Source organism: Bacillus sp. NTK034 (assembly GCF_017303275.1).
Taxonomy (GTDB): Bacteria; Bacillota; Bacilli; order Bacillales; family Cytobacillaceae; genus Cytobacillus.
Genome location: NZ_JAFKOJ010000001.1, coordinates 171,908 through 402,593, shown reverse-complemented (window position 1 = coordinate 402,593; position 230,686 = coordinate 171,908). Strand labels below are relative to the sequence as shown.

At 40.0% G+C, this 230,686-nt stretch carries 223 protein-coding genes, 2 tRNA genes, 1 riboswitch and 1 other annotated feature (2 of these 227 cut by a window edge); of the genes, 73 read left to right on the top strand and 152 right to left on the bottom strand.

Annotation, left to right across the window (positions count from 1 at the left end; translation table 11 throughout):
• Positions 1-52 carry the beginning of a TrkH family potassium uptake protein gene (locus JI665_RS02070; protein ID WP_206835647.1) on the bottom strand. 1,313 nt of this gene lie to the left of the window's left edge, so 52 of the gene's 1,365 nt are visible here — the first part of the coding sequence; the start codon lies at positions 50-52; its stop codon lies off the left edge, out of view.
• A 138-nt stretch (positions 53-190) separates the two neighbouring features.
• Between JI665_RS02070 and JI665_RS02065 the strand changes: the two genes are divergently transcribed.
• The 4 genes from JI665_RS02065 to JI665_RS02050 all read left to right on the top strand — a co-directional run bounded on the left by JI665_RS02065 (position 191) and on the right by JI665_RS02050 (position 4,466).
• Positions 191-1,309, top strand: coding sequence for a CdaR family transcriptional regulator (locus JI665_RS02065; RefSeq protein ID WP_206835645.1), 1,119 nt, complete (start codon positions 191-193; stop codon positions 1,307-1,309).
• 103 nt (positions 1,310-1,412) lie between these two features.
• A complete protein-coding gene (glcD, locus tag JI665_RS02060; RefSeq protein WP_206835642.1) occupies positions 1,413-2,825 on the top strand; it encodes a glycolate oxidase subunit GlcD in 1,413 nt (470 codons plus the stop codon).
• Positions 2,822-4,153, top strand: coding sequence for a (Fe-S)-binding protein (locus JI665_RS02055; RefSeq protein ID WP_206835640.1), 1,332 nt, complete (start codon positions 2,822-2,824; stop codon positions 4,151-4,153). Before glcD ends, JI665_RS02055 begins: the two co-directional genes overlap by 4 nt.
• Before the next feature lie 112 nt (positions 4,154-4,265).
• Positions 4,266-4,466: an alpha/beta-type small acid-soluble spore protein gene (locus tag JI665_RS02050; protein WP_206835637.1), complete on the top strand. Its 201-nt coding sequence runs from the start codon at positions 4,266-4,268 to the stop codon at positions 4,464-4,466.
• A gap of 48 nt (positions 4,467-4,514) precedes the next feature.
• On the opposite strand, the gene JI665_RS02045 is transcribed toward JI665_RS02050, so the two are convergent.
• From JI665_RS02045 to JI665_RS02015, 7 genes are all read right to left on the bottom strand, one after another.
• Positions 4,515-5,660, bottom strand: coding sequence for an anti-sigma-I factor RsgI family protein (locus JI665_RS02045; RefSeq protein WP_206835634.1), 1,146 nt, complete (start codon positions 5,658-5,660; stop codon positions 4,515-4,517).
• A complete protein-coding gene (gene sigI / locus JI665_RS02040) occupies positions 5,657-6,400 on the bottom strand; it encodes an RNA polymerase sigma factor SigI (RefSeq protein ID WP_206835630.1) in 744 nt (247 codons plus the stop codon). The genes JI665_RS02045 and sigI overlap by 4 nt, the downstream gene beginning before the upstream one ends.
• 117 nt (positions 6,401-6,517) lie before the next feature.
• Positions 6,518-7,744: a DUF5667 domain-containing protein gene (locus JI665_RS02035; RefSeq protein ID WP_312886126.1), complete on the bottom strand. Its 1,227-nt coding sequence runs from the start codon at positions 7,742-7,744 to the stop codon at positions 6,518-6,520.
• Between the two features lie 171 nt (positions 7,745-7,915).
• Positions 7,916-8,392, bottom strand: coding sequence for a hypothetical protein (locus JI665_RS02030; RefSeq protein WP_206835624.1), 477 nt, complete (start codon positions 8,390-8,392; stop codon positions 7,916-7,918).
• Positions 8,393-8,558: 166 nt separating this feature from the next.
• Positions 8,559-11,846 (bottom strand): efflux RND transporter permease subunit, encoded by a 3,288-nt coding sequence (locus tag JI665_RS02025; protein ID WP_206835622.1) that lies wholly within the window; start codon positions 11,844-11,846, stop codon positions 8,559-8,561.
• A gap of 207 nt (positions 11,847-12,053) precedes the next feature.
• On the bottom strand, positions 12,054-13,451 hold the full coding sequence (gene nhaC / locus JI665_RS02020; protein ID WP_206835620.1) for a Na+/H+ antiporter NhaC: 1,398 nt from the start codon (positions 13,449-13,451) through the stop codon (positions 12,054-12,056).
• 445 nt (positions 13,452-13,896) lie between these two features.
• Complete coding sequence (locus tag JI665_RS02015; protein WP_206835617.1) at positions 13,897-15,474, bottom strand: peptide chain release factor 3; 1,578 nt, start codon at positions 15,472-15,474, stop codon at positions 13,897-13,899.
• A gap of 190 nt (positions 15,475-15,664) precedes the next feature.
• Between JI665_RS02015 and JI665_RS02010 the strand changes: the two genes are divergently transcribed.
• Together JI665_RS02010 and JI665_RS02005 are read left to right on the top strand one after the other, a co-directional pair.
• Positions 15,665-16,540, top strand: a complete 876-nt coding sequence (locus JI665_RS02010) for a metal-dependent hydrolase (RefSeq protein ID WP_206835615.1) — start codon at positions 15,665-15,667, stop codon at positions 16,538-16,540.
• Between the two features lie 191 nt (positions 16,541-16,731).
• Positions 16,732-17,949 (top strand): NupC/NupG family nucleoside CNT transporter, encoded by a 1,218-nt coding sequence (locus JI665_RS02005; RefSeq protein ID WP_206835610.1) that lies wholly within the window; start codon positions 16,732-16,734, stop codon positions 17,947-17,949.
• A gap of 36 nt (positions 17,950-17,985) precedes the next feature.
• Here the strand turns inward: JI665_RS02005 and treC are convergent, their stop codons facing one another.
• The 5 genes from treC to JI665_RS01980 form a co-directional block, all read right to left on the bottom strand.
• Positions 17,986-19,671, bottom strand: coding sequence for an alpha,alpha-phosphotrehalase (treC, locus tag JI665_RS02000; RefSeq protein WP_206835608.1), 1,686 nt, complete (start codon positions 19,669-19,671; stop codon positions 17,986-17,988).
• Between the two features lie 41 nt (positions 19,672-19,712).
• Positions 19,713-21,389: a glycoside hydrolase family 13 protein gene (locus JI665_RS01995; RefSeq protein ID WP_206835605.1), complete on the bottom strand. Its 1,677-nt coding sequence runs from the start codon at positions 21,387-21,389 to the stop codon at positions 19,713-19,715.
• An 87-nt stretch (positions 21,390-21,476) separates the two neighbouring features.
• Entirely contained in the window at positions 21,477-22,883 is a 1,407-nt protein-coding gene (gene treP / locus JI665_RS01990) for a PTS system trehalose-specific EIIBC component (protein WP_206835602.1), read from the bottom strand.
• Positions 22,884-23,168: 285 nt separating this feature from the next.
• Entirely contained in the window at positions 23,169-23,342 is a 174-nt protein-coding gene (gene tatA, locus JI665_RS01985) for a twin-arginine translocase TatA/TatE family subunit (protein WP_113883262.1), read from the bottom strand.
• 109 nt (positions 23,343-23,451) lie between these two features.
• A complete protein-coding gene (locus tag JI665_RS01980) occupies positions 23,452-24,177 on the bottom strand; it encodes an NAD-dependent deacylase (RefSeq protein WP_206835597.1) in 726 nt (241 codons plus the stop codon).
• A gap of 147 nt (positions 24,178-24,324) precedes the next feature.
• On the opposite strand from JI665_RS01980, the gene JI665_RS01975 reads away from it, so the two are divergent.
• The 7 genes from JI665_RS01975 (at position 24,325) to JI665_RS01945 (ending at position 29,504) form a co-directional block, all read left to right on the top strand.
• The gene (locus tag JI665_RS01975; protein WP_206835595.1) at positions 24,325-24,738 is read left to right on the top strand and encodes a YkvA family protein; all 414 of its coding nucleotides are present in this window, start codon (positions 24,325-24,327) and stop codon (positions 24,736-24,738) included.
• A 73-nt stretch (positions 24,739-24,811) separates the two neighbouring features.
• A riboswitch (TPP riboswitch) is annotated at positions 24,812-24,920 on the top strand.
• Between the two features lie 106 nt (positions 24,921-25,026).
• Positions 25,027-26,031: an ABC transporter substrate-binding protein gene (locus JI665_RS01970; protein WP_206835592.1), complete on the top strand. Its 1,005-nt coding sequence runs from the start codon at positions 25,027-25,029 to the stop codon at positions 26,029-26,031.
• A 13-nt stretch (positions 26,032-26,044) separates the two neighbouring features.
• Positions 26,045-26,338, top strand: a complete 294-nt coding sequence (locus JI665_RS01965; protein WP_206835589.1) for a thiamine-binding protein — start codon at positions 26,045-26,047, stop codon at positions 26,336-26,338.
• Positions 26,335-27,102 (top strand): ABC transporter permease, encoded by a 768-nt coding sequence (locus tag JI665_RS01960; protein ID WP_206835587.1) that lies wholly within the window; start codon positions 26,335-26,337, stop codon positions 27,100-27,102. Before JI665_RS01965 ends, JI665_RS01960 begins: the two co-directional genes overlap by 4 nt.
• On the top strand, positions 27,099-27,833 hold the full coding sequence (locus tag JI665_RS01955) for an ABC transporter ATP-binding protein (protein WP_206835585.1): 735 nt from the start codon (positions 27,099-27,101) through the stop codon (positions 27,831-27,833). Before JI665_RS01960 ends, JI665_RS01955 begins: the two co-directional genes overlap by 4 nt.
• Positions 27,834-27,844: 11 nt before the next feature.
• The gene (locus JI665_RS01950) at positions 27,845-28,612 is read left to right on the top strand and encodes a TatD family hydrolase (protein WP_206835583.1); all 768 of its coding nucleotides are present in this window, start codon (positions 27,845-27,847) and stop codon (positions 28,610-28,612) included.
• 148 nt (positions 28,613-28,760) lie between these two features.
• The gene (locus JI665_RS01945; RefSeq protein WP_206835581.1) at positions 28,761-29,504 is read left to right on the top strand and encodes a hypothetical protein; all 744 of its coding nucleotides are present in this window, start codon (positions 28,761-28,763) and stop codon (positions 29,502-29,504) included.
• A 101-nt stretch (positions 29,505-29,605) separates the two neighbouring features.
• Here the strand turns inward: JI665_RS01945 and JI665_RS01940 are convergent, their stop codons facing one another.
• The 5 genes from JI665_RS01940 to JI665_RS01920 all read right to left on the bottom strand — a co-directional run bounded on the left by JI665_RS01940 (position 29,606) and on the right by JI665_RS01920 (position 34,140).
• A complete protein-coding gene (locus JI665_RS01940) occupies positions 29,606-30,475 on the bottom strand; it encodes a carbohydrate ABC transporter permease (RefSeq protein WP_206835579.1) in 870 nt (289 codons plus the stop codon).
• Complete coding sequence (locus tag JI665_RS01935; RefSeq protein ID WP_280516053.1) at positions 30,472-31,449, bottom strand: carbohydrate ABC transporter permease; 978 nt, start codon at positions 31,447-31,449, stop codon at positions 30,472-30,474. The genes JI665_RS01940 and JI665_RS01935 overlap by 4 nt, the downstream gene beginning before the upstream one ends.
• A 60-nt stretch (positions 31,450-31,509) precedes the next feature.
• The gene (locus tag JI665_RS01930) at positions 31,510-32,805 is read right to left on the bottom strand and encodes an ABC transporter substrate-binding protein (protein WP_206835577.1); all 1,296 of its coding nucleotides are present in this window, start codon (positions 32,803-32,805) and stop codon (positions 31,510-31,512) included.
• Between the two features lie 215 nt (positions 32,806-33,020).
• On the bottom strand, positions 33,021-33,629 hold the full coding sequence (locus JI665_RS01925) for a hypothetical protein (protein WP_206835574.1): 609 nt from the start codon (positions 33,627-33,629) through the stop codon (positions 33,021-33,023).
• Entirely contained in the window at positions 33,604-34,140 is a 537-nt protein-coding gene (locus JI665_RS01920; protein WP_206835572.1) for an RNA polymerase sigma factor, read from the bottom strand. The genes JI665_RS01925 and JI665_RS01920 overlap by 26 nt, the downstream gene beginning before the upstream one ends.
• A 727-nt stretch (positions 34,141-34,867) precedes the next feature.
• On the opposite strand from JI665_RS01920, the gene JI665_RS01915 reads away from it, so the two are divergent.
• Entirely contained in the window at positions 34,868-39,163 is a 4,296-nt protein-coding gene (locus JI665_RS01915) for a S8 family peptidase (protein WP_206837622.1), read from the top strand.
• A 51-nt stretch (positions 39,164-39,214) separates the two neighbouring features.
• On the opposite strand, the gene abc-f is transcribed toward JI665_RS01915, so the two are convergent.
• The 6 genes from abc-f to JI665_RS01885 all read right to left on the bottom strand — a co-directional run bounded on the left by abc-f (position 39,215) and on the right by JI665_RS01885 (position 44,461).
• Positions 39,215-40,993, bottom strand: a complete 1,779-nt coding sequence (gene abc-f, locus JI665_RS01910; protein WP_206835571.1) for a ribosomal protection-like ABC-F family protein — start codon at positions 40,991-40,993, stop codon at positions 39,215-39,217.
• A 336-nt stretch (positions 40,994-41,329) separates the two neighbouring features.
• Positions 41,330-41,530 (bottom strand): hypothetical protein, encoded by a 201-nt coding sequence (locus JI665_RS01905; RefSeq protein WP_206835569.1) that lies wholly within the window; start codon positions 41,528-41,530, stop codon positions 41,330-41,332.
• A 372-nt stretch (positions 41,531-41,902) separates the two neighbouring features.
• Positions 41,903-42,040: a YjcZ family sporulation protein gene (locus JI665_RS01900; protein WP_019381584.1), complete on the bottom strand. Its 138-nt coding sequence runs from the start codon at positions 42,038-42,040 to the stop codon at positions 41,903-41,905.
• Between the two features lie 45 nt (positions 42,041-42,085).
• Positions 42,086-42,190 (bottom strand): YjcZ family sporulation protein, encoded by a 105-nt coding sequence (locus tag JI665_RS01895; RefSeq protein WP_163142711.1) that lies wholly within the window; start codon positions 42,188-42,190, stop codon positions 42,086-42,088.
• A 176-nt stretch (positions 42,191-42,366) separates the two neighbouring features.
• On the bottom strand, positions 42,367-43,923 hold the full coding sequence (locus JI665_RS01890; protein ID WP_206835567.1) for a flotillin family protein: 1,557 nt from the start codon (positions 43,921-43,923) through the stop codon (positions 42,367-42,369).
• Positions 43,924-43,939: 16 nt separating this feature from the next.
• Positions 43,940-44,461, bottom strand: coding sequence for an NfeD family protein (locus JI665_RS01885; RefSeq protein ID WP_206835565.1), 522 nt, complete (start codon positions 44,459-44,461; stop codon positions 43,940-43,942).
• A gap of 297 nt (positions 44,462-44,758) precedes the next feature.
• On the opposite strand from JI665_RS01885, the gene JI665_RS01880 reads away from it, so the two are divergent.
• Positions 44,759-45,061, top strand: a complete 303-nt coding sequence (locus tag JI665_RS01880; protein WP_206835563.1) for a hypothetical protein — start codon at positions 44,759-44,761, stop codon at positions 45,059-45,061.
• 122 nt (positions 45,062-45,183) lie between these two features.
• A complete protein-coding gene (locus JI665_RS01875; RefSeq protein ID WP_244671067.1) occupies positions 45,184-45,990 on the top strand; it encodes a glycerophosphodiester phosphodiesterase in 807 nt (268 codons plus the stop codon).
• A gap of 41 nt (positions 45,991-46,031) precedes the next feature.
• Here JI665_RS01875 and JI665_RS01870 read toward each other — a convergent pair whose 3' ends face one another.
• Positions 46,032-47,495 carry a UDP-N-acetylmuramoyl-L-alanyl-D-glutamate--2,6-diaminopimelate ligase gene (locus JI665_RS01870; RefSeq protein ID WP_206835558.1) on the bottom strand — a complete coding sequence of 488 codons (1,464 nt, stop codon included), beginning with the start codon at positions 47,493-47,495 and terminating at the stop codon, positions 46,032-46,034.
• Between the two features lie 223 nt (positions 47,496-47,718).
• Positions 47,719-48,459 carry a protein-glutamine gamma-glutamyltransferase gene (locus JI665_RS01865; RefSeq protein WP_206835556.1) on the bottom strand — a complete coding sequence of 247 codons (741 nt, stop codon included), beginning with the start codon at positions 48,457-48,459 and terminating at the stop codon, positions 47,719-47,721.
• A 237-nt stretch (positions 48,460-48,696) separates the two neighbouring features.
• Between JI665_RS01865 and JI665_RS01860 the strand changes: the two genes are divergently transcribed.
• The 3 genes from JI665_RS01860 (at position 48,697) to JI665_RS01850 (ending at position 50,740) form a co-directional block, all read left to right on the top strand.
• Entirely contained in the window at positions 48,697-50,133 is a 1,437-nt protein-coding gene (locus JI665_RS01860) for a carbon starvation CstA family protein (RefSeq protein WP_206835552.1), read from the top strand.
• 202 nt (positions 50,134-50,335) lie between these two features.
• A complete protein-coding gene (locus JI665_RS01855) occupies positions 50,336-50,458 on the top strand; it encodes a 3-methyladenine DNA glycosylase (protein WP_206835548.1) in 123 nt (40 codons plus the stop codon).
• 15 nt (positions 50,459-50,473) lie between these two features.
• Positions 50,474-50,740 (top strand): hypothetical protein, encoded by a 267-nt coding sequence (locus tag JI665_RS01850; protein ID WP_206835546.1) that lies wholly within the window; start codon positions 50,474-50,476, stop codon positions 50,738-50,740.
• Between the two features lie 199 nt (positions 50,741-50,939).
• Here the strand turns inward: JI665_RS01850 and JI665_RS01845 are convergent, their stop codons facing one another.
• Positions 50,940-51,503: an HAD hydrolase-like protein gene (locus JI665_RS01845; protein ID WP_206835543.1), complete on the bottom strand. Its 564-nt coding sequence runs from the start codon at positions 51,501-51,503 to the stop codon at positions 50,940-50,942.
• A gap of 194 nt (positions 51,504-51,697) precedes the next feature.
• On the opposite strand from JI665_RS01845, the gene JI665_RS01840 reads away from it, so the two are divergent.
• Together JI665_RS01840 and JI665_RS01835 are read left to right on the top strand one after the other, a co-directional pair.
• On the top strand, positions 51,698-51,934 hold the full coding sequence (locus JI665_RS01840; RefSeq protein WP_206835541.1) for a helix-turn-helix domain-containing protein: 237 nt from the start codon (positions 51,698-51,700) through the stop codon (positions 51,932-51,934).
• Positions 51,935-52,088: 154 nt separating this feature from the next.
• Positions 52,089-52,421: a hypothetical protein gene (locus JI665_RS01835; protein WP_206835538.1), complete on the top strand. Its 333-nt coding sequence runs from the start codon at positions 52,089-52,091 to the stop codon at positions 52,419-52,421.
• Positions 52,422-52,565: 144 nt separating this feature from the next.
• Here the strand turns inward: JI665_RS01835 and JI665_RS01830 are convergent, their stop codons facing one another.
• The 3 genes from JI665_RS01830 to JI665_RS01820 are packed head-to-tail and all read right to left on the bottom strand — an operon-like array spanning position 52,566 to position 55,578.
• Positions 52,566-53,291, bottom strand: a complete 726-nt coding sequence (locus JI665_RS01830; protein WP_206835534.1) for an exonuclease domain-containing protein — start codon at positions 53,289-53,291, stop codon at positions 52,566-52,568.
• Complete coding sequence (locus JI665_RS01825) at positions 53,291-54,274, bottom strand: DUF294 nucleotidyltransferase-like domain-containing protein (protein WP_206835531.1); 984 nt, start codon at positions 54,272-54,274, stop codon at positions 53,291-53,293. Before JI665_RS01825 ends, JI665_RS01830 begins: the two co-directional genes overlap by 1 nt.
• A gap of 35 nt (positions 54,275-54,309) precedes the next feature.
• The gene (locus tag JI665_RS01820; RefSeq protein WP_206835527.1) at positions 54,310-55,578 is read right to left on the bottom strand and encodes an ammonium transporter; all 1,269 of its coding nucleotides are present in this window, start codon (positions 55,576-55,578) and stop codon (positions 54,310-54,312) included.
• A 273-nt stretch (positions 55,579-55,851) separates the two neighbouring features.
• Between JI665_RS01820 and JI665_RS01815 the strand changes: the two genes are divergently transcribed.
• Positions 55,852-56,046 (top strand): alpha/beta-type small acid-soluble spore protein, encoded by a 195-nt coding sequence (locus JI665_RS01815; protein ID WP_009331132.1) that lies wholly within the window; start codon positions 55,852-55,854, stop codon positions 56,044-56,046.
• Positions 56,047-56,144: 98 nt separating this feature from the next.
• Positions 56,145-56,270, top strand: coding sequence for a hypothetical protein (locus JI665_RS28845; RefSeq protein WP_280516052.1), 126 nt, complete (start codon positions 56,145-56,147; stop codon positions 56,268-56,270).
• 69 nt (positions 56,271-56,339) lie between these two features.
• Here the strand turns inward: JI665_RS28845 and JI665_RS01810 are convergent, their stop codons facing one another.
• The 11 genes from JI665_RS01810 to pobA form a co-directional block, all read right to left on the bottom strand.
• Positions 56,340-56,480 carry a hypothetical protein gene (locus JI665_RS01810; protein WP_206835525.1) on the bottom strand — a complete coding sequence of 47 codons (141 nt, stop codon included), beginning with the start codon at positions 56,478-56,480 and terminating at the stop codon, positions 56,340-56,342.
• A gap of 143 nt (positions 56,481-56,623) precedes the next feature.
• Positions 56,624-57,733: an o-succinylbenzoate synthase gene (gene menC / locus JI665_RS01805; RefSeq protein WP_206835523.1), complete on the bottom strand. Its 1,110-nt coding sequence runs from the start codon at positions 57,731-57,733 to the stop codon at positions 56,624-56,626.
• 12 nt (positions 57,734-57,745) lie between these two features.
• Positions 57,746-58,564 carry a GNAT family N-acetyltransferase gene (locus JI665_RS01800; RefSeq protein ID WP_206835520.1) on the bottom strand — a complete coding sequence of 273 codons (819 nt, stop codon included), beginning with the start codon at positions 58,562-58,564 and terminating at the stop codon, positions 57,746-57,748.
• A gap of 75 nt (positions 58,565-58,639) precedes the next feature.
• Positions 58,640-60,019 carry a YjiH family protein gene (locus tag JI665_RS01795; RefSeq protein ID WP_206835518.1) on the bottom strand — a complete coding sequence of 460 codons (1,380 nt, stop codon included), beginning with the start codon at positions 60,017-60,019 and terminating at the stop codon, positions 58,640-58,642.
• 51 nt (positions 60,020-60,070) lie between these two features.
• On the bottom strand, positions 60,071-60,925 hold the full coding sequence (locus JI665_RS01790; protein WP_206835514.1) for a MurR/RpiR family transcriptional regulator: 855 nt from the start codon (positions 60,923-60,925) through the stop codon (positions 60,071-60,073).
• 316 nt (positions 60,926-61,241) lie between these two features.
• Positions 61,242-61,766, bottom strand: a complete 525-nt coding sequence (locus tag JI665_RS01785) for a 3-phenylpropionate/cinnamic acid dioxygenase subunit beta (RefSeq protein WP_206835511.1) — start codon at positions 61,764-61,766, stop codon at positions 61,242-61,244.
• Complete coding sequence (locus tag JI665_RS01780; RefSeq protein ID WP_206835508.1) at positions 61,763-63,115, bottom strand: aromatic ring-hydroxylating oxygenase subunit alpha; 1,353 nt, start codon at positions 63,113-63,115, stop codon at positions 61,763-61,765. The genes JI665_RS01785 and JI665_RS01780 overlap by 4 nt, the downstream gene beginning before the upstream one ends.
• 53 nt (positions 63,116-63,168) lie before the next feature.
• Entirely contained in the window at positions 63,169-64,473 is a 1,305-nt protein-coding gene (locus tag JI665_RS01775) for a TRAP transporter large permease (RefSeq protein ID WP_206835506.1), read from the bottom strand.
• Positions 64,463-65,035 carry a TRAP transporter small permease gene (locus tag JI665_RS01770; protein WP_206835504.1) on the bottom strand — a complete coding sequence of 191 codons (573 nt, stop codon included), beginning with the start codon at positions 65,033-65,035 and terminating at the stop codon, positions 64,463-64,465. Before JI665_RS01770 ends, JI665_RS01775 begins: the two co-directional genes overlap by 11 nt.
• 23 nt (positions 65,036-65,058) lie before the next feature.
• Positions 65,059-66,111, bottom strand: coding sequence for a TRAP transporter substrate-binding protein (locus JI665_RS01765; RefSeq protein ID WP_206835501.1), 1,053 nt, complete (start codon positions 66,109-66,111; stop codon positions 65,059-65,061).
• Between the two features lie 302 nt (positions 66,112-66,413).
• Positions 66,414-67,634: a 4-hydroxybenzoate 3-monooxygenase gene (pobA, locus tag JI665_RS01760; protein ID WP_206835498.1), complete on the bottom strand. Its 1,221-nt coding sequence runs from the start codon at positions 67,632-67,634 to the stop codon at positions 66,414-66,416.
• A gap of 119 nt (positions 67,635-67,753) precedes the next feature.
• Between pobA and JI665_RS01755 the strand changes: the two genes are divergently transcribed.
• Positions 67,754-68,542 (top strand): IclR family transcriptional regulator, encoded by a 789-nt coding sequence (locus JI665_RS01755; protein WP_370222273.1) that lies wholly within the window; start codon positions 67,754-67,756, stop codon positions 68,540-68,542.
• 17 nt (positions 68,543-68,559) lie between these two features.
• Entirely contained in the window at positions 68,560-69,339 is a 780-nt protein-coding gene (locus tag JI665_RS01750) for an IclR family transcriptional regulator (protein WP_206835489.1), read from the top strand.
• Between the two features lie 52 nt (positions 69,340-69,391).
• On the opposite strand, the gene JI665_RS01745 is transcribed toward JI665_RS01750, so the two are convergent.
• Both JI665_RS01745 and JI665_RS01740 read right to left on the bottom strand, forming a co-directional pair.
• Entirely contained in the window at positions 69,392-70,450 is a 1,059-nt protein-coding gene (locus JI665_RS01745) for a TRAP transporter substrate-binding protein (RefSeq protein WP_206835486.1), read from the bottom strand.
• 120 nt (positions 70,451-70,570) lie between these two features.
• Positions 70,571-72,346: a thiamine pyrophosphate-requiring protein gene (locus JI665_RS01740; RefSeq protein WP_312886123.1), complete on the bottom strand. Its 1,776-nt coding sequence runs from the start codon at positions 72,344-72,346 to the stop codon at positions 70,571-70,573.
• Between the two features lie 159 nt (positions 72,347-72,505).
• Between JI665_RS01740 and JI665_RS01735 the strand changes: the two genes are divergently transcribed.
• Entirely contained in the window at positions 72,506-73,411 is a 906-nt protein-coding gene (locus JI665_RS01735; RefSeq protein WP_206835483.1) for a LysR family transcriptional regulator, read from the top strand.
• An 82-nt stretch (positions 73,412-73,493) separates the two neighbouring features.
• Here JI665_RS01735 and JI665_RS01730 read toward each other — a convergent pair whose 3' ends face one another.
• The 7 genes from JI665_RS01730 to JI665_RS01700 form a co-directional block, all read right to left on the bottom strand.
• Positions 73,494-74,342: an extradiol ring-cleavage dioxygenase gene (locus tag JI665_RS01730; protein ID WP_206835481.1), complete on the bottom strand. Its 849-nt coding sequence runs from the start codon at positions 74,340-74,342 to the stop codon at positions 73,494-73,496.
• A gap of 59 nt (positions 74,343-74,401) precedes the next feature.
• The gene (locus tag JI665_RS01725; protein WP_206835479.1) at positions 74,402-74,587 is read right to left on the bottom strand and encodes a 4-oxalocrotonate tautomerase; all 186 of its coding nucleotides are present in this window, start codon (positions 74,585-74,587) and stop codon (positions 74,402-74,404) included.
• Between the two features lie 43 nt (positions 74,588-74,630).
• Entirely contained in the window at positions 74,631-75,419 is a 789-nt protein-coding gene (locus JI665_RS01720) for a 2-keto-4-pentenoate hydratase (protein ID WP_206835475.1), read from the bottom strand.
• Positions 75,420-75,434: 15 nt separating this feature from the next.
• Positions 75,435-76,460 (bottom strand): 4-hydroxy-2-oxovalerate aldolase, encoded by a 1,026-nt coding sequence (gene dmpG, locus JI665_RS01715; protein ID WP_206835472.1) that lies wholly within the window; start codon positions 76,458-76,460, stop codon positions 75,435-75,437.
• A gap of 19 nt (positions 76,461-76,479) precedes the next feature.
• A complete protein-coding gene (locus tag JI665_RS01710; RefSeq protein WP_206835469.1) occupies positions 76,480-77,364 on the bottom strand; it encodes an acetaldehyde dehydrogenase (acetylating) in 885 nt (294 codons plus the stop codon).
• Between the two features lie 98 nt (positions 77,365-77,462).
• Complete coding sequence (locus tag JI665_RS01705; protein WP_206835466.1) at positions 77,463-78,239, bottom strand: 2-keto-4-pentenoate hydratase; 777 nt, start codon at positions 78,237-78,239, stop codon at positions 77,463-77,465.
• Between the two features lie 15 nt (positions 78,240-78,254).
• Entirely contained in the window at positions 78,255-79,718 is a 1,464-nt protein-coding gene (locus tag JI665_RS01700; RefSeq protein WP_206835463.1) for an aldehyde dehydrogenase, read from the bottom strand.
• A gap of 269 nt (positions 79,719-79,987) precedes the next feature.
• Here JI665_RS01700 and JI665_RS01695 point away from each other — a divergent pair, with 269 nt between their 5' ends.
• From JI665_RS01695 to JI665_RS01675, 5 genes are all read left to right on the top strand, one after another.
• Positions 79,988-80,764, top strand: a complete 777-nt coding sequence (locus tag JI665_RS01695) for an IclR family transcriptional regulator (RefSeq protein ID WP_206835461.1) — start codon at positions 79,988-79,990, stop codon at positions 80,762-80,764.
• A 31-nt stretch (positions 80,765-80,795) separates the two neighbouring features.
• Positions 80,796-81,749, top strand: a complete 954-nt coding sequence (locus tag JI665_RS01690; RefSeq protein WP_206835458.1) for an amidohydrolase family protein — start codon at positions 80,796-80,798, stop codon at positions 81,747-81,749.
• Positions 81,750-81,877: 128 nt separating this feature from the next.
• Positions 81,878-83,362: an aldehyde dehydrogenase family protein gene (locus tag JI665_RS01685; RefSeq protein WP_206835455.1), complete on the top strand. Its 1,485-nt coding sequence runs from the start codon at positions 81,878-81,880 to the stop codon at positions 83,360-83,362.
• A 321-nt stretch (positions 83,363-83,683) separates the two neighbouring features.
• Entirely contained in the window at positions 83,684-85,324 is a 1,641-nt protein-coding gene (locus JI665_RS01680; RefSeq protein WP_206835451.1) for a PTS transporter subunit IIBC, read from the top strand.
• 2 nt (positions 85,325-85,326) lie between these two features.
• Positions 85,327-86,112: an endonuclease/exonuclease/phosphatase family protein gene (locus JI665_RS01675; protein ID WP_206835448.1), complete on the top strand. Its 786-nt coding sequence runs from the start codon at positions 85,327-85,329 to the stop codon at positions 86,110-86,112.
• A gap of 254 nt (positions 86,113-86,366) precedes the next feature.
• Here the strand turns inward: JI665_RS01675 and JI665_RS01670 are convergent, their stop codons facing one another.
• From JI665_RS01670 to JI665_RS01595, 16 genes are all read right to left on the bottom strand, one after another.
• A complete protein-coding gene (locus JI665_RS01670) occupies positions 86,367-87,341 on the bottom strand; it encodes a proline dehydrogenase family protein (RefSeq protein ID WP_206835446.1) in 975 nt (324 codons plus the stop codon).
• Between the two features lie 199 nt (positions 87,342-87,540).
• A tRNA-Val gene (locus tag JI665_RS01665) sits at positions 87,541-87,613 on the bottom strand.
• 395 nt (positions 87,614-88,008) lie between these two features.
• Entirely contained in the window at positions 88,009-89,349 is a 1,341-nt protein-coding gene (locus JI665_RS01660) for a hypothetical protein (protein WP_206835444.1), read from the bottom strand.
• Positions 89,350-89,812: 463 nt separating this feature from the next.
• Complete coding sequence (locus JI665_RS01655) at positions 89,813-90,202, bottom strand: hypothetical protein (RefSeq protein WP_206835442.1); 390 nt, start codon at positions 90,200-90,202, stop codon at positions 89,813-89,815.
• A gap of 14 nt (positions 90,203-90,216) precedes the next feature.
• Positions 90,217-90,939 carry an HNH endonuclease gene (locus JI665_RS01650; protein WP_244671066.1) on the bottom strand — a complete coding sequence of 241 codons (723 nt, stop codon included), beginning with the start codon at positions 90,937-90,939 and terminating at the stop codon, positions 90,217-90,219.
• Positions 90,940-90,988: 49 nt separating this feature from the next.
• Positions 90,989-91,447 carry a YHYH domain-containing protein gene (locus JI665_RS01645; protein ID WP_206835440.1) on the bottom strand — a complete coding sequence of 153 codons (459 nt, stop codon included), beginning with the start codon at positions 91,445-91,447 and terminating at the stop codon, positions 90,989-90,991.
• Positions 91,448-91,502: 55 nt separating this feature from the next.
• The gene (locus JI665_RS01640) at positions 91,503-92,336 is read right to left on the bottom strand and encodes a J domain-containing protein (protein ID WP_206835438.1); all 834 of its coding nucleotides are present in this window, start codon (positions 92,334-92,336) and stop codon (positions 91,503-91,505) included.
• A 25-nt stretch (positions 92,337-92,361) separates the two neighbouring features.
• Positions 92,362-92,736: a hypothetical protein gene (locus tag JI665_RS01635; protein ID WP_206835436.1), complete on the bottom strand. Its 375-nt coding sequence runs from the start codon at positions 92,734-92,736 to the stop codon at positions 92,362-92,364.
• Between the two features lie 19 nt (positions 92,737-92,755).
• On the bottom strand, positions 92,756-92,998 hold the full coding sequence (locus JI665_RS01630; protein ID WP_206835433.1) for an NUMOD4 domain-containing protein: 243 nt from the start codon (positions 92,996-92,998) through the stop codon (positions 92,756-92,758).
• A 20-nt stretch (positions 92,999-93,018) separates the two neighbouring features.
• On the bottom strand, positions 93,019-93,399 hold the full coding sequence (locus JI665_RS01625; RefSeq protein WP_206835431.1) for a hypothetical protein: 381 nt from the start codon (positions 93,397-93,399) through the stop codon (positions 93,019-93,021).
• Positions 93,400-93,672: 273 nt separating this feature from the next.
• Entirely contained in the window at positions 93,673-94,746 is a 1,074-nt protein-coding gene (locus JI665_RS01620) for an HNH endonuclease (RefSeq protein ID WP_206835429.1), read from the bottom strand.
• A 172-nt stretch (positions 94,747-94,918) separates the two neighbouring features.
• Positions 94,919-95,191, bottom strand: a complete 273-nt coding sequence (locus JI665_RS01615; RefSeq protein WP_206835425.1) for a hypothetical protein — start codon at positions 95,189-95,191, stop codon at positions 94,919-94,921.
• A 664-nt stretch (positions 95,192-95,855) separates the two neighbouring features.
• Complete coding sequence (locus JI665_RS01610) at positions 95,856-96,389, bottom strand: hypothetical protein (protein ID WP_206835422.1); 534 nt, start codon at positions 96,387-96,389, stop codon at positions 95,856-95,858.
• An 803-nt stretch (positions 96,390-97,192) separates the two neighbouring features.
• Entirely contained in the window at positions 97,193-97,849 is a 657-nt protein-coding gene (locus tag JI665_RS01605) for a hypothetical protein (protein ID WP_206835420.1), read from the bottom strand.
• A 139-nt stretch (positions 97,850-97,988) separates the two neighbouring features.
• Positions 97,989-98,342 carry a hypothetical protein gene (locus JI665_RS01600; RefSeq protein ID WP_206835417.1) on the bottom strand — a complete coding sequence of 118 codons (354 nt, stop codon included), beginning with the start codon at positions 98,340-98,342 and terminating at the stop codon, positions 97,989-97,991.
• Between the two features lie 253 nt (positions 98,343-98,595).
• On the bottom strand, positions 98,596-100,395 hold the full coding sequence (locus JI665_RS01595) for a hypothetical protein (RefSeq protein WP_206835413.1): 1,800 nt from the start codon (positions 100,393-100,395) through the stop codon (positions 98,596-98,598).
• Positions 100,396-100,817: 422 nt separating this feature from the next.
• Here JI665_RS01595 and JI665_RS01590 point away from each other — a divergent pair, with 422 nt between their 5' ends.
• Positions 100,818-101,624 (top strand): hypothetical protein, encoded by an 807-nt coding sequence (locus JI665_RS01590; protein WP_206835409.1) that lies wholly within the window; start codon positions 100,818-100,820, stop codon positions 101,622-101,624.
• Positions 101,625-102,034: 410 nt separating this feature from the next.
• Complete coding sequence (locus JI665_RS01585; protein ID WP_206835407.1) at positions 102,035-103,156, top strand: tyrosine-type recombinase/integrase; 1,122 nt, start codon at positions 102,035-102,037, stop codon at positions 103,154-103,156.
• A 100-nt stretch (positions 103,157-103,256) separates the two neighbouring features.
• On the opposite strand, the gene JI665_RS01580 is transcribed toward JI665_RS01585, so the two are convergent.
• Positions 103,257-103,329: transfer RNA gene (locus JI665_RS01580), tRNA-Val, on the bottom strand.
• A gap of 246 nt (positions 103,330-103,575) precedes the next feature.
• On the opposite strand from JI665_RS01580, the gene JI665_RS01575 reads away from it, so the two are divergent.
• The 4 genes from JI665_RS01575 to JI665_RS01560 all read left to right on the top strand — a co-directional run bounded on the left by JI665_RS01575 (position 103,576) and on the right by JI665_RS01560 (position 106,220).
• Positions 103,576-104,340, top strand: a complete 765-nt coding sequence (locus JI665_RS01575; protein ID WP_206835405.1) for a SurA N-terminal domain-containing protein — start codon at positions 103,576-103,578, stop codon at positions 104,338-104,340.
• 175 nt (positions 104,341-104,515) lie between these two features.
• A complete protein-coding gene (locus JI665_RS01570; RefSeq protein WP_206835403.1) occupies positions 104,516-105,130 on the top strand; it encodes a YczE/YyaS/YitT family protein in 615 nt (204 codons plus the stop codon).
• 110 nt (positions 105,131-105,240) lie between these two features.
• Positions 105,241-105,459 carry a hypothetical protein gene (locus JI665_RS01565; protein WP_009331165.1) on the top strand — a complete coding sequence of 73 codons (219 nt, stop codon included), beginning with the start codon at positions 105,241-105,243 and terminating at the stop codon, positions 105,457-105,459.
• A 176-nt stretch (positions 105,460-105,635) separates the two neighbouring features.
• Positions 105,636-106,220, top strand: a complete 585-nt coding sequence (locus JI665_RS01560; protein ID WP_206835401.1) for a hypothetical protein — start codon at positions 105,636-105,638, stop codon at positions 106,218-106,220.
• Between the two features lie 77 nt (positions 106,221-106,297).
• Here JI665_RS01560 and JI665_RS01555 read toward each other — a convergent pair whose 3' ends face one another.
• The 3 genes from JI665_RS01555 to JI665_RS01545 all read right to left on the bottom strand — a co-directional run bounded on the left by JI665_RS01555 (position 106,298) and on the right by JI665_RS01545 (position 109,896).
• Positions 106,298-108,256 carry a TRAP transporter permease gene (locus JI665_RS01555; protein WP_206835399.1) on the bottom strand — a complete coding sequence of 653 codons (1,959 nt, stop codon included), beginning with the start codon at positions 108,254-108,256 and terminating at the stop codon, positions 106,298-106,300.
• On the bottom strand, positions 108,246-108,776 hold the full coding sequence (locus JI665_RS01550; protein ID WP_206835397.1) for a DUF1850 domain-containing protein: 531 nt from the start codon (positions 108,774-108,776) through the stop codon (positions 108,246-108,248). The genes JI665_RS01555 and JI665_RS01550 overlap by 11 nt, the downstream gene beginning before the upstream one ends.
• A 127-nt stretch (positions 108,777-108,903) precedes the next feature.
• A complete protein-coding gene (locus JI665_RS01545; protein ID WP_206835394.1) occupies positions 108,904-109,896 on the bottom strand; it encodes a TAXI family TRAP transporter solute-binding subunit in 993 nt (330 codons plus the stop codon).
• 264 nt (positions 109,897-110,160) lie between these two features.
• Between JI665_RS01545 and JI665_RS01540 the strand changes: the two genes are divergently transcribed.
• From JI665_RS01540 to JI665_RS01525, 4 genes are all read left to right on the top strand, one after another.
• The gene (locus tag JI665_RS01540; protein WP_206835391.1) at positions 110,161-110,886 is read left to right on the top strand and encodes an alpha/beta hydrolase; all 726 of its coding nucleotides are present in this window, start codon (positions 110,161-110,163) and stop codon (positions 110,884-110,886) included.
• Positions 110,887-111,076: 190 nt separating this feature from the next.
• Complete coding sequence (locus JI665_RS01535; RefSeq protein WP_206835390.1) at positions 111,077-111,595, top strand: YjcG family protein; 519 nt, start codon at positions 111,077-111,079, stop codon at positions 111,593-111,595.
• A gap of 8 nt (positions 111,596-111,603) precedes the next feature.
• A complete protein-coding gene (locus JI665_RS01530) occupies positions 111,604-112,026 on the top strand; it encodes a GNAT family N-acetyltransferase (protein WP_206837613.1) in 423 nt (140 codons plus the stop codon).
• Between the two features lie 103 nt (positions 112,027-112,129).
• On the top strand, positions 112,130-112,804 hold the full coding sequence (locus JI665_RS01525) for a DUF421 domain-containing protein (protein WP_206835385.1): 675 nt from the start codon (positions 112,130-112,132) through the stop codon (positions 112,802-112,804).
• A 130-nt stretch (positions 112,805-112,934) separates the two neighbouring features.
• Here the strand turns inward: JI665_RS01525 and JI665_RS01520 are convergent, their stop codons facing one another.
• Entirely contained in the window at positions 112,935-113,219 is a 285-nt protein-coding gene (locus tag JI665_RS01520) for a hypothetical protein (protein ID WP_206835383.1), read from the bottom strand.
• Between the two features lie 204 nt (positions 113,220-113,423).
• Here JI665_RS01520 and JI665_RS01515 point away from each other — a divergent pair, with 204 nt between their 5' ends.
• Positions 113,424-115,742 (top strand): UvrD-helicase domain-containing protein, encoded by a 2,319-nt coding sequence (locus tag JI665_RS01515; protein ID WP_206835382.1) that lies wholly within the window; start codon positions 113,424-113,426, stop codon positions 115,740-115,742.
• Positions 115,743-115,782: 40 nt separating this feature from the next.
• On the opposite strand, the gene JI665_RS01510 is transcribed toward JI665_RS01515, so the two are convergent.
• From JI665_RS01510 to JI665_RS01480, 7 genes are all read right to left on the bottom strand, one after another.
• On the bottom strand, positions 115,783-116,037 hold the full coding sequence (locus JI665_RS01510; protein ID WP_206835380.1) for a stage VI sporulation protein F: 255 nt from the start codon (positions 116,035-116,037) through the stop codon (positions 115,783-115,785).
• A gap of 145 nt (positions 116,038-116,182) precedes the next feature.
• Entirely contained in the window at positions 116,183-116,296 is a 114-nt protein-coding gene (locus JI665_RS01505) for a YjcZ family sporulation protein (RefSeq protein ID WP_019381501.1), read from the bottom strand.
• 168 nt (positions 116,297-116,464) lie between these two features.
• Complete coding sequence (gene spoVAE / locus JI665_RS01500; protein WP_206835378.1) at positions 116,465-116,821, bottom strand: stage V sporulation protein AE; 357 nt, start codon at positions 116,819-116,821, stop codon at positions 116,465-116,467.
• A gap of 13 nt (positions 116,822-116,834) precedes the next feature.
• Positions 116,835-117,848, bottom strand: a complete 1,014-nt coding sequence (gene spoVAD, locus JI665_RS01495; RefSeq protein WP_206835376.1) for a stage V sporulation protein AD — start codon at positions 117,846-117,848, stop codon at positions 116,835-116,837.
• Entirely contained in the window at positions 117,848-118,321 is a 474-nt protein-coding gene (spoVAC, locus tag JI665_RS01490; protein ID WP_061791561.1) for a stage V sporulation protein AC, read from the bottom strand. The genes spoVAD and spoVAC overlap by 1 nt, the downstream gene beginning before the upstream one ends.
• 15 nt (positions 118,322-118,336) lie before the next feature.
• Positions 118,337-118,810, bottom strand: coding sequence for a YhcN/YlaJ family sporulation lipoprotein (locus tag JI665_RS01485; protein ID WP_206835373.1), 474 nt, complete (start codon positions 118,808-118,810; stop codon positions 118,337-118,339).
• 332 nt (positions 118,811-119,142) lie between these two features.
• The gene (locus JI665_RS01480; RefSeq protein ID WP_206835369.1) at positions 119,143-119,496 is read right to left on the bottom strand and encodes a DUF1360 domain-containing protein; all 354 of its coding nucleotides are present in this window, start codon (positions 119,494-119,496) and stop codon (positions 119,143-119,145) included.
• A 127-nt stretch (positions 119,497-119,623) separates the two neighbouring features.
• Here JI665_RS01480 and JI665_RS01475 point away from each other — a divergent pair, with 127 nt between their 5' ends.
• Positions 119,624-120,127, top strand: a complete 504-nt coding sequence (locus JI665_RS01475; RefSeq protein WP_206835365.1) for a CotY/CotZ family spore coat protein — start codon at positions 119,624-119,626, stop codon at positions 120,125-120,127.
• A gap of 64 nt (positions 120,128-120,191) precedes the next feature.
• Here JI665_RS01475 and JI665_RS01470 read toward each other — a convergent pair whose 3' ends face one another.
• The 4 genes from JI665_RS01470 to mgtE form a co-directional block, all read right to left on the bottom strand.
• Positions 120,192-120,734, bottom strand: coding sequence for a CotO family spore coat protein (locus tag JI665_RS01470; protein WP_206835363.1), 543 nt, complete (start codon positions 120,732-120,734; stop codon positions 120,192-120,194).
• 117 nt (positions 120,735-120,851) lie between these two features.
• A complete protein-coding gene (gene fabI, locus JI665_RS01465; protein WP_206835360.1) occupies positions 120,852-121,622 on the bottom strand; it encodes an enoyl-ACP reductase FabI in 771 nt (256 codons plus the stop codon).
• A gap of 137 nt (positions 121,623-121,759) precedes the next feature.
• The gene (locus JI665_RS01460; RefSeq protein WP_206835357.1) at positions 121,760-123,619 is read right to left on the bottom strand and encodes a monovalent cation:proton antiporter family protein; all 1,860 of its coding nucleotides are present in this window, start codon (positions 123,617-123,619) and stop codon (positions 121,760-121,762) included.
• A gap of 12 nt (positions 123,620-123,631) precedes the next feature.
• Positions 123,632-125,011, bottom strand: a complete 1,380-nt coding sequence (gene mgtE / locus JI665_RS01455; protein WP_206835354.1) for a magnesium transporter — start codon at positions 125,009-125,011, stop codon at positions 123,632-123,634.
• Between the two features lie 377 nt (positions 125,012-125,388).
• On the opposite strand from mgtE, the gene prpE reads away from it, so the two are divergent.
• Positions 125,389-126,123, top strand: a complete 735-nt coding sequence (prpE, locus tag JI665_RS01450; RefSeq protein WP_206835351.1) for a bis(5'-nucleosyl)-tetraphosphatase PrpE — start codon at positions 125,389-125,391, stop codon at positions 126,121-126,123.
• Positions 126,124-126,155: 32 nt separating this feature from the next.
• Here prpE and JI665_RS01445 read toward each other — a convergent pair whose 3' ends face one another.
• The 4 genes from JI665_RS01445 to JI665_RS01430 form a co-directional block, all read right to left on the bottom strand.
• Positions 126,156-127,040, bottom strand: a complete 885-nt coding sequence (locus JI665_RS01445) for an RluA family pseudouridine synthase (protein WP_206835348.1) — start codon at positions 127,038-127,040, stop codon at positions 126,156-126,158.
• A gap of 77 nt (positions 127,041-127,117) precedes the next feature.
• Positions 127,118-127,912 carry an NAD kinase gene (locus JI665_RS01440; RefSeq protein WP_009331194.1) on the bottom strand — a complete coding sequence of 265 codons (795 nt, stop codon included), beginning with the start codon at positions 127,910-127,912 and terminating at the stop codon, positions 127,118-127,120.
• A gap of 25 nt (positions 127,913-127,937) precedes the next feature.
• Entirely contained in the window at positions 127,938-128,576 is a 639-nt protein-coding gene (locus JI665_RS01435; protein WP_275723073.1) for a GTP pyrophosphokinase, read from the bottom strand.
• A 119-nt stretch (positions 128,577-128,695) separates the two neighbouring features.
• Positions 128,696-129,061 (bottom strand): hypothetical protein, encoded by a 366-nt coding sequence (locus tag JI665_RS01430; protein ID WP_206835345.1) that lies wholly within the window; start codon positions 129,059-129,061, stop codon positions 128,696-128,698.
• A gap of 211 nt (positions 129,062-129,272) precedes the next feature.
• Between JI665_RS01430 and JI665_RS01425 the strand changes: the two genes are divergently transcribed.
• The 4 genes from JI665_RS01425 (at position 129,273) to JI665_RS01410 (ending at position 132,043) form a co-directional block, all read left to right on the top strand.
• The gene (locus tag JI665_RS01425) at positions 129,273-129,863 is read left to right on the top strand and encodes a CYTH domain-containing protein (RefSeq protein ID WP_206835342.1); all 591 of its coding nucleotides are present in this window, start codon (positions 129,273-129,275) and stop codon (positions 129,861-129,863) included.
• A gap of 32 nt (positions 129,864-129,895) precedes the next feature.
• Positions 129,896-130,537 (top strand): lytic transglycosylase domain-containing protein, encoded by a 642-nt coding sequence (locus JI665_RS01420; RefSeq protein WP_206835337.1) that lies wholly within the window; start codon positions 129,896-129,898, stop codon positions 130,535-130,537.
• 229 nt (positions 130,538-130,766) lie between these two features.
• On the top strand, positions 130,767-131,171 hold the full coding sequence (locus JI665_RS01415) for a globin (protein ID WP_206835334.1): 405 nt from the start codon (positions 130,767-130,769) through the stop codon (positions 131,169-131,171).
• Entirely contained in the window at positions 131,168-132,043 is an 876-nt protein-coding gene (locus JI665_RS01410; protein WP_206835331.1) for a ClpXP adapter SpxH family protein, read from the top strand. The genes JI665_RS01415 and JI665_RS01410 overlap by 4 nt, the downstream gene beginning before the upstream one ends.
• 581 nt (positions 132,044-132,624) lie before the next feature.
• On the opposite strand, the gene pepF is transcribed toward JI665_RS01410, so the two are convergent.
• The 5 genes from pepF to JI665_RS01385 form a co-directional block, all read right to left on the bottom strand.
• Positions 132,625-134,442 carry an oligoendopeptidase F gene (pepF, locus tag JI665_RS01405; protein WP_206835328.1) on the bottom strand — a complete coding sequence of 606 codons (1,818 nt, stop codon included), beginning with the start codon at positions 134,440-134,442 and terminating at the stop codon, positions 132,625-132,627.
• A 118-nt stretch (positions 134,443-134,560) separates the two neighbouring features.
• Positions 134,561-135,754 (bottom strand): competence protein CoiA, encoded by a 1,194-nt coding sequence (locus JI665_RS01400; RefSeq protein WP_206835326.1) that lies wholly within the window; start codon positions 135,752-135,754, stop codon positions 134,561-134,563.
• 179 nt (positions 135,755-135,933) lie between these two features.
• Complete coding sequence (gene mecA, locus JI665_RS01395; protein ID WP_206835324.1) at positions 135,934-136,596, bottom strand: adaptor protein MecA; 663 nt, start codon at positions 136,594-136,596, stop codon at positions 135,934-135,936.
• Positions 136,597-137,012: 416 nt separating this feature from the next.
• The gene (gene spxA, locus JI665_RS01390) at positions 137,013-137,408 is read right to left on the bottom strand and encodes a transcriptional regulator SpxA (RefSeq protein ID WP_009331204.1); all 396 of its coding nucleotides are present in this window, start codon (positions 137,406-137,408) and stop codon (positions 137,013-137,015) included.
• 463 nt (positions 137,409-137,871) lie between these two features.
• Positions 137,872-138,447 carry a GNAT family N-acetyltransferase gene (locus JI665_RS01385; protein WP_206835321.1) on the bottom strand — a complete coding sequence of 192 codons (576 nt, stop codon included), beginning with the start codon at positions 138,445-138,447 and terminating at the stop codon, positions 137,872-137,874.
• 249 nt (positions 138,448-138,696) lie between these two features.
• Between JI665_RS01385 and JI665_RS01380 the strand changes: the two genes are divergently transcribed.
• Positions 138,697-138,885 carry a hypothetical protein gene (locus JI665_RS01380; protein WP_206835319.1) on the top strand — a complete coding sequence of 63 codons (189 nt, stop codon included), beginning with the start codon at positions 138,697-138,699 and terminating at the stop codon, positions 138,883-138,885.
• Between the two features lie 115 nt (positions 138,886-139,000).
• Here the strand turns inward: JI665_RS01380 and JI665_RS01375 are convergent, their stop codons facing one another.
• The 6 genes from JI665_RS01375 to JI665_RS01350 form a co-directional block, all read right to left on the bottom strand.
• Entirely contained in the window at positions 139,001-140,206 is a 1,206-nt protein-coding gene (locus tag JI665_RS01375; protein ID WP_206835317.1) for a putative glycoside hydrolase, read from the bottom strand.
• Between the two features lie 399 nt (positions 140,207-140,605).
• Positions 140,606-141,541 carry an ABC transporter ATP-binding protein gene (locus JI665_RS01370; protein ID WP_206835316.1) on the bottom strand — a complete coding sequence of 312 codons (936 nt, stop codon included), beginning with the start codon at positions 141,539-141,541 and terminating at the stop codon, positions 140,606-140,608.
• Between the two features lie 2 nt (positions 141,542-141,543).
• Positions 141,544-142,611 (bottom strand): ABC transporter ATP-binding protein, encoded by a 1,068-nt coding sequence (locus tag JI665_RS01365; protein ID WP_206835313.1) that lies wholly within the window; start codon positions 142,609-142,611, stop codon positions 141,544-141,546.
• Positions 142,612-142,623: 12 nt separating this feature from the next.
• Positions 142,624-143,541 (bottom strand): ABC transporter permease, encoded by a 918-nt coding sequence (locus JI665_RS01360; protein ID WP_370224732.1) that lies wholly within the window; start codon positions 143,539-143,541, stop codon positions 142,624-142,626.
• The gene (locus JI665_RS01355) at positions 143,541-144,476 is read right to left on the bottom strand and encodes an ABC transporter permease (RefSeq protein WP_206835310.1); all 936 of its coding nucleotides are present in this window, start codon (positions 144,474-144,476) and stop codon (positions 143,541-143,543) included. The genes JI665_RS01360 and JI665_RS01355 overlap by 1 nt, the downstream gene beginning before the upstream one ends.
• A gap of 94 nt (positions 144,477-144,570) precedes the next feature.
• Positions 144,571-146,217, bottom strand: coding sequence for a peptide ABC transporter substrate-binding protein (locus tag JI665_RS01350; RefSeq protein ID WP_206835308.1), 1,647 nt, complete (start codon positions 146,215-146,217; stop codon positions 144,571-144,573).
• Between the two features lie 613 nt (positions 146,218-146,830).
• Positions 146,831-147,049: a binding site (T-box leader), on the top strand.
• A gap of 100 nt (positions 147,050-147,149) precedes the next feature.
• Between JI665_RS01350 and trpS the strand changes: the two genes are divergently transcribed.
• Positions 147,150-148,136, top strand: a complete 987-nt coding sequence (gene trpS / locus JI665_RS01345; RefSeq protein WP_206835306.1) for a tryptophan--tRNA ligase — start codon at positions 147,150-147,152, stop codon at positions 148,134-148,136.
• Between the two features lie 187 nt (positions 148,137-148,323).
• Here the strand turns inward: trpS and JI665_RS01340 are convergent, their stop codons facing one another.
• The 9 genes from JI665_RS01340 to JI665_RS01300 form a co-directional block, all read right to left on the bottom strand.
• Complete coding sequence (locus tag JI665_RS01340; protein ID WP_206835304.1) at positions 148,324-149,070, bottom strand: YjbA family protein; 747 nt, start codon at positions 149,068-149,070, stop codon at positions 148,324-148,326.
• 508 nt (positions 149,071-149,578) lie between these two features.
• Positions 149,579-150,499 carry an oligopeptide ABC transporter permease gene (opp4C, locus tag JI665_RS01335; RefSeq protein ID WP_206835302.1) on the bottom strand — a complete coding sequence of 307 codons (921 nt, stop codon included), beginning with the start codon at positions 150,497-150,499 and terminating at the stop codon, positions 149,579-149,581.
• Positions 150,500-150,511: 12 nt separating this feature from the next.
• Positions 150,512-151,477: an oligopeptide ABC transporter permease gene (gene opp4B, locus JI665_RS01330; protein WP_206835300.1), complete on the bottom strand. Its 966-nt coding sequence runs from the start codon at positions 151,475-151,477 to the stop codon at positions 150,512-150,514.
• Between the two features lie 98 nt (positions 151,478-151,575).
• Entirely contained in the window at positions 151,576-153,306 is a 1,731-nt protein-coding gene (opp4A, locus tag JI665_RS01325) for an oligopeptide ABC transporter substrate-binding protein (protein WP_206835298.1), read from the bottom strand.
• 35 nt (positions 153,307-153,341) lie between these two features.
• Positions 153,342-154,358, bottom strand: coding sequence for an ABC transporter ATP-binding protein (locus JI665_RS01320; RefSeq protein WP_206835295.1), 1,017 nt, complete (start codon positions 154,356-154,358; stop codon positions 153,342-153,344).
• Entirely contained in the window at positions 154,358-155,383 is a 1,026-nt protein-coding gene (locus tag JI665_RS01315; protein ID WP_206835292.1) for an ABC transporter ATP-binding protein, read from the bottom strand. Before JI665_RS01315 ends, JI665_RS01320 begins: the two co-directional genes overlap by 1 nt.
• Positions 155,384-155,540: 157 nt before the next feature.
• Entirely contained in the window at positions 155,541-156,197 is a 657-nt protein-coding gene (locus JI665_RS01310; protein ID WP_244671065.1) for a DUF2268 domain-containing putative Zn-dependent protease, read from the bottom strand.
• 253 nt (positions 156,198-156,450) lie between these two features.
• Positions 156,451-157,689 carry a beta-ketoacyl-ACP synthase II gene (fabF, locus tag JI665_RS01305; protein ID WP_206835286.1) on the bottom strand — a complete coding sequence of 413 codons (1,239 nt, stop codon included), beginning with the start codon at positions 157,687-157,689 and terminating at the stop codon, positions 156,451-156,453.
• Positions 157,690-157,737: 48 nt separating this feature from the next.
• A complete protein-coding gene (locus JI665_RS01300) occupies positions 157,738-158,670 on the bottom strand; it encodes a beta-ketoacyl-ACP synthase III (RefSeq protein WP_206835283.1) in 933 nt (310 codons plus the stop codon).
• Between the two features lie 215 nt (positions 158,671-158,885).
• Between JI665_RS01300 and JI665_RS01295 the strand changes: the two genes are divergently transcribed.
• The gene (locus JI665_RS01295; protein WP_206835281.1) at positions 158,886-159,278 is read left to right on the top strand and encodes a hypothetical protein; all 393 of its coding nucleotides are present in this window, start codon (positions 158,886-158,888) and stop codon (positions 159,276-159,278) included.
• Between the two features lie 563 nt (positions 159,279-159,841).
• Here JI665_RS01295 and JI665_RS28840 read toward each other — a convergent pair.
• The 6 genes from JI665_RS28840 to JI665_RS01270 all read right to left on the bottom strand — a co-directional run bounded on the left by JI665_RS28840 (position 159,842) and on the right by JI665_RS01270 (position 163,787).
• Positions 159,842-159,931 (bottom strand): hypothetical protein, encoded by a 90-nt coding sequence (locus JI665_RS28840; protein WP_312886136.1) that lies wholly within the window; start codon positions 159,929-159,931, stop codon positions 159,842-159,844.
• A 19-nt stretch (positions 159,932-159,950) separates the two neighbouring features.
• A complete protein-coding gene (locus tag JI665_RS28455) occupies positions 159,951-160,256 on the bottom strand; it encodes a nuclease-related domain-containing protein (protein ID WP_280516051.1) in 306 nt (101 codons plus the stop codon).
• Between the two features lie 578 nt (positions 160,257-160,834).
• Positions 160,835-161,029 (bottom strand): ComZ family protein, encoded by a 195-nt coding sequence (locus JI665_RS01285; RefSeq protein ID WP_206835278.1) that lies wholly within the window; start codon positions 161,027-161,029, stop codon positions 160,835-160,837.
• Positions 161,030-161,055: 26 nt separating this feature from the next.
• A complete protein-coding gene (locus tag JI665_RS01280) occupies positions 161,056-162,015 on the bottom strand; it encodes a BMP family ABC transporter substrate-binding protein (RefSeq protein ID WP_206835276.1) in 960 nt (319 codons plus the stop codon).
• Between the two features lie 118 nt (positions 162,016-162,133).
• Positions 162,134-162,967 (bottom strand): hypothetical protein, encoded by an 834-nt coding sequence (locus JI665_RS01275; protein WP_206835275.1) that lies wholly within the window; start codon positions 162,965-162,967, stop codon positions 162,134-162,136.
• Positions 162,968-163,049: 82 nt separating this feature from the next.
• Entirely contained in the window at positions 163,050-163,787 is a 738-nt protein-coding gene (locus tag JI665_RS01270; protein ID WP_206835274.1) for a serine aminopeptidase domain-containing protein, read from the bottom strand.
• Between the two features lie 214 nt (positions 163,788-164,001).
• Between JI665_RS01270 and JI665_RS01265 the strand changes: the two genes are divergently transcribed.
• On the top strand, positions 164,002-164,193 hold the full coding sequence (locus tag JI665_RS01265) for a YjzD family protein (protein WP_206835273.1): 192 nt from the start codon (positions 164,002-164,004) through the stop codon (positions 164,191-164,193).
• A 70-nt stretch (positions 164,194-164,263) separates the two neighbouring features.
• Here the strand turns inward: JI665_RS01265 and clpB are convergent, their stop codons facing one another.
• On the bottom strand, positions 164,264-166,861 hold the full coding sequence (gene clpB, locus JI665_RS01260; protein ID WP_206835272.1) for an ATP-dependent chaperone ClpB: 2,598 nt from the start codon (positions 166,859-166,861) through the stop codon (positions 164,264-164,266).
• A gap of 165 nt (positions 166,862-167,026) precedes the next feature.
• Entirely contained in the window at positions 167,027-167,206 is a 180-nt protein-coding gene (locus JI665_RS01255; RefSeq protein WP_009331234.1) for a YjzC family protein, read from the bottom strand.
• Positions 167,207-167,377: 171 nt separating this feature from the next.
• Here JI665_RS01255 and JI665_RS01250 point away from each other — a divergent pair, with 171 nt between their 5' ends.
• On the top strand, positions 167,378-168,190 hold the full coding sequence (locus JI665_RS01250; protein WP_414635257.1) for an undecaprenyl-diphosphate phosphatase: 813 nt from the start codon (positions 167,378-167,380) through the stop codon (positions 168,188-168,190).
• Between the two features lie 36 nt (positions 168,191-168,226).
• On the opposite strand, the gene argF is transcribed toward JI665_RS01250, so the two are convergent.
• From argF to glp, 10 genes are all read right to left on the bottom strand, one after another.
• Complete coding sequence (gene argF / locus JI665_RS01245) at positions 168,227-169,183, bottom strand: ornithine carbamoyltransferase (protein ID WP_206835269.1); 957 nt, start codon at positions 169,181-169,183, stop codon at positions 168,227-168,229.
• Complete coding sequence (locus JI665_RS01240; RefSeq protein ID WP_206835265.1) at positions 169,180-172,305, bottom strand: carbamoyl phosphate synthase large subunit; 3,126 nt, start codon at positions 172,303-172,305, stop codon at positions 169,180-169,182. Before JI665_RS01240 ends, argF begins: the two co-directional genes overlap by 4 nt.
• On the bottom strand, positions 172,298-173,377 hold the full coding sequence (locus JI665_RS01235) for a carbamoyl phosphate synthase small subunit (protein ID WP_206835262.1): 1,080 nt from the start codon (positions 173,375-173,377) through the stop codon (positions 172,298-172,300). Before JI665_RS01235 ends, JI665_RS01240 begins: the two co-directional genes overlap by 8 nt.
• Positions 173,378-173,454: 77 nt before the next feature.
• Complete coding sequence (locus JI665_RS01230) at positions 173,455-174,612, bottom strand: acetylornithine transaminase (protein ID WP_280516050.1); 1,158 nt, start codon at positions 174,610-174,612, stop codon at positions 173,455-173,457.
• Positions 174,609-175,382, bottom strand: a complete 774-nt coding sequence (gene argB, locus JI665_RS01225) for an acetylglutamate kinase (protein ID WP_206835254.1) — start codon at positions 175,380-175,382, stop codon at positions 174,609-174,611. The genes JI665_RS01230 and argB overlap by 4 nt, the downstream gene beginning before the upstream one ends.
• A gap of 12 nt (positions 175,383-175,394) precedes the next feature.
• Positions 175,395-176,624, bottom strand: a complete 1,230-nt coding sequence (gene argJ, locus JI665_RS01220) for a bifunctional ornithine acetyltransferase/N-acetylglutamate synthase (protein WP_206835251.1) — start codon at positions 176,622-176,624, stop codon at positions 175,395-175,397.
• Positions 176,625-176,637: 13 nt separating this feature from the next.
• Positions 176,638-177,669, bottom strand: coding sequence for an N-acetyl-gamma-glutamyl-phosphate reductase (gene argC, locus JI665_RS01215; protein WP_206835248.1), 1,032 nt, complete (start codon positions 177,667-177,669; stop codon positions 176,638-176,640).
• Between the two features lie 196 nt (positions 177,670-177,865).
• Complete coding sequence (locus tag JI665_RS01210) at positions 177,866-178,585, bottom strand: YwiC-like family protein (protein ID WP_206835245.1); 720 nt, start codon at positions 178,583-178,585, stop codon at positions 177,866-177,868.
• Positions 178,586-178,742: 157 nt separating this feature from the next.
• Positions 178,743-179,285, bottom strand: coding sequence for a molybdopterin-guanine dinucleotide biosynthesis protein B (mobB, locus tag JI665_RS01205; protein WP_206835242.1), 543 nt, complete (start codon positions 179,283-179,285; stop codon positions 178,743-178,745).
• The gene (glp, locus tag JI665_RS01200) at positions 179,273-180,538 is read right to left on the bottom strand and encodes a gephyrin-like molybdotransferase Glp (RefSeq protein WP_206835239.1); all 1,266 of its coding nucleotides are present in this window, start codon (positions 180,536-180,538) and stop codon (positions 179,273-179,275) included. Before glp ends, mobB begins: the two co-directional genes overlap by 13 nt.
• A gap of 513 nt (positions 180,539-181,051) precedes the next feature.
• Between glp and ric the strand changes: the two genes are divergently transcribed.
• A complete protein-coding gene (ric, locus tag JI665_RS01195) occupies positions 181,052-181,744 on the top strand; it encodes an iron-sulfur cluster repair di-iron protein (protein ID WP_206835237.1) in 693 nt (230 codons plus the stop codon).
• 112 nt (positions 181,745-181,856) lie between these two features.
• On the opposite strand, the gene moaA is transcribed toward ric, so the two are convergent.
• Positions 181,857-182,873: a GTP 3',8-cyclase MoaA gene (gene moaA / locus JI665_RS01190; protein WP_206835235.1), complete on the bottom strand. Its 1,017-nt coding sequence runs from the start codon at positions 182,871-182,873 to the stop codon at positions 181,857-181,859.
• A gap of 286 nt (positions 182,874-183,159) precedes the next feature.
• Here moaA and JI665_RS01185 point away from each other — a divergent pair, with 286 nt between their 5' ends.
• On the top strand, positions 183,160-183,861 hold the full coding sequence (locus tag JI665_RS01185; protein WP_206835231.1) for a Crp/Fnr family transcriptional regulator: 702 nt from the start codon (positions 183,160-183,162) through the stop codon (positions 183,859-183,861).
• Positions 183,862-183,891: 30 nt separating this feature from the next.
• Here JI665_RS01185 and JI665_RS01180 read toward each other — a convergent pair whose 3' ends face one another.
• From JI665_RS01180 to JI665_RS01170, 3 genes are all read right to left on the bottom strand, one after another.
• Positions 183,892-185,019 carry a TIGR04053 family radical SAM/SPASM domain-containing protein gene (locus JI665_RS01180; protein ID WP_206835228.1) on the bottom strand — a complete coding sequence of 376 codons (1,128 nt, stop codon included), beginning with the start codon at positions 185,017-185,019 and terminating at the stop codon, positions 183,892-183,894.
• 205 nt (positions 185,020-185,224) lie between these two features.
• Positions 185,225-185,533 (bottom strand): metal-sulfur cluster assembly factor, encoded by a 309-nt coding sequence (locus JI665_RS01175; RefSeq protein ID WP_009331252.1) that lies wholly within the window; start codon positions 185,531-185,533, stop codon positions 185,225-185,227.
• A gap of 73 nt (positions 185,534-185,606) precedes the next feature.
• Positions 185,607-186,374: an alpha/beta fold hydrolase gene (locus JI665_RS01170; RefSeq protein ID WP_206835226.1), complete on the bottom strand. Its 768-nt coding sequence runs from the start codon at positions 186,372-186,374 to the stop codon at positions 185,607-185,609.
• A 280-nt stretch (positions 186,375-186,654) separates the two neighbouring features.
• Here JI665_RS01170 and JI665_RS01165 point away from each other — a divergent pair, with 280 nt between their 5' ends.
• The 3 genes from JI665_RS01165 to JI665_RS01155 all read left to right on the top strand — a co-directional run bounded on the left by JI665_RS01165 (position 186,655) and on the right by JI665_RS01155 (position 187,942).
• A complete protein-coding gene (locus JI665_RS01165; RefSeq protein ID WP_206835223.1) occupies positions 186,655-187,473 on the top strand; it encodes a Cof-type HAD-IIB family hydrolase in 819 nt (272 codons plus the stop codon).
• 128 nt (positions 187,474-187,601) lie between these two features.
• A complete protein-coding gene (locus JI665_RS01160) occupies positions 187,602-187,754 on the top strand; it encodes a hypothetical protein (protein ID WP_009331255.1) in 153 nt (50 codons plus the stop codon).
• A 2-nt stretch (positions 187,755-187,756) separates the two neighbouring features.
• Positions 187,757-187,942: a DUF3813 domain-containing protein gene (locus tag JI665_RS01155; RefSeq protein WP_206835221.1), complete on the top strand. Its 186-nt coding sequence runs from the start codon at positions 187,757-187,759 to the stop codon at positions 187,940-187,942.
• A 38-nt stretch (positions 187,943-187,980) separates the two neighbouring features.
• Here the strand turns inward: JI665_RS01155 and JI665_RS01150 are convergent, their stop codons facing one another.
• On the bottom strand, positions 187,981-188,736 hold the full coding sequence (locus JI665_RS01150; protein ID WP_206835219.1) for a BsuPI-related putative proteinase inhibitor: 756 nt from the start codon (positions 188,734-188,736) through the stop codon (positions 187,981-187,983).
• A 20-nt stretch (positions 188,737-188,756) separates the two neighbouring features.
• The gene (locus JI665_RS01145; protein ID WP_009331258.1) at positions 188,757-189,587 is read right to left on the bottom strand and encodes a YitT family protein; all 831 of its coding nucleotides are present in this window, start codon (positions 189,585-189,587) and stop codon (positions 188,757-188,759) included.
• 127 nt (positions 189,588-189,714) lie between these two features.
• On the opposite strand from JI665_RS01145, the gene JI665_RS01140 reads away from it, so the two are divergent.
• Together JI665_RS01140 and JI665_RS01135 are read left to right on the top strand one after the other, a co-directional pair.
• Complete coding sequence (locus JI665_RS01140; RefSeq protein ID WP_206835217.1) at positions 189,715-190,569, top strand: DegV family protein; 855 nt, start codon at positions 189,715-189,717, stop codon at positions 190,567-190,569.
• Positions 190,570-190,677: 108 nt separating this feature from the next.
• On the top strand, positions 190,678-190,809 hold the full coding sequence (locus JI665_RS01135; protein WP_009331260.1) for a DUF3941 domain-containing protein: 132 nt from the start codon (positions 190,678-190,680) through the stop codon (positions 190,807-190,809).
• 46 nt (positions 190,810-190,855) lie between these two features.
• Here JI665_RS01135 and JI665_RS01130 read toward each other — a convergent pair whose 3' ends face one another.
• Complete coding sequence (locus JI665_RS01130) at positions 190,856-191,719, bottom strand: CvfB family protein (RefSeq protein ID WP_206835215.1); 864 nt, start codon at positions 191,717-191,719, stop codon at positions 190,856-190,858.
• A 158-nt stretch (positions 191,720-191,877) separates the two neighbouring features.
• Between JI665_RS01130 and JI665_RS01125 the strand changes: the two genes are divergently transcribed.
• Entirely contained in the window at positions 191,878-192,369 is a 492-nt protein-coding gene (locus JI665_RS01125; protein WP_159866208.1) for a YajQ family cyclic di-GMP-binding protein, read from the top strand.
• A 59-nt stretch (positions 192,370-192,428) separates the two neighbouring features.
• Here the strand turns inward: JI665_RS01125 and JI665_RS01120 are convergent, their stop codons facing one another.
• A complete protein-coding gene (locus JI665_RS01120) occupies positions 192,429-192,932 on the bottom strand; it encodes a GNAT family N-acetyltransferase (protein WP_206835213.1) in 504 nt (167 codons plus the stop codon).
• Between the two features lie 120 nt (positions 192,933-193,052).
• Here JI665_RS01120 and JI665_RS01115 point away from each other — a divergent pair, with 120 nt between their 5' ends.
• Positions 193,053-193,922, top strand: a complete 870-nt coding sequence (locus JI665_RS01115; RefSeq protein WP_206835211.1) for an SDR family oxidoreductase — start codon at positions 193,053-193,055, stop codon at positions 193,920-193,922.
• A gap of 43 nt (positions 193,923-193,965) precedes the next feature.
• Here the strand turns inward: JI665_RS01115 and JI665_RS01110 are convergent, their stop codons facing one another.
• The 5 genes from JI665_RS01110 to JI665_RS01090 all read right to left on the bottom strand — a co-directional run bounded on the left by JI665_RS01110 (position 193,966) and on the right by JI665_RS01090 (position 200,384).
• Positions 193,966-195,012: a LacI family DNA-binding transcriptional regulator gene (locus JI665_RS01110; protein ID WP_206835207.1), complete on the bottom strand. Its 1,047-nt coding sequence runs from the start codon at positions 195,010-195,012 to the stop codon at positions 193,966-193,968.
• A 120-nt stretch (positions 195,013-195,132) separates the two neighbouring features.
• Positions 195,133-196,671 (bottom strand): alpha-amylase family glycosyl hydrolase, encoded by a 1,539-nt coding sequence (locus tag JI665_RS01105; RefSeq protein ID WP_206835204.1) that lies wholly within the window; start codon positions 196,669-196,671, stop codon positions 195,133-195,135.
• 90 nt (positions 196,672-196,761) lie between these two features.
• Positions 196,762-197,604 (bottom strand): sugar ABC transporter permease, encoded by an 843-nt coding sequence (locus tag JI665_RS01100; RefSeq protein ID WP_206835202.1) that lies wholly within the window; start codon positions 197,602-197,604, stop codon positions 196,762-196,764.
• Between the two features lie 2 nt (positions 197,605-197,606).
• Positions 197,607-198,890, bottom strand: coding sequence for a carbohydrate ABC transporter permease (locus JI665_RS01095; RefSeq protein WP_206835200.1), 1,284 nt, complete (start codon positions 198,888-198,890; stop codon positions 197,607-197,609).
• A gap of 201 nt (positions 198,891-199,091) precedes the next feature.
• On the bottom strand, positions 199,092-200,384 hold the full coding sequence (locus JI665_RS01090; RefSeq protein ID WP_206835198.1) for an extracellular solute-binding protein: 1,293 nt from the start codon (positions 200,382-200,384) through the stop codon (positions 199,092-199,094).
• A 316-nt stretch (positions 200,385-200,700) separates the two neighbouring features.
• Here JI665_RS01090 and JI665_RS01085 point away from each other — a divergent pair, with 316 nt between their 5' ends.
• Entirely contained in the window at positions 200,701-202,470 is a 1,770-nt protein-coding gene (locus JI665_RS01085) for an alpha-glycosidase (RefSeq protein WP_206835195.1), read from the top strand.
• A gap of 126 nt (positions 202,471-202,596) precedes the next feature.
• Positions 202,597-203,946 (top strand): MATE family efflux transporter, encoded by a 1,350-nt coding sequence (locus JI665_RS01080; protein WP_206835193.1) that lies wholly within the window; start codon positions 202,597-202,599, stop codon positions 203,944-203,946.
• Between the two features lie 172 nt (positions 203,947-204,118).
• On the opposite strand, the gene asnB is transcribed toward JI665_RS01080, so the two are convergent.
• Positions 204,119-205,966, bottom strand: coding sequence for an asparagine synthase (glutamine-hydrolyzing) (gene asnB / locus JI665_RS01075; protein WP_206835191.1), 1,848 nt, complete (start codon positions 205,964-205,966; stop codon positions 204,119-204,121).
• 157 nt (positions 205,967-206,123) lie between these two features.
• Here asnB and JI665_RS01070 point away from each other — a divergent pair, with 157 nt between their 5' ends.
• Positions 206,124-206,687 carry a DUF2777 domain-containing protein gene (locus JI665_RS01070; RefSeq protein WP_206835188.1) on the top strand — a complete coding sequence of 188 codons (564 nt, stop codon included), beginning with the start codon at positions 206,124-206,126 and terminating at the stop codon, positions 206,685-206,687.
• 447 nt (positions 206,688-207,134) lie between these two features.
• Here JI665_RS01070 and JI665_RS01065 read toward each other — a convergent pair whose 3' ends face one another.
• The 5 genes from JI665_RS01065 to JI665_RS01045 form a co-directional block, all read right to left on the bottom strand.
• Complete coding sequence (locus tag JI665_RS01065; protein WP_206835185.1) at positions 207,135-210,056, bottom strand: EAL domain-containing protein; 2,922 nt, start codon at positions 210,054-210,056, stop codon at positions 207,135-207,137.
• A gap of 204 nt (positions 210,057-210,260) precedes the next feature.
• Positions 210,261-210,617 (bottom strand): YisL family protein, encoded by a 357-nt coding sequence (locus JI665_RS01060; RefSeq protein WP_206835182.1) that lies wholly within the window; start codon positions 210,615-210,617, stop codon positions 210,261-210,263.
• Between the two features lie 197 nt (positions 210,618-210,814).
• Complete coding sequence (locus JI665_RS01055; RefSeq protein ID WP_206835179.1) at positions 210,815-211,723, bottom strand: fumarylacetoacetate hydrolase family protein; 909 nt, start codon at positions 211,721-211,723, stop codon at positions 210,815-210,817.
• A gap of 84 nt (positions 211,724-211,807) precedes the next feature.
• Positions 211,808-212,995 (bottom strand): DUF418 domain-containing protein, encoded by a 1,188-nt coding sequence (locus tag JI665_RS01050; protein ID WP_206835177.1) that lies wholly within the window; start codon positions 212,993-212,995, stop codon positions 211,808-211,810.
• Between the two features lie 160 nt (positions 212,996-213,155).
• Complete coding sequence (locus JI665_RS01045; RefSeq protein WP_206835175.1) at positions 213,156-214,748, bottom strand: long-chain-fatty-acid--CoA ligase; 1,593 nt, start codon at positions 214,746-214,748, stop codon at positions 213,156-213,158.
• Between the two features lie 206 nt (positions 214,749-214,954).
• Between JI665_RS01045 and JI665_RS01040 the strand changes: the two genes are divergently transcribed.
• The 6 genes from JI665_RS01040 to JI665_RS01015 are packed head-to-tail and all read left to right on the top strand — an operon-like array spanning position 214,955 to position 216,871.
• Entirely contained in the window at positions 214,955-215,176 is a 222-nt protein-coding gene (locus JI665_RS01040; protein ID WP_009331280.1) for a spore germination protein, read from the top strand.
• Positions 215,177-215,189: 13 nt separating this feature from the next.
• Entirely contained in the window at positions 215,190-215,414 is a 225-nt protein-coding gene (locus JI665_RS01035; protein ID WP_206835172.1) for a spore germination protein GerPB, read from the top strand.
• 36 nt (positions 215,415-215,450) lie between these two features.
• Complete coding sequence (gerPC, locus tag JI665_RS01030) at positions 215,451-216,062, top strand: spore germination protein GerPC (RefSeq protein WP_206835170.1); 612 nt, start codon at positions 215,451-215,453, stop codon at positions 216,060-216,062.
• Positions 216,059-216,235 (top strand): spore gernimation protein GerPD, encoded by a 177-nt coding sequence (locus JI665_RS01025; RefSeq protein WP_206835168.1) that lies wholly within the window; start codon positions 216,059-216,061, stop codon positions 216,233-216,235. The genes gerPC and JI665_RS01025 overlap by 4 nt, the downstream gene beginning before the upstream one ends.
• 4 nt (positions 216,236-216,239) lie before the next feature.
• Positions 216,240-216,620 carry a spore germination protein GerPE gene (locus JI665_RS01020; RefSeq protein WP_206835165.1) on the top strand — a complete coding sequence of 127 codons (381 nt, stop codon included), beginning with the start codon at positions 216,240-216,242 and terminating at the stop codon, positions 216,618-216,620.
• A 32-nt stretch (positions 216,621-216,652) separates the two neighbouring features.
• On the top strand, positions 216,653-216,871 hold the full coding sequence (locus JI665_RS01015) for a spore germination protein (RefSeq protein ID WP_009331287.1): 219 nt from the start codon (positions 216,653-216,655) through the stop codon (positions 216,869-216,871).
• A 32-nt stretch (positions 216,872-216,903) separates the two neighbouring features.
• Here the strand turns inward: JI665_RS01015 and JI665_RS01010 are convergent, their stop codons facing one another.
• From JI665_RS01010 to addB, 3 genes are all read right to left on the bottom strand, one after another.
• Positions 216,904-217,215: an HNH endonuclease gene (locus tag JI665_RS01010; RefSeq protein ID WP_206835163.1), complete on the bottom strand. Its 312-nt coding sequence runs from the start codon at positions 217,213-217,215 to the stop codon at positions 216,904-216,906.
• A 273-nt stretch (positions 217,216-217,488) separates the two neighbouring features.
• On the bottom strand, positions 217,489-221,247 hold the full coding sequence (gene addA / locus JI665_RS01005; protein ID WP_206835161.1) for a helicase-exonuclease AddAB subunit AddA: 3,759 nt from the start codon (positions 221,245-221,247) through the stop codon (positions 217,489-217,491).
• Entirely contained in the window at positions 221,225-224,731 is a 3,507-nt protein-coding gene (gene addB, locus JI665_RS01000; RefSeq protein WP_206835158.1) for a helicase-exonuclease AddAB subunit AddB, read from the bottom strand. The genes addA and addB overlap by 23 nt, the downstream gene beginning before the upstream one ends.
• A 145-nt stretch (positions 224,732-224,876) precedes the next feature.
• Here addB and JI665_RS00995 point away from each other — a divergent pair, with 145 nt between their 5' ends.
• The gene (locus tag JI665_RS00995; protein WP_206835156.1) at positions 224,877-226,031 is read left to right on the top strand and encodes an MFS transporter; all 1,155 of its coding nucleotides are present in this window, start codon (positions 224,877-224,879) and stop codon (positions 226,029-226,031) included.
• Positions 226,032-226,064: 33 nt separating this feature from the next.
• Here the strand turns inward: JI665_RS00995 and JI665_RS00990 are convergent, their stop codons facing one another.
• The 3 genes from JI665_RS00990 to fabG form a co-directional block, all read right to left on the bottom strand.
• Positions 226,065-226,604, bottom strand: a complete 540-nt coding sequence (locus JI665_RS00990; RefSeq protein ID WP_312886117.1) for a GNAT family protein — start codon at positions 226,602-226,604, stop codon at positions 226,065-226,067.
• 80 nt (positions 226,605-226,684) lie between these two features.
• Positions 226,685-227,863 (bottom strand): thiolase family protein, encoded by a 1,179-nt coding sequence (locus tag JI665_RS00985; RefSeq protein WP_206835154.1) that lies wholly within the window; start codon positions 227,861-227,863, stop codon positions 226,685-226,687.
• A gap of 52 nt (positions 227,864-227,915) precedes the next feature.
• On the bottom strand, positions 227,916-228,656 hold the full coding sequence (gene fabG / locus JI665_RS00980) for a 3-oxoacyl-ACP reductase FabG (protein ID WP_206835152.1): 741 nt from the start codon (positions 228,654-228,656) through the stop codon (positions 227,916-227,918).
• Positions 228,657-228,906: 250 nt separating this feature from the next.
• Between fabG and JI665_RS00975 the strand changes: the two genes are divergently transcribed.
• The gene (locus tag JI665_RS00975) at positions 228,907-229,233 is read left to right on the top strand and encodes a hypothetical protein (RefSeq protein WP_206835150.1); all 327 of its coding nucleotides are present in this window, start codon (positions 228,907-228,909) and stop codon (positions 229,231-229,233) included.
• 98 nt (positions 229,234-229,331) lie between these two features.
• Here JI665_RS00975 and lepB read toward each other — a convergent pair whose 3' ends face one another.
• The 3 genes from lepB to JI665_RS00960 all read right to left on the bottom strand — a co-directional run.
• Positions 229,332-229,886, bottom strand: a complete 555-nt coding sequence (gene lepB / locus JI665_RS00970) for a signal peptidase I (protein ID WP_206835147.1) — start codon at positions 229,884-229,886, stop codon at positions 229,332-229,334.
• Positions 229,887-229,910: 24 nt separating this feature from the next.
• Positions 229,911-230,534, bottom strand: coding sequence for a TVP38/TMEM64 family protein (locus JI665_RS00965; protein ID WP_206835143.1), 624 nt, complete (start codon positions 230,532-230,534; stop codon positions 229,911-229,913).
• 130 nt (positions 230,535-230,664) lie between these two features.
• Positions 230,665-230,686: the 3' portion of an LCP family protein gene (locus tag JI665_RS00960; protein ID WP_211202415.1), read on the bottom strand. Its footprint extends 908 nt past the window's final position; only the last 22 of its 930 coding nucleotides appear in the window; the start codon falls outside the window, past its right edge; its stop codon occupies positions 230,665-230,667.

The following is a 230,686-nucleotide window of genomic DNA, read 5'->3' as shown; positions in this document are numbered from 1 at the left end:
TTACTTGGGCAGGTGTTAGTTTATCCAGCCAACTTCTTACGTCTTTCCACATATCATACCTGTCCCCTTCAAAATTTTTCTAACCCTTATCATAATGAATATACCCGGTTTTTAAAAGGGATATTAGAAAATTCGCAGGAAGTTTTTTATTTATATATAATAAAGTCAAAAAATCAAAGGGAGATTTGACATGTTGTTGCCTGACCTGGCTGAAAAAATAATAGCTGAAGTTCGTCTGTTTCTTCAGGAAGATATCATAGTTGCCAATACCAGCGGGGTAATCATAGCAAGTACAGATGCAGACAGAATAGGCAGTTTTCATGAAGGAGCACTTCTTAGCATGAAAAATAAAGAAAAGCTGATTATTACCAGGGAGGATCAGTCACGCCTTCAGGGTGTAAAAGCGGGCATTAACCTGCCGATCTTTTTTAACGGAGAAACAGTTGGAGTTATTGGCATAACCGGAAATCCCAATAAAATTTCCCCATTCGCAGAAATCATCCGCAAACTAACAGAGTTATTTATCAGTGAAAGTTACTTTGCAGAGCAGCTCGATTGGCAGGCCCGTGCACTGGAAGGTTTTATGTTCGACTGGCTGCAGACCAAAGATTGGGATCCTGCATTCAAAGAACGGGCTCATCTGCTGAAAATAAATCTGGCTGTAGACAGACAGGTTTCAATCGCAGAATTCAGGCAAAATAGCCAACTGCTTCATCGGGATTTATGGAATAGAATTTTATCCTGGAAAGAAGCAGGTCCGCATGACATTCTGATTCGCTGGGGCAATGATCGAATTGTGCTTTTAGCCGGGGTATCTTCAGCAAAAAAAGAAAATAGGATAAGAGAAAGGGTCACCCGCTTCCATCGTTTTCTTGAAAATCTTCTAGCTGCTGAAGTAAGCATTGGCACCGGTAAACCATTGCCCCCCTACAGCCTTTCTGATTCATTTATGCAGGCGGAGCGAGCTTTAAAAATCGCAAAAGACCGAGGCACCATCATATTTGATCAGGATTTAACCATTGAAATGATATTTGATGATCTGTCTCCAGAAACTAAAAAGGACTTTATAGAAAGAACGATCGGCACATTCATGAATGAACAGGATCTTATGATAACCCTTCAGGAACTGTTCAGGCAAAATCACTCCTTGAAAAATACTGCTGAAGCCTTGCATATACATATTAACACCCTTCATTACAGACTCAAGAAAATATCAGATCTTTCCGGGCTATATACATCTAATTTGAATGATTTAATGAAACTTTTCATAGCGGTAAAACTTTTGGATGAAGGTACAAAAAATAATTAAAATACACATCAATATTTGTATTGTTAACCATAGCAGGGAGTTCCCTGCTTTTTTTATACTTAAAGAAATAGATAAGGCCAGCTTCATAAAGGAGAGGATCCATTTGGTTGATATTCAAATAAAAGAAAAATTAATTGCCGTTGTCGGAGCTGATAATTATGATGACTCCAAAGCAGGGTGTCTTGCTTATTCATATGACGCAACACCAAATTTCCAATCGATGCCCGATGCAGTGATCAGTCCGCGAAATGCTCAGGAAGTTTCGAGTATCCTCAAGATTTGCAGCAGCTCAGGAATTCCAATCGTACCAAGGGGATCAGGAACCAATTTATGTGCAGGAACCTGCCCTACAGAAGGCGGGATTGTTCTCCTGTTTAAGCATATGAATAAAATCATTGAAATTGATGAAGAAAATCTTACGGTTACTGTACAGCCCGGTGTCATCACGCTTGACTTGATTAACCAGGTTGAAGCAAGAGGGCTTTTTTATCCACCTGATCCAAGTTCGATGAAAATAAGCACAATCGGAGGAAACATCAATGAAAATTCAGGCGGACTGCGCGGACTGAAATATGGAGTTACAAGGGACTATGTGATGGGGCTGGAAGCTGTACTTGCGGGCGGAGACATCATTAGAACGGGCGGCAAGCTTGCGAAAGACGTGGCAGGATATGATTTTACCAGACTGCTGGTTGGATCTGAAGGAACATTGGGAATTATTACGGAAGCAACATTAAAACTAATCCCGCTTCCAGAGTCAAAAAAGACAATGCTCGCTCTGTATCAGGATCTTGAACAAGCTGCAAAATCAGTCTCAAAAATCATCGCAGACAAAATCATCCCCGCCACCCTTGAATTTTTAGATCAGCCTACATTAAAGGCAGTTGAGGATTTTGCACAAATTGGATTGCCAACAGATGTCCAAGCTATACTCCTTATTGAACAGGATGGTCCGATTGAGGTTGCAGAAAAGGATATGCAGAAAATGGCAGAAATCTGCAAAAAACATGGGGCTGTATCTGTACAGCTCGCAAATTCTGAAATGGAAGCAGAAGCCTTGCGGACTGCAAGACGTGCCGCATTATCGGCTCTTGCACGCCTTAAGCCGACAACCATTCTTGAAGATGCCACAGTACCAAGATCTGAAATTGCTAACATGGTAAAAGCAATTAATGAAATTTCCAAGAAATACGAACTTGCCATCTGTACGTTTGGCCATGCCGGTGATGGAAACCTGCACCCGACCTGCCCCGCAGATGCCCGGGATAGTGATGAAATGGAACGGGTTGAAAAAGCTTTTGAAGAGATATTTATCAAGGCGATTGAACTTGGCGGGACAATAACAGGCGAACATGGAGTAGGGGTCATGAAAGCTCCATATCTTGAACTAAAACTGGGCAAGGCAGGGATTGATGCAATGAAAGCAGTTAAGTCTGCATTAGACCCCAATAACATTCTTAATCCTGGCAAAGTTTTTGCCAAGGATAACAGAAAACGAGTGGTGGTTACCCAATGACAACATTAAAAGAACAAACAATCATTCAGGAAGAATTTAAGAACCGAATGGATGAAGATGAGATGCTGAATTGCATGCGCTGCGGCTTCTGCCTCCCTTCCTGCCCCACTTATGTCGAGTCAGGCTTTAAAGAAACTCACTCCCCAAGGGGAAGAATCGCTTTAATGAAAGCTGTTGCTGACGGAATAATTGAACCGGATGAAGATGTAGAGAGATCTCTTAATCTTTGCCTGGGCTGCCGTGCATGCGAGCCTGTTTGTCCTTCAGGAGTAAAATATGGCCACTTGCTGGAAGAAGCGAGGGATATTATTAATCAGAATAAGAAACACTCGCTTCCGGTCAAAGCTGTTCGCAGTTTGGTCTTTAATGGGCTTTTCCCCCACCAGGACAGAATGAGGGCAGCTGCCGGCCTATTAGGCTTTTATCAGCGTTCAGGTCTGCAATCGGCCGCCAGAAAAACAGGAATGCTGAATTGGCTTCCAAAAAACCTCACGGCCATGGAAAAGGTACTTCCTCAAGTGCCAAAACTAAAAGAAATGAAAAATAGGCCATCCTATCTCTCAGCAGATAAACCTGTAAAAAAAGCCGCGTTTTTTACTGGATGTTTAATGGATACGATGTTCCTGGAAACCAATAATGCGACAATAAAACTTCTGCAGCTTGCAGGATGTGAAATCCATATTCCTCAAAATCAAGCCTGCTGCGGCGCTCTTCATGGCCATAGCGGCGAAAAACAGGGAGCCAAAAACTTGGCAAAGCGGAACATAGAGGCTTTTGAGAAACTGGACGCAGACTATATCATAACAAATGCAGGCGGATGCGGAGCATTCCTTATTGACTATGACCATCTTCTTAAAGATGACCGGGAATGGCATGAAAGAGCTGTAAAGTTTTCACAAAAACTCAAAGATATCAGCGAAATTCTATACGATCTTGACTTTCACCAAAAAGTTAATCTTGTGCTTCCAGGGAAGATCATAACCTACCAGGATTCCTGTCATTTGCGAAATGTCATGAAAACCTCAACAGCCCCGCGCACCCTTCTGAATTCAATTAAGGGCATCGAATTCAGGGAAATGAAGGATGCAGACAGATGCTGCGGTTCTGCCGGTATTTATAATATTGTTGAGTCTGAAATGTCTATGCAAATACTTGATCAAAAAATGATCCAGGCCAAGTCGGCAGATGCGGCAGTAATTGTAACCTCTAATCCGGGATGTCTTTTGCAAATGAAGCTGGGGATAGAACGGGAAGGTTTATCCGGAAACGTAAAGGCTGTTCATATCGCAGATATTCTTCTGGAAGCTGCTGTTGATAAAGAAAAGTAAAGAAACTGCTTATGCCGAAATATTTCCACTTATGAAACTCCCTTTTTAATTCATACTACAAATACAGAGGGAAAATAAACTCTGTAAGACCAATAAAAAGGAGTTGAATACAATGGCAAGAAGCAGCAATAAGCTTTTAGTTCCTGGGATTGAACAATACATGGACCAGGTTAAATATGAAATTGCCCAGGAATTTGGTGTTCAATTAGGCTCTGATACTGTATCCCGGGCTAACGGATCTGTAGGCGGAGAAATTACTAAGCGATTAGTTCAGCAAGCCCAGGCACAAATGTCCGGTCAAAATAATAAATAACAACTTCATATAATGGAAAAAGTCCGGAGCTGTCTCCGGACTTTATTCTTATCGATTTCCTCTTTCATGGTGTTTTCCCTGTTTATTTCCGCTTGAATTATTGCGATTGTCCCTATCTTTATGGTTTCTCTCAGGACCATTCCCGCCTTTGTTTTTCCCATTTTCTTTTTCTTTGGGATTTCTCTCGGGGTTATTTCTTTTTTCATTAGCTTTATTATTTTTTTTTTCGCTTGGATGATTTTGATGTTTTTGGGCTTTTACGTTATTTCCTTGATCTTTCTTTTCTTTATTATCGTGCCCTCTTCCAGGATTATTTCCTTTGTAATTACCGCTGTTATTTTGCTGGTTCTCAGATTTCTTTATTTGCCCTGGAACAGCAGGCTGTTCTTTATTATCTTCTGCTTTCTCCTGCTTTTTTAATTGGCTTTGCGTATTTTCTTCCGGCTTTTGCGGAGGATGAATTTCTTTATCTGTCTGTTTAACCGGATTCGCAGGTTCAGGTTTTTCTTTCTTGTCAGCGTCAGCTTTTAATTTATTTTCTTTATATAATCCAGGTGAGAGCCCTTTTTCTATAGCAGCTTCTCTTTCCTCTTCACTTGCTTCCAGTAAAGTTACTTCAAGCTGCTCTTTTTGTGCAGCCTGTTTAATATCTGCCAGTTCCTCCTGAATGCGCTTATCCGCTTCTTTACTCTGTTCTGTATAAACGGCAGCAATGACTACCTCTTTGTTTTCCTTAAAATAGCCCTGTTTCTTTATCTGAAGAAGAATTTTGTCAGCTACCTCATGAATACTGTTTTTTTTCCAGTCCTTGATGTTTTGGATGATGAATTCTCCTTCTTCATTATAAGGCACGAGTTCTACTACCTGATATTTTTGATTGACCCCTAATTCAATACTCGGATTAACGTCTATTGACATATAGGCATACACTTCATCGTTTTGCAGGAACGGCAAAAAAGAAACGATTGCGAGCATTAGTGCAAAAGCTGCTGCCATTAATCCTTTTCCTTTAAATAGATTAAAAATAGTTAAAGGCGATGACTTTTTTCCGTTTTTCAGTTCTATTGGGAAGAATTCAATTTCCTGGCCAAGTGCATATGCCCCATCTTGATTTCGAGCACGCAGAAATTCTCCTTCCGGGGTTAATAGTGTTAAAAAACGTTCGTTTATTTCCATGATAATTCCTGTTTTCACGTTTCCAACACCCCTTTGATATAATCCTTCAGAAAGACATAATCACCCGTTAATATTAGTGAAATGGCAATTATATATTTCCTGTTTCTCTCTATTGTTTTTCTGCTTAAGGATACATAGCTCTCCAGCTGCTTTATCGGCAGCTTTTTTTTATCATAAAGAATATTTTTGAGTTCATCATTTTCAACCAGAATTTTGGCTACAGTCATCGCATTTTTTCGTGCATCAGCATGTTTTGGAGACTGCTCGATCAAATCGCTGAAAGTAAGGTCGAACTCCTGAAGAATCTGTGTAAACTGGAGGATTTCTTCTTTTCTCAGTTCCTCATCCGTTTTTTTCCTGAAGTCTTCAATGGACAATTCGTCTTCAATCGCCGAACCTGTATCATCATCATCCAGATTAGAGCCTCCATTAAAACTAAGATTCTGAAATTTGGATTGCTTGCGGATATAATCAATAACCCGCCTTTTAATCAGCACTTCCGAAAAACTGATCAATGAACTCCCTTTATCAGGACTGTACTTTTGAATGGCTTCATTAAATGCGATGAGACCAATGCTGAATTCATCATCTGATTCATGTATGTATCTCTTGCAGACTGATGATACTGTTTTAGCAATAAACGGCTTATATGACTCAATTAGCTCATTATTTAATGCTGTATCTCCATGCTGTATTAACTCTACCGTTTCTTCGAGCGTTCTTTTACGCTTCTTCGCCATAAACAATAAACTTAGCAATAGCCCCACCTCTTTTCAAAACACATTATATCATACGGTGTCCAGATTATTTTTTTTAGGGTGGTTTTATTTGCTAAGGAAATGTAAGCCTCGAAGTGCTTTACTTTCCAGCTAAAATCAGTTGTCTTTATTCTCTTTGCCTTGACCTTTTGCTGCTTCAGCTTTCTCTTTTCCTTTGCCGGCATGTCTCTTTGCTTCTGCCTGCTTTTCTTGAATCTTCTTTACCTGCTGTTCTTTTGCTGCTTTCCCAGCTGCCTCACGTGCTTCTTTTTCAGCTTGTTTAGCTGCTTCGCGTGCTCCCTTTTCTGCTTTTCTAGCTTCTTCACGTGCCGCCTTTGCTTCCGCTCTCTTTTGGGCTTCTATAACTTTTGCCTCTTCATGAGCTTTTTTATTCTCAGCTTTAGCTGCATCTTTTGCTTCTTTAGACACCTTCACGGAAACTTCAGGTAACACATTTGTCTCTTCAGGAGCTGATTTATCAATCTTTTTCTCCGGATTTTCTGCTGTTTCAGTTCCAGAAGAAGCATCTTCAGATTTAATCGGTGCAGGCGCAATTTCTGCAGCTTGCCCAGATTCCTTTTCATCTATCACTTGTTCAGACCATTTTTCAGAGAACTTAGCAATGTTTTTTTGCATCGCTAAAATGGCAGGATGATTTTCATCGAATCTTTCTGAAAACTTAGCAAAATTTGCCTGAAGGGCAATGATATTCTGTGCAAGGGCTTCTTTTACTTCATCTTCAGGTTCCTTTTCCAACGTGCCATTATCAGAAATATCCACATTGTCTGCAGGGTCTTCAGCAGGATCAGCATCTTCAGCTAATTCGCTTTCGCTAATTAGATTACCGTTGTCCTCCTCACCTGGTTTTGATTTTTCTTGGTCTTCATTCGCTTCATCAACGATGGTATCAGCGTTTTCCATCTGTTCCAGTGCTTTTTCTATTGCTTCTAAAGCTTCTTCTTCTTTTCCTTCAGCCAAAAGTGCTTCTGCTTCAGCCATGCGCTCTGCTGCATATCCTGCAAGCAATTTTGCATCTTTAATGTCATCAAAAGTTAAAGCAAGCTTCACTTTTTCCAATGCAAGCTTTGCAAAGTAGAAGAAGCTTCCAGGCAATAGAGATGGGGCTTCTGATTCATTTTCATCAAGCTTTTCTTTAGCATTTTCAGTGGATTCAGCTGACAGATCATTTTTTATTTCAACTGTTTCAAAATCTGCATCTTCCTTGTTTTCATTCGCAAAAGCTGTTGCGGCTGAAAATGTGAATGTTCCTGCAATCACTAGCGCTAGTGCGCTTTTTGCGATTTTATTCATTTCTTTGCTGGATAAAAATTTCAATGATTTCACCTCAGAATTTAATTAAAGCGGCCGCTTGTTCATTACAACTGTACGGAATCATGAAAGAGATTTTTGGGGGTTAATAAAAAATTTTATTTTTATAAAAGAAAAAAAGCTTTAACAATCACTAAATTGATTAGTGTGCCAAAGCTTTTTTCATTAATAAAATCATGTGCCATCTTAACTTTGCACCGGGTGCTTTCTCCATTTCAAAATAATCCATCTGATCAATAGACCGGTTAATACACCCGGAATAACAAAAAGCATGGGAAGAAAGACCGGCCCAAAAAAGACTCCAAATAATTTCAGCTTAGTTGAGTACATAAGTCCTACTGTCACAAAATAGGCACTAAACACAAAGGGAAGGAAAGATAATTCTTCATTTTCGGGCATAGCAGTACGATATGCATCCCACATCGCAAACATGTAAAGACAGGGGTAAAACATGAGCCACTGATAATTAAGGACATGAACCGCTTTATCAATTTCTCCCATAAAACTGAGCATGATGGCTGAATTAAAATGGCTGTATACATTAATGATAAATTCAAGCGCGACAAATAATGTTCCCTTCCACAGCTGCCCCATTAATAATTGGCTAAAACCAGGCAATGCAATACTCCAAAAAACTGCTTCTAGTTTACTGAGTTTTTTCATTTCATTACCACCAGCTACAAGTCGATACTTTTATTGTGCTCTGATTATTGGCCAATTATCAAAAGAATTTTCCAGATATTTTCCTGAAACCCCATTAAAATAATGAATTCAATTTTGACACAAGCATGCCAAAAGGCCCCTTCTAATAGAAGGAGCCCGCATACGTTTAGGTATTTTCATCCCTGTTGTGTTCTTTTTTTTCATTATTATCTTCTTTTACAATTTTTAATAACTCTTCAAGCATGCCAGCCATATCATCTCTGCTGTAGGATCTTTCTTCAGGGGATTGTAGCTGATTTTTGTCGTCTGCACCTTTATTGTGATTCCAGTCTTCCCCCACTCTCTCTTCAAGCAGGTAAGCTGGCACTAAATGGCCATCCGGTGTTGCATACATTTTATTTAACCGCCTTGTATCCTTGTCAAAGAAACTATATACAACAGGTATCACAAATAGAGTCAGGAACGTACTGCTGATCAGCCCGCCTATCAGAGCAATCCCCATAGGCTGGTTAATTTCAGTTCCTTCTCCTATTCCGAGGGCAAGAGGAACTAGCCCTAGTATAGTTGTTAGAGCTGTCATAAGTATTGGCCTTGCACGGTCCTTAACTGAAATGATTATCGCATCGTAGGTCCTAAGGCTATTCTCTTTCTTTTGATTTATATAATCGACTATGACTATTGCATTATTAACGACAATTCCTGCCAGCACAATAATCCCGATAATTGCAGTTAAGCTGATAGGTGTTTGGGTTGCAGTAAGAGCAATTGCCACCCCTATCACCATGAGAGGCACAGTAAACATGATAACTAACGGATACTTCAGCGACTCAAATTGTGCTGCCATGACAAGGTAAATAAAGATGATTGCCAGTACAAAGGCCAGAATCAGGTCATCAATGGATGATTCCAGCAGCTCCCTGTCACCGCTAAAAACAATCTCCGTTTCATCCGGCAAATCCAGATCAGCAATTTCTTTATCCACTTCTTTTGACATGGCACCCATGTTTGTTGAAGACTTGTACTTTAATGTAAATTGGACAGCATCCTGCTGATTGATTCGCTGAATATTGACCGGTCCTTCTCCGCGTTCTATTTTCGTTACGTCACTGAGAGAAGTATAATTTCCATCAGGCTTTTTTATAAGCAATTTTTTTAAATTATCTATATCCTGTGTGACTTTTCTGTCGTACTCAACAAAGACACCATATATATTTGATTCTTCATCTATCATTTGTGTTGCCCGATTGCCCCTTGTTACATCATTTACTGCCATGGCCACCTGGGCAGGAGCCAGGCCGTGCTCAAGCGCCTTTTCACGGTCCACAGTAATTTGAATTTCTTCAACGGTATCCATAAGGTCAGTCGATAATTCTGTTACATCATCCAAGTCCTTCAATGAATTATAGATTTTATCTACATTATCCGTTAAGCGGTTTGGATCTGTATCTCTTACACTGAAAGTCAGTGTATTCGGAGCTGTACCGGATGAAGATTGCATGTTAAATGAGAGTTCGGCAGTTTCATTAACCTTTGTTGCAGCATTTTCCAGATCCTTTTTGACATCATCGGCAAATTCAAATGTTGATCTTTCCCGCTGATCAAGCCCTTTCATTTTGATATACAATTCAGCGATATTGGCATTCTTCGAGCCCCGGAAGGATCCTTCCTGTGTAGTTCCAATGAGGCTTACATATGTATCTACCTCTTCTTCATCCTTTAATTCTTCCTCTAGAGCAGATATAACCTTTTCTGTTTCTGAAAGTGCAGTGCCGTTTTCAAGCTCCATACGCACCGTAAAGAAGCCTTCATCTGCATTCGGAAGAAATTGTGTGCCTACTGTGGTCATTCCAAAGCTGCCCGCTGCCAATAACAGCATGGTAATCGCTATTACCACAGCACGATTCCGCAAAGACCATTTAATTGATTTTTCAAGTGAACGCATTAAGCCTGATTCCTGCCGTTTTGTCTCAATGTTTGTTTTTGGAGACTTCAGCAGTCTGCTCGCCAGCATTGGCACAACTGTCAGTGCAACAATTAGAGATGCAAATAGGCTAAAGGAAATGGTCAGGGCAAACTCCTTAAACAATTCACCGATGATTCCAGTTATAAATACTACAGGGAGGAATACAGCGACAGTCGTCAGTGTTGAAGCAGTAATCGCACCTCCTACTTCTTTAGCTCCATCGCTGGCAGCCGTTTTAGAATCTTTCCCCATTGATAAATGGCGGTAAATATTTTCAATAACTACGATGGAATTATCCACCAGCATTCCAATTCCAAGCGCCAATCCGCCGAGTGTCATAATATTTAAGGTGAAATCTGAAAAATACATTAAAACAAAGGTAAAAATAACAGAATAGGGAATAGAGATGCCAATAATAAGCGGGCTTTTAACATTTTTCAAAAAGAAAAATAGCACAATCATGGCAAAAGCACCGCCAAGAATCAGTGAATTGGAAATATTCCCTATTGCAAGGTTTATGTAATCTCCCTGGTCAAAAAGAATTTCTGATTCAATATTTTCAAATTGTTCTTTCTCAAGAAGATCATCCAATTGTTGTATGAACTGATTTGAAACTTCTGCCGTATTAGCATCTGATTGCTGCAGGACACTCAGTAAGACGGATGGAGACTGGTTTGTGCGCGTGATGGTTCGATCATCCTGGCTGGCCAGCTGAACCTTTGAGATATCTTCAAGGCTTACTTTATCGCCAGTTGCAGGGTCAACTGTTACGGTAAGTTTTTTAAGCGTATTTAGGGAATCAATGGAACTAATGATCCTGGTTGTCAGCTCTTTTCCCTCAGTCAAAACCGGATCACCTGGCATTGAAATATTATTGGATTCAATTACATCCACAACATCAGCCTGGCTTAGTTTGAAATCTCTTAGTTTTTCCTGATCAAGTTCCACCCTTACTTCCTTAATAGCTGTTCCGGAGAGATTTACGCTTGCTACTCCTTCAACTTTGGTCAGCTCCAGATTCAGTTGTTCTGCAAGCCTTCTTAATGCTTCAGGCTCCTCATCTGCACTGAGGGATAATTGTATGATCGGAAACTGGGCAGGATCAAACTTCATAAAGCGGGGTTTATCAGCTTCATCAGGAAGCTGTGTCTGGTCCAGCCTTTGAATAACCTCACTTTGTATTTCATCTATATCTGTAGTCCAGGAAAATTGCATCAGAATGAAGTTTGCGCTCTCTTGAGAGGTGGAGGTTAGGGTTTTAATCCCCGGCAATGTTGCCAGATTTTCCTCGAGCGGCTTTGTTACTTTTTCCACCACTTCATCAGGACTTGCTCCTGGATATGAAGTTACTACTACTCCTACAGGAGGATTCAGATCGGGTATGAGTTTTAATGGAATATTCAAGAGGGAGACAACCCCTAAAATAAGCACTAAGAACATCGTAACCAATGTAAAGATTGGCCTTTTGATTGAAAAATCACTTATTCGCACACATTCTGCTCCTTTCAAAGTCAGTAATTAAATGACGCTGCAATGATTGGTTAAAATACATTTTAACTATATTAAAGCAGCAATCACTATGCAAGAAATCAATGTGCTGTTAAATGGGGATAAAGAACCTTATATTTGACTTTAAAGAGGTTCTATCATTCAAAATTCGAAATAATAAGGTTCTTTGCCCACAGAAAAAAAGCAGCATTACACAGCTGCTTTTTTCTCAATTTTTTCGATTTTTATACCAGTGAATCCATAGATAAGAGTAATAACCGGACTTAGTATACAGAAGAAAGCAAACGGCAGGTAAGCTGATGTTTCCACTCCCAGTACACCTGTTAGAAAAACTCCGCAAACACTCCACGGGACTAACGGATTTACCACGGTGCCGGCATCCTCAAGAATCCTCGAAAGATTCTTCGGGTGCAGTCCGGCTTTTTCAAAAGGTTCCGTGAAAGCATTCCCAGTTAAGAGAATCGACAGATACTGTTCACCAAGCAGGAAGTTAATCCCGATTGCTGTTCCTGCTGCTGCCGCCACCAGAGCGGACACACGATTCAATACTCCTTTGATGCCTTCAAGCAAAGCTGGAAGAATGCCAAGCTTTAAGAATAAACCACCCATAGAAAGTGCAAGCAATACCAAAGAAATAGAAAACATCATGCTTTCCATGCCGCCTCTTGATAATAGTGCGTCAACTTCCTCTGAACCACTTTTTGAGGCATATCCCGAATACAGCAATGACATCATTCTTTCGAATGCGAAGCTGTTTTGAACAAAAATGGCTAAGATTAATGCCGATAAAATTCCGGCAGACAGCGTGATGATAGCTGATACTCTTTTAATGGCCATAATAGTCAAAATGACAAATGGAATTAGGGAGTACCAATGTACCAGCCCCTCATCCAGCAGAGTTGTTTTCAGCTGGGCAATCTTTGAAAAATCAGACGCTGCCTCGCCTGGTGACAGCACAGCAAAGATTGCCAAAGAAATGATAAACGAAGGAATCGTTGTCCATGCCATAGTCTTAATATGCTCAAATAAATCCACCTTAACTGTCGATGATGCCAGGTTTGTTGTATCTGACAACGGAGACATTTTATCTCCAAAAAATGCGCCGGATATAACCGCACCTGCAGTAATCGCATCCGATAGACCCAAAGCAGAGCTGACTCCCATAAAGGCCACTCCTAATGTAGCAGCCGTCGTAAGTGAGCTTCCAATGCTCATGCCAATCACAGATGCTACCACAAACACAATGGCATAAAAGAACTTTCCATTAACAGCTTCCAGAGCCAGATAAATAAATGTAGGAATGGTTCCGCTTGCCATCCAGCTGCTTATCAGCATGCCGATTAAAAAGAAAATGAAAATCGCCCCTAATCCAGACTGGGCACCTTCAATCAGCCCTTTTTCCAGCTGTGTAATGGATACTTTTTTTATTAAACCATAAGCAATTAACCCCATTATCGCGAAAACAACCGGAATATGTGGCACTGCCCCTGCGAAAATAATAGAATAGCTAATCCCGCCAAGGATTATTAAAGTTACAATAAGCGCCTCCAGCGGCTTCAAATTCAATGCTGCATGTTCCTGATGCATAATGTATTCCTCCTAAAAAATATCAGAGTTCGGGAGCAAACAAAAAAGCCCTCTCGCCTATAGGGACGAAGGAGCTCCGCGGTACCACCCTAATTGATAAGCCATTTCTGCTTACCCGCTTAAAAAGAATGTCCTGTTGAGATGCAGTTGTATTTCGACCAATTGCTGCCTGGATTTTCATCACCCATCCAGTTTCTATCTGCTGCCGGCAACTGCTCTACTTTCTTCTGCGGACAAAGTCTATATTTTAATCGAGATTGAACTTCCCGCTTTTTAACTTAAACGCTTTTTAGCACTAAAGCATGTGTGTTAATACTATATTATCTATTGATGAATATGTCAATAGGATTGACATAGGAATATAAAGGAATTAAGGCAAGAGAAGAGAGGCTCTGTCATTTACGGGGACCAACAGCAAAAACGGCCCCTAAAAGAGGCCGCATGATTATTCTGAGTCCATCGGATTATATAGTTTTACATCCGGATTTTTTTCCTGGAACCATCGGAGTGCAAAGTCATTTTCAAATAGAAAAACGTTTTTGTCGTAACGGTCTTTAACCAGGAGACTTCTTCCACTGGAAAGATTTTCGTTGACCTCATTGCCTTCTACCCAGCGGGCAATTTTTGAGCCTTGTCTTTCCATATAAACTTCTGTATTATATTCATTTTTCATTCGGTGTTCAAAAACTTCAAATTGCAGCTGCCCCACCGCTCCGAGAAGGTATTCTTCCATTTTAACTGTTTTAAACAGCTGAATGGCGCCTTCCTGCACCAGCTGCTGGATGCCCTTATGAAAATGTTTTTGCTTCATGACATTTTTTGCAGTTACTTTTACAAATAGCTCAGGTGTAAATTGAGGAAGACGTTCATATTGGAAATTATTTTTCCCAGCGGTTAACGTATCGCCAATCTGGTAGGTTCCCGGGTCATAAATTCCGATGATATCACCGCTTACTGCAGAATCGACTGTACTTCTGTCATCAGCCATGAATTGTGTGGACTGAGCAAGCTTGATGGACTTGCCGATTCTTGGTATATTCACAGCCATGCCACGTTCAAATTGGCCTGAACAAATTCTCAAAAATGCTATCCGGTCGCGATGAGCAGGATTCATATTTGCCTGGATTTTAAATATGAAGCCAGAAAATTCTTCTGACAGCGGATCAATTTCCCCTGCTGTAGAATTCCGAGGCTGCGGCGGCGGTGCAAATTGAAGATATGACTCGAGAAATGTCTGTACGCCAAAGTTGGTCAGCGCGCTTCCAAAAAATACAGGAGTCAGTTCACCCTTTGCAATTCTCTCTCTTGAAAACTCATTGCCCGCTTCATTTAACAGCATAATTTCTTCAAGAGTCTGATCATATAGCCCAGTATCCTTAATAGAGTGGTTTCCCTCTATTTCGCCCTCCTCATTCAGGGAAATAAAGCGGTCCTCTTCTTCTACTCTGAATTGCTCAATTCGATTATTAAACCGATCATAAATTCCGAGGAATTCTTTTCCCATCCCGATTGGCCAGTTCATTGGATATGATTCAATTCCCATGACCTCTTCTAATTCTGCAAGGAGCTCAAGCGGTGCCTTCCCCTGGCGATCAAGCTTATTCATAAAAGTAAAAATCGGAATTCCTCTCATGCGGCAGACCTTGAATAATTTAAGTGTCTGCTCCTCGATGCCTTTCGCTGAGTCAATGATCATAACAGCACTATCAACGGCTGTCAGCGTACGATACGTGTCTTCACTGAAATCCTGGTGACCAGGAGTATCTAGAATATTAACGCGTGCACCATCATATTCAAACTGCATCACACTGGAGGTAACAGAAATTCCGCGCTGCTTTTCAATTTCCATCCAGTCGCTTGTCGCATACTTGCCTGTTTTCTTCCCTTTAACTGTACCAGCGTCACGAATGGCACCCCCGAATAACAGGAGTTTTTCAGTCAGCGTCGTTTTACCGGCATCCGGGTGGGAAATGATTGCAAAGGTGCGGCGGGATAAAACTTCTTCTTTAAAATTTTTGGACATTTTCGTTCCTCACTTACTTGTATGAAAATTTTGTTAAAAAGCAATCAATGTGTCACTTAAGTATTGCAATACCTTCAATTTTATCGCTCCAAAGTAAAGTTTGCAACGCATTTTAAGATTGCATATTTCTTTTTATAAAACTTTTTCAGGCTTATAATAGTGAAACTAAATATAAAAAAGGAGGTTAATAATGGACACAATTACTCATACATTATTCGGATTGGGCCTTTTCGGTGCAGTCGACAAACGGAATATGGATAAAAATTCCAAGAGAGCGTATTTGCTTACTGCTGTCGGGGCAAGCCAAATTCCGGATATTGATGTAATCTCCCGCTTATGGGATACAGAAGGACTTTACCAGATGTGGCACAGAGGCATTACCCATTCAGTTTTCCTCACTCCGGTCTGGGCCCTGCTGTTTCTTCTCCTGTCCTTCCTGCTCTTCAAAGTAAAGGATAAGAAGCTTTTTCTGCTGGGATGGCTTGCAGTTTTCATACATAATACAAGCGATTTATTTAATGCTTGGGGCACGGGTTATTTGGAGCCATTTTCAAATATGAGGATTACATTTGGCACGATTCCTATTGTTGATTTAGTGTTTTGGACCACCCTGGGAATTGCTTACATTTTTTCAAGAAGAAACAAGCTAAAATCGCCTTATTACTTTAAAATGGCATGGGCCTTTATGTTTCTTCATGTGATGATCCAAAGCACACAGGGATTTATTATTTATAAGCAGTATAATGATCAATATGATCAAGTTGCCCTGTCGGCAGACTTTATTCCATGGACCTTTTCAGTCATTGCCAAAAAAGAGGATGAAGTAACCATCTTTAATGATAACCTTTTTAAGAAAGAGGAAACCCAATATGTGCTTCAATCAAGAGAAACTGCCGATTTAGATAAATTGTTTTCTCAGCGGCCTGAAGCTAGGACCCTATATGAATGGTCCCCATTTGTCGTCCTGGTTGATGATGATGAAAGGCTTGGCCTCTATGACCCCCGGTTTTACAGAAACGGTCAGTCTTTTCTGTTTGAATATATTGAGAAAAATACGGAAAGATGAGCATCTTGCTCATCTTTTTCTATTTTCCCCATACATGCTGCATGCATAGAATTTTTTCATTAATTTATTTCTTTTGCACATAATACAACTATTGAGCTTTTATAGGCTGTTTCAATAGGGAATAGGAGTACTGCCAGAACCCTTCCTCAAGCATTCTACAAGGGAAAATTACATAGTTAAGAGGTGTAAATATGAATTTTATTTGGGGAATATTCGGTATCATTGTCGTTTTAGGAATCGCTTTCCTGCTCTCAAGCAATAGAAGGGCAATCAGTTTAAGAACTGTTGCAGGAGGGCTTGCTATTCAGCTGATTTTCGCCTTTCTCGTTTTAAAGTGGGAAGGCGGCAGAAAAGGATTAGAATGGCTCACAATGAAGGTAAACGATATCATCAATTACGCTAATCAGGGAATAAACTTTTTATTTGGCGGCCTTTTTACAGATGAATCTGGAATCACCTTCGTTTTCGCACTTCAGGTTCTGCCTGTGGTAATCTTTTTTTCATCATTGATTTCTGTTCTCTATTATTTAAGGATTATGCAGTTTTTCATAAAGATCCTGGGCGGAGGGCTGTCAAAGCTTCTCGGAACCAGAAAAGCTGAGTCCATGTCGGCAGCAGCAAATATTTTCGTGGGCCAAACAGAGGCTCCTCTTGTTGTCCGGCCTTATATTGCCAATATGACAAAATCTGAGTTATTTGCTGTTATGACCGGCGGCCTTGCTTCTGTGGCAGGATCTGTTTTAATCGGATATTCCCTTTTGGGAGTGCCTCTCGAATATCTCCTGGCCGCAAGCTTTATGGCTGCACCCGCAGGTTTGATACTGGCCAAAGTCATGCTTCCTGAAACGGAGGATAAAGAAGAGCCTAAAGAATTTGATATGGAAGTGGATAGCGATTCTGCCAATGTCATTGATGCGGCCGCAAAAGGAGCAAGTGTCGGGCTGGAACTGGCTTTGAATATCGGGGCCATGCTTCTTGCCTTTATTGCTCTGGTTGCTTTGATTAACGGTCTTCTCGGATGGGTTGGAGGATTATTTGGCCTCGAAGGATTAACGCTCGAAACCATTCTGGGTTATGTTTTCTCACCGCTTGCATTTGCAATTGGCGTTCCATGGTCAGAAGCTGTGCAGGCCGGAAATTATATTGGCCAGAAATTAATTTTGAATGAATTTGTTGCTTATTCAGCTTTTGCACCCGATATTCCAAATTTATCTGATAAAACGGTTGCAATCGTCAGCTTCGCCCTTTGCGGATTTGCCAATATTTCTTCATTGGGCATTCTGCTTGGAGGACTTGGGGGATTGGCACCAAACCGCAGACAGGACATTGCACGGCTTGGACTGAAGGCAGTTGCAGCGGGTGCCCTAGCATCTATGTTAAGTGCTGCCATAGCTGGAATGCTGTTTTAAAAAAATCCTCCCGTTAACAGCGGGAGGATTTTATTTTTATTTCTTTAAATAGTAGATAACGGATTCATATGGCCTTAAGTTAATGGTCTGTGCTGCCGAAGGTGAATGATTGTAATTGGACAGTAAGGTCTCCTCTTTATATTCATCTGCTTGAATATGTTCAGGAATGATAAATGAAGTTTCTTTCCCATAGAAATTATTCACAACCAGAAGCTTTTCATTATCACCATTTCGAACATAAGCAAACACATCAGGATGATCCTCAGAAATCAGTTCATAGTCTCCATAAGTGATAATATCATACTGCTTGCGAAGCTGGATCAGCTTTTTATAATGATAAAAAATAGAATTCCCGTCTTTCAATGCTCTTTCGGCATTTATTTCACTGTAATTTGATGCAATATTAATCCAAGGCGTCCCATCTGTGAAACCTGCATTTGCAGAACCATCCCATTGAACTGGCGTCCGGGAGTTGTCGCGTGATTTGCTTTTAAGAATATTAATTATTTCTTCTTCAGTCATTCCTTTTTCCTTAAGGATATTATAAACGTTCAATGATTCTACATCTCTGTAGTCTTCAATGCTATCAAAGCCCGGGTTTGTCATGCCAAACTCTTCACCCTGATAAATATAAGGGGTACCTTGCATCATATGAATAACTGTCGCCAGCATCTTAGCAGATTCGCGATGATATTTTCGGTCATCACCATATCTTGACACAACACGGGGCTGATCGTGATTACACCAGAATAAAGCATTCCAGCCCCTTCCTTTGTGCATTTCAGTCTGCCACTTGGATAAAATCTGCTTTAACGCTCCAAAATCAAATTCAGCGAGTGCCCATTTCTCCCCATTAGGGTAATCCACTTTCAAATGATGAAAGTTGAAAGTCATGCTCAACTCTTCCCTCTCAGGATTGGAATACTTTATACAATGATCAATGGATGTGGAGGACATTTCGCCAACTGTCATACTATCGTATTTTGAAAATACATTTTCATTCATTTCATGCAAAAATTCGTGCACACGAGGTCCGTCTGTATAGAATTTTCTGCCGTCGCCTGGAGGCACAGACCCGTCGTCATCGGGAAACTGCTGGTCTTTAGAAATCAGATTGATTACATCAAGTCTAAAGCCATCTACACCTTTTTCAAACCAGAATTCCATCATGTCATACACTTTTCGGCGAAGCTCTTCATTTTCCCAATTTAGATCCGCCTGTGAGACATCAAATAGATGGAGATAGTATTGGCCGGTTGCTTCATCATATTGCCATGCATTCCCTCCGAATTTAGATTCCCAGTTTGTCGGTTCGCTTCCATCGTCCTTAGGATCTTTCCAGATATAAAAATCGCGGTATGGATTGTCTTTTGATTTTTTTGCTTCCTGGAACCAATGATGTTCAGTGGAGGTATGGTTTACTACTATATCCATAATGATTTTTATTTCCCGGCTATGAGCCTCTTCAAGAAGCTTTTCAAAGTCAGCTAAAGTTCCGTATTCTTCGTGAATGCTGAAATAGTCACTAATGTCATATCCGTTGTCGCGCTGCGGAGATTTATAGATTGGCGTCAGCCATACGACGTCCACACCTAATTCTTTTAAATAATCAAGCTTGGCAATAATTCCAGGAATGTCTCCAACCCCATTTCCTGTCGTATCGTTAAAGCTTTTCGGATAAATTTGATATACTGCTGAATTTTTCCACCATGGTTGTTTCATTAGAATCACACCTGTTTTAGTTTTTTATAAATTGAGGTTCTTTAGCTGTTAAAAAGAAGGACCTGAGCTTCATAGGGGCGCAGCTTAGTTGGTCTGCTAATTTGTATATCTTGATAATTCCCAATCAGCGCCTCAAATTTCTTTTCCTGGATGCATGCTGGGAGTTCTACTTCTGGGTTTCCTCCATAGAAGTTGCACAAGACCAGAAGAATCTGATTGCCCATTGTTCTTGTATAAGCGTACACTTCAGGATGATGATCAAGTATTAGATTATACCTGCCGTAAACAATAATTTCATGTTTCTTCCTAAGTTCAATAAGCTTTTTATAGTAATGAAAAACAGACTCAGGGTCTTTCATTGCCTTTTCCACATTAATGTCTTTATAGTTAGGGTTTACTTTTATCCATGGGGTTCCAGCTGTAAATCCCCCATGCTCTGATGAATCCCATTGCATCGGTGTCCGCGCGTTGTCACGCCCTTTTGCATAGATGCTTTCGAGGGCCTTTTCCTCTGTCCACCCATCGTTAAGAGATTCTTTATAAAAATTAAGTGTTTCTATATCTCTGTATTCTTCAATGCTTGAGAAACGGACATTCGTCATTCCAATTTCTTCTCCCTGATAAACATAAGGAGTTCCCTTCATCATATGAAGCAATGTTGCGAGCATCTTAGCCGACTTTTCCCGATACTCTCCGTCACTGCCGAATCTTGAAACAGAACGCGGCTGGTCATGATTATTAAAGTAAAGACTGTTCCAGCCATCTTCACCCAGCTCATTTTGCCATTTTGTCAGATTTGTTTTTAAGTCACACAGATCAAGCGGTTTAAGATCCCATTTGCCATTTGGCCCGTTATCCAGGCTAACATGTTCAAATTGGAAGACCATATTCAACTCATTGCGTGATTCCCCTGTATATTGCCTGGCCCATTCAGGAGTCACACCGGGCATTTCGCCAACAGTCATAACATTATACTTCGATAAGGCCTTTTCATTCATCTCCCGCAGGTATTCATGAATTCTTGGGCCGTTTCGATAATACTTGCTTCCAGATGCATATTTCTTCCCAGGCTTAGGTTCATCGTCAGGAAGTCCCTCCACTTTGGAGATGAAGTTGACGACATCCATTCTGAATCCATCAATTCCTTTTTCGAGCCACCAAGTCATCATGTCGTATATTTCATTTCTTAATTCCGGATTATCCCAATTTAAATCTGGCTGTTTCTTTGAAAACAGATGCAAATAATATTCTCCTGTATTATCATCAAGCTCCCAGGCGGATCCTCCGAAATTGCTTCCCCAGTTATTCGGCTCTTTTCCATTCCTTCCTTCGCGCCATATATAATAATCCCTGTATGGATTGTCTTTGGATTTCCTGGACTCTGCAAACCAGATATGTTCGTCTGAACTATGGTTTACCACCAGGTCCATAATGAGTTTAATCTCTCTCTTATGCATCTCTCCGAGAAGTACTTCCCAATCTTCCATTGTTCCAAACTCACTCATAATATCCAGATAATCACTGATATCATATCCATTATCATCATTTGGCGATTTATAAACCGGTGAAAGCCAAACCACATCAACCCCAAGCTCTTTCAAATAATCCAGCCTGGAGATGATTCCCTGCAAATCTCCAATTCCATCTTCATTGCTATCCATGAAGCTCCGAGGGTAAATTTGGTAAACTACACTTTCTTTCCACCATTGCTTCTTCATATGGTGACCTCCGATATTTACATTTTTGTGCAAGCCTTATAAAATGGCGATACCACGGAATTATAAAACCCCATGGCATCAACCTTTCTATTCTGCTTTTTTTAATTTCGAGAAAGCTAAAGTCAATACAAACGGTACAACAAGTGCAATACCCATTCCGATAAAGAAAGCACCCCAGTTTTCCGCAAAGATGGAGAAGAATGCCGGCAAGCCTCCTACACCTATTGACGGTGCCTTAACACCATTAATAGTGATGAAGATGCCTGCAATTGCTGACCCAATAATCGCTGCAAAGAACGGGTACTTAAAGCGAAGATTCACCCCAAACATAGCAGGTTCGGTGACTCCAAGCCATGCTGATACGGACGAAGTAAGCGCAAGCCCTTTCAGCTTTTCGTTCCCTTTGCTTAACAGCATCATGGCAAAAGCAGCGGAGCCCTGTGCAATATTAGACAGTGCAACCATCGGCCATAAAAACGTGCCGCCAATGCTGCCGATTAACTGCAGATCAACTGCAAGGAAAGTATGATGCATACCAGTGATAACGAGAGGGGCATATAATCCTCCGTAAATCAAGCCTCCAAGGGCTGGAACGGCATCAAAGATTCCGACAACTCCATTTGTAATCCAGCTGCCAATCGTGAATGTAATCGGTCCAATGGCAATAAAAGAAAGAAAACCAGTGATCAGTAAAGCGATCGGCGCAACAGTCAGAAGCTGAAAAGCATCAGGAATTCTTTTTCGCAGAAATACTTCTATCTTAGCCAATACGTATGAAGCAAATAATACAGGCAATACCTGCCCCTGGTAACCTACCTTTTCAATTTCAAGACCGAATAAATTCCACTTCGGAACTTCTTCAGCTGAACCATAGCCCCATGCATTTAAAAGTTCCGGGTGCACAAGCATCAAACCTAGCACAATACCAAGAAGAGGACTTCCTCCAAACCTGTTTACGGCACTCCAGCCAATCAAACCGGGAAGGAATACGAAAGCAGTATTGGCAATCAGGTTAATGATGCCCGCCAGATCGGCCCAGTTTGTATAAACTTCAACAAACGATTTACCATCGAAGAAAATATCCGGTGCGGTCATAATGTTATTGATTCCCATCAGCAAACCAGCTGTAACGATAGCCGGAAGGATTGGAATAAAAATATCTGCAAGTGTTTTAATTCCGCGCTGCAATGGATTTAAGTTTTCAGCAGCAGCACTTTTTGTTTCTTCTTTAGACGATTCGCCAATTCCTGTCGCATCTGTCATTTCTTTATACACTTTATCAACCAGGCCTTGTCCAATGACAACCTGGAATTGTCCATTTGTGGAAAATGAGCCTTTTACAATATCTATATTTTCGAGTTTTTCTTTATTGACTTTTCCTTCGTCTTTTAACGCAAAACGCAGTCGTGTAACACAATGAGTTGCCGCTGCAATATTATCCCTGCCCCCGATAGCTTCTACAATTTGCTCTGCTGACTCTTTATTTGTAGCCATTCTTCGCTCTCCTCCTGTTACCGTTTTCATATTAAAGAAAAAACAGTTATAAGGTTTTTGTTTATTGTTCTCGAACTTTACAAATATATCCAATTAACAGAACCTGACTTGTATATACATGAACTGTTTACGCTTTCATTCTATCTTGTATATACATGTTAGTCAACCAATTTTTCTTTTCTCTCTTTTATATACCCATTCAATCTCTCTGGATGTCAGAAAATAAAAAAACCGGCTTCGAGACTTAATTGTCTGCAAAGCCGGTTCTAAACCTATTGAATAATCTTATTTCCTTTTATCATCGTCATCATCTTTTGTGAGTTCACGGGTAGATTTCTTAAATTCTTTTAAGGTCTCCCCAAATGCTCTCCCTATTTCAGGAAGTTTTTTAGGACCAAAAATAATAAGAGCCAGAACCAGGATGAGAATTAAACCTGGAATACCGATGTTTGATAACATGCTGAACACTCCTTATATATCATATCGCATGGGCAGTAGCAATCATGTTCATTGTCCATTATAGTAGATTGACTTAAAAAATCATAGCATGGCAGCTATTTTTATGAATTCACGTTTTTTCACTATTAAAGACTCTATCAAGATCTTCTAATACTTCACCAATTTTGCGGTTATGGATCACTTCATCAGCATAAATATCGAAGTCCGTAGGTTCCAAATTAATTATCACCAGTTTTGCCCCGTTTTGTTTGGCAATCAGCGGAAACTGATTTGCAGGTGTTACATTCAAGGATGATCCCAGAACAATAAAAAGTTCTGCCTTTTCTGTTTCATCCTCTGCGAAATCTAAAGCCTCCTCAGGAAGCATTTCCCCAAACAGAACTACTGAAGGACGGAGCACACCACCGCAATTACATTGGAATTGTCCATGCAAATACCCCTCGCTCGGGAACTCTTTTTTACACTTCTGGCAATGGAGTGTCTGCAAATTCCCATGGAGCTCTGATACTTTTTTACTTCCCGCCAGTCCATGAAATCCATCCACATTCTGGGTGATAATGCGCTTAATAATATCTCTCTTTTCCCAATCTGCTAGAATATAGTGCCCTTTATGGGGATTGCACTCCTTAAGCCCGATTACCCTGTGCCGATAAAATTCAATAAACTCGTTCACATTTTCATTTAATGCTTCTGTACTGGCTATTTTTCCAGGATCTTTCCCATTCCATAAACCATTATTGGCAGACCTGAAATCAGGAAGTCCGCTTTCCGTCGACATTCCTGCTCCAGTTAATATTACTGTATAATTTGATTCCTGAAGCCATTTCTCAAGCATAGATATCAGCCCCCAATAAGGTTTTGTCACAGGTTAAATTTGATTTCCATTTATTTCTCCCGGTGAAATGTTTATGTCATGTCAGGTATGCGGTAAATACTAGATTATAACTGTTTATGCGAATTATCAAATATAGGAGTGATAGCTATGCCTGAAATAGAAACGAAAGATTATAAGGACGGCTATAAAAAATTTTCTGCCAGGGCCAAACGTTATGCGGAAGACCCTGAAAAAACAAAAGTACTGCTAAGAAAGGCTACACTTAAAGCAGATAAAAATAAATCTTCATTAAGTGATATATGGGAAAAGTTTCAGCTTCTGATCGATTTGGTTAAGGCATGGTCTAAAGGCGATTACCGGCATATTTCAAGAAAATCGGTTATCTTTATTATTGCTTCCGTCCTATACTTTGTTTCCCCTATAGACCTTGTTCCTGACTTTTTAATAGGAATGGGAATTTTAGATGATGCAGCAGTACTTGGTTTTGCCGTTAGCCAAATTACAGGTGAACTTGAAAAATTCAAAATCTGGAAAGAAAGCAGGACGATAGAGATGAAATAATTATTTTCTGTCCATTTTGATATTATTTGCTATAATAATGATGGAAAGTATTTATGCTGTCAAAATTAAATAGCAGGAAATGTAGGGGAACCGGTATGCCGGTTGAGACTTCATCATTAAGATGCTGACCCTTTGAACCTGATCTGGCTCATACCAGCGTAGGGAACATATTCTTAAACATACTAAATGTTTTTATATGCGCCCTGGTTTATACCGGGGCGTTTTTATTTTTCAGGGCAGACTATCATTAACTTTCCTTATTACATAAAGGTTTTAGGAGGATTATTTATGAAAAAGTGGATTGCGGCTATCTGTTCACTTCTGTTTCTTTCAGGCTGTGCCGGCAATGGAGCGGATAATCAGACTGGAAGCAAAGATGCAGACAGCAAACAAGATTTGAAAAAAGTTACTGTTGTATTGGATTGGACACCCAATACCAATCATACCGGCTTATATGCCGCAAAGGACAAAGGATATTTTAAAGAAGAAGGGCTCGATGTCGAAATTATAATGCCAGGTGAAGCAGGTGCAGATCAATTGACTGCATCAGGCAAGGCTGATTTCGGTGTCAGCTATCAGGAAAGCATCACGGAAGCCCGTGTACAGGGAGTTCCCCTTGTATCGATAGCAGCTGTAATACAGCATAATACTTCCGGTTTTGCATCCCCTGCTGAAAAAAACATTAAATCGCCGAAAGACTTTGAAGGAAAAACTTATGGCGGCTGGGGAGCTCCTGTAGAAAAATCTGTAATAGATTCCCTAATGAAGAAGGAAAACGCCAATGTTGATAATGTCTCAATTGTTAACATGGGAGATGCTGACTTTTTCACAGCTGTTAAAAGAGATATAGACTTCGCATGGATTTATTACGGATGGACAGGTGTAGAAGCAGAACTTCGGGGGGAAAAGATTAATATGGTCTACCTTACCGACTACTCAGAAAAACTGGATTACTACACGCCCGTTCTCGCAACCAGCGAAAAAATGATTGCAGATGACCCGGATACTGTCAAAGCATTTGTAAAAGCAGCATCCAGAGGTTATGAATTTGCAATCGATCAGCCTGGCGAAGCAGCAGATATTTTGTTAAAAAATGCTCCGGACCTTGACAGCGAATTGGTCAAAAAGAGCCAGGAATGGCTATCCCCCCGCTATCAGGATGATGCTCCAAGATGGGGTGAACAAAAGCTTGCAGTCTGGGAAAACTATGCAGACTGGATGCATGATAATGGTCTATTAGATAAAGAATTAGATGCCGGCAAAGCATTTACAAATGACTTCCTGCCGGAATAAGGAGAGTTCAAATATGGCAAACGCACTTGTAAGCATTCAGATCATACCGAAAACAAAAGATGGGGAAAATGTTATACCTTACGTTGATGAAGCAATTAATGTTATTCAGCAATCTGGTGTTAAGCACGAGGTGCATCCCCTAGAAACCACGATGGAAGGCGATTTAGACCATTTATTAAAAATCATAGCCGATATGAACAGAAAAATGATTGAAAAAGGAAGCAGCAATGTAATTTCACAGGTTAAGGTTCTATATCAGCCGGACGGTATTGAAATGAGTGATTTAACGGAGAAATACCGTTCATGATAAATGTATTCAGAAAAGGATGGAGGCCGGCTGCGGTTCTCCTTCTTTTATTCATTCTTTGGGAATTGGCAGTAAATCTGGCAGAAGTTCCTGCATGGCTCCTGCCTCCGCCGACAGATATCGTTCATGAAGCGATTTCGGGCTGGGAAGGCTTCCGCCTTCATCTTCAATCGACAGTCATGCTTTCCCTATTGGGATTTCTCATTGGCGCCGTCATAGGATTACTCACAGCTGTTATTCTGCACTTATTGCCTTTTATAAGGGAGTCGGTTTACCCTCTCCTCATACTTTCACAGAATGTGCCTATAATTGTACTGGCTCCTTTGCTGGTTGTATGGTTTGGTTTCGGGATACTTCCAAAGCTGATTGTCATCACGCTGGTTTGTTTCTTCCCCATTACAGTTGCTGCATTGGACGGCTTTCGCCAAACCCCCGGAGAACTTAGGCATTATATGCTGATGGCAGGTGCCAGCAAAGGTCAGCTTTTTTGGAAGCTGGAGCTTCCCTATTCCCTTCCTTCTTTATTTTCAGGGCTAAAAATCTCCGCAACCTATAGTGTGATGGGTGCTGTAATATCCGAATGGCTCGGAGCTAAAGCAGGAATAGGTGTTTATATGACTTTAGCCTCTTCTTCATTTAGGACGGACCGTGTTTTTGTTGCCATTTTTACCATTATGCTGTTAAGCTTGCTGTTTTTTGGAGGAATATTACTGGCTGAACGTTTGCTGATTAAATGGAAGTCACGGGAGAGTGCCAGGAAATGATACAATTATCAGTTAATCATTTAACCAAAAGTTTTGATTCAAATCAGGTTTTAGACAATTTAAGTTTTCATATAAATGAAGGGGAATTTGTTTCGATTTTAGGCCCTTCAGGGAGCGGCAAGAGTACCCTTTTCAACCTCATTGGCGGGATGCTCCTGCCTGACGAAGGGTCCATAACGCTTGGGAATGTGAAGATCAACGGCAAACGCGGTTCAATAAGCTATATGCCCCAGACACCTTCCCTGATGCCATGGAGAACCATTCTTCAAAACGTTCTGCTTGGCCAGGAGCTAATGGGTAAATCCGATTCGGAAACGGCAAAAAAGATGCTTCAAAAAGCTGGTCTCGGTGACTATGAAAATGCATATCCTCATGAATTATCAGGGGGGATGAAGCAAAGGGCTGCCTTTATCCGGGCATTATTAAGCCCGCAGCCAATCATTTTGCTGGATGAACCTTTTTCAGCTTTAGATGAACTTACCCGCCATGATATGCAAAAATGGCTTCTTGATATTTGGAATGAGCATAAACCCACAATTCTGTTCGTAACTCACAATATTGAAGAAGCCATTTACCTTTCTGACCGAATTTTAGTACTTAGCAGCAAGCCTGCTAAAGTAATAAATGAATATAAAGTACCCTTTAACAGGCCAAGAATGGAGGAACTTTTTCTCAATGAGAATTTCCTTGCCTGCAAAAGAAGCATCCATCATGCGCTGAAAAATCATTAGGAGGCAACAGCATGGATAAGTATATTGATGCCCATATTCATCTTGATAAGTACAGCAATATTGATTTAGAGAAAATGTTTCATGAGCTGCCGTTTCAGCTTTCACTTGTAACAGTTTCAAGCGATTTAGCATCCTGCAAAAGAAATCTTGCTCTTGCAGAAATTTATCCCTTTGTTAAACCTGCCTTTGGTTTTCACCCTGAACAGGTTCTCCCCAGTGATCATGATATTTCAGAGCTTTTCAGCTGGATAAAGGTTCACAGAGAGCAGATGGCTGCTGTTGGCGAGGTTGGCCTCCCATACTATTTAAGGTCTGATGGAAGCAAGCATCATGGCGGATATATTGAACTTCTCGAAGAATTCATTAAGCTCGCTAAAAGGTGGGATAAGCCCATTGCCCTCCATGCAATTTATGATGATGCACCGATTGTGTGCAATTTATTGGAAAAGCATTCGATTAAAAAAGCTCATTTTCACTGGTTTAAAGGTAACACCGCAGCCGTAAGCAGGCTGATTGCCAATGGCTATTACATCTCCTTTACTCCAGATATCGTGTACGAAAAAGAAATACAGGACCTTGTACGGGCTTACCCGCTGGATAAATTGATGGCAGAAACAGATGGTCCATGGAAATTCGAAGGCCCTTTTAAAAACAAGCCTACCCATCCAGCAATGATGGCCCGTTCCATCAAATCCCTTGCTGAACTAAAAGAAATAGGTTTCAGCAAAGCTCTTAAGAAGCTATATGAAAATACAAAAAGCTTCTATAATATTGACTGATCAAACAGCCTTGCGGCCTTTTACCATAAGGCTGTTTTTTATTCATATTAGATAAAATATACTAGATAAATATAATCATTTCGCACCATTCCTAATTTTGGAAATTTAGGTTAATCTTATATAGGACAATACTTTTAGGAGGTATGTGATGAAAAGATATATTTTCTTGTTATTGACTATTTTACTAGTCTTTTCAGGCAATGTTTCTGCAGAGCCCAAAAGCCGTTCTGCTGATTTGACTGAGAAAGATTTCATGAAAGCCGTGTTGAAGGCTGATGAGTTTAAGGAATTTAAATCCTCCATTTTAAAAGATGCAGCCGCCAAGCCAAAAGCTCTTATTGATGAAAAAGGAAAACAATATGGCTGGACAGTTCAATATGAAATTGAATACAAAGAAAAAAATGTTTTCTTAGATAAAAAAGCCCTTGTAAATTTCTCGTCACTTCTATCATTTTCATATGAGTCCGACAGAAAAGGATTAAAAGTCCGGCTTGTTGATTACAGCAGGCTTATAGAGGACCAGGCTTTTTATGTAAAAGACCTTAAAACGGATGCAGAGACCAAAATAGATATCTCGAAAGACAGTACCTTTACTGATTATTTGCTCGAGGTTGAAAAGAAAAAAACACAGCTGATTGAAGGAACAGTGAAAAGCAATGCTGACTCCTCCGATAAAATCACAGCAGCAGCAGAGTTATGCTACTACTGTACAAAATACGAATGGCGTGGCGGATACCCTTGTTCATCCGCAAATACTGAGCCTGAAGTTTCAGTTTCTTCCCAGCTAAAAGAAAGTGGACTTAATCCAGATACGGTAATCATTGACTGTTATGTACCCCGCCATAAAGTATGTGTGAGCGGGGAATGGAGAACATATTGTCCTATTCAATAATAAAAGCGGAAGGCTTTTGCTAATCGGGTACAATCATAACCCGGTTTCGCCTGGAGCAGGACAGTAACAAAACCGGCTAAGCAGGTGCTTAGCCGGTTTTGTTATCCCTTCGAGCCTGATGTGATGTTTGAACCTTCTATAAAGTGCTTCTGGAAGAAGAAGAATAGCAGTACAACAGGCAGGAGAACTATGACTGACATGGCCATCAGGTAATGCCACTGTGTCTGTACTGTTCCCTTGAAGGTCTGAAGCCCGATTTGCAGTGTGTACAGACTTTCATCATTTATATATAATAATGGTCCAAGCAGGTCATTCCATGCCCCATTAAATGAAAAAATGGCTACTGTAATAAGCGCTGGCTTTGTCAGCGGCAGCATGATATGCCACCAGATCTGCAGATGATTCGCACCATCAAGTACTGCTGCCTCTATCAGTTCATTAGGAATGGTCATCATAAACTGACGCAAAAGGAAGATAAAAAAGGCACTCCCCAAAAAAGCTGGAACAATCAGCGGCAGGTACGTATTTACCCAGCCAAGCTTTGAAAATAAGATGTACTGGGGTACCATCGTAACAAACCCTGGAATCAGCATGGTTGATAACACGACTATAAACAAAGCATTTCTTCCTTTAAAACGGATTTTCGCAAATGCATAAGCAACGAGCGAGTTGACAAGAACACTTCCAGCCATTCCGCAAAAGGCAATAAAAAACGTATTCATTGCCCAGCGTGTAAACGGCGCTGTTTTCCAGGCTTCAACATAATTGGAAAAATGGAATTCTTTTGGCACAAAGGTAGGCGGATATTGGGCAATCTCAGCAGGAGATTTCAATGATGTCGAAATCATCCACCACAGCGGAGATAATACCAGTACACTTCCTGCTAATAAAACGATAAAAATAATCGTCTGCTTTAATTTTTCTTTGAATTTTTTCGTCTCATAAAACTTCGTTGCAGCGGCAGTCCTCATTTATTATCTCCCCCCTCATAATGAACCCATTTTTTGCCGAGTTTCATATTAATGATTGTCAGTACCATTACGACAATGAACAGCAGCCAGGCCATTGCAGATGCATAGCCCATGTCAAACACTTCAAACGCATTATTCCACATATGCAGATTATAGAATAGGAGTGAGTTTCCTGGTCCTCCGCTTCCGTTTTCTGTCATGACATATGCTTCTTGAAAGATCTGGAAGGCACCTATGGTACTGGTCAGCACATCGAAGAAAATGATTGGTGAAATCATTGGCAGGGTGATATAAAAGAATTTCTGCATAACACCTGCCCCATCCAGATCCGCTGCTTCATACAGGGAAGCTGAAACTCCCTGCAGACTTGCAAGGTAAAGCAGCATCCCTCCGCCGACACTCCACATTTTCATCAATAGCAAAGCTGGTTTCGTCCATTCGGGGTCAAACAGCCAGGCTGGCCCTTCAATCCCAAGCCATGCTAAGAACGTATTAACCAGCCCTGTTGAAGGACTTAGAAGCTGCATCCACAAAAAGTAAACCGCAACACCTGAAAGGATAGCTGGCAGATAATAAAGTGTGCGGAAAAATTTCATGCCTCTTACTTTCTGATTTAAAAGAACCGACAGAAAAATCGCCCCTGCAGTAGTCAGCGGGACAGAGAATAAAACGTAATAAAGTGTGTTCCATAAAGACGTTTTAAAAAGATCATCGATTGTAAACATGCGTTTAAAATTATCAAGGCCGATAAAATTCATTCTTGAGGTAATATTATAATCTGTAAAACTTGCAAATAAGGAAAATAAAAGAGGACCAAGTGTCAGTCCCAGAAATCCGATTATCCACGGGCTGATAAATAGATAGCCAAAGATATTTTCTCTTGTTTGGCGGGACATCCGTCTGCGTGAAGTCTTTACTTTCTTGCCCGCAAGATCCGCTCCCCGGCGCACAAATGTTGTATCATATGATTTCAACCCATACACCTTCTTTTATTTATTTTTAAAGAGAGAAGGAGGAATCCTTCTCTCTTTGATCTATTTTCTCTTTAGTTTTTCAACATCTTTCTCTGCTTTTGCCAGCGCTTTTTCCGGCTTCGTTTTCCCCAGCAGCGCATTGTCTATATGCGGATTGATGCGGCTCTGGTAATCTGGATACTTTACAGGAACCGGAAACAATTGCGTTTGATCAAGGTTTGCCACTGAAGCTTCATATACGTACTTATCATCGCCCTTTAACTCATTAACCACTGCTTCTGCAGCTTCTTTGTTTGCGACATTATCATAGTTTTTCATAGCCCAGTATTTTTGTGCTTCCGGGCCAGTTAAATACTTGATAAATTTCATAGCTTCCTCAGGATGTTTGGCTCCTTTCGGTATTTCAGCTACGAAACCGCCGCCATCGCTCCAATTCCCAGAACCTTTTTCAAATGCAGGAATTGGGGCTACTCCAAAGTTCATATCCTCTCCGTAGTCACGAATCTGTGTGTAAAACGTGCCGACATCAACCCACATTGCCACTTTTCCTGCAATGAATGGATTTGATTGTTCACTTCCAAATTCAGCTTCAAAGGATTGAACTGTCTTCTCACCAAGACGCTCTTTCCATCCCAGCAGCCATTGAAGAGCTTCCTGCTTTTTAGGTGTATTGATATAAAGTTCTCCATCTTGAATGAATCCTTTTCCGCCGTCAGCGATTGTCATCCAGCTGGCAGCACCAATGCTGCCCCATAGCGGATAAAAGCCAACTCTCTCATAGCGGTCTCCATCCTTAATATCAAGCTTTTCGGCGTACTCCTCCAGTTCCGCCCATGTCGCTGGCGGCTTTTCCGGATCAAGTCCAGCTTCTTTAAAAGCATCTTTATTGTAAAATAGCAATCTTGTATCTGTATTGAATGGAACTGCATAAGGTTTATCCCCATACATTACCGTTTCCCATAAATGAGGATAAAATTGAGTTTTGAAGGATTCATCAATATACTTGCTCAGATCTTCGGATTGGGCGTTTTCAGCTCGCTGGGCGACTGAATTAATATCGTTTATAATAACATCAGCCGGGTTTCCCGCTGCAACGGATGCCAGGTTCTTTGTCCAAATATCTCCCCAGGGCAAATATGTATGCTTTACAAAAACCTCATCCTGTGAATTGTTAAAATCCTCTATGATTTTTTCTATGATCGGACGCCTCGTTTCCGAACCCCAGAAGCTCCAAAAATCAACAATTACTTTTCCATCCTTCGTTTTTACTGCCTGAACACTTTCCTCACCCGAACATCCTGTCAAAATGCCAATTAGCAGGATGACGGAAATGATAAAGATTATTCCCTTTTTCATGATGCTCCCCCTAAATAATATTTAATCTTCAGCTTTAAGCATGTGCCTAACCCCTGCGCAAAGGAAAAATACCGGCCAGCAATTAAATTACTTATCAACTAAGATAGTACTACCCTGTTATTTAGGGATAAAACATTATTTTGAAAAAATTCTCGGTATATGTAAATTTTCATGCCTTTTTACCTAATAAAAAAACCCCTAAAAAGGAGTCTGAATTAAGGAGTTTTTTGAATGCTTTTCGCAATGGCTTCCAAATACTCAATAAATATGGCATCTTCTTCAGAAGGAACTGCATACATGATCTCACTGTCCATTGACTTGAAATATACCTCACCATGCTCATTCCAGACTTTCACCTTTACAGGGTCTTTGCCTTTAATAATAAATTGGATATCGTATAATGGTTTGGAGTCAATGACGGCCTCAGCAGGTTTTGCCGAATTTATGGCATTTCTTGCGGCGTTTTCCCACTTTTCATCTTTTACAGTTGCAGTCTCAGCAGAATACGTTCCTTCAGCAGAGAACGTATTCTCCGTTTCTGATAGAGCAATAGCTGTTTGACTGATAAAACTATTCCCAAGCATTTTTGCACTGCCGCTTCCTCTTGTCATTGAATCCTCAGGAAAAATAATAAAAGCGAACATGATACAAGCAGCAATTACAGCGGCAGCAGATAAAAATCGCGGATAAATATTTTTCTTTCTTTTTGGCCTATCCTCTATTCCACTCCATATTTTTTGCAGGCTATCCTGCTTTTGCTTTTGCGATCGCGGAATACGGTCTAATTCACGAAAAGAATTATCGAATCCGAATGAGTTCTTCATGGATTTCCCCCCTTTTCTGCAATTCTTTTTTTAGTGCTGCGAGTGCCCTGGAAGTGGTGATTTTTACTTTATTTTCATTCCAATTCAAGATTTCGGCCGTTTCCTTGATGGAAAACTCCTTTATTTTTCTCAAAATCAGCACTTCTTGATAGCTTAATTTCAAATGGCGGATTGCTTCATATAAGAGTGTAACTTTTTCACCCTTTATCATAATCTCTGTTGGAGTATCTTCATCTGATTCGAGCTGGAATTTTTCAATTGAGAAAAATTTGAATCTGTTTTTTTTCCGCAAATAATCAATGGCAACATTTCTTGATATACGGACCAGCCACGTAAAGATCTGGGACTCCCCATTAAATTGACTCATATATTTATAAGCTTTTATAAAGGTGTCTTGTGTCAGATCTTCGGCAACTTCCTTATCATTCACGAGAAGAAATATGTATCCATAAATTCGATCGCTGTATTCGCTGTATATATCTTCAAATGCTTCTGCCGATATTCTCTCCATTGTGGCGCCCCCTCGCGTATTATTAGACGAATGGAAAATAGAAAAGAAACACCTTTCTAATATTTATGTAAAATGTTCAATTCAACTTTCAGGTAAACCAATCTCCAATTTCCCATTCAATTATCCTATTTTATCTAATTGTTCTGATTCAATCGTATGGATTTAGACAATTTCCGAAGAAGGAGTCTTTTTCACTGTATCCATTCTTCAGGCTGCAATTAACAAGTAAATTCAGAGAAAGTTACACTTCAAAATACCCATTTCCAGATAATTGTTTTCCTATTTTTCTATGGTTTTGATGAATGGCGACTTTTTAAAGCTCCCCCTCTTTTTATTCATTTTATCATTCTGGGAAAATACTGCCTCCCTCCTTTTTCTTATTTTTTCCAAAAATTATTACTATTCCAATCTTTCCGTATGAAAATGATTCTTTTCATCTAGATATAACCAGATTAAGTTGATTCTTTAAGACTGTAACCTTATGAATGCTCTAAAACCTTCTAGCTATTTTATTCATTCCACAGCAGCAAACTTCATTTTTCGACAATCTCCAGCTGAATCTTCAGCTAAAGTTCTTGTTAGCGGAAGGGTTTTCCATTTTTGGAAAATACCCTTAGGAGGTGATTGAATTCATTCTGCCAGAAAACACTTTTCAAGGAATTAAACAAAACAAGGAGGGAATTTTTTGAAAAGAAAAAGAAAATCATTGAATCGCATACTTTATGTGATGCTGACAGCTTTTCTGATTTTGCCGCTGATGTTCCCAGGCATGGGATCAGCCGAAAGTAAGAGCTCTCCGCATACCTCAGTTAAGAAAGCTGCATCTCAGACAGCAAAAAGCAAAATAAACAGCTCATTGCTGAAACAATTTGATAAAGAAGATAAAGTAACATTCCTGATAAAGTTTAAAGAACAAGCTGATACTTCAGCAGCAGCCAAGAAAGCTGAAAAAGCGGCTGCATCCCAAAAACTGACAGCCTCTAAATCCAAGTACATGAAACGCTCTGCAGTCCTATCCTCACTAAGATCTACAGCAATTGAGACTCAAGGCCATGTCACAGATTTCCTTCAAAAGCAGGAGAAAGACGGCAAGGCAAAAGATGTTCAATCCTTCTACATCGTAAATGCCATTGCAGTAACAGCTACAAAGGACGTTATGGAACAAATCGCGGTGTTCCCTGAAGTAGAAAAAATCCTTCCAAACGAAACAAGACAGCTTCATAAGCCAGTAAAGGAAGCCGAAAAAGCTCTCAAAACACAAGCAGAAACCAGTTCAATAGAGTGGAATATTGACCGTGTCGGCGCTCCTGCTGTATGGGAAATGGGAATCGACGGATCGGGTACTGTCGTTGCATCCATTGATACAGGTGTTCAGTGGAACCACCCGGCGTTAAAAGAAAAATACCGGGGCTATACCCCTGCACAACCCGATTCTCCAACACATGAATTCAGCTGGTTTGATGCCACTGCAGGCCAGACAGCACCATATGATGATCAGGGGCATGGGACCCACGTAACTGGAACAATGGTTGGTTCCGAGCCCAATGGAGCCAATCAAATCGGGGTTGCACCTGGTGCGAAGTGGATTGCAGTAAAAGCTTTCACTGCAAGCGGAGGAACTGACGTAGATCTGCTTGAAGCCGGTGAATGGATTCTAGCTCCAAAGGATGCTGAAGGAAACCCGCATCCTGAGAAAGCTCCGGATGTTGTCAATAATTCATGGGGCGGAGGGCCTGGGCTGGATGAGTGGTATCGCCCAATGGTTCAGGCATGGCGGGCAGCTGAAATTTTCCCAGAATTCTCTGCCGGAAACACAACTTTGTTTAATCCTGGCGGACCTGGTTCTGTTGCTACACCGGCTAACTACCCGGAATCATTCGCAACTGGTGCGACAGATATTAATAATGGTTTAGGCAGCTTCTCATTGCTGGGACCTTCACCATACGATGAAATTAAACCTGATGTATCTGCGCCAGGGGTTAATATTCGTTCATCAGTTCCTGGAAGCGGATATGAAGGCGGCTGGAATGGAACTTCCATGGCTGGCCCGCATGTTTCTGCAGTTGCCGCTCTGCTCCGCCAGGTTGACTCAAGTCTGACTGTTGAAGAGATGGAGGAAATTTTACTGACTACCTCTACTCCATTGACAAATGGTACTTATCCTGAGACACCAAATAATGGTTTTGGATATGGGCTTGTCAATGCCTTCGATGCGGTTTCTTCCGTACTGACCGGCCTTGGAAAAATTAAAGGCCAGGTTGCAAAAGAAGGAGACGACTCAGAAGCTCCTCAAGCCAATCACGAAGCACCTCAGGAAACATATGCAGGAATGGATCTTGCACTTGAATTGACGGCATCAGATAATGTAAGCGTCACAAGAGTTGATCTTGAATACTTAAAATCTGACGGCAGCTGGGCAGCCATTGAGGCCGAAAGAACAGCTGGAAACTATAAAGATGGTACCTACCAGGCAGTTATTCCTGGAGAAGACATCGCCGAACCTTCAGTAACTTATAAATGGAAGGTCAATGATTTTGGCGGAAATTTAACTGAAACTGACTCCTATGAAGTTGCGGTAAGACCTGGAATCAGCATCGGCTATTCTCAGGACTTTGAATCACAGCCGGCCGGCTGGACTTCATATGGACCGGAAAACAGCTGGGAGTGGGGTATGCCAACTACAGGTCCTGGAAATGCAGCATCCGGGGAAAAAGTATATGCAACTAAACTTGACGGCAACTATGCAAATAGAGCAAACATGAATCTGCAGATGCCTCCTATTGACCTGCCAGAAGGCAATGCCTACCTTCAGTTCAAGCAGTGGCACGAGCTTGAAAACCGTTATGATTACGGCCATGTATTCGTTTCAACTGACATGGAAAACTGGGAACAGGCTCTTCGGGTAAACGGTAATACAACAGACTGGGTTAATGCAGAAGTAGATTTAAGTGCGTTTGCAGGACAAAGAATTTATGTAGCATTCAATGTAACTACCGATGGATCAGTACAGAAGCAAGGCTGGTATATCGACGATGTCCAATTATCTGATACTCCAGTTGAACCTGCAGGTAATGCTCAGCTTGGCATCAGCAAAGATAAACCATCTGCAGAATTAAAGAAAGAAAAGGTAAATCCGGATAGCATTGTGCCTGAAAAGGATGCTCCTGCAAAAGATGATGATAAACAGCAGCAGCCTGCACCTGTGCTGCTTCCGCTTACTGCCGAAGTAAGTGTGCTGGAATCAGGCAGATCCACCTTTACAAATCCGCAAAATGGTTCATTTGAAATGACACATGCTTCCGGCGATTTTACTGTAAAAGCAGAAGCTTACGGTTATCGTTCTCAAACGCAGAGCGTAAATATCCCGCAGGATGGGGAAACGACTGCAAACTTCGTCCTTCAGGAAATACCAAAAGGTACAGTCACAGGTATAGTGATAAATGAAGCAACTGGGGAGCCTGTAGCGAATACTACACTTCTTTTAATAGAAGATGCAGCTGTACAGCCAGTAACAACTAATGAAAACGGTGAATATTCAATCACAGCCTACGAAGGCACATACACTTTGAAAGCTATGGCACCTTCCTACTACAGCAAGGAGCAGAGCATCACGATCGAAGGCGGCTCTTCTTTAGAGCAAAATATTGAGCTAAAGCCATTTATCGGATACCCGGGTGAAATCGGATATGATGATGGTACAGCTGAAAATGCACGTGCATTCTACGATGCCGGAAACGGATGGGCAGTTAAGATGTCCCTTGCATCCGGCCATGACAGCGCGATGGTTACTGGCGGTTTATTCCGCTTCTGGGATACCAGCTGGCCGACTCCGGGCGGAACAGACTTCAAAGTGGAAGTATATGATGCAAGCGGACCAGATGGAGCACCTGGCAAAAAGCTGGCAGGTCCATTTGAAGCGACAGCCTTAAGAAACGGTGAATGGACACATGTAGATCTTAGTGACGAAGGAATTGTTACAAATGGCGACTTCTATCTGGTATATATCCAATCAGCACCGAATCCTAATGCTCCTGGTCTTGGCACAGATGAGGATGGAGAAAATGCAGGACGCAGCTGGCAGCTTGTAGGCGGAGCATGGTCTCCTGCTCCTGAGGATGAAGGAAACTACATGATCCGTGCCACAGTGAACTATGAAGTAACTGCACCAGTCATCACTTCTCCAGCTGACGGAGCCTTCACAAACCAAGGGAAGGTTACAGTTGAAGGTACTTCAGCTCCTACAACTACTGTAAAAGTATTTAATAATGGAGAGGAAATCGCATCAGCAGAAACAACTGAAGAAGGTACATTTTCAAGTGAAGTTTCACTGTCTGAAGGGGAAAATACTCTTACAGCCAAGGCTGCTACAGAGTCAGGATCTACTGATGCCTCTGAACCTGTAAAAGTAATATATGACAAAACAAAGCCGGAATTGGCCATAACAAGTCCTGCAGATAAATCTAAAACAAACAAAGAAACAGTCACTGTGAAAGGTACCGTTTCGGACAATAACCTTGATTGGGTTAAAGTAAACGGCCAGGCAGCAATGATTACAGATGGTGAATACTCTCTTCGCATCCTGCTGGATGAAGGTGAAAACACCATAACGGTAACAGCACAGGATAAAGCGAAGAACACCGAAGAAAAAACAATCACGGTCGATGCTAAATACACCGCTCCAGTCATAGAAAATCTTCTTCCTGAAGAAGACAAGGAACTTAAAAAAGGCGAATCGGTAAAAATCGAATTTGAAAGCGAACCAGGGTTAAAAGCAACGTTTGCCATCAGAATGCCTTTAACAAATGCCGGGGGACAGCTGAATAATGCAACTGAGCTTCCAATGATGGAAACTTCCCCAGGCCAATATGTCGGCTATTATACTGCCACTTCAAATGTAAAGGCACCTGGTGCCGAAATTGAAGTGAAAGTAACGGATGCTTACGGCAATGAAACTCGCAAAACAGCAGAAGGCAAACTGTGGATTAATGCGAAAAAGAAAAATAACAGCACTAAAAAGCAGTAATAATCAGATGAGAAGGCGGGCCCATTTTTATTAGGGCCCGCCTTTTTGCACTTATTGATTTAATAAATTTCTTTTTTCAGTTATTAAGCCATTAAACTCTTTATCCAATTCCGCATATTTGCCGTCACCCGGAACAAGCAGACTGAGTTCTCCGAGTATCGCACTGATGCGGTTATCTATAACCATAATTTGCTCTTTCGTGGAGTCATAATCTTTTTCCTGCTTAGAAGCTCTGGATTTCATTTGATATTCCTTCAGGTCCATTTCAAATCTGGTAATTTTATTTTCTTCAAATACAAGTAATCTTGAGCTTAACTTCTCCAGAAAGTATAAATCATGAGAAATAATGATGAGCGTCCCTGAAAATTCCTTGAGCGTTTTTTCAAATTGTTCCCTGCTCGGCAAATCCAAATGATTCGTCGGTTCATCTAGTATTAGCACATCATACTCTTTTAAAAGCATGTCTGTAAGCTTGACCCTAATTCGCTCCCCCATACTAAGCTGTTCTATCGGCTGATTTAATTTCGCTTCCTTCATTCCCAAATTCGCTAACAGAGTCCTTGCCTTGAAAATCAGCTCCCGATCGGAGAGATCAAGTGCCTCAACAGCATTTTTTGTTAAAGGCAAATCATTGACATCCTGGTTCAAATAAGCAACCTTTAAAGTGCTGCTGACCCAAAGTTCTCCATCAGAAGGTGATGCCTCACTCAAAAGCATCCGGATAAAAGTGGTCTTGCCTGCCCCGTTTGCTCCAAGAATCCCTATTTTTTCACCATGCTTGATATAAAAATTGCTATTTTTGAAAAGAGTCCGATCGCCAAAGCTTTTTGAGAGGTTTTTAGCTTCGATTATTCTCTTCCCTCTTTTGCCTGACGAATCAAAGTGAAAATGTACGCCCGCTTCTTCTGTCGGCTTATCAACTTTATTTTTATCCAGCTCCAGTTGAAGCCTTTTCATTTTTGACTTAATCTGCTGATCCATCTTTTTGGCTTTTACTCTGTGATATTCTTTGAAGCCCATCTGCCTATTCTCAGAAGGACTTCCGCCTTTAGTTGATTCCCTATGAGCTTTTTCAGACCATTTTTTTAAATTTGACATTTGGCTTTCAATCCGTTCGATCTCTTTTTGCTGAACATTAAATTGATGAAGCTGCTCATCAAAGTTTTTCTGTTTCTGCTCCCGGTAGGCTGTGTAATTCCCCTGATATATCGTGAGGATGCCTTCCTGCAGTTCAAAAATTTTTCCGACAGCCTGATCAAGGAAATGACGGTCATGGGAAATGATTAGGACCGGGCCGCAGAAATTGCTGATTTCGCTAATTAACCATTCGATGCCCTGTAAGTCCAAATGATTAGTAGGTTCATCCAAAATCAGCATATCCGGGTTTGATGACCATACCTTAGCTAAAGAAATCTTCAGTCTTTCGCCCCCGCTCAAAGCATCAAGTCTATCCGGCTTCCATTCATTGAGTTTTGAAAGGCCCAGCTTACTTGCCCGCTGAAGAATCTCTTCATCGGAAGATTGGTTAATATTATGAAATTCACTGACAGTATAATCTGCTGATTGATGCAGGAAGCCAATTCTGCATGGCTCCTTCATCCGCTCGATAGTGCCTTTATCCATTTGAATACTGCCGAACAAAATATTGGCCAATGTAGTTTTACCTGTGCCATTTAGGCCAACAAGCCCGATGCGGTCCTTCTGATAAATATCGAAGTCCAAATTAGAAAACACCGCTTTATCACCGAATGACTTTTGAAGATCCCTGGCCATGAGAATCCGCAGATTATTATTGTTCTGATTGTTAGTTATACGTTTATTTGCACACATAAAAAAACCTCCCCTTACCCGGAGAGGATTGTGCACCCATCATTAGAAATGGTGCAAATACATAAAAAATGCGCGCCTAAATAAAATTTGATCCGCTTACAGACAAATATTAAAAATGTCAGTTCCGATAAGGGATGACTAAAAAAGGGCACACTAATCCTATGTTCTCCGGGTTAAACTTTTTAATATAAAAAGATACCAGAAAAAATAAGATTATAACTTCATGCCCCTAAATCATCCTTTCAAACTATTTGATTGTAGTATATAAGCTTCTGGCTTTTATTGTCAATAGGCTAATGTTCGGCAGCTTGAAGGCAGGCATCTGCCTGCTTTTCATTAATCAATTCGGATATGCTTGTTGGTAAGCTCCTTAAGCATATTTAATATCGCTGCTCTTTCCTCCAAGTTAAAACCGCTTACCCATTCTGAAACAAGCTTGTACTCGCCTTTATGCATTTCCCGCTGAAGTCCGCCCTCCAATATGGAGTAAATTTCCCTCATCGTATTTTCCCGATCCTGTGTTTTAAGTTCATCCATTTTAGATAACCTCCCCTTACGTTTATGCTGCTTCTTTTCCCTATTTGGCTTATTAGGAAACACAAGTTTGCGGGCTGATTTCTGGTCTTGTGCGCGTGGAGCGGATATTTGTCAGTTTTGCGGGTGTTTATCTTTTGGCGCGGGAAAGACTCTTTTCACGCGGATATTCTCCCTTTTCGCTCGTAACGTGCCTGAGTGCGCGGTATTTTTCATTTTGTGCGTACTATTCTCGTTTTTCTGCGAGGAGACAGACTCTTTTTGTGTGGATGTTTTCTGTTCTGTGCGGAATGGACCGGGGCTGCTGCACTCACATCCAAAGGTATGTATGCATATAAAAGAAAAGCAGGTGCCCCCTGCTTTTCTTTTAATCTATTACCACTTAAAGCAAGAAGCACCTACGATGATCAACAGGATGAACAGAACCACGATTAGCGCAAAACCGCCGCCGTATCCAGCTCCGCCATATCCAGCTCCACCGTATCCACAGCCGCCATATCCGTAGCCATACATTATAGAATCCCCTCCCTTACTAATAAAATCTGTCTCCATGTTTTATTAGTAGAATCCACCGTAACCCCAAGAAGCACCGATAATAATCAGTAAAATAAACAATACAACTAAAAGGGCGAAACCGCCGCCGTGTCCGAATCCGTCTGACATAGTCAATTACCTCCTTTGTTTGATTCAATATATCCTATTCAATTCACCCAATTTGTGCGATAGACGAATACACAGTTTTCATCGCAAAAAAGAAGCCTTCCGTGTGAAGGCTTCTGATTATTGTTGATATAGCAGTATTTCCAGGATATCTCCCTAGAGAAAAATAGGCAAATTCATTATTTTTTATGAGCGAGAGCACCTTGGGTTCCCATAGTGGATTGAAGTGGTTCTTTCTCTTTAATTTCTTCAGTCAGCTGTTCCAGGCTTTGCCTGACGTTTCCTTTGCCTGAAAAGTTTTGGAGAAGCTCCTTCACGTCTATGCCAGAAGAAGCTTTCAGGCTCTCCTGCATCGTGGACATCAGGTTGGTGGCATAGCCGGTTACTTTATTGGCCCCGCCATTATTGCTGTCACTTCCTGTATCAACCACTGTTATCTTATCAATATTCGATAATGGGCTTGCCAGCTGCTTCGCATATTCTGGAAGCATTTTAATGACCATATCCATCATGGCCGCCTGACCATACTGTTCAAATGCCTCGGCAATTTTCCTCTTTGCCTCTGCTTCCGCCAGACCTTTTAGGCGAATGATTTCGGCTTCAGATTCACCTTGAGCGCGCTGTGAATCAGCCTTCGCCATCCCATCTGCCCTTACTCTTTCAGCTTCTGCACGTGCCTGTGATTCAATCCGATATTGGTTTGCATCCGCTTCGGCAATTTGTTTTTTCTTTTCAGCCTCTGCTGCCTGCTCAACAGCGTACCTGTCTGCATCAGCTTTCTTTTTCACTTCGGAATCATATTGGCGTTCTCTTCTTAAGATTTCTTTTTCTTCAAGCTCAATTTGCTTTTGGCGTTCAATGATCCTGATCTGCATTTCATGCTCCGTAACTTCCTGCTTTGCTCTGGCTGTCTCGAGGTCATATGCCTGGTCAGCCCGGGCTTTGGCTATATCCTGTTCCCTTCTGTAGTCAGCCATTTTCATTTGATTTTCTTTCTCAGCTTCTGCTATTTCAGTAGCTCTTTCAAGTTCTGCCTTTTGGGCATCCTTGGCTGCTTCGGCCCGTTTAATCCGGGTTTCCTTCTCAGCTTCAGCTGTGGCAATATCCGCATCCCGTTTAACCTGGGCAATTCTTGGCCTTCCCAGTGAATCCAGATAGCCATTTTTGTCGCGGACATCTTTGATTGTAAAAGAAACGATGATCAGGCCCATCTTAGCCAAATCCTGCGAAGCAACCCTTTGAACCTCCTGAGAGAATTTATCCCTATTTTTGTATATCTCTTCGACCGTCATAGAACCCAGAATTGATCGCAAATGCCCCTCGAGAACTTCTTTCGCTTCATTTTCACGATCTTCCTTTGATTTTCCAAGGAATTGTTCTGCAGCAGTAGCAATTTCCCCAATACTCCCGCCGATTTTTATGATTGCAGTACCGTCTGCCATGACAGGAACTCCCTGTTCTGTATATACTTCCGGAGTGGTAACCTCCAGTTTGCTTGAAAGGAGACTCAATGGCTCTGCCTGCTGAAAGACCGGCAGTACGAATGTTCCCCCGCCTCTAATTATTTTTATCTTATTTCCTGATTCGTCCACATGGACATTTTTATTGCCTAAATAACTGCCTGTTACGATCAAGGCTTCATCCGGCCCGGCAGTCCGATATTTTGTAATGAACACACCAAGAAGCGCAATTAGCAGAAATGCTGCAATTCCTATTACAACCCAAATCATTAGCATTTTTATGTCCCCCTGTCTATAATTCTTTATAATCGATAACTTTTATAACCCCATTTTTGACTTCAACGATCAGCACCTTGCTGCCTTCTGCTATGAACATATTTTCATAGCTTAGAGCAGGCTTGGAAATTCTCCCGCTTATATTTTCAATCAAAACCTCACCGAAACCGTTCTCTGGTATAGGAATTAATACAGTACCAACTCTTCCCCTTAATGAGTCATCTGTGTAAACGAGAGATTCCTCAGCAGATGATAATGGTATAAGAACAAAGATATTCAGCAGTATATCCAGCAGTGCTGCAATTCCAGCTCCTATCAAGAGAATAACCACGCTATTAAGAGAGGTTGTCATTTCAAAGATGTAGCCTGCACCGGAAAGAAAAGTTAGAAATGCAAGAATCAGTACAGGATTTAGAAAGCTTCCCTCCCCAATTCCGTCAGCAATATCTCCAAAAAACACATACAAAATAATTAAGATGCCCGAAAAAATAAGTGTGCAGAGATAAATTGTCTGAATAGGAAAACCAAATAGTTCCATAACATGCACCCTATCCATTTTTTATTGTCCAGCTGCTGTATCCCATGCCTCCTTTCTTTTTTCTCTTAACGGATTAATTTATATACGGACAAAAACCTGTAATTGTTTCATTTTTCGCGGGTTTTTTCCAAATTCATACTTATATCTTTTCAGCTTGTCTAACTTTCAGCCCATTTTTGTCATGTTCATCACTATTTCTGCATACCTTATTTTGGGATTAAAAATCACCAATGGGGATTAAGTGCCGAAAATTGGTGGAATAGACGAATATATCTAGTTAGCGGAGGGATAGGAAACATGACAAGATCTGAATTGCACATGGAGAAGCCAAAGAGCAAATTTATTCTGATGTCAATTGTCCTATTGGGCTGTTTTGCTGCTGTCTTTACAGCATTATATTTTTATTCTCAAAGCCTCATTACTATAGAAGCTCCCAAAAAGGAACTAGGTGAAAAAATTATAATCCAGCTTCCTTCCGGAAAGAGTGTATTTACATACGAGAACCTGGTTGTTAAAGAAGAAGGAAAGCTTTTTTATAAGGGAGAAAGAAATACTCTGGATTTGACTGGCGGTACTATTGTTTATGAAGAATGGGAATAAACAGAGATAAACTAACTCTCCTCCTCATCCCGGGGGCAGAGTTATATTTATTTTAAGAAATCCTCTGCAGTTGACAAAATGTTTTCAAATCCTTTAAGATGAGCAAAAAATGGCGAGGAGAAATGACTTTGAAGGTAATAAAAAATTTTTTTTTTACAGCTTTAGCTACGGTTATTTCATTTATCGGCATAAAAAAAATGACAAGCAACACTCACAAAATGAAAAGAATAGGACATCGGGGAGCAGCCGGCTACTGTCCTGAAAATACATTCCCTTCCTATGAACGTGCACTCGAAATGGGAGCAGATTATCTGGAAATTGATGTCCAATTAAGCAAGGATGGAAAGATTGTCGTGATTCACGATTCACTTGTCGACCGGACAACTGATCATATAGGAAAGGTGTCCGATTTTACCTTTGATGAACTCAGAAAGATGGATGCCGGAAGCTGGTTTTCCCAAGAATTCCGCGGTGCCTGCATCCCTTCATTTGAAGAGGTATTAGACAAATATGCAGATCGTGTCGGGCTTTTGATTGAATTAAAAAAACCTGCCCTATACCCTGGCATTGAAAAGATGATCGCAGAAGAACTAAAGAAAAGAAATTTACACAATAAAAGGGACGACCATATTATTGTTCAGTCATTTGAAACCGAATCAATGAAAAGATTCCATGAACTGCTGCCGGAAATCCCTGTCGCCATCTTAATTAACTATCCGCCCGACAAAATTGAGATTAAAAATATTGCCGAATATGCCAGTTACCTGAACCCTAAATGGACTGTGGTTAATAAACGCGTGATCGATCTAATTCATTCGAATGGCATGAAAGCAATAGCCTGGACTGTGCGTTCCCGGAAAGAAGCCGAAAAATTGAAGCATTATCCACTGGATGGGATTGTTGCCGATTACTTAGATTTTATTAAATAACAAAAAGGATGCAGACCGAATAAGGGTCTGCATCCTTTTTGTTATAGCACCGCCTGTTTTTTTCCAGATTCCAGGAGCAGCTTTAAGGTTCCCAAATCACTTTCAGCCGGAAGAGCAAATGTCTTTTGGTAAGCTTCCGGCCCCTTTCCGGTAATAAAAATCCAGTCATTCTCCCTGGCTTCCCGCCATGCTTTCTGGATAGCCAAAGTACGGTCGGGAATCACTTCACCCTTTCCGCCTCCAAATTCTTTATTCAGCCCATGCAATTGGCTTATCATCTCATCCTCAGATTCATCATTTAAATCATCAGCGGTCAAATAAAATTTATGGCAGTATTTTGCTGATGCCTTAATCATGTCCATACGCTTAGATTGATCTCTGCCGCCGCGAAAGCCATAGATTTGAAAGATTCTTTCAGCTCCCTGTTCTCTCGCTGCTTCCAGACAATATTCAAACGCATCCACTGTATGGGCATAGTCCACAACGAATTTAGCTCCTGCAGGATGGAGAATAGTTTCAAAACGGCCCGGTATGCCTGGGAATGCAGCCAGGGCCTTAATTATATCTGCAGGGTCTATCCCCAGATCAACGCCTGTCATAAAAGCCATTGCTGCATTATAGACATTATGGTGGCCCGGAAGAGGAAATTCAATTTCAAAAGACTGACCTTTCATCTCCAAAATAAATACTGTTTTCCCATTAATAGCAACGTCTTTTATTGAGCAGCACTCTTCATCACCAAGCATAATCAAAGGAATCTTTTCTTTTTGCAGATCCACTGCCATTTTTTCTCCCCATGAATTATAGAGATTTATGACTCCTTTACCGCAGTCTTTTAACAAGGTGAAGATTTTCTTTTTATCATAAAAATACTGATCCATATTTTCATGATAATCAAGATGGTCATGAGCCAGATTAGTAAATAGTCCGTAGTCTAATTCCAGACCTTCTGTTCTTGACTGTTCGAGTGCATGAGAAGAAACCTCCATAACGACAAACTCATCAAGACTTTTACTCAGCATTTTTTGGATCTGTAATGCATCTGGTGTAGTATTGCTGGTCTTATATTCCTTGTTATTAATAATGTTGGATACAGTTCCCAAGAGGGAGCATGTCCTGCCTGCAGTCTCCAAAATATGCTTTAATATATAGGCAGTGGTTGTTTTCCCATTTGTTCCTGTTATGCCAATTATTTTATGCTTCCTTGATGGACGATCATAAAAACAGCTTGCCAGTTTCCCCAAACTGGTTCTGCTATCCGTTACTTTTATATAGGGCACATCCAATTCAAGGGCTTCTTCACCTACAACGGCAGCCGCCCCATTTTCAACAGCTTGTCCAATAAAATGATGTCCATCTGCCTGAAAGCCTTTAATTGCAACAAAAAGGCTTCCTTTCCCCACTTTGCGCGAATCCATTTCAACCCCAGTAATTTCAGGATCGTTTGTAAATACATCCATCTCCCTGCTATCCTTTAGGCAATTAATAACCTGGGATAATTTCATATTTCTGTCTCCTTTAATGTTTAAACATCAAGTAATTTGGTGTATATGTCTATATTCATTATCTTTTGTTTTCCCACATTTACAGGAAATATGCCTCTTAAGGACACAAATAACGGAAGAACGGGAAAATCGTCTTAATATACTAGAATTGAGGATAAATTTGGGTGAATGGCTTCTGAAAAATAAGCGATTCACCCTATTGAAATGCCAGCTTACCTGCGTTTTACGCTATAGATAATGGCCGCTTTGCAAACTGGGATAAATACTTCACATTCAAACGGCTGTGCTGTGAAATAAGATATGCATCCCTTGTAGCACCTGGTTTTCTTAACGTATTAAGGGCTCTTATCATCCCTGCTTCGCTTTCCATGCCAACCCCATGTCCAAAGAACATACCCCCGCCCAAATAAACAGAATTCTCACCTGTCCAAACTGGGTGATCATAATCAGGATTATAAAAATAAACCACATCACCAGGTATGAAGTGCCTGCCCCGTTTTGTAACAATCGATAGATCATGATCATAATTCCAGTCCCATACAAGCAGCCCCTGAAATAGTGTATTGAAGCGGCTGACAGAGATGGAGTCCAAGACAGCTTTATAAAAAATCAGCACAATGGCTGTTGTACATTCAAAAGCATATTCCCAGCTGTTGGTGAACACATCCATAATCGCAGCTGACGGTAAGATGGATGGATCGAGCAGGTATCCATATTTTGTCTTTCTCCATATACGGGGATTGAAACGTGATGTGTTAAAGGGTGCAAATTCTACTCGGCTCGCATGAAGCTGCCTTGCTGCTTTGATGATATTCTCCCTTAAATGGATATCAAATAGCAGTTCATGCATTGAATCATATTGATGAGTCTCCGGACTGCTCTCCAGAGCAAGATAAATTTCACGCTGAACACCAAAGAAGCTGGAAGCCCCCGGTTTATTTTGATTATTCGAAAGGATAATCATTGTCTTCCCCCCTTCAAATGAACTTATAGTAGCTTATGGTTTCTTTTGCAGGAGGGTTCCTCCATTATTTGTCTCCGCCTTTTTGATATCTATAAAAATGTAAGCGTTATTTATTATCGGAAAATATCTTTTTTCTGAAATATGCTTGCTTTTCCTTCCAATTTGCTTGTACAATATTCCACATATTCATAAGTTTCAGACTTTAACAATAATTATTCACAACAGGAGGCTTGTTACATGGGGACTTTTTTAGGATCGATTGTTTTGCTTGTGGCAGGATACGCCATTTATTCCAAAGTAGTAGAGCGAATCTTTGGTATAAATGATAGCAGTCCTACACCGGCTTACACAGAAAATGACGGAATGGACTATGTTCCAATGAGCTGGTGGAAAGGCAGCTTGATCCAATTATTGAATATTGCTGGACTGGGTCCAATTTTCGGTGCTATCATGGGGGCTTTATATGGACCAGTTGCTTTTATCTGGATAGTGGCCGGTTCCATTTTTGCCGGCGCTGTTCATGATTATTTTTCAGGGATGCTCTCTTTGAGGCATAAAGGTGAGCAATTTCCCTCTATTGTTGGCAGATATTTAGGAAAACCGGCCAAAACAGCCATTAATATTTTTTCTATTCTCTTAATGGTATTGGTTGCCGCTGCTTTTACCGCTGGACCGGCACAGCTTATTTCCAGCATAACACCATTAAGTTTTATGGCTTCATTGTTCATTATTTTTGCTTACTTCATCCTGGCAGCTGTGCTGCCTGTAAACAGGATTATCGGAAAAATTTATCCTTTTCTTGGAGCTATTTTAATTTTTATGGCTGTATCCATTGCAATCGCATTGCTTTTCAGCGAAAAATCCATACCGAATGTAACGCTTTCTAACTTTCATCCCGGAGAGCTTCCTATCTGGCCCTTACTGATGGTCACCGTTTCCTGCGGTGCCATTTCTGGATTTCATTCAACACAGAGTCCGATTGTCTCAAGAACACTGAAAAAGGAAAGCGATGGAAGAAAGGTTTTCTATGGAGCAATGATTGGAGAAGGGATAATCGCTTTAATCTGGGCTGCTGCGGGCATGACATTTTTCGGCGGAACAGGAGGTCTTCAGGAAGCATTAGCAGCTGGAGGCCCAGCTGGAGTCGTTAATGAAATTTCAAGCAGCCTCCTTGGTACATTCGGAGGGATACTTGCTATTTTAGGAGTTATTATTCTCCCGATTACAACCGGTGATACAGCTCTTCGCTCTTCAAGAATGATGCTGGCTGAATCACTGTCATCTTTTATGAAAATCAATGGCAGATGGAAGGTTGTCATCACCACTTTGCCAGTGGCTCTTCCAACTTTATACCTTGCAACAATTGATTACTCTTTCCTATGGAGATATGTTGGGTGGACAAATCAGGTTACGGCTGCAGTCATGCTTTGGACCGCCACGATGTACCTCTTGAAAAATAAGAAATTTCACTGGATTTGCGGTGTACCTGCATTGTTTATGACAGGTGTAGTATCCACATATATTTTTTATGCACCTGAAGGCTTTCGGATGAATTATCAATTATCGATGATCATCGGTTCAGTCATTACGCTTGCGATAGCAGTGTGGTATGTCTACCAGATTATAAAACATAGACAGCTTAACAAAAATAGTTCCAGCTTAACAGCGGCTTAACTGTAAAAATGCACCTCATTCAACAAAGTGAAGGTGCATTTTTTTATTGGCTGATATCCTTTAGACCAATCCTTTTTTTCAAATTTAGTTGTTGTCTGTCTTTCTATTTGGTTAGCACTGCACTCTGGATATCTGTCCCGCTGGGTTTTACTCTTCATATAGCGGGTAATGAATACTAACAGTTAAAGGAGGTTTTATTACGATGTCAGATAAAAAAAAATCAGACAAAAATAATTCTATAGAACAAGAAGAAAAGAAAAAAAACAACAAAGATATCGAGCCCCAAAGAGAACCGGCAAAACCTCAGGAAGAGAAGCGGAATTAAGGAGGATGTCTAAAAATGGCTGACAAAAACATACAGAACGGAAAGATGGATAATCCTGAGCAATATAAAACCGAAAAAGAAAGTTTATTTGACAAGTATGAAAGTGAGAAGAATGTAGATCCTATTCCAGTGGAAGACTTAAAACAAGAAAAAGAAGAAGAAAAAAACGGCTCAAAAATAAAGAACAGTTCTTCTACAGAGGAAAAGTACAAAGCGGACTTTGAAACGATAAAAAAGAAGAAGCTGTTTGGCGATAAATATGACGATGGAACAAGGACGTAAGAAAGGCAGAATACTATGGGTCAAATTCCAATTTAATTGCTCTTGAAATTAAACCGGATAAAATAACTCTGATGAATACAAAGGAAAATTCACCAAGAACACTTGATTTATTAACTAAGACGCCTGGCAGCGAATAAAGTGTCAGGCGTCTATTTTTATGCCCTCATAATCTTACAAGCAGTGTATTTCTATGAAGGATTTATTTAATTATCTTATTAAAATCCTTATAGTGACTCAAATAGTAATCTGCACCTGGAGTATTATTCTGAAAGAGGCAGGTTCTTATGCCAAGTTCCCTTGCCGGCAGAATGTCTATTTCCCTGTCTCCTATTGCTAGATCAACCTTATGCTTCCCATGAAGAAATTCATAAGATGCAGTGTGAGGCTTGCGGGGATAGCCATCGTCTCCTGCTACCATATCGGCAAAGTACCCATCTAATTTATGGAAGGTTAATATAGATAGAACATCATCTCTTTCCTTGTGAGTCATGATAACATTCTTATCAGCCTGTTTTAATACATGCTCAACCTCAGGAAAAGGCGTTAAATCTTTAGGCCGCAGCTGTCTCGCCATCATCCTGATTGCTTTAATTTGTTCGTCATTCAATCCGAAATGTTCAAAAGCAACGCTGAATGAAACTTTTAACTGCCAAAAGATCTCTTCGTCTGAAATCTTTTCGTCTCCCATTACTTCCCTGACAATCGCTGTATAGGCTGGGTATGTATTAAACAAAGTACCATCAAAATCCCAAAGTATATTCACCAGGCAAAGCCCCCTTTTAATTTCTTTTTATCCCCTAATTTCAGTCATTATACCTGGAGCCAATCTATTAAACTGCTTTTCCATTGTAATTAAATTACTTTGACAAACCTATGGCACAATGCTAATTTAATAGCTATAAGAGTAAAAAATCTTACCCTGATAAAATAGGGTGAATTTTTAAAGGATGAATATGAATGAACAAAGAAATTATTAAGCTAATCAGAAAAAGCTATAACATGACACAGCGTGATTTCGCAAGAGTTGTCAGCTGCAGCTTCTCTTTAATAGCTCTGGTTGAGGTAGGCAAGAGAAGAGTAACAGCTGATCTTGAAAACAAGATTAAAATTGCTTTTGACCTCGATGACCAGCAGATGCAATCACTCGCTTCCCTTGTTTCAGAAATCAGCAAAGGTGTCCCCCCCCTCATGTAAAGACAGATGCGGCTGTTTAAAGACCTTCCCTTCAGATGATACCGATCACAAATTAGCATCCGGCAATTAAAATAGGCATTTGCCGTGTCTCTCCGCCCATTTATGCATAACTTATAAGGAGTTATAGGATTTTTGTATAAAAGGAGAGTGCCCAATGTATCCATATGGCTATTATCAAGGTTATCTTCCTCAGCCAGCAGCCCACTTCACCCCTGAATATGAATTTCAGCAGTTCGAACAATATAATTCTGACAGACAGCCCCAGCAGCTCGAAAGAAGGGTTACAGCTTTAGAAAGGCAAAATCAGGACCAATCCAGAGAGATTACACGACTGAACAGGCAGCTGGTAAATTTGACTGACCAGGTTAAGATGCTGAATCAGACCGTTGACCGCCATACACGAAGGCTTAATAGGCTGAACCAAAGGCTAAGAGCAGTTGAGAATAGACTTAACATTCCTTTTACTCCATTTGACGGGGAATTCTAAGGGAGAACTTTTTGCTTTGTGCTGCGAGCCTTAGGAATAACAAATTTGCCCCAATCTTGTGATTGGGGCTTTAATCTATATTTTGATTTGTACGCAGACCTTTGTAATTTCTGTCTGTACTGTGTTTGGCCTATTTCTTTTTAGCTAAAACCTGGCTAGGCGCTCGTAAACCTCATTTAAGTTGGAGCATCCTAATTTATGAACTTCTTCGATCAAGCGGCACCATAAGAGAGCTGTAAGCTTTGCATCCCCCAGGGCATGATGGCGGTTATAAACAGGAATGCTATAAAATTCACAAAGGTCTTCTAATCTCCAGAATGATTTATTAGGGTCTGCTATCCTGTAAAGGAAGGAGGTATCTAATATTCTATACTTGAATTGCGTGCGGAAAAGCTTCCAGCAGCTGTGCTGCATAAAGCTTTTCTCATGGTTCGCATGATGTGCCACAAGCGGCATATCCTTCACAAATTCAAGGAAGCTAATCAATACCTCCGAGAGAGGAGGAGCTTTTTCTAAATCTCCCTCAGATAAACCTGTCAGTTCCTTTATTTGGTTTGAAAGAGGCTTTTCGAATCGGACTAATGAATAAAAACTGTCTTCACTGATTTTCCCTTTAATAATTTTAACCGCACCAATCGATATAATCTGATCCCCTTTATCGGGATAAAATCCAGTTGTTTCAATATCAAAGACAGCCACATTCAATTTCCCGAATGGAATATCCATTGAATCGGTATTCTCCAGTTCCCTCTGCATTTGCCTTATAAATGCGATATGCTGCGGATTTTGACCATTCATCCCACCGAACATATTAGTTTGAAGTTTTCCCTGAATACCTCTGACAAATTGGACGAAAGGATGGAATCCCACTAACCTGCACCCTTTTCAATGGCCCGAATCACAAACTGATGAAGCTTTTTTCCATCCTTTAAAATATTCTTCAATTCATTTCTTTCAGATTTTGATAAGGATTTCAGCTGAATGTAATGGGTATCATCATAAGTATCTCTTTGCCTGTATGACTGGAGTCTCCATTTTAACAATGCAGCAAAATTACTTTTATATTTACCCATTTCCTCCTCATAGCCATTCATTTCTTTGAGCTTACTCATTCGGGCAATAGTGGACGTCTCCGATAACCCTTCTTTGACTGCAAGAATTCTAACAGCATTTACATAAGGTATAAATGCCGCATATTTAAGATCCAGTTCTCCTTGATGGCTCCCCTTTTCCTCTGTCAGAATCTGGCCAAATGGACCGACTGATTTTTTTATATGCATGCTGGTTTCCATCATCCTGGTCAGCAAATGGGGGGATTTTTGAATGTTCATGTGGATAAAAGACTTTAATTCGGATATATAATCCTCCTGGCCTTCAAGCACTCTGCTGTCATAGAAAATGTGGAGATTTCTTATCGTCTGCAGAGTCTCCTCCTGCATCCATGTTTGGATCTGTTCTTTCCATTTAGAAAGCGACTTGCACCACAGCGGATTTGAACACATCACATTCCCTTCGCAATATGGATATCCCACTGCATGCAGACCTTTTGAAATTTCCTCCCCCAGCTGCAAAAAATACACTTCTGCTTCAGCCGCTCCCGGTTCAAATACCAATCCATGGTCCTGGTCACTCAGAAAGCCCTGTTCCTTTCTTCCGCCGCTTCCCATTGTAAACCAGGCAAACTTCCATGAAGGTGATTTTACTATATTCAATCGCTCCAAAGCTATGTTAATAACAGCTTTCATGATAAGGTCGTGAAATTCATTCAGAGCACTGGCATCATAACGATATTTTATTATCTGTTCCTCTTTCCACTTTTTCAGGGATTGATATGAATTAAATGATGATTCCATCCGGGCACTTCCTTTAAGGAAAGTTCGCGTCTTGCTTACGAGCTTAAACTTTTGTTTTCATCAGCCATGAAGACTTCCGGATATCCGTAGCTTCCATGTTCACTTAAATCTAATCCCATAATTTCTTCTTCCTCTGTTACCCGAAGTCCTCCCAATACTTTTTTGGCAGCTGCCAAAATAATGAAGGATACAGCAAAAGCATAAAGAGCAGAGACAGCTACACCCATGACCTGGACTCCCAGCTGTTCAAAACCTCCGCCATAAAACAATCCAGGCTTTCCGACTGCTGCCAATTCAGGTGTTGCAAAGAAACCAGTGGATAATGTTCCCCAAACCCCAGCTGCACCGTGAACAGATAGCGCAAAGATGGGATCATCGATTTTTCTCTTTTCAAAGAAACGCACACTGTAGAATACAAGGATTCCTGCTACAAACCCTATGACAACAGCTGCCCATGTATCAACAAATGCGCAGGAAGCTGTAATAGCGACCAGGCCTGCCAGCGCACCATTAAGCATTGTCGGCACATCGGATTTCCCCATAACCACCCAGGAAATGATCAGAGCTGATACTGCACCTGCTCCGGCAGCAAGATTTGTGTTAAGAGCTACAAATCCAAAGAACCCATCTTCCACAGTCAATGTACTCCCAGCGTTAAACCCGAACCAGCCTACCCACAGGATCAGCACACCCAGAGCTGTATATACTTGGTTATGCCCATAGATATTGTTAGCCGAACCATCTTTATTAAATTTTCCAATTCGGGGCTTAAGTAATATAGTAGCAGCCAAGGCTGCCATTGCACCTGTTAAGTGAACAACTGTTGAACCGGCAAAGTCCTGCTTGCCGTGTTCTGCAAGCCAGCCTCCTCCCCAAATCCAATGAGCAACGACAGGATAAACTATTGCGGAAAATAATACGGTAAAAATGAGGTAAACGGATAGTTTTGCACGTTCAGCAAATCCGCCAAGTGCAATCGTGATGGCAATACCGGCAAATGCCAGCTGAAATACGAAGAATACCGAAGAAGATAAGCCCATCTCTTCAAGTTCAGCACCTGAGTAAAAGAAATTTGTAAGCCCAACGAGGATATTTGCATTATCACCAAATATGAAACCAAAGCCCACAGCCCAAAACACTAATGATGATAAACCAAAGGTAAAGATCGTTTTTCCTGCAATATGCCCCGCATTTTTCATCCTGGTAGAACCGGCTTCCAGCATAATAAATCCGCCAAGCATAAAAATGACTAAAATTGCTCCCAGCATAACCCACAGACTGTTCATTAAAAATGTGGCATCCAATTGTAATTCCTCCCTGTTATTATTTTTGATGTTAGATTTAATATAAAATTAATGTTATATTATCTAACATCATTTAATTTAATCCTTATTTTACTCTAAATTTTATGGAAGTCAATCTGTTTTTAGAAAATTTTTAATTTTTACGTCAGATAACCTAACATCGTTTTCAAATAAAAATGATTGGCAATTTTATAGTTGCATCCGTCTGATATTAATCGGTTAAGTTAAAAACGAGCATTCATTTGCTCAAATAAACGTCGGGAGTGATGTATCATGGCAAGAAACAAACTTTTGGTACCCGGTGCAGGAAATGTATTGGATCAAATGAAACAGGAAATCGCCAATGAGTTTGGAGTTCAGCTTGGTGCTGATACGACCGCACGAGCAAACGGTTCTGTCGGCGGGGAGATGACAAAGCGTCTTGTCGCAATGGCAGAACAGCAGCTTAAAAACCAGCAGAATCAGTAGAGGATGTTTTTGCTGGACTTAACCGGCCCTATCCATGGGCCGGTTATTAAAAAAAATAGTTTCACACAACAGGAGACTGACCGAACGGAGGCATACCCATGACCAACAAAAATGACAACCGCGAAAGAAAAAACAAATATCCTAATAACAAAAAACAGGATACTGAGTTCTCAAGAGAGGCAGATATCAGAAGCGAAGTGACAAAAAAAGATCTGCAAAAATAAACTGGCTCACACAAAAAAGGCACGTCACTTGACTGCCTTTTTTTGTGATTTTAAAATAAACCATATCCTTTACTTTTCCTTTTCTGATTCACACATTTTACTGTTTTGCCTTTTCAAAATTTCATTAATTTCTCCCTTATCACCTTTTGCATTTATGATTTCAAATATCTGATTTAATCCTTCAATGTCTTGTTTATCTTCTTCCTTCACGATTAACCCTCCCTTTATGCTTACCTTGCTATTATCTTGTTTCTGTACGGATTAGAATATGCCTATTGACAGCTCTAAAAACAAAAACAGTTCACCGCAATGGTGAACTGCACCGACTTTGTTAGATAACAAAGAAAATCTTATTATTTAGAGAAAGTCCGGCTATAAAGAGTGACATCCTCTATTTTTGAACGATTAGGTTCATAGCCTATTCCAGGACTTTGAGGTACGAATATAAATCCATCTTCCATAGTGACTTCAGGATCGATGATATCTTCCTTCCAGTAGTGGGAGGATGGGGCTGTATCGCCAGGAAGCGTAAAATTGGACAGTGAAGTAATGGCAATATTGTGCGCACGGCCTATTCCAGCTTCAAGCATTCCGCCACACCACATTGGAATGTTATGATCTTTGCAAAGGTCGTGAATTTTTCTGGACTCTGTCAGTCCGCCAACCCGGCCGATTTTAAGATTTATGATTCTGCAGCTTCCAAGCTCAATCGCTTTTCTGGCATCCTCAAAGGTATGTATACTTTCATCAAGGCAAATTGGCGTTTTCAGATGACTTTGAAGCTTGGCATGGTCGATAATATCATCATGATCTAAAGGCTGTTCAATCATCATTAGATTAAACTCCTCCAGCCTTTGAAGGTGATCAATATCATTAAGTGTATAGGCGCAATTGGCATCAGCCATAAGCTGTATTTCAGGAAATTGGGCACGGATGGATTTTAGAATTTGCACATCCCAGCCCGGCTTGATTTTTACCTTAATTCGCCGGTAGCCTTCATTTACATAACCTTCAATTTGCTTGAGCATCTTTACTTCTGACTCCTGTATGCCCACACTTACGCCAACTTCAATTTTTTCCTTTACTCCGCCTAATGCTTTTGCGAGAGATAACCCCTTCTCCCGCGCATATAGGTCCCAGACAGCACCCTCGAGAGCTGCTTTGGCATTGAAATTCCCCCTGATTGGCCTGAAAGCCTCTGAAACATCATCAGGGTGCCGAATTTCTGATGCAAAAAGGATCGGTATTAAGTGATCACTCATTATATGCCAATTTGTTTTAACTGTTTCTTCATTGTATATTGGCTCTATAATGGAAACCGATTCAGCCCAGCCTGACTCTCCGCTTTTTGATTTTACTTCTACCAGAATAAAGTCCTTATCCACTTCTGTTCCGACACTTGTAGTAAATGGATTCAGCAGCTCCATTTTGACGTGCCTTAAAACGATGCTTTTAATTTTCATCTTCCCATTCTCCTAGCAGTATCCCTTCTCTTTTTCCAAGAGATAAAAGTATTGGTGTTCCGCGGTTACGTCCTTTTTCAGATCCGTTACAATCCAGCCTTTACTAAGATAATGAACGAATACTTCTTTCGTGCTCTTTCTCCATTTCAGAGCCAATTCAAAGTCCTTCTTTTTAATATCCTGAAAATTCCCAGGAACAGGTATAAGAATTTTTTCATTATCATGGGACAACTTTGTATTTTCAGGAACATAAACACCATTCGCCATACCTGTTTCTAAAGCCAGTGGCAGAACATCTTCAGACCATTGACGTTCAGGACATTCCTCTTTAATTCGCCACTCCACTAAAAATCGGTCAGATGGTATGCCTGCATTCATATGGTCTGACATTTCACCATAAGCATTTTCAATATATTGAGTGCACACTGCCCCGAGCTTATGCAGATTGAGATTGGCATTAACCGTTTCCAGAGGGTCATATGTCCACGAAATGAGATCATAGCCTTTCTCAAGCGCTGTCTTTTTTTGCGCATTTTTCAGCTTTTCCCCAATCCCGAATGCCCGGTACTTTGTGTGAATACCAAGACTGTGAGAGCAAAGATATACCTTTGTGCCGTCAAAGCCGGGAAAGCTGTATTGAAAGCCGATCAGTTCATCTTCCAGGAACGCACCTAACACAAACCCGCCATTTTTAACCGTTGCCACTGTATGATTAACCGGCACAGCTTCTTCCACACTCCATATTCGAGTTTCAAGTTCGTATACAGCTTCAAGGTCCTTAACTGTATGAAGGTTTTTAATTTCCAATGATGGTAACGCTTCTTTCTGCATAACCTTCCCCTTTCCTGCATATCCAAAAATACGCCGGCCAATATGCTGCCCTTTTTACGAAATGCTATAAAGTCCCTAAAAAATAATGTGAGCCACAGCTGCTACAATTGGCAGCGTTATAATAGTACGCAGAAGGAAAATAAGAATTAAGTCCTTAATGCTGACAGGCAGATTTGAACCCAATAGCAGACCGCCCATTTCAGACATATATACCAGCTGTGTTACAGAAACACAGGCAATAATAAATCTTGTCATTTCACTTTCAATGCCGCTGCCGATGACAGCTGGAAGGAACATATCTGCAAATCCAACCACCATTGTCTGGGCCGCTTCTGCAGCCTCCGGAATTTGCATTAAAGCCAGGACCGGTTCAAACGGCTTGCCAAGAATGGTAAATGCAGGGGTGAATTCAGCAATTACCAGTGCAACCGTTCCAATCGCCATAACAATTGGAAGAACTCCCATCCACATGTCCAAAACGTTTTCAAAACCTTCTTTTACAACTGCTGCAGCACTATTATTTGTACGCGCCTTCTTAATGGCATTATTGAATCCCCATTTTACAGGTGTAGTATGAGAAGGGATATTCGTTTCCGCCTTGAGCTCTGTCCCTTCATACGCCGTATCGGCTTTCCTTGATAAAGGGGGAATTCGAGGCATTACTATAGCTGCCACCAGACCAGCCAGGATAATCGTTAAATAGTAATGAACGAAATATTGCTCTAAGTTTAAATATTGAATAATTACAATCGTAAAAGTAATGGAAACAACTGAGAAGGTTGTTGCCACCACTGCTGCCTCCCGCTTTGTGTAATATCCTTCTTCATATTGTTTTGTCGTTAACAGGACTCCAATTGTCCCGTCACCTACCCATGATGCCAGACAATCAAGCGAAGATCGCCCCGGCAGCTTAAAAACTGGCCTCATAACTTTAATCAATAATGCACCAAAAAATTCGAGGAGACCGAAATTTAATAGAAGCGGCAGCAATAAACCTGCCAGGAGAAATGTAGTAAATAGTATAGGGATCAAATCATAGATTAAAAGCGCGCCCGTATTCTCTGAATATACCGGTTCCAGACCAAACTCAAATAATGTAATAATAGCAAAAACTGTTCCAAGCAAACGGGCTGCCACCCAAAATTTACTGACATTCAGTAATTTGTTCAAATATGGGCTGTTCAAGATAAATCCCGGTTTAAAAATTACTGCCATCAGTGAGCCAATTACTGAAAGAGCCATTATAATAACAGTAATTGAAGGAATGGAATCTCCCAGTAATCCATTAATTTGATTTGCTAAATAAGCAACCGGGATGGTAATCCCATCATCTCCTTGAATCGGTACCATAAAAAGTAAAACCCCGACCAGTGAAGGAATTAAAAATTTTAAATAGTCCCCGGCTGTGTAGGATGCCCTTTCCTCCTGCTGAACCTTCTTTGAAAGACTGCTCATTCGTTTTTCCCCCTTTTATTTTTCTTGTTTTAACTCCCCTGCTGTCCTGACTTACTCAAAAAACAGCTCTTGTTCAGCATACAAAACTTCCAGTTCCTGCTGTCTTTTTGCAATTCTTTCATAATCCCGTTCTTCGATGCCTGCAATCATTACCTCCAGTATACTAATTACGGAAGCTATTGAATGATGTCCAGAATCCATAAGCTCATCCGTTGTAAGTGTAACTGCTGCCATCTGCCCGATTGGCGAAAGCTGGCGGTCTGTTATGGCAACAATCCTGGAACCTTGCCTTTCAGCAATAGAAGCAAGCTTTAACGCTTCTTTCCGGTATCGAGGAAAAGAAAAAATGACAACGGCCGATTGCTCTGTTAAATCACACACATCCTCAGGAAGAAAGCCGCCAGGACTTGAGATAAAAACATTTCCCCTTATTTGTTTAAGTGTGTAATAAAACCAGTATGCAGCGGCAAAAGAACTGCCAAAACCCCCAATATAAACCCTGTCTGCCTGTATTAATGCATTAATCGCTTCCCAAACTTCCCTTTCATCAACCTGATCAAGCAATTGCAGAAGTATTTTCCTCTCTTGATCAATGACTCTCCTAAACAGGTTCTCTTTCTCAGCATTTTCTATGACTGAGTCATTTTCAATGTAATCCTGCTGTTTCCCGGCAAGCCACTCTTTTCTGATTCGATCCTGCATTTGGGAATAACCGCTGAACCCAAGTGCATACGCAAGACGAATGACTGTTGTCTCACTGACTCCTGCATTTCTTCCGACTTGAAATGCTGTTAATAAAACTGCTTCATCAGCGTGCTCCAAAATAAATTCAGCAGCTTTCCTCTGTCCTGGGGAGAGTGAGGAATAGCTTTCTTTAATCATCTGGCTCATTGTTTTCTTATCCATGCCGGCTCCTCATGAATAGTGAAGGAAAAACTTCTTATGCAAAGTATAAAGCATGAAATGCTTCCCGAACAAGAAGAATTTCCACTATTCTAAATTATTTTTATCTATATCCATCTAGGAATCTATCTTCTACATGAAGGGAATCCTTCTTTAAGAGAATTTTAAAGGATGAAATACTTCTTTAGCAAGAGAAAAATGTATTTTTAACAAAAATAATTTATTTTTATGCATTTTAACCCTTAAAAACTGCCAGAAGTTTCAGTGATCACCTTATAATTAAAAAACCCACTAAAGAGTGCCTTTAGTGGGTTGAGTGTTATAAAAACATGCTCATATTCATTGTCGTAATAACAGATTGATCTGGAAGAATTGTTCTTGATGCAATTTTCCACTGATTACTTTCTTTTCTTACGATATCATTTCTCTCGCCAAACATCTCTTCTATATCATGGGTTGACCCTCTGCTTCTTTTGAATAAAAAATAACTTCTCACTTTAAATTCATCAGGATCTTTCGTGCTCTCAACCATGATATTTGAGATAAAGTGACGCTGCCTGGTGGCCGGATTCTCAACCCATGCAGACTTTGTATATAGACGATTTACCCGTGTAGTTAACGACTTCTTTGTTTCCTCAAAGAATGAAGCATCTTTGGATACATTATCGGCTCCTACTCCTTCAAGTGTTTCCCTAAGAGGCATTCTATATGTGAGATCGTCAGACAATAGGTCAAGCCACTCTTTATATTTCCCATTATCCAAATAGTAAGCTTCCAGGTTAAGAAGATTAGTTATCTCCATTTGCAAGTGGGCTGTAATTGGAATTGACAAATATGAACTCATTTTACAGCCTCCTTTACAAAGAGGTCTTTTGAAATTAGCTTAAACCAATTCTCATGCATACTTCTCGAAATAGCATCTAAATAAGTGGTTGGATAGGCGATTCCCGGCCCTGGGAAGGATTCATCCGGTTCAACCCTATCAAAACCCATTAAATAATTGCTGACATTATTATAATTCAATTCTTTATCCCTCATCATTAGGCCTTTGCTGACTTCAACAATCCTTGCCCACGTTTCTGTATCATCTTGTTCAAGAGTGCCGGTAGGGCCAAAGGAACCTAAATATCCCCTATAAGCAGCTTCCTTATACTCTTCCGGGGCTGCCTTGTCTATAAGAAACCAGCACCAAACCTCTACCTTTTCAGGTCCTATAGGCCTCCACATCCTAAAATTCAAATAATTATGCAGATGCCCTTCGGTCCCATGAATGGGACTTACAAATGAAAGATTAGGGTAAACTCCTCCAACAAAAACGGTTACTCCAGATAAGATTTCATCCTGTTCCGGTGTCAGATTCTTTTTAAACATCGGCCACATGGAATCAGGAGTGCCTTGATAAGGAACTCTGGCTTTACCTGTTTTAGAAGTGATAACATTTATGCCATGTCCATTTTCGGTAACTATCTGGTGCCCATATCCGGCATATAGGGGATCTTCCGGACTGATTCCAAGCTCGACTGTGGACCTGTGGGTTGTTTGGACATGGTAAGGATCTGCTGCAAAATTTTCTGCCGTTGCCTTCCAATTCGCTTTTGCAACCCAACGCTGCGGAAGACCTCTCACTTCCATTCCACCGTCACTTCTGCCTAGCAATATATCAAAATACCATTTCATATCACCTAAATATTCTTCCAATGGCATAGCTGCAGAGTCCAGGCAACCAAAAATCATTCCCTGATAACTTGCGACTTGAGGAATTTCTCTTAAACCCCACTCTGATTTATCCATTTCTTTTCCATAAACCTTATTGCCTGCTACAATTCCAATTAATTCACCATCTAAGTTATAGCTCCAGCCATGATAAGGGCAAGTGAAGTTTTTTTTATTTCCATGATCAGCCGTGCATAACTGTGTCCCCCGATGGGTGCAGGAGTTTAAATAACCTTTAATGTCACCTTTCCTATTTTTCACAAGCAGGACCGGGTCATTAACCATCCATCTGGTAACATAACTGCCTGAATCTTTAAGCTCTGTTTCATGAGCAAGAAACTGCCAAGTGTGCCCAAAAATCTTATCAATTTCCAGTTCATAAATATCTGGATCTGTAAGCACCCATTGCGGAAACAAGCCCTGCTCCATTTTTTCCTTCAATAACTGAAATGCCTTTTCGTCCAATGTTTTTTTTATCATGTCTCAGGATCCCCTCCGATTATATTAAAATTCATTCATAACCTTTTCTCACCTTACTTAATCATGCTCGGCAAAAATGTTACTATTTCTGGGAAAATAATGAGTATGATAGTTAACACCGCCATCGTACAAATTGCTGGAATTACCCCTCTAAAGATTTTTTCAATCGGAACATCCTTCACTACCCCACTAATAATATAAACACTTAATCCCAGAGGCGGAGTTAATACACCAATATTAATAAGCATGATCATAATGATGCCAAACCATAAGCCATCAAAGCCTAATTGAGTAATAATCGGATATACAATTGGAAGTGTAAGTGTCATTATGGCAATACCTTCAAGAAACATCCCTAATATGAAATAAACAACCAGGATTAAAGCCAATATTACGTACGGAGATACATCAAGCCCTCCTACCAGCGTAGTCAAATACATTGGAATTTGGCTTAAAGCTAAAAACTTCCCAAATAAAGCCGCCCCAATTAAAATCAAAAATAACATAACTGTTAATCTCAAAGTCTCATCCAAAGATGATAGTAAGCCTTTAAATTTCAAACGTTTAGTTAGTAGAGTAAGTACAAATGCTCCAATTGCACCAATACCTCCAGCTTCACTCGGAGTAAATACGCCAAAATATATACCGCCAATGCTTATTGCAAATATTAGCAGAAATGGCCAGATGCCTCTTAAAGAAGAGAATTTTTCTTTCGTGGTAGAAACTACCTGTTTTGTTGGAGCGATTTCAGGATTCAAGCGGACTTGTATATTAATCATCAGCATAAATAAGAGTGTCATTAGGATACCAGGCACAAGACCTCCTATTAATAATGGCCCAATGGGTTCAGAAGTTAGTGCACCGTAAATTATCAGCAGGACACTCGGAGGTATCAGCACTCCCAATGTACCGCCAGCTGCTACTGCTGCAGTAGAAAAGGGTTTTTTATATTGATATTCATTCATTTCAGGAATGCATATTTTTGACAATGTCGCTGTTGTGGCATTAGATGAGCCTGAAATTGCAGAAAAGATGGAAGCTGCACCAACTGTTGCAATTGCTAATCCGCCTCGAAAATGGCCAATCCACTTATCAACAGCAACAAAAAGATCTTTGCCTAAACCTGTATTTGACATAAACATTCCCATTAAAATAAATAGGGGGATAACACTTAAACCATAATTATTGGCAGACCCAAATGCAGAAGAGCCTAATTGGGATAAACCCACACTCCAATCAGACAGCCATGAAACACCTAAAAAACCAACGAGGAATAGTGAAAGACCAACTGATACCCTTAAAAGAATCAGAGTGAGCAACAACAAGATGCCAATAACACCAATTACCTCAGGACTCATTTTTATTCACCGCCTTTATGAATGACTGAAAAGCATCTAATAGAAAAGTCAGGGTAAAAGAAAAAGCACCAATTACTGTCAAACCTATAAAAATATACAGCGGTAATCCTAAATCTCCACTTAACTCATTTCCCTGCCAGGTCCTCTTGGTATACTCGATTAATTGCCAGGTTGTTAGGGACATTAGAGTGAATAGAATAAGAGAAGCCGCTCCACTCAATACGGCCTGAACCTTATTAGGCATTTTACTTGTCAAAAAATCAATCTCAATATGATCTTTGAATATTTGCCCTGAGCCAAGACTAAAGAAAATCATCAAAGCGAGTGCCAGACCGGTTAATTCATATGTTCCTGTTATCGGATTATTGAAAAAGTATCTCCCTATTACATCTGCAGTAGTTAGAAACATTAACAAGAAAAGCAATATGCTGGAGACTTTATGCAGGATATTGTTAATTGCCAGGGTTAGTTTTTCTAGAAAAAGTGTCAATTTTTGAAAAAAGGAAAGCTCGCTGGGAATTACCTTGCCCAACGAGATATTTTTTTGTAATTCTTGTTCCATTTATATCACCTCACAGTGTATTACTACTTGCTCTCTATTAACTTAATCGTTTTATCATAGATTTTTTGGCCATCAACATCTTTTTTCTCCATTTCGGATAACCAATTTTCCGTTACACCTTTTGATGCATCTTTAAATTTCTGTAAGTCTGAATCTGATAAATTAATGAACTCCGTGCCTCCATCTTTTGCTTCTTTCTCTGCCAGTTCTTTTTGTTTATCGAATGCAGCACCGGCTTTTTCTGCCATTGGAACGCCGATTAGTTCATTTATCATTTCTTGATCTTCTTTAGGGATCTTGTCCCAGCTATTCTTATTCATTGCAACATAATAAATGCTCGTATTAAAATCCCCCAGAGTAACATAATCCACTACATCAAATAAGTTAAAGTCTTTGATTGCTGCAACTGGCAGAACGCCACCATCTATCACTCCCTTTTGCATAGCATCATAAATCTCCGGCGCAGGAAGTGAAACAGGAGTTGCTCCCCATGACTCGATCATTTTCCCAGCTTCTACTGATGGTGTTCTTAACTTCAAGCCCTTAGCATCTTCAAAACTTCTTACAGCTTTCCCTTTTGTAATAATTGCATAAGGATCAGCAGCATGTACCCAAAGCAGCTTTACGTCGTCATATTCTTTCTGAATTTCCGGGAAAGTGTCATACAGTTTTTGAGCTACAACACTTAATTCAGCACCGTTGCCCCCAGTAAGAAATGGCAGCTGCAGAACAGAATGAACTGGGAATTTCCCTGCATTGTATCCCTGTAGTCCCCAACCTGCATCCATGATCCCTGTAACTATGTTGTCATAAGTATCTTTAGGGCCTCCCAAGGCTCCGCCAGGGTATATTTTAAATTTCACTCTATTTTCTGTAACCTTTGCAACCTCTTCACTAAAAGGTGCCATAGCTAATTTGTCCTGGACATGATCTGGGGAATTCATATGTCCCATTTTAAATTCGAGCCCTTTCCCATCAGCCTCAGCCTTACCGCCAGAAGTGCTTGAACAAGCAGTGAAAACCATCAGCATCAATATCATCAAAATCGCAAATGAAAACTTTGTAGTTTTTTTCACTTCTTTTCTCCCTTTCTGCCTATTAAATTTTTCATTAAAATACTGGCATTTTTATAAATAAAACGCTTTCATTTTAATCATTAAAAATGTATAAACAGCCAACTATTTTATAGACCTCCTTCCATTTTGAATATATTAAATTTTTTATATTTTCTTATTTTTATGTTATTTCATTGTTTATTCAGCAACAAGGGGTCAGTTGCTCTATGTGCAACATATTAAAAATTTTTTATTTTTTCCATAAAACAAAAAAACTCATAATGAGTGCTAAAGGCGCCTCATTATGAGCTGCAAAGAAATAATTAAACTGACAAACCGGCAGAATTCATATTAAAATTATATCCAGGAATTTCAAATGGAAGACCAACATAATTCTCTGCCAGGCTAGTCGATGCGGCAATGGATGATGTCACATAATCCAGTTCTGCGAGTTGAATTTGATATTCATAGGATGAATGGTTGACATCTCGATGCAGCATGGTTGTCATCCAATAGGAGAATCTTTGTGCCTTCCAGATTCTGCGCAGGCATATTTCAGAATATTGGTCAAGAATCTCTTGTTTGCCTGATTGATAGAACTGCAGCAGGCCATTTGACATGACGTATACATCCGAGATAGCAAGATTTAATCCCTTGGCTCCTGTAGGCGGTACGATATGTGCTGCATCGCCGGCAATAAATAAACGTCCATGCTGCATGGTTTCACAAACAAAACTTCGCATAGACACGATATTTTTTTGTATGATTGGACCTTCCTTCATTTTTAATCCATCTTCACTATCAACCCTGGCATGCAGTTCCGTCCATATCCGGTCGTCTGACCAATTCTTTATATCATCATTTGGATCTACCTGAAGATAATGGCGCTGGACTTCTGGTGAACGTGTACTTATTAGGGCAAATCCTCTTTCATGGTTTGTGTAAATTAGTTCGGGATTTACCGGCGGGGTTTCAGCCAAGATACCAAGCCATCCAAAAGGATATACTTTCTGCTTTTCTGTACGGATGATATTTGGAATGGCCTGGCGGCTGGGCCCATGGAAACCATCACAGCCAGCTATAAAATCGCATACAATTTCATTTCCCATTCCTTCCTTCTTAAAGCGAATCTTAGGCTCTTCTGTTTCAATATCATGTAAACTCACATGATCAGCATTAAAAATAATTTCCCCGCCAGCCTGCACCCTTGCAGCAACTAAATCCTTGATGACCTCGTGCTGCGCATATACAGTAATCTTTTTGCCGCCTGTCAATTCTTCCATGTTGATCCGATGCCTATTTCTATTAAATTGCAGCTCTATGCCCTGATGAATATGCCCCTCTTTCAACATTCTTTCTCCTACTCCGGATGCATTCAGCAAATCCACTGTCCCCTGTTCCAGCACTCCTGCACGGATGGTGCCTTCAATTTCTTCCCGCGACCTTTTCTCAACAACAATAGTTTCAATTCCCTGCAGATGCAGTAAATGAGACAACATTAGTCCTGCAGGTCCAGCTCCAATAATTCCTACTTGTGTACGCAAACTACCAATCTCCTTTTTTGCTTTTTATATGTTAACGCTTTCAACACCATGTTATAATATGAATATTCTGAATAGAAGAAACTTTTTCTTCTATATGGAACAAGTATGAATTTTTTGGAGTGGTTTGTTTGGCTACCAGTAAATCGTTATTACAATCAGTCCAAAACGGACTTTCCATTATCAAATTGTTTACAAAAGATAAGCCTCTATGGGGGATAACAGAAATCTCACGCGAGCTAAATGTACCCAAAAGTTCTGTTAGCCGCTTAGTTGCAGATTTGACAGAGGAAGGTTATTTGGAAAAATACGGAAAACAATACCGCCTTGGATTAACCCTTTTATGTTTAGCTGGCGTCCTGACTACTCATTTGGAAATACATCGGGAAGCGGCAGAGCCATTAAACTCACTGGTAAATAGAATAGGAGAAACAGCTCACATCTCCGTATTGGAAGGTGACAGAATCATATATTTACTAAAAACTGAATGTAAACACCCAGTCAGGCTCCTTTCATACATAGGCAAAGACAATCCTGCCGTATGCACGAGTTCTGGACTGGTGTTGTTAGCTCACCAGCCTATGGAGAAAACGATAGAGGTGATTGGCAATGGGCTTCCGAAGATGGGACCGAACAGTTTTACTAACCAGGAAGAACTTTTACAAGAGATTCATTACATAAAAGAAAAAGGGTTTGCAATTTGTATAGATGTACTTCATACAGATGCAGTCAGTATTGCTGCACCTGTCAAAGATTATACCGGTAAGGTCATTGCTGCAGTTAGTGCAGCCGGCCCAAGACAAAGAATTTCGGAAAGCAAAATGATGGAAATCGTATCGGAAATCACCAAAACAGCAGAGGCTATTTCAAAAAGATTAGGGTATCTTGAATCAGTTTTTATTGATATTTAAAGTAAGGGGGAGATTAAATGGAGAATTTGCCAGCTGGGAGAGTTTCCTCACTAAGGAATGCATTAAGACTATTAAATCTCTTCACAATGGAGGAGCCAGAACTAAGTTTAAGCGAACTTAGCGAAAAGTTAGGCGTTGGAAACAGCACCATTTATCGATTGACATTTACACTAATGCAAGAAGGCTTCCTTGCGAGAGATCCTGTATCTAAAAACTTCCGGCTCGGATCCTCTATTTTAGCAAAAGGAACGACAATTCTGTCCCAATATGATATCTGTAAATGTTCACCTGACATTCTGAAGAGATTAGTTCAAGAGACAGGTGAAACCGCACATTTGTCTACCTTGACAGATAATAGAGTCATCTACTTACAAAAAATGGATGCTGTAAACTATGTACACCTCCTTTCACATGCTGGCAAGCGAAACTACATCCACTGTACAAGTTCAGGACAAGCAATACTAGCTTTCCAGCCTGAGGAAGTGATTAAGGGAGTAATTGAAAAAGGACTGCCAAAGTTAACTGATTACACGGTTACTAATCCACAAAAACTAAAATTCCTACTTTCTCTGATTAAAAAAAACGGCTATGCTTTTAGCAGGGAAGAAATGCATAAGGGTGTATCATCTATTGCCTCTCCTGTGTTTTCTCAACCAGGAATGGCCTCCTATTCAATAAGCATTGCAGGTCCCTCCTCGAGAATCAATCATCAAAGTGCCCCTGAGCTGGCGAAGATAGTAAAGAGGGCTGCAAATGAACTTTCTGAAAAAATAATAAATCGCAACTTATGTATTTGACTAAAATATAAATGCGCCCGTCCCTTTGGGGACAGGCGCATTAATTATGTGATCATTGATTTTTCAAACGGACAGCTTCATCATAGATCTCCTTGCCAGGAAGCCCTTTGGCTTTCATTTCATCAATCCACTTACTATAAACAGGCTGCAGGGCTTTTTCCCATTCTGCTTTTTCATCATCAGATAGCTCATAAACTTCTATTCCGGCTTCCTCCGCTTGCTTCCAGCCCAGATCACCGTCTTCATCATACACAGCACCAGCTTTCATAGCCACTGATTCCCCCATTAGATTCTCTATAGCTTTTTGATCCTCAGGGGATATGTTTTCCCAGGTTTTGGAGTTCATAACCATGAATAAGCTGCTCGTATAGAAATCCCCTTTGGTTATATACTTTGTGACATCAGACAATTGGAAGTTTGTTATCACCGATGCAGGAGCTAAAGCTCCGTCAACGACTCCTTTCTGCATGGCTTCATATACACCATCCATAGGAATGGATACAGGGGTAGCTCCAAACGTCTCAAGAATAGCTGTTCCAGCAGGAGAAGGGGTTCGAATCTTCAATCCATTTAAATCTTCCATTTTCTTTATAGGTTTTTTCGTAGTGAAAATTTGGGCTGCATCATTCTTAAATAACCAGGCGACTTTAGTCTCTGCATGTTCTTCAGCTATTTCAGGGAATTTTTCATACAATGACCAGAAAATACGGGTACCGTCTTCCGCATTTTCCCCCATAAACGGCAGTTCTGTGACACCTGTTAAAGGGAACTTCCCAGGAGTATTGGCATGCAGTGCCATTGACATAGCTGCCGTACCTGTAACCGCCAAGTCATATTGTTCATTTGCTTTTCCCAGGGCACTCCCGGAATAAATAGTCCCTTTGACTCTTCCTTCAGTTGCTTTTTCAACCTCTCTCAAAAAAGGCTCAATAACATCCGAATGCTGCGGATGCTGGCCTGGCATAAAGCTGGACACAGCCAGATCAACAGTTTTTTCACCTTTCGCTGCGGTATTATTGGAAGAGCCGCTACATGCTGTTAAAGCAAAAGCCATTAAACTTGCAACTCCCAAAATGCCAATACGTCTAATAAATTGCTGATTCTTTCCCACTGCGTTACACCCCTTTTTCTTTTGGCAGTTTAAGATTTTCTGATTTTTTTAGAATGATGTTAAGCAATTCTCGATTTGTGCTTCATTGGAATGAGCCTATTCACCATTTTCTTTGAAATTTTAGCCTTGCGGCAGCCTGACATCCACTACCGCTGACTTGCCTTCATGTTTGACGGCATGAATAGCTTTTAACAGGGTATCTTTTAGTTCTTTTGGCTTTTCAACAATAAAGGCGAATGTCCCGCCAGCAGATTTAGCGATATCAGCGTACCTCGCCGCTGGATTGAATTTAACAAAAAATTCATCTGTTTGTTGAGCGATTCCATTTGGATGCACTCCTAATGTAGAAAGTTTTGGTGCTGTCCAGCCCTCATTGTTGTAAATAATCGTTAAGAAAGGAGTTTCATATTTTCCTGACATCCAGTGCAAAGGAGTTGGATTACTGAACATAAAACTTCCATCACCTGTCAATGCAACAACAAGCTTATCTGGTGCGGCCAGCTTTGCACCAAATGCAGCTCCCCCGCTCCAGCCTAAGGAGCTTGCTCCTGGGCTAAAGTAAGTACCCGGCTTATTCCTTGGCAGATGTCTTGTAACTGTTGAGAAATTTGTTATGGCCTCACTAATGACTATGTCTTCATCATTGAGAACCTCCCTTAAACAGCCTGTCAGCATTTGTGGTGTAATGGCTGATTCCTCGCCGGGATACTCCATTGCCTCCCATTCAAGTCTTTGTGCTTTGTGAATCCTTGAAATGGCTGTATATCTATTTGAAACGGACGATTCATCTATTAATCTCTGATGCTTATTAATGTAGGAATTAATTTGTGAGAGGGCAATGAAGGAATCTGCTTTAAAGAATCCTTCCGCCGGGATATACCAAAGCGGGATTTTTTCCTTTAAAGGGTCTATGTCAATGATTATAATTTCGGAATTCTCAGAGGGTTTATTTTTATATGGAATCCATGGAACATCGCTGTCTACTACAAGAATAAAGTCGGCGTCTTCCAAATGTTTATTCTGATGTGGTTCATTCCATGTATAACCTATATGCATCGGATGATCAGATGGGAAATTCATATAGCTGGGCACTGATTCAAGTACAGGTATTGCCAGTCTTTCAGATAACTTAATTAACTGTTGTACACTTCTCTGGTTCCTCCCTGCGTATGAAGTAACAATTAAAGGTTTTGCTGCTTTCAGCAATCGGCCTGCTATTTCCTGTATTCTATCATCTGGTATGGCAGAAGGAGATATGCACCCCCATCTATTATGATCAATTTCATAAGGGTCAATTTCTTCTTCCATTACTTCACGCGCAGCCATTAAGTATGCAGGCCCTTTAGGATCACTCTTAGCAATTTGAATTGACCGAGTTACCACTTGTTTGATATTTTTGCCAGTTCGTATTTCATTGTCGTATTTCGCATATCCTCTTACGATTCCCCTTTGATCAAACGAATCCTGCAGCCAATGAATATACTCATTTCGGCTTCCCTTTAATTCCCCCTCCTGTGTAGCTGGTGATGTTCCAGCAAATATCAGAATTGGGATTCTTGCCTTTGCAGCATTATGTATAGCCCCGCCCAAGTTCTGTGTCCCACAGTCAACATGAACAATAACAGCCTGCGGCTCTCCAGTAAGCATGGCATATCCATGTGCAGCACTCATAGCAACAAATTCGTGAGGACAAGTAATAATTTGAGGTGTATCCTTATCTTCTAATTTAGCTTTGGCAAAGCTTTCAATGATGGCGGGATGGTCACTTCCCAAATTGGCAAAAATATATTTCACCCCATTTTCCTGTAAAGTTTCCAGCATTGCGTCAGCTGTTGTATATATTGTCTTATAGTTTGAAGCTATGCTTGTTTCTTTTTTCACTTCCTGAACACTCACATTCTCTCCTCCTATCGTAATCGTTTTTGCCTAAACCATTTTTAAGCGCTTACATAACTGTTTAATTAAATCCTATCACATGGTAAAATATATGAAAAATATTAATTTTCTAATATTTATATACTTTTTAAGTATACTTAAGACAAGGAGCCGGTTTGTATGGATTTAAGGCAGCTCAAATATTTCATTACAATTGTAGAAGAAGGACAAATTACCCTTGCAGCGAAAAAGTTGAATATGGCGCAGCCTCCCCTGAGCCAGCAGTTAATAAATTTAGAAAAAGAGCTTGGAACAAAATTGCTTATTCGTAATGGAAGAACACTTGAATTAACTGAAGCCGGAGAAATTCTATATAAAAAAGGGAAAAAGCATTTATATAACTTCGATGATATTATCACTGAAGTAAAAGAAGCAGGAGGAGGATTGCGCGGAACTCTCAATATCGGTACAGCTATTTCTTGTATATGCCATCTGCCGGAACGAATACACCACTTTCAAGCATATTATCCTCACATCACTTTTAAAATATGGGAAGGCGATCCATTTCGTTTATCTGATTACATTCTTGACCGGCAAATTGAGCTTGCAATCGTTCGTTCCCCAATCGAAAAGAAAAATTTCTCATATATCTCAATCGAGGAAGAGCCCTTTGTTTGCATACTTCCTAAAGAGTGGGCAGTTGGCAGTAATACGAATTCTGTGACTATGGAAGAACTCTCTGTTTTGCCTTTAGTAGCTTTGCATCGAGTAAACGGAGAAGGTATTTATGAAATGCTTCTTGAAGAATTCACCAAAAGGGGATTAAAGCCAAAAATTGTTGCAGAGTCTCCAAATACCACCATCCTATTATCATTAGTTGAGTCAGGGGCCGGTGCAGTTATTCTTCCCTTATCAGCTTCAGCATCTTACTCCCGAGATAATCTTAAAGTTCTTTCAATTAATGATTGCCGCCTTACCACAGGAACTTATGCTATTTGGCTGAAAAACGGTTATTTATCACAGATCGCCAAACGCTTCCTGGAAACATTCAACAAGAACAGCCATCATATCCTAAATAAATTTTAAAATTGAGCAAAGATTCAAAACCGTAATTAAAGCACAAAGAAGCTGTATAAATCTGCATTTACACAGCTTCTTTATCATTTTATTAGTTTGCATATTCTCGTTCTGTGGTCTCACCATTACATGATACATTTGCTTTTTCAAAGGTAATAAGTGCATTCCAGCTTCCTGAGGATTGTCCATCCGCCAAATAGGATGGGGTACAATTATCTTGCAGCATGCTGAAAAGCATCGCCAAATGGCGTCCACCCGATTCAACTTTCGCCATTCTCGCATATTCAGGAAGCATTTGGTAAGCAGACTTGTAGTCATTATTCATTACAAACTCTACAAACTGCTTATCAAGGGCATGTTCTGCGATAGTCGGCTTGTTATGCCTGCCCCTAACCAGATTATGAGATAAGGCACCGCTCGAAACAAATACAATCCGCTTTTGGCTTTCACGCAGAACCTTTGCAATTACCTGTCCCCATTGATAGGTTTCCTCAATGCTTGCCGCTAATGTAACTGAAAGGTTAATGACTGGTATATCCTCTTTTGGAACAAGGTATCTCAGAGGTACCACACTCCCATAATCCCATACATAATATGGATCATTTACGCCCTGCACTTGCAGGCCGGCAGCTTTTCCAGCACTCACCAATTCATTCGCCAGCATTTCATCTCCTGGATAGGAGTAGGGAACATCTTTAATTAAGTCAGGTGCTTCTATTGCTGTTAAGATCCCTTTATGTATTGGTGTACCATCAACATAGTGAAAAAATGTCGACGGCCAGTGACATGAAACAAGCACAATCGCATCCGGTTTAATTTGTTCAATATCCTTGGCCAATTCCTTCATTGCAGTTACCATTGGCTGCTGGAAGTCAGGAACCTGGTCTTCATGGCAAATACTTGGAACATGGGGTACGAGCATACATAGCTCAATCGTCATTCATCTGATCCTCCTTTAAAAAGTTTTTTCACGCTAAAAGATAACTAAACGATTAGCTTTCATTTTTCTGACATTGGCTTCCCCGCTTTTCCCCAGTGCGTTTTAGGGATTTCTGTCACAATCACTCTTACTGTTTCTTTAGGGGCATCTAATGTTTCTGAAACCGCATTTGTAATATTCTGAATTACTTCAGCAACCTTTTCCTTCGGTCTGCCTTCAATGATTTGAACATTGATAATTGGCATTTTCTTTTCATCTTCTTTCTATATTAAATGTTAGACGGATTCCTCACTCTTTTACTGTGAATGTCACTTCGCCAAGACCATCAAATTTGCCGCTGACAAAATCGCCTGCTGCAAGCATACTTGCCCCAGTAAGTGCCCCAGTGAGAATCACATCACCTTTTCGCACTTTTTCGCCTTTTCTTGAAAGCATATTTGCAAGCATGGCAATTGAATTAGCAGGATGACCTAAAACTGCTGCACCTGCTCCCAAATCTTTCATTTCTCCGTTGATTGATAGTGTGGCGCCTACTAAATCAAGATCCAGTTGATCAGGTTTCTTTAATGATGTACCAAATACGACACGTGATGTTGAAGCATTATCAGCAATTACATCCGGAAGGGTAAAATTAAAGTTCTCATAACGGCTATCAATAATTTCCAGAGCCGGCAGCACATATTCTGTCTTTGCAAGCACTTGGGCACCTGTTACACCCGGCCCTTCGATATCTTCACCGATCACAAACGCGATTTCAGCCTCTACTTTAGGATGTATCAACTCATGGAAAGACAATTCCCCGCCATTTTCAATGAGCATATAATCAAATACATATCCATATATCGGCTCATCCACATTCATTTGTTTCATCTTCGCCTGACTGGTTAAGCCCATCTTAGGGCCTATAATCTTCTTCCCCTCTGACATCTTGATATTTACCAGCTCTTGTTGGACCAGATAACCTTCCTCAACTGTTAGATTAGGGTTGATTTCTGAGGTAATCTTAATTACTTCACGCTTTTCAACTTCAGCTGCTACTAAATATTGAGCAATTTCCTTATATTCTTGATTAGGCATTTAATTTCCTCCTTATCAGACGCCGGCACCTAGTTTTTTCTTTGATATCTCTGCTGCCACATCAATAATCATATCTTCCTGGCCTCCAACAACATTTCTCTTTCCAAGTTCTATTAATATATCCCGTGAATCAATTCCAAATCTTGCTGCTGCCCGCTGTGCATGCAGCAAAAAGCTGGAATAGACACCTGCATAGCCAAGAACCAGGCTATCCTTTGTTATTTCTTGGGGTTTTTGTAAAATTGGCGCTACCAAGTTTTCTGCAATATCCATCATTTTATAAATATCCACACCAGTTTTAATTCCAAGACGGTCTAAAACAGCAACAAGCACTTCAGTCTGGGTATTTCCTGCTCCTGCGCCTAGACAGCGAATGCTTCCGTCAATCCTTGTAGCCCCTGCTTCAATAGCAGCAAGAGTATTACCCATTGCTAAAGAAAGGTTATTATGGCCGTGGAATCCAATATTGACCGATAAGCTGTTTTTCAGTGCATAAATTCTTTCTGTCACTTGATGCGGCAGCAAGGCACCTGCAGAATCCACTACATATACTGTATCTGCTCCATAGCTTTCCATCAGCTTTGCCTGTTCAACAAGCTTTTCTGTTGGCGCCATGTGGGACATCATTAAAAATCCTACCGTTTCCATACCCAAATCTTTTGCCAATGCAATATGCTGTGGTGAAACATCTGCTTCTGTAACATGGGTGGCGATTCTTGCCATCTTTGCGCCTAAACGGGCTGCTTCTTTTAACTCCGGCATTGTCCCAATTCCAGGCAATAGCAAAACAGCAATTTTAGAATTAGTAACCGAAGCCGCAGCTGCTTCAATTAACTCCATTTCATTCATAAGCGATAAGCCATATTGTAAAGAAGAACCGCCCAAACCGTCGCCATGGGTCACTTCAATGTAAGGGACATTTGCTTCATCCAATCCACGGGCCACTTGTGTTACTTGCTCAACTGTAAATTGGTGTCCTACTGCATGGCTTCCGTCACGCAATGCCACCTCTGTTATTAAAATATCTCTGTTTAGAGTCATTTCCAGCTCATCTCCTTTCTTAGACAGTTACCTTGTTGATTTTATTCTTTGCCCACTCTTCAGCCACTTTTACGGATGCAGCTGTCATGATATCAAGGTTTCCGGAATATTTAGGTAAATAATCCCCTGCGCCTTCCACCTCAAGAAAAACGGTTACCTTATTGCCGTCAAAAATTGGCTCCTGTCTCAAGCGATAACCTGGAACATAGGACTGAACCTGCTTTTCCATTTCTTGAATTGAAGCAATAATCTCTTCTTCCTTGACTTTTTCTCCTTCAACTAAAACATGAACGGTATCTCTCATTAATATCGGAGGTTCTGCAGGATTTAATATGATAATTGCTTTCCCTTTTTTTGCCCCGCCGATTTTTTCGATTCCTCTGGAAGTAGTCTGTGTAAATTCATCGATATTTGCCCTTGTACCGGGACCTGCACTTTTTGAAGAGATTGTGGCAACAATTTCTGCATACTTTACAGGCTGCACCCTATTAATGGCATGAACCATTGGAATTGTCGCCTGTCCTCCGCATGTTATTAGATTGATATTATTTGCTTCCAAATGCTCCGAAATGTTTACAGGAGGTACCACAAAGGGGCCGACTGCCGCCGGTGTTAAATCCAAAACCTGCTTCCCGGCTTCTCTTAATAGCTTTGCATGTCTGATATGCGCTTTTGCAGAAGTGGCATCAAATACGATGTCTGCCAATTCCGGTCTTTCGAGGAATCCTTTTATTCCATTATCAATGGTATGATAGCCAAGCTCCCTTGCTTTTTTCAACCCATCAGACTCAGGGTCAATTCCGATAACTGTCGTGAGTTCAAGCACTTCAGAACGATGGAGCTTTAACATTAGATCTGTCCCTATATTACCGGAACCCAATACAGCAACTTTAACCTTTCCCATAACGCTCCCCTTTCTTTATTAAAGAAATGTTTTCAGGCTAATTAATCATAACCGCCATCTCCCGCGGGTGTTTACCGGAAGAGGATAACAATGATTTTTTAAAAATGTACGCTTACCTGGCCAATATGAGCAAACCGTGCTGTAAATATATCTCCTGCATTAGCTTCAACAGCTGCAGAAAGGGCTCCTGATAGAATCACTTCCCCCTTCTTTAGGGAAATATCAAAATCTGCTAATCTATTTGCAAGCCATGCTACGCAATTGATCGGATTGCCTAATGCTGCCGCACCAACACCTGTATTGGCAACCTCTCCATTTTTCATCAATACCATTCCGATTAACTCCAGGTTTATATCCGAAAGCCTCGCTGGCTTTCCTCCTAAAACATAGAAGCCGGAAGAAGCATTATCTGCAATGGTGTCAGGAAGTTTAATCTTCCAATCTTTGATTCTGCTGTCAACAATCTCTAATGCAGGAACTACGTAATCTGTTGCCTGGATTACATCTAAAGCTGTGACATTTGGCCCCTTTAATTCCTTTTTTAAAACAAACGCAATTTCCGCCTCCACTTTAGGCTGAAGAACCTTCTCGATTGAAATTTTTCCTCCATTCTCAACAACCATGCTATCAAGCAAATGACCATAGTCGGGTTCATCCACTCCCAGCAGCTGCTGCATAGCAAGGGAAGTCAAACCAATTTTTTTGCCGACAATTTTTTTGCCTCTCTCAATTTTACGCTTAATATTTTCGAGTTGAATTTGATAAGCCTCTTCTATCGTAAGCCCGGCATTATCGGAAGTGATTGGCAGGACCCCAGTACCTGAAAACTCTGCCCCTTCAAGCTGAGCAGCATATTGTTTTATATTTGCACCCATAACATGCTCTCCTATCTACAATTTAATGGTAATATTGGATAATTCGGAGTAGAAATCAATGCTGTGCATGCCGCCTGTTCTTCCAATACCGCTGTTCTTCATTCCTCCGAATGGTGTTCTCAAATCACGCAGGAACCATGTGTTCACCCAGATAATTCCTGCTTCAATTTGATGGGAAACACGGTGGGCACGCTTTAAATTGCTGGTCCAAATCGTTGCGCTTAATCCATAGTGTGTATCATTTGCCTGCATAACTACTTCTTCCTCCATATCAAATGGGGTGACTGTTACAACAGGCCCAAAGATTTCTTCACGGATACAGCGGGAATTGCGGCTTAAGTCTGTAATTATGGTGGGCTCAAGATAGTATCCTTTTTCAAGCCCTTCTGGACGCTTACCACCTGTTACAATGGTTCCCCCATCACTTTTGGCGATTTCAACATAGCCCATGACCCGGTCATAGTGTTCTTTGCTGACCAGTGCCCCAACATTTGTATCATCATTCAATGGGTGGCCAACTTTAAGTGCTTTAACCCTTTCAGCAAACCTGCTGACAAATTTATTATAGATCGGTCGTTCTACGTATATACGTGATCCGCACAGGCAAACTTCCCCTTGATTAACAAAGCTGGATTTAATAGTCGTTTCAATTACTTCATCCAAGTCTGCATCAGCAAAAATGATATTAGGATTCTTGCCCCCAAGTTCATATGAAAGTTTTTTCAGTGAATCAGCTGCCGACTTCATAATCGCTGAACCTGTTCCAGGTTCACCGATAAATGAAATGGCATCAATATCAGGATGTTCGGAGATCGCGCCACCTGCAGAATTAGGTCCGAACCCGTGAACAAGATTAACAACTCCATCAGGGACACCGGCTTCTTTACAAATCTCCATTAATACTGTTGCTGTCATTGGTGTCCACTCTGCCGGCTTAATGACAGCTGTATTGCCCATGCCTAAGCATGGTGCCAATTTCCAGGTAAGCAATAATAATGGCAGATTCCATGGCTTGATAATCCCGACAACACCGACTGGACGGCGGTATGCATAATGAAGTGCCTGCTGATCCTGCTGGTAAGCTTCCGTTCCGATTGAAGTAATATAATCAGCATAAAAATGGAAATTGTATGCTGCCCTTGGAATATCGATGCTGTTTGCAAGGGAAAAAGGTTTTCCCGTATCCAAAGTTTCCAGGTGTGCCAGCTCTTCCTGTCTTTCAAGGATCAGGTCTCCTATTCGGCGAAGAATTTTTGAACGCTCTTGCAGAGTCGTATTTTTCCAAGGGCCTTTTAATGCTCTTCTTGCTGCTGCTACAGCATAATCCACTTCTTCCTTACCGCCTTCTGCGACTGTACCCAAAACTTCTTCAGTTGCGGGGTTAATATTTTCAAATGTTTTTTGATTTTTAGAATCAACAAACTGTCCGTTAATAAAATGCTGACAATTAATAGCTTTGATTTTAGCTTCTGTTTGCATGTTAGCCTCCTAAATAACTTTTTTTATTTTCGCAATTTTATGTTAACGCTTACTTTCAGGCTTAACAACACGTTAATTGCTCTATATGCAACAAGGGGTAAATTTTTGAAACTTTTTAAAAACACTCTAAAACCTGAAAGGACAATAGCTTGGCTTTGCAAATTTCTAAATTTTTAAAACATTCCCTTTCCTTTTTTAAACTTCTTTGATATATTTTCCACTATAAAGCAACCATGTTTAACATATAGCAACTTTAAGGAGGATACGAAATGACTTTAAAGACAAACGAGGATAGTCACCTTTCATCTGTAAAAAATGCATTACGTATATTGAGATGCTTTTCAATGGACGAACCGGAAAAAAAAATCAGTGACATTTCGGCATCACTTGGTCTTAATAAAAGCACGGTCAGCCGAACAATGGCTACATTAGCCAGTGAGGGATTCGTATATAAAGATCCTGAAAGCAAAAAGTATCGTTTGGGGCTGTCAATTCTCTCCCTTGGAGGTATTGTAAACAGCCAAATGGATATATACAGAGAGTCCCAGCCTGTTTTAAATAAAATCGTACAGGAGTTGGGAGAGACTGCCCATATTTCGGTTTTAGATAACAATGAAGTCATTTATTTGCAAAAGGTTGAATGCAATCACCCAGTTAGATTCCTGACACATGTCGGAAGAAGAAATCCCCTCTACTGTACAAGCTCAGGGAAGGCATTGCTTGCCCATGCAAAAGAAGATGTTTTCAATGCAGTTCTAAATAAAGGGCTAGAACAACATACTAAAACGACGATTACTGACCCCGAGAAGCTTAAATTTCATTTATTGCAAATTAGAGAACAAGGGTATTCCTGGAGCAATGAAGAGTATCTTGAAGGGGTAAATTCTATTGCAGCACCAATCTATGATTATAAGGGCAGAGTCATTGCGGCTTTAGCGATTGTAGGCCCAAAACAAAGAATCCAGCAGAGCAAGATTAAGAATTATTCAAAAAGGGTCATAATTGCTGCCAATGAAATATCCAGCCGAATGGGATATTGGAAATAATAGATTAATAAAAACGAGAGGAGAAATTTATATGTTCGATTTTCATACACACTTTATTCCACAGGAGGTGCTTGACTGGGTAAAAGACAATCAAACTGCAGTAAAAGCGGAGTGGGTTAAGAAATCACCTGATAAAGATGAATTTTTGATAGTCAATAATAAATGGGGCTTTGAATTAAAGCCAGAATTTTATCACTTTGATTTATTTAACAAAAAACAATTTAATTCCGGAGTAACTCACTCTTTGATATCACCTATTCCTCAGCTATTTATGTATGACTTTCCTCAAGAAATTACAGCAGAAATTTCTCATGTATATAATCAATCATTAGCTAATTTGGCATCCTCATCATCAGAAAAAACAGCTGCTCTTGCAACCGTGCCATTGAATAACCCTGAAATAGCAGCTGCAGAATTGGAAAGAGCCATTAATCTAGGGCTAAAAGGAGCCATTATTGGACCTGGTCTATCAGAGAGAATGCTTTCGGATGAATATTTCAAACCATTTTTTGAAACGGCAAACAGAATGAAAGCCATTCTTTTCATTCACCCGCTTTTAAGTGAAGATCCTCGCCTCAAAACAAAAATGATGCCAAATTTAATTGGGGTTCCTTGGGAAACTACTGTTTGTGCAACAGATATCTTACTTAGCGGGATGATTGATAACTTTCCAGATGTAAAGATTTTATTTGCTCATGGTGGAGGTTTCCTTCCTTACCAGATTGGGCGGCTTGATAAAGGCTATGAACAATGGGATCAGGTATCCTCAAACTTGAATGCACCTCCATCCCAATATATAAAACGATTTTGGTTTGATACAGTTTTGTGGAACCCTGCAGGATTGGATTTCCTGGTAAAAACAGTTGGAGAGAATAGAGTTGTTCCTGGATCAGATTACCCTTTTGACTTATGTGAAAACCCTCCAATTTATAAGAACACCAAAGGGGCGTCATCTTTAATGGAACCTATCTCAAGTTCCTTTTAATCCGGTGAAGAATTTTTTAATGATTTTCATATAGCGCAACTTTGCTATTCTTACATAAAATCCATGCTGTTATACTAAACTGCGAGTAGACGTGTAAGCGTTACCATTATTAAGGAGGGGGTAATGAAATGCAGCAATCACAAAGTATTGCAAACAGCCTCATCAGTGAAGAGATTAGCAAAAGCTTTATTAACGGAGTATGGACTGAAGGAAAAAGCGGGAGAACCTATGAAATTTTGAATCCTTATGACCGCAGTGTCGTCACCACCGTGAAGCTGGCGACAAAAGATCAGCTGGCAGAAACTTTCGAAATTGCCAGCAGTGCCCAAAAGAAATGGGCTGCCTCTACTGTTGAGGAAAGAAGAGAGGTCCTTTCAAAGGCGGCTGCCTATTTAAAAGAAAACCGAGATGAAATTACGGCAATTATTCAAAGAGAAACTGGCAGTACTATACTTAAGAGCAATATTGAATTGCATCTTGCCATTGAATTCCTTGAAGAATCTATTAAATACGCTGATGAAGTTAATAAGGTAAGAGAAGTAGCAGGATCAGATGAAAAGCATAACCACATCCATCGCTTACCACTTGGGGTCATTGCCTCAATTTCTCCGTTTAACTTTCCATTGAATCTCTCAATGAGAACTATTGCACCTGCCATTGCTCTAGGCAATAGTGTTGTTCATAAGCCTGATGTTCAAGTTGCCCTTTCTGGCGGTTCGATTATAGCCAAAGCTTTCGAACATGCGGGTCTGCCAAAAGGTGTTCTTAACATCATTTTAACTGATATTACTGAAATCGGAGAGAGCATGCTGACTAATCCGCATTCAAAACTAATTAGCTTTACTGGATCCTCTGCTGTAGGCCGGCATATCGGAGCTATTGCTGGGCGAAATTTGAAAAGAGTCGCTTTGGAGCTGGGAGGCAACAGCCCGCTGATTGTCCTTTCCGACGCAAATGTCGATCAGGCAGTGAATGCTGCAATATTCGGCAAGTTCATCCACCAGGGCCAAATATGTATGATTGTAAACCGGATCATCGTCCATAAAGACATATACAATGATTTTACAGAAAAATTTATAGACCGAGCGAAGTCTCTGGCCTATGGGGATCCAAGCGACCCTAAGACTGTGATAGGTCCTCTTATTAACGAACGCCAATTGGAAAAGGCTATTCAGTATATCGAAACAGCAAAGCAGGAAGGCGCGACACTCTCTTTAGAAGGCCAGCGGATCGGCAATATTATTACACCTTTTGTTTTTACTGATGTGGATAATTCCAGCAAACTGGCACAGACTGAATTATTTGCCCCTATTGCCACCATTATTAAAGCTGATTCAGATGATCATGCTATTGAAATGGCCAATGATACAGAATATGGTTTAAGCTCTTCTATTTTTACAAGCGATCTTGCTCGAGGAGAAGAATTAGCTCTAAAAATTGATAGCGGAATGACTCATGTGAATGATCAAACGGTAAATGACGCACCACATATTCCATTTGGAGGAAATAAGGCCAGCGGATTAGGAAGGTTTGGCAATCCATGGGTTGTAGAGGAATTTACCGTCACCAAATGGGTATCGATACAAACTAAAGACAGACACTTTCCTTTTTAATAACTCTGGAAAACGGGCATATAGATGTCCGTTTTCTGCATTTTAATAATCCTGCTCCCCAATTCCACTTTGGAAATAATATTAAAGGAACGATTGTTTTAAGAATCTTTCCTTTTATCATCTTCTATACCTCCGAATGAATATTTTTTACGCAAACGGTTGCATCATTTTTCTACCCGTGTTACTTTAAGATAATAATAAAGCTAATTAGTATTTTCATAGGAGAAATCCATGCATTAATCGAAATTTTTTTCGTGAAATTCTGGGAATGCTTTTTTAGTCCATTTAATGAAAGCCCATACAATAAGGGAGAGAAAAACGATGAAAAAATTATTTTCTTTTGATTTCTGGCAAAAGTTTGGTAAGGCATTACTTGTTGTAGTGGCCGTAATGCCAGCTGCAGGTATCATGATTTCACTTGGCAAGCTTGTTGGCATGACGGGTGCTGACATAGCATTTGTGCAAGCGATTGCACGCGTGCTGGAGGATATAGGATGGGCCATTATTACAAATCTTCATATCTTATTCGCAGTAGCAATTGGCGGTTCCTGGGCTAAGGAACGTGCAGGCGGAGCATTCGCAGCTCTTATTGCTTTCATTCTGATTAATAGAATTACAGGCGCCATATTCGGAGTAAAGTCCGACATGTTAGATAATCCGGACGCCATGGTAAAATCCCTGTTTGGGCAAGATCTCATTGTGACTGACTATTTCACTTCTGTTTTAGGTGCACCAGCATTGAATATGGGAGTATTTGTCGGGATCATCTCAGGTTTTATTGGAGCAAATTTATTTAACAAGTATTATAACTATGATAAATTGCCAAATTCACTTTCCTTCTTTAATGGAAAGCGCTTCGTGCCCTTCACTGTAATTGGCGGCTCTGTTGCAGCAGCGTTAGTCTTATCGATTGTTTGGCCATTTATACAAGGATTATTAAATGACTTCGGTCAATGGATTGCTACATCACGTAACACAGCGCCAGTTATAGCTCCCTTTGTTTTTGGGGCACTGGAACGATTGCTTCTTCCATTTGGATTGCATCATATGCTGACTGTCCCAATTAATTATACTGAGCTCGGCGGAACTTACAAAATCCTGACAGGCTCTAATTCAGGTTCAACCGTGGCTGGACAAGACCCGCTATGGCTGGCATGGATTGCCGATCTTAATAACTTTTTGGCTGCAGGAGATACAGAAAGCTATAAGCAGCTCCTGAATGATGTTACTCCTGCCCGCTTTAAAGTAGGCCAAATGATTCTTTCCGCTGCTGCCTTATTGGGAATTGCGCTTGCAATGTACCGGAATGTAGATCCTGAGAAAAAGAAGAAATACAAATCGATGTTCCTTTCTGCTGGTTTGGCAGTATTCCTGACTGGAGTAACCGAACCAATCGAATTTATGTTCATGTTTGCTGCTCCACTTCTTTATATCATATATGCAGTTATGACAGGTCTGGCATTTGCAATCGTTGACATCATTAATATCCGTGTCCATTCTTTTGGCATCATTGAATTGATTACAAGAACACCAATGATTTTAAAAGCCGGCTTATGGCTGGACCTTGTAAACTTTGTAATTGCCTGCATTGTATTCTTCGGATTAAACTTTGGTGTTGCCAATTTTATGATTAAGAAATTCAACTTCCCTACTCCAGGGCGCAATGGAAACTACATTGAAGAAGAAAACTCCGCTTCATCATCAGAATCGGCAGTTCAGAAAAATTCACTAGCCCCTGTATTAATTGAATTATTGGGCGGAAGAGAAAATATTGAAGATGTAGATGCCTGCATGACCCGCTTGCGTGTCACAGTAAAGGACACTTCACAAGTTGCTGGTGAACAGGACTGGAAAAGGAATGGAGCTTTAGGTCTTATCGTTAAGGACAAAGGCGTTCAGGCAATTTATGGCCCAAAAGCAGATGTCCTTAAATCAGATATACAAGACCTGCTGGGAGCTTAATAATGAAATTATTAACTCTAAACTGTCACTCATGGCAGGAGGATCAGCAGCTGGAAAAAATTAAAATTCTTGCAGAGACTATTAAAGAGAACTTCTATGATGTCATCGCACTGCAGGAAGTCAGCCAGCATTTCAAAGCCCCTTTGATAGACGGCCATATCAGAGAAGATAATTATGCACTGCTGTTAATTGAAGAATTGAGAAAAATAGGTGTGGACGATTACGTTTTTATATGGGATTTCTCCCATATTGGCTATGATATATATGAAGAAGGTCTTGCAATCATGACCAGGCATGAAATTAAAGAGGACCATTCATTTTTCATTACAAATAACCGAGACCGGAAAAACTGGAAGACACGAAAAATAGTTGGTATAAAATTAGTTCTTCAAGATAGACCCATCTCCTTCTATTCTTGTCATCTTGGCTGGTGGCACGATGAAGAAGAATGCTATAAATTCCAGGTTGAATCTCTTCTTGCAAAAGTCCCAAAGGATGAATCCGCTTTTTTAATGGGAGATTTCAACAGCTCGGCTTATGTCCGCAATGAAGGTTATGACTTTTTGACAGGCAATGGGCTCTATGACACTTATGAATTAGCTTCCAGGAAGGATTCGGGTGTTACTGTTAAAGGAAAGATTGCCGGCTGGGATAACAATAAACATGATATGCGGATTGATTTAATTCTTTCGGCTCAGCCTGTCCAGCCGAAATATTCACGGGTTATCTTTAACGGCACACACAAACCCATCATTTCGGATCATTATGGTGTGGAAATTGAAATGTAGGCAAAAGTCCCTGACAATTCAGTCAGGGACTTCTTTCTACATTTTTAGCCTGTAGATGGATTCAGGATGGAAGGCCTAAAAAATCTCACCTGTTGGTTCGAAACCGACTTTCTCATAAACACGAATAGCCGGAAGGTCGATGTCCATTCCATATCTTCCATCTAATCATTCTCAAATTTAATTCGCAATTCCGCACAAAAATGATAACATAAAAAAGCCTCCCTGCTTAATAAAACAGGGAGACTTTTGGAGTATTATTTTTTCCGTTTCTTTGTCAATCTGCCTAACAGGAAAGCTCCAGCGGCCACTCCAATCACAGTATTGGTTTTCTTATTAAATACTTGCTTGGCAACAAGGTTTAAGTTCTGGGGCCTTTCTGCCAGACGCCTCATGAAGTAGCCGTACCAGTCATTTCCAAAAGGTACATACGTACAGAAATTATAGCCTTCACCAGCAAGCTTCAGCTGCATATCCTTACGGAAGCCATAAAGCATTTGAAATTCAAATTTCTCTTTAGGGATATTGTTGGCCTTTACAAAATCTTTTACATGATTAATTACCACATGGTCATGTGTTGCAATGGATGTAAATTTGCCATTCAGCAAATGCCATTCTATCAATTTTATAAAATTAGCATCGATGTCATTTTTTTCCTGAAAAGCAATTTCTTCAGGCTCCTTATAAGCCCCTTTTACAATTCGCAAGCGGAAATCCTTATATTTCTTTAAATCTTCTTCAGCAGCCAGAAAATAGGCTTGAATAACTGTTCCTATGTTATTATATTCTTTAGATAATTCATCCAGTAAATCAAAGGAAGGCTGCAAACGCTTAGAGTCTTCCATATCCATATTCACAAAAATACCATAATGGCTTGCCCTCTCTACTATCTCCCTAACATTTTCAAGACAGAAAGAGTAGTCGATATCCAAGCCTAACTGGGAAGGCTTTATAGATATATGTGCATCCACCTTATTTTCATAAATTGCCTCTATCACTTCAATAATTTGTTTTTTCGCTTCTGCCGCCTCTTCCTTTTTATAAACAAATTCCCCGAGGTTATCGACAGTACAAGAGATGCCATGAGCGTTAAGCTCTTTTATGCTTTGAATTGCTTCATCTAAATTTGTTCCCGCCACTACATTCTGCGCTCCCAATTTCAACCCATATTTCTTTGCAGCGCTATTCAGAAATTCGTTTTGGGAAAGGCCGATAAACAGATCTTTCAACATAGAAATATCCCCTAACTCTTGTAATTTCACAATGAAATTATAGCATAGATTTTTAATAAAAATTATTTTGTGAATTTTTATATTTTAACGATTCCCCATCACTACTTCGTTAAAACATTGCAGGAGTTCCCAGCTCAAAAAACAAGATCCCTCTAAACAAAAAAAGTGCCTGGCGATCAGCGGCCAGACACTTTAAGTATGATTCCGACTGGGTTCGAACCAGCGACCTCTACCCTGTCAAGGTAGCGCTCTCCCAGCTGAGCTACGGAATCGTTATGAATAAAAAGGTCTACAAGTGATTAGTTTTTATTTATGTGACCATTTCGTGACCATATGAATAAGATAACAAATTACTCTTTAACTAGAAAATCCCATGTAGCAGAAATGTGGCTTATAAAAAATATGCTCTTATTGGCATGATTGAAGGTTTCCATTTAAAAAATTTATAAAAAACAGAGAGAATACGAAACTCTCTGTTTTTTAATAATAAATTAGTATAATCATTTAATTGCTAACCAATCACTTACTTCCCTATTAAAAAACTGATCGTATTTAAAGATCCGTTCAATAGACCTTGAAAGTATGATTAAATCAACAGTTGCTATCTTTCCTATTAGCATGTGAATGTACTTTTATTAAAACAATGTACCTTCAATTATAATATAACTTACTTGATTATTTCAGCAGGGCACCATGGTACCTTTTCTAAAGATTCGCCTAACCATTTCTTATTACTAACTAAATTTTGATACATGCCTTCATATCCCAGTATTCTTAAAATACTCAACTCTAAATACTTTCTCCCTAATTGGAGAATATAGTATTTAGATGTTGAAGTCATTTCACCTTTATCCTTCACCTTTTTAGGGTGGACAATTTCGTTTCTAAAGTCAGTAAATAGATGTGCACCATCCTTATAAGAATTAAAGGTTTTAAAACACTCTATGTCTGGTATTTCTCTTGGGATTGAAAACTCATATAGCAATAACCTCAGCTTATCTGAGGCTCTTAATTTAGAATCGAATATTTTTTTATCAATTATTTCATTTTCCTCAACTATGTATGTCCAAGCCAACATTTCTAACGCAATCTGTACTGACACTATCTTATTTTCTATATACGTTGAAACCATACTATCAAAGTACCATGTAAACGTTCTCTTTAAGACATCTCCCCATAATTCATTATTCAATTTCTCAACTAAAGATGGATAGATACTTTCTAAACTGCCTTGGGAATTTAATCTAGAGAACCAGTTAGTGTGATTTTTCCATTTTGCAATGATAGGGCTTTGAAATCTTTCAAGCACTTTATCTTTTTTGCAGTAACCATGATATGAACATATTCCTACTTGCCTTCCACTAGCAAAAGACAACAACCAACCAAGAGTTTCTAATAACCCTTCTACATCTTCAAAACTAAATTGTTCCCCTTTGATGTTTTCAATACTACCAGCGTGAGTTACAGCGTAACCACCACTTTCGTTTAGGTCTTCATAAATTTGCTTGAAATTGTGTAGTTTATCAACAATAATCTTGTAGTCTTTATAGTTAAAAACCATCCTACCACTATAATTCTTTTTTTCATGGATTATTCTTTGCCCTCCACTGTCCAAAAAGTTGACTACATTGAATTTTAAACTGTCCATTTTGACATCATTGATTTTCTCAATATGTCTTAACACAACCCCAGATATATTAAATTGATGTTTAAAATTCACTTTATTTATCATAGCTTGTCCATAAAATCCATTTGAAGTTTCCAGAAAGACCTTGGACTTTCCAGACCCAACTGTGAGTAAGTCTCTTTCGATTTCTTTGTAGCCTTCTACTACTTTCCCTTTATATTCAATCCTAGCATCTGGTAACCATTTCATTAATATATTTCCTTCCAAAACGACCTTATTGCCATCAATGTCAAGAGTATATTCTCCGGTGTAAATTTCAATTTGTTGATTGACACCCTCCATAGATATTGAAGAGAGTATAGCTTTTTCTTCATTAAGCATTTTTTCTCCTTCTTTCTATTTGAAATAAGATGTTTTAACTTGATGAATTATTTTTTTACCCTTTGGCTTCCACTCTTTAACGGCCCCATATATAGTTACCCTGCCAATCTTAGTTATAACTGCAATCTCATTAACAATAAGCTTATTTGTAGATCTGTTTTGGTATATTGTCACCTTCTTGGACGGGAATAAATTAAATAGTTGCCTATCTTCTTTCTCCTACCGCTTCCTCTAACTGCTTTAACTGAGCAGATAGATTTTGCCCTGATAACCCCAACCATAACGATATTTCTTTTTTATCGCCTCTATTATGATATATGTATTTGAAATGTATCAACTCAAGTATATCAGTGACCGACAAATGTATCATTAGAGTGTACTTAAATGATACAAAGATAACAAAAGAATAGACCAAATTAATGGTCTAAGGAATCCTATTATCTCCAGCTTTGCGAATGACATACTATACTTTTTTAAAATTTCGACCTTTATAATTACACTTACAAGAGCCACATTCACATTTTAACCATTCACATTCAATGCAATATGGATGGGTTTGTGAAGATAAGAGTTTTTTACACGAATGACAGTTATTTATATAATCATCCCTATTATTTCTATATCTATGATTAGAAGATAACATCCTTACTTCACTCTCAAAAACTCTAATAAAATTTGTATAAGTTAATCTAGTGTTATCTTCAAAATAATGAGGCTTATCAATTACATCATATATAACTACCTCATGCTTCTTATCAAAGGAAACCCATAATGATTTACTCTCATTTTCTATTGCAGTTACCTCTCCTTTCCCATAATTGTCATGCTCAATTATGTCCCCGACCTTAAACATAGTTACACTCCCTTCTAATAATTTAAGTTTGCTTCAACCAGTTTTCTTAATTCACTTACTGATATAAATGGACTCCTATGAATCATGCGATGACAATTACTACAAAGCATTGCTATATCTTCAATCCTGGTCTTTTCTCCTTCCTTCATCTTAGACACTGGCTTTGTATGATGGGCTTCAATGTAATCTTTGCCCCTATCACCATATGTTTCTTCAAAATTAATTCCACATGCTTCACAAAACAATTTTCCGTGTTTTTGTTTAAATAGCTTTTTTGCTTCTTTAATAAGTCTCGTATCTCTTTCTCGAAATCTATGGAGCCTGTATGCTTCTTTTCCCTCTGGATATTCCTTACCTTCCTCAGTGTCATCTGTTATCTCACCTTGATCGTTTCCAGCTGGAGTGGCGTTCTTACCTGATTTTCTTTTCAACGCTTCAATAATAAGTCTAAAATCGGAAACTTTAGAATGCTCTAGTATTTCAATAGCACCATGAATACTTATATCCTCAAACAATCCCTTATGCTTTCCTTTTAAACCAATATAGTGAAGTATCCCCATTGACTGATAACCTTTGCTGTATTCAGCAGCCATACCAATGATATTCTCATCTAACCAGCGATGGCTTCTAGAATTAAATAGATACTCATATATCACTTTGTCTCGTATATTTTCCTTATAATTGTTATATTCTCTCGAACGTTGTATAGGTTCTAATTCTGGTATTAATTTATTCATATAGTTTGTAGATACCTCCAACAATTGTTTTTTAAAAGTTTACCCTATCTTAAACACTTGTTCCTTTCCTTCCCTTATACACTTTGTAAATAAAAGATGGGATGATTAACAAGGATATACCCATTAATCCAAGATGCAGTTTGTATTTCTCCCAAAAGCTAGGAATATAGGTATCTTCATAGCCTTGTTTATAAGCCTTTAAAAGATAAGGAATCATATATTCAGCTTGATCAGAATCAATCTCCTCATTCAAAACTCTCTTATGCAATACTTCCTCATATTCTTTATATTGATTTTCCCCTATTCTTCCGTCTTCTTGACCACTTGGGTATGCAATTTTTAATGCCTCTTCCCAAGCATCTTCTAAACACTTCCCAGAGTGGCAATGATACGTTCCATTAGCAGTTTTGTTATGCCCACCATATGAATCAGTTCTACCGCTATGTGCATATGCTTCTAAAGGAAATATCAAAACCAATAGAGTACAATAAAATAACAGAACTCTCACCCATTTTTACCCCTATTCTTATATAATGTGGCTATATACACATTATTGACAGAAACTATTTAACCTTTAGAACTCCCCCTGTATCATACCAGCCTTCCACTCTACCATTACTATCAAAGTTCACCCATGCTGTTTCGCCATACCACCACGATTCCCCTCCTAGCGGACGTTGCATCAACTGAGTAGGTGTACCCATAATTTCTTTCACATGTTCTTTGCTTGAACCTTGAGTAAAAGCATCGTCATACTCTTCTACATATCTTGATGTGATTTCATCCGCAGATTTATTAGAATCTAAACTGTTTTTCAACTCTTGTTCATCTAAAACACCTGATAACTCAGTATTTAACTCTATATTTTCCTCAGTAAGTTTTAGGTTTTCTTTTGTGACATCCTCTAGCCTGCTATCTAGAACACTGTTATCATTTTCCGCTTCACTCAACCTTTGAATTAATGTATTGTTTTCTTTCCCAACTTCTACTATCTGACTTTCATAATAATCAAAACCCCAGACACCTAAAGAAATTAATACAATACAAAATCCAATTGAAACCATTGCAAAGATTTTCCACTTATTTGTTTTACTTTTAGTTTGTGACGTATTTGATTGAGGTGAATAATTTTCTTGAGGTTCTTCTTTTTTATAAGAAACCTTAGATATTACATTAAAGTTAGTAGCATTAAAGAGGATGTCATTAAAGTGCCTTCTCTTTTCTTCATTACTCAAAACATCATATGCTTCTTTTACAATTTTAAAATCTTCATCATTACCTTGAACTTTGTCTGGGTGAACATCTTTAACTTTTCTTCTATATGCTTCTTTTATTTCTTCTGAAGTTGCAAAATAGGAAACTCTTAAGATTTCATAGTAATCAATAATATCCTTCACTGTATCCCCTCAATTTTGATTTCAATTATTTAAGTTCGACCCGCTTTAAATATGAAGAATACACTTTATGCAAAAAAGGAAGCATCGCTTCACTTAAAAGGACATTGACGTCAGTTAAAGTAACATGGACAGCGTCATCAGTTATCTTATATCCATATCTTCCATTCTTTCGAACTGGTAATCCCGCAGATAAACAATCAGCTTCAGATATATCACCAAGGCAAAAGTCAAAAGAAATATGTAAACTCTCATTATTGTCAATTTTTATCCATCTCTTGTTTCTTTTTTGATTCGGTACAAATAGGATTGTTCTATTTAGAGTACTTGCAGAATTAGTTTTCACAACCTCTGGAAAGTTCTTTTGAATCAAATCTAAGAACTGTTGTATCTCCAATGACATTTCAGTGACCCCTTTCTTCTTAATCCTTTACAAAATACTTCTTTAGCAATTCAGCAACTTTATGATTTTTAGCTATACCTTCTTTATCAATTAGCTTTACAATGTGGAATCCGTATGGATTTCCTTCCCTGACTTTAATTTTTCCTTTCAGCCTTCTTCCATTTCTGCTAAGCCTGTCTATGCTTCTAACTCTTCCCATACTTGAAATTTGATAAATACCTTCATAGCCATCAATATCTTTCCAAACTTCAATAGACTCCATGGTTACTCTTCCTTTCAATTTTATTCACGTTCTTTGTAAGCTAAATTAATTAGCCCCTTTATTTTTTCAATGGAATCAATGTCTTTTATTTCTATATCAATTTGATTCTTGTCTCTTAGATCGGTTGGTATGTATATTTTCATCTCATCTTGATACTTTTTGCAGATTGCATCTCTTATGGTAATTGGTACATGAAACAGGACTCTGTTCCCTTTTGTTGATATTGATAAAAACTTATATTTTCTGGTTGCACGTTTGAACATGATACCATCTGAAATATAATACGAGGTATCTGGTAATTCACAAGCATAATTAAAAACTTGAGTTGCTAAACTACGCTCATTTAGACTAAAAGTTGCTAGCACTTGTTCAGCTGTTTCAAACTTGTATTTTCGAGTCAATGAAATCCCTCCCTTATAGTTAAATTTTACCACTTATTTTAACAAATCCTAGTACTTATTTAACTAGTGACATTATTTAATGATGTTTCAATTACTACCAGCAACGTTTCCCTTCCTTTTTCATCAATACATATTCAGAATCGTAAAGGCGACCAGCCACTCTTTTATCCCATTCTGATCTAAGAATATTGATATCACAGCTTTTGTTTAACTATTTCTAACAATGGCATATCAACTGAGTAGTCCTTTTTTAAGACCCACATAAAAAACCTCCTAGATTGTGCGGTACTTTCTAGACCAAAATTCCAAATATTGCTCTTTTGTGTTCATTTTAAAGCCATAAATATGGTGAAATTCATCATGACATACGGTGCATAATGTCACTCCATTTTCAATGTCAGTCCTTTTTTCTTTACACCAGCTATATCCATCCAAGTGATGCGCACGTACAGCATCTCCTTTATAATTACAACATTTACAAGTATATTCATCTCTTTCCTTTACTTTTTTGACCCATGCATAATATTCAGGATATTTTCTTTCTTTTATACGGTCTTCTTCATTTAATGTGTAATGCCACTCAGGAATCATGCACTCTGAACATTTCCGTTTAGGATTCTTCCCTTCAGCAGACCATTTAAAGCGTCTGTAATCAACTTTATCAATATTGCCACAAGGACAAATAAACCTCATTGGAGTACCTGCATTTTTATATTCATTATCTAGTAGTATAAGACCAGCTTTAGCAAATTCAGCTTCTACAAAGCTAAATTCTAACCTCCTGGAGCCACCACAATGATCGCAACCATGCTCCTCATTTTTAAATTTATTAAAGTTTGTATAACTGATATGCCCCTCTGGACACATGTATTTTAAACGCTGTGATACATTTAAATATATTGTCGTAAGCAAGGAGTATCCTCTATCATTAAAATATTTTCTAACCTCCTCAATACTCCACCTCCTTAATCCTTGGCACTCAGGACAACTTCTATTGTTATTTTTAAAGTTGTCCCAAGTCATCGGAAAGGTATGACCATTTGGACATTCAAAATCCATCTTAGTTTTTGCATTGATATATTCTCTGGTCAACAATTTGTAGCCCCTGCTTTTTGCATAATTAATTACATCTAACAATTCCACTTTTCTGTTACTGCATTTGGCACACCTTCTTCCTTTTTGACTTGGAGAGCCTTTAAATGCATCCCAAGTTATTGGGAAGACATGTCCTTTAGGACACCTTACTTCCAAATACTCTTTTGCCCTGCTATATTCATTTGACAAAAGAGAATAGCCTTCGTCTTCAATGTACGATTTTACAAACTCATAACTAAGTGCTTTTTTCATTTAGTCCCCTCCTAATCCTTTACATTTTGTATCATTGACAGATAATTTTAAATTTATACCACAACAACCAAATTATTTATTATCCCCACAAATACTGAAATAAATACTTATTTCATCAAATATCCATAAAAAAGATGTATAGCTATTACAGCCATACACCTCTGATTAATCTTTAAATCTGGTTTCTTTCCTTCAGTCTTTGGATAGCGGTTTGTACTAAATCAAGATCGCTTAAACCATTTGGCTCATTCGATGTTGTTAGAATATGTGCAACTCTTCTGTAATTAATTCCACTCTCATATCCCATTAACACGTAAATTGCTCTGCGAAAGTTATTATCTTCTTCCCAATCAACATCCCCATATACTACCCTATAATAAGCGTTAGGAGTATGTTGAGGAGCAGGTATATCGATATAATCAATAGGTTTTTGATGAATAGCCATTATTCTCCCCCTTTTCTTATGCAGGAAAATTATACCACAACAAAACCCAACAATCCTTTTAATTTTCATATAATTGCACTTATACGTAAAAATCAAAGGTATATTTAAACATACAATTTCTAAAGTAACCGACAAATTTTCAACTTTATAAATATGTAAATAAGCAAGTTCTCTTGACTTCATAAACTTTACATTTTATTACAATTCAATTATTATTGAATTATGAAGTGCAGTGACCCAATTTGATAGGTTAAAAAAAAAGAAATTAACTCACTCAAACACCTTGGTCGGGGGTAGGTGAGTTATTTTTTATTTTAAGAGTTCTCCCCAGATGCTTTTAACACAGTCTCTATTAGAACCGATAAGCAACACCCAAGAGAAAAATTACAAAGCCCGTCTCATTCGAGAGGGGCTTTATTCGTTCTGCAATGTCATTCTAGTTACATCAATATATGCAATTAGCTTTTACATCATACTCTTTTGCAAGCTTTTCAATAATCAAAGGAATTAAATATACAGACGCAAATTTTGTTGAATTTAAAGAACTTAAAGATAGCTTTAAAATAGAAATTACTTTTGATACTCAAAATAACCATTTGCAACATTTTCAACAAAAAAAGAGTTTAGACACATCGCTAAACTTTTTTTCAATACACAAATGTAACTATTCTTTTAGCAGTTTATGTCTCTCCTCAACGAAAAACAAGACAATAATGCCTGTAACAAAAATTGAAATGCAAGTTGAAAGTGCGGCTATCTGTTCATCCACCGTTTGAACAGGCTTATTATGTACATTGCTTTGATTAAACAACCAAAGAATCAAAAAATAAAATCCTAAAGAGATACCAACAAAAAATAAAAGCATTAAAGTTGGCTTAGAGTCTTTTTTACCCTCATTTAATTTTATATGCAAATAGACAGTATAAAAAAACAAACAAACATTAAGTATGTTTATAGAAAAACCTATACTGGTTAATTGCTGATTTGATAGCAACCTTAAAAAAGAAAAATCTATAAAGATATATACAGATAAAAAAATCAAAGTTAAAAATAAAATGAAATAAAAGTAATTTACATTTTTTGGATTCCCAAAGAAACTTACCCATATGCAAAATAAAAAATAGACAATACTTGAAGTTACAATCACAACATCTAACCCGAAAAAAAACTGTGTAAAAAATTTCATATACAAATCCATAGTATCCCTCTCTCATCACCTTAATTCTATCATGTTTTATGGAAAAATAAATATATAATGGTATATTATTGTAATTAAAGCAATAGCACTTTTTACTGGAACATTATTCGTCATTACAATAGTAAAGAGAGAGTTTTAAAAAGATTGGTGGGTCATGGGACATTTTCAATGATAGAAAAGAAATAGGCAGTTGGTATAAACATTGCTATGAACTAAGAAATAATTCATGCTGGGTATGACCCAACATTTAAGGAAGTAGACCAAGGCTTATGCACTGCACAGAACCTTAGGTCTTTCGTATATGATCGTTTAAAGAAGATAAACAAATACCAGTAAATACTACACTTCTTGTAAAAATCTCAAGTATAAATAAATAAGCAGCCCTTCTCAGTCGAGAGGGGCTTTTAACTTATAACATGTATTTGTGAGTAAAAAAGAAAGAGGTACAGAACTGATACTCTTTTAAGCTATCACTTCTCACTGTAATATTAAGTGATTAAACGATTTCAGCCACCTTTGATTCCTACTGATAACGTCCTCAAGGCTTCCTTTATCTTCAACCTCGTCTGGTTGCAGATAACTACAATCAGCATGTAAGATTCCTTTGAAGAGGACGTCCATAACTACCTCTTCTCCCATTTTCATTTCTTTCATACATACATGGCAATGCGGTTTAATATCGTTCATAAACACCACACCCCTCCCATTTATGTATTCAGCACAATGGCCCCAAAGCCCTTGTGTCGTATTTATGAATCTTTAGGAGACCATATCCACATATACTCAATTATTCAATAGTTCCATTAAAGAGTATTAAAATAATTGTTTAATTCTTCTCCCAAACTAGTTATATTATAATGTTCATCGATAGTACCATTACCACTTATAACAGCAAGTGTTATTAAACCTAACCTTTCAAGTTTATTTAATACATAATTATGGTATGCAACATCAAGATTTTTAGGGTTGAAATCAACTCTAGAGTTTTCACCCTCTACAACTTTAAAATTCTGGTTTATATAAACATCAATAAAATAGTGAATTTCTTTGAGTCTTAAATTTTTTAATATATCGAAATAGACGTACATTTTTTCCATGTTAATTTCTTCTTTACTGATTGCAACGACTACTCCATTCACAAACAATTGTATTTTCTCTTCTTCTTGTTCATCTATAACATAGTCCCAAAACAATGGGAATAGCTGCTCTTTTACCTTTTTATTTTGACTGCCTAAGAGTTTAGATTCAATTGCTTCATATTTTGAATATAAATCTTCGATGGCTAACTCTAAGTTCCTCTCCGCTCTAGTATATCTGTAGGAATCCTGTGAAGCGAAATATGCTGTTGCTAATATGCCTGCAAGTGGATTTATCATACTAGCACCTGCAACTATTCCTGGCTTAACCGTTGTTCCAAAACATTCGATCAACATATTTTTAAAGCTTTCATTCTTGCTCATTTTTATGTTCCCCCTATGTCTTATATAAATCTAATCTCAGCCTAAATTTTATTCGAGAAAAATGATAAAAAACCTTTTCCAATTAAAAAAAAGAAAAATAGGCTATGGCTCATATATGAACCATAACCTGAAACAGCAATTAATTCTTTTTTCGAGCCTTTGAAGCATTCTCACTCAATGATAGTACCTGCATATTATAAAGGTAGTAATGCCCCTTTTCGTCTATCCTATCAATAACAGGACGTAAGCATTTGTCATTTCCTTTTTCCATAAAAATTTCAGTCTGTTCTAGCCATTTATCAAAAAGCCTTTTATGACTAATTATAGATCGGAAGAGATCATTTGCTTTCTTGAAAGAGCATTTAACATGACCATAAGCACCTTCTGCCTCTCTACTCCTCCTTATAATATTTCTACATGTAGCCTTTAATAATCTTATTCCTTCTAGTCTTACCTCAGCATTGTATTTGTTCCTATAAAAATTCTTAATCATAATTAAAATCTCTCCTTTCGTTATTAAAGAATGAACGATGAAGGAGAAGTGATTGATAATTCTCGATTAGTAGTTGTTGTGTTTTGTGTTAGTGTAATTGTATTGTAAATCTTTATGATAATTATTCTTGACAACCTGTGTTAATTTGTGTTAACAATTACTAATCCAGAATACCATCGAATAACTTATTCAAGAGGTTGTTGCTTGATTAAGTTTTGTGCTTGTATTTCTCACCTCATCCTCATAATTTTAGTTACCTGTATTTAATAATCTTTGGAAAACTATGTTTATTCATAAACTCTTCCGTTATTTTCATTTCTTCTTTAATTTTCTTGTTTGTAGATATTATCTCTAAATTGTAAGCATCCAGCATCTCTCCAATGCAACGCTTAAACTGATTATGCTTAAACTCATCCTGACCTTTAAACTTGTAGTCTAAACATTCAAGTACTTCTTTTTCAGTTGTCCAACCTTTAGCCTCAATTTGATTAAGAACTAGATGGTGGATATCTGAGGCAATATCTTCATTTAATTTTGGGATTTCTTTTCCCTTGTCCTGCGGATAAACTCGATCAGCTTCCTCACGACCAAAAGTTCTCATGATTCCCTCATATGAAATTGTCCTGCTGGTACACCCTTTTTCTAGCCATAGCTTGCACATATCATCTATCTCACAAAAAAAGTCATATGTATACATTGGTAATTCATATGTACTGCTCCTATATTGATAGTGATTAACTCTTTTGCTATTTTTCTGGTACGATAATAAATCGTCAGGTATCTCAGCCTCATTTAGTTTTCTTGTTACATTAAATAGAGATAAAAAATTTAGCCTCGTTCCAGTTGCTGGTACACTTCTACCAAAATGTTTGGCAAGAGTTCTTATACTGTGATAGAAAACTATTCGAGGATCGGAATCACCTGTGATATACTCCTTTGTTAAATCAAGCAGTGTGTATAAGTCTTGAAGATGCCCATATCTACTAAAAACTTTATAAAAATAAGGATGTATTTCCTCGAGGTCTTCCGACCTCAGTAATTCCTTGTATATATCTATACTCTCCTTAAACTCTTTTACTGCTTCACTTTCATAGATTGTGACCATATAAACTTCCATTAAGAATCTTTTGGCTTCAACAGATGAACAACTTAAAAGTTTTTGTACAATATGTAAAATCGTACCTGCAAATTGATGGTTTGCTGAGAAACACTTGTAAAGCCAATGACCGCTCCCGCTTTTAGACTTAAATATTGAAGAACTCGGTTCATTTTCCTCATGGAAAATATCAATAAAGTTGCCTGTTTTTTTTACGCCTAAAAAGTTTCGTAAGTCCTGGTTCTTTAAGTAATTAATAACTTCGTTGCTCGTTAAAGCAACTGGCTTAACTTTAAGCCTTTGTTGTAGTTTCCTCACATCCCTTTCTAATATCAGTTGTACATTTGTTGGACGTGAGACTAACTGTGTAGGTGGTACCCTGTTGCGAGACATATTATTTAGATTATATTCTATGTCCTGCAAAGGGGTCTGTAACTTAAAATCACTCAATAATAACCGATTTTCATAATTAAATGGTACAACCTTCTTGCCACCATAGAAAAGTCGGCTACCATCTTTACATGATTTATCAGCATATGGGTATCTTGTTAATAGATCATTAATTATTGCTTGGAAGTGTTTATACTCATATAATGGTTCGTCTAAAACAAAAACGACCCTAAATTTATGTTTTTCCTCAGTATGACTAAAAGTAGTGTAAAGAAAAACTGCATTCTCTTGAAAAAACTGATCATTATACGCCTCTTCAAGCCTGAGTCCTTCATCAAAGTCAAGAGCAATCACTTGCTGGGATTCCCAATTCTCATTTGATCTTCTTAATTGACCTTGTATTTCTCTAAATGTAGCAGGAACAAACGTTTTTCCTTTCCCTATTTCTTTCGCCAGTTCTTCAACATTAACCTCAACGGATTTTTTTATTATTCGGTTACTTATTTTCCCGATCTCGTATCCCTTTGGCTTTTCACAATATGAAGTTGTATCAATTAATAATTTCATTCGCAGACCTCCTATACCTTCATTAAATTCCTCCAATTTTGGTGTTTTTAGTACTTATAATTTCTTTTATGTTAATAAATTGTTGCTATACTATCCTCATAACCCATAATTATTCTTCTATTAAACATGAATCTCTAAACATAAAAAAAGGATTAAAAGCCAACATAAAAAGAACCAACGCACTAAAGTATCTACGTTAGCAATTATGTTAAGTAGTTATTAGTTAGATATTAACTATATGTGTTAATTAATTAACACATAATATATATATACCCTTTTTTAAGAAAATATAAACCCAAACGATTTAGTTATAAATAGAATCTTGATTTTATTCAGATAGTTATCTAACGTTCTATATAATAGAACCTGCTTTCTATGATAAAATTATAAGAGTATTATGGAAGGAAAGGGATTGGTTGGAAATGTTAAAGTTTTTAAGAGAAAGTTATTATGCTAGACTATGGGCCAGTATAATTCTACTCTTGGGCGGAGGTCTTGCAGTATTATCCCTCACTCAGTTCTTAGAGATGAACAATTTCTGGAATGCAACTCTTAGTAATGTAGCATCTGCCCTGATAATAACTGGTGTTTTCAGCATCATTAATGAGTACCTATTAAGAGAAAAACTAGTTGAACTAATCCTTAGTAAATTAAAGCTTCGTGAATCTATTGACAAAACTGGGATTATCGAGGTTTTTTCTGATATCAATGATATAGATTATAGGTTTTTAATAAAAAACTCTAAGAAAAAAATTGACATACTACACATTTATGCAAGGACTTGGACAAATCACAACTATGAAGAACTAAAGGAAAAGGTACAACGTTCTAATGTAGACATTAGAATAATTCTCCTATGCCCTGAGTCAAAATTAATTGATGGTCTTGCTGAACATTATGGAGTGAGTAAGGATGACCTTGTCAAAAGAATAAAGGAAGTAGAGCAGAAATGGAAGGAACTATACTACTCTAAAAAACAAACTGGAAGAAAAAAAACTCAGAGCAGCATCAGGCTGTTTTACAGTGACTATTTACCAACTTACTCTATTTACAGGTTTGACGATCAATTAGTAAATGTTCAATCAAAACCATCTAAAGAAAAAACAAGAAAACTCCCATCCTTACTTGTTAAAGACACTCTGAAAGAAAGTGATCTATTTGATATGTACACTAAGCAGTTTGAAGATGTTATTAAGCACTCAAAAGAAGTAATATTTGAACGGGATTAATTACAATATATTTATATAGAGGAACGAACTGTTTAGTTTCGCTCGCAGATTCTAAAATCATAGTGGCGGGAATCAAGTATTAACCTCATTCCAAATCTATAGGGGGCTGGCAATCCTGTAAACTATCCCCCCACCCCAAAATAATACAGCACCTTTAAGGGGCTGTATTACTGTTTAGAGGGTACTTTTTAACTTTATATTTATTATTTATATATGTAACAAAAAGTCACAACCCAGAGTCTATTCAAGTCTGAATAAAATACCATGCCTACCTTTTGGAAATTCCCACTTGATATTACGTTTTGAGGTAACTTTATTTATTACCTACTTTATCTCCAACTTCAAATTTATGGTAAAATATAATAGGAAACCTTTTTTCATTGGTAAGAGCAATCAGGAGGCTCTTTAATATGAAAGGAAGTATAAAGAAGAATAATCAAACGGGTAAATGGGATTTAGTAGTGGATGTTGGCAAAGATCAGTTAACAGGAAAGCGCAAACAAAAAAAGAAACGGGGCTTTAAATCAAAGAAAGAGGCAGAAAAAGCCCTTACAGCAATTTTAAATGAAGTAAATGAGGGAGTTTACATTGAGCCTTCTAAACAAGCTTACAAGGATTATCTAAATGCTTGGTTAAAGGGGAAAGAGCATGACTTAAGCGTCCAGACATCAACAGCGTATAAATCCTACCTCAAGATTCACATTTTTCCCTATCTCGGGCATATTTCCCTCGCTACATTAACTCCTTTGCACATTCAAGGATTTGTAGGTGAACTAAGGAAGAAGGGGTTATCCGACACAACTACCAAACGTATTTACAATGTAGTTAATGCATCACTAAACAGTGCTGTCAAAATGGAACTCATTAAGAAAAACCCTGCATCGTTTATTGAAAAACCTAAAGTGATTGCTAAGGAAACTGGAATTTGGAATTTGAAAGATGTTTCTTCGTTTCTTAAAAGTATAGAGTTTAGTCAATATCAGATCGCTTTCCTGCTTGCAGTTACAACAGGTATGCGCCAAGGTGAAGTTTTAGGATTACGTTGGAGAGATGTGGATTTTGAAAATGAATGTCTCTATATAAGGCAAACTCTCACGCACGATGGTAAAGGATTCAAAGAAGGCGCAAAGAGTAAAGCAGGTAACCGATCAATCGGTTTAGACACGAACACTGTTTCCGCTCTCAAACAACAAAGAAAAAAGAACATTATTATTAAACTGAAATACGGTAGTGTTTATAATGACAATGATCTTGTTGTTTGCACTAATACTGGTAAACCAATTAATCCAAGAAATTTGCTAAGGTCATTTAATAGCATCATTACAAAAGAGAATCTACCCAAAATTAGATTTCATGACCTGAGACACACACATGCAAGCCTACTGCTTCTACAAGGTGAAAATATAAAGCTAATTTCGGAACGCTTAGGTCATAGTAGTGTAAAAGTTACACTTGATACTTATTCTCATATACTACCCAATACTCAAAAAGAAGCATCTAATCGTTTCGCACAACAGCTATTTATTAACTAAGATAAATTATCTGTGACCAAACTTGTGACCAATGGGACCAACGAAGTTTTTCAAATAAACAAAAAAAGTGCCTGGCTATAGCAGCCAGACACTTTAAGTATGATTCCGACTGGGTTCGAACCAGCGACCTCTACCCTGTCAAGGTAGCGCTCTCCCAGCTGAGCTACGGAATCGTTATAACATTCCCCTGTATTGGGGACAATATAAAATATACTTCTTTTTCTCATAAAAGTCAATACCTATATTTCATCCATAAACTATAAAGTTAGCAGCTGGGAAACTAGATTACATTCCCATTACAAATTCTGCATTTATGCCTTAAAGGTATCTTTTTAAGAATTTTTGCTTTATAATGCCCTCTATATGATTCTTTTGTTAGCTGAATCAAACCATACAGGGTTACGGAAGGAGAAATTTTAATGAAAAAACTAATGTACCCCTTTTTACTAGTATTAATATCTGCCGTTTTAGCTGCCTGTGGAGCTGATGATGAAAGCAAGAGTGCAGATAAAAAAGAGGAAGCGAAAACAGCTGAAACCGAACAGCAGGACCAGCAGAAGCAAATGGAAGAAATGCAAAAGAAAATGGACAAACAAAAGCTTGAAGAAGAAAAGACTGTTGCCATTGTTAATAACCAGGAAATTCTTGGCCGTGAGTATAACAGCGTTCTTACTTCATCACAAATGATGTATCAGCAAATGGGACAAGACCCTACTACTAAAGATGCTGCAGAGAAAATCAAAGAGCAGACACTCGACAGTCTAGTCGGCCAGACACTTCTTCTCCAGGAAGCAGACAAAAAAGGCTACAAAGCTTCTGATGAAGAAGTCAAAAAGCAGCTGGAAGAAACAAAAGGACAATTCAAGGACGACAAGGAATTCGAAACAGCAATGAAACAGGCTGGTCTTAACCCCGACTCATTAGAGAAGGAAATTGCCAACAATATTAAATATACGAAATATATTAACGGCGAGATAAAACCAGAGAAAGTCACAGATGCTGAAATTCAGAAATTCTATGATGAATATGCCAGCCAGGGTGGTGCTGAAGGACAGGAGCCGCCAAAATTGGAGGAAGTAAAACCTCAGATTAAACAGCAGCTCGAACAGCAAAAACAGCAGGAAATGCTGGTTAAGCATGTAGAAGAATTGAAGAAAAGTGCAAAAATTGATATAAAGGTATAAGAATCTTTAAAACAGTTCCTGTTTATGGGAGCTGTTTTTATTTGTTTGAGATTTCATTAAGCTGATAAGTGCTATTTCCTATAGTGCCCTGTTATGAATACTGTTTTATTTTCTTCCTTTTCTTTCCCTTGAGAATTTATTTATATACGGTAATATGTATTGGGGAGGATACAACATGATTAAACACACAGCATTCATTCAAATAATTGCAGGTTATTTAATTCTCACTCTCGGTGTCTCATTAATTATATTATCCAATCTTGGTGCAGGTGCCTGGGACACTGTTTATGTTGGCCTTTTTAATAAGTTCGGTCTGACTATTGGAACATGGTCATTTCTGGTAACAGCATCCCTTATTTTTTTCAATGCTCTGCTGATTTGGGAAAAACCGCAGTTTAAATCATTTATTGGAACCATTTTAGCGAGTGTGGGCATCGATTTTTGGATGGAGCTTGTTTTCAGCGGCATCACAGTGACAAACTTTCCCGTTCAGATTATTGCCTTCATCATTGGTGTCTCTTTCCTTGGCTTTGGGGTATCTATATATATCCGTCCGCAACTATTCAGCGGCCCAATTGATGGATTAATGATCGCAACTGCCAAAAGGCTCAATATCAGCATTAAGACTGCACGTCTCATTAATGAATTTTTAGCTTTGGCCATTGGCCTTATCTTAGGCGGTCCAGTTGGATTGGGCACATTGTTCGTAGCCACCTTTTTAGGCTTTGCCATACAATACGGAACCATCTTGCTAAATCACTTAAAAGATAAGGGATTAAAGATTATTTAAAAGACTTCATTTGTGAAGTCTTTTTTTATACGAACAAATTTTCGCATCCCGCTTGATAAAGAACACGCGTTCGTATATAATGTAAATAAAAGTAAGGAGGGATTTCTCTAATGAAAGGAATTCTTTATCGAGCTATGGAAGAGAGAAAGCCTGTGGAAATCATTTATCTCTCCAAACGCAATTCATTTACACAAAGAAGAATATTAATCAAAGAACTTCGAGGCAGCACGATTTTAGCCTATTGTTTATATAGAAAACAAATGCGCATCTTCAACTTGAACCATATCATGTCCATTTTGCCCGAAAAGAAAGCTCGCCAGATTAGCTAAAAGGAGCCTTCTTTCAAAATATTTCATTTTAATCATCAAAGCCTGTATTTCACATGGGAAGTACGGCTTTTTATTATGCTCCTTTCTTTCTCCGATTATCTGGTCCTCATTCGGGTATATACTCTCTAATCGGGATTTGGCCTTAAATAATTTAAGCTAAAGAAAGGAAGGATTTTATGAAATGCTACTCATTGATTGCTGCTTTGTTTTCAGCAATCCTTATACTGGCAGGCTGTAATCAGAATGAAGAGCAAATTGCAGAGGATGAAGACAAGAATAATCCTTCTACGGAAGAACAGCGGGCGGAAACAGAGGAAGCTCCGGAAGATAACAAAAAGATCACTGAAGAAGTTGGTTTAGGAGACACACGGGATCTTTTCACAAAGGCTTATGGGGAAAATAAAAATAATGATGAAATAGCCCGCTTCAACGGAGACAGTATGCTGGTAGAGTTTCAAACTCATCGGGCAGTAACTGTTGAGCTGCAATTTGAAGATATGGAAAAAGATATGAGTAATGAAGAGGTTCTTGCTTTTATCGAAAAACGCATTCCGAAAGATGCTGAAGAGGTGAACAGATTTAAAGATGATAACAATCAGCGTGAAATCATTGAGTATAAAAGCCAACTATTAAAAGAAACCCTCAGTGATGAAGTATATGAAGGAGATAAACCTGGTACATTCACTGTGTTATTAACCAGCAGCGAAAACGATTATGTTAATGCCACCCTTTCAATCGGCCATAGCGATCAAGGAGCCTGACAGGCTAATCTGCAGAAACAAAAAGGAAGGATCTCATCATGTGAGCATCCTTCCTTCTTAATTTATTTATTTATTTATTATGCTGTTTGCGGTTTTGCCTGATCGTCTTTTTTAATGAAAACCTGCAATGCAATCAACAGGACAAAAATTACTAATCCAACAATATCAGTAACCCCTTCAGGGTAGATAAGCAATAGACCCCCTGCAATTCCCAGCAGTCTTTCAAAAATATTCAATTTACGCAGCCAGTAGCCAATTACGCCAGCGCCAATTGCCATCATACCTGCCAAAGCGGTGAATACTACCCAAATTAGGTAATACCAGGTTGTATCAATCATCAATAACTCCGGTGAAAGGACAAACATGTATGGAATTATAAATGCCCCGATCGCAAGCTTGGACGCTGATACTCCCGTCTTTATCGGATCTCCGCCAGATACACCAGCCGCCGCAAATGCTGCAAGAGCAACTGGCGGTGTGACATCTGCTACAATACCGAAATAGAACACAAATAAGTGAGCAGATAAATCAGGTACCCCAAGTAGGATGATTGCCGGGGCGGCTATTGTTGATGTTATAACATAGTTTGCAGTTGTAGGTGACCCCATTCCAAGGATAATTGCTGCAACCATTGTCAGCATCAAAGTTGGGATCAACAGCCCTCCTGAAAGATCAAGAAGGCCATTCGCCATCTTTAATCCAAGACCTGTTTTAACAACTACTCCAACAATAATACCTGCAGCAGCTGTTGCTGCAGCAACGCCCAAAGCCGTGCGTGCACCATCAACTAATGCATCGATAGCATCTCTGAAACCAATGCGCGTTTCCTTGCTTATCATACTTACTGCAACCGTAATTACAATTGACCAAAGAGCAGCACGTATTACACTCATTCCGCTCATTAGCAGGATGATAACTGCCAAAATTGGCAGCAGCAGATAAATCTTCTTCATTACTTCCTTTCGGTTAGGCATCTCTTCATCTTTCAGCCCTCTAAGTCCTACACGTTTTGCTTCGAAATGAGTCATTATCCAGACACCGGCAAAATAAAGAAGTGCAGGAATAGCTGCTGCCTTTGCAATATCCCAGTAAGTAATGCCGCCTCCAATAAACTCAACCATCAGGAATGCAGCAGCACCCATGATTGGAGGCATTATTTGGCCGCCGGTTGATGCAGTCGCTTCAACTGCGCCAGCGAATTCTTTCTTGTATCCAAGCTTTTTCATCATTGGAATGGTAAAAGAGCCTGAAGTTACTACGTTAGCTACAGAACTTCCACTGATGGTTCCCTGTAGAGCACTTGAGAAAATGGCAACTTTCGCTGGCCCGCCAGTTCTCTTTCCGGCGATGGACACAGCTAAATCATTAAAATACTGCCCTACACCAGTTTTTACAAGAAATGAACCAAATAACAAGAATAGGAAAATAAACGTAGCAGATACGCCTAAGGGGGTACCCAGGATTCCCTCTGTCGTAAAGAACATGGTCTGCACCAATCTTTCTAAATCAAGACCCCGGTGCGCCAAAAATGCCGGCATATATGGCCCAAACATAGCATAGGCGAGAAAAATGACAGCAATAATGGTTATTGGAAGTCCTACCGCTCGCCTTGTCGCTTCCAGAACCAGAAGCACTGCAATTAGTCCTACATAAAAATCTATCTCGGTCAAACGGCCGGCCCTCATGACAATTTCATCAATAAAAAGCGGCCAATAAGCACCTACAGCAATACCCAGTATGGCTAAAATGATATCGTACCAGGCAACTTTATTCTTTCTTCCTCTGTCTTTCTTCCTTGCAGGGAATAATAGAAATATTAGGGCTAATGCAAAGCCTAAATGAATCGAACGCTGCAGCTGGGCTGTAAGCATCCCAAAAACCCCTGTATATAAATGGAACAATGAAAATGCTAATAGCCCAAAAAAGACAATCCAGCCTAATACGCCTCCTAATTTCCTTGTACCAGCCTCTGGATCGTATTTTTCCAGCAATTTCTGCTGTTCCTCAAGAGATAACGTTTCCCCTTTATTTTCCAAGGATATTCACTCCTTTCAACACCTCGAATAAGTTTATTTTTTTCGCCTTTATCCGTACCCATGTGCCAGGTTCGATATAATCTGAAAGGACATATTCTTCGCCTTTCAAAATCAATCTGTGATTTGCTCTCACCTTACCAAGCCTTAAGTCAAATGAAGGAAAAACCCTTTTCATATTCTTAATATAATATTTGCCGTCCTTTTGTTCAAATGTTTCTCCATCTGAGGCATTATCAGGCATGCCGATGGCAAAATCCTCATACATGAGTTCGAACAATTTAATACTTCCATCCCCGGTTATACTATAGCTTTCTACAACATCTGTAAGATGGATGGAGTGTGTATACTTTATTTTAAAGGTTCTGTCCTCTTTAATCGGGAAATAAGCAATCACTTTTCCTTTGTTTTGATACTCAAAAACAACTGCCTGCTTAATGGGTATGAAGAACATGATTGCGATGGTTATGATAACGAGGAGTGCCAGGACCGCTTTTTTATTCCCTGGCTTATAAAAATTCATGGAACCTCCACCTAAAAAATTTTGTCAGCTTATACAATAATTTTTTTAAAATTAATTGACCGGCGCAATAACCTTATCAGGTTTTACAGCCGGCCAAATTTCATCATTGGATTATGTTATTGAAAGATTATTCAGCTTTAAAGCCTTTTTCGTCAAAGTACTTTTTAGCACCAGGGTGCAGTTCAATGCCAGTACCTTTGACAGCATTTTCTGCCTTAATCATTTTCCCTTTGGCATGTGTAACTTTGTCAAGGTTCTCAAAGATTGCTTTCGTAACATCATAAACTACATCCTCTGAAAGGTCATTTGAAACAACAAGCATTGCCTGTACTGCTACTGTTGGCACAGCTTCTGCAAGCTTATATGTTCCTGATGGCACTTCATCCTGTACATAGTAAGGATATTTTTCGATTAATGCATCGATTTTGTCCTGTTCAATCGGAATGATCACAACATCTTCAGTTGCAGAAAGTCCTTCAACAGCACCTGTAGGAGTTCCTGCTGTAACGAATGCTGCATCAATATTGCCATCCTGAATTCCGGCAGTTGACTCATCAAAGGAAAGATCCTGCTTTTGAATGTCATCCAATTTGATTCCGTGCACTTCAAGAATCTGTTCTGCATTTGCAGCAGTTCCTGAACCAGGAGCTCCGATTGAAACTTTTTTGCCTTTTAAGTCTTCAACAGATTTAATGCCAGATTTTGCAGTAGTAACGATCTGGATTGTTTCCGGATAAAGCGTTCCAATCGCACTCACATTATCAACTGCTGCACCTTCAAACATTAATTTTCCTTCTTGTGCATATGAAGCAATATCAGTTTGAGAGAAAGCAATTTCAGCATTGCCGTCTTTCAGTGTGTTCATGTTCTCTGCAGATGCACCTGAAACTTCAGCATTTGTATCAATGCCTGTAGCATCAGAAATAATCTCAGCGAATGATCCGCCCAGCGGATAGTATGTACCGCCTGTTCCACCAGTTACAATGCTCATGAATTTAGGCTTGTCTGCGCCGCCTTCTCCATCGCCGCCGCCTTCATCTTTTCCGCCGCCGCAGGCTGCAAGAACCATAGAAAGCGCTAACAGCAAAGCTGTGGCTAGGAATATACTTCTCTTTTTCATCCTATTTCCCCCTTATAAAGATTAGATTTTATCAATTATATACTAACATAAACCTTATCTGAATTGTCAAATGATCCCTCCTTGCTTTTTATATTTGCTGTTAATTGTTCTTATAGCATGCTGATTCCCCTCCTCTGTAAATTTTACCTATAATAAAGCACCATGGCCCATGAATGAGAATGCATGTAAAAAGCAATTCCTATATATATATGATAAAATCTCTATGTAAACTCTTACATAACAGAACTAAACGGAGGAACAGAAATGATGGATTACCCTAGAGGATCAATACAAGATACTGTAATCGAAAGCAAGGAACTTGGCGAAGAGGTTGAGCTGCTCATTTATTTGCCCGCTTCCTTTTCACCTTTATATAAATACACTGTTGTTATTGCCCAGGATGGCAAGGATTACTTCCAGCTGGGGAGAGTCGGGCGCATCGCAGATGAATTATTAAACGAAAAAGAAATCGAAAATATCATCATTGTTGGAGTCCCTTATAAAAACGTCAAAGACAGATGGAAGAAATATCATCCGGACGGTGAACAGCATAATGCTTATATCCGTTTTCTTGCACATGAGCTTGTTCCATATCTTGACCGTGAATTCCCTACTTATCAAATGGGAATGGGACGTGCCCTTATGGGAGACTCCCTTGCGGCAACTGTTTCATTAATGGCGGCCCTGCAATACCCTAATACTTTTGGGAGATTAATTCTTCAATCACCTTATGTTGATACCTCCGTTACAGAGGCAGTGCATGAATTTACGCAGACCCACCTTCTTAATATTTATCACGTTATCGGGAAAGGCGAGACATCTGTAAAAACCACAGGAGGTGCAGAGAAAGATTTTCTTACTCCAAATCGGGATCTATCCAGTTTGTTTAAGCAAAAACAATTTCCTTACTTCTATGATGAATTCGATGGGGATCATACATGGACATACTGGCAGCCAGATTTAAAAAGAGCGCTAAAGACAATGTTTTAAATTTGAAATTGTGTGAAAAGCACTATTCTTTCGCGATAAAAAGATTACCTCGACACACTGTTTTTTATTATGAAAAAAGGTATAATTATATAATGAATTTAGAAAATTTGCTATAATAGACCAACCAAGTGTTTTTCATTTCGTTTAGCCTGCCAGTTAAAAAAATATTAATAAACATGGAGGTTGTTGTATGAACACTAATTACGGCATAGTTATTTTCCCGTCAAAAAAATTGCAGGATTTGGCCAATTCTTTTAGAAAGCGGTATGATCCGCATTATGCTTTAATTCCTCCTCATGTAACTTTAAGATCGCGCTTTGAAGCATCTGAAGAAGAAATAAAACAGCTGACGGAAACACTTCATGGAATAGCTGAGAAACACGAGCCATTTCAAATAAACGCTACAAAAATAAGCTCTTTCCAGCCTGTCAACAATGTCATTTATTTCAAAATTGAACCTTCAGTCCAGCTCGAAGAGTTACATATTGAACTGAATGATCATATTACTGGCGAAACACCTGAATATAATTTTGTCCCCCATATTACCATCGGACAAAAACTCTCCAATGATGAACATTCAGATGTATATGGGAGCTTAAGAATGCAGCCTGTGAATCATGAAGAGGTTGTGGATCGTTTTCATCTTTTATATCAGCTGGAAAATGGCTCATGGACCGTCTATGAAACATTCAGGCTAGGAAAGGAATAGTGAAAAAAGTGGAAGTTAAAGTTGTCTCATCTGAACAAGAATTGGACGATGCCTTCTCCGTCCGCAAACAAGTTTTTATCAACGAGCAAAATGTTCCTGAAGAAGAGGAAATTGATCAGTTCGAAGACGAAGCAGTCCATTTTGTATTATATAATAATGGCATTCCCGCAGGTGCCGGAAGATTCCGCACAGTTGACGGCAATGGCAAAGTGGAAAGAATATGCGTTCTGAAGGAGAACCGCCAGAGCGGATCAGGAAAAGCAATAATGGATAAAATTGAAGAGCATGCTAAGAAACAAGGCTTGCCTGCCTTAAAATTAAATGCCCAGACGCAGGCTATCCCTTTTTATGAAAAGCTGGGCTATCAGGTAATCTCCGAAGAATTCATGGATGCTGGGATTCCCCACCGTACAATGAAAAAAACGATATAACCGACAAGCTTCTGCCAGGAATGGCAGGAGCTTTTTGTATGCAATAATTTTAGGGCCTTCTGCAAACACTATTCCAGATACAGCAATTTAAGGAGTGGTTTGAATGGAATATTTACATATCATAAGTGTACTTGTGATAGGATATATTTTCTTATTTATTATGGCAAAACTCCTGGGCAAAACACAGATTACACAGATTACTCCTTTTGATTTCATCTCTGCCATCGTGCTAGGCGAGCTGGTGGGAAATGCCCTATACGATCAGGAGACTGGAATCCCGGAAATATTCTTTGCTGTTGCAGTATGGGGGATTCTCATCTACGCAACTGAAATCCTTACCCAGAAATTTAAAAGGGCACGTAAACTCCTTGAGGGTGAGCCCTCTATTGTTATAAAAAAAGGAAAAATCGTCTATGAAGAACTGAAGAAAAATCATCTCGACATTAATCAGCTCCAGCACCTCCTCCGTTCAAAGGACGTTTTTTCAATCAGGGAATGCGAATATGCTATTCTTGAAACAGATGGAACGGTCAGTGCATTGAAAAAACCGCTTTACTCGACACCAACCTTACAGGATTTGAATCTCCCTATTAATATGATCGAGCTGCCTGTAACATTAATTTTAGACGGAGAAGTGATTTGGGATAATCTCAAAAGCATCAATTGGGACGAAGCAAAGCTTATTAATGAAATTAAAAACAACGGCGCAAATAATGTCAAAGGTGTCTTATACGCTGAGTGGAAAAAAGGAGAGGCTTTGCACGTGCAAACGTACTAAGCCTCTCCTTCCTTTTTTTATGGGTTTAGATACCATAAGTTAGATAACTTGTCCAGCTCCAGCGCCTACCCCCTCGAGGTCACAAGCTTGTCTTGTGCTTGTCAGGGGTGGGCAGGCACTTCCGCTTTTCTTAGATGCATTCACTGATATAGCGGCCTTTGCCCGTCAGCTCGCCGTATGTTTCTTCTGCTTTTTTTCTGGTGCTGCGTGTTTGGATATCTGCCCGCTGCTGAGGATTTGATTTGGTTAACCTTCTTTGAATTTCAAGAGGAAGCTCATGACGGAAACCTTTTGAATTGGATTGTGCCGATATTTTGGCAACTGGCACGAAACGAAATGGATCATATTTTGTGCCAATCTCTCTTTCTGCATACTGATTATATTGATATGAAGTTACAGGTAAAATGTAGCCCATGAATGCCCCTCTCTCCATTCTTTATGTATCTGTTTATTAAAGGAATACGAAACAATATTTATTTTTATGTACCCGTTTACATAAAACTTTAAACAGAAAAGCACTTTAGAATCCTTTACCGGTTTGTTATGATAAAATCGGTCTTATTGTTAGAAGATGATTAATAACTTAAACTCGGCAATTTATAAAAATGGGGTATTTTTTATGAAGACAGCAATTTTACTTAATAAAACAGTGAATCTGGAACAATTAAATCGAGAAAGTTTTCAGCATATTTATGAAGAAGGCAAAAAAGGAAAGCTGTTTTGCCCTGATTGCGGAGCTTCTGTCCGTTTGTATTTAGGAATTATGGATGAGCCTCATTTTTATCATATTCAGCAAAGCAGCAGAATGTGCAAGGATAAGATGATGAAACAAGAATCGGCCAAGATTGAGACTGAAGAATATATAGAAAGAAATGGCTTTAATATGCCTGTTTCAAGGCAAATTGCTTCTGCTGCTGTAAAAGAAATCGAATCAGCCTTTAAAAAAGCTCAGCCGGCAAAAAATATCCCCCCCTATATCCAAGAAAGCACTCAAAATCCAAGTTTCCCTGATGAATACTTAAAGTCCCTTTCACAAGCAGGAGTCTTTTTGGATGAACAGCAGGCAGCTGCTGTCTCACATATTGATGGGCCTCTGCTCGTTCTTGCAGGTGCAGGGAGCGGCAAGACCAGAGTTTTAACAACCAGGACTGCTTTTATGCTGCGCGAAAAAGATATCGATCCTAAATCCATAATGCTCGTTACCTTTACAGCTAAGGCTGCTGCTGAAATGAAGGAGCGCCTTACCCAATATCCCGGAATGGATTCACGAAAAGTCAGGCAAATCGTTTCCGGCACTTTTCACAGCTTGTTTTACCGGATTCTCTCCTTCCACAATCCAGAAAAATGGTCTTCCGGCAAGCTGCTTAATAAAGAATGGCAGAGGGAACAGATCATTAAGGAATCCAGCAAAGACTTAAAGCTCGATGAAAAGGAATTTGCCTTTGACCTTGCCCTCCAGCAAATTAGCTTTTGGAAAAATTCTCTTATGATACCTGGGAAGGTTCATCCAAAGAATGATTGGGAGGAACAGACCGCGATTCTTTATCAAAGGTATGAACAAACCAAATTAAGAAAAGAATTATTTGATTTTGATGATATGCTGACAGGCTGCCATTCTCTTTTTCATGAAAAGCCTGAAATTCTTGAACAATATCAGAATCGCTTTCATTATTTCCTGATCGATGAGTTCCAGGATATTAATAATGTTCAATATGAGCTTATGAAAATGCTGTCCAATAAAACAAAAAATGTCTGTGCAGTGGGTGACGATGATCAATCTATTTATGCTTTCAGAGGAAGCGATCCCCAATATCTTTTAGATTTCGAAAAAGATTTCCCTGGTGCTAAGGTTATAACATTGAATCAGAATTACCGCTCTGCTCACGAGATCGTATCAGCTGCAAACCAAATCATATCTTTAAATAAACATAGACGCGCAAAAAGCATGAATGCCCAATTTTCTGGTAAACAGCATCCTTTCCTCTTTTTTCCTTATGATGAGGAAGAAGAAGCTACGATGATCATGACTGATATGCAGGAAAAAATTGAAGAAGGATATGAGCCGCAGGATTTCGCAGTATTATTCCGTACCCATACCGGGAGCAGGGCCATTTTTGAAAGGCTGGCCAATTCCAGTCTGCCGTTTAAATTAGATCAGGATGCCGAATCATTTTATGATCGGTTTATTGTTCGAAGCATGCTTGCTTTTCTAAAGTTATCGTTAAATGAGGATGACCAGAATGCTTTGAAAGATATGCTGCCGTCTCTGTTTGTTAAACAATCAGTCCTTCAGGATATTAAGGCAGAAAGCATCTTGCAGGATTGCTCAATGCTGGAGTGCCTAAAGTTTATAAAAACAGGATTTGCTTTTCAGGAAAGCAAGTTAAAAAAAGTGATTCCTGTTACCAGATCCATCTCAGGACTCAGTCCCCTCACTGCAATTGAAACGGTTGAAAAAGAGCTTGGCTTCCAGGACTTTTTAAAAAAACGAGGTAATGAAGGCAATAAAATGGATAAAGGCTCTGATGATATAAAAGATTTAAAGGTCGCTGCACGTAACTTTCAATCTCTTCATGAGTTTCTGGAACATACTGAACATATGAAAGCCATGAACAAAGAAATCAAGCGCCTCAGCAGGAATAAGGATAATGCTATTACATTAAGCACAATCCACCGTGCAAAAGGGCTTGAATATAACGTTGTTTATGTTGCCGGTGCAGTTGAAGGAAACCTCCCGCATGATCACGCACTAGAAGCTTACCGTTCAGGTGAATCTTCCCCATTAGAGGAAGAAAGAAGGCTGATGTATGTTGCAGTAACAAGAGCCAGGAAGGATTTGTATATTTCTGTGCCGGAAAAAAGGCGCGGACGAAAGTCATATGCCTCAAGGTTCCTTGCTCCCATTACAAGAAGCGGCAGGAATAAAGGCAGTAATTAACAGAAGAACCTGGCTGATTTATATCGCCAGGTTTCTCCTGTTATTTTTTATTTATCATCTGCGAAATGGTATTAAAGTCAAGCTGTTTTCCATCAGCAACGATCGATTTCACAATCTTGTCTTCCGTATCCTTGGAAACGGGTTTGTTAGCAATTTGCGAAACCCTCTTGATTACATTTCGCACTGTTTTTTCATCTTTAAAATTTGCATTCTGCAAAGAGCCGGCCAGTTCAAAAACATCCTTCATATTTACGCCTGTTTTCTTTTCAAGGTTTTTAAAAAAGTTATTATCCATCCTGAACACTCACGCTCCTTCATTTACTCCTTTATATCTTATGAAGGTAGGCGGAAAACGTGAAATGTATTAATAATTTATGTACCATATATGCAAAAAAGCCAACACAAAACCTGCTGCCGGTTCTGAGTCAGCCTGTGTAAATCTAATTGTAGAAACTTGCTCCGACGATAATGAGTAAAATGAAAAGAACAACGATCAGAACAAACGTATTTCCATAGCCCCCGCCATATCCGCAGCCTCCATAGCCATAGCCCATGCCTCTCACCTCACTTAGATTTCTCCCTACAACATATGTGTTAATTAAGCAGGGGGTATGGGCAAGCTCCCAAGGCAGGCTTGGTTTATTCGGTCAAATTGTAATAAGGGCTTGTTTTTAATTAACTTGAAGATCATTCTTGTGTAAATTTTTTATATCTAATGCCACTTAGCCTTTTGGCTTGAAAATAAGGGCACCGATAAATCCGAAGATTATCGCAGCTGAAATACCGGAGCTCGTTACTTCAAACATTCCGGTCAATACACCGACAAGCCCATGCTGATCAGCTTCCTGAAGGGCTCCATGGACAAGGGAATTCCCAAAGCTGGTTATGGGGATCGTCGCGCCGGCTCCCGCAAAGTCTGCAAGTGGTTCATAGAGTCCAACTCCATCAAGAACAGCTCCTATTACAACCAAAAGACTTAATGTATGGCCAGGTGTTAGCTTAAAAACATCAAACATTAGCTGGCCAAATACGCAAAATAGGCCTCCAATTACAAAAGCCCAGAAAAACATAGGCAGCATACAAATTCCTCCTTTAAGTCATTTCGATAGAAACAGCATGAGCAATACAAGGGATGCTCTCATTTTGCTGGAATGTCAATGGGGATAATAGTGCACCCGTAGCGACGACAAGAATTCTCCTATAAGTCCCCTGTTTCATTCGATTCAATAGATGTCCATAAAGGACAGCAGCCGAGCATCCTGCACCGCTTCCTCCAGCTTGGACTGGCTGATCATCTTTATAAATCATTAAACCGCAATCCTTAAATTTCTCTCTGTCTATTTTCAATCCATTATTTGTGAGCAGTTCATAAGCGGTTTCCTGACCAATTCTCCCCAGGTCCCCTGTGACGATCAAATCGTAATGCGATGGATCCAGCTGCATGTCTTTGAAGTGTGCAGTAATGGTATCTGCTGCTGCAGGCGCCATGGCTCCTCCCATATTAAAAGGGTCTGTCAGTCCCATATCGATAACTTTGCCGATTGTGGCAGAAGTGGTAACCGGCATATTTGAACCAACTCCTTTCGCTGAAATCAGAGCCGCACCTGCACCAGTTACTGTCCATTGGGCTGTTGGGGGCTTTTGGCCTCCATATTCTGTCGGGTATCTGAATTGTTTTTCAACAGCGGCATTATGACTGGAAGCACCTGTCAAAACGTAATCAGCACCTTGGTAATTAACAATAAAGGATGCGAGCGCAAGTCCTTCCATTGAAGTTGAACAAGCTCCGAAAATCCCGAAATACGGGATTTGAATCGTTCTTGCACTTAAACTTGAAGGTGTGATCTGATTAATTAAATCCCCGGCAATATAAAACTGAACATCCTCCTTTTGGATATTTGCCTTATTTAAGGCCGTCTGTCCCGCCTCTTCCAAAAGGATTCGGTGTGCTTTTTCATAAGAGTCTTCACCCATCCATAAATCATCATGAAGAACATCAAAATCCTCTGACAGGTTGCCGTTTGCCTCAAATGGCCCGCCGGATACACCAGCAGCTGTAATTACCGGGCGGTTTTGAAAGACCCAAGATTGTTTTCCCTTTAGCATTAAATTACCCCCCAAATAATTAATAACGTTTTAATCAGGGCCACTACAAAAGCCGAAAACACACCAAATAGAATAACCGACCCAGCAAGCTTGAACATGTTCCCGCCTACTCCCAGCACAAAACCTTCCGTACGATGCTCAATAGCCGCTGAAATCACAGCATTTCCAAAACCAGTTACAGGAACTGCGCTGCCTGCTCCGCCAAACTGGCCCAATCGGTCATAAACGCCAAAACCTGTCAGCAGCATGGAGATAAAAATCATGGTAGCAACTGTTGGATTTCCAGCTGTCTGTTCCGTGAAGTTAAAAAAGTAGATATAAAAATAAGTGATTGCCTGTCCGACTACACAGATAAGCCCTCCTACCCAGAAAGCACGAATACAATTTTTCAAGACCGGGCGCTTCAGCTCATGTTTTTGCTCAAGCTGCTCATATTGCTGCTGTTCAGGTGTTTTATTTGCTTTTTTACTCATACCCCTTCTCCCTTCCTATGTCATTTCATTTTTAAGCTTAATGATTTTATCAAGTTTCTTTTTAGCCTTTTTGTCTGTAAAATCGGGATCTTTCATTTTTTCCTGGAGTTCTACTGCCTCAATAAAGATTTTATAATCGCTTGAAACAATGAAGTTCTCATCAGGGTATTTTTCCTCAAGCATTTTTGTCATTTTCTTTTCAATTTTTTTCATGTGGAATCGCTGCAAGTGCTTCACTTTATAAGCAACAAGTGTATCCCCATTGCTTTTGACCACTGCAACATCATAAAGTTCTTTCATTTTTTCGACATCATGCTCAATATTTTCAACTAAATCCAAATTTCCCTTTGTATTTTTATCAATTAATACGGCAGGGGGATTAGTCGTTTTGAGGAGCGCAAGGTCGCTTTCCGTCACCTTTCCGTCTCCGCTGCAGCCTGATAATAAGATAAGTGAAAATGCAATAAATGATAAAAGTCTTTTTTTCATAATAGTCCCTTCCTATGTAGAATCTTTAATTATATTGTCCTCGAATTGTTTTGGATTTATTTACACCACTATCCATCCTATTTTTTCCAGAAATTAAACAATAAAAAAAGCCGGTATATCCGGCTATTGAGCTTTCTTCGTTTTTTTTCCGCATCCGCATCCCTTTTTCTTTTTCTTGCTGACAGGCTGTGATTTTTCCGTTTGCTGATTTTTATAATCATTTAGCATTGATGAGGCCCTCCATTAATCAATAATTTCCTCTATTTAATTTATGCTGAGCCTCAATGCTTGTGTAAAACAAATGCCTACGCGATTGTACAAAAAGTTATATGCTAATTTATTAATTTTTGCACCAGGGATTCGATAATAGCTGCAAGTCCGGCAACTGCCAAAATCATCAGTATTGGAGCTGACCAGGATGCATAAAAGTAATATACAGCATATATAAATATGGCACTCCAAACCCCTGTACACCAGTAACAGCTTAAAAGCTCCCCGAAAAATCCCCGAATTCTTCCTTCTCTTACCACCAAATATATCTCAGTTTCTCCAACTTGATTTTTTTCTTCTACTTCTTTAAGGAAAGGCTTGCGCAAAAACTCAGTTATTTTATCGTATACCATTAATCTTGTCAGCCTGAAGCTCGCAAGTGAGAGAATCAACAGTTCCATAGCTGATATATCCATGTTTTCACCTCAATTTTAAAAATAGCCTATTTTTTTGAAAATAAGGCGTTTGTCCGTATCCCAAAGGGCCCGCCAGCAATATGTTAGTAGTGTAGACCACAAGAAACAAACAAGGAGGAAAACAAAAATGGGTTGTGGAAAAAAAGACGACTTCAAAGGCAAAAGCTGTGTATGTGAAGTAGTTCGTGCTATAAAAGATATTCAAGATAACGCAGAAGATGTGTGCGAATGCCCTTCAAACTGTTTCCTGGAGCCGCTTGGAGCGATATCACCTTCAAGCAAACGCCGTCATAAGCGTCCGGATACTCGAGTCTTCACACTAAAGACAGCAGATGGTACACCATTCCATGCATTCTTTAAAGGAGATGACTGTGCATGCGTATCCATCTTCTTCAGAGTAGAAGAAGTTTTCGATAATTGCTGTGCCGTGCTCCGAGTACTTCTTCCAGTAAATAGGAAAGAAGGTCGTGACAAAGTAGTCAACCTGGCTGATGATTGCTGCATAGACTTGAAGAAAGTTTGTGAGGTAGACTATTTCTTAGCCACTGATGACTGCGTAACTGTTGATTTAACATGCTTCTGCGCTGTTCAATGTATTGCAGATGTTGACCTGGATATCTGTGAAGACTAATTAAAAGAGGCCAGCCGACCATTCGGCTGGCTATTTTTCGGCCGACATTCTCAAGCATCCAGTTTTACCGTCTTAGACCAATCATTTTTACTGCATTTAAAGATTGAAGATTTAATTGTTCGATTGTATCATCAAACAGCTTAACCTCGATGCATTCTTCATTTCTTGAAACCAAAAATCCCCTTATAGCCTTATCGCCGGTTTCAAATATACATGGTATGGGCGGGAGCTGTTTAGGGAATTCAATTAAGTATTCCAGGCGCTCAAGCGTATCCATTTCCTTAAAACTTTTTACACGATTGAAAGCAGGCTTTCTTTTTTCAGTGGTGAAAGCAAAGGATGCACTTTCTTTTTTCTCTTCCCTGCCTGATTCAAATTCTTCAATAGCTGCCTGCACCTTTACTTCGGTCATATTTTCGATCTTTTCATCGGACTCCGTCTGGTCATTTATTGTTTTCGCGGGTTCCGTTACACTGCCTTTTTGTTCCTGTTTGCGCTCCAGCTCTGCTTTTCTGCTGGAATAGACTGTTTGCATCTTCGTCTCTGGAAATTTAAAACTCGGCTGCTGTATATAAAATAATGGTTCCTTCTCTTTTTTCTCAGCCATTTTTTTGCACACCTCCGCAATCTTAATGTTTCATCGTATTATATGTATGCAGAAGATGGGCTTTCGTTTCTGATGTAAATAAAAAAAGCCCGCTCACATTAGAGCAGGCAATTTCTATTAGAGTATATGATAACCGGAATCCACATGGATATTTTCCCCGGTAATTCCGCGTGACAGGCTGCTGAATAAGAATAATGCTGTATCCCCTACTTCTTCCGGAGTAGTTGTTTTACGGAGAGGAGCCCGTTCTTCAATTTCTTTCAGGATAGAATTAAATTCGCTGATCCCTTTTGCAGAAAGAGTCCTGATTGGACCTGCTGAAATGGAATTAACCCGAATTCCATCCTTACCAAGGTCGTTGGCTAAATATTTGACACTTGCATCAAGAGAGGCTTTTGCTACACCCATAACATTATAATTTTTCACAACCTTTTCACCGCCAAGGTATGTGAGAGTCACAATGCTTCCGCCTTCTGTCATTAATCCTTTTGCCTCCTTGGCAATTGCAGTTAGTGAATAAGAGCTGATATTGTGAGCTAATAGAAACCCGTCTCTTGTCGTGTTCATATATTCTCCCTGAAGTTCTTCTTTATGGGCAAAGGCGATGCAGTGGGCAATTCCATGAATTACACCAGCTTCTTCCTTAATCGTGCCAAAGCATTTCGCGATATCTTCATCACTTGTTACATCACAAGGAAGAACTAATGACTGTACATCCTCCAGTGAGTCTGCCAATTCACGCACACTTTTCTCAAGTCTTTCTCCCGCATATGTAAAGATTAAGCGGGCACCAGCATCATGAAGTGATTTGGCAATTCCCCATGCAATACTTCTTTTATTTGCCACACCCATTACAACGAATGTTTTTCCATTTAGTGAAAGAGTCATTTTAAAATCCTCCTGATTTATTATTACATGTTATTAGTACCTAGTACTAATTGTACATCAATTCATCTGAAAAGAAAAGCCGAAAAAATCCTGCTCTAAAAGCAGAACTTTTTCGGCAAGACAGATGTCAGGCAGCCCTAACACCATTCACAAAATTCAAGTTCCCTTTTTAATTCATCAACGTATTCCTTAGATCCCGTAACAATCAGGCGGTCATTGACATGCAGTTCAGTATCACCGTGCGGAACAATTGAATCTTTTCCTCTAAATATGCGTACGAAAATTACATCCCCTGTAAAAGGGAATCGCCGAAGCATCATGCCTTCAAACTGCTCATTCTTTAATCGGATCTCATATAAAGCTGTCTCCTGGTTCGTTAAAATGTTCACCACACTTGGTGACTCGATTAAAGCACGAAGCAGCGCCTTAGACGAAAGAATGGTTGAAAATAGCTCAATATCATGTTCCCGTAGAGTTTCTTCCATATCAGGGCTTTCCATCCGGCAAATGACACGATCCACTCCCTTTTCTTTAAAAGCAATGGATAATGTGGCATTTGTCTCTTCATCACCTGTGGAGATTACTACAATATCTGAATTAAATGCTTCTGTACCTTCAAAATTTTCAATATCAAACTCCTCAATTTCAATGATATCAAACAAAGAGTCAGCTATCTGCTTTTCCGCCTTTTCCTGCTTTTTATGATACAAAGCTGGTTCGTAAAGGGATGACTTAAGTTCATTATAGATTGGCATAGTCATCTGATTTGCACCAATGAAGGACACTTTAAGCTTTTTCTCTTCTGCCGCTTCCTGAGGGAATAGCTTTTTAAAGACTACAGGAGTAAATATACTTGTAATGACAGCAACCAAGATCAATGTTCCGCTCATTTCTGCGGTTATGACGTCCATTCTTTCACCTATCGTTGCTGCAGCAATAACAAGTGAAAGAGTTGAAGTTAACAAGAAACCCGAGGCAATAACCGTTTTGATGTCATACCATCTTTTTAAAATATAAATCGGGATCAGTTTTGAGAGCAGTAGAGCAATCAGCAGCAATGGAATAAGCATGAGCATCTTGGGATCCCCAAACAATGACCATACGTTCAGATCAACCCCTACCATCACAAAGAAAATCGGGATGAGGAATCCATATCCAAAAGAATCCAGCTTATGAATCATTTCCTGATTTGGTGCCAGCAATGATACAAGAACCCCGGCCAGGAACGCACCTAATATATTCTCTGCCCCAACTGTTTCTGATAATGCCACAAGGAAAATGATCAGAGCAAATACTGCTCTTGTTCCAATCTGAACAGTCCCTGTAGACATCGCTTCAAGGAAATTTAGGTTTTTGAACCTTCTTCCCAGGAAATAAAGCAATACACCTACGCCAAATAAGACGAGAAGCAGCCAGGTATTCCCTCCGCCTGTATCATTTAATGAAACAAACACAGCCAGCAGAATCATCGTAGCCAAATCTGCAATAACGGCAATCAGCAGAATGATTTGCCCTATACCTGTTTTCATTAAATGCGCTTCCTTAAGTGTAGGAACCACAACTCCCAGAGAGATGGTCGAAATAATTAAAGTCATTAAAAAAGCATTATCAATGAATCCTGCCCAGACAAATAAATGTGATAGACCCAATGAAACCAGAAATATTCCTATAAATACAATGGAAGAAACAGCAAAAGAGTTTGGCTCAAGCTTCCCGCTTGGGAGCTTTTCTCTCTTCTTTGCAGAAGAAAAAGCTGTGAAGTCAATTTCCAGACCACTCAGGAACATCAGAAATATAAATCCAAGAGTTGAAAGAGTTTCCAGCCACATATCTTCATGCACGATATCAAAACCGCTCTTACCGATAATCAAACCAATAAGAATTTCTGCAACCACTACAGGGATGAAATTAATTTTCAGCCGGTGCAGCAAAATGGGCGTGATAAAAGCTGCCAATATAACAATGACCAGTGATGCTACCGATGCCCCATGTTCCATAAAATAACCTCCTTAGCCTGTTAAGTAGCTCATAAATAATGTCGCCATTCCAAAATAAATTAAAATACTGATTAGATCATTAATAGTTGTAATAAATGGACCTGATGCTACAGCCGGGTCAATTTTCATCCTGTGCATAAGCAGAGGGATCAGCGCACCGGCAAGAGTGGCTACTATTAATGTAAACAAAATTGAAACGCCAACTAAAACACCAAGAAAGAAGTTTCCCTTCCAGAAGTAAACAATGAAAGTAACAAGAATACCGCAAATGCCTCCATTAATTAACCCAGTCCCGGCTTCCCTTATCACCAGTTTCCACTTATTTTCTTTCTCCAGGTCTCCTGTAGCAATACCCCGGACAGCAACGGCCAACGCCTGAGTCCCTGTATTTCCTGCCATCCCTGCAATAAGAGGAATGAAAACAGCCAGAATCGCAACCTTATCCAATGTATCCTCAAATCTTCCGATAAGGCTTGCAGTTAACATACCTAAAAACAACAGGATGATAAGCCAGGGAAGCCGTTTACGCGCTGCAGAAACTGGATTCCGGTCAATATGATCCATATCCGATACAGCAGCCAATTTAGAGTAATCATCAGATGCTTCTTCTTCCATAACATCCATAACATCATCAACTGTAATAATACCCAGCAAATGGTTTTGAAAATCTACAACCGGAACGGCAAGGAAGTTATAGTCTTTAATTTTTCTTGCGACCTCTTCCTGATCTTCGCCAACTGATACGGAAACTACTCTGTCATTTGTAATTTCCGAAATCATCGTATCATCATCACTTACTATTAAATCCCTTAATGAAATAACGCCAATAAGTTTCTTCTCGTCATTAACAACGTACACATAATAAATGGTTTCCGCCCTTGGAGCTTCATTTTTCAGGATATACATAGCAGAACGAACCGTCTGATTGGCTGACAGAGAGACAAATTCCGTCGTCATGATACTTCCTGCTGTATATTCTTCGTAATGAAGCAAATCCTTAATTTCTTTTGCCGATTCATCATCCATAATTGTCAAATAGCTGACAACCTGGTCTTTGTCAAGTTCATTTAACACATCAACGGCATCATCGGCATACATTTCTGAAAGCATATCCGCAGCATAGTGGGGATTCATCTCAGCTAGGACGTCTTTATATTCTTCTTCCTCAATCTCCAGATTTTCAAATAGAGCTGCCATTTCTTCCGGAGAGAGATATAGATAAATTTTTGCCCGGATGTCCTCATCCAGATCTTTAAAAAATGAAGCCTGATCATAAGGGTGCATATCAAGAAATTCATTCCTGAAGATATCAATTTCTTCATTTTGTAAAGATTGGATTAAAAGACCGGCATTGATGTGGGAATCAGACTTTTCCTCTGCGTGATCTTCCATAAGAATTTACCTCCTCTCATACAATGAAACCATCCTTTTGGAATGTTATCCCCAGCACAGGAATTCTGAGAAAATGGGGACAAATTCATTCTAGCTGTGGAATTGATATTGCCTGCACAAACCACAAGCTCTTTGCCCATTAAAACGCATAACAGGAAAACGTACTTCACTATACTAGCAAATCTTTGTTTTTTTGTCGTCTCTGAACAACCATAAGATCAGATGAACGTTAATGAAGAATTTTTCTTATTTTTAATTTTCCCATTCCTTGAACTTAAAACCGTCCAAGCTTTCTCTTCAGCTTGAAAAATGGAGCGTCATGATAAATATTATGAAAATTGATATCATAACAGTAGAACTATTAAAGGAGCCTAATTATGAGACTTGATATTATTGGTGATATTCATGGCTGCTTTGCTGAATTTAAACAGCTGACATTGGAAATGGGCTATTGCTGGAAGAGGGGATTTCCTGTACACCCAAGTAATAGAAAACTTGCCTTTGTAGGAGACTTAACAGACAGAGGACCAGAATCTCTGGCAGTCATCGATGCAGTATATAACCTTGTCGCAAATGACCTGGCACACTATGTCCCGGGCAATCATTGCAATAAACTATACCGCTTCTTTTTAGGAAATAAAGTTCAAATTACACATGGCCTGGAAACCACAGCAGCTGAATATGAGCAGCTTGACCCGCAATCACAAAAGGAAATTAAAAGAAAATTTATTGAATTATATGAAAATTCACCGCTATACCATGTACTCGACAACAATAAACTGGTAATCGCCCATGCTGGAATTAAGGAAAGCTATATTGGGAAACATTCATCCAAAGTTAAAACGTTTGTTCTTTACGGAGATATAACTGGAGAAAAAAATCCTGACGGTACACCTGTAAGACGGGATTGGGCTAAACAGTATGAGGGTAAGGCAGCAGTTGTCTATGGGCATACTCCTGTAAAGGAAGTCAGGAAAATCAATAACACCTTTAATATTGATACAGGTGCTGTTTTTGGCAATAAATTAACTGCACTTAGATATCCTGAAATGGAATTCATGTCAGTCCAGTCAGGCATGCCTTATGTGGAAGAAAAATTTAGGAAGAATTAATCCAAAAAGCCGGCAAATGTTAATGCCGGCTTTTATAATAGGCAATTCATATCTTCTGGTAGCTTCTGTTCAAACAAAAGGGTTCTGTGCAGAAAGGGATGATTGAAGGAAAGGCTGCAGCAGTGCAGTGCCTGCCTCCTGATAATCTGTCTTGTGCCTCCATACAATTCATCACCCGCAAGAGGATAACCAAGCCAGGCCAAATGGACTCTGATCTGATGAGTTCTGCCAGTTTCAAGCTTTAATTTTACATGAGTAAATTCTTTGCGGCGGCTGATTACCTGATAATGAGTACATGCGTATTGACCTTCCTCACTAACTTCCCGCTCAATAATACTGTCTTTTTTTCTCGCAATCGGCTGTTCTATAGTACCAGCATCCCAGATGACTGCCCCTTCTGCAAAGGCTTCATAAGTGCGCTGGATATTACGGAAGCGCTGCTGCTGGCTAAGCAAATGATGCACATGCCTGTGTTTCGCAATTAAAACCAAGCCGGAAGTATCTCGATCCAGTCGAGTCACGATATGTGCTGCAGACTTTAAGCCTATTCGCTGATAGTATCCAATCAGCCGATTAGCCAAACTTCCCGAAGGATGTTCTCTCGAAGGAATGGTACTAACACCTGCCGGTTTATTTACTACAAGAAGATAATCATCTTCATAATGAATATCAAGGGGCAAGTCTTCACCCTTCATGCCTTCACTGGGAACTTCTTCCGGAAAACCAACCTGAAGGATATCTCCTTCCTTTAACTCATAGCGGACATTGACTTCCACATTGTTCACTTTAATGAAGCCGCCAGCAAACTTTATGTCAGTAAGTGCAGTTTTAGAAATATCATTCTCTTTTAAAAATTCCCTGATTAACGAGCCCGCCTGCGGGGCAGTAATTTTCCATTGTAATTTAAAACGCTCCATGAGCAATTGGCTCCTGTTCTATAAGAAGTAACGGGATTATTAAAATAAGTGATTCTAAAAACTGCAGGGTTCCTTTATCAATCAGCAACAAATGAATCGTGAACTCTTTTCCAGAATGGGAATGGCCTGAACCTGGCAAAACGGATTTTCTCATCTGCCACTCTGAATTGTATTGATTTTACATCTTTATGAAGAAGAGTCAAATGATCAATGGTAATTTGAAAATCCGGTTCATTCACAGGCTTAAGCATGCATGTATGGTGTGCCGGCAATACGAGCGGAGAGCCAACTGTACGGAATACCTTGTTATTGATGGAAGCCATTTCAGCAAGCTGGATGGCAGGCAAGGATGGATGCAGGATGGCACCCCCCAGCGCCTTATTATAAGCTGTACTTCCAGATGGTGTAGAAACACAAAGGCCATCTCCCCGAAACCTTTCAAAATGCTGGCCGCGTATTTCCACATCCATTACTAAAGTACCTTCCACCGCTTTAACTGTTGATTCATTCAATGCAAGATAACGGGTTTCTTTGCCGCCATGCTGGTAGCGGATAATTACTTCCAGGAGCGGATATTCAATCACTTGATATGGGGTTTTGGCAATTGCAATGACAAGCTTTTCGATTTCCTCCGGCACCCAGTCTGCATAAAACCCAAGGTGGCCTGTATGTATACCCACAAACGCGGTCTTGTCCAGACGGCTGCTGTATCGGTGAAAGGCATAAAGTAAAGTGCCATCCCCGCCTACCGATATGACAATATCAGGCTCTTCTTCATCATATGTAAGCTCGAAGTCCAATAAATAGGTTCTCATTTTGTGCATGAGTGTATTAGATTTTGAATCTCCTTTTGAGGTAATGGCAAATTTCATCTTATCCAAGCTCCTCTTTTATACGTTAGTTTTCTCCCTTTTGCTGCTTTTCCTTTTTCCTTGTAAAGAATGCCTGTGCATCCTGAATTTCACCGCGAATGAGTGACATTTCTTCATCCAGCCTGAAAGCAGCCTCTGCCGCTCTCTGGAGCCTCATTTGAATATCCTCAGGGAATTGGCCCTTATATTTATAATTTAAGGAATGTTCAACCGTGGCCCAGAAATTCATGGCAAGTGTTCTGATTTGAATCTCTGCGAGAATTTTCTTCTCTCCTTTTATTGTCTGAACAGGATAGCGGATCACGACATGGTAAGAGCGGTAACCACTTGCTTTTTTATGAGATATGTAGTCTCTTTCTTCAACAATTTCAAAATCATTTCTTTTTCTTAATAGCTCAACCACTCTCTTAATATCATCTACAAATTGGCACATCATTCTAACACCGGCAATATCCTGCATTTCAGATTCCAATTTGTCGAGAGGAATGCCTTTTTGGTTTGCCTTATCAAGAATGCTTGCAATTGGCTTTACCCTCCCAGTAACAAATTCAATCGGAGAATGGGTAGAATCCATTTCAAATTGGCTTCTCATGCCTTTAAGCTTTACTTTTAATTCTTCGACCGCCTGCTTATATGGCGCCAAAAATAAATCCCAATGCTTCACCTGCAACACCACCAAATATCCGAAGTTAGAAAAGCGCAAGCGCCTCGACTACCCCCGACTTCGAGAGGGGGTAACACAGCCTATCTCTTTATCCAAGTTTTTCGTAATTTAAACATTAATTAAAATATGTTCTCTACTTTTTCTACCATTTCATTACCATAATTGCTGTTCCCACGGATATTTTCTATTAAATCTCCTAATTCCTCATGAAAGCCTGCCAGTTCAATACGATCATGATTACGATCAGAAGCAAAAACACGCATCTGGCCATCAAGTGCCTTTTTAAGTTCCGTCCAGACTGTTTCCGGAAGGGAAATATATGTATAATCATCATTTTGTTCTGCTATGTAAATAAATGAAAGGTTGTCGGAATCAGCCAATATTTGCCGCATGGCTGTTAAGCCTGAGACTGTTCCAGCTTCTATTTCCAAAATTAATTCATTTTCAATCCATTCTGCATTTAAAACTGTAAGTTTCTGTTTCATTTTTCTACCTCCATTGTCATTACCTATTCTATCGCAGATTTTATGGACAGTAAAACCCCTGATTCAATTTTCATAGCCACAGTCCTGCGCCCCGATAGTTGAGTCTCCCCTGATTGACTTTATCACAATAATAAAAAAAACTTCAAAGATTGAAGTCCATGCTAATTAAGGAGATAATACAGGAAATTACTAATAGCTGAGGTGTAGAGGCTTGTCTAACAAAAATATTGAAATTGAATTTAAAAACATGCTGACCAGTGAAGAGTTTTCCTCATTAATAGATTTTTTTTACTTAAGAAGCGAGGATTTTTCTGAACAGGAGAATCATTACTTTGATACACCGGATTTTTTATTGAAGTCTAAAGGGAGTGCCTTAAGGATTAGGCAGAAAAACGGCTCATTTGAATTGACGCTTAAACAGCCCCACCCTGAAGGGCTTTTAGAGACTAATGAAAACATTACTGAGTCCGAAGCTGCAGAGATGATCCAGACTGGAAAAATTCCCAAAGAACAGATAATAATATCCATAGAAAAGCTGGGCATAAAGACAGATAGACTTCAATACTTTGGTACTCTCGCAACAAAACGTGCCGAAAAGGAGTACATGAAAGGTTTGGCTGTTCTTGATCACAGCAGCTATTTAAATAAGGAAGATTTTGAGTTAGAATATGAAGTGGATAACAGGAATGAAGGTGAATTGACTTTTCTAAATTTGCTTAAACAGCTTAACATTCCTGTCAGGAAGACCGAAAATAAAATTAAGAGATTTTATAACGAAAAATACAGACAGCAAAAGGCTTAATAGAATTACAGCTTTTGCCAAGGAGCAATATAATGAACGTAGATCAGTTAAAAATATTGATGGAGCTGCAGGCACTGCAAGGATTTAATAGTTCTAAGCAAACGAACACTTCAAATCCTCTGTTTCAAGAGCTATTGGCCGGGTTAGTTCCGGAAAGTCCCGGTTCATCTCATCAAGTCACAGGTGGACTTGGAGCAGTTGCGTCTCTGGAACCTTATATTAGCGCTTTACAAACAGATACCCATACAGCTGCAGCTCTTCCCCCCCTAAAACTAACCAAATTTGCCAAAACTTCAAAAAGTGATTTTGATGATCTGATTCAAAAAGCATCAGATCTGTTTAATGTACCAGTTAATCTGATTAAGTCAGTCATTAAACAGGAATCAAACTTCAATCCGAATGCAGTAAGCCATGCAGGTGCTTCCGGGTTGATGCAGCTTATGCCTGATACAGCCAAGGGGCTCGGCGTTAAAAATATCTTCGACCCTGCAGAGAACATTTTTGCCGGAGTCAAATATTTACGGCAAATGATGGACAGGTATGGGGATAATGTTGAACTTGCATTGGCTGCCTATAATGCCGGACCTGGAAATGTAGATAAATACGGAGGAGTCCCGCCTTTTAGAGAAACACTGAATTACATAAAGAAAGTTACCTCATCGTTTATGGCTTAAGGCTTATTTCAGCCGCCCGAATTTACCGGGCGGCTTTTTCAATACCTTTTCAGCAAATGTTCCGGATTGACGGCATGTGCTTAATCCATACTATAGTCAAAAGGGCTCAGTAAGCTATTTGTTTGAGATATAAATCCCTCATTGATAGAATATAAAGAGATCACACCACTCAATATTAAATAGGAAGATTTTTTTACAAACGAATTAACTCATAAAAGGAGTTTTAAATATGGCCGAGAAAATGCACACTCCCTTCGACGCTATTGGTGAGGAAAAACTTCACCATCTAATTGACGCTTTTTACCGGCGCGTAGGACAACATCCTGATCTCGTTCCTATTTTTCCAGATGACCTGACAGAGACAGCCAGAAAACAAAAGCAGTTTATGACGCAGTATTTAGGGGGACCTCCTTTATATACTTCAGAACATGGACATCCGATGCTTCGGGCGCGGCACATGCCTTTTCCCATAACGGAAACGCGGGCAAAGGCCTGGCTTTTATGCATGAATGAAGCAATGGACGAAATTAGGCTGGAAGGCCGCTTGAGAGAAGACTTTTTTGCAAGGCTTGTACTCACTGCCCAGCATATGATCAATACACCTGAAAACGGCGTGAAAGGTGAAAGCTCGTGAATAAGCCAGAATCCAATGAAAACAAGCTTACATCTCCACATTGCCACGGCAGTGAAAAAAAGCCCGTAGAAGTCTATATGTTTGTTGATCCCCTTTGCCCAGAATGCTGGGCTTTGGAGCCAATCTTAAAAAAGCTCCTGATTGAATACGGCCGCTATTTTTCCATAAAGCATGTATTAAGCGGCAGGCTGGCAACGTTAAATATGGGGAAAAGGCAAAACTACGAAAACATTGCTGATTTATGGGAGAAAACAGCAAGCCGCTCTGGAATGTCATGTGACGGGAACGTCTGGTTCGAAAATCCGATTTCTTCCCCGCACCTGGCTTCGGTTGCAATTAAAGCTGCGGAATTGCAAGGGAGAAAAGCTGGCATCAGATTTTTACGCAAGCTTCAGGAGGTCTTATTTCTTGAAAAGCAGAATGTGTCTCATTTTGAAGTGCTAAAGGATTGTGCTAAGGAAGTCGGTCTGGATGTAGTAGAATTTGTTTCTGATATTCATTCAGATAGTGCAGCAAAGGCTTTTCAATGCGATTTAAAAATTACTTCTGAAATGGATGTCCAAGAAATACCCACTCTTGTCTTTTTTAATGAAAATATTGAAGATGAAGGCATCAAAGTCACTGGATACTATCCATATGAAATTTATGAACAGATTTTAGAGGAAATGCTTCCTGCTAAACCTGAGCGTGCTCCTCTTCCGCCCCTTGAATATTTCTTAAAATACTTTAAGCTAGTGGCCAGCAAGGAGATCTCAGTTGTATATAATATGTCGGACAGCGAAGTGAACAGGGAAATGAAAAAGCTTCAACTAAAGCAAATAGCTGAGTATGTACCTGCAAAATACGGTAATTTCTGGAGATATTCAGGGTAATGTAAAGCTGTGCAATATGCACAGCTTTATTTTTTCGCTGAAAAAAACCATGCACTTCATTTGCACGGCTTTTTCAGGGTTTTTATACAAACAAAGGGGATGGGAGAAATTTTTCACTTCCAAACAAAAGGGGTAAATGTTTGCATGTGATCAACTTCACATCTGTAATATATCATGATGTGAAAGAAAATGACAATGAGTTTGTGCCTTTTTTCACAATATTGTCAAAATCAAGTCATCACTTTCTGGACAACCGCATAAAATAATACGGATGTAAACCTTGGCCAGGAGGAGAATGCAATATGAAAAAACTGCCTGTATTATTGATGCTGCTGCTCATCTTGCTCTCCTTTATTTTAAATATTCTCGGATTGATGAAACTTATCCCCATTTTCATCACTTCACCTATTTTATTTATTTCTCTCCTGATTTTATTTTTATATTTGAATGACCGAAGGAGATTTAAGGGGTTTTGAACAATACATAAAAGGTGCCCGAGAAACGCCAGGCACCTTTTATGTACTGTCTAGCGCCATGCCCCCCTCAAGGTGTAGGCGGGCATGGCGCTTCCACTTTTCTATTTAAGAAAGCAGGCTTTCCATTTCGTTAAGCTTTTCTTCAAATACTTTGCAGGCATCTTCAATCGGCTTGCTGCTTGTCATATCAACACCGGCTTTCTTTAACACCTCAATCGGATAATCTGAGCTGCCGGATTTCAGGAATTCAATATATCTGTCAACAGCAGGCTGCCCTTCCTGAAGAATTTGCTTGCTTAATGCCGTTGCCGCACTGAAGCCTGTTGCATATTGATAAACATAATAATTATAGTAGAAATGCGGGATTCTGGACCATTCCAGACCGATTTCCTCATCAATCACGATCTCTTCTTCCCCAAAATATTTCTTATTGAGTTCATAATATGCTTTCGTCAATGAATCTGCAGTCAAAGCTTCATTGTTTTGCGCCTTTTGATGGATGAGATGTTCAAACTCTGCAAACATTGTCTGGCGGAAAACAGTACCCCTAAAGCCTTCAAGATAATGATTCAACAAATACAAACGCTTCTTATCATCATCTATTGTTTTAAGCAGATGATCATTTAAGAGGGCCTCATTACATGTGGATGCAACCTCTGCGACAAAAATTGAGTAATTTCCATATGGATATGGCTGGTATTTTCTTGTGTAATAGCTGTGAACAGAATGCCCAAATTCGTGAGCAAGGGTAAATAGATTGTTCACATTGTCCTGCCAGTTCATCAGTATATATGGATTAGTGCCATATGTTCCAGATGAATAAGCACCGCTTCTTTTGCCCTTATTCTCATGAACATCTACCCAGCGATTTTCAAAGCCCTCATTTAAAATTTTCAAATAGTCCTCGCCAAGCGGCTTCAGTCCTTTTAAGATGAGATCCTTTGCTTCATTGTAGGGGATTTCCATTTTTACTTCCTTCACCAAAGGAGTGTAAAGGTCATACATATGAAGCTCCTCGACCCCAAGAACCTTCTTGCGGAGTTTGACATATCGATGAAGCAAATGCAGATTATCATTAATGGTATTGACTAAATTTTCATAAACACTTTCAGGAATATTGTTCGCAGATAGGGCAGCATGGCGCGCAGATTCATAATTCCGGATCTTTGCATTGAAATTATCCTTTTTCACATTCCCGCTTAGAGTACTTGCGAATGTATTGCGAAACTTCCCATAAGTCTCATATACCGCTTTGAAAGCATCATGGCGCACACGCTGCTCATCACTTTCGAGAAAACGGATGAACCGTCCATGAGTGATTTCTACCTCTTCACCATTTTCATCTTTAATGGATGGAAACTCCAAATCAGCATTATTCAGCATGCCAAATGTATTGCTTGAAGCCCCAAGCACCTCGGAAGCCTGGGCAAGCAGGGATTCCTGCTCAGCAGATAATACATGAGGCCTTTGAAGATTAATTTCCTCAAGCGAATGTTTATATAATTGCAGCTCCGTTTTTTCCTCTAAAAACCCGGCAATCTTCTCTTCATCTTCAGCCAGCAATTCAGGAACAATAAACGCGAGTGCACTTGCAGCTTCCGAATATAAATTTTTGATTTTGTCGTCCTGGCCCTGATAAAATGAGTTCGTTGTATCCTGGTCATAACGCATATGGGCATATGTATAAAGCTTCCCAAGGCGCGAGAGTAAATGATCTTGGAACTGCAGCGCTTCATATAATGTTTCAGCACTTTCCCCAAGCCTGCCTTGATACTTGCCTGCATTAGGGATCAGCTTCTGCACATCATTATATTCCTTGTCCCATTCCTCATCAGAAGGGAAAATATCCTCCAAACGCCAGGTATCTTCTGGTGAAATCTCATTCCTTGCTGGCAGTTTCTTTACAGTTGTCTCATTAGCCATTCATTCATCCTCCATTCAAAAGTCCCATTACACTATCTTCTCTTTCAAAAAACAAATTCCTTCTTTTTAAAGAGCGAATGTGCAAATCTTTGATTATTTTATGTTAAATAGATCTTTTTCATTTATTGCCCTGCAAAATGCTTTGCGTGATACCCCTATAAAAATCCTCCTCTCTTTGGAGAATACAGGAGGAATGGTCAGGCTCTCCACAAGACGCAGTTCTTTTGTACAGACCGTTTCCAGTTTGTTTAACAATGTTTAAGTTAATAAGGACATCCATATATTCTTTAACTGCCAAAACTTCAGATCCTGTTTGAATCAGTGGAATTGACCTGACTTTAATATCGCTGTTCTTTACCCTATTGCGAAAGGCAGCAACCATTCGCGCATGAGAAAACGGTCTATCTTTGCCGATGACATCCATGTACAAGTAGGACTGCCACTGTATAGGCGGGGTTTCAATAAATGGAGAATGGCGGACAGGAAGGCCAATTTCAGGCGGGAGTAAAGCAGGAGCAATTGAGCGGGAGTATATTTCCTGAAGAAAGGTATTTTTATATGCACTGCTATTCTGAGCAAGGAAATTCTTTATTTTTCGAATTTCATTTTTCCATTCACTTATTTTTAAATCATTTTTAAAATATGGATCAAATAAAAAATCTGGATCAGCATGGAAGATTGTTTTCACATCATAATGCGCGTAGGCATTTCTGACAGTTAAGGGAAGGATTTGGCGGACATTGATGAAGGACTTTGTATTGGGGCAGAATGAAGGGATTACCCAATTGTCTGAAGCTGTTTGCCGAAGAAATAAGTACTGGAACCCAGATAAAGAAATTTTTGCTTTCCCAATGCGCTTAATATTTTTTCCTGCCAGTATCCATATTGGAACGATGCCTGACTGAAAATAAGCTTCTGTTCGTTTTTTAAATAACTCCTCTGAGATAATTGAACATTGATATTCAAGAGCATAATTTACACCTTCAAAATGGACACTTATATCTGGCCGCTGTGAAATGTCCGGATAGTATGGCTCCAGAATTGGATCTAACCCTTTTTTCTTTAGCCATTGATACAAAAGGAGCTTTCCAGAAATATGGTATTCAGATTCCCTTTCATAGCTTTCCGGACATTCAGAACCCTTTTTGTGGCTAAAATGCGGGATTCTCTTATTACCGATCTTCATAATTACTTCCTCTTTGCATTCGGGGCAGAAAAAAGTGTGCTTTTCCCTATACTGCTGTAAATCAGGGATACTATGTGGACCTAAGAGACTTATTCGAACCCCCTTCTCTGTTGCGGCAACTAACAAATGATCATCTCCTTTCTATGATAAACGTTCTTTATTTAATTGCTAAATTCCTTTATATTCTGCAAATTCTTTTTGAGCTTTTTATACAAACATATACATACGTTTCTTGCTGCATTGTCTGACGCGGATGCCCTTACTAAAATAAAGCCGATTTCAAAAATGAAATCGGCTTTGCTGAACTATTTAAAATGTTTTCTCAGATTTTCAAAAACATCATTTTCTATAATCAATTTGCCATATTCCATTACACGGTGAATTGTTGTGCTCGTTTCGTGCCCGTACTCAAGGAGAATGCTTAGCATGTTATCTATGTCATCCTCTTCAAAAAGCTCTTCAGGGAACTCTGCGAATAAATAATATTTCCCTTCAAAGGAATATAACTTTGTAGTAATGGAATCAAGACTTGACTGCTTTGATAATGAAATAACGTCTTCAAAATCTTTAAATGATAATAGGAACTCAAGATCGCCTTCATATCCAGGCTCATCTTCATCGGATTTACGGAAATGATGATCGAGCATTTCCTCTATATGTTCATCCACAGGCAAATCTTTCACTTTTTCATCCGGGACAGGAAGTTCAAACTTCTGACCATCCTTTGAAAGCTGGGCCTTTGTTACAAGAACCTCCAGACCCTTATCCAATGCCTGTACCTGAATCCATAAAGGTCCTTCAACAAGAAATTCTTCCTCCTGATGGACTTCATCCATCATTTCCCAAAAGAGTTCCTCACTCCGCTCACGATTGTACCAAATCTCTTCACGGTCAAAGCCTCTTTCTTCTATATCAAGATAAGAAATATAAAATTTAACTGTATGATCATTAATACGTTCGATTTCCATGCAGCAACTCTCCCTTCTGGCTATGATTGAAGGGACTAAATACCCCCAGCAGTCATGTGTTATCCATTTACCCGTAAATCAATTGGCTAATCCCCGATTTAATTGAAGGTAAACTGTATTTTGTACCTTGTACTTTTATTTTATGACAAATTGAGCATAAAGGGAATTAAAAAGTCATATGTTTAGAAAAACCGTTAAATGCCTATATTGTCCCAAGCTTCCATCCTTATCAAATTTTACTGTAACTATATATTCTCTTATTATATCCATATTCCTTGTTCTTTTTCACATAACAAACAAAAAGACCTTCTTCTGTTAACAGAAAGAAGGCCTCTTAATTTTAAGTATAATTGAATAAGTTTGTTAATTCACAATCTGGACTTGAGCAAATCTTTCAGATTTAAATTAAACCACTGTTAATTTACCATGCGCTGTGCTTCACGCAACTGGTAGGTGCGAACTTTTCTTGGAAGGAAACGTCTTATTTCGTCCTCATTATATCCAACCTGCAAACGTTTTTCATCAAGAATGATTGGACGGCGAAGCAGCCCAGGGTTTTCCTTGATCAACTCAAATAAATCTTGGAGAGGCATTGATTCAAGGTTTACATCAAGCTTTTGAAATGTCTTTGACCGAGTAGAAATAATTTCATCGGTTCCATCTTCAGTCATGCGCAGAATTTCTTTAATTTCATCAATTGACAGCGGTTCTGAAAAGATATTTCTTTCTTTATAGGCAATCTCATGTTCTTCTAACCATGATTTAGCTTTCCTGCAAGATGTACAACTTGGTGAAGTGTATAATGTGACCATTTTACAAATTCACACTCCTTAAATTAGACATATATGAAACTATCTGAGATTTATATTTGTTTAATCAAATATTTCTAGAGTTTTCTAGATTAAAATAACTTTAATCAAGGAATTTATATTATTTATTATACACCAAACAATATCTATTTGGTATAACTTTTTATAAATATGATAAAAGTATTAAACATTTATTAAACAAATGGATTAAGAATTAGAATCTACTTAATAAGACGAATGAACAAGCAAAAAGTTTCATTTTTTTATATCTTTTTTGCTATAATTTCTTCCATAAGATTCTTAAGCCTTTAGCTCAAGGGAATTTTATGTATTAAATTATTTTATTTATACTTTGTATACCCTTATTAATTTTGATTAAACCTAAAATTGATATTAACATTTTCTCAATTAATAAATGAAAATGAAAACACAGCCATTTACAAAAATGGCTGTGTTTTCCCAATTCTTAAAGATCCTCCAATACATCCGTCCCATTTTTATTTTCCTCATAGGTCAGGACCTCATCTACAGGCTGATAGGACTTTCCATAGAAATGTTCATCTCTGTATGTGTGTATCATTTTATATGTTTTCCTCATAGCTTCATAAATCATTTCTTCACTTTCATTCTCAGGAGACCAATATAGAATTTCCATTGTATTGATTTCATTTGTTGCAAGAGACCGGCGGCTGTATCCGATTGATTGTGCATGCTCAAACCCTTCTCTTTTATAGAACCGAAGGCGCTTCTCTGTATCCGTGTCTTCATAATCCACTGGTTCAACTTCCAAAATGATCGGCTTGCCTTTGGCTTTCAGCTTTTGAAGTAATTTATGGCCAAGCCCTTGTCCTCTGGATTCCTTTGAAACAAACAGATAATCAATAAACACAAAGTTATCCAATTCCACATACATAAGTACATGGTGTTGACCTTCATCTTTATGATAAATGTCTGACCGTTCCTTTAATAAGGTTTCCATATGTTCTCTCGATTTCATTTCTTCAATAGGGAAATATTGATTCAGTTTTTCATACCAATGCATGGATCTTCTCCTTTTTTTGCTCACAAACGATAAACTGTTTATTGAACATGAATATTTATTCCAGCATGATAAGCTCCCAGCTTTCCTTTCCACTCACTTTTATGCTTTAGCCTTTTATACTATTTCCAATCAGATAAAGTATTTGTGGAATTACCCCTTTTAATACTGGAAAATTTCGAATAAAATAAGATTAGGGATGTTTTATACACTAATCACAGGATACTGTGAAAAGAAAGATGGAGGTTTATCATGGTTGGTTACATAACTGATTTAACAATTGTTGCACTGCTCATAATTGGATTTACTGCCTTATTAGGTGTACTAACTAATGGTATTGGAGAAAAGTTGTTTGGCGGTAAAAATAAATCCGAATTCGTGGATCAATCTGCAAGGGTGCAGACTGGATGGAAAAGCGTAGGCGGTAAGAAAAAGCAGTAACCTATGCCTCTATACTATGATACCGCATTCAAGATTGGTGTCAAATGATATGTAACTTAATTTATTGATAAACAAAGCCAGAAGGAGGCCAAAATAATCGGCCTCCTTCTGGCTTTTATGGTGTATAATCCACTTTTGGTGTATACGAATTACCCGCATTCCATAGAAGGAATTCATTAATTCCCTGTTCGTTCAATGCCTTTATTTGAGCTTCAACCTCGGCTCTTCCATACTCCTTATAATTTCCGGCTCCTAAATAAGAAGCTGTAAAATCCTGCAGCCACGGTCTTGAAACAGGCGGACTATCCAACTCTTCCAATTTCCTATTCTCAAGCTTTGCATATTCAGAAACCAGCTTATAAGGTTCCAGATCTGGTTTGGCTATTCCAAAATAGGAAGTCCAGTGGCTTGGATAAATCATAGAAGAAATTACATCTACATGTTCTGAGATCTTAGAAAAATTTTGACCAATTCCTGGAGCTTCAGGGAGGGTAGCCGTGTAACCAAAGATATCAACCGATACCTTTACTCCATATGGCTCAAGCTCTTTCCTTGCATACTCAACGAAGTCTGTTACAGCGCTTACTCGCTTCTGCACATTTTCAATTTTAAGATTTTTATATTCACCCATACTATATTTCAAAGAGCTATCGCGGTGTTCAAACCCTTCAGGAAACCGGACATAGTCAAATTGAATTTCCTGAAATCCCATTTTGGCAGCTTCAATAGCAATTCCTACATTGTAATCCCAAACTTCTTTTATAAATGGATTAACAAATGATTCACCTCTGCCATTTTTCCATACTTTGTCTCTTTCTTTATAAGACCATTCCGGCTTTTTATTTGCCAGGACAGAATCTTTGAAAACAACTACCCGTGCAATCGGATATATTTGCTTATCTTCCATGACTTTCAGGATTTTACTTGAATCCTTTATGTAAGGTTTTCCAATTTCATGATATGGTGAGCTATCTTCAGGAATATAAGTAAGATTACCCCAATCGTCCTTAATATCGATTACCATCGCATTTAAATCGGTTTCATCCATCAAATTTACCAGGTTACTAAACTTTTCGCCGCCTGCAGAATGTCCGGTAACATATATCCCTCTTACAGCATCAGGATATTGAAAATGATAGCCAGAATCAAATTGAAACCGGTTTATTTTTTCTGGCAGTGCTTTTACAAGCGAAACATGTTCCCTTTGCGGGTTTTGGCCTGGTTCCTCGGTTTCCTGTTCTTTTGCATCCCCGGATTGGGCAGAAATGAACAGACCTGACACTAACATTAAGGCAGCAGCAAGAGGTACTGACTTTTTCAAATGTGATGCCCCCTTTATGAAGTTCTGCTTGTTGTTTCCTCCATTATAAGATTAATTCAAAGAATTAAGAACTATCTTTATACTAAATTATCTTTTTTAGTGTTCTTTAAACCAATAATATTAAAAAAATATTAAAATGCTGCTTAACTAGACAAATTGACGGAAAAATATAAATAATCGAAAATTCTAATAGTAATATTCTAGAAAATGTTGTATTATATACTAAAGCTTACATTAGCGAATAAACGTGCTAAAGAGTTATTTCTACTCTCTACATATTTGACTGAGCAACATACATCTTGGTAACTCCTTTTTATTATCAAAAAGGATAAGCATAAGTATAGCAAACACTTACTTTTCCAGGATGTAAAAAACGATCTCAGTTGAGATCGTTTTTTGTTATTTGGCATATTGGGCTTTTAATTCGTTATACTCTTTTTCAGAACAGTAAACAAAATGTCCCGGAGTAATTTCACGCATTTCCAGCTCTTCATTGTCAGCGTAATTGTGGACTGCTGGGTCATAAGACTTTCTTCTGCGGGCACGTTCCGTTTCCGGATCTGGAAGAGGAATAGCAGACAGCAGTGATTGAGTATATGGATGCATTGGATTGGCGTATAAATCTTCTGCTGGCGCAAGCTCTACCAGTTTGCCGAAATACATTACACCAATACGATCGCTGATGTACTTAACCATAGATAAGTCATGAGCGATAAACAGGTATGTTAATCCTTTTTCACGCTGCAGTTTTTTCATAAGGTTTACTACCTGAGCCTGGATGGAAACGTCCAATGCTGATATTGGCTCATCGGCAATAATAAAGTCCGGGTCAACCGCAAGCGCGCGGGCAATCCCGATACGCTGTCTCTGTCCTCCAGAGAATTCATGAGGGTAACGGTTAGCATGCTCTTTGTTCAAACCAACTGTTTCCAGAAGCTCATAAACCCTCTCCATACGTTCCTTTTTGCTCTTTGCCAAACCGTGGATATCGATGCCTTCAGCAATAATATCGGCTACAGTCATACGCGGATTCAAGGAAGCATAAGGATCCTGGAAAATCATTTGCATTTTCCGGTTAAACTTTTTTAGTTCTTTTGCAGACTTTTTGCCGTGAACATCTTCACCTTCAAAAAGAACTTGACCATCTGTTGCATCGTATAATCTGATAATGGTTCGTCCAGTAGTTGATTTACCGCAGCCAGACTCACCTACAAGTCCAAGGGTCTCTCCCTTAAAAATATCAAAAGTAATCCCATCAACTGCTTTTACCATATTTGGACGGCCTACATTAAAATGCTGTTTTAAATTTTTAATTTCAAGCAATTTTTCTGCCATTATTATTTTCCCTCCTTCACTAATACAGGCTTTTCAAATGTGGAGGATAATTGGCGCATACGTCTTTTTACTGCTTCCGGCGGCTCAACCTTTGGTGCATCCGGGTGAAGCAGCCAAGTTTTTGCAAAATGTGTTTCTGAAATTTGGAACATTGGCGGCTCTTCTTCAAAGTCAATTGCTAGTGCATATTGATTTCTGGCTGCAAATGCGTCTCCCTTTGGAGGATTCGTCAGATCTGGAGGTGTTCCAGGAATTGCAGCTAATTCAGCTTTATCATCATTTTCTAAGCTTGGCATTGATGCAAGTAATCCCCATGTATAAGGATGACGCGGATCATAGAAAATTTCATCCACAGTGCCCATTTCAACAATCTGGCCAGCATACATTACAGCAACACGGTCCGCGACATTTGCAACAACACCCAGATCGTGCGTGATAAAGATGATGGAAGTATCCATTTTATTTTGAAGATCTTTCATAAGCTCCAGGATTTGCGCCTGAATAGTAACGTCAAGTGCTGTTGTCGGCTCATCAGCAATAAGCAGCTTTGGATTGGCTGCAAGAGCAATCGCAATCATGGCACGCTGTCTCATACCGCCAGAGAATTCATGTGGATATTGATTCACTCTTTTCTCAGGCATCGGAATACCAACAAGTCTCAGTAATTCAATTGCTCTATTTTTGGCATCAGTCTTCGTCATATTTTGGTGTTTAATCAGCACTTCCATTATCTGATTTCCAACCCTCATCGTTGGATTCAAAGACGTCATCGGATCCTGGAAAATCATACTGATTTCTTTACCGCGAATCTTTTCCATTTGTTTTTCTGTTTTAGGTACAATGTCTTCACCATTCATCAGGATCTGCCCGCCTGAAATTCGGCCTGGCGGCATAGGTATTAACTTCATAATAGACTGGGAAGTAACACTTTTGCCTGACCCAGATTCACCAACAATCGCTAGCGTCTCTCCCTTATGAAGGTCAAAGCTGACTCCCCGGACTGCTTTTACTGTACCTCCATATGTTTGGAATGAGACTTCTAAATTTTTTACTTCAAGTAATTTTTCCATGTTCTCACTCCTTTATTTACGCATTCTTGGATCTAGAGCATCACGCAAGCCATCGCCAACTACGTTAAAAGCAAAGATCGTTAAACAGATAAACGTAGCAGGGAAGAATAAACGCCATGGGTAGTAACGCATAGCCGGCAATCCATCATTGGCCATTGTTCCCCAGCTTGCTATCGGCGGTGTTAATCCAAGGCCAATAAAGCTTAAGAATGCTTCAGTAAAAATGGCAGAAGGGATCGTCAGCGTCATTGTGACTAAAATAGGTCCCATTGAATTTGGAATTAAGTGTTTGCCCATAATTCTGCTTGTATTTGCACCAAGCGTTTTGGCTGCCAGGACATATTCCTGATTTTTCAGAGATAACACCTGACCGCGGACAATACGGGACATATTGATCCAACCTGTAATGGACATTGCTATGATCATAGTAGACAATCCCTGTCCTAGCACAACCATTAACAAGATTACTAATAATAAATACGGTACACCATATAAAATATCGGCAAATCGCATCATACCCTCGTCTGTGCGTCCGCCCTTATAACCGGCTATACCGCCCCAAAGTACACCAATAATCAAATCAATTACAGCTGCAGCAACTCCAATGAAGATGGAAATTCGTGCACCTTCCCATGTGCGGGCAAATACATCACGGCCAAGATCATCTGTGCCAAACCAATGTTCAGAAGAAGGCGGCTGGTTTTTATTGCCCAGATCATTTGATGCATAATCATATGGAGTCATATATGGTCCAAAGATTGCCATGAAGATTAGCAGTCCTAATAATACTAATCCAAACAGGGCAAGCTTGTTTTTTCGAAATCGAATAAATACATCTTTCCAAAAAGAAAGACTAGGCTTTGAAATTTTTTCAGCTTCACCAAGCTGTGTTCCGACTAACTTGAACTTATCTTTCGAAATCTGCATAATTACTCTCCTTTCTTCCCGCCAGCAAGTTTGATGCGTGGGTCGATGATTCCGTATGCAATGTCAACAAGGAGAATAGATACAAGCAACAGAATACTGTAGAAAACTGTTACACCCATAATTACCGTATAATCACGATTGTTGATACTTGTTACAAAGTGTGCACCAAGTCCAGGAATACCGAAGATTCTTTCAATAACGAAACTTCCTGTTAAAATACCTGCGGTTAATGGTCCCATATATGTTACAACAGGTAAAAGGGCATTACGGACCGTATGTTTTACTGTAATTACTCCCCTGCTTAAACCTTTTGATTTAGCAGTCTTAATATAATCATTCGCCAGAACTTCAAGCATGCTCGAACGAGTTAACCGGGCTATAAATGCCATCGGTGTCGAAGCCAGTGCAACGGCTGGAAGAACGGTGTGCATAAATGATTCCCATCGTGCAACAGGGAAAATACCCATTTTTATTGCCAGGAAATATTGCAGGAATGATGCCATGATAAAGGAAGGTACAGAGATACCTAAGACAGCTACAATCATCGCTGTGTAATCCGGCCATCTATTATGTTTTAATGCCGCAATGATTCCTAAGAGAACTCCTACTGCAACGGCGATAAAAATGGCCTCCATTCCAAGAAGAAATGAAACAGGAAAACCTTCATTAATCAAGTCGTTTACAGTTTGGCTTTTATATTTAAATGATGGTCCAAAATCCCAGTTGACAATTCGAACCAGATACTCCCAATACTGTGCATACCATGGCTTGTCCAGCCCAAAGTGGGCATTCAGGTTTGCTTCAATTTCGGGAGGAAGTTTTTTCTCAGATGCAAAAGGGTTTCCGGGTGCAATGCGCATGAAGAAAAACGTTGCTGTAACAATCATCCATAGAGACAGAAGCATGTACACCAAGCGTTTTCCAATATATTTCGCCATTGTCAAACACCTCCAATTTATTACAATGCCTTAATCAGAAACGAAGGTATATGGGATTGTGCATCCCATATACCTTTCGTAAGTTTAGCTATGTTTATTCGAAGTGTGCCCACTTATACTGGACATCACCCAGGCCGGATACTGCAACATCTTTAAGGTTCTCAGCCTGTACCCAGTTATTAGTATAGAAATAGATTGGAGCTACTGGCATATCTTCCATGAAGATTGCTTCAGCATCCTTCAATAACTGCTGGCGAGCTTCAGGGTCAGTTTCTGTTGCAGATTTAGCAAGCAGATCCTGGAACTCTTTGCTTTCCCATCCAGTATTGTTGTTACCGCCATCAGCGTCACGGTACATTTCTAAGAAGTTGATTGCATCGTTAAAGTCACCCAACCAGCCCAAACGAGCTACTTGGTAATCCATTTGGTCTAATTTATCAAGGTATACATTCCACTCTGAGTTATCTAGAGTTACTTCAACACCAAGATTCTGCTTCCACATATCCTGAACTGCCTGGGCAATCTTTTGGTGCGCCTCAGAAGTATTATAAGAAAGAGTTACAGCTGGAAGTTCAGAAGCATCTTTCAATCCAAGCTCTTCAAGACCTTTTTGTAAATATTCTTTTGCTTTTTCTACATCATTGTCAGGGAAATAGCCCTTTTCGTTTTCTTCAAACATTGATGGAGGGACAATCGCCATTGCTGGAAGCTGTTCACCCTGAAGGATGTTATCAATTAGCTCCTGACGGTTGATGGCATGTGCAAATGCTTTACGGATATTAACGTTATTAAATGGTTCTACAGTTGTATTAAACTTGTAATTGTAAATACCTGCGATTGGCTGTGTCACTAAGCGGCCTTCGTCTTTAAGAGCCTGCATAGCGTCAGTTGGAAGGGCACCTGTTGGAGCTCCAGCCCAATCTAGTTCACCATTGTCAAACATAGATAATTCAGTATTAGGATCATTGATCATAACCATTTCAATGCTGTCAAGCTTAACTGTTTCAGCATCCCAGTATGTTTTGCTCTTTTCAAGAACAATCTTGTCACTGTGAGACCATTCAACCATATGGAAAGGCCCGTTAGTTGTAAAGTTTTCACCAGCATCAGTTGCCCATTCTGGGTTAGCTTCTGCGATTTTGCTGTTAACCGGTAAATAAGTATAGAAAGCTGTTAATTCTTCGAAGTAAGGAGTAGGGTTTACTAATTTTACTTCTAGAGTTTTGTCATCGATAGCTTTAACGCCAACGGCATCCTTTTCACCTTTGCCTGTATTGAAAGCTTCAGCGCCTTCAATGTAGTAAAGCTGGTATGCATATGTTGAATTGTTAGCAGGATCCAATGCCCACTTCCAAGCATATTCAAAGTCTTTGGCTGTTACTGGGTCTTCATTTGACCATTTAGCATCACGAATTGTGAATGTATAAGTTTTTCCGTCTTCAGAAATTTTGATGTCTTCTGCCATTGCATTTTCAGGCTTACCATCTTGATTGATGCGAGTAAGACCTTCTAAGACATTTCGCAGAACAGTTCCAGAAGTTGAATCCTGTGCTAAACCTGGGTTTAAAGATGGTGGTTCAGTGTTGATATTTACTCGTAGTTCCTGCGGTACATCGGACTTTCCGCCGTCATCTCCGCCTTTGTCGCCGCCATCAGCATTGTCTCCGCCGCCGCTGCACGCAGCAAGGAACATGCTTAGCACTAGCAGCATGCTAAAAAAGATCGATAATCTTTTGTTCACGGTATTAACCCCCTATTAATTTCCTCAAACAATACTCTTACGCTTGTCATTCACAAAAAACACAACTGTGCGCCCCAGATATATTGCTCAAATAGTCTGTTAATTCAATTTAAAAAATTTGCAGACTATTTAGAAGGCAACAAAAAAAGCAAGTTTATATTCTCTTAAAGATAGATTATCCCTATATTCTGATAATTCAGATTAAAAGAAGTAATCTATAAGATGTAAGCTATAAACTTACTCAATATGCACCATACTCTCGCTATCTGGAGTGATATAGTTTTGTTTTAAATGTAACAAATTCGTAAAGAATATGTTTGTTACGTTTATTATAAATAGTTTAAAAACTTATTGCAAGTGGCTTTTTGTACATGCAATTCAATCGAGTATGACATTTTTCGTCAAAAAGTCTTATAAATTAAGATTTTTGAGATAATAAAAAAATTTTTCATTTAAAGATTTTTTGCTATTTTAATAGGAATAACCACCCATATATTGTAAAATTCAACCCGATATTGGAGGCTATCGGTGACTTTCATTTTCCTTTTATTAACTTGATTTTTGTATCCGGATAGTTTAACTTATTATATAATATAAATAAAAATAAATTATTTAGTCGGCAATGAAAAAGATTAGTACATTTACTGAGGGTTTAGCAGAGAGTCTGTGGAAGGTGCAAACAGGCAGCCCGGTAAATCGAATGGACTTTTGAGCTTCTGAATTTTTCAGGCGTTACCCTGCGTTATCGGGGACCTATGCATTGTTCTGCATAGGGCAGAGTGACTCAGTATTTGAGTAATTAGGGTGGCAACGCGGACCATTCGTCCCTATTTTATAGGGACGAATGGTTCTTTTTTATGCTTTCAGCACCAAAATAGCTCTTTACTGCCTGTCAATTCATGATTTTTTAGGCCGATTAAAGGAGGAAAAACATGAAAACTATATTTTCCGGCATCCAGCCCAGCGGGACTATAACCCTTGGAAATTACATCGGTGCCATGAAGCAATTTGTTGAACTGCAGAATGATTACAACTGCTATTTCTGCATTGTTGACCAGCACGCAATAACAGTTCCACAGGACAGACTGGAATTAAGAAAAAACATCCGAAGCCTGGCTGCTCTATATTTAGCTGTTGGAATCGACCCTGAGAAATCCATCCTATTCATCCAATCGGAAGTTCCAGCCCATGCCCAAGCGGGATGGATGATGCAATGTGTTTCCTACATCGGTGAGCTCGAACGCATGACCCAGTTCAAAGACAAATCAGAAGGTAAAGATGCTGTATCTGCAGGACTGCTGACCTATCCACCTCTGATGGCTGCGGATATCCTGCTATACAACACTGATCTGGTCCCAGTTGGAGAGGATCAAAAGCAGCACCTGGAATTAACTCGCGATCTTGCAGAAAGATTCAATAAGAAGTACAACGACATCTTCACTATTCCTGATGTCAGAATCGCCAAAACAGGCGCGAGGGTTATGTCCCTTCAGGATCCATTAAAGAAAATGAGCAAGTCTGATCCTAATAAAAAGTCATTTATATCGTTATTAGACGATCCAAAACAAATTGAAAAGAAAATAAAAAGTGCCGTAACAGATTCTGAAGGCATCGTTAAATATGATAAGGAAAACAAGCCGGGAGTATCCAATCTCCTTTCCATTTACTCAATCCTTTCAGGGAAAACTGTTGCGGAGATTGAAAAGGAATACGAAGGCAAAGGATATGGAGATTTTAAAGCCGGCCTGTCAGATGTTGTTGTTGGAGCAATTAAACCTATTCAGGATAAATATTATGCGCTAATGGAATCGGAAGAACTTGATCTGGTACTTGATCAGGGAGCTGAAAAAGCGAATAAGGCTGCATACAAAATGATTAAAAAAATGGAAAGTGCCATGGGACTCGGCCGAAAGAGATAAGAAAAGCGGAAGCGCCCGCTTTTCGGAGACAAGTATAAGACAACCGGCTAAAAGGTTGTTCTCTAACCTTTTGGACGGATTGGCTTATGATCGCGAGCCGATGGCGCCTGGAGCTAGACAGTTATCTAAGTTTAGAATTTATACATTCCTTTCTTTAAATAAAAAACAGCCTTTTGGCTGTTTTTTTCTAATTCACTTTTGGACCGTGCTCCATTTCCCACAACTTCTCAAAAAACGGCTGTCCTTTTATTAAGTTTTCACAAAACTTCTCGTGTTTACCTGACCAGCCGTATTTACTTTCATCGTAAAGTTCATACCATGCCTCTTCGAAGTTCATTGACTGAATTTTGGAATAGCGTTCCGGGCTCCACTCCGTATACCAATAACGGATTTCAGCATCATTTTTGGAGGAATGAAGCTGATCCAGCGCCATAAACAGCAGCTGCTTAAGCTGCCTTTCTTTTCTCGTCAGGCCTGCCATCAAATCCGGAGATGGAGAAAGAATATGAAATTCCTTTAATGCTGTTTGATCATTAAATGAATAGTTTGCCGTTTCCTGATTTTCAAGCATTTCATATGCCAGCTGCTCCTGCCGCGGGATAAGTCTGCTTTTCCTGATAGGGATATTATAGCCGATTGTATCGACTGCCAATATGCCTGTCCCATCCGAAACTACAAAACAATACTCCAATTGAATACGTTCATGATTTTTCCTTAAGTAAGCTTTTTGATAAATATCATCTAGCAGTTGTTGTGGCAGCTCAGAAAGATCGTTTTCAATATAATTAAATAGAACCGGGTCAATCTTCAGCAGCGGAACCTGATCAAGCAGTTCTACGCCATCATCTTTTCTCCATTCATGAAAATGGCATACATTGTATCCATTCTCTTCTCCTTCAAACCAATTCACCCAAACATCATGAAGATACAACATTTTTCAACCCCCACTTCAACAAACTATTTGTCACTCAGTATGGGCAGTAGGAAGTAAATTTATTCCTATATTGCACTTGCAATCCATTTTTTGTAATAAATTTTGGAATGACATTGCTGTAATAAATACCTTCCCTCTATTCATTCTCACTAGTATAAGGAAAATATATGCTTAAAGTTATTATAATGATTCCGATCGGAAGCAGATAACATTCTGGACGCGAGATAATAAAATCGAAATATTCTTTGAAGGTATGGCCAGTTGTAAGCAAATTTAAATACCCTATTACACTGACTCCTCCTGAAACAGAAATCCCAAACCCGGTTAAAAGCCAAAATGCCCTAAATAACATATTCTTTACTATATGCGTGAGTCCCAAAAAGTTTTAATGCTGCCATAAACTCACTCCCAGTCCTTTTTTACATGTATATGAAGGAATTTGTTCGGATATGTACAAGCTATTGTCCTAAAGACAACAAAAAAACGCCTGACTATAGGCGTTTCTTTGCTATCTGTTGGATTTAGGATTGAAGGCATCTTTTAAGCCCTCTCCAATAAAGTTGATCGATAGGATTGTAAATGTTAGAACAGCAGCTGGCGGAATCCATATCCACCATTTACTGGTCAAAACATCCGGACTTCTTGCTTCCTGAAGCATATTCCCCCAGGTAGGAATGTTGATTGGTACACCGAATCCCAAGAAGCTTAGGCCTGTCTCAGCTACAATCATAGCTGCCAGTGTAATGGTCGCCTGAACGATAATGGTTGACATTACATTCGGCAGCAAGTGTTTAAAGATGGTCTTTGGTGCAGAGCATCCGATGGAAACAGCACTCATAATATATTCATTTTCCTTCTCAGCCATGACCTTGCTTCGAACAAGTCGGGCAGTTCCTGTCCAGCTGAGTACACTTATTACGAATATAAGGGTTCCTGTACTTGATTCGATAAAAATTGATTTTAATACGATAACAAAAAGCAGGAATGGAAAGTTCATCATAAAGTCTGTGAATCTCATTAGTGCATTATCGACCCAGCCGCCAAAATATCCCGCAGTAGCACCAACAAGAGTACCAATAGTAATAACAGCTAGTGTGATAGAGAATGCAAGCAAGAGTGAAGTCTTGCCTCCATGCAGAGTTCTGGCAAAAACGTCTCTGCCTGACTTGTCGGTGCCAAAGTAGTGATCAGCAGATGGTTCTTTGCTCATTTGTGTTAAATTGATCTTAGCTGTCTCCTCAACCGGCATAGTTAGCGGCTCAGCCAATATGGACATTGCACAGACCAGCAGCAGGAAGACCAGACTGATCATTGCCACTTTATTGCGCAAAAACTTGCGGCGGGCGAGAGCCCATGGTGATTGACTCTTCGGCGGTTTAACAGGGTCTGCTAAACCAGGCGAAGTTTGCTGTGAAATTGATGGTTCCATACTCTCACCTACCTAACTTAAACGAATACGCGGATCTACTAGACCGTATAGTAAATCTGCAACTAAATTTCCAATAAGGGTTAAAATCGTCAGCATCATGGCAATAGCCATCATGACAGAATAATCACGTGCATTAACTGATTCTACGAATAAATAACCGATGCCAGGGTATGTGAAAATGGTTTCTGTGATAATTGCCCCTCCAAAAAGATTGGCAATATCGAATCCCAGTAAAGTAACGATAGGTATGATGGAGTTTCTTAGAATGTGCTTATTATAAATCGCAGATTCTTTCGTACCTTTAGCTCTTGCTGTACGAACATAATCCTTGCGAGAGCTTTCGATCATATCATTTCTTAAGAACTGTGTATAAGCGGCTGTAGCCATGGCTCCCAGGACAATAGCCGGCAATACAGTATGTTTTGCTTTACTTAAGTAATATTCCAGAGTTCCTGCTTCTACCCCGCTGCCAATACTTCCACTGGCTGGAACCCATCCAAGATTGATGGCAAAAACATAAATGGCAACTAAAGCTGCAACAAAGCTGGGAATTGCAAGTGCTAAATAGTTAAAAGCTGATATTAAATAATCTCCAATGCTATAGGCGAAACGCCCAGAGTATCTTCCCATTAAAAAGGCCAATAAATAAGTAATTATTAGAGCTGATATTCCTAATATGATTGTGTTCGGCAAACGGTCACCAATTAATTCCATAACCGGGCGCTTATGAACAAATGAATCTCCAAAATCTCCTTGGACCACACCACTCATCCAGCGGACATACTGTACAGGAATAGGATCATTCAATCCCATCTGCTCACGCATTTCTTCAATATACTCCGGATCTGAGTTTAAAGGGTCAATTTTTCCAGATAGTGCATCACCAGGCATTAGCTTCGCCAGTGTGAAAACCACTACTGAGATAAGGAAAATTATTGGAATCATACCTATGAGTCGTCGAATTGTGTACTGTAGCATTTCCATTCCCCTTACCAAACAAAAATTTATTCGCTGGTTAAACCTGTACTCCCTGGGAGAACAAAATCCCTCAAGGAATACAGGTTCCTTTTATCCTATTACTCTACAATGTGCCACTTGTGGAACTCATCAGTTCCAAATGGAGTTACTTTAACTCCGCCCACACGCTTGTTGATCGCCCATGGATCTACACGCTGTTCGAAGAAGATGATTGGCAATTCTTCGTTAACAAGCTTTTGCCATTCATTATAGACTTCCTGACGGTGCTCTTGAACATCTTTACTAGAATCTTCAGGGAATGTTACACCCTTTTTGATAAGTGCATCAGACTCTTCGCTGTACCATCTCCACATATTCCATTTGTCAGTAGACAACCAGATGCCAGCTGGATCTGGGTCATTAGCAAGTCCCCAAGCACCCATGAATGTTTCAACAGATGGGTCATCTGCTTCAATAGTGTCATAGAATAAGTTGAAATCTTTTAATGAACCGCCGTTTAGCTTAGCATTTAAGCCAACTTCCTGCCAGGATTGAAGGATGAATTGAGCACGTGCCTCTGAAGTTTCAGCGCCTGCCATAGCATCAAAGTTAATTGTAAATGGCTTGCCTTCTGGATCTTCACGGAAGCCGTCGCCGTCTTTGTCAACATATCCTGCTTCGTCAAGTAATTTCTTTGCTTTTTCTGGATCATATTCATATGGATTGATTTCTGAATCATCAATTTTTGCCCAAGATACTGATGGGAAAGGAGTATTTAATGGTTTTCCTAAGCCGTTTGCAAAACCATCGATAAATGCCTGACGGTCAATTGCATGTGCCATTGCATGGCGAAGGGACTTATTCTGGAACTTCTTGTTATCAGATACTACTACACCTTTTTTAGTGTCATAGTGACCCCAGTCAAAAGCAATATAGCTGTAAGACATCGCATCTGCTTCTACCGGATTTACATTGTCAAGAGCTTTAATCGCTTCCCACTGATCCTTTGGAGCTTCAATAACATCGATTTCTCCGTTTTGCACTAAACCTTGCGCAAGAGAACCATCAATAATTTTGTAAACTACACCATCCAATTTAGCTGGTCCTTGCCAGTAATCATCAAAACGCTCAAATTCAATCATTTCGCCAGGTACGATGTTTTTCACTTTAAAAGGACCTACACCAATTGGCGATTTACGGATTTGATCGGAGTCCGGAAGCTCTTTAGAGGAAATATCCCCGTAATGGTGCTTTGGCTCAGGATAAATCCAGATATTTTCCAATAAGTTAACAGAAGGCTCAGTTACTGTCACTTCAATCGTATAATCGTCAATTACCTTGATGCCTTCAATTGTATCAGCTTTTCCATCTTTATATTCTTGAGCACCTTTGATCATTGCTACGTTAGCAAAACGTGCACCTTCATAAGTTGGATCTGCAATCAAATACCATGCAAATTCCATATCTTCTGCTGTTAATTCCTCACCATCATGCCATTTAACGCCTTGCTTAAGCTTGAAAGTTAATTTAGTCTTGTCTTCAGATAACTCATAATCTGCCAGATTCGGTTCAGATATAAGCTCATCATTTACTTTGAGCAAACCTTCATGCATAAACTGAAGGGCATTAACATCATCTTCACCCTCGTAATAAGCAAAAGATAAAACACCTTTAAATGGCTGAGTATAACCGAATGTTACTGTTCCACCCTCTTGAGCTTCTCCTGATGCTTTCCCATCATCTTTTGGTTCCTTATCAGTGCTGGCCTTCTCTCCGCCGCCGGAACATGCTGCCAGGAATACAGACATGACAAGCAGAAGCGAAAGCAGCCAAAATGCTGACTTCTTCATTGGTTTCCCCCCGAAAAATATTTTTTGACAAAGCCTTATTTATATAAGTGACAAGCGACTCTATGCCCAGGCTTCACCTCCTTTAAGTGCGGTTTTACACTCTGGCACTCCGGCATTGCATGTGCGCACCGCGGATGGAATGTACATCCTTTTGGAGGATCAATCGGGCTTGGCACATCGCCCTCTAAAATGATTCTTTCTTTTTTCTTGCGCGGATCCGGTTCTGGGATTGCGGATATTAGAGCTTGAGTATAAGGATGCAAAGGATCTGCATAGAGGCTGTCCTTTTCAGCGACTTCTACAAGGCCTCCGAGATACATAACCCCTATCCGGTCACTCATATGTTTAACTACGCTCAAATCGTGGGCAATAAATAAGAAAGTAAGATCAAATTCATCCTGAAGCTCTTTCAGCAGATTCAATACCTGAGATTGGACCGATACATCCAGGGCGGAAACAGGCTCATCCGCAATAATGAGCTTTGGTCTTAAAGCCAGTGCCCTTGCGATTCCGATACGCTGTCTTTGCCCGCCGGAAAACTCATGCGGGTATTTATAGTAAGCATCTTCAGGCAGCCCAACTTTCGCAAGAAGATCCATTACTTCCGGCTTCAGTTCCTTTTCGGATTTGCTGTTATAGTTTCTGATTGGCTCTGACACAAGGTGCCCAACCATCATGGTGGGATTTAATGATGCATAAGGATCCTGGAAAACCATCTGGAAGTCCTGGCGGATTTTCCTCAGACTGGTCCCTCTCACATTTGTGATATCCTGTCCGTCAAATATGATTTGTCCGTCTGTTGGTTCTAGAAGTCTGAGGATTGTTCTGCCTGCGGTTGATTTTCCGCAGCCTGATTCTCCCACCAGCCCCAATGTCTCCCCTTTCCTAATTTCAAAGGAAACATCATCAACTGCCTTAACGACCGCTACCGTCTTTCTAAGGATTCCGCCTTTTATTGGATAGTAAGTTTTTAGGTTCTTAACCTCTAAAAGCACATCATTACTGCTTTTATCCTTTTTTAAAACAGCTGTATTATTATGCTCTGTACTCATTATGCGTTCACCTCATGTTTCGGCTGGCTTGTCTCGTAAAGCAGACAGGCTACCTCATGTCCTTCTTCATTTTCTGCCAATCGAGGTGTAACTGTCAGGCATTCCGGCATTGCCTTAGGGCAGCGAGCCGCAAATTTGCACCCTGTTTTAGGCATATTTTTTAATGAAGGCACAATTCCTTTTATTGTGCTTAGCTTTTCCACTTCTTCATCCATTTTTGGAATGGCTCCCATCAGGAGCTGAGTATAAGGATGTTTTGGATTGTGGAATAAGGAATCTACATCTGTCCGCTCTGCTATCTTCCCTGCATACATAACAATTACCTCATCACACATCTCAGCCACAACACCAAGATCATGAGTAATAAGAATAACAGACATATCATTGACTTCCTGGATTTCTTTTAGAAGTTCAAGAATTTGGGCTTGTACAGTTACATCCAGAGCAGTTGTCGGCTCATCGGCGATCAGCAGCTTCGGCTGGCAGGCAATGGCGATGGCGATCATGACCCTTTGCCTCATCCCTCCTGAAAGCTGATGCGGATATTCATCTACAATTTTTTCAGGTCTTGAAATTCCCACACTTTTTAGAAGTGCGATACTTTTAAGCCGCGCTTCTCTTTTGGAGATTTTCATATGATTGAATAATACTTCCTGCAGCTGGAACCCGATAGAGAAAACAGGATTTAAAGAAGTCATAGGTTCCTGGAATATCATCGCGATATCTTTTCCCCTGATTTTATTAATCTCTGAATCTGTCATCTTCTCCAAATGAACACCGTCAAAGATGATTTCTCCATTACGGATTTGGCCAATGCCCTTAGGCAGGAGCTTCATGACAGAGAGGCTCATTACAGATTTACCGCAGCCCGACTCTCCTACGATTCCAACTATTTGTCTAGGTTTAACTCTAAAAGAAACATTATCAACTGCATTATAGTATGTACCATCTATGGAAAAAGCCGTTTCTAAATTCTTCACCTCTAGTAATGGTGCGTCTTTATGTTGACGGGGATTTGTGCTCATAGGACACCTCTTACCTTTTCGAATTATTCTGTTAATTCATTCTATTTGTCTAAAATATTATTACAAAGTTATTACAATTGCAAGATTTTTTTAAAATTTGTTAAAATTCATTTTTCTATAACAAAAAAAAAGCCCACATTTTAGGGCTTTAAAGCGATTACGACTCCAGTTTATATAAAGTTTGGTCCACAAAATATTCGGATGGCGCACTAAAAGATAGTTTTGTAGAAAAACTTTTTTTCTCTCTAAATCCCCTTACAATTTCGTAGCCAGCAGCATAACCAATTAATGGAGGGTAGGGTCTTTCACCATACAGTATCTTCTGATGGAGCCTCTCATTCTTTTTTAATTTCAACTGAGGCTTGATCAATTTATCCCATAAATTCCTGATTTCTTCTTTTGAATACCTGCTGCACCAAGATCCTCTGAACTTCTTGCCACAGTGAATTTCGACCGCATGTTCGGCAAGCCCTTCCAATATGATGGAATCAAGCAGCGTAAATTCTTCAAGACCTTTTTTCTGTGAGTTAATTCTGCAAGTATGGTGATATTCATGTACAAATAAAGCCTCTACTTCGTCTTCTGCTATATCAGAAGGAAGAAACAAAAATAGCATATTTGCGAATGAAACTCCCGATTTTCCAGAATGCCGCGAAAAAAGACCTCCCCCTGCCGCAGGAAAGATATAAACATCGATATTAGGACCGGCCCACTTCTTCTTATATTTTAAGTATATTTTTTCTGTAAAATCCCATGTTTCTCTTTCTTTTAATTCCTTGAAATCATTGCTGCTGAACCGATCAGGTTTATACATGCCGAATTCCATTAAGTATTCGTATATTTTCCGGGGATCATGATCATTGAAGAATCCTGTAAGCTTTTCACATATTTTAAGCGGTTCATTAAAGCTTTCTTCAAGCCATAAATCGGTTTTAACTATCCCATTACCTTACCTCCACATACTCGATATGTAATAAATTTTATGTAAGTGAGCGCATTTTGTTCATCAAAATAAAAAACCGATTCTAGGAGGTTAACTTCCTTTGAATCGGCTTTCGTTTTAATTTTTATTCATATCTCTTAAAGACAATGGTTGCATTGTGGCCGCCAAAGCCCAGTGAATTGCTCATTGCTGCTGTTATTTCTTTTTCCCTTGCCTTATTTGGAACATAATCCAGATCACATTCAGGATCCGGGTTTTCTAAATTAATGGTAGGTGGCAGGATCCCTTCCTTCATTGCCAGAACTGTGAAGATGGCTTCAATTCCGCCTGCAGCTCCCAGAAGATGCCCTGTCATTGATTTAGTCGAGCTTACTGCCAATTTATAGGCATGCTCTCCGAACACCTCTTTGATTGCCAATGTTTCAAATTTATCATTATAATCGGTACTTGTACCATGTGCATTAATATAATCAATATCTTCCGGCTTTAAGCCGCCATCTTCAATCGCCATTTTCATGGCTCTTGCTCCGCCTTCTCCTCCTGGAGCGGGTGCAGTGATGTGATAAGCATCCCCGGTAGCGCCATAGCCAACGATTTCAGCATAAATTTTTGCGCCGCGGGCAAGTGCATGCTCCAATTCTTCAAGCACGACAATTCCCGCACCTTCTCCAATAACAAACCCGTCACGATTCTGATCAAATGGACGGCTGGCTGTTTTTGGATCTGGATTGGTTGAAAGCGCGGTATTGGCACAAAATCCAGCTACAGACATCTTTGTTATTGGCGCTTCTGCTCCACCTGAAATCATTGCATCGGCGTCGCCGCGCTGAATAACCTTAAAGGCATCGCCGATTGAGTTTGTACCAGTGGCACATGCAGTTACTGTACATGAGTTAAACCCTTTTGCCCCTAAATATATCGAAACTTGACCAGTTGCCATGTCCGGAATCATCATTGGCACGAAGAATGGGCTCACCCTTCTGTACCCGCGTTTCATAAATGTTTCATATTGATTTTCAAAAGTTTCCATACCGCCAATGCCTGAACCAATCCAAACACCGATGCGATGTGCATTTTCATCTGTAATCTGAAGGTTTGCATCCTTTACGGCCATAAAGGATGATGCAACAGCATAGTGTGTGAAGCGGTCCATTTTTCTTGCATCTTTTTTGTCAATATATTCTTCAGGATTGAAATCCTTTACCTCAGCAGCAACCTTAGCCGGATATTCATCTGCATTTAATCTAGTCAGAGGGCCAACACCTGAAACCCCTGATTTAATATTGTTCCATGTCGTCTCTGTATTATTTCCAAGCGGTGTCACAGCTCCGATGCCCGTAACGACAACTCTTCTTTTATTCATTTTGATGCAGCTCCTTTTAAATTATCATCATATTTAAAATGAGGTATCTTATCTTCCCCATCTCATCGCAATGGCTCCCCAGGTAAGACCTCCGCCAAAGCCGACCATCACGAGCAAATCATCATCTTTAATTTTACCCGCTTCCAGTTCTTCCACCAATGCAATTGGAATAGACGAAGCAGAAGTATTTCCGTATTTATCCACTGTTTTCGACATCTTCTCAACCGGAAGTTCCAGTCTTTGGCGGGAAGCTTCCATAATGCGGATATTTGCCTGATGAGGGATTAGGAAATCTACATCCTCTTTGGATAATCCAGCTTTATCAAGTACGTTGATGCAGCTTTCACCCATTTGGCGAACCGCAAATTTGAACACTTCACGTCCATTCATAATGATATATTCATCCTGATATAAATGTTTTGCGCCTGTGCCATCTGCACCTAATTCAAATGATAATATCCCCCGTCCATCTGAGACTGGGCCTATTACAGCTGCGCCTGCTCCATCTCCAAATAAAACGGCAGTATTACGGTCATTCCAGTCTGTAATTTTGGAAAGCTTTTCAACACCTACTACCAATACATGTTTATATGTTCCTGTTTCAATAAACTGTTTTCCCGTTATGATACCATACATAAAACCTGCACATGCAGCGCTAATATCCATTGCCGCTGCCTTGTTTGCATTTAATCGCTCCTGAAGCATGCAGGCAACAGACGGAAACGGGTAATCCGGTGTAACCGTTGCAACTAAAATAAGGTCTAAATCCTCTGCTTCTATACCTGCATTTTCCAATGCTTTAAGTGCTGACTCATACGCCATATCAGATGTATCTATGCTGTCATCCGCAATTCTTCTTTCCTCAATTCCAGTCCTGGTCCGAATCCATTCATCAGAAGTATCAACTATTTTCTCCAAATCTGCATTTGTTACCACTTTTTCAGGAAGATATCTTCCGATTCCTATAATTCCAGCATTCATGGAGTTCCACTCCCTTTCATATTTACAAACCCATAAGCGTTCTCTATTTATATATTATTATCAATTATTATGACTTGGTACTAATTTTATCAAAAGTATATATAATAACGCAACACTTTTTACCTTCCCTCACTTATTACTGCACTAATGTCTATACCCAGTTAATTTTTCTTCATATGCTGTTATATAGGCAGCTGAAAGGAGGAAATCGGCATATGCTTGATAATGATGATAAAGCCAAAGAAAATACAGGAGACCCTTTAACCCATTTTCTGTTTGGTGAAAGAGTAAGAAGACATGAGCCAGCTGAAGTCGAAAAAGTATCCAATAGAAAAGCTGAAGAAGCTAAGGGGATAGAAGACTGGCTTTTCGGCGGCAGGGGCAGGAGCAGAAATGCACATGAAGCTGACGAATGGCTGCTTGGCGGTAAAAGCAGAGAAACTCATGAAAGTGACAATTCCCCTAACGAAAATGGAACCAATATCCTGAGCAATATCAACTTGGAGGAACTAATGGGCAACATTGACACTCTCATGACTTCAGCTCATCAGTTAAAACCATTGCTGAAAAAAGCAGGGCCTTTGCTGGAGATGTTTTTGAAGAAGTAGGGGCTGGGGCAATATCTTATACGTCAACTTTAGAATATATCCTTTTTTTATCTGGTCCATCACCGGATAGATTTAAAGATTTTAATATCCTATATGCTGTATGCCTGGATTCGAGATTTAAATAATCCCGGCATTCTTTATTTGTTATCTTTGAATTAAAAAGCAAAAAATAATCAGTTATTGCTTCCATATGACTCGTTCTTGAAATCATTTTACATTTAAGACAACACCATTTTCCGTCTTTCCTCACAACAGAAATGATTGGCAGGAATGACATTGAACACCCCTTAGTAAATCCTTTCGACTGATACCGTAAGTATTTAGAATATCATTATTAAGAGGACTATTTTTGCACATAATCTTTTCATTCAGCCTATTTATGTCGTTTGGCCATAATATTTGTTTGTTATATTTTGATTTGGCATCAATAAGTCTATCAATTATTTTTTCAGTATGAACAACTCTTTTCAAAATAAAGTTATTCTCTTTCTCTGTTTTTATATAAGTAGCAGGGTTAGTAATAGTGACAAAATACTCTATTGGGAAATCTGGAAACTTTTCTTTTAAAGCCACTCTTTGAATTGATAAACTTGACGCAATACCTGCGAAACTGGATTAGGTATCACTTTTTCCTTCTGTCCGAGTTTTTGAATTACTTGATCAGATATTGGTTCAAAATATAGAGTTCCAGAATAATTTTTGACTTCGATATATTACTGCGCAAAATGGGGTAATAAGCAGGGAGTCGATTTGAAAAGGAGTATGAAGGATAAGACGAAGATCATTATAAATTCTAAAATCTTTACCTGGGAGAAAACTAAAATAATAATCCAGCTGCTTCTCTCCATTAAAACCTAATAGCCCGTTTCTATAATCGGCTTCTATTTCTCCCCTTTTCCGATGGTAATCAGGCAATCTGCGCAGCAGTGCTTCCATCTGTAAAATTCTTAGCGGCTTTGATCTAGACTTCATTAACATAGCAAACCTCCTTTGGAATTTTTATCTCGAAAGTTATGAATTCGGTATGGATACTGAATTATCCTTTAATATGTAAATTTAATGTGCCTCTTCTCTTTTCTATAATGAATTACTTCTCTGTGCATAGGCTCATCGTCTATTGTTACGGCCTTTTTAATTTTGAGGATGGACCTTAACGTTTCGGCGCGGTTTCTGCCCGGTTCGGCGTGGGCTCCTTCTTTTTGCGCGCGGATTTTCCTGGTTTACGCGCTCACTGCTCCTTTTCGCGCGGGCTCTTGGGGTTTGCGCGCGGGTTCTTCCCGGTTCGGCGCGGACTCCTTCCTTTTGCGGATTCTCCTGGTTTGTGCGCGCGTTCTTCCCGATTTGGCGCGGGCTCCTTCCTTTTGCGCGCGGATTCTCCTGGTTTAGGCGCTCACTGCTTCTGTTCGCGCGGGCTCTTGGGATTTGTGTGCGGGTTCTTCCCGTTTGCGCGCGGACCCCTCCCTTGATTCTTCCCGTTTCAGCGCGAATCTTCTTGACTAGCAGGAGATCTTCTTTTTTCTCACGATCCCAAACAAAAAACCAGCCTAATGGCTGGTTCACTCACTCTCTTTCAAAGCATCCGCTTTGCCCATTTCGTAGGCTTCGTTCATGACTTTAGTAAATAGGTTCATGAATGGCTGGATCATTTCCATGGATAGTTCAATGCCTGCATCGTCGAGCTGCTGTTTGGCTTCTGGCAGGTATTTCATGGCGATTTGCATGAATTCCATATTTTTTTCGTTTAGCTGCATCTTGTAGTACCTCCTATGTATAGAAATTACTCGTTGGGCAGTTTGCCTGTTTTTTTGTAATTCTCTATGGCGGCGTTTAATTCTTTTTTGAATTCTTCGTCAACGTCAGGGCTGAATTTCCCGAGTGAAATAACTTCATCCTGGAAATCGAAAGTTAAATTTCCTGATTCCAGTTCGCCATCGTTGAATTTTTCTGCCACAAGTTCATACAAAACATCGACATGCTGAACCGTACTGGTCAGGACGACTGATTCACCCAGATCAGACTGGTCGGAAATATAGCCGATGGCATAGAGCCCTTCCTCTTTTAGTTTCTCAATGACAGGAACATTATACCCATCTCCAGCGGGATAGACAACATCTGTCTTATTGGCAATCATTTTGTCTAAAAGAGCTATGGCTTTATTATCATTGTCCCAGTTGCCGACATATTGGATTTGCACGTTTATCCCTTCATCAATTTCGCTTACACCTTGATAAAAACCTTCTACCTCCGGCTGCCATTCAAAAGCTGCGAGTATTCCTATATTATTGGTTTTCGTCATATGACCTGCAACCATGCCCCCGAAGAATCCCATTGCATAGGCTTCAAAATTCAAGCTGGTGGTGTTTTCATTTTTGGCATCTCCATTAAAGCTAACAAAATGAATGTCAGGATATTTTTTAGAAATGTTATTAAAGTATGCTGCATATTCATTGCCATGTCCAAAAATAAGGTTTACACCTTTTTGATCAAACTCTTTAACAGCTCTTTCAACAACCATCTCAGAATTCATGCCCTCTTTATAATAAACCTCCACATTATAATGGGATTGAATCTTTAACATGCCTTTATAGCCTTTGGTCCCCCACACCTGATCATTGACGGTATCAGGCACTAATAATCCAGCTTTTTCAAGTTTTCCTGTAGACATCGCTTGTCTGCAGGAGGCCAATAAAAGAAGGCACAAAAGAAGGATCCCGAATTTCACTAAAGTCTTATGCATCTCCTTTTTCTCCGCCTCTCTGTCTTTCGCTTCATACTAATGGTATGACCGGTTTATTTTACCAGACTAATTCAATTCTACCTTGTCTGTATGTTAATTGAAAAGTTTTTTTTCTTGTTTAGAAACCATCCGGGCTCTCTATAGAAAGAAAATGGCTTCTTTGCTTCTCAAGCCCTTCGGAGAATTTCACGGAACACATAATCGCTTTTTCAATTACTTTTCCTTTTGCCAGATCGGGACTGCGCCAATTTTCATTATAGTCAATCGAAAGGTATTCTGCACATTTTTTCCAATGCCCATTAACGCTGCTCATTAATAGGCAGGATTCTCCTAAAGGCTTATCTGCACATTTCGATAAGAAACTGATGAGATCCTCAATGAAAATAGCGTCATGTATCCATTCCCTTTCATTTATTATTACTCTTTTTCCATTGGCAAGAGCCTGGTGAAAACTAAATTCTTCTGGCTGCCAGGGACCGTATATGGCAGGCAGGTAAAAGCATGAAACTGAAATATTGTTTTCTCTAAGGATTTCAATAGCATCTTCCAAGCAGCTGTGTGTTCTGCTGATGTCTTTAAGCCACTGAATAGGGAGAAGGAATGCAATTTTCACTTGCAGGTCCTTGAATACAGGCAAATTTTTTATAAGAAATTCCTCAATAAGCTCCTTCTCCCTTAAAGAGGCGAGCTCATTCTTTATATATAAATCGTATATATCTATAAAAATTACATCATTTTTTATTATTTCTCTTTTAGAATTAATCCATGATGAATAATTTTTTTCATAGAAGTTGGCATTCCTTCCGATTGCCAGGCGTTTTTCACTGATTAATGCATCTTCTTTTTCCTTGTTGAAATGAATTCCATCTATCTCGCAGCCCTGTTCAAGCAGATGCTTGCACAGGCTGAATCCTATAAATTCAAAAGTTCCTACTATTACTGCCCTGTCCATTTTCACTCCTCCTTAGAAGCATATTAATGTATACTATGCTTCAGGGATTGTCTTTATTTCTTGGCGGAATGGCAGCAGATTTTTATAGAACTTTTTCATATTTTCTAAAGAAGTTTGTCATTTGAGAAGACATTCGCTGTTTTTTATCTGGTAGGATATAAAACACAGAGATAGGGCTATTTTCATTTTCCCATTGTATTGATCGTTTCTTTAAATAATCTGATTGCTTGTAAGCTCTTCCGCCAGCCAGTACCTGAATGATTCTGACTGGAACTTTAAGGCCCGTTGTAAGGTTTTTTTCATGTCTGATGAGCAGGTCCGCTATTTTCTCCGTTTCTATTTCATATGAAACTGCCAGCTCTTTTAATAGTTTCTTGTAAAAAAACTTATGCTCCTTTTCCTGATCAAGATGATGCTTTAGTGAAAGGATGGGATTGATTAATACGGCTGAACGGATTAAATCGCTCATTTCATGCAATAATCTAAGGGCTACCAATGCCCCCATGCCCTCAGCAATAATATGGATCTTTTCGTTAATAATTTCCGTTCGCAGAATATGTTCATACAAGCCTTTAGCCTTATCGACAGCCTGATCGTTTCCCCAGTGCCTCCCGTAAAGATTTGAATAAAAAATCGTATAGCCATCTTCCCTGAGCTTCTTAATTAATGAATATTTCCCTTCATTTTGAGTCCAAAAACTGCAGTTTCTGTCAACAAAGTGCCGATCATCCCCAATAATCAGGATACCGAAACCACTAGGTTTATCTGGGTAATGAATCATGCACCATTCTGTATCCAGCTGGAAGTTCCGGCTTTCCATAGTAAAACTCCTTTGCAAGTTTGTTCATAATAATGTATGTGAGTAAAATTAAAATGAATGGGGGATTTGCCTAGTTTCAGACAAGTTCATTATGAAGCTGGCTGCATCCAATCAGAGATCTGAAAAGTACATGTATAGGATGTAAAAATAAATTTATTTCTTTAATAGCTTATGCTAATATGAAAAGGGATTAATTATGTTAGAGGTGAAATAGATGAGATACTTTTGGACATTTTTCTGGACTTTCCTTCTTGTTCAAATGTTAACGTACGTAGTTTCTTCAATGCTTGGAGCGCCTTACGATTTTGTAACCGGCACCATTCTGGCGGTTGGAACAACTGTTTTAATTTTTGTTGTCGCTTCCATCATTCCTGAAGGTCCTGTTGAGAAAGAAGGTCTTCATTAATCTGCAGCTTATGCATGAAATGAAAAGAGTCATCCTGATTGATTCAGGATGATTCTTTTCATTTGCGGACTTATTTTACCAGCAATTCAATTTTGCCGTTATCTGCAGATATGACAACTTCACTGTATTCTTTAATTTCACCTGCGATTATTTTGCGGGCAAGTGCTGTTTCAACGTTCCTTTGAATAAAACGTTTGAGCGGCCTTGCTCCATATATGGGATCAAATCCGTTTTCTGCAATATATTCTTTGGCATTATCATTTATACTCAACTTAATATGCTGATCAGATAATCTTGCTTGAAGCTGAATAATTAATTTTAAAACAATACTCTTTATTTCATTCAGAGCTAAAGGCTTAAACAGAATAATTTCGTCCACTCTGTTCAGAAACTCTGGACGGAAATGGCTCCGCAGCTGATCAAGTACTTTGTCTCTTGTTCCTTCAGATATTTCTTCTTCACCAGCAGAACGTTCCAGAAGAAAATGGGAGCCAATATTGGAAGTCATAATGATAACCGTATTTTTAAAATCAACCGTGCGTCCCTGTGAGTCAGTGATTCTTCCATCATCAAGCATCTGCAGGAGGATATTGAATACTTCAGGATGGGCCTTTTCAATTTCATCAAGCAGGATTACTGAGTATGGCTTCCTTCTGACAGCTTCTGTCAGCTGACCGCCTTCCTCATATCCTACATACCCCGGAGGAGCACCAATCAATCTTGATACAGCATGTTTTTCCATATATTCGGACATATCAATTCTGATTATTTGTTCTTCACTATCGAATAATGACTGTGCAAGTGCCTTAGCCAATTCTGTTTTTCCCACCCCAGTTGGGCCCAGGAAGATGAAGGAGCCAATGGGGCGATTCGGATCCTTAATTCCTGCCCTTGCCCTAAGGACAGCATCTGACACAAGCTGCACAGCTTCTTCCTGGCCAATCACTCTTTCATGAAGGATGCTTTCAAGGCGAAGCAGCTTTTCACGTTCTCCTTCAACAAGTTTAACCACTGGAATACCTGTCCACCTTGCCACAATGCCTGCAATTTCTTCTTCTGTGACTTCCTCTCTCAGCAGCCGGTCCCCTTGATTCCCGTTAACTGCATTTTCAACCTCTTTCAATTCCTTTTCTAAAGAAGGGATTCTTCCATGACGCAATTCGGCAGCTTTATTCAAGTCATAATTATTCTCTGCTTCTTCCAGTTCCCGGCGCATTTTCTCAAGCTGCTCCCGTTTTTCCTGGACTTTCTGGATTCCTTCCTTTTCAAGCTGCCATTTTGCTTTCATGCTGTTAGCCTGGTCTTTTAATTCGGCCAGTTCTTTTTGAAGGTCTGCAAGTCTCTTCTTGCTTCCTTCATCACTCTCTTTTCGTAAAGCTGCTTCTTCTATCTCCAGCTGCATGACCCTTCTTGTAACCTCATCCAACTCTGATGGCATTGAATCGATTTCCGTCCTGATCATGGCACAAGCTTCGTCAACCAAGTCAATCGCTTTATCAGGAAGGAACCGGTCTGTAATATACCTGTCTGACAAGGTTGCGGCAGCCACAATAGCCCGATCGTGGATATTGACACCATGATGGATTTCAAAGCGCTCCTTCAGCCCTCTGAGAATTGAGATTGTATCCTCTACATCCGGCTCCTGCACCAATACCTGCTGAAAACGCCGTTCCAGAGCCGGATCTTTTTCGATATATTTGCGGTGCTCCTCAAGTGTGGTAGCTCCTATACAGTGCAATTCTCCCCTTGCAAGCATGGGCTTCAGCATATTCCCTGCATCCATTGCTCCTTCTGTCTTGCCCGCTCCCACAATGGTGTGAAGTTCGTCAATAAAAAGAAGAATTCTTCCTTCGCTTTTCTTAACCTCATTTAATACAGCTTTCAGTCTTTCCTCGAATTCACCCCGGAATTTGGCCCCGGCAATTAAAGCGCTCATATCAAGAGCAAAAATGGTTTTATCCTTGAGGCCCTCAGGCACATCTTTACGTACAATTCTTTGTGCCAATCCTTCGACAATCGCTGTTTTTCCTACCCCAGGTTCGCCTATTAAAACTGGATTATTTTTGGTTTTTCTTGAAAGGATGCGAATAACATGCCTGATTTCACTATCCCGGCCAATTACAGGATCCACTTTCCCCTGTTTCACCTCTGCAACAAGATCTCTTCCATATTTTTTTAAAGCCTCATATGTTGATTCCGGATTTTGCGATGTCACCCTCTGATTCCCCCTAATCTCCTTAATCGCCTGCTCCACTAATTCTTTATTGATTCCGTATGACTTTAAAACTGCTGCCGTTTCGGTTTCCGCTGCTGCAGCAGCCATGAAAACATGCTCAACTGACATGAATTCATCCTGAAATATCTTCATATAATTTTCTGCTTCCGCCAGCACCCGCTGCAGTTTACCGGTTATATACAATTTTCCATGTTCCGTTCCTGAACCGGACACTTGCGGTTTTTTCCTCAGTGCTTCTTGCATTTTATTATTAAAAGAATCAGCCGGAATCTGCATTTTTGACAGTATTAATGATATCAGGCTGTTTTCCTGTCCCATTAAAGCCAGGAATAAATGTGCTTCATCCACCTCCTGATGCTGCTCGCGCAACGCTATGGACTGTGCATTTAATAATCCTTCCTGAAGCCGCTCTGTCATCCGATTAAAATCCACTATGCAACCTCCTTTTTGACCTTTTTTGACCTTTAGTTTTTATTATAATCCATTCTTTTCATATGTAAAGTTTCCAGCAGTTTATTCTCAGTGTAAAAAGCCATCCGCAATTGGGATGGCTCTATTTTTATACTATTTCACCATCTTCTTTATCAATAATCAAAATCAAGGCTTTCTTTTATACGTCCAAAGCCGGTTATGATTGGATGTTTCCGGAAATTGGTCCCCAGCTCTCATTTTGAGCATTTGAGGATTATTGACGTTACTTCCCGTTTCGCCAATTTCTATATAAATTCCATTATTAGGCGCTTTCTGGCCAGGCTTAAATTGTCTGTTTTGCCCCATGCTGAATACCTCCTTTAATCGTAAATCACTTATTATTATTTCCACTCTTTCATCTCTCATGAGGGAAACTATTGGCATCGCATAAAAGCAATGAAAAGGATATCACTTTACTCTGCTCTCCTTTTTATAGTTAAATGGGGTGTATGAGATTTCATTATGGAGGATTTACTTGTGACAGATTTTCTGATATTGCTTAAATACTTGTTTTTGGGATTATTTCAAGGATTTACAGAGCCTATTCCCATTTCATCGAGCGGGCATCTGGAGATTGCACAGCACTTTTTCGGCCTTGACATTAAAGGCCTTAGCTTTGCACTCCTTGTAAATACTGCCTCATTATTAGCTGTGCTGCTTATATACAGGGAAGATATTATGAGACTCATGCGGAATGGCCTTGCATACATTACAACTAAAGATAAACAGACAGAACCAGACTTTCGGTTTATCATTTACTTGATTATTGGAACCATTCCTGCAGGTGTCATCGGCATTTTATTTGAGGATTTTATCGATTTGCACTTTGCAAATATAAAAACAGTTGGGATTACTCTTATCGTGACAGGACTTGCACTGTGGCTGATCCGTAATTTACGCGGACGGAAAAATGATGCTGAATTATCTTATAAAGATGCAATAATTGTAGGACTTGCACAGGCAGTTGCCCTGATACCGGGAATCAGCCGTTCCGGTGCCACCATTGTAGCCGCCATGGGTCTGGGGATGAAACAGGAAACAGCTTTAAGGTTCTCTTTCCTTTTATATATCCCTGTAAGTGCCGGCGGAATGATACTGGGGTTCAACGACATTTTAACAGATCCCAATTTAACTAAATTGGCATTGCCCTATACAATAGCCTTTTTTGCATCATTGATTGCATCTTACTTTTCGCTGAAATGGTTTATGAATATTATGGCTAAAGGGAACTTGAAGTATTTTGCGATTTACTGTTTTATTGTTGGACCGCTTGTTTATTTCTTATCTTAATGAAAAAGCCTTCTCAGCGCTGAGAAGGCTTTTTCATTATAATATTTCTGAAAGAATGGCTTTTTGAACATGAAGTCTGTTCCCAGCCTGTTGAAAGACAGCGGAATTGTTTCCATCAATAACTTCCGCTGAAACTTCCTCACCGCGATGAGCAGGAAGGCAATGTAAAAAGACGTAATCTTTTTTTGCTTTTTGGACAAGATATTCATTAACCTGAAAATCAGCAAAGTCTTTCAGCCTCTGTTCATTCTCAGTTTCCTGTCCCATGCTCGTCCAGACATCTGTATAGATGGCATCGGCATTAGCAGCCGCTTCTCCAGGGTTAGATGTTACGATTACTTTTGACCCGCTTTGTTCTGCAAACTCTTGTGATTGCTTGAGAACAGATTTATCTGGTTCATACCCTTCAGGACAGGCAATCGTGATATTTACCCCCATCTTGGCAGAAGCAATCATTAAAGAATGGGCTACATTATTGCCATCGCCTACATATACCAGGTTTTGGCCTTTTAACTCCCCATTTTTCTCTTCGATTGTAAGGAGATCGGCAAGAGCCTGGCATGGATGATAAAGATCGGTCAAGCCGTTAATAACCGGAATGTCCGCATGATGAGCCAGTTCCTGGATCTTCGCATGGGAGAATGTGCGTATCATAATCGCATCAACATATTGTGAAAGCACTTTAGCTGTATCCGCAATGCTTTCTCCTCTTCCCAGCTGCAGATCCTGGCTATTTAAATATAATGCATGGCCCCCAAGCTGCAGCATCCCTGCTTCAAAGGAAACTCTTGTACGTGTAGATGACTTTTCAAAAATCATGCCAAGAATTTTGCCTTTTAGGATGGAAGTTTCTGCACCCTGCAGATGAGCTTCTTTTAATTGCTTTGCTTTTTCCAGCAGCCCCTTAATTTCCTCTGATGAAAAGTCAGCAAGTGTTAGAAAATCCTTTCCTTTCAAATTTAAACCCTTATCAGCGGCCTGAATTGAAATCATAAGACGCCCACTTCCTTTTCTCCAAATTTGTTTTTAATGCCCAGCCAGTCATCAATGGATTTAACATCCCATTCGCCTGCTGACATTGATTTTAATAATGCAATAAGCGTTTCTTTTTCACTGAAAGTCAAAATTCTGTTTTTGATTCCCATTTCTCTCATTCTCTTATCTTCTTCACTCATGCCAGGATTATATAAAGCAAAGGTTTCCTGGGTGTTCCAATCCATATTTTCTTGATTCAGAAAAACAGGCACAACATTAGCCTGATTAACATAGTGAGTTAATTCTTCTGTTTCTGGAGAGTTTGCTATTACGACACATTTGCCTTTAGCACTATTTAAGCCAGCATGGAAAGATTTTCTGATTGCTGCCTCATAATTTGGTGCCAGTGAAATCCCCTCTCCTGTTGATTTCATTTCAGGACCTACCTTGCTGTCCAAACCCTTTAATGCATAATTTGAGAAAACCGGGAATTTCACACATACAAATGGGAGTTTCGCCGCACCCGGCATTTCATCTTTCGACAAATTATATTTCCCAAGCAATATTTTTGTCGCAATCTCCACCAGCTGCACGCCTGTGACCTTGCTGATAATTGGTACTGTTCTGCTCGCGCGAGGGTTTATTTCAAGAATAAACACCTCTTCGCCATTAACGATATATTGAATATTCATGAGTCCTTTATACTGGAGCTTTTGCACAATGGCTTTTGCATAGGCTAGCATTTTATTCTGAACATCTTCTGAAAGATTTTGCGGCGGGAGAACGGACATGCTGTCGCCAGAGTGAACACCCGTTTTTTCAATATGCTCCATAATTGCAGGTGCACAGATATGATTTCCGTCAGCTGCCAGATCAAGCTCAGCTTCTGATGCATGAACGAATTGATCAATTAAAATCGGATAAGGGACATCACCTTTCGTTAAATAACTCTCCAGCTCAGATGATGAAGCAATACGTTCCATTCCTCTGCCGCCAATAACATAGGATGGGCGGACAAGAATCGGGAATCCAATGTTTTCGGCTGCTTCTTTCAGCTCTGCTTCTGAGTGGACAACATCTCCTTTTATCCTCGGGATATTCAAATCATCCAATAGCTGATAAAAAAGCTTCCGGTCCTCTAATGCATCAATGGTATTTGAGTCAGTTCCAAGCAGGGTAACGCCATAAGCTTCAAGATCGGATGCCAGATTCAGAGCTGTCTGCCCGCCAAGCTGCACAATGACATCTGAAATTCCTTCTGCTTCAATCACATTCAAGATATCCTCAAGAATTAACGGTTCAAAATAAAGTCTGTCAGCGGTTGTATAATCCGTACTTACCGTTTCAGGGTTGTTATTGATCATGATTGTCTCAACGCCTTCATCTTTCAGAGCAAACACTCCCTGAACGGAGCAATAATCAAATTCAATGCCCTGGCCAATTCTGATGGGGCCGCTTCCGATAATCAGGACTTTCCTCTTATCACTCTTCACTTGTTCATTTTCGCCAAAGTAACTGGAGTAATAATAATTAGATTGTGCTTCAAATTCAGCAGCGCATGTGTCAACCATTTTATAGGCTGGTAGAATTCCAGCCTTTTTGCGTTTGTCCCTGACTGCTTTCTCCGCAACTTTCCATTCCAATGCAAGAAACTTATCACTGAAGCCCTTTTCCTTAAATAGCTGCAGCTCTTCTTTTGTTGCTTCATCAAGTGTTAAGGCAGAGATTTGTTTTTCCAGTTTTACCATTTCATTGAGTATATTGAGATAGAAATAATCTATTTTCGTAATTGAGTGTAAAGCTTCCACTGAATAATTTCTCCGGAGTAATTCAATCACGGTAAAAAATCTTTCATCAGTCTGCTTTAACAGAAGTTCCTCAAGAAAGGCATTCGATTTAGCTGATAAGCCAGGTGATTTTAAATCATTTTCCTTTACTTCAAGTGAATGGATTGCCTTTAAGAGAGCGCGTTCCAGATTCCGGTCAATGCCCATTACTTCTCCGGTTGCTTTCATTTGCGTTCCGAGCTTGCGGTCTGCAGAAGGAAATTTATCAAAAGGCCATTTTGGAAACTTAACGATGACATAATCCAGAGCTGGTTCAAAGCTAGCAAATGTATCTCCTGTTACAGGGTTGATAATTTCCGATAAGGTGTACCCGACGGCAAGCTTTGCAGCCATTCTGGCAATTGGATACCCTGTTGCTTTGGATGCAAGGGCAGATGACCTGCTGACTCTGGGATTAACTTCAATCAAGTAATAATTCTTACTATGCGGATCAAGGGCAAACTGAATGTTGCACCCGCCAATAATACCAAGCTCTGAAATGATCTTAATTGATGCTGATCTCAGCATCTGATACTCATCATCTGTTAAGGTTTGTGAAGGTGCGACAACAATTGAGTCACCAGTATGAACCCCCACAGGATCAATATTTTCCATATTGCAAATAGTGATGCACGTATTCTGTGAATCCCGCATGACCTCGTATTCTACTTCCTTAAATCCTGCTATGCTTTTTTCAACCAGGCATTGGCTGATCGCACTCTCTTTTAAGCCGCCCTGCACCAAAGACGTCAGTTCATCAAAATCTCCTGCTATGCCTCCGCCTGTTCCGCCAAGAGTATAAGCTGGACGGACGATAATAGGAAATCCAATTTCGCGGGCAAACTGGATGGCTTCTTCCACTTCATGGACAATGATGCTTTCAGGAACAGGTTCGTTAAGCTCATGCATCAGCTTACGAAAAGCTTCCCGGTCTTCACCTTTCTTTATGGATTCAATACTGCTTCCCAAAAGCTTCACTCCATAACGTTCAAGCACACCTGATTCACTAAGTTGAAAAGCAAGATTCAACCCTGTCTGGCCTCCCAGTGTGGCAAGCAGGCCATCGGGACGTTCTTTTTTTATAATTTTCTCAAGGCTGTCAGCTGTCATCGGCTCGAAATAGACTTTGTCAGCAAAAGCTTTGTCAGACATGATGGTAGCCGGATTGTTATTCACAAGGATAACCTTATATCCTTCTTCCTTTAATGCTGCGCAGGCCTGTGTTCCTGCATAATCAAATTCTGCTGCCTGCCCGATGACAATAGGGCCTGAGCCGATTACTAATATGGATTGGATACTGGTGTCTTTAGGCATAAGCGAAAACTCTCCTATTCTCCTCTTGAATCATGTTCATAAACTCATCAAAAATATAATCACCATCCGCAGGTCCCGGATGGGCTTCCGGATGGAATTGCACCGTATGGATTGGCAGCACCTTATGCATTAGTCCCTCAATTGACTGATCATGAAGGTTTACATAGCGGGTTTTAAACCCTGTATCTTTTATGCTTTCTTCATCAACCACATAGCTATGATTTTGTGATGACATAAAGACAGTGCCCTTCTTCATGTCCGCAATCGGGTGGTTGGCACCCCTATGGCCAAAGGACAGTTTCTTTGTGTTGCCTCCAAATGCTAAAGCTGCCAGCTGGTGGCCAAGGCAAATTCCCAATGCCGGATACTGCTCCAGCACCTTTTTTAATTCCGGGAGGATGCTTTTTAATTCTTTTGGATCTCCAGGTCCGTTTGAAAGCACCACACCGTCTGGATTTAGTTTTTTTATCTGTTCAAAGCTTGTATTATAAGGAACAGATGTAACCTTGCACGCTCTTTTCAGCAATGAATCCACAATTGATTTTTTAGCTCCAAAATCCATGACAACTATATGAATGCCGCCCTCTCCAAAGCACTCCATAGTTTGTGATGATACTTTACAAACTTTTTCATCTTTTGGAAGCAGCAATCCGGCTGCTGCCTTTTCCGAAGAAGACATTTTTGCCGGCATGCTGCCTTCAGAACGGATTTTCTTTACAATGGAACGGGTATCCATATGCCCTAATAATGGAATATTCCATTTCTGAAGGTATTCCTGAAGCGAATAAGCCGATTTGTAATGCGAAGGATTTCTGCTTCCTTCATATACAATAACCCCGGCCACATGAGGCTTCTTACTCTCAAAATCAGACTCATTTATTCCGTAATTTCCGATTAAAGGATACGTAAATACAATAATTTGGTCCTTATAAGAGGGATCTGTCAATACTTCCTGGTAGCCTGTCATTCCTGTAAAAAAAACGATTTCCCCTTCTATATCCTTTTCAGGCTTCTCTGTGAGCCATTTGCCCTTATAGGAATGGCCGCTATTTAAATGTAGGTATCCTTCCATTATCAACACCTCTAAGCTATCTGTATATTTATATAACTTCGTTAATTTTTATTCATTTATTTGAAAAATAATACAGCCTACACAGCTGATTTTGAAAATTCCTTTAGTGTGGATTGCAGAATTTGTATCGCTTCATCCATTTCAGATTTTGATGCTGTCAGCGGAGGCAGCAGCCGCAAAACATTTTCTCCTGCAGGCAATGCCAGCAAGCAATTGGCTCTTAATTCCTTCAACAATGATGGAAGGGGAATATCTGATTCAATACCGACCATCAGACCAAGAAAGCGAATCTCCTTAACAGCTGCAGTCTGTTCAAGCGATTCTGCCAATCTGTCAGCAAGATATGCACTCTTTTCCTGAACGCCTTGTAAAAAATCATCATTAAATATTGTGTTCATGGTAGCAATAGCTGCGGCAATGCTGATCGGGTTCCCGCCAAATGTTGATCCATGGCTACCTGGCCCAAAAACTCCTTCTAATGCTTTTTTTCCAATCACAGCGCCTATTGGCAATCCGCTTCCCAAGCCTTTAGCTGCGGTTACGATATCGGGAGAAAGGTCAAAATGCTGAAATCCAAAGGCTTTACCTGTTCTGCCTATGCCGGTCTGAATTTCATCTACAATCAGCAGCGCTCCATATTCTTTGCAAAGCTGCTCTGTTTTTGTTAGAAACTCCTGATTCCCAATGTGAATCCCGCCTTCACCCTGTACAATTTCCAGCATAACTGCCGCTGTTTCCGCATCAATCTCATCCTTCAATGCATTAATATCATTAAAAGGAACATACTTAAAAGTCTCAAGCATGGAACCATAGCCTTTTTTAATTTTTTCCTGGCCCGTTGCGGCCATAGTGGCAAAGGTTCTCCCGTGGAATGATTGCTGAAAAGTAATGATTTTTTTCCGTCCCGAAGCTTTTCTTGCAAGCTTTATCGCTGCTTCATTTGCTTCTGCTCCACTGTTGGCAAAGAATACGAGGTCCATGCCCGCAGCTTCAGAGAGAGCCTTTGCTGCAGCCTCCTGCTGATCCTGCATAAATAAATTGGAAACATGCCAGAATTTATTCAGCTGCTCATTGATTGATTCTTGTACTGCTGCTGGACGGTGACCAAGATTGCAGACTCCGATCCCTGATGTGAAGTCCAAATAGCGTTTCCCATTTTTATCAATAAGATAGCTTCCTTCTGCTTTTTCCGGCTCCACTTCCCACCGGGCATACGTTGGAAATAGATTACTCAAGTTAAAACCTCCTTCTTGGCAGATACATTCGTACCGATCCATATGCCTTCCTCATAAAACTTTTCTTTTCCTGATACAATCATTACGCTATTTAGCCCTTTGCTGATTAGGTTCAAGGCAGAGGTAACTTTAGGAATCATTCCGCCTGTAATTTTTTTATCGTTAATATGCTGTTTAATTTCATCCGCGTCAAGCTGGGGAGAGAGGTTACCGTCAATGAAAATTCCTTTTACATCAGTTACAAAGATGCAATGTTCAGCTTTAATCGCATTGGCAACGGCTGCCGCCGCATAATCGGCATTGATATTCAGTTTCGTGCCGCCTTCTGCAGCTGCAATAGGAGTAATGACAGGGACCAGATCTTCGTTAAATAACATTTCCAGTACTGACTGATTTACAGACGTTATTTCACCAACAAGTCCAAGCTCATCCTGATTGATAAATTCTGCCTTTAGTAATCCCGCATCACTTCCATTTACGCCAAACCCTCTCAAACCATGCAGTTCGATCATTGAGGTAAGCTTGCGGTTGGATTGTCCTGACAAGACCATCTCTGCTACCTCCAGAACTTCCGGAGTCGTTTTTCTTAGCCCATTGACAAATTCATGAGGGATATTATAAAGTTCCAGCATGCTGTTAATTGCGGGGCCGCCTCCATGAACAAAAACAATCTGGTATCCTTCATTCTTTAACACTAAAAGACTATCAAAAAAAGCTTCTCCCAGCTCTTCCATTACACTGCCTCCGCACTTAATGACTATACTTTTCAAATGGCATCCCCCTCAGGTACGATAGCTTGCATTGATTTTGACATAATCATAGGATAAGTCACATCCCCAGGCCTTCCCTTTGCCTGCTCCCTGATGAAGATCCACAGTAATCTGAATGGCGGCATTGGATAAGTACTCTTTTGCTTCTTCTTCAGAAAATGCAAGTGGAACACTATTTTGCAGCATAGCTATAGGTCCGATTGCGATATCTACCGAAGACGGATCAATAGACGGCTGGCTCTGTCCGATTGCCCCTATAATTCTGCCCCAATTGGCATCCGCTCCATATACAGCAGTTTTAACAAGGTTCGAGCCAACAATCTGCTTAGCAATCATTCTTGCATCGTCATCCGTTTTTGTCCCCGATACCTCCACTTCTATCAGCTTTGTTGCCCCCTCACCATCTTTTGCAATCTGTTTGGCAAGACTTTCACTTGTTTGAGAAAGCATCTGTATAAATACATCCCAATCTGGATGTTCCGGCGAAAGTTTATTTATACCGCTGGTTCCATTGGCCATGACCATTACCATATCATTTGTTGAGGTATCTCCATCAACGGTTATCTGATTGAACGTTCGATCGGTAACCTGTTTTAATGCAAATTGCAAATCACCGCAGTCTATATTTGCATCTGTTGTGATGAACGCAAGCATGGTTGCCATATTGGGATGAATCATTCCAGACCCCTTTGCCGAACCGCCCATAGTAACGGTTTTCCCATCGATGACTGCCGAATAGCAGCACTTCTTCATCACTAAATCCGTTGTTAATATGGATGTTTGAAAATCCTCTGAATGTATTGCCTCATTGCCGGGCTTCAGCATCTTAATGCCCTCTTCTATCTTATCCATCTGCATATATTCCCCAATGACACCAGTAGAGGCAACCGCCACATGCTGCTCCTTTAAATTGAATTTATCTGCAGCTGATTTTCTCATTTGATAAGCATCCTTTAGCCCCTGGTCCCCTGTACAGGCATTGGCACATGCACTATTTACAATGACAGCCTGTATGAGGCCTTCTGCTGCAATGCTTTCCTGTGTAACTTTTAGAGGGGCAGCCTGAAAATGGCTTGTTGTATAGACAGCTGCACATTGTGCAGGAGTATCGCTTAATATAATTCCCAGGTCCTTTTTTGAATAGCGCAGCCCGGCATGAACGCCAGCTGCTGAAAAGCCTTTCGGTGTTATGATGCTGCCTGTCGGCAGTTCGGTTACTTCAGTTTGAGATACTAATTGCATTTATCTTTCCTCCTTATGGATAGAGCGGAACAAATCCGAGACCCGCTGCTTCATCCAATCCGCTCATTATATTGGCATTTTGTACAGCCTGCCCGGCAGCACCCTTCATTAAATTATCAATCACTGAAACTATTGTCAGTCTGCCCGTTCTGGAATCTACATGGACACCTATATCGCAAAAATTAGAGCCTGCCACCTCTTTGACGGAAGGGAAAGAATCTTCAGGACGAATTCGAATAAATGGTTGTTTTTCATAGACTGATTGATAAAGTTCAATAATTTGAGAAGAAGTGTATTCTTTTGTCAGCTGAACATAGCTGGTTGTCATAATTCCTCTTGTTATAGGAAGAAGATGGGTCGTGAATGTGATCGGCATTATTGCGGAATTCCAATTCAGCAGCTGCTGCTCGATCTCTGGTGTATGCTGATGCTGATTTACCTTATAAACACGCAGGTTTTCATTAGCTTCTGCATAGCTTGTTGATCTTGAAAGCGCCCTTCCTGCCCCTGAAACGCCGGATTTTGCATCGACCACAATGCTTTCTGGTTTTATTAAATTTTCTTTTACAACTGGTGCCAGACTTAGCAGAGCAGCTGTTGGATAGCACCCAGGATTAGATATGATTTCTGCGGAAGCTATTTCGTCATGATGCCACTCAGGAAGCCCATATACTGCTTTTTCTACAAGAGATTCGTTTGCAGGAGCGTGTTTATACCACTCCAGATAGGCTTGAGCCGGGATTCGAAGATCACCGGAAAGGTCAATTACCTTTATATCCTTGCCAGAAAAACTTTCAGCAAGTTTCCCTGATACTCCAGATGGCGTTGCCAGAAAAACAATATCAGATTGGTCTGCTATTTGAGCTGAATCAATCCCCTGTAAGTTCTTGTCAATAATTTCATATAGATGAGGATATTCATTCCAAATGGGGAGATTTTCTTTTGTTGAATGGATCGATATAATATTAAATTCTGGATGCTGTTTCAGGATACGGAGCAATTCCGCACCCCCATATCCGGTTGTTCCGATAATTGAAACGTTCATAATTGCTCCTTCCACACTCGATTGTATATTTAATCATTTATATACATATTTATGAATTTATGTTTCTCTTATTATAGAAACTGTAAGAAAAAATTGCAACCTATTTTACTGAAGTTTTAAAGATTTCTAATATTTATTTTTACTCGGAATATCTATTTCTGGATAAATTGAAAAACCGGCCTGGTCAGGCCGGTCATTAATTGTGAATGGCAAGTAATAACATGAAAAAGAATATGGCTGCATTCGCAATTTCATATATCCCAATTTTTTTAGGTGTAAATGATTTCCCATAAAATGCAATGGACCGAAAAAGGCTGGGAAGAAACGCTGCAGATACAATCCATCCGCCTGCCAGCAGCCAGAGAATCGGTACCGCAGCATGAAAGATCCACGAAATCCATTTGAAGGAAATGTTCCTCTTTTCCCTGATCATCGATTTTACATAGAAAGTGCTTCCGGCAAAAAATAAAATGGAAGCTGCAAATACTGTCCAGGCCAGCGGTGTAATTTCCCCATGCGGCAAGTAGCTGCTTGCAAGGCCTGCTATTGAAAATGCACAGATGGCACTAAAGTCGTTACCTAATGCCCTATCTCTATTTTTAGACGAATAGCTTGCATTAATAATAAAAAAAGGAATCATAAGAAGTCCAAAGATGATAATCGATGGCCTTACCAGTAAAGGAATTAATAGCAGTAAAATAGCCGGAACCAGATAAATAGAAGTCCACTTCGCATAAAAAGCCATTCTTTTTCTTTTAAAAAGAAGAAGGCCCGGATAAGTAGCCAGATATAATAATATCCATCCTAAAAAGAACGGGATATGAGACCAAATAATATCAGATGCAGCCGCTCCGAGCCAAAATGGCAGAATCAGCATTACCCAGGCTCCATGCTGCTTTGGCATAAATAACTTCATCTTCAATACCTCCCCGCTGCTTTCTGCCAATAATATATAATTTTCCCGGTAAATAATAAGTGAAGATTATCACTGGTAAACACATCGCCACAAAACGTTCAACTTTCAGAGAATTATAAAAAACAGCCCAAAATAAAATGGACTGTTTTGAATAATCTTATTTCCTTTTCTTACTTTCGCCCACTAAATACTCAATAATCCACTCAGTGCCTTTTGGATTATGAATGCTGAAAAACGGAGTTTCCAAATCTGCAGCCTTGTGCTTAATCACTTTATCTTCCCAGCTGAAGAGTGCACAGATATTTGTCAGTTCCTCCATAAGGTACAGATCTTCACCACTTCTGAGCAGGAGTGCTTTAGGGTATGAAGCCATTTTATGACCTTCAATAAGTACTACATCAGGCTGCAGCTGCATGGCAATCCTGATCTGTTCCTCCAGGCTCCAGCTTTTCTTCTCAGCTTGTAAAAGAAGTCTGCCGCCACCTTCAACAATTGAAGCCGCTGCTCCTGATTCAATATGACTGCTGGAATCCTTTCCTTCCGGGGTCTCGGGCTTGCCTCCATGGCCATGATGCTTAATGGCAATGACAGAAAGGCCCTTCCCTTTTAATCCGGAAATCAATTTATTTACCAAGGTTGTTTTTCCGCTGTTTTGAAAGCCGGATACCTGAAAAATGACAGGTTCCTTTACCATGGCCATTCGCTTCCTTCATGGTCCTCAAGCAATAGCACATCAACAATGTCGCCCTTGCCATAGCCTCTGGTACCGCCTGGCAGGATCATTAGTGAATTCGCGCCGGCGAGACTCATCACAATGTTTGATTTATCCACTCCGCTTGGCGCTGCCTCCAGTCTGCCTCTTGAATAGTTCACAGCAGTCCGGACAAATCGTGTAAATGGGTTTGCTTTTGGAAACTCGGCCACGAGCTCTGCTGTTTCTTTTCTTAAGTGCGGTTTCTCAGAGAACAGCATTTTCCGGATGATCGGTCTTGCAAAAAGCTCAAACCCTACATAGCAGGCAGAAGGATTTCCGGAAAGTCCAAACAGCAGCTTCCCTTCATGCTGGGCAACTGTTGTCACACTGCCGGGCCTCATCGCAACCTTGTTGAAAAGGACCTCTGCCGCAAGCTTTTCATAAATTCCCGGCAGATAATCAAAATCCCCCACAGATACGCCACCCGTAGTAATCAGCATATCCACACTGTTCAAAGCTTCCTTCACAGCATTGAAACAAGTATCAAATTCGTCAGGGAGTTTTCCATAATAAACAACTTCTGCTCCAGCCCTTTCAATTTGCGCTGCTATCATATGGGCATTGCTATTTCTGATTTTCCCCGGCTGCAGCTGTTCGTGAACTTCCAATAGCTCGGTGCCTGTTGCAAATAATCCGATAACAGGCTTCTTTGCAACCGGTACCTCGGCATAGCCAAAGGTAGCAAGAATAGCCTGAATTCCAGGGTTGATTTTTGTCCCCTTTTTAACCAGGGAATCTCCTTCCTTCGCATCTTCGCCCTTGAAGGAAACATTGTCTCCAGGATTATAGGTGCGTTTAATGGACATAAAATTCTTACCGTCTTCTTCATATGCTTTTGCCAGTTCAAGCATTACAACGGCATCACATTCTTCAGGCATTTGGGCACCAGTCATAATTCTTACTGCCTGGAATGGACCAATTTTTTTGGATGTCACATGTCCGGCGCCAATGTGGTCTACCACCTCAAATATGACGGGATTTTCCAATGAAGCTTCCTTTGTGTCTGCAGAACGGACAGCAAAACCATCATATGGTGATCGATCAAAATGAGGGACATCATGTGTCGCTTTTAAATCTTCTGCCAGAAAACGGCCGTTGCTTTCATTAATGGATACGTATTCTGCACTTCCGTTTAATTGATATGCCATGATTTTTTTTACTGCATCAGCAACAGGAATGGGAGTTCTTTTTTCCAGCATGATATCAGCTCCTATGTACTTTTCTTAACGCTTTTTCTATTTCAATTATTATAAACGTACATGAAAACTTATAACATGACAATCATCACACTTTCAGTTCCATATGTGCATGGTTTTACCCAAAGGCTGTTTTCGTAAGGTTTGTTGCTTTTTTTATATTATTTACTAAGTTGATTGTAGCGGAAGGTGCGAGATCCTCGAAAATGCATTCGCATTTTCTTCGTGCGGTGTTTACTCAACGAAGCTTATTCAAAGTCCTGCGGGAGTAGCGGGACAGGTGAGACCCCGCAGACGCGGAGCGTTGAGGAGGCTCACCGCCCGCCCCGCGGAAAGCGAGCAGCCTGGAGCGGAAATCAACGGACAACATTGATAGGCAAAGAACAACAATTTATGCGAAAATAGACTACCCAAAAAACTTTATAAAAAGCCTGCAAGTGTGATGCCCGTCACCAAATAAAAAAGGAAATTCGTTTATTCTTTAGATAGTTCACAAGATAGAAGGAGGAAAATTCAATGACCATACTGCTTACAGAAGACCCCCTGGTAAAAGATATTGTAAATGAATTTCCAAAGACAAGTGATGTTTTTAAACGTCATCGCATTGATTTTTGCTGCGGTGGAAATATTCCGCTGGTGCGTGCAGTTTCAGAGCAGTCTGCCAATATGGACGTTCTGATTAAAGAATTGAACGAGGTTATTCAGAAGGAAAACCAAACCGATGATTTAGAAGTATGGACTGACAGTACATCAGAAGTTATTATTGAACATGTCATCAAACGATATCATCGTCCTCTTGAGGAGGAACTATCCCTATTAAGCCCATATGTAACAAAGGTCTCAAGAGTCCATGGAGAAAGCCACGAGGAGCTTTTACAAGTCCATCAATTATTCTTTGAGCTGAAGCACGAGCTTCTTGAACATACTTCTAAAGAGGAAGAGTCAGTTTTTCCAATGCTTCTGAAGCTTGATGACCCCCAGGCTGAAAATCGCGAAGAAATCATCAGCTATATCCGGGAGCTTGAGAAAGAGCATGATCATGCAGGTTCAATTTTAAAGGAATTGAGGGAAATTACTTCTGATTATACTCCTCCAGCAGATGCATGCGGCTCATACCGCCTTGTGTATAAGCGGCTGGAAGATCTTGAAAGCCAAACTTTCATGCATGTTCACCTTGAAAATAACATTCTATTTCCACGGTATATATAAACATCTTGATCTGCAGCCAATAACGGCTGCAGTTTTTTTGCAGTCTAAAATACAAAATAAAAAGCCTGCCCGGCTATGTCCATTTCTCATGACACAGCAAAGCATGCTTTTTTTATCCTCCAATATAGGACATTTCAATCTTTTTCCTGCTGGCAATGGTTTCTTCAGTCCGTTCGTCTGAATATCTGTCTTTTCTTTCGTTCCAAATATTAATAATCCGATCGGTAATTTCTTCATCCGTTGCGCCTTTTCTCATAAATCCCTTCAGATCATGGCCTTCTCCATTGAAAAGGCATGTAAAAATTTGGCCGTTTGCTGACAATCTTGAACGTGTGCAGCTTGAACAGAACGATTCAGAAACAGATGTAATAAACCCAACATCCACATCAGTCCCCTTATATCGGTATCGCTTGGCAACCTCTCCGAAATAATCCGGATCTACCGGTTCCAATAAATAATGTTCCTTTAACATGTGATAAATTTCTTTTTTGGTAACAACCTCGTCCATCTTCCAGCCGTTTGTACTGCCGACATCCATGTATTCAATAAAGCGGAGCTGTAAGCCGTTATCTTTGCAGAACTTAGCCATCGGGACAATTTCAGAATCATTCAGGCCTTTTTTAACGACCATATTAAGCTTGACGCCAAGCCCTGCTTCTTTTGCTGCCTCGATTCCTTCAAGAACTGGTTTGACACCCACATTGCGTCCGTTTATTTTTCCAAACAGCTCATCATCCAGGCTGTCAAGACTGATGTTAACCCTCACCAGTCCTGCTTCCTTTAAATCTTTCGCATGCTTGGGCAGCAATACACCATTTGTGGTTAGTCCTATATCTTTTAAGCCCTCAATGTCTGAAAGCATTTTTACAAGTTTAGGCATGTCCTTTCTCATAAGCGGTTCTCCGCCTGTTAACCTGATCTTCTCCACTCCAAGGCTTATAAAAATTTTAGCCAGCCGTTCAATTTCTTCATAGCTCAGGAGCTCGTTTTTTGGAAGGAAAGCAAAATCCGGCCCAAATATTTCTGCCGGCATGCAGTATTGACAGCGGAAATTACAGCGGTCAATGACAGAAATGCGAAGGTCTCTTAAAGGTCTATTCAATTTATCTTTTACGATTGTTTTAGCCATTTCGTTCAACTCCATATAAAGAGTGACTTAAAAAAGCTTTCTATACAGATGTATATTTTAGCCTTTCCCTTAAAATAACAGAAATAACCCAGTATCTCAAATTAAGGGCTTCTACTATTAGAACATACAATCGTTTCAATGTTAATAGGGAATTGTTTGTATAATAGCAAAGACACGCCATTTCAATAGAATTTGCCACAATAAAGACACAAAAGCCGGCAATGTTTTCACTATACAAATGATATTATTGTGAAAAAAGACAGTTGTTTTATGAAGGAGGGTCAACATGCCTCGTACAGCCATTAAACCGACACATTCCATAGAGATTAAAGAGCTTCTTCATTTCGCAGACCGGCGTATGAAAACCCCCAAAGGGGCCTACATTTTTCAGGAAGGTATGGATGCTGATGAGCTTTATATTATACTTTCAGGCAAGATACAAATCAGCAAGATAACAGCAGATGGCAGAGAACTCACTTTCAGGATATGCGGAGAAAATGAAATCATTGGTGAGCTGACCCTATTTACCAGTGACCCTAAATATTTATTAAATGCTTTAGTGCTTGAAGCTGGTGAAGTTGCTGTGATAAAAAAAGATGTCCTGGAAAGGGAGATTTTTAAAAATAGTACATTAGCTTATGAATTTATGAAATGGATGAGCGACCACTTCCGTAATACACAGACCAAATTTAGAGATCTCGTCCTTAATGGAAAAAAAGGTGCCCTTTATTCAACCCTTATCAGAATGACTAACAGCTATGGCATTAAGGTTATGGGCGGCATACTCATTGATCTGCCCCTTACGAATCAAGAACTTGGGAATTTCTGCGGCACCTCCAGGGAAAGCACCAACCGGATACTGGGTGAACTGAAAAAAGACGGCATCATCACCATTCTAAATGGAAAAATCACAGTCAAAGATCTTCAATATTTAAAAAATGAAATAGGCTGTGAAAACTGCCCTGCCGTATATTGCAGCATCGAATAGGAGTGCATCTTAACTGCACTCCTCTTTCTTTTATGATTTTGCCTCTTTCTTTCTATGTGCCTTTGGAATATAGACACAAAACGGCTCGCTTTCCATATAATCCCCTGTCATGGCAAATGCCCGTGACCTGGATCCCCCGCATACATAACGGAACTCGCATAGTCCGCATTTCCCTTTATACTTATCAGGATTTCTGAGGTTTTTAAAAATTGGCGATTCCCTGTATATTTCAGCAAGTGGCTGTTCCCTTACATTCCCTGCTTTAACAGGCAGCAGCCCGCTGGGATAAACATCCCCAATATGTGAAATGAAAACAAATCCATTTCCGTCATTTACTCCTTTAGGTGCCCTGCCTAAACCATCTATAGAACCCGTTAGCCCTTGCTGTGTAAGTGCATCAAGATATTGAATGTCCTCATTCTGAGCCTTCGCTTCCTTCATTTTTTGCTGAATGACTACTCGGCGGTAATGCTGGGCAGCTGTTGTCTTGATATCGAAAGTAACTTTTTTGCTTAAGTTATACAGCCATGTAAATACCTTCTCATGTTCAACCGGAGAAATCATATCTTTTTCCTGCCCTCTTCCTGTTGGGACGAGGAAGAACACACTCCAAAGAACACATTTGAGTTCTTCGACAACCTTAGCCATTTCCTCAAGATAATCTATATTATAACGCGAAATAACTGTATTAATCTGGATTGGTATTTCAAGCTCGTGCAAATATTTAATCCTTTCGATCGTTAAATCAAAGGATCCGGAAGTACCTCTAAAATGGTCATGGATTTCCGCATTTGGCCCATCAAGGCTGAAAGCCCATCGAGCTAAGCCGACCTTTTTAGCTTTTTCAATAGCTTCTTTTGTTACATTGGGTGTCGCACTGGGCGTCATCGAAACACGCACGCCTTTTTTTACAGCATATTCGGCAATGTCGAATACATCCTGCCTCATTAATGGATCTCCACCAGTAAAAACAAGCATAGGGTTGTTCATTTCCTTGATTTGGTCAATCAAATACTTCCCTTCATCAAAAGAAAGCTCTCGCGGATCTCTCTTGTATTGCGCTTCCGCTCGGCAATGCAGACATTTTAGCTGGCATGCCCTTGTTAATTCCCATATCACAATAAAAGGGTCATTATTAAAATTTCTATCAAATCCCATTTGAAATGCCTCCTAAACAGCTCAATCCTGGCTGTTTCATCAACGCAATTTTGTCTTTCCATCGTTATTATAGGATAATCGGCATGTTAAATAAGTGAACTACCTCACATACAATGCTCATGTACAGAGTTACGTTCAAAAAATTACAAGCAAGGGCATAAAAAAACAGCTGGAAAATACTCCAGCTGTTTTTTAAGATTCAATCTTATTGTACGCCTAGTGCAATTTTTGCATAGCGGGACATTCTGTCTTTAGACCAAGGCGGGTTCCAGACAATGTTCACTTCAGTGTCCTTTACTTCTGGAATATCAGCCAAAGCTGACTTTACTTGTTCAACAATTGTTCCTGCCAAAGGACAGCCCATGGATGTAAGAGTCATATCTACTACGGCTTTCCCTTCCTCTTCCATTTTAACATCATATACTAAGCCTAAGTTTACAATATCTATCCCCAGCTCCGGGTCAACAACAAGTTCAAGCGCACCCATGATGCTGTCTTTTAAATCCTGGTCCATATCTGCAGCACTCCTTCATTATTTACTTTATCTTTATCTTAACAAATATTTAAATGAATTGAAAAAATGTTGGTTATAGATGTTCCCCGAACCATTTAACCGTTTCCAGCAGCCCTTCCCTGCTTACTTTATGCCCTGCCTGTTCATCTGATATGAACATGAGGTTTTCAGGTGAGTCACTATATAAGGGCTGAATGGTCTCATAAAATTGGTATGTATAGGAATAAGGCACAACCGGGTCTTTTTTGCCATGCCAGAACATAAGAGGCCTTCCTCCGAGTTTTTCAGGCTGAAGACTTAAATCACGCTCCCTTAAAGTCCCCAGCAGATCTGCCAGTTCTTCGCTGGAAAGCGGAATTTCAACCTTATTCTTCTTCAATTCATCCAGCTGAAGCTGTGCAAATTTTTCATAATACGGCATACCCATAAGGCTTACTGCAGCCTTGACCCACTCATACTGGGTCAAGGCGCCCAAAGTGACTATTCCTCCCATGGAGGTGCCCACAAGCCCTATTCTTCCCTGGTCGATCAAATCTGCATCCTCATAGACATCCCTGATTATGTTCAATTCCGCAATGGTATTCAGAACAATATCCCATAGCTTGAAATTTAAATCGCTGCCTGATAAACCTTCAGATCTTTCCCCATGAAGTAAAGTGTCCGGAAGCACCACCCTGAACCCTTTTTCAGCAAGCAGATAGGCATAATGCAGATTATGTTCTTTGGCACTCGTAAAGCCATGAACGAAAATAATGAATGGCAAGCGTTCCCCCTTTACTTCCTGCCTGGCAAGTTCAAGAACAGGAATTTCTTTGAAATGCTTATGTTCAATAACAACCACAGTTCTTCCTCCTAAATCTGTTAGGGCACAAGTGATTTTTTTTACAAAATTATAATAATATTGATAACATATATGTATAAAATGATTTTGTAAAAGCTTACGCTCTTGTCATGATGTAAATTCTTTCTATTTTTTCAGTTTAACATGTAGACTTTTTTTTTCCAAAACCTTTACACTTAAAAGAAAAGCGGGGCATACTTCAAGATAAGCAATTTGCTGCAGTCCGCTATCTGCAGTTTTATTCTTAAGAAAAAGTGCTGAGCGCTTAGAAGGAGATCTTATGGCAGAAAAACATTTAATTGCACTGGACCTTGATGGAACATTATTAAAAGATGACAAAACCATCTCAGCTAAAACTAAAATGATTATTCAAAAGGCACGTGAACAAGGACATGAAGTGATGATTGCCACAGGTAGGCCATATCGCTCCAGCGAAATTTACTATCGTGAAATGGGCTTGACTACGCCAATAGTCAATTTCAATGGTGCTTATATACATCATCCTAAAGATCATAATTGGGGAGTTTATCACACACCTTTGCAAATGAACGTTGCAAAGGAAATTGTCGAAGCAGTTAATAGTTATACAGTTCATAATATTGTAGCAGAAGTTATAGATGATGTTTACCTGCATTACCATGATGAAAAGCTTCTGGATATCTTCGGTTTTGGCGATCCCAAAATTACGACTGGAGATTTGCGCAATTATCTTAATGATAATCCGACAAGCATGCTGATCCATACAGATGAAGAACATGTAAAAACAATTAGAGCCCATCTTTCTGAAGTCCATGCCGAAGTGATTGACCACCGTCGCTGGGCGGCTCCATGGCATGTCATTGAAATCGTAAAAACAGGTCTGAATAAAGCCGTTGGCCTCCAAAAAGCAGCTGATTACTTCCAAATACCGCCTGAGCGGATCATAGCTTTCGGTGATGAAGACAATGATCTTGAAATGCTTGAATTTGCAGGCTACGGGATTGCCATGGGCAATGCTATAGACCAGGTTAAAAATATTGCCAATGAAGTCACCCTAACCAACGAGGAAGATGGAATCGGAATCTATCTAAATGAATTATTAAACCTTAAAGCACTGTAAGCAAATGAACAAAAAGAATTAAATAGTAATCAGTCCATTAAATTCCCTTTTTAAATCATTCCTATAGAGCATACTAAAGGATGGAGCAGCACAATGCTGCTTTAAACTCTTTCATGGAGGGGATTCGAATGGGTAAACGTAATAAATCAAAACGCTTCGTACAACAGGGTGTTGATACTGTTAGTAAGCATGATGAACGTATCCCGTACCACATGACCTATGCAGAGGCGGAAGCCCAAAAATTAGCTAATGTGAAAGAATCATCCCTCGGAGGAATATAACGATGGGAAACAGACTATTTCAGGAAGCCAGAAAATATGTGGAAATAGCTAAAAATTCTGCAGGCGAAGAAACTGTTTCCCGCGCGAAAAATGCTTTAAGTTCCGCGTTTGCCAATTCCAATGCGGCTGAACAGGCACAGCTGCGGGAGATGCAGCAGGAGCTTGAACAATATTCGCAGAATCGCTAAAAAGAAGCTGGCAGCCTCGATGGCTGCCAGCTTCTTTTTTATCTCCTTTCCAGGATAACAGGAAAGGAATTAATAATATGTCCGTCTTCATGGCTTTTTTCATATAAATGCAAAATCAATGATCCGTTTTCAGGCAGTTTATCAACAGAAATGCTTACTTTTATCTTAAAGTTCTCCCAGTTATTTGAACGTGCTGATACTCCCTTTTCAGGCAGCAGTTCATTATGGCCATCTTCAACTGTATACCATAGCTTTCCGCTTTTTAGACGCCCTTCAATTGATACTGTATAAAAGCCATTCTCTCCAGAGACCTTAACATGGCGAAAGGCAGGATTTTCTCCTGGAATATAGAAAGAGGCTTTTGATTCCGCTTTCGTCTCCATTTCTTTCCCATTTATGTTTGATGCCAAAAGCCTGGCTTTTACAATGTACTCCCCTTCCTTAACTCTTACGCCTTTGTGCCGATAATCCCATTGCTCTTTCCACACCTTAATTTCATCCGGTTTGAGGGCAACAGTCTGTATAGCCTGTAAATACGCTTTCCCTTCTGAAGAGGAATATACCTTTTCGCCCTTTTGATTGAATATATCCACATCGTAAAATTGGGAAGTCCTAAACTCAAAGCTTAGCGGGTAATTGGCATTATTCCTCAGAACTAATTCCATCTCCATGTTTTCTGTTCCTGCTTGAGGCGTTACTTTAAAATCAAATGGCATTTCCTTTTTAGAAGCTTCAAAACTTTGCAAAGGCATAGTAAAGATAATCAGAGCAGCAGCAGCCAAAAGCCGAAGCATCCTTCATCCCTCCATTCCATTTAATCCCTGCGGAAGAAACCATATACACCAGCGGTTTGGACAATATTCGTAAAAGCATTCGGATCTACTTCTTTTATAATTCTTTCAAGGTCAAATAACTCGTAACGGGTGATGACAATCATCATCATTTCCTTGTTTTCATTTGTAAAAGCCCCCTTTGCAGGAATGGTTGTAATCCCCCTGACAAGATGATCATGGATGGCTTTTTTCATTTCTTCCGATTTTTTCGTAATAATCAATGCTGTCAGTTTCTCATGTCTTGTATGAATGGCATCAATGACCCTGGTTGAGGCATATAGGGTAACAAGAGTGTATAAGGCTTTTTCCCAGCCATACAAAAAGCCGGCAGTTATTATAATAATGGCGTTAAGTGTGAAAAAATATGTACCGACAGGCTTGTCTTTCATTCGGGACAATACCATCGCGATGATATCCATCCCTCCTGTGGAAGCCCCCCATTTTAGTGTTATCCCTACGCCAACAGCCGCAATGACACCTCCAAAAACGGCATTAAGCAAAATATCCTTTGATACATGAATTACCGGTATTATTTCCAGGAAAAAAGACATTAAGAATACGCTGAGAAAACTATAAATGGTAAACGACCTTCCAACCTTTTTCCAGGCTAAAATGGTGACGGGAATATTTAGAATGAAAAGCAGGATCCCTGTTGATCCAAAATCCCCCAGAATGCTTGATAAGAGCTGGGCCACACCTGTAAAACCGCTCGCATATACATTGGCAGGTATCAGAAAAAAATTCATCGCAATCGCGTTCAATATTGCACCAATTAAAACAATAAATACTTTCTTAGTTTCTAACCAAACCATTTTTTACCCCCTGAATTTTCTTATTATTTTCTTTACCCAGTCAGTGTCATTTTCAACACAATTCATTGTTTTTTCTCCTTGATTTCTATAAACTTAATTCATATAGTTTGAAAGCAGGTGAAAGAAAATGTCAGTAAAAATTTTAGCTGACAGTGCGTGTGATCTGCCGCTAAGCTTCTATGAAGAAAATGGCGTCACACTTTTCCCATTAAAGGTTCAACTGAATGATACAGAATATGAAGATTTAGTCACCATAGAACCTAAGGATGTTTATGATGCTATCCGTGATGGCCAGGTGCCTAAAACATCTCAGGTATCCCCTCTACATTTTGAAGAAACGTTCATGAAAATGGCAGAACAAAATGAAGACGGTATTTATGTTTCTTTTTCCTCCGGACTCTCAGGTACATACCAGACCGCTGTAATGATTTTGGAGCAGGTAAAAGAGAAATACCCGGATTTCAAATTATCCATTATCAATTCCAAGGCTGCTTCATTGGGATATGGATTAATCGTGAAGGCAGCTGCTGCCAAAGCACAATCAGGTGCATCCAAGGAAGATATACAGCAAGATATCGAACTTCGCTGCCGGAACCTCGAGAGTTTATTCACTGTAAATGACCTCGAATACCTGGCAAAAGGCGGACGTGTTTCTAAAGCTTCCGCATTTCTAGGCGGACTTTTGAATATTAAACCTCTCCTAACTGTAGAAGATGGCAAACTTGTACCGATTGAGAAACTGCGCGGCAAGAAAAAGCTTCTTCGCCGCATTATTGAGCTGATGAAAGAAAATGGGACTTCGTTTGAGAACCAGACGGTCGGCATCAGCCATGCAGATGATGAAGACACAGCTCTGGAAATGCAAAGATTAATCCTGGAAGAGCTTAAAGCCAAAGAAGTCTATATTACATCCATAGGCTCTGCAATCGGTTCCCATACGGGTCCAGGAACAATTGCGGTTTTCTACCAAAAGCAAATATAAACCTTAAGTGAAGAATACATACTCCATTTCATTCTGACAGACAATATGATTGTACTTCAGTAATATTCTGAAGGATAAACCTCTTAGTATGAAAGGAGTATTATTATTATGCCGCATACTTCCGATAATGATAAAAAAGCGAAAGACAATAATGCGCTTCTTCACGAAAAAAATATGATGCGCGAGAAAAACCGCAAGGCGGGGAAAAACCAATATTCTAAAAAGACAGACCATCTATAATAATAAAACGGGCAAGCATTGGCTTGTCCGTTTTTTAGATTGTAAATTAGTCTTTCTTTATATATGTCCATCCATCTTCCTGATAAACCTTGCCTTCCTTCATAAGCCTTCCCAGAGCCCTTTTAAAAGAAGCTTTGCTTTGCTGAAAACGCTCCTGTATATCTTCTGGCGCGCTTTTATCTCCGAAAGGCATCGCACCATTGCGGCTTTCAAGATATGATAGGATTTTTTCGGAATCATCGTCCAGTGCCTCATGTTTTCTGGGAGAAAGAGAAACATTCACTGTTCCGTCCTCTTTCACATCTACAATTCTCCCATCAACTTTTTCGCCAAGACGGGGCTCCCTTTTGCGCTGGGATTCATGGATAAAGCCTTTAAAGCCTTCAGCTGTATAAATCCAGCTCCCAACCTTTGCGGTTCTATATATATGTCCGTGAATATTCTTATTAAAATCACTTTTGGCTGCCTTAATTGAAATATCTGTAATGACAGGATCAGTAGCCATTTTTACATAAATTCTGTTATTCTTATTCACCCGGAGTGTAATGTACAGCCTATCCCCTTCAATCGGCCATACAGCTTCATGTACAGGCAAATCTTCCTCCCCCAGAAGCATATCCTTCTGAATGCCAATGTTAATGAATACACCGATGCCGGGCTTTACATCACTTACATGTGCCCATCCATATGTACCAACCTGAACCTCGGGAATCACAGTTGTTGCTGCAATTCTTCCCTGTGAGTCCATATAAAGAAAAGCCTCAACTTCCTGTCCTTCTTCCAGCTTTTCATCCGTCTCATTCTGATGAAGAAGAACATCTTCCTCTCCATCCGTCAAAAAATAGCCAAATGCCGCTTCCCTTGAAACAATCAGTTTAGCAGCACGGCCTAAATTCTCTTCTAAAGCCATCCCTTTTCCTCCTTCTTGGTTTCCAGTAAACAAATATTCATTATATTAAATCTTTCCCAATTAAGATCACATAACTCCTAAAGTTGTTTGAACTGCTATATTTTACTATAATAAGGACAAGAAGTGAAACTTAAATTGTTATCTCCAAGGAGGCTGTCATGTCTAAAGAAAGCTCATTTGATATTGTATCCAAAGTTGACTTTTCTGAAGTAACCAATGCCATTAATATTGCCATGAAGGAAATCTCCACCCGCTATGACTTTAAAGGCAGCAAAAGTGATATAAAGCTGGATAAAGAAGAGCTCGTGCTTCTATCTGATGACGAATTTAAATTGGAACAGCTTAAAGATGTTTTATTGGGTAAACTGATAAAAAGGGGCATTCCTGTAAAAAATCTTGATTACAGCAAAATTGAAGGGGCATCAGGCGGAACAGTACGCCAAAGAGCAAAGCTTGTTCAGGGAATTGATAAAGAAAATGCAAAGAAGATTAATACCCTTATTAAAAACAGCGGTTTAAAGGTGAAGAGCCAGGTTCAGGATGATCAGGTCCGTGTAACTGGCAAAAACCGAGATGACCTGCAGAAGATTATTGCAGCTGTTAAAGAGGCTGATTTGACTGTAGATGTTCAATTCGTAAACTATCGGTAAGTTTAAGCAAACGGAGAAAATCCGTTTGCTTTTTTTGAATTCAGGAAGTTTGCTAAATATTATTTCAAAAATTTATACATTAATAATTCATCTGCATAAGACCCATCATTTCTTTTAATATGTTTAATTTTGCGTCCTTCCTCCTGAAATCCAAATCGCTTGTACATATGAATCGCTCTTTGGTTATAAGCAAAGACTTCCAGGCATACTTTTTCCAGACCCGGTTCCTCTTGCGCCCACTTCAGAAATTGCTCCATCATTTTGCTTCCCAGTCCCTGATTACAATGCTTCTCCTGTATTGTGATCCCGAAATAGCCCAGATGCTTCACCTTTTTGCTTTTTGACCGCCGAAAGTTCAGCATTCCAATTACTTCATTGTCAACTTCCGCTAATAAAATTAGATCCCCATTTCTTATGCTCTGTTCAATCCACGCTTCCTCTTCTTCAATTGTTAAATTAAATTCCTCCGCTTCGGTCATTAAAAAATCACTTTCCCCAAAAGCCTTCCGGCAATGCGCCAAAATGGCTTCTGCATCACATTTTTCAGCTGATCGAATCTGCAATTCCAGTTCCCCCACTCTTTTTTTAAATCTATTATATGAAGCTATGCAAATAATTTCCATGTTTTTTTACCATAATAAAATGGAATTAAAAGAGTATTAATGATTTGGAGGGATTTCGTAATGTCTAATACTCAAAACAATCCACAGGAATTTCCGCCTCAGCATCAGGAACATCAGCCCGGCACAGAGGCACCAATGCAGCCTGAGCCCCAAACGGTTGATCCAAATTATAAAGGGTCCCATAAATTAAAAGGAAAAGTTGTTTTAATAACAGGTGGAGACAGCGGCATCGGAAAATCAGCCGCCATTTATTTTGCTAAAGAAGGAGCAAGCGTGGCAATTGTCTATCTGGAAGAACATGAAGACGCAGAAAAGACTAAAGAGGCCATTCAGGCTGAGGGACAGGACTGTCTGCTGATCTCCGGTGATATCGGAAGTGAAACATTCTGCAAGGATGCTGTCAGGAAAACACTTGATAAATTTGGTAAAATTGATGTACTTGTTAATAATGCTGCAGAGCAGCATCCTCAAAAAAGCCTGCTTGATATCACTGCTGAACAGCTTGAAAAAACATTCAGAACAAACATCTTTTCATTCTTCCACCTGACAAAAGCAGTTCTTCCTCACCTTAAAAAAGGAAGCTCAATTATCAATACTGCTTCCATAACAGCTTATGAAGGAAACGAGCAGCTAATCGACTATTCTTCAACAAAAGGTGCGATTGTCTCCTTTACACGCTCATTGGCCAAATCGCTGGCTGGACAGGGAATTCGCGTAAATGGAGTTGCTCCTGGACCCATTTGGACACCGCTTATTCCGTCTACATTCACCGCGGATAAGGTATCAAAATTTGGATCAAATACCCCAATAGGCAGAGCAGGACAGCCATATGAATTGGCTCCGGCCTATGTCTATCTTGCCAGTGATGATTCATCTTATGTGAGCGGCCAGATGATCCATGTCAATGGCGGTACTATTGTAAACGGATAAACAGACAAATCGAAAGGGAAGCCCGCCCCAGGCTTCCCTTTTTTTATGACACAATCTGTGGTTCTTCAGTATTCGGACTGCTGCATGAACAGCGTTTTACAATTTTATGGGGAATAATAATTCGCTTTACAGGCTCCCGCGGGTTTTCAATTCTGTATATGAGGCTTCGTGCAGATTCAAACCCCAGATCGAATATATTAATATCGACAGAAGTTAGGGGAGGCCTGGACATTTCAGCCAAAAGCACATTATTAAAGCTGATGATAGACATATCTTCAGGAACTCTTATACCCAATTCATCCAACGTATTCAGGACACCCAATGCCATTAAGTCGTCGGCAACCACTAGGGCAGTTGGTGGTTTTTTCAGGGAATTGAGTCCTCTGACAGCTTCCTGGCCTCCTTCTTTTAAGAATTCCTCATGAACAATATATTCATTTACCAGCTCAATGCCAGCATCCCTTAATGCTTTTTCATAGCCAAGCAGCCGTTCAACTGTAACGGTTAGATTCAAGTTCCCCCCGACAAACGCAATGTGCTTATGGCCAAGCTTAATCAAGTACTCCGTTACTTCTTTGGCTGCACGGAAATTATTATTATCTACGTAAGTAATTTCTTCTTCGTCTGAAAAAGGCTTGCCTATAACAACAAAAGGGAAATCTCTTTCCTTTAAGAAGGCCAGAACTTTATCCTCCACTTTTGAATATAGCAAAATCACTCCATCTACCCGGCCGCCCTGTACCATCTGGACAACACCTTCATAAATCTCATCATCCGTTTTCCCTGTTGTCATATGGAGGGCATAATGCCTTTCATGAGCTCCCTCGCTCAGACCCCTAAGGACAGTTGGAAAGAAGGGGTTCTGAAATACAACATCCGTAGAACTGGGCATTATCAGCCCAATTGCACGGGTAGACTGGCTTGCAAGGCTGCGGGCAATAAAATTCGGATGGTATCCTAATTGCTCCATTGCCTCCCTGACTTTTTGCTTGGTTTTCTCGCTGATGCGAGGATTGTTGGCAATTACCCTTGAAACAGTAGAAGGCGCAACTTTTGCCATCTTTGCTACATCTTTAATTGTGACTGCCAATAGAATCACCCTCTCCGTGAGGTCTCTGTTATTAATATTATAATCAAAACAGGTTTGATTTTCTTTCCTTTTTTAAACAGTTAACAGGAATAGGAAGAAGGGGAGGCTCTAATGCCAAAATTACTCGGATTTCTTCTTTTTTGACCGCTTCCATAATAGATAGATAAAAATCATAAAAGCAGAATAAACTGCTGCGAGAGCTGCAATCAGCGGAATATTCAATCCTGATTTTTCTGCCAGAACATATACTTCAGCCTCTTCCCGGTCAATGATTAACTCATATTTACCGTCTTTTTCTCGGATGAGATCATCAGCAATCATGCCGCGAAGCTCTTTTCCTGCTTTTAATTGAGTGGAATCAAGTACCGCTTTCTGTGACTTTGTTGAATTATTGATCGCTATAACCGATGTTTCATCTTCGTAAGTCCGCTTATAAACGGCAAAACCGTCCTTTTCCTCCAGCAGTTCCATGTCGCCCCTTGTTAAAGATGGCAGCAATTGCCTAACTTCCCCAAGTTTTGCGATATAATCAATCAGTTCTTTATCTGTTCGGAAATCCATTTGCCTGCGGTTATCAGGGTCCTCACCCCCATCCATAGCTATTTCACTTCCATAATAGACAATGGGAATCCCAGGTGTGGTATACATGTATGTTAAGGCAAGTTTCCATCTTGGGCCCGGATGATGATTTTTTGTGATAGCATCCCTGGTGAACCTGACAGTATCATGATTATCCATGAAGCTTCCCATTAGATAGGGATTTTCATAAAATGCCTTATTTTGGTCCCAGCTTGCAAAAAGCCAGCTTAACGACTTGCCAGGCTCTGCAAAGGCAGTTCTTAAATGATCATTTAAAGGATAATCAACAAAGCCGTCAATCCCTGTTTTTTCATATTCAGCAATATATTTTGGATCATCCGACCACACTTCCCCAAGCAAATAAAAGTCTTCTTTTACTGACTTTACATTTTTGGCGAAATCGGTCCAGAATGATTTTGGAACATGCTTGACAGTATCAAGTCTATATCCATCAATATCCGTTTCTTCGATCCACCACTTTGCTGCATCAATTAAATAATTTTGCACCTCTGGATTTTCCTGCTTCAAATCAGGGAGTCCATAAATCCAGCCATTTTCAATCTCAGATTGATTCGTCCAGTTCATGATATCTTGTTTTTCATGGAACCAATCCTTTTTCCCGGGGTCATTAACCCATTCGTGATTGGAGCTCACATGGTTTACTACGAAGTCCAAAATCACTTTCATATCTCTTTTGTGAGCTTCCTGGACTAACTGCTTGAACTCATCCATTGTGCCAAAGTGTTCTTCCGTGTTATAAAAATCTTTAACCCAGTAACCGTGATAGCCCTTCTCTTCATTATCGAAAACGGGAGTCAGCCAAATTGCTGTAAACCCCATATCTTTAATATAATCCAGGCGTTCTGTAATCCCCTTAAAATCTCCGCCATGATAAGCTTTGGGGTCCTGAACCTCGACTTTAAAGTCATTGTTTGGATCTCCATTGCTAAATCGGTCAACCATTAAAAAATAAAATGTTTCATCTTGCCATTTACGCTCTTCTTTTTCAGCTGCTCCTGCCGGCAGGGCATAAAAAAGAAGAAACGGGATTAAGATGAAGGTTATGATTCCTTTTTTCATCGCCGCTCCTCCTTCATTTTTCAAGCCGCTGAGAGACCTGCAATCCAGTTCGCAGACTGCAGCGGCCAGTAAAGTTTCAGCCCTTTAAGATTAGCCTTTTGTTCCCCCTGCCGTCAAACCAGATACAAAGTATTTTTGGAACATAAGGAACAGTGCAGCAATCGGAATCGCAATTAAAACAGAGCCAGCTGCAAATTTTGTGAATTCATTTCCAAATTGCTTCGCCACCATTTCATACAAACCTACAGCCATTGTGAACTTTTCATCTGTTCTTAATAAAATTCTGGCAAGGATGAAATCCCCAAAAGGAGCAATGAAAGAAAATAGGGCAACTACCGCAACAATTGGTTTTGCGAGCGGCATAACAATTTGCCAGAAGACACGCAGATGGCTCGCACCATCCATTTTCGCAGATTCATCAAGTTCTTTAGGAATCGTATCGAGATAGCCCTTCATCAGCCAAGTATTCATTGGAATCTGTCCGCCGACATACACAAGGATCAATCCAAGATGAGTATCAATTAAACCAGTTCTTGTCGCTAATACAAAAATGGCAATCAGTGCTGCAAAGTTAGGTATCATTTGCAGTATCAGGAAAGTTAATAATCCATTTTTCCTTCCGATAAAGCGGTAACGGGAAAATGAGTACGCAGTGAAGGACACTGTAATAACGGTTAAAATCATGGTCAGTGTACTTATTTTCAAAGAATTCCAGTACCATTTAACATAATTGGACTTATCTGAATCAAAAAGATATTTGTAATGATCTAAGGTCGGATTTTCAGGAAACATTGTGGATCCCGACAAACTTTGGCCTGGGTTTAAGGAAGAACCCACTACCCACAAAAGCGGATAAATCACTATAAAGCTCATTAAGGCAATGATTGCATATGAAAAAGTCAGCCGGATTATTTTATTTTTCTTCATGCTCATAGCTACATCAAATCCTCTTCTTGGAATGATTTTGTTCTTCTAAACTGCCATAGAGCTACAGTGATGACGATGAGTGACAGAATCATGGTTACCGCTGCTGCTTTGCCGTATTGGGCAGAAGTCATTGTCAGTTTATAAATCCAGGATATAAGAATATCCGAACCGCCGGCGTTTTGGCCTGGAATGGCCGGTCCACCGCCATTGAACAAGAAGATTACATTAAAGTTGTTGAAGTTGAATGTATACTGAGTAATGATAATGGGTGCCGTTGCAAAAAGAACCAGCGGCAGAGTGATCTTTGAAAATTTCTGCAAAATTGTTGCACCATCAACTGTTGCAGCTTCATAAAGCTCATCCGGAATTGACTGCAGCACACCTGTTGTCATGGCAAAAATGAATGGGAAGCCAAGCCATGACTGAATAAAAATCAAGGCTAAACGTGTCCAGTTTTCCTCTGTCATCCATGGAATGGGACCGATGCCAATCGCATCCAGTATCGTTTTATTAATTACACCGAAAGTCTCATTAAACATGCCTGAGAAAATCAGGATTGATATAAATGCAGGAACTGCCCAAGGAAGAATGAAGATTGTTCGGATAATCGCTTTTCCTTTAAGATCCTTCTGGTTAACGAGAATTGCCAGGAAAATACCCAGAGCCACCTGCAAAGTGGTAGCTACGAATGTCCACACTATTGTCCAGCCCATTACGCCAAAGAAGGTTTTTCTCCATAAATCCAGCTTAAAGATATCGATAAAATTTTGTATGCCAACCCAATCTACCAGTTTTGCAGGCGGAGAATGATATAGATCATAGTTTGTAAATGCAAGAAGAACTACGAATAAGATAGGAAAAATAACTACGAAAACTAAGAGAAAAAATCCCGGTGATATCATTAAGTATGGAAAACCATTATCAAGGAGATTGTGGTACTGTTCTCTGACACTGTTTAATTTCAGCCCCAAATCACGCTTTTTTCCATTATTATATGCGTCATAAATATTGAATGCATATATGATAAGTCCCAAAGCTGTTACAATCAGTGCAATAATTCCATCGATCAGGAGAAAAATCGAGTGGTCCAGAACTGGAATTTCCCCCAGTGTAATAAGTCCCCAGAATCCCCAATTCAGTGTGTCATAGAATGCTGCAAAGAACGAAACCGTAAGAATTAAGAATATGGCACCTTTTACGAACTGTTTATTATAAAACTGTCCAAATCCAGGCAGGATGGATAATAGAGCAGCATTTCTTCCATAATTGGATGTCATTTTTTCTGTGTCCATATGGCTGTGGCCTCCCCTTTCTTTATAGGAGAAAGTATTTTCTATTAGTATAATTCATTTCCAAGATAATAGCGGCTGTTTTTTGTGCAAGCGGTTGCTTTTAAGAAGAACAGGAAAGCGGCTTCTGGCCGCTTTTATTTTCTTTCTATAAAAATGATGGGCAATACCTCCCGGGAGGTACCGCCCTTTGTCTGTCAAGCTTTACTTGGCAGGATGATTTGTTTCGATGTTTGTTTTAATGGTTTTTACTGCATCATCAAGTGCTGCTTTTGGCTCCGCTTTCCCTGTTGCAATTGTTTGAAGTGCGGAGGCCATTGGTCCCCAAACTTCAGCCATTTCAGGAATGTTTGGCATTGGAACAGCATATTGAGATTGCTCAGCAACTGCTTTTGCAGCTTCATTGTCTGCAATTACAGGGTCTTCAATAAGAGATTTTACAGGAGGGATTTCCTGAGTTGTCTCAAAACGGATTTTTGAGTTTTCTTCATTTGTTATATGCTCAACAAATTTTGTTGCCCAATAAGGATTTTTAGTGAATGCAGTTACATGCCAGCCTTTAACACCCATGAATGTTTTAACAGGCTCACCGTTTGGAAGCTTTGGCATTACAGAAACGCCAACCTCAATTCCTGCATCCTTCATACCTTGAAGTGCCCATGGACCATTCATAACAGAAGCAGCTTTTCCTTCATTGAATAGGCCATCCATTGCTGCTCCACCGCTTTCCCCGATGATTCCTTTAGGGAATAAGCCTTCACCGTACCATTTTTGAATGAACTCAGCACCTTCAACAGCGCCTTCGTTGTTTAAGCCTACATCTTCACGGTCTAATGCACCGTCATTTTCCTTGAAAACATATCCGCCCATGCCAGCAATAGGTCCGTGTGCGAAATAGAAATTGTCGAATAGAGCCAGGAATCCATACTGTCCGCCAGTCGTCAATTCTTTAGCTTGAGTATAAAGCTCATCCATTGTTTCAGGAGCTTTTTCCATTAATGCTTTATTATAGATGAAAACTGGTGTTTCAGTTGCTTTTGGAAGACCATAGAGTTTTCCGTCAAACATTTGAGCAGTGATGGATGATTCTGTGAAAGTATCAAGAACGCTGTCTTCTACTTTGATTTCCTGAAGAAGACCTTCAGTTACAACCTGGCCAATTTGGTCATGAGGAAGTGTAACAACGTCAGGTGCATTTCCGGCAGGTCCATCAAGTCTTAATTGGTCACGGATCTTATCTGCCATGCCCAACTCTTTAAATTCAACTTTAATTCCATACTCTTTTTCAAAAGACTCAATGGCAGGCTTTAAAGCTACGCCTTTATCTGTGTCTTCCCAAACTACTAATTTTTCAGGTTTTGGCTCTTCAGCCTGGTTTTCGCCTGTGCCGTTATCTTTATCTGTGTTTTCCGGCTGTGCCTCACGCTGAGGACCGCAAGCTGCCAGCATTCCGATCACCAATACCAGCATCATAAAGAAAGATAGTGACTTTTTCATGATATTGCCCCCTTTAAATAGATCTGTTGATTAATGTAAACGTACAACCGTTTGCACAAAATTGTAAACGCTTTAATCTATTTCTAAAAAAATGAGCGTTCACTTAAACTATTATCCAATGAAACCGCTTAATGAAAACGATTGCACAATTTCTAATTTTTATTATACAAGGTTTTTGGGCTTTTACAACTACTTTTTTCTAAATATTTTTAAGCGAAAATAAATTTTAAAAGATTGATCCTCATTTCTCTTCTATATTTTCATTTCTTTCATATGGTATAATGCAAGCGATTGCACTTTTGAAAGGGGAATTTCAATGGAAAAGGCAGCTATCATACATTACCCAGCTGATCATTATGTTTATCCTATCAACAAGAAAACCTTACATATTAGACTGCAAACAAAGAAAGATGATGTTTCTGAAGTCACATTAATACACGGTGACCAATACCTGTGGGCGGATGGAAAATGGCAGTATGAAAATACTGATATGAAGAAATCCGGCTCTGATGGCATTCATGATTATTGGCATGCCTATATTGACCCGCCATTTAGAAGATCAAGATACGGCTTTCGATTAAAATCTGGTGAAGAAGAATTAATTTTGACTGAAAAAGGTTTTTACGAGGAGGCTCCTTCTGATTCAGGTTATTATTTCAACTTTCCTTATCTCCATCATGAAGAAGTATTTAAAGCTCCTGCCTGGGTGAAGGATACGGCCTGGTATCAGATTTTCCCGGAAAGATTTGCTAACGGAAATCCCGGCAATGACCCCGAAGGAGTACTTCCCTGGGGCAGTGAAAAGCCTTCTCAGGATAACTTTTTTGGCGGGGATTTCGAAGGTGTCATTGAACATCTGGATTATCTTCAGGAGCTTGGCATTACCGGCATCTATTTCACGCCTGTTTTTAAGGCATTTTCCAACCATAAATATGATACAATAGATTATCTGGAAATTGATCCCCAGTTCGGTTCAAAGGATACATTAAAAAGACTGGTTGAAGAATGCCATAAGCGGGATATTAGAGTGATGCTCGATGCCGTTTTTAACCATAGCGGATACTTCTTTCCTCCTTTTCAGGATGTGCTTAAGAATGGAGAAAAATCACAATATAAAGATTGGTATCATCCGCATAGTTTCCCGCTAAAAGGCGGGGAGTACCCTAATTATGAGACCTTCGCTTTTGTTGAGCAGATGCCAAAGCTGAATACAAATAATCCCGAGGTAAAAAAATATTTGCTCAAAGTGGCCAGTTATTGGATTGAAGAGTTTGATATTGATGGCTGGCGGCTGGATGTGGCCAATGAAGTTGACCATCAGTTCTGGCGTGAATTCAGGCAGACTGTTAAACGAATTAAACCTGATATCTATATATTAGGGGAAATCTGGCACAATTCCATGCCCTGGCTGCGCGGAGACCAGTTCGATGCTGTCATGAACTATCCTTTTACCACCAACTTGCTTAATTTAATTGCAAAAAAATCCATTACCGGAACTGAATTCGCCAATAATATGACCGCTGAAATCCACAGTTATCCAGCCAATGTCTATGAAGCTGCATTCAATCTGGTTGGAAGCCATGATACACCCAGAATTTTAACGGAATGTGAAGATGATAAAGACAGGGTAAAACTTATTTATACACTTTTATTTACCTTTATGGGTTCACCATGCCTATATTATGGAGATGAAATTGGGCTCAGCGGTGAAATGGATCCAGGCTGCAGAAAATGCATGGAATGGGATGAGGAAAAACAGGATCGAGATTTGCATTTTCATATTCAGAAGCTTATTAGGCTGCGGAAAGAAGAAAAGCTGCTGGCAAATGAAGGCCATTTTGAATTTATTCAAACAGATTCTAAGATAGTTGCCTACCGCAAATATGATGATTTTAAAACAATCATTGTGCTCGCCAATCCTGCGGATGAAAGTACGGAAGTTACTTTGCCTTACCCGCTGAAGGGTGTAAAGATTACGAATATGCTTACAGACGAAGAATTTGCAGCAGAAGCGGAGAACCTTAAAGTTCAGCTTGATGGATGGGGGTTTGAAATCCTGTCCTTTCCCGCCAGCTTCAATAAATAGGAAACCTGATTGAACTAAGGAAAGTTCTTAAGGGCAAGACCTTAAGGCTTTTCTTTTTTCGTTTTTAAATTGTCGTCGGCCCCTCCTATTTACATGAAAATTTACCTGCAAACAGGGAGAATATCCATGACTAAAAACCAGAAAAAATTGACATTATTTGCATTAACCTGGCCGATCTTTATAGAAATATTGCTTCACATGCTTATGGGGAATGCTGACACGCTTATGCTCTCGCAATATTCGGATGAATCCGTAGCTGCAGTCGGTGTGTCAAATCAGATCCTTTCGCTCGTGATCGTCATGTTTGGATTTGTTGCAACTGGGACCTCCATCCTTATCGCTCAAAATTTAGGCGCAAAAAATAATAAAACAGCTGCTGAAATTTCAATTGTCTCCTTAGGGGCAAACCTTGTATTTGGAATCATCTTAAGTATCCTTCTATTCGCATCAGGCAAACCTCTGCTTCGGTTGATGGATTTGCCGGAGGAACTTTTAAGCCAGGCAAACGCCTACTTGGTCATCGTTGGCGGCTTTTCCTTTGTCCAGGCATTGATTATGACAATTGGATCCATCATCAGAAGTTATGGATTTACCAGAGATGTTATGTACATTACCATAGGCATGAACATTTTAAATGTAATAGGCAATTATTTATTCATTTTTGGCCCATTCGGTTTTCCTGTATTGGGTGTAGAAGGAGTGGCCATCTCAACTGTCGTCAGCAGATTGATCGGATTTGCTGCTGCTGTTGCCGTCCTGCTTAGAAGAACAGAAAAAGCACTTCCGTTCCGCTTACTTTTCCGCTTCCCAAAGGAACATATCAAAAATCTTTTAAGAATCGGTATCCCTTCAGCAGGAGAACATTTATCCTATAATGGGTCACAGATGGTCATTACCATTTTCATCGCTGCTCTGGGTACAGAAGCTCTGACTGCAAAAGTTTATGCTCAAAATATAATGATGTTCATTTTCCTTTTCAGTGTCGCCATCAGCCAGGGCACTCAAATCCTGATAGGCCATATGGTAGGTGGAAAGGATTATGAGGCCGCCTATAAGAGGTGCATGAAAAGCCTGCGCCTTGCCATTATAATTTCGTTCGGAACTGCCGTTCTTTTCTCCTTGTTCTCAAAAGAATTGATGGGCATATTCACTTCTAATCCTGACATCATAAAGGTTGGAAGTGTACTCATTCTTTTGACCATCCTCCTGGAGCCAGGCAGATCGTTTAATTTGGTCGTCATTAACTCCCTCCGTGCAGCCGGCGATGTAAAATTCCCCGTTTATATGGGGATCTTGTCCATGTGGGGCGTAAGCGTCACCCTTTCCTATGTTCTTGGAATTCATTTTGGACTGGGACTTGCCGGTATTTGGATCGCCTTTATTGCCGATGAATGGCTTAGAGGATTGCTCATGTTATGGCGCTGGAAATCCAGAGTCTGGGTTAACAAGTCTTTCGTGTCTTCAAAAGCTGTTTAAATAAGAAAAGCGGAAGTGCCTTGCTCACGAAGGTACGCAGACTAAGAACGCCACGTCCTCCCAAAAGCTGCCTCTTTTGGTCGTGCGTGTATCGCTTCCGCTATTTTCCTTGTCATGTGGCAGCCTGTTTGACCCCATAAAAACAGCGGCAGTAAAGACTGCCGCTGTTTTTTCATTCTGCAATATTTATATTATAGTCTTTAAACCAAATATGAATCTGTGCAAGGTGTGCTAACAGCTGAGGTCCAGTCATGAGCTGACCAAACCATGGTTTCTGGAATGAGTCACCGCCCGATTCAATTATATTCTTCAACTGCCTGTAATCAAAGAATTCATACAGAGCGGATGACCGGTCTTCCAAGTATCCCGTGAGTATCTTTTGGACTGTACCCGTATATTCCGGATTATGCGTTTTAGGGTACGGGCTTTTCTTTCTGTATAAAACTTCATTCGGCAGGATGCCTTCGAGTGCTTTGCGCAGGATTCCTTTTTCGCGGTTTCCATGCATTTTGATCTCCCAAGGAATATTCCATACATATTCCACCAGGCGATGGTCGGCAAAAGGCACCCGGACTTCAAGGCTCGCCCCCATACTCATTCTGTCTTTACGGTCCAATAGGGTTGTCATAAAGTAAGTCATATTAATATAGAAAAGTTCTCTCCTGCTTGCGTCTTCCTTGCTCTCCCCGTCTAAGACAGGGGTTTCAGAGATTGCCTGAAGATATTTCTCCATGGCATAGTCATGAATATTTAGTTTCTTACTCCAATCTTCTTTCAATAGTCCCTGTCTGGCTTCGAGAGACCTCATCCATGGGAAGCCCTTTCGCTTTAAGTCTTCCTCTCTGTGAAACCATGGATAGCCGCCAAATATTTCATCCGCGCATTCCCCTGATAAGCTTACAACAAAATCCTTTTTTATTTCCCTGCAAAACCATAGCAGGGAAGAATCGATATCAGCCATGCCAGGAAGATCCCTTACATGCACGGATTCGATTAAATCCTCTGCCAGCTGCTGCTGGGTGATTATACAGCTGTTATGTTTCGTTTTAAAGGTATCGGACATCTTTTGGATAAATGCTCCATCTGAATTTGGCTGAAACTCATTAGCCTTGAAAAACTCCTCATTCCCCTCATAATCTATCGAATAAGTGTTCAATTGACCCTTTCCATCTCTTTCGTAAGCTTTTGCCGCAATGGCTGTGATGGCACTCGAATCCACACCGCCGGATAGGAACGTGCATAACGGGACATCCGAGACCAGCTGCCTTGTTACAGCATCCGTAAATAATTCTCTGACTCGTTCAGCAGTTTCCTCTACATTATCCTCATGATGCACACTTTTCACATTCCAATAACGCCATACCTTCAGTCCATTTCTTGAAAACGTCAGCGCATGTGCAGGTCTTAATTCGTCAATGCCTTTGAAAACTCCTGAACCCGGGGATCTTGATGGCCCCAGTCCAAAGACTTCTGCCAGGCCATCCCTGCCGATTTCAGCTTTAACATCAGGATGGGCCAAAATAGCCTTCAATTCAGATCCGAATATAATGCCCTGCTTCGTTTCTCTGTAAAATAAAGGTTTAACCCCTAAACGGTCCCTGCCTATAAATAATTGTTCTTTCTCCTCATCCCATACAGCAAATGCATAGATGCCATTCAAATATTGAAGGCAATTTTCTCCCCATTCGATATAAGAAGTCAGCAAAACCTCAGTGTCAGAATGGCCATCAAACGAATATCCTTTTATAAGGAGTTCTTTACGGAGATCCTCCGTATTATAAAGCTCTCCATTATAGCAAATAGTATAGCGGTTTTGATGTTTTTTCCTAGTCATTGGCTGTTTTCCGCCTGCCGGGTCTACAACGATTAACCTTTTATGGCCGAATCCAGCATGCACATCTGTCCATATGTTTGTTTCATCTGGACCCCGCTTTGCCAGCGTATCCGCCATTTTGCCAATTGCTGCCGTTTCTTTTCTCAAATCCTTTTGGAAATCAATCCAGCCGGTTATTCCACACACTTTACATCATCCTTTCAAAGCGGAATCGCATGGGCACATTTTTCATGATGCTATTGTATGCACAGCCTAGAAAAAAGTTAATTGTCCACATACAAGCGGTTATAAAAATCGCCAAAACTGTCTAAAAAGAAGTTGAGGAAGTTAATGGAGGTTTTATATGAATAGACAGCAGCGAACAAAGCTTATTGAATATCAATCCCGTGCTTTTACAGAAGGCACTGTAGAGTATATTAATGAACAATGGGTGTTTTTCGACAATGAAACAGATGAAGCATCATTATTGGATGAATTCCTCCATCAGGAAATGGAAGTATTCCGCTTTAAACGCTGGAAGAAAGGCATTTTATTCGAGGATGGCAAAGTGGCCTTTGATGATGAAATATTTCACTTGAAGAATCAGGACTCGATCCGCATCCGAAAACATCTTGTTTTCTCCCTCGAGAGATTACTGGAGGAAGTAAATGATGATGCTTTTTATCAGTTCGTAACCACTTTAAATTCCATGCAATTTTCGGTTTATGACTGCATTTATTGCTATAACCAGCTGGCATTTTTCAATGATAAGGACAGAAAAAGCGGTGTGAACTTCATCGTTTTTGATAACCAGGATCATATTTGCAATGTGCAGCACCATTTTTGCTATTACGAAAAAATGAGTGACCGGTTTGAATTCACCTTAAACAGCGGAAAAAGGATGGTTATTGAAAAAATTTCTTCATAAGAAAAGCGGAAGCACCTTGACCACGAAGGAACGCAGACTAAGAACGCCACGTCCTCCCAAAAGCTTACGCTTTCGGTCGTGCGAAGTATCGCTTCCGTAGCTTTCCTTGTCCTGTGGCAACGTCTGCATGCCCCCCATGCTGGGGGCCTCAAGCGCAAGACGAGCCTCACGGAAAGGCGTTCTTTGCCTTTTTGGGAGGCTTGCCCGAAATGTGGAGGCGACTGCACAGGGACGACAGGCATAAGTCGGTTCTTGTAAGAAGGTGTTCTTCCTTCTGAAAGGAAACGGCTTATGACCCCTAGTCCCTAGGAACCGCAACAAGACAAGCTTGTGACCTCGAGGGGGTAGGCTGCTTGCGCTAGACAGTTATCGACGTTCAAAACTTATACTATTTTCATGAAAAAAACAGCAGCCTGCCTTTAATGGCAGTGCTGCTGTTTCTTTATTCTAGCTGTGCGTTTGGGCATAATTAGATAAGCCTTCCTCAAACTCACGTGTCATAAGCGGCTTATGAATATAGAAGCCTTGTGCATAATGGCATTTTAATTCTTTTAAAAGCTCAATCTGCTCCTGTGTTTCCACCCCTTCTGCCACGACTTTCACGGCAAGCCCGTGCCCCATGGTAATGATGGCTTTTACAATGGCAACATCGGATGTGTTTATTCGCAGATTATTAATAAACGACCGATCGATCTTTAATGTATTGATCGGAAGATCCTTTAAATAACTTAAAGAGGAATAGCCTGTGCCAAAATCATCAATAGATACTTTGACTCCTATATCCTGCAGCGACTGCATGACTAGAATACTGTACTCAACATTTCTCAGCATCGTGCTCTCCGTCAGCTCTAATGTTAAATATTGCGGCTCCATACCGGAAAGTTCCAATGCCATCTTAACTTCTTGAAGAAATCCCGGCTGCTGGAATTGATAGGCCGATACATTCACCGAGATGGAGAGAGATTCATAGCCAAGCATTTGCCACCGTTTATTCTGCTTACAAGCCGACCGCAATACCCAGCTGCCGATATCCTCAATGAGACCAGTCTCTTCTGCAAGAGGAATAAATTCACCAGGTGAAACAAGGCCAAGTTTTGGATGATTCCAGCGGATGAGGGCTTCGCTTCCATATAAATTGCCTGTTTCAAGATCAATTAAGGGCTGATAGCATAAATAGAATTCATTTTTCTGCAAAGCTTTTCTTAAGTAGCTTTCAAGCTCAAGTCTGACCATTGCCTGCTGATTCATTTCCATCGAGAAAAAGGTGACCCTGTTTCCTCCTTGCTGCTTGGAGCGATTCGTGGCAATATCCGCATTTTTCAGCAGCAAATGCTCATCGGACCCATCATCTGGATGCAGGCTCGCACCAATGCTGGCTGTGACAATAAACTCCTGATTCGACTGAAATATAGGATGGGATATTTCCTCTAATATCTTTTTGGATACTTTCATAACTTTCTCGATAGTTGCATCCCTTGATAATACCAAAGTAAACTTATCCCCGCTGAACCTGCCCAAATAAGAACCCGATGGCAGAACTCTTTCTATTCTTTCGGAAATCTCCTTTAACACCATATCACCAGCAAAGTGCCCCAAACTGTCATTTATAATTTTAAAGCGGTCGATATCAATAGAAAGAACGGCAATTTTCTTCTGTTTTTTTTTGGCTCTCTTTAATTGCATTTCCAATTGTTCGGTAAACTTCATTCTATTCGGCAGCCCTGTATCCCGGTCGAAAAAAGCCAGTTCTGTTATCTTTTCTTCAATCTTTTTCTGTTCTGTAATATTCCTGCCAATTCCATAAATGCCTACACATTCCCCATTAACAGTAATCGGAATATTTTTCAGCTGAAAAAGATTGGGTTCACCAGATTTTGTATCGATATAAACGTTATAATATTGCTCTTTCCCTCTTAATGCCCGGTAAAAATGCATTCTGACCCTTTGCACATCCCCATCACGAACATATGAAAGAGCTGTTTTTCCGATTATTTCATCCCGTCTGTACCCAAAAGTTTTCTCGAATGCAGGGTTTACACTTGTGAAATTCCCCTTCAAATCAGTTGAATAAACAAAATCTGCATTGTTATCAAACAGAGATTTATAATATTGCTCAGACATTTTCAAACTGCTGTTTAATGCATTAATATCATCCTGGGAAGCATGCATTAAATGAGTCAAAGAAGTAATCGTTTTAAATTGGGGCGTTTTTTCATAAGCATATAAATTTGTACGATTTTTTTTTGATTCTGCACTATTTTCTGATAGAGCAAGATAGGTAAGAGAATGTCCGACCATCTGCGGAACTCCGCCTTTTCGGGAAGATATTTCCCCATAAGAAAAGAACCCATTCGCTGGGGCTATCCCCTGGAACATTTCCAGTTCTTTTTCCGTAAAATCTCTTGCAAACTGTTTTCGTGCCATACAATTGTATATAAATATGCTTTCAGGAGCTTGATGGTCAAGCTCTTTTAATTCCTGTAAAGACCGTTCAATGATGTCTTCCAGATTTGCATAAGCAAACGTGAGTGTGTCTCCTTCTTCAACCCTTCTGTTTACTTTAATAGCACCAGTTTCGAGTGATTTAATAATAAAAACGGACACTTTTTCCCCGCGGTACTTTAACAGGAATGGGAATTCAGTACCTGATTCTGGCAAATCCTTAACAAAAGCCTCTCCCAAATAGTGCTTTAGAATATTTAAGGGCTTCTTATGATCTAAAGAATAGATGATAGATCCTTCCGCCTTTGTAACAGTAAAGCTTTTTCCAATCTCCTGCCACTGATAATTTGCAAACGGACGGACTGAAAGATGGCCGCTTTGAAGAGCAACTGCTGCAAGCCCATCGCTGGTGATTCCATCTTGAGTAAAAGAAAAGCCCTCCTGAAATAATCCATTATCTCCTGCAAGGCCCCCTGAAATCACAATATCCGGATGAGTTTCATTTATCCCCTCCAGCAAGGCAGTGGATTCCACATCAAATCCAGCTGGGAAAATGATTACAGCTTCTGTATTGAAGATAGCAAGTTCCCGTGCCAAGGCTTTTCCCATTTCATAACTATCTTTAAAATCACTCCTGTTGAAAAGGAAAGATTTTAATTCTGTTTTTTCAAAAAAAGTAAAGCAGATTACTGTTTGTTTTTCCGTTATGTGGCCATCATAAATTTCACCAGAAGTCGAACAGCCTGCTATATTTGCAAATGGAAGCCTTTCTGCCAGCTCTTTTTGAAGTTTAGCGATATATTTACTTTCAGGGTTTCCTGTAAAAACCTGCACAAGCAAATTGGGGTATTCCTCCAATTCGTTCAAGTCTATAAATCTATTCAACTGGCTAGTATTCTTATATAAACATGAAATTGTCTTTGCCATAAAAACCCACCATCATAGTAAGATCATTAGAAAAATGCCAGTTACCCTCTAAAAGGAACGCTCCTATACAGCTGAGGGACCAATTTCTAATTTTTATTCAAAAAGTTAGTTACATTTTTAAATTACCATATTTAGTGAACTCTTGACATGACAAAATTAGAAAAAGCTGCCTTTTTGGCAGCTTATTCAATAAATATCCTTATTTTACGTCATAAATGTTAATGGCAATTTAACAAAGCCTAAATATAGAACCAGAATTAAAGCAACAATAAACTGCCCCCATAAAATAGACGTTTTTTTCCCTTTGACAGTGCGGATAATAATCATTTCAAACATTGCGATTACCCAAATGCCTACCAGTGATTTCAATACATAAAGAAGATCGATGCTGTTAAGGCTGCTTAAAATCCAAACTCCTGTTCCAATTATCAGCAAATAGAACAGTCTCAAGATCATGTGAACGACTTTTAAACCTTTTTGCTTGCCGCTTTTATGCATCATAAGGGCAATAATAAATAAAACCAGTGCCAAAAACCATGTTGTTATATGGGCATGTATCATTCCAGTGCCTCCTATTGTGAAATTCGATACCATCATATCATATTGGCATTAGAAAATCCTAAAATTATGGTGCTGCAAAGATCTCAATATATATAACTTTGTGAACTATTTAAGGCAATATGTGATATATCTCATTGACACTCTGAAAATCTAAATTGATATGTAAAGGCCTGTGATTTTATACACAGGCCACCTTTTTATTTTTCTATACAATTTGTTAGAGTTCCTATTTTTTCAACTGTAATTTCCACTTTATCTCCCGGCTGAAGAAAGCGTGGAGGCTTAAAGCCTTTGCCTACACCTGCAGGAGTCCCAGTAGCAATAATATCTCCCGGTTCGAGGGTCATGCCTTTTGAAAGGACCGAGATGATTTCTTCGATTGAAAAGATAAAGTTTTCAGTATTTGAACTTTGCCTCAATTCTCCGTTTACCTTTGTTTGAATATCAAGCTGATTTGGGTTATCAACAGCCGATGAATGAACGATCCATGGACCCATCGGGCAAGTGTTATCCAGGCTTTTACCGATAAAAAATTGCTTATGGCGCGACTGCAGATCCCTAGCTGTTACATCATTAATAATCGTATAGCCAAAGATGTGTTTCAATGCTTCTTCTTTTGGGATAGCACGTCCTTTTTTTCCGATTACAACGGCAAGCTCTCCTTCATAATCCAGCTCTGCTGTAACATTATGATGATTTAATACCGTTTCATTAGGACCTATTACCGTTGTTGGCGATTTCGTAAAAACCATTATGTGCTCCGGAATGTCTTCTTTGCTTCCCATTTCAATTGCATGCTCGGCATAATTCTTGCCTACACAAAAGATATTCTTATCGGGACGGGGAATCGGAGCTTCCAGTGCAACAGAAGCGAGCGGGCGGAAGAGTTCTTCCCTGTCAGGATTGCTGCTTAGCCAATCTTTTAAACTATGTACCTTTTCAATGAATTTATCTCCTAAGGCAATACATTCCTTCAAAGTCTCTGGCAAATCGCTTTCGCCTTCCATTTTTTCTAAAGCTGCATTCAGCGGAAGAACCTTTGTGCCGGTTTCGTCCAATAAACCAGCCACACTTCCGGTGCTATCCATAAAAGTAACAAATTTCAATCCCATCACCTCGTTTTTTTATTCACTTTTAAAGTATAATATAAATTTTCAAATTTTTGGACTATTTATAAGTGAATGCAAATATTAACCCTTTCTCTTCCAATTAGGGATTTTCAAATATGTGAAGCTCCTCCAAAGCCATTCAACCGGACCATAGTAATAGCGGGCAGCCCAGAAGCGGCTGATTATTACCTGAAAAGCGAAAATGAAAATAACCAGAAGTGCCCCCCAAAAAGCAGAGACCTTTCCATAGAAGCCTAATCCATAACTGTAAAAAATAAAAGTCGAGATAACGGACTGGAAAAGATAATTTGAGAGCGAAAGTTTCCCAACATATGAGAGCGGCAGCAGGAATCCAAGACCTTGATCATTTTTTATCATCACTGCTATCCCTAAACCATAAGCAATTGCCAGCAGCGGACCTCCAAATATATCCTGCACGTAATCCAGTCCCAGGTTGCTTTCCATCAAGTAAGGCAGCAATTTGAACAATAACCCTGCAGCCAATGAGACCAGCATAATTTTCGTAAGGAATGCCCGGTTTTTATCCGGTTCCTCCAGCCATTTCAGTTTGGCAGCTCCTCCCCCTATTAAAAATAATGGAAAAATAGATGCCAGCATGATAGGCAGTGAAGAAAGATTATTAACACCGGACCAGTCCTTTATCCGCTGTGCGGTAACCTCGGAAAAGCTTCCATTTTGATAGGCCTGTAAAGAAGCTGTTGCCGCTTGAGGGTCATAGATTGATAGTTCATCAGCAGGAACAAACCGAACCGTTGCAAATAATAAAAGGGCAAATAGCAGATTGGGAATAATGTAAAGCAATATTCCAGTCAAAAGCATATTTTTTCCAGACATTTTTACAAACAGTAAAAAGATAAAGCCGAAGATTGCATAGTTAATTAGAATATCCCCATGCCATATAAGAAAAGCGTGAATGATGCCTATCAGCAGCAGAAGGGAAAATCTCCTTGCAGCCATTGCTCCAAATCCAAGGCCTTTAGCCAATGCCCTTTCCCTTAGAATAACTAAACCATAACCGAACAGCATGGAAAACAATGGATAAAAGCTGGCCTGCACAAAGATATCAATAAAGGCATAGGCGGCTTTATCTGCCGGGCTGTCCCACCAGTCAAAAGGATCAATGTATAGATATGGCGAATGGAAAGAAAGCATATTAACTAAAAAGATCCCGAGGATGGCAAATCCCCTCATTATATCCAGCGAAATGATCCGATCCTTCTCCAGCACCGGACTGGCTTGCCTGTCCATAAAAACGCCTCCTTCTTTGGAAAGAAAATCTAACATTAATGATAGAGAGCAGAATTCTAATTGTCCAGAAAAGAAATGCGGATGCGTCTTGCCCAAACTATCAACTCTCAAACTTTCTTTTCAAAAAGGGACCCCAGCAATGCTGAAGTCCCGCTTTCAATTAATTAACAAAACGGCCTGTTTTTCCTTTCGACTCCCAGTAATCATTCCGAAGATGAATTTTTTGAATTTTCCCCGATGCTGTTTTCGGCAGCTCATCAACAAAAGTCACTCCCGTTACAGCTTTAAAGTGGGCAAGTTTCTCCCTGGTAAAATCGATAATTTCCTGCTCATTCGTTGTTTTGCCGTTTCGAAGCACGACGAACGCGTGAGGCGTTTCCCCCCATTTTTCATGGGGTACAGCTATAACGGCTGCTTCCAGTATGGCAGGATGCTCGTATAATGCCCCTTCAATTTCGATGGATGAGATGTTTTCACCGCCGCTGATTATGATATCCTTTTTACGGTCCACGATATCGATATTGCCAAATTCATCAACACTTGCCATATCACCGGTATGAAGCCAGCCGTCTCGAATAGCTTCCATTGTTGCCTCTTCATTTTTCCAATAGCCTTTCATAACTCCGTTGCTGCGGACAACGACTTCACCAATTTCCAATCCATCATGGGCCACTTCTTCGCCATGTTCATTAATTACCCTTACTTCACAGCCTATCATCTGATGTCCTGCCTTTGCTTTCATCCTGTACTGCTGAGTAAGGGGAAGATCTTTAAGATGAGACCGGATCGTAGATACAGTGCTTAATGGAGATGATTCAGTCATTCCATATACCTGAATAAACTCCCATCCAAGCTCCTTTTCTACTCTTGTTACAAAAGCTGGCGGCGGTGCGGAACCAGCTATAACAACTCTGACATTTTGTTCAACAGCCGGAACAAATTGTTCATAATACTGCATCAGCGAATTCAGGACTGTAGGAGCCATATGCATGACGGATACTTTATTTTTTTGCAGTGCATCAAAAATCTTTTCTGGAGTTGCTTTTCTTATACACACCTGAGAAGCGCCATTTGCCGTGTAATAAAAAGGAGAGCCCCATCCATTCACATGAAACATCGGAAGGACATGCAGCAATACATCCTGATCGCTGACCCTTAAATGATGCATTGTTGACAATGCATGCAGGTAATTGTTGCGATGGGTCAGCATGACACCTTTTGGATTGCCAGTTGTGCCGCTGGTATATAGAAGGCTGCACACATCATTTTCGTCGAGGACCTCCCTTTGATATGGACCGCTGTCCTGACTGCTGAGCCATGAATCATAATCGCTCTCATTCGTCTCTTCCTCTTTATAATGCACGAAGATTTTTTCCACAGTTTTCAGCTGATCTTTCACAGGTAATATAAGATGATAAAGGTCCTGGTCTACAAATAGGATTTTGGATTCACTGTGATTCAATATATACAGGTAATCTTCCGGCTTCAGCCGTATATTTAATGGGACTATAATTCCTCCCAGCTGAAAAACACCATAAAAACCCTCCAGCATTTCGACGGAATTAGGTGCAAGATAAGCCACCCTGTCCCCCTTTTCAACCCCTGAAGCTTTTAAGCCATGGGAAAGCTGATTAACTCTCTTATTCAATTCCTCATATGTAAAAACCCGATCATCTGCAAAAATGGCTTTCTTAGAACCGTAAAGAGACACAGCACGATCTAAAAACTGCGTTACTATTAATGGGACATTCATTTTATGGCCACCTCACTGAAAATTTAGTTAATTCTATATTTTTTATATTATCATAAAAATTATGACAGTTTCACCTGGATTTTGTCTGTTATATAACATTTGCAGACCTTCTCATTAAAGTGCATTTCAGATATTTGGGCTAATTAATCACAATCAGCTAGCAGGCACATACGATATACAAGAAATCATTTTAAAGGGTGTTATGTATGCCAGCTATTGTCGGAGTCGCACAGGTCATATCAATTGGAAGCAGTTCTGTATTCAACATTGGGGATGTCTATAAAATCATGCCTGTTTCTAACGCTAAGACCTTTTCAGGCGCTGGATCGTTTAACACGGGGGATGGCCTGAATGTTTACAATCACCGGAGCACAACAAACACTTATGATTGTGATGGCGTGGATCAGGGCAATTATTTCAATGCTTAAAACGGGTGATGATATGAATTTTTATATACAGCAGTCCATTCATATTAATTTTATTAAGATAGGCGGGATTTCAAACTCTTCCGTTATGCAGATTGGAAGTGCAGGCATAATAAAGCCGGCTTCATATCTGTATAACACAGGGGGATTTACCGAACCTGCACCTGAAGCGGAATCACCAGTTCCATCGGGCCCGGCGGACAGTCTATTATTAATGCCTTCGGTACCTTTGACAACATAGTGATAGGTTATCTTTAAACAAAGCGAGGTGGTGCGCTTGAACCAGCAAATAAATACCTATCTTCACCAATTGCATGCTTTTGTGGAGGCCCAGGAAAAACGAATCCGAATACTGGAAAAGGCGGTTAAGAAACTTCAGGAAGAGACTGAAGTTCTAAAGAACCGTCCGCCAATGCAGGTCGACCGGATTGAATATAAATTTGACCAGCTAAAGGTCGAGTCCCTCGAAGGTACTTTAAACATCGGCTTAAATCCTTCTGAGCTGCAAAACATTGAAGATTTTGCCGTCGATAACAAAAACATCAAAGCACCTATTTCGCCTAAGAATCAGATGAAGAGAACGATGGAAATTGAAGATGCCATCTATCAATATTTAGAACAGGAACTTCCTGACATTACAGCTACTGTACAGAAGAAGTTAAATGTCAGTGTGGATGATTCCTATATTACATTTATCAAAGAAGATATCAAAAAGCAGCTGCCTAACAGGATTGACTTCTATATTAAACAGCAGCAGGCTTCGAATCGATCCGGGAAGGAAAATGATAACAAAGAGATTATTGAGCTTATAAAAAAGGAAATTCACAATGGAGTCCATGCCTTTATCTCACATTTGCCAGAGAATATGAAAGGGATGAATAACGAATGAATTATCAGGTATATAACCGAGATTTGTGTGTTGGCAGCATAAGAGTGCTTGGTGTATCCAGTTCTTCTGTATTAATGGTTGGAGATACACAGACGATCCAGCTTGCAGCAACCTTTGATACCCCAGTAGAATCTCTACTGATTGGGCCTTTTGTGCCGCTAACACCGGAGTAACCGTATGCTTCAAAGAACTTCGTCAGTTGCTAATATTCATATAGATACTATTGCGTTTTCATCGATATTTGAGATTGGGGACTCCTGCTTAATTCAGGGTTTTTCCAGGGCACTTGCAGTTCAGCGCGAAGCGGAGTACTTTGATGCCCATGAAGGCAATTTTGCTGCTTATCCTATTTTCAGTGAGCCCATCCCTCTCCTTCCTATTGATGAAGTAATTGCGATTCAAACTACACAGCTGAATCCAATCATTAAAGTACAGAATATTGATATTATCGGGGTTTCCTCCTCTTCTGTCATTCATATTGGCAACAGTGGAAATATTTCAATGGAAGCCCGGGTCAAGCATATCCGTCAAGTTTATCCAAAAAATAGCACTTCTTAAGAATGAAAATTTTTTCATAAAGGATGTTTTACATGCCAGCTATAATCGGACCGGTACAAATCATCAATGTCGGCGGGGGAATTGTGCAATTTGGAGACTCCCTTTATATCTCTCCAAAAAGCAATTCAAAATCAACGACCGGACAGGGTGCCGCAAATACGGGCGGCTTAGTCATTACAAACAATGGCCTGAGCGCCAGCAATGTTCTGGATACCAGTCTGGTTGATCAGCCAAATGTCGGAAATAACTAATTTTTCAGTAATTTCGGACGATAGCACATTTGTTATCGTCCTTTTGATTTCCTGTCATTAGATTTTTTGGCTTTCGTTAACTTAGATGAAGGCTGCTTCCTGATCCATTTCAAATATTTTCCGATTTTATCATCCTGCTGTAATAATTCTATTGAATTCAGTCGTACAGCCAACTCTGCATTCGTATATAAAGCATGAATCTGCTTATGACAGGGTATGCATATTTTCGCGGTCGGCAGGAAGGTGCCCCCCATTTCTTTCGGCGTTAAATGATGGACGGTTATTTCAGTATCCTCCCGCATGCATAATTCGCAGGTTCCCGTCTCTGTTTTCTTTTTTCCCATTGCTAGCCTCCTTTATATTTAATTTACCCTTTATATTGGGGGTAATAAAATCGCATATTTTCCCCTTTGCGCGCGGGTACTCTCTGGTTGTGCGCGCTTGTTCAGCTAGTGCGCGTATCTCTCCTGGATCTGCGCGGATTTCTCCTTTTTACGCGCGGAGATGCTTCGTTTGCGCGCGGGATTTCACTGGCTGTGCGCGGCTTTTCGGCTAGTGCGCACAATACCATTCCTGCTAATACGCAAAAAGCCGGCAAGTTTCCTTGCCGGCTTTCCCTATAACTTAATTGTATGAGCCCCGTCAAAGAAGAATAAGTATCTTTCTTTGACTTTTCTCTTTAATATTTGTTCCAATGCTCTGGTGTACATATCAATTTGAACTTTGTACCTGTTTTCGAGAACGGGTTTGGCTTCAGCAAAGCCTCCCTTAAACCGGCCCCTGATTCCATCCGTTTTATAATCCAGAAGCACCAGACCCTGCTCATCTTCAAATACGCAGTCCACAATCCCCTGAATGAGAACCGTTTCATCCTCTCCCTGCCAATCTGAATAGATTTCCCGGGCTGGGAAAGATAAACTGAATGGGATTTCTCTTCGTATCGATTTAGCCTGAACAATTCTTTTTCCCAGTTCGGTTTCGAAAAACTGTACAATCAGCTGCGGCTCAATACTGGCATGCTGCTCTTCTGTCAGCAATTCGTTATGAACCATCTCATCCATTTTGAAAGCTACCGTTTCCACAGCTGCAGGCCTGCTTAAATCAATATGCTGCATGACAGCATGCATAGCAGTACCCCGTTCAGCTGGAGAAAGAGATTTTTCCTGCATGAATCTAGGCCTGCCCAGCAGGGGTTTATTGATTTTACGGATTAATTCAGTACCGCTGTCTTCTTCTGAAAAAATCTCCCGCTGCCGCTTTACTTCCGAAACGGATTGCTTAGATCTAGCTTGAGCAGCCTGCTTAAAGGAATATTTCCAGGAAAGCTGTTCCTCAACTTTATCCTTATAAGCCGATTCAGCCGGAACAGGTTTCCCTTCATAAACCAATTTCAGCAAATCCGTTTCGCCCTCATTGGCTTCTTCTGAAAGAACTGCAGCTTCTTCGCTTTTGATTATGGTTAAATTCCAGCATGAAGGGTGTTCAAGTATTTCAGAAGGTACGAGAGGATGAACCTGCCCTTCCCCTCTCAATGCCTCACAATCTCTATGTCTGACAAGCGATGGACCAATCCAGTCCAGGTAACTGTTTGCAGAAGCCCTGTCATACTCATTCAGGAGCCACTCTTTATGCTCCGATGCCTGCAGCCACTGATTTATTTTTTTATCAGCACTCTTGACGGACGATACCAGGAAAAGCTTTTCCTTCGCCCTTGTTAAAGCAACATATAGGACCCGCATTTCTTCAGCAAGCATTTCCATTTTCTTTTTTCGTTTAAAAGCAATCTGCGGCAAAGAGGGATAAGAAATTCTCTTCTCGGCATTCACATATTTTGCAGCGAATCCAAATTCCTTATCAAGCATGTACGGCTTTTTTAAATCCATCGTATTAAAACTGCGGGCAAGCCCTGCAATGAAAACGAAAGGAAATTCCAGCCCTTTGCTGCTGTGGATCGTCATAAGGCGGACAACATCTTCCTGCTCACCCAAAGCACGGGCAGCGCCAAGATCATCGCCTCTGTCCCGCATTCGTTCAATAAACCTTAAGAAGCGGAATAATCCTCTGAATGATGTTGCTTCATACTGTCTGGCTCTGTCGTACAGTGCGCGAAGGTTTGCCTGTCTCTGTTTTCCGCCCGGCATGCCGCCGACGAAATCATAAAATCTGGTTTCTCTATACAGATGCCAAATCAGTTCGGAAAGCGAACCTTGGCGCGCCATCACACGCCAATCTTTAAGCTGATCAAAAAACGGCCGCACTTTCTCATATAATTCTTCTGCTTCCAGGGTTGGGTCATTCCGGCAAAAAGAAGTCAAAGCTTCATAGAAAGAACCTCTTTTATTATGGATTCTGATTTGTGCCAGCTCTTCTTCGGTCAGCCCCAAAATAGGAGATCTTAGAACTGATGCCAGCGGAATATCCTGATACGGATTATCAATCACTTTTAGAAGTGACATCATAATCGCTACTTCCGTTGCTTCAAAATAGCCGCTGGAGAGATTGGCATAAACAGGGATTCCCTGCTGTTTGAACTCCTCCATTATTTGCGGAGCCCATGTCATGGAACGAAGCAGGATGACAATATCCCTATACTTGGCAGGCCGCTCGGATTGGGTCTTTGTGTTGTAAACTTCTTTCCGATTCCCAATGATTTCTTTTATTCTCGACGCCATAAATCTGGCTTCGAGCTGTGACTGGGCTAACTCTTCGCTGTCAAAACCCTCATCCATTGATTCAGGCTCAGGTTCGTTTTTTTCATTTCCTTCAAGATCAATAATGACTATTTCCACAGGGTGTTCCTGACTCTCTGAATAAGGAGCTCCTTTAACAAGCTCAGCTGCCTGATCATACTCAATTTCACCGACAGATGTCCCCATAATTTGCTTAAAAATATAGTTGGTCCCGTGGAGGACTTCTTTACGGCTTCTGAAATTTCGCGCCAGATCAATTCTAAGCCCTGCCTCTTCTCCGTCCCGGCCAAACCGGGTGTACTTACCCAAAAACAGATTAGGCTCTGCAAGGCGGAAACGGTAGATCGACTGCTTTACATCGCCTACCATGAAAAGATTTCCGTTTTCTTCTGAATCTGCCGTTACCAGCTGCAAAATCGCTTCCTGCACCATGTTGGTATCCTGATACTCATCAACCAGGACTTCTTTGAACTGATTTCTGCAGGCAAGAGCTGCTTCTGATGGCAAAAGCCTTCCCTCTTCATCTGATGATGAGAGAATTTCAAGGCAATAATGCTCAAGATCGGCAAAGTCAACCAGCCCTTTTTCAGTTTTAACCTGGTCAAAGCGAATTGAGAATTCTTTAACTAACGAAACAAGCGATTCTATATGGGACTTCATTTCCGCCATATCACGCATGAAGCTTTCCTGTTTGCGGAAAAACAGTTCTTCCTGCAGGCCGGTTATGATTTTCTTGGCCTGGTCCCTAAGTTTCTTTGCCTTTTCAACCAGCCCTTCATCATAATCATTGCCCTTACAGGTTTTGGCTCTGCCAAAAGACCATGATTGCATCGCTTCATATAGCATCGGCCATGAATCGTTTTTCGCTTCGATTAGAGTATTGACAACGTGCAGATCTGCGATAAAGTTTTCTGCTCTCGGAGCCGGTCCTCCAGGAAGTTTGGTCAGCTCCAGCCCATATTCCAGCAGCTGCTTGGCCCCTTTCAGCTGAAGATCTATATCCTCCAAAAGGGAACGGACAAATGGAAGCTTTTCAAGACTGTCAACACCCTCCACGTTATACATCTCAACAATTGAATCAAGATATTGATCAGGTGAAGGGTTGGAGCGGGCAAAATCGTATAAGTCCCTTATTATATCCTGAAGGGCAGTGTCACTTCTGTCATTTGTAAAAGTATCAACAAGTGCAAAGAATGCTTCGTTTCCCTCTTTACCGTATTCCTCTTCAAAAAGCTCCTCGAGTACTTCATCTCTTAAGAGCTGTGCTTCTGTTTCATCAGCGATTCGAAATCCGGGATCAATATCGGTCATGTAGTAATATTTACGAATCATCTCTAAGCAAAATGAATGCAAAGTCGAGATGGATGCCCTGTTTAATAAGCTTACCTGCTTTCTGAGGTGAGCAGACTTCGGATCGGCATCAATAGCTTTTTCAAGCGCTTCGCCGATTCTGTGCCTCATTTCGGCTGCTGAGGCATTTGTGAAGGTCACAACAAGGAGTTCATCGACATTAATAGGATCTTCATCAGCGATAATCTTATTGATAATCCTTTCAACCAAAACAGCCGTTTTCCCTGAACCGGCTGCAGCAGCCACCAGGATATCCTGGCCCTTGGCCATAATTGCTTTCCACTGGTCATCAGTCCAGGTTGCATCCTCCGGCTTAGGCGGTATGGCCATTTTCATCGCCCTCCACCTCCTTCTTGATGATTTCAATCATGTCTTCCTTTGGCTTAGGCACAAATAACCTGTAATCATTGGTTTCGAGCGATTCGTCAAATTGGCATACAGATTTATAGGCACAAAATGTACATGGTGTTTTTTCCTTCATTTTATATGGGGCAATTTTAACATCGCCCTCTGTAATCATATTGCCAGTATTCCTATACATCTTTCTTACGTAGCGCCGCAAATAATCAAACTCCTGCTTGCTAGCCACTTTAGATCGCTTTGAAAGTGTGCCGTCTTTTTTAAATCCGGCTGAGATAATGGATGAATCTCCTGTCTCAATTGTCTGGTCCATTAACCTGATGACATTTTCATCTCCCAGCAGCAGGCCATTCATTTTAAATTTCTTATAGAGTTCCTGCTCGATATCCTCTATGGTCAGCATTTTTGAAGTGCTGACGATTGGATTATGAACATGGAAATAAAGGACTCCTGCCGGATCGGCTTCAGTCCCGATCAAAGAATTGGAATGGGCAATAATGATGTCCAGATACGTGAGCATCTGCAGAGCAATCCCATAATATACCTCACTGACATTCAAATCCTTGGAGCTGGATTTATAGTCAATTACCCGTAAAAATGTCCCGTTTGTATCCTGAGCCTTGTCCACTCTGTCAATTCTTCCGACAAGCTCCATTTTAGTCCCATTTTTAAGAGGAAAAACAAGCGAAGGAAGTTCTCCTTTTGGACCAAACCCCAATTCCAGCCCCACTGGCGAGAATCCGCTTGATTTGGCATGCTCACTGATAACATAGGAAGCCCTGCTGATGATTTGCTCAAGCTTTCTCTTAATATAGTGATGCCTGTTCGAGCTTAAAAGAATTTCATTTTGCAGTTTAGGAGCAAGCATTTCAACTGCTTCTTTTGCAAGGATCTCACACTGTTCCCTTGTCATATCTGTCCATGAAAGTTTCTGGGACATAACTGTCTCTGCGATAAATTTTAAAGCGGCATGGAATAAATCCCCGATATCCGGCGCTTCCAAACGGTATACCTGTCTTTCCCGCAGCTTTAGTCCATGCTGTGCAAAATGGGAAAATGGACAGCTATGGAATAATTCCATCCTGGAAACACTCGCCTGAATATGATCGCCATACAATTCTTTACTGATGTCTTCGCCAAGCTGAATTGTCCGGTTTTCATAATTCAGGCTGGAAAGAACCTTTAATGCCGGCCTTCTCCACTGCTCATTGTTAAGATAGCAGTTATAAACATCCCACCACAGGTCATAGATTGGATAGCTGCGTTTTTTCAGCTGAAGCTGAGAAGTCAAATACGAAAGTGCTGTATTAAGATTATCCGCATATTCCAGCTGTTCTGTTTCCGGCAGCTCTGCCGGATCCGACATGAAGGAAAGCTGCCTGCAATCAGGGAATAAATCTCCCAATCTCTTAATATATGGAGAAGGCATAAGTGCTTTACCTTCTTCATTCGCCAGCGGATAACTGATAAAAAGTTTTTCTGATGGAGTGACAAACGCTTTATAAGCAATAAATTCTTCATCAAGAAGTCGTGTTCGGCTTCCAGGCGCCAGTTTCATTCCGCTGGTGTTAAGAATTTCTCTGTCATCATCCGCCAGCACACCCTCCTCTGAGAACTTGGCAGGAATTACTCCTTCATTGAGACCAATGACAAAGGCAGCTTTAATATCAGTTAGCCTTGATCTTTCCAAATCGGCAGCCATGACCTGATCGATGGCAGGCGGAACAAGCGTGAAACGCAGCGACTCCAGACCGGCATCCAGAACGGAAGCAAAGCGCTTTAGAGTCACCTCTTCTTCACCAAGCATTTCTACATACTGATCGAGAAGCTCCATAATGGCATTCCATGCTTGTCCATGCTCCCTTGATTTAACAAGGTTCCCTTTTTCCTCTTCAGCCGATTTCCACTTTTCAATCTTCACAGGCACATCCAATTCTTCCAGATATAAAAATAAAGCTTCACAATATCCGCGGCCATCAGCAGCCTTTTTCAAGCGCCTGTGCAATCTTAATATTGGGCCTGTAATCATTTCGCGCAAATCACTTAACTCATCTTCTATTTTCTTCTCGGCATCTGTCTGGGCAACCGCTTCAAACTCCAGCCCCCTGATTCTCCTGTATATCCATCTTTTCTTCTTCGTCCATTTGTCCCCTTGGATGCCATAGGCAAGAACATAGTTCTCAAGTCTGTCCATTTGCTCACGAAGCTTGCCGGCGTTTAACTTGGACGGGAAAATAAGCTCCGTTTTTACTGCTCTGAAGATCGGTTCATAGCGCCAATTCCCATTGATGATTTCAAGAGTTGACCTAATTAACTCCACGAGTGGATGATTCATCATAGTTCTTTTTTGGTCAATAAAATATGGGATTTCGTAGTCATGGAACACTGTTTCAATCATGTCATGATAATCCTGTCCGTTTCTTGCAAGTACTGCAATATCACGATAGCGATAGCCATCTGTGCGAACAAGCTTATTTATTTTTCTGGCAACGCCCTCGATTTCAGCCCGCCTGTTGACAGCCTGTCCGATGTGGATGTCTGCTTCCCCTGGAAATGCCTCAGCAGGCCTGCTGTCAAAATATTCCTCAAGATGTCTAAGCGAAGGGCTGCTCCACCTTTTTTGCTCAGCAAGGACCATTTCTTCAATACCCAGACTGTTGCGGAAAGCCATTTCTTTGATTGTCTGATAGTTTTCTCCCGCCATTCTGAATAAATGAAGATCTTCAGGAGCACTATGCTTACGCGGCTGGTCAAGTGTCAGTGTAATAGTGACGTTTTTACACTGCTTCATCAGCTGTTCAACAATCGAATATTCCTGTGGTGTAAAGCTGTAAAAGCCATCTATATAAACCTCGGCATTTTTTAGATACTCTGAATGGGATGCTTTTTCAGCAAGAAGGCGGAAGTAGTCTTCCGAATCGGTATATTTGCCGGCAAGGGATTCTTCAAAATTTTTATAGATTAACTCAAGATCATGAAGCTTGTCCTGAAGTGCCTTATTCGATTTCCCTGTTCCTGGGAGCTGCTGCTGCCTTTCAGCAAGTTCATCGGGGGCTACACAATACCGTTTGAATTCAGTCATCATTTGTTCAATTTGCTGAATAAAACCATTTTTATCTGCAGCCCTCTGAAAAAGCTTAAGCTCATCCTTTTTATCTTCGATGATCTTGCGGATAAGCATGCTGATGCCAACACTGTTTAGATGATATCTGCTCAAGCCTCCTGTTTCCTGAAGAATTCTCCACGCAAGTCGCGTGAAAGAATATACCTGGCTGCGAATCATTCCGCCAAGGCCGGGCGTTGTAATTAATTTATATTCTGAAAGGAACGTCATTTGTTCCGGAACTAAGTAAATGATGGGATCTCCATCCGGATTAAGCCGCAGTTCATCGCGGATTTCATTAAGGCAGTATTCCGTTTTGCCGCTTCCGGACCGGCCTATCAATAAACGTACGGTCATTTTTTTCCTCCTTAAAAAAGCTCTCTCTATCATTATTTTATCATATAAGCTGTTCAATTTTTTGTATGGGGTTCTTCAAAATTGTGGAAATGACAACTTTCCTATACGGGGTTTCGTGCATAAAGTATATCGGCAGGTGATAAGGATGATTTCAAAACAGATCCTGATTGCAACTTCAGTCATTTTGACAGTTACAGGAATTTTCGTGGCCAGCAACATTTATACACTAATCCCTATTTACGGGGATATTGCTGACTCATTTAAAGTAAATGAAAATTATATTGTTGGCGGGGGAAGCCTGTTTGCATTTTTTTATGCAGCCGGCCTGCTGTTCTTTGGTCCTGCTTCAGATACATTTGGCAGGCGCAAAATTATTATTACGGGTTTGTTTGCTTCTGCTTTGTCCACTTGTGCCGTCGGGCTTTCTCCTAATGTAGAGGCTCTCTATATAACCAGGTCGATTCAGGGGCTGACACTTGGGAGCTTTGCTCCTGTTGCCTTCGCTTATACCTTTGATCTTTTCAGGCCGAGGAGCCGCACCCTGCTGCTTGTTTTTATCAATACAGGATTCCTTGTCGCCGGCATTCTTGGACAGCTGATCAGTTCGACAATTACTTTTTATTTTAAATGGAACTATGCTTTTTATTTCTTTGCGTTTTGCTATTTTATACTTTTCCTTGTATCGTATAAAATACTTCCAGGCACTTCTCCTCCTTGCAAATCAGGGGTTTCCGTTATTTCAATTATGAAAAAACTATTAATGAAGGGAAGCCTGCTCCAAAGCTATGCTATTACCTTTACTTTGCTGTTTGCCTTTGTAGCTTTTTACGATGCAATAGGAAGGAATTTCGAGGGAACAATGGAGGAGCTGTTCACATTAAGAGCTGTGGGACTAATCGGGGCGCTGCTGTCTCTCTTTACGGGAAAATTAATTGAGCGGATTGGTGCCCATTCGACATTAAAGCTTGGTTTACTTTTAGGGATTTTCAGCATTATTAATATGTTTTTCTTCAGCAGCACTATTGCCTTAATGGCAATTTCCATTATGTTTGTGGCTTCCATATCCCTTCTTGTTCCCACTGTTATCACACTGATTGGCATGATTGCAGGAGCTGACCGTGCAAAAGCGCTTTCTCTCTATTCTTTTTTTCTATTAACCGGAGCAAGCCTTGCGCCCCCAGCGGTTATGATTCTGGAATATCATTATGTACTGTTTCTGCTTCTTGCCTTTTTCCTGACGAATATCGTTCTTAGCTATTTCTTGTCAAAAGAAATTATTTTTGTCAGTCAGCCAGAATAAATCTTGTAAAGCGCGGAATCATTCCGCGCTTCGTCACTCTTTCCACTCCTTTCTCAGGAGCCCGTATAAATACATATCATGCCGTTTTCCATCGCGCTCAATAAACTCTCTATAGCAGCCTTCTTTCTGGAATCCAAGACTTTCATAAAGAGTTTTTGCTCTGGTATTATAGGAAAATACAGTAAGCTGAAGCCTATACAAATTAAGCTCCATAAAAGCATAACTAATAAGGCATTGCATGGCTTCCTTTCCGTACCCTTTTCCCCATTCTGTTTTATCTGCAATGGCGATGGTAATCCAGCCTGTTCTGTGTGGCCATAAAATGCCGTTTAACTCCGCATAGCCTATCAGTTCATTTGCTTCTTTTAACCTGAGCGAGAATCTGAAGGTGTCTTGCGGACACTCATCAAGCCATTTCTTAATTTCCATTTCCTGTTTGGGTTTTACCGGCTGAGCATCCAGGTTTCGCATAATTTTTTCGTCTGCACGCCACTGGATTATCTTTTTAATATCTTCCTCAAGAAACGCCCCCAGAATGATCCTTTTTCCAGACAATATCGTACAGCTTATCACTTTTCTCCCCCCTGAAAAATTAATTCTGCAGAAGATGGGATTCGCTAATTGGATAAATAAAGAGCTCCCGAAGGAACTCTTTATTCGTACGTTTCGACAAATACTGTGGCTCCCATCCCGCCTCCGACACATAGAGAAGCTATTCCTTTATGGCCGCCTCTTCTCTTTAATTCATGAACAATACTCACAACAAGGCGTGCACCAGTACATCCAATAGGGTGTCCCAGGCTGATTCCGCTTCCATTTACATTTACTTTGTCCCGGTTTAAGCCTAACTCTTTCTCCACCGCCAAATATTGGGCTGCAAAAGCCTCATTGATCTCAATCAAGTCTGCATCCTCAAGTGACCAGCTGACATTAGCAAGACCTTTTTTGACTGCCGGCACTGGCCCTATTCCCATTACTTTTGGGTCTACTCCTGCCACGGAGAAGCCAGCAATCCTTGCCAGAGGCTTTAGTCCCTTTTCCAGAGCCAGTTCTTCCGGCATCAGGACAAGGGCTGCTCCGCCGTCATTCAGGCTTGATGCATTTCCGGCTGTAACGGAGCCGCCCTTTCTAAAGACAGGCTTCAAGTTTCGCAGCTTTTCGGCTGTTAAATCTGCACGCGGGTTCTCATCTTTTCTAACGGTTACTTCCCCTTTCCTGCTTTTCACAGTAATTGGAACGATCTGCGAATCAAAGTAACCGCTTTCAATCGCGTGCAAGGCTCTCTTGTGGCTAAGCAAGGCCGCTTCATCTTGCTCTTCTCTTGTAATGGCATGAATTTCTGCCAGGTTTTCTGCCGTTTCCCCCATCATAATATGATGGATTGGATCTTCGAGAATTTCCCACACGGTGTCGGTTACCTGCCCATGCTGCATGCGGGCGCCCCAGCGATGCTGTTTTAATAGATAAGGGCTGGAGCTCATGGCTTCCACTCCTCCAGCAATCACGATATCTGACATCCCTGACTGAATCTGCAGCGCTGCAGACATAATTGCCTGCATACCGGATGCACACTGCCTCTGGACTGTAAACCCTGTTGTTGTATCATCAAAGCCTGCAAGCAAAGCTGCTGTTCTTGCTGTATTCGGTTCATCTGTACGCTGAATGCAGTGTCCCAAAATTACTTCATCCACCTCATTGCTCTGCAGGCCGCTTCTCCCGGCAGCTTCTTTTAATACAGGCACAATCAAATCTGTCGGCAGAAGATCCTTAAACGCTCCGCCAAACGTTCCAACCGGTGTTCTGACTGCTGATGTTATTACAACATTTCTCATCTTTTCCACCTCATTTTATCTTCTTATCGAGCAGGCGCTCGAAGTCAGGTCATTACATCATGATGCCGCCATCTACATGAAGAACTGTGCCATTCACATAATCCGATTCATCGGAAGCCAGAAACAGGTATGCATTCGCAATATCTTCCGGTTTTCCAAGTCTGCCCAGCGGAACCATCCCCTGCATTTGTCCTATTACCTTTTCCGGTACTTTTGCTGTCATACTGGTTGAAATAAATCCTGGGGCAACGGCATTTACGTTGATTCCTTTTCTTCCGAGTTCTTTTGCCCATGTTCTGGTCATTCCCACTACACCCGCTTTGGCTGCCGCATAGTTTGTCTGTCCGACATTCCCATAGACTCCCGAAACAGAGGACGTATTGATAATTCTTCCGCTTCCCTGTTCGAGCATGAATGGAAGCACTGCTTGTGTACAATGGAAGACACCTGCCAGATTCACGTCCATAACGGCCTGAAAATCGTCTGCAGATAGCTTTGCCAGCATCCCGTCCCTTGTTATTCCTGCATTATTGATCAGGATGTCAATTTTTCCAAATGCCCTTTTTACAGCTTCCGCCATATTGTCTATGCTTTGCCTGTCCGCGACATTCACCTGAAAAAACTCAACCTGAAGACCTTTTCCCTTGAGCTCCTGAGCCCTGGTAATTCCCGTGTCTGCATCATAATCAGCCATGGCTACCACCGCTCCTTCACCTGCCAACTTTTCGGCCGCAGCCAGACCAATTCCATTAGCCGCACCAGTAATAATGGCTACTTTATCCTTCAGCCTCATCAATTGCACCTCCTGATATATTTAAATATTCCGACATCGGATACTGAAACGGATCCTTTGACGTGTACACAAGCTATTATTCGACAAAGCCTGCAGTATTTCCTGTGCCCAGCAATATATTCTCATTGTTTAAAAAACGATCCCAGTCTTCCAAGGGAACTGATGGTAATTTTTTGAATCGGTTTATGCGCTGCAAAAAGAGGCTAAGAAATATAAAACAAAAGACAGCAAGTTGAAAGGAGAATTTATCATGAAAGTTGTTTATGGCTTGATGGCTCAAAACGGAGACGCCCAGGAGCTGTTATGGGATTTGGGATTTTGGGAAGTTGAAGAATCCGCAAAGGAATATTTAAATGCCGAAATGGTCAATACACGCGGAATTACCGTAGAGCCCATTACTATTAATGACGCTATCCCAATTCCCCCAGAGGAAATAGAAGAAGAAACAATGGTTGCCTGCTCCCTTTGCGGAATTGAATACAATCGTGAAGATGTCAATATGACTGACTATGATGAAGACGTATGTGTAAACTGTGAACCTGAATATAGGAATAATCCTAATTTGCATGTAATCTGAGATGTCTTGCCTGCAATTAGAATAGCTCTTGTGCCAGACAGTAAAAGGGACTCGAATAATTGATATTATCGAGTCCCTTTTTCGCAAAATAAGTTTGTTTAGAATGACGCATCCATTTCATCAAGCGGCCAATAGCGCAGGTTTACCTTCCCTACAACCTGGCCGGCTGAAATAAATCCAAAATGCCGGCTGTCCCAGCTTCCAAGGCGATTATCTCCCATAACAAATAGTTTTCCCTCCGGAACCGTTTCGGTGCCAGTCATTTCCAGCAGTGTAAAGTCACCTGTCAGTTTACCCCCTGCTGTTTCTTTCCGGTATTTCTCCAGGTAAGGTTCATTCACTTTTTTGCCATTTACAAATAATTCATCATCGCGGTATTCAATTTCATCCCCTGGCATCCCTATTATTCTTTTTACAAAATCCTCTTCATCATTATGATGAAAAACAATTACGTCAAAGCGCTCTAAATCACTGACCTGATAGCCGATTTTATTGACAATCAGCTTATTGCCATCCTGAAGGGTGGGCATCATGGATTCACCTTCCACAACATAATTGGAGAAGAAAAAAGTCCGTATAAAAGCAAAGATAATGATGCCAATTGCAAAAGCCTTCAGCCATTCCGCTCCTTCTTTTCTCAAGCCTTCTTTCACACTCCATCTCTCCCAGTACTGCATTCAATACTTTTTATTCCCGCGGTCTTTTTCTACGCTCATATTCATCTTTATTTCAATGATTTTGCCGACATACCAAAGAATGAAAATGACCAATGCCACAATGGCTGTCCGAATTGGCTGTGTTATTAATGATTTGATATCATATCCGACAAAGCTTATTGTAAAAATCATCACTATTTTGCCACTCAGGACTGCAAGCATATATTGAGCAATGCTGATATTCGAAAGCCCTGCGACAATATTTACGACTGCCGATGGAGTAAACGGAAAACAGAGCAGGATGAACAATGGCCCAAACCCATGCTTTTCCACCCATTTCATAAGCCTCTGTACCTGCTTATGCTTTTTCAAAAAACGGAGTATTCGTTTCTGGCCATATTTCCTGACCAGCAGGAAAACGAGCAGCGCTCCTGCGACCGCGCCGAGCCAGGAGTATAAAAAACCCAGCCAGAGACCAAATGCACTCGCATTTGCCATAACAAATAACACCAGGGGCAGAAAAGGCAAAAATGCTTCTAGCATTGGAAGCAGAATACCGGGAAGCGGCCCAAATGATCGATATTCCCGAATTAAATCCATTATATGATCTAATGTAAACCAATCTTTGAACAGTTCAAAATCCATTTAGTATCTCCTTGTCCAATATGCAGCAAAGTCCTATCGTTCGATTATCATTAAAGGGAAGCTTCTCCTAGTTTTACCACTTCCCCTTTTATTGTACACCTAATCCGCCAAAAACTGTGTTTCTAACTTTTTATTTCGAGAGAAACTCATGG

What these genes read in the sequence shown, in the direction of transcription:
- JI665_RS02065 (WP_206835645.1), top strand. Translation starts at nt 191, where the DNA reads ATGTTGTTGCCTGACCTGGCTGAAAAAATAATAGCTGAAGTTCGTCTG.
- JI665_RS02055 (WP_206835640.1), top strand. Translation starts at nt 2,822, where the DNA reads ATGACAACATTAAAAGAACAAACAATCATTCAGGAAGAATTTAAGAAC.
- JI665_RS02050 (WP_206835637.1), top strand. Translation starts at nt 4,266, where the DNA reads ATGGCAAGAAGCAGCAATAAGCTTTTAGTTCCTGGGATTGAACAATAC.
- JI665_RS02030 (WP_206835624.1), bottom strand. Translation starts at nt 8,392, where the DNA reads ATGAAAAAACTCAGTAAACTAGAAGCAGTTTTTTGGAGTATTGCATTG.
- nhaC (WP_206835620.1), bottom strand. Translation starts at nt 13,451, where the DNA reads ATGCATCAGGAACATGCAGCATTGAATTTGAAGCCGCTGGAGGCGCTT.
- JI665_RS02015 (WP_206835617.1), bottom strand. Translation starts at nt 15,474, where the DNA reads ATGTCCAAAAATTTTAAAGAAGAAGTTTTATCCCGCCGCACCTTTGCA.
- JI665_RS02010 (WP_206835615.1), top strand. Translation starts at nt 15,665, where the DNA reads ATGGACACAATTACTCATACATTATTCGGATTGGGCCTTTTCGGTGCA.
- JI665_RS02005 (WP_206835610.1), top strand. Translation starts at nt 16,732, where the DNA reads ATGAATTTTATTTGGGGAATATTCGGTATCATTGTCGTTTTAGGAATC.
- treC (WP_206835608.1), bottom strand. Translation starts at nt 19,671, where the DNA reads ATGAAACAACCATGGTGGAAAAATTCAGCAGTATATCAAATTTATCCG.
- JI665_RS01995 (WP_206835605.1), bottom strand. Translation starts at nt 21,389, where the DNA reads ATGAAGAAGCAATGGTGGAAAGAAAGTGTAGTTTACCAAATTTACCCT.
- treP (WP_206835602.1), bottom strand. Translation starts at nt 22,883, where the DNA reads ATGGCTACAAATAAAGAGTCAGCAGAGCAAATTGTAGAAGCTATCGGG.
- tatA (WP_113883262.1), bottom strand. Translation starts at nt 23,342, where the DNA reads ATGTTATCAAACATCGGTATTCCAGGTTTAATTCTCATCCTGGTTCTG.
- JI665_RS01980 (WP_206835597.1), bottom strand. Translation starts at nt 24,177, where the DNA reads ATGCTTGAGAAATGGCTTCAGGAATCAAATTATACAGTAATATTAACT.
- JI665_RS01975 (WP_206835595.1), top strand. Translation starts at nt 24,325, where the DNA reads ATGCCTGAAATAGAAACGAAAGATTATAAGGACGGCTATAAAAAATTT.
- JI665_RS01970 (WP_206835592.1), top strand. Translation starts at nt 25,027, where the DNA reads ATGAAAAAGTGGATTGCGGCTATCTGTTCACTTCTGTTTCTTTCAGGC.
- JI665_RS01965 (WP_206835589.1), top strand. Translation starts at nt 26,045, where the DNA reads ATGGCAAACGCACTTGTAAGCATTCAGATCATACCGAAAACAAAAGAT.
- JI665_RS01960 (WP_206835587.1), top strand. Translation starts at nt 26,335, where the DNA reads ATGATAAATGTATTCAGAAAAGGATGGAGGCCGGCTGCGGTTCTCCTT.
- JI665_RS01955 (WP_206835585.1), top strand. Translation starts at nt 27,099, where the DNA reads ATGATACAATTATCAGTTAATCATTTAACCAAAAGTTTTGATTCAAAT.
- JI665_RS01950 (WP_206835583.1), top strand. Translation starts at nt 27,845, where the DNA reads ATGGATAAGTATATTGATGCCCATATTCATCTTGATAAGTACAGCAAT.
- JI665_RS01945 (WP_206835581.1), top strand. Translation starts at nt 28,761, where the DNA reads ATGAAAAGATATATTTTCTTGTTATTGACTATTTTACTAGTCTTTTCA.
- JI665_RS01940 (WP_206835579.1), bottom strand. Translation starts at nt 30,475, where the DNA reads ATGAGGACTGCCGCTGCAACGAAGTTTTATGAGACGAAAAAATTCAAA.
- JI665_RS01930 (WP_206835577.1), bottom strand. Translation starts at nt 32,805, where the DNA reads ATGAAAAAGGGAATAATCTTTATCATTTCCGTCATCCTGCTAATTGGC.
- JI665_RS01925 (WP_206835574.1), bottom strand. Translation starts at nt 33,629, where the DNA reads ATGAAGAACTCATTCGGATTCGATAATTCTTTTCGTGAATTAGACCGT.
- JI665_RS01920 (WP_206835572.1), bottom strand. Translation starts at nt 34,140, where the DNA reads ATGGAGAGAATATCGGCAGAAGCATTTGAAGATATATACAGCGAATAC.
- JI665_RS01915 (WP_206837622.1), top strand. Translation starts at nt 34,868, where the DNA reads ATGCTGACAGCTTTTCTGATTTTGCCGCTGATGTTCCCAGGCATGGGA.
- abc-f (WP_206835571.1), bottom strand. Translation starts at nt 40,993, where the DNA reads ATGTGTGCAAATAAACGTATAACTAACAATCAGAACAATAATAATCTG.
- JI665_RS01905 (WP_206835569.1), bottom strand. Translation starts at nt 41,530, where the DNA reads ATGGATGAACTTAAAACACAGGATCGGGAAAATACGATGAGGGAAATT.
- JI665_RS01900 (WP_019381584.1), bottom strand. Translation starts at nt 42,040, where the DNA reads ATGTATGGCTACGGATATGGCGGCTGTGGATACGGTGGAGCTGGATAT.
- JI665_RS01895 (WP_163142711.1), bottom strand. Translation starts at nt 42,190, where the DNA reads ATGTCAGACGGATTCGGACACGGCGGCGGTTTCGCCCTTTTAGTTGTA.
- JI665_RS01890 (WP_206835567.1), bottom strand. Translation starts at nt 43,923, where the DNA reads ATGCTAATGATTTGGGTTGTAATAGGAATTGCAGCATTTCTGCTAATT.
- JI665_RS01885 (WP_206835565.1), bottom strand. Translation starts at nt 44,461, where the DNA reads ATGGAACTATTTGGTTTTCCTATTCAGACAATTTATCTCTGCACACTT.
- JI665_RS01880 (WP_206835563.1), top strand. Translation starts at nt 44,759, where the DNA reads ATGACAAGATCTGAATTGCACATGGAGAAGCCAAAGAGCAAATTTATT.
- JI665_RS01875 (WP_244671067.1), top strand. Translation starts at nt 45,184, where the DNA reads ATGACTTTGAAGGTAATAAAAAATTTTTTTTTTACAGCTTTAGCTACG.
- JI665_RS01870 (WP_206835558.1), bottom strand. Translation starts at nt 47,495, where the DNA reads ATGAAATTATCCCAGGTTATTAATTGCCTAAAGGATAGCAGGGAGATG.
- JI665_RS01865 (WP_206835556.1), bottom strand. Translation starts at nt 48,459, where the DNA reads ATGATTATCCTTTCGAATAATCAAAATAAACCGGGGGCTTCCAGCTTC.
- JI665_RS01860 (WP_206835552.1), top strand. Translation starts at nt 48,697, where the DNA reads ATGGGGACTTTTTTAGGATCGATTGTTTTGCTTGTGGCAGGATACGCC.
- JI665_RS01855 (WP_206835548.1), top strand. Translation starts at nt 50,336, where the DNA reads ATGTCAGATAAAAAAAAATCAGACAAAAATAATTCTATAGAACAAGAA.
- JI665_RS01850 (WP_206835546.1), top strand. Translation starts at nt 50,474, where the DNA reads ATGGCTGACAAAAACATACAGAACGGAAAGATGGATAATCCTGAGCAA.
- JI665_RS01840 (WP_206835541.1), top strand. Translation starts at nt 51,698, where the DNA reads ATGAACAAAGAAATTATTAAGCTAATCAGAAAAAGCTATAACATGACA.
- JI665_RS01835 (WP_206835538.1), top strand. Translation starts at nt 52,089, where the DNA reads ATGTATCCATATGGCTATTATCAAGGTTATCTTCCTCAGCCAGCAGCC.
- JI665_RS01825 (WP_206835531.1), bottom strand. Translation starts at nt 54,274, where the DNA reads ATGGAATCATCATTTAATTCATATCAATCCCTGAAAAAGTGGAAAGAG.
- JI665_RS01815 (WP_009331132.1), top strand. Translation starts at nt 55,852, where the DNA reads ATGGCAAGAAACAAACTTTTGGTACCCGGTGCAGGAAATGTATTGGAT.
- JI665_RS28845 (WP_280516052.1), top strand. Translation starts at nt 56,145, where the DNA reads ATGACCAACAAAAATGACAACCGCGAAAGAAAAAACAAATATCCTAAT.
- menC (WP_206835523.1), bottom strand. Translation starts at nt 57,733, where the DNA reads ATGAAAATTAAAAGCATCGTTTTAAGGCACGTCAAAATGGAGCTGCTG.
- JI665_RS01800 (WP_206835520.1), bottom strand. Translation starts at nt 58,564, where the DNA reads ATGCAGAAAGAAGCGTTACCATCATTGGAAATTAAAAACCTTCATACA.
- JI665_RS01795 (WP_206835518.1), bottom strand. Translation starts at nt 60,019, where the DNA reads ATGAGCAGTCTTTCAAAGAAGGTTCAGCAGGAGGAAAGGGCATCCTAC.
- JI665_RS01790 (WP_206835514.1), bottom strand. Translation starts at nt 60,925, where the DNA reads ATGGATAAGAAAACAATGAGCCAGATGATTAAAGAAAGCTATTCCTCA.
- JI665_RS01785 (WP_206835511.1), bottom strand. Translation starts at nt 61,766, where the DNA reads ATGAGTTCATATTTGTCAATTCCAATTACAGCCCACTTGCAAATGGAG.
- JI665_RS01780 (WP_206835508.1), bottom strand. Translation starts at nt 63,115, where the DNA reads ATGATAAAAAAAACATTGGACGAAAAGGCATTTCAGTTATTGAAGGAA.
- JI665_RS01775 (WP_206835506.1), bottom strand. Translation starts at nt 64,473, where the DNA reads ATGAGTCCTGAGGTAATTGGTGTTATTGGCATCTTGTTGTTGCTCACT.
- JI665_RS01770 (WP_206835504.1), bottom strand. Translation starts at nt 65,035, where the DNA reads ATGGAACAAGAATTACAAAAAAATATCTCGTTGGGCAAGGTAATTCCC.
- JI665_RS01750 (WP_206835489.1), top strand. Translation starts at nt 68,560, where the DNA reads ATGGAGAATTTGCCAGCTGGGAGAGTTTCCTCACTAAGGAATGCATTA.
- JI665_RS01735 (WP_206835483.1), top strand. Translation starts at nt 72,506, where the DNA reads ATGGATTTAAGGCAGCTCAAATATTTCATTACAATTGTAGAAGAAGGA.
- JI665_RS01730 (WP_206835481.1), bottom strand. Translation starts at nt 74,342, where the DNA reads ATGACGATTGAGCTATGTATGCTCGTACCCCATGTTCCAAGTATTTGC.
- JI665_RS01725 (WP_206835479.1), bottom strand. Translation starts at nt 74,587, where the DNA reads ATGCCAATTATCAATGTTCAAATCATTGAAGGCAGACCGAAGGAAAAG.
- JI665_RS01720 (WP_206835475.1), bottom strand. Translation starts at nt 75,419, where the DNA reads ATGCCTAATCAAGAATATAAGGAAATTGCTCAATATTTAGTAGCAGCT.
- dmpG (WP_206835472.1), bottom strand. Translation starts at nt 76,460, where the DNA reads ATGACTCTAAACAGAGATATTTTAATAACAGAGGTGGCATTGCGTGAC.
- JI665_RS01710 (WP_206835469.1), bottom strand. Translation starts at nt 77,364, where the DNA reads ATGGGAAAGGTTAAAGTTGCTGTATTGGGTTCCGGTAATATAGGGACA.
- JI665_RS01705 (WP_206835466.1), bottom strand. Translation starts at nt 78,239, where the DNA reads ATGGGTGCAAATATAAAACAATATGCTGCTCAGCTTGAAGGGGCAGAG.
- JI665_RS01700 (WP_206835463.1), bottom strand. Translation starts at nt 79,718, where the DNA reads ATGCAAACAGAAGCTAAAATCAAAGCTATTAATTGTCAGCATTTTATT.
- JI665_RS01695 (WP_206835461.1), top strand. Translation starts at nt 79,988, where the DNA reads ATGACTTTAAAGACAAACGAGGATAGTCACCTTTCATCTGTAAAAAAT.
- JI665_RS01690 (WP_206835458.1), top strand. Translation starts at nt 80,796, where the DNA reads ATGTTCGATTTTCATACACACTTTATTCCACAGGAGGTGCTTGACTGG.
- JI665_RS01685 (WP_206835455.1), top strand. Translation starts at nt 81,878, where the DNA reads ATGCAGCAATCACAAAGTATTGCAAACAGCCTCATCAGTGAAGAGATT.
- JI665_RS01680 (WP_206835451.1), top strand. Translation starts at nt 83,684, where the DNA reads ATGAAAAAATTATTTTCTTTTGATTTCTGGCAAAAGTTTGGTAAGGCA.
- JI665_RS01675 (WP_206835448.1), top strand. Translation starts at nt 85,327, where the DNA reads ATGAAATTATTAACTCTAAACTGTCACTCATGGCAGGAGGATCAGCAG.
- JI665_RS01670 (WP_206835446.1), bottom strand. Translation starts at nt 87,341, where the DNA reads ATGTTGAAAGATCTGTTTATCGGCCTTTCCCAAAACGAATTTCTGAAT.
- JI665_RS01660 (WP_206835444.1), bottom strand. Translation starts at nt 89,349, where the DNA reads ATGCTTAATGAAGAAAAAGCTATACTCTCTTCAATATCTATGGAGGGT.
- JI665_RS01655 (WP_206835442.1), bottom strand. Translation starts at nt 90,202, where the DNA reads ATGTTTAAGGTCGGGGACATAATTGAGCATGACAATTATGGGAAAGGA.
- JI665_RS01650 (WP_244671066.1), bottom strand. Translation starts at nt 90,939, where the DNA reads ATGAATAAATTAATACCAGAATTAGAACCTATACAACGTTCGAGAGAA.
- JI665_RS01635 (WP_206835436.1), bottom strand. Translation starts at nt 92,736, where the DNA reads ATGTCATTGGAGATACAACAGTTCTTAGATTTGATTCAAAAGAACTTT.
- JI665_RS01630 (WP_206835433.1), bottom strand. Translation starts at nt 92,998, where the DNA reads ATGGAGTCTATTGAAGTTTGGAAAGATATTGATGGCTATGAAGGTATT.
- JI665_RS01620 (WP_206835429.1), bottom strand. Translation starts at nt 94,746, where the DNA reads ATGAAAAAAGCACTTAGTTATGAGTTTGTAAAATCGTACATTGAAGAC.
- JI665_RS01615 (WP_206835425.1), bottom strand. Translation starts at nt 95,191, where the DNA reads ATGGCTATTCATCAAAAACCTATTGATTATATCGATATACCTGCTCCT.
- JI665_RS01610 (WP_206835422.1), bottom strand. Translation starts at nt 96,389, where the DNA reads ATGGATTTGTATATGAAATTTTTTACACAGTTTTTTTTCGGGTTAGAT.
- JI665_RS01605 (WP_206835420.1), bottom strand. Translation starts at nt 97,849, where the DNA reads ATGAGCAAGAATGAAAGCTTTAAAAATATGTTGATCGAATGTTTTGGA.
- JI665_RS01600 (WP_206835417.1), bottom strand. Translation starts at nt 98,342, where the DNA reads ATGATTAAGAATTTTTATAGGAACAAATACAATGCTGAGGTAAGACTA.
- JI665_RS01595 (WP_206835413.1), bottom strand. Translation starts at nt 100,395, where the DNA reads ATGAAATTATTAATTGATACAACTTCATATTGTGAAAAGCCAAAGGGA.
- JI665_RS01590 (WP_206835409.1), top strand. Translation starts at nt 100,818, where the DNA reads ATGTTAAAGTTTTTAAGAGAAAGTTATTATGCTAGACTATGGGCCAGT.
- JI665_RS01585 (WP_206835407.1), top strand. Translation starts at nt 102,035, where the DNA reads ATGAAAGGAAGTATAAAGAAGAATAATCAAACGGGTAAATGGGATTTA.
- JI665_RS01575 (WP_206835405.1), top strand. Translation starts at nt 103,576, where the DNA reads ATGAAAAAACTAATGTACCCCTTTTTACTAGTATTAATATCTGCCGTT.
- JI665_RS01570 (WP_206835403.1), top strand. Translation starts at nt 104,516, where the DNA reads ATGATTAAACACACAGCATTCATTCAAATAATTGCAGGTTATTTAATT.
- JI665_RS01565 (WP_009331165.1), top strand. Translation starts at nt 105,241, where the DNA reads ATGAAAGGAATTCTTTATCGAGCTATGGAAGAGAGAAAGCCTGTGGAA.
- JI665_RS01560 (WP_206835401.1), top strand. Translation starts at nt 105,636, where the DNA reads ATGAAATGCTACTCATTGATTGCTGCTTTGTTTTCAGCAATCCTTATA.
- JI665_RS01550 (WP_206835397.1), bottom strand. Translation starts at nt 108,776, where the DNA reads ATGAATTTTTATAAGCCAGGGAATAAAAAAGCGGTCCTGGCACTCCTC.
- JI665_RS01545 (WP_206835394.1), bottom strand. Translation starts at nt 109,896, where the DNA reads ATGAAAAAGAGAAGTATATTCCTAGCCACAGCTTTGCTGTTAGCGCTT.
- JI665_RS01540 (WP_206835391.1), top strand. Translation starts at nt 110,161, where the DNA reads ATGATGGATTACCCTAGAGGATCAATACAAGATACTGTAATCGAAAGC.
- JI665_RS01535 (WP_206835390.1), top strand. Translation starts at nt 111,077, where the DNA reads ATGAACACTAATTACGGCATAGTTATTTTCCCGTCAAAAAAATTGCAG.
- JI665_RS01525 (WP_206835385.1), top strand. Translation starts at nt 112,130, where the DNA reads ATGGAATATTTACATATCATAAGTGTACTTGTGATAGGATATATTTTC.
- JI665_RS01520 (WP_206835383.1), bottom strand. Translation starts at nt 113,219, where the DNA reads ATGGGCTACATTTTACCTGTAACTTCATATCAATATAATCAGTATGCA.
- JI665_RS01515 (WP_206835382.1), top strand. Translation starts at nt 113,424, where the DNA reads ATGAAGACAGCAATTTTACTTAATAAAACAGTGAATCTGGAACAATTA.
- JI665_RS01510 (WP_206835380.1), bottom strand. Translation starts at nt 116,037, where the DNA reads ATGGATAATAACTTTTTTAAAAACCTTGAAAAGAAAACAGGCGTAAAT.
- JI665_RS01505 (WP_019381501.1), bottom strand. Translation starts at nt 116,296, where the DNA reads ATGGGCTATGGCTATGGAGGCTGCGGATATGGCGGGGGCTATGGAAAT.
- spoVAE (WP_206835378.1), bottom strand. Translation starts at nt 116,821, where the DNA reads ATGCTGCCTATGTTTTTCTGGGCTTTTGTAATTGGAGGCCTATTTTGC.
- spoVAD (WP_206835376.1), bottom strand. Translation starts at nt 117,848, where the DNA reads ATGCTAAAGGGAAAACAATCTTGGGTCTTTCAAAACCGCCCGGTAATT.
- spoVAC (WP_061791561.1), bottom strand. Translation starts at nt 118,321, where the DNA reads ATGAGTAAAAAAGCAAATAAAACACCTGAACAGCAGCAATATGAGCAG.
- JI665_RS01485 (WP_206835373.1), bottom strand. Translation starts at nt 118,810, where the DNA reads ATGAAAAAAAGACTTTTATCATTTATTGCATTTTCACTTATCTTATTA.
- JI665_RS01480 (WP_206835369.1), bottom strand. Translation starts at nt 119,496, where the DNA reads ATGGATATATCAGCTATGGAACTGTTGATTCTCTCACTTGCGAGCTTC.
- JI665_RS01475 (WP_206835365.1), top strand. Translation starts at nt 119,624, where the DNA reads ATGGGTTGTGGAAAAAAAGACGACTTCAAAGGCAAAAGCTGTGTATGT.
- JI665_RS01470 (WP_206835363.1), bottom strand. Translation starts at nt 120,734, where the DNA reads ATGGCTGAGAAAAAAGAGAAGGAACCATTATTTTATATACAGCAGCCG.
- fabI (WP_206835360.1), bottom strand. Translation starts at nt 121,622, where the DNA reads ATGACTCTTTCACTAAATGGAAAAACATTCGTTGTAATGGGTGTGGCA.
- JI665_RS01460 (WP_206835357.1), bottom strand. Translation starts at nt 123,619, where the DNA reads ATGGAACATGGGGCATCGGTAGCATCACTGGTCATTGTTATATTGGCA.
- mgtE (WP_206835354.1), bottom strand. Translation starts at nt 125,011, where the DNA reads ATGGAAGATCACGCAGAGGAAAAGTCTGATTCCCACATCAATGCCGGT.
- prpE (WP_206835351.1), top strand. Translation starts at nt 125,389, where the DNA reads ATGAGACTTGATATTATTGGTGATATTCATGGCTGCTTTGCTGAATTT.
- JI665_RS01445 (WP_206835348.1), bottom strand. Translation starts at nt 127,040, where the DNA reads ATGGAGCGTTTTAAATTACAATGGAAAATTACTGCCCCGCAGGCGGGC.
- JI665_RS01440 (WP_009331194.1), bottom strand. Translation starts at nt 127,912, where the DNA reads ATGAAATTTGCCATTACCTCAAAAGGAGATTCAAAATCTAATACACTC.
- JI665_RS01430 (WP_206835345.1), bottom strand. Translation starts at nt 129,061, where the DNA reads ATGAAACAGAAACTTACAGTTTTAAATGCAGAATGGATTGAAAATGAA.
- JI665_RS01420 (WP_206835337.1), top strand. Translation starts at nt 129,896, where the DNA reads ATGAACGTAGATCAGTTAAAAATATTGATGGAGCTGCAGGCACTGCAA.
- JI665_RS01415 (WP_206835334.1), top strand. Translation starts at nt 130,767, where the DNA reads ATGGCCGAGAAAATGCACACTCCCTTCGACGCTATTGGTGAGGAAAAA.
- pepF (WP_206835328.1), bottom strand. Translation starts at nt 134,442, where the DNA reads ATGGCTAATGAGACAACTGTAAAGAAACTGCCAGCAAGGAATGAGATT.
- mecA (WP_206835324.1), bottom strand. Translation starts at nt 136,596, where the DNA reads ATGGAAATCGAACGTATTAATGATCATACAGTTAAATTTTATATTTCT.
- spxA (WP_009331204.1), bottom strand. Translation starts at nt 137,408, where the DNA reads ATGGTCACATTATACACTTCACCAAGTTGTACATCTTGCAGGAAAGCT.
- JI665_RS01385 (WP_206835321.1), bottom strand. Translation starts at nt 138,447, where the DNA reads ATGCATTGGTATGAAAAACTGAATCAATATTTCCCTATTGAAGAAATG.
- JI665_RS01380 (WP_206835319.1), top strand. Translation starts at nt 138,697, where the DNA reads ATGGTTGGTTACATAACTGATTTAACAATTGTTGCACTGCTCATAATT.
- JI665_RS01370 (WP_206835316.1), bottom strand. Translation starts at nt 141,541, where the DNA reads ATGGCAGAAAAATTGCTTGAAATTAAAAATTTAAAACAGCATTTTAAT.
- JI665_RS01365 (WP_206835313.1), bottom strand. Translation starts at nt 142,611, where the DNA reads ATGGAAAAATTACTTGAAGTAAAAAATTTAGAAGTCTCATTCCAAACA.
- JI665_RS01355 (WP_206835310.1), bottom strand. Translation starts at nt 144,476, where the DNA reads ATGGCGAAATATATTGGAAAACGCTTGGTGTACATGCTTCTGTCTCTA.
- trpS (WP_206835306.1), top strand. Translation starts at nt 147,150, where the DNA reads ATGAAAACTATATTTTCCGGCATCCAGCCCAGCGGGACTATAACCCTT.
- JI665_RS01340 (WP_206835304.1), bottom strand. Translation starts at nt 149,070, where the DNA reads ATGTTGTATCTTCATGATGTTTGGGTGAATTGGTTTGAAGGAGAAGAG.
- opp4C (WP_206835302.1), bottom strand. Translation starts at nt 150,499, where the DNA reads ATGGAACCATCAATTTCACAGCAAACTTCGCCTGGTTTAGCAGACCCT.
- opp4B (WP_206835300.1), bottom strand. Translation starts at nt 151,477, where the DNA reads ATGCTACAGTACACAATTCGACGACTCATAGGTATGATTCCAATAATT.
- opp4A (WP_206835298.1), bottom strand. Translation starts at nt 153,306, where the DNA reads ATGAAGAAGTCAGCATTTTGGCTGCTTTCGCTTCTGCTTGTCATGTCT.
- JI665_RS01320 (WP_206835295.1), bottom strand. Translation starts at nt 154,358, where the DNA reads ATGAGTACAGAGCATAATAATACAGCTGTTTTAAAAAAGGATAAAAGC.
- JI665_RS01315 (WP_206835292.1), bottom strand. Translation starts at nt 155,383, where the DNA reads ATGAGCACAAATCCCCGTCAACATAAAGACGCACCATTACTAGAGGTG.
- JI665_RS01310 (WP_244671065.1), bottom strand. Translation starts at nt 156,197, where the DNA reads ATGTATAAACCTGATCGGTTCAGCAGCAATGATTTCAAGGAATTAAAA.
- fabF (WP_206835286.1), bottom strand. Translation starts at nt 157,689, where the DNA reads ATGAATAAAAGAAGAGTTGTCGTTACGGGCATCGGAGCTGTGACACCG.
- JI665_RS01300 (WP_206835283.1), bottom strand. Translation starts at nt 158,670, where the DNA reads ATGAATGCTGGAATTATAGGAATCGGAAGATATCTTCCTGAAAAAGTG.
- JI665_RS01295 (WP_206835281.1), top strand. Translation starts at nt 158,886, where the DNA reads ATGCTTGATAATGATGATAAAGCCAAAGAAAATACAGGAGACCCTTTA.
- JI665_RS28455 (WP_280516051.1), bottom strand. Translation starts at nt 160,256, where the DNA reads ATGTTAATGAAGTCTAGATCAAAGCCGCTAAGAATTTTACAGATGGAA.
- JI665_RS01285 (WP_206835278.1), bottom strand. Translation starts at nt 161,029, where the DNA reads ATGCAGCTAAACGAAAAAAATATGGAATTCATGCAAATCGCCATGAAA.
- JI665_RS01280 (WP_206835276.1), bottom strand. Translation starts at nt 162,015, where the DNA reads ATGCATAAGACTTTAGTGAAATTCGGGATCCTTCTTTTGTGCCTTCTT.
- JI665_RS01275 (WP_206835275.1), bottom strand. Translation starts at nt 162,967, where the DNA reads ATGGACAGGGCAGTAATAGTAGGAACTTTTGAATTTATAGGATTCAGC.
- JI665_RS01270 (WP_206835274.1), bottom strand. Translation starts at nt 163,787, where the DNA reads ATGGAAAGCCGGAACTTCCAGCTGGATACAGAATGGTGCATGATTCAT.
- JI665_RS01265 (WP_206835273.1), top strand. Translation starts at nt 164,002, where the DNA reads ATGAGATACTTTTGGACATTTTTCTGGACTTTCCTTCTTGTTCAAATG.
- JI665_RS01255 (WP_009331234.1), bottom strand. Translation starts at nt 167,206, where the DNA reads ATGGGGCAAAACAGACAATTTAAGCCTGGCCAGAAAGCGCCTAATAAT.
- argF (WP_206835269.1), bottom strand. Translation starts at nt 169,183, where the DNA reads ATGATTTCAATTCAGGCCGCTGATAAGGGTTTAAATTTGAAAGGAAAG.
- JI665_RS01240 (WP_206835265.1), bottom strand. Translation starts at nt 172,305, where the DNA reads ATGCCTAAAGACACCAGTATCCAATCCATATTAGTAATCGGCTCAGGC.
- JI665_RS01235 (WP_206835262.1), bottom strand. Translation starts at nt 173,377, where the DNA reads ATGGAAGGATACCTACATTTAAATAGCGGCCATTCCTATAAGGGCAAA.
- argJ (WP_206835251.1), bottom strand. Translation starts at nt 176,624, where the DNA reads ATGCAATTAGTATCTCAAACTGAAGTAACCGAACTGCCGACAGGCAGC.
- argC (WP_206835248.1), bottom strand. Translation starts at nt 177,669, where the DNA reads ATGAACGTTTCAATTATCGGAACAACCGGATATGGGGGTGCGGAATTG.
- JI665_RS01210 (WP_206835245.1), bottom strand. Translation starts at nt 178,585, where the DNA reads ATGAAGTTATTTATGCCAAAGCAGCATGGAGCCTGGGTAATGCTGATT.
- mobB (WP_206835242.1), bottom strand. Translation starts at nt 179,285, where the DNA reads ATGGCCATGGTAAAGGAACCTGTCATTTTTCAGGTATCCGGCTTTCAA.
- glp (WP_206835239.1), bottom strand. Translation starts at nt 180,538, where the DNA reads ATGCTGGAAAAAAGAACTCCCATTCCTGTTGCTGATGCAGTAAAAAAA.
- ric (WP_206835237.1), top strand. Translation starts at nt 181,052, where the DNA reads ATGACCATACTGCTTACAGAAGACCCCCTGGTAAAAGATATTGTAAAT.
- moaA (WP_206835235.1), bottom strand. Translation starts at nt 182,873, where the DNA reads ATGGCTAAAACAATCGTAAAAGATAAATTGAATAGACCTTTAAGAGAC.
- JI665_RS01185 (WP_206835231.1), top strand. Translation starts at nt 183,160, where the DNA reads ATGCCTCGTACAGCCATTAAACCGACACATTCCATAGAGATTAAAGAG.
- JI665_RS01180 (WP_206835228.1), bottom strand. Translation starts at nt 185,019, where the DNA reads ATGGGATTTGATAGAAATTTTAATAATGACCCTTTTATTGTGATATGG.
- JI665_RS01175 (WP_009331252.1), bottom strand. Translation starts at nt 185,533, where the DNA reads ATGGACCAGGATTTAAAAGACAGCATCATGGGTGCGCTTGAACTTGTT.
- JI665_RS01165 (WP_206835223.1), top strand. Translation starts at nt 186,655, where the DNA reads ATGGCAGAAAAACATTTAATTGCACTGGACCTTGATGGAACATTATTA.
- JI665_RS01160 (WP_009331255.1), top strand. Translation starts at nt 187,602, where the DNA reads ATGGGTAAACGTAATAAATCAAAACGCTTCGTACAACAGGGTGTTGAT.
- JI665_RS01155 (WP_206835221.1), top strand. Translation starts at nt 187,757, where the DNA reads ATGGGAAACAGACTATTTCAGGAAGCCAGAAAATATGTGGAAATAGCT.
- JI665_RS01150 (WP_206835219.1), bottom strand. Translation starts at nt 188,736, where the DNA reads ATGCTTCGGCTTTTGGCTGCTGCTGCTCTGATTATCTTTACTATGCCT.
- JI665_RS01145 (WP_009331258.1), bottom strand. Translation starts at nt 189,587, where the DNA reads ATGGTTTGGTTAGAAACTAAGAAAGTATTTATTGTTTTAATTGGTGCA.
- JI665_RS01140 (WP_206835217.1), top strand. Translation starts at nt 189,715, where the DNA reads ATGTCAGTAAAAATTTTAGCTGACAGTGCGTGTGATCTGCCGCTAAGC.
- JI665_RS01135 (WP_009331260.1), top strand. Translation starts at nt 190,678, where the DNA reads ATGCCGCATACTTCCGATAATGATAAAAAAGCGAAAGACAATAATGCG.
- JI665_RS01130 (WP_206835215.1), bottom strand. Translation starts at nt 191,719, where the DNA reads ATGGCTTTAGAAGAGAATTTAGGCCGTGCTGCTAAACTGATTGTTTCA.
- JI665_RS01125 (WP_159866208.1), top strand. Translation starts at nt 191,878, where the DNA reads ATGTCTAAAGAAAGCTCATTTGATATTGTATCCAAAGTTGACTTTTCT.
- JI665_RS01115 (WP_206835211.1), top strand. Translation starts at nt 193,053, where the DNA reads ATGTCTAATACTCAAAACAATCCACAGGAATTTCCGCCTCAGCATCAG.
- JI665_RS01105 (WP_206835204.1), bottom strand. Translation starts at nt 196,671, where the DNA reads ATGAAAAAAGGAATCATAACCTTCATCTTAATCCCGTTTCTTCTTTTT.
- JI665_RS01100 (WP_206835202.1), bottom strand. Translation starts at nt 197,604, where the DNA reads ATGAGCATGAAGAAAAATAAAATAATCCGGCTGACTTTTTCATATGCA.
- JI665_RS01095 (WP_206835200.1), bottom strand. Translation starts at nt 198,890, where the DNA reads ATGGACACAGAAAAAATGACATCCAATTATGGAAGAAATGCTGCTCTA.
- JI665_RS01090 (WP_206835198.1), bottom strand. Translation starts at nt 200,384, where the DNA reads ATGAAAAAGTCACTATCTTTCTTTATGATGCTGGTATTGGTGATCGGA.
- JI665_RS01085 (WP_206835195.1), top strand. Translation starts at nt 200,701, where the DNA reads ATGGAAAAGGCAGCTATCATACATTACCCAGCTGATCATTATGTTTAT.
- JI665_RS01080 (WP_206835193.1), top strand. Translation starts at nt 202,597, where the DNA reads ATGACTAAAAACCAGAAAAAATTGACATTATTTGCATTAACCTGGCCG.
- JI665_RS01070 (WP_206835188.1), top strand. Translation starts at nt 206,124, where the DNA reads ATGAATAGACAGCAGCGAACAAAGCTTATTGAATATCAATCCCGTGCT.
- JI665_RS01065 (WP_206835185.1), bottom strand. Translation starts at nt 210,056, where the DNA reads ATGGCAAAGACAATTTCATGTTTATATAAGAATACTAGCCAGTTGAAT.
- JI665_RS01060 (WP_206835182.1), bottom strand. Translation starts at nt 210,617, where the DNA reads ATGATACATGCCCATATAACAACATGGTTTTTGGCACTGGTTTTATTT.
- JI665_RS01050 (WP_206835177.1), bottom strand. Translation starts at nt 212,995, where the DNA reads ATGGACAGGCAAGCCAGTCCGGTGCTGGAGAAGGATCGGATCATTTCG.
- JI665_RS01045 (WP_206835175.1), bottom strand. Translation starts at nt 214,748, where the DNA reads ATGAATGTCCCATTAATAGTAACGCAGTTTTTAGATCGTGCTGTGTCT.
- JI665_RS01040 (WP_009331280.1), top strand. Translation starts at nt 214,955, where the DNA reads ATGCCAGCTATTGTCGGAGTCGCACAGGTCATATCAATTGGAAGCAGT.
- JI665_RS01035 (WP_206835172.1), top strand. Translation starts at nt 215,190, where the DNA reads ATGAATTTTTATATACAGCAGTCCATTCATATTAATTTTATTAAGATA.
- JI665_RS01025 (WP_206835168.1), top strand. Translation starts at nt 216,059, where the DNA reads ATGAATTATCAGGTATATAACCGAGATTTGTGTGTTGGCAGCATAAGA.
- JI665_RS01020 (WP_206835165.1), top strand. Translation starts at nt 216,240, where the DNA reads ATGCTTCAAAGAACTTCGTCAGTTGCTAATATTCATATAGATACTATT.
- JI665_RS01015 (WP_009331287.1), top strand. Translation starts at nt 216,653, where the DNA reads ATGCCAGCTATAATCGGACCGGTACAAATCATCAATGTCGGCGGGGGA.
- JI665_RS01010 (WP_206835163.1), bottom strand. Translation starts at nt 217,215, where the DNA reads ATGGGAAAAAAGAAAACAGAGACGGGAACCTGCGAATTATGCATGCGG.
- addA (WP_206835161.1), bottom strand. Translation starts at nt 221,247, where the DNA reads ATGAAAATGGCCATACCGCCTAAGCCGGAGGATGCAACCTGGACTGAT.
- addB (WP_206835158.1), bottom strand. Translation starts at nt 224,731, where the DNA reads ATGACCGTACGTTTATTGATAGGCCGGTCCGGAAGCGGCAAAACGGAA.
- JI665_RS00995 (WP_206835156.1), top strand. Translation starts at nt 224,877, where the DNA reads ATGATTTCAAAACAGATCCTGATTGCAACTTCAGTCATTTTGACAGTT.
- JI665_RS00985 (WP_206835154.1), bottom strand. Translation starts at nt 227,863, where the DNA reads ATGAGAAATGTTGTAATAACATCAGCAGTCAGAACACCGGTTGGAACG.
- fabG (WP_206835152.1), bottom strand. Translation starts at nt 228,656, where the DNA reads ATGAGGCTGAAGGATAAAGTAGCCATTATTACTGGTGCGGCTAATGGA.
- JI665_RS00975 (WP_206835150.1), top strand. Translation starts at nt 228,907, where the DNA reads ATGAAAGTTGTTTATGGCTTGATGGCTCAAAACGGAGACGCCCAGGAG.
- JI665_RS00965 (WP_206835143.1), bottom strand. Translation starts at nt 230,534, where the DNA reads ATGGATTTTGAACTGTTCAAAGATTGGTTTACATTAGATCATATAATG.